The organism is Plantibacter sp. ME-Dv--P-122b, assembly GCF_030209375.1.
Taxonomy (GTDB): domain Bacteria; phylum Actinomycetota; class Actinomycetes; order Actinomycetales; family Microbacteriaceae; genus Plantibacter.
Genome location: NZ_JARVSC010000002.1, coordinates 1 through 228,905 on the forward strand (window position 1 = coordinate 1; position 228,905 = coordinate 228,905).

The following is a 228,905-nucleotide window of genomic DNA, read 5'->3' on the forward strand; positions in this document are numbered from 1 at the left end:
TCCGCGATGTCTTCTGGGGTGCCCCCGGCAGGATTCGAACCTGCGACCAAGAGATTAGAAGGCTCCTGCTCTATCCCCTGAGCTACGGAGGCGGGCGTCGTCCAGGATACCGCAGCGGTGTCTCAGGCGCCGACGCCGAGGAGGCCGAGGACGCCGAAGACGAGCGACAGGGCCGCCAGGACGAGGGCGATGCTGATGAGGATGACGTGGACGCGCAGGAACGTCGTCGCGCGTCCCTGATCGTCGCGGGCGCGCGGGTCGGCCACGATCCGCTTGAGGAAGCGGGGCCAGACGACGACGTTGTAGACACCGTTGACGAGCAGCAGGACGGAGAGGGCGATGATCACCGGTCAAGTCTACGGAACCGGTGGCGTCGGTCGTGCTGAGTAGACTCGTCCCATGAGCACAGCTGGGGACCGTCTGGTCTGGATCGACTGCGAGATGACCGGACTCGAGCTGGAGGTCGATGAACTCGTCGAGATCGCCGTCGTGATCACCGACTTCGAACTGAACATCCTCGACCCGGGTTACTCCGTCGTGATCAAGCCCGACCAGTCGGCACTCGACAACATGGGTGAGTTCGTGACGAACATGCACCGCACGTCGGGGCTGCTCGAGGAGATCCCGAACGGCGTGAGCGTCGCGGACGCCGAGTTCCAGGTCATCGAGTACATCCAGCGCTTCGTCCCCGACGAGTCGAAGGCGCCGCTGGCCGGGAACACCATCGGGACCGACCGAGGATTCCTCGCGCGGTACATGCCGCGGCTCGACGCCCACCTGCACTACCGCAACGTCGACGTCTCCTCCATCAAGGAACTCGCCCGTCGGTGGTACCCGCGGGTCTACTTCAACGCCCCGTCGAAGCACGGCGGACACCGCGCGCTGGCTGACATCCTCGAGTCGATCCGTGAGCTCGCCTATTACCGCGGAGCGTTGTTCGTCGACCTCCCCGGCCCGTCCTCCGACGACGCGAAGCAGGTTTCGGAAGCGGTCGTGTCACGGTACGCCCCAAACATGTAATAGACTCGTCCAGTCGCTTGTGACGCGGTCTCCGCGGAGCAGGTCGCATGGTGGGTATAGCTCAGTTGGCAGAGCGCCTGGTTGTGGTCCAGGAGGTCGCGGGTTCAAGCCCCGTTACTCACCCCATGTCGTACAGAAGCCGGAGGATCCCTCCGGCTTCTGTCGTATCCGGGGAGCGGGCATGTTGGAGCTGGACACCGAGGCGTTCGAAGCCCTCGTGGTGGACGAACTCGACCGGTTGCCCGACGAGATGGTCGACGGCCTCGACAACCTCGTCTTCGTCGTCGAGGACCGCCCTGAGAACGGCACCCTCGACACGCTCGGGCTGTACGACGGCGTCGCTCTGACGGAGCGAGACCGCTATGGCTTCGGCGAGATGCCCGACCGCATCATCGTCTACCGCGAGCCGCATCTTGCGGCGTGCGAGACGCTCGACGAGCTCGCCGACGAGATCCACACCACCCTGGTCCACGAGATCGCGCACTTCTACGGCATCGACGACGAGCGGCTGCACGAACTCGGTTGGGCCTGAGACGCGCTTCGCCCACTGGGCCGTGTTTCCGGTGTGTTGCAAGTGCCTCGGAGTTCCGGGTGCGCCTCCGGTGAGCGAGTAGCCTGGGGACATGCGCGAGATCCAGGCCCGCATCATTGCGGAACTCCATGTCAGCCCCACGATCGAACCGGCGGCCGAGGTCCGTTCCCGGATCGACTTCCTGAAGTCCTACCTGCGGGCGACGCACGCGAAGGGGTTTGTGCTCGGGATCAGCGGGGGGCAGGACTCGTCGCTAGCCGGACGCCTGTGCCAGCTCGCGGCGGAGGAGGTCCGAGCCGAGGGCGGCGAGGCCCGGTTCGTCGCCGTCCGTCTGCCGTACGCCGTGCAGCACGACGAGGACGACGCCCAGTTGGCGCTGTCCTTCATCCGCCCGGACGACTCCGTCGTGTTCAACATCCAGCGTGCGGTCGACGGGTTCGAAGCCGAGTACGCGGATGCGACCGGAGAACCCCTCAGCGACTTCGTCAAGGGCAATGCGAAGGCCCGGGCACGCATGGTCGCGCAGTACGCGATCGCCGGACAGCAGGGGCTCCTGGTGGTCGGGACGGACCACGCGGCCGAGGCGGTCACCGGCTTCTTCACGAAGTTCGGCGACGGCGGGGCCGACGTGCTCCCGCTCAGCGGCCTGACGAAGCGTCAGGGCCGATCGCTCCTGGAGTCGCTCGACGCTCCGGAGCGTCTGTACCTGAAGGCACCGACTGCCGATCTCCTCGACGGCACTCCCGGCCAGACCGATGAGGAGAACCTCGGGCTCAGCTACCAGCAGATCGACGACTTCCTCGAGGGGAACGAGATCGACCCGGTGGCGGCCGAGGCGATCGAGGCCCGATATGCGGCGACGGAGCACAAACGACAGGTCCCGGTCAGCAAGTTCGACACCTGGTGGCTCTGACCACGCACCCCTGATACGCAGACGGCGGCCCGATCAACCGATCGGGCCGCCGTCCGTCTGTGTGCGAGATCAGCTGACGCTGGACTGCTTGCGCTCGGCTTCCAGGACCGCGACGTCGTCGATGATGCGCTGTGTGGTGCTGGTGTTGATCGTGCCGCCCGTTGAGCGGGTGATGTCGCCGGGCCGTGAAGCCGGCGCGGTGGACGCGGGCTTCACGTCGGCGTACTGCTCGTGGTGCTGCTTGGCCACCCACGACTCCTGCTCCGCGACGAGCGCCTGTTCCGATCCCGTCGACTCGGCGCGCCAGCGACGGAGGTCGCCGTCGAAGTCCTTGCGAGCCCGTGCCGGCTTCTTCGACCACTCGACGAGGCGGTCGCGGAACTCCTCGACCACCGGGTCCAACTCGTACCCGAACGTCGCCGAGTTGCGCTTCATCTCGTGGAGCTGGTGGTTCGCCCAGTCCGCGGCGACCGCTGCTCCCTTGATCGGGCTGAGCCGCACGAGCGTGTCGGCCTGGGCGACTGCCCGATCGCTGAGCACCTGCTCCTGCGGGGTGAGCGAGTTCCAGACGCTGGCCTCGGTGGCGGCGTCGACGAGCGCCAGGATCGCGACGTTCTTCTGCTCTCGGTCGCGCTGGTCCACGATGGCTCGGAGCGCACGACGGCTTGCGCCGGCGGCGACGAGCGAGGACACCACGACGGCCACGATGAAGAGGGCCGCAGCGAACAGCATGGGGCGGACCTCAGCTGAGGTCACCCACTCTACGAAGTCATTCCACCACTGCATGGGCCGCAGACTACCCCTCGTTCGGGCGTGAACACGGGCGACGCACCGGGTTCGACGGGAACGGCGGGAGCGCCATTGCTCAGTTCCGGAACGCGTCGATGGCGACCGCGAGATCGCTGAAGCTCCCCAGCGGGGCGTACCCCAGGACGGCCGGCCGGAACCGGTTGGCACGGTACTCCGGAACGCCGTCCGCTCCGACGGCCTCGATGTTGCCGAGCACGCGGCCGTCGGGGGTCGTCACGCGCCAGTAGCCGGGACGGATGCTCAGGGCGTTGGGCATGGGACTCCTCGTGCGCTGGTGGGGCGGTGCCGGACTGGAGTGCCGGCTGGTACTCGTCAGCGTATGTGGGGCCACCGACATCGGCCCTGGTCGGAGCGGAGCGAGCGTCCTCCACAGCGAGGCGCGCGGTTGTGGAGATCGATGAGGGCCGTCCGTCTCGACTCGGGGTGCGCGGGATCGGTGAGGCTGGCAGTGCGTCCGGGGTGGCGATCGGCACGGACCCGCCCCGGACGTCTCGGCCATCCACCGCCAGGATCGTCGGACCGACAGGAGAGGAACCCATGAACGACCAGATCACCATCTGTGGACACGTCGCGACAGACCCCAAGCACCATCGCACGACCTCTGGGCTGGACATCACCAGTTTCCGTCTGGCCTCGCAGCAACGTCGGTACGACCAGAAGCAGGGCTCCTGGGTGGCGCAGGAGACGAACTGGTACACGGTGAGCGCCTTCCGCGGACTGGCGACCGCCTCCGCGGCGTCGCTGGTCAAAGGACAGCGCGTCATCGTGCTCGGCCGGTTGCGGGTCCGCGACTGGGAGCAGGGTGAGCGGCGGGGGACGTCGGTCGACATCGAAGCCGATCACATCGGGCCGGACATCGGCTGGCAACCGAAGGGGGCCGGCGAGTCGCCGGCCGGAGCGGGGGCGATCCCGGCGTCGGCCCCATCAGAGTCGACCGGATCCGGATCCGGATCTGGAACCGGGGAGTGGGCGTCGGCGCCGCCGCAGGACACGCCGTTCTGACGCGCCGCGTAGACTGCTCGACGTGCAGAAGAGCCTCCGCGATCGCCCCGTCTCAGCCGCCACCTCGATCCGTCGTCGCTCGTCGATCGCCGGCGTCCGGGTCGGCGTGGCGCTCGGCCTGCTCGGCATCGTCGTGACGGGTTGCACCCAGCCTGCTCCCGAGCCGACGACCACCCCGAGCCGGACGCCGACCGCGACCGAGACGGCTCCGGCGGCGCCGGTGCTGCTCCCCCAGGGCACCGCCACCGACAACCTGCCGTTCTTCGACGCCGTCAACGCCGCCACGCTCGCGGCGAACCCCGCCGCAGGCGGCCAGGCGATCATCGACGGTCTCGTCGCCGCCGGCTTCCCGAAGGCGGAGATGGAGGTCTCCTCGGACACGACCAGCATCGGCGAGCCGGCCGACTCGATCCAGTTCGCCATCCGGTGGCAAGGACAGTGCATCCTCGGGCAGAACGGGCCGGCGACGGGGTACCACTCGTCGGTGGTGTCGCAGCTCGACACCGGTCGATGCCTCATCGGGGTCACCCGCGCGATCGACTGGTAGGGCCGCCGAACACTCCCGGGCTGGTGAAAGGTGTGGGCATGCCATAACCTGACATTTCAGATATCGCCACCTTCTGGGTGGTTCGATCCGGAATCGAGGGCCCGCATGACCGCTAACCCATCACCTGGCGGGAAACCTGCCACCGAGAACATCTTCTTAGCCGACGAACGTCTCGCCGTCGTGCCAGCGACGCTGGCGCACACGCTCAAGCCTCGCCATCTGGCGTTGATCGCGCTCGGCGGCATGATCGGCGCCGGGCTCCTCGTGGCGTCGAGCACGGCGATCCTCGCGGCCGGGCCCGGCGTGATCCTCGCCTACGCGCTGGCCGGCGTGGTCGTGGTGCTCGTCATGCGCATGCTGGGGGAGATGGCCTCCGCCTCGCCCGAGACCGGGTCGTTCTCCGCCTACGCCTCGCGATTCATCGGTCCTTGGGCCGGTCTCGCGATCGGGTGGCTCTACTGGTGGTTCTGGGTCGTGGTCGTGGGCATCGAGGCGACGGCCGCAGCGCAGATCGTCAGCCAATGGGTCCCGGGTCTCCCGCAGTGGATCCCGGCGCTCGTGATCACCGTCGCGTTCCTCGCCGCCAACCTCGTCTCGGTGAAGTCGTTCGGTGAATTCGAGTTCTGGTTCTCCTCGATCAAGATCACGGCCGTGATCCTCTTCATCGCGCTCGGTTCACTCATCATCGTCGGCGTCATCCCGAGCGAGACGGCGACCGTCGCCAACCTCACTCCAACCGACGGGGGCTTCCTGCCGTTCGGTGTCGGCGGTGTCCTGGCTGCGCTGCTGCCGATCATCTTCTCGATGTTCGGTGCCGAGGTCGCCACGATCGCGGCAGGAGAATCGGTGGACCCGAAGGGCGCCGTCCGGAGGGCGGTGAACTCGGTCGTCTGGCGGATCCTGCTGTTCTACATCGGCTCGATCCTGGTCGTCCTCATCGTGGTGCCGTGGACGGAGATCACACCGGGCATCAGCCCCTTCGTCACCATGCTGCACGCCGCCGGGATCCCCGGTGCCGGGGTGGCGATGGACATCATCGTCTTCACCGCCCTGCTGTCGACGCTCAACGCGTCGCTGTACACGGCGTCGCGCATGCTGTTCTCGCTCGGGGGCCGCGGGGAGGCGCCGCGAGCGGTCCGCGCGACGACGCGACGCGGCACGCCGGCGGTCGCGATCCTGTGTTCGGCGGTCGTCGGGCTCGTGTGCGTCCTCTTGAACTACCTCGCACCGGACGAGGTCTTCACGTTCCTCGTCAACTCCACCGGCGCGATCGCGATCTTCGTGTGGATCGTGATCGCCGTGGCCCAACTGCGCAGCCGGCGGTTCGATCAGATCGCGACGTCGGAGAGCGGCGATCGCATCGGCGGGATCCGCATGTGGGGACACCCGTGGCTCACGATCGTGGTCGTCGTCGCGCTCGTCGTACTGCTGGTGTCGATGTTCTTCGGCGGACCCGCCCGGCTCCTCGAGGTCACGACGAGTTGCGCGATCGCGGCTGCGGCCGTCGTCGCGGGTGTCGTCGTGCAGCGCAAACGGAGGGTCCGCCCGTAGACTGGACGGCGACATGGCTGAATACATTTACTCGATGGTCCGCGCCCGCAAGGCGGTCGGCGACAAGCTCATCCTCGACGACGTGACGATGGCGTTCCTGCCCGGAGCGAAGATCGGCGTCGTCGGCCCGAACGGTGCCGGTAAGTCCACGATCCTGAAGATCATGGCGGGGATCGACACCCCCTCGAACGGCGAGGCGAAGCTCACGCCGGGCTTCAGCGTCGGCATCCTCATGCAGGAGCCGGAACTCGACGAGGACAAGACGGTGCTCGAGAACGTCCAGGAGGGCGTCGGCGAGATCAAGGGCAAGATCGACCGCTTCAACGAGATCTCGCTCGCGATGGCCGAGCCCGACGCCGACTTCGACGCCCTGCTCGCCGAGATGGGCGTGCTGCAGGAGGCGATCGACGCCGCTGACGCGTGGGACCTCGACTCGCAGCTGGAGCAGGCGATGGACGCCCTGCGCTGCCCGCCGTCCGACGCCACGGTCGCCCACCTCTCCGGTGGTGAGAAGCGTCGCGTCGCGCTCTGCAAGCTCCTGCTGCAGAAGCCCGACCTCCTGCTCCTCGACGAGCCCACCAACCACCTCGACGCGGAGAGCGTGCTCTGGCTGGAGCAGCACCTCGCGCAGTACGCGGGCGCCGTGCTCGCCGTCACCCACGACCGGTACTTCCTCGACCACGTCGCAGAGTGGATCTGTGAGGTCGACCGCGGTCGTCTGTACCCCTACGAGGGCAACTACTCGACCTACCTCGAGAAGAAGGGCGAACGTCTCAACGTCCAGGGCAAGAAGGACGCGAAGCTCGCCAAGCGCCTCGCGAGCGAACTCGAGTGGGTCCGCAGCAACGCGAAGGGCCGCCAGGCGAAGTCGAAGGCTCGTCTCGCTCGCTACGAGGAGATGGCGACGGAGGCCGAGCGCACCAGGAAGCTCGACTTCGAGGAGATCCAGATCCCGGCCGGTCCGCGACTCGGCTCGACGGTCCTCGAAGCCAAGAAGCTCGAGAAGGGCTTCGACGGACGTGTCCTCATCAACGACCTGTCCTTCAGCCTGCCTCGCAACGGCATCGTCGGCATCATCGGCCCGAACGGTGTCGGTAAGACCACGCTGTTCAAGACCATCGTCGGCATCGAGCCGCTCGACGCCGGCGAGCTCAAGGTCGGCGAGACCGTGAAGCTCTCGTACGTCGACCAGTCCCGTGGGGGGATCGACCCCAACAAGACGCTCTGGGAGGTCGTGTCCGAAGGGCTCGACTACATCCAGGTCGGCAACCAGGAGATCCCGTCCCGCGCCTACGTGTCGACCTTCGGGTTCAAGGGCCCGGACCAGCAGAAGAAGGCCGGCGTCCTCTCCGGTGGTGAGCGCAACCGACTGAACCTCGCGCTGACACTCAAGCAGGGCGGTAACCTCCTGCTGCTCGACGAACCGACCAACGACCTCGACGTCGAGACGCTCTCAAGCCTCGAGAACGCGCTGCTCGAGTTCCCGGGTTGTGCCGTGGTCATCACCCACGACCGGTGGTTCCTCGACCGCATCGCGACGCACATCCTGTCGTACGAGGGCACCGAGGAGAACCCGTCGAACTGGCACTGGTTCGAGGGCAACTTCGAGTCCTACGAAGAGGACAAGATCAAGCGCCTCGGACCGGATGCGGCGAAGCCGCACCGCTCCGCCTACCGCAAGCTCACGCGCGACTAACGCTCATGCGAACGGCCCATCGGCTTCTGCCGGTGGGCCGTCGTCCGTTCACGACCCGTACGTCCCCGACCCACGGAGGGCCCAGCAATGACCAGACTCCACGTGCCCATCCCATTGCGGTGGGGCGACCTCGACGCCTTCAACCACGTCAACAACGCCTCGATGCTCAAGCTGCTAGAGGAGGCGCGCGTCCGCGTCTTCTGGATCCCGACGCTGGCATCGGAGGACGTCCCGCCGACCGCGGTCATCGATGCGAGCCTCGAGGCCGAGACGCTGACGCTCGTGGCGCACCAGGAGATCGAGTACCTGGCCCCGATCCCGTACCAGCGCGATCCGCTCGACGTCCAGCTCTGGATGGGCAAGATCGGCGGAGCCAGCCTGCAGGTCGCGTACGAGGTCTACTCGCCGCTGGGCGGGGCATCGCAGACGCTGTACGCCCGAGCCTCCACGACAGTCGTCATGGTGGACGCCAAGACACTCAAGCCGCGCCGGATCTCGGACGTCGAACGTGCCGCGTGGGAGCCGTTCCTCGAGGATCCGATCGAGTTCTCGCGGCGCTGAGCGACGCCGGTCACCGAGGCGTCGGGAACCGCACCATGCCCTCCTGGGCGACGCTCGCGACGAGGTGACCCGCCCGATCGTAGATGCGCCCGAGGGACAGACCCCGTCCGCCGGTGGCGCTCGGGGAGTCCTGCAGGTAGAGCAGCCACTCGTCGACCCGCGCAGGGCGGTGCCACCACATGGCGTGGTCGAGACTGGCGATCTTGATGCCCGGGGTGGCCCACGGGACGCCATGACGACGGAGCACCGGCTCCAGGATCGTGTAGTCGCTCGCGTAGGCGAGCGCGGCACGGTGCAGCGCCGGGTCGTCGGGCAGGTCCTCGATCGTCTTGAACCACACCGCTTGCTGCGTGGTCCGCTCGCCCTCCACCCGGAGGTAGACGGGGGAGCCGACGTGTCGGAGGTCGAAGGGGCGTCCCGTCGCCCACGCCTCGGCCGCCGGGTGGTCGATCCCGCTGAGGAGCTCGGCGGCAGACGGGAGCGTCTCCGGGGCCGGGATTCCGTCGGGCAGCTCGATCTGGTGCTCCGGGCCCTCGTCCTGAGTCTGGAAGGACGCGATCATCGAGAGGATCGGCACCCCGTTCTGATAGGCCTGGGTGCGCCGGGTGGCGAAGGAGCGTCCGTCGTGGATGCGGTCGACCGCGAAGGTGATCGGCAGGTCGACGTCGCCTGGTCGGAGGAAGTAGCCGTGCATCGAGTGGATGATCCGCTCGGCGTCGACGGTCCGGGTCGCGGCGACGACCGACTGGGCGAGCACTTGCCCACCGAAGACCCGCCCCTGCGGCATCCATTGCGACGGACCGGTGAAGATGTCCTCGTCGGTCCGGACGCCGGGGGCACTGAGGTCCAGCGCGGTGAGCAGGGAGTGGATCGGTTCCTTCACGCGAACACGCCTTTCATCCGGGGGTCGAGGCTCGGTCGTCGATGCCCGACCTGACCCGCCGAGTCTATCCAGGCGCCGGCGGCGCGGTGCCGGCGCGCACGCGGTGGTGGCGTAGATTGAGAGGAGATGTCCACCACCTTGCAGCTCCTCGATGCCACCTCGCTCGCCGACCTCCGCACCTTCCTGGCACGCGCCGCCCGGATCGACGACTCCGGGGTGCGGCTCCTGGCCACGGGGGACGTCCTGGCGGTCTCCGCCCCGGTGCTGCACCCGCAGGGTCTGCTCGACCGGAGTCCGACGATCATCGGGATGCGTACCTTCGCACTCGCCGAACCCGCCACGGCCGACGTCCTCGCGACCCCGCGTGAACTCATCGACCGCATCGTCCGCACGCTCGGCGGCGTCGCTGCCGAGGACCTGGTCGCGGATGCCCGCGAGACCGTGCCGCTCGAGCTGCCGCCGTCCACGAGGACGGCCCCGTGGGTCGGACAGTCACCGCCCCGTGGCGGCTGGGAACGCGCGGGCGACGTGGACACCATCGAGCTCGAACTCGTCGCCAGGACGGGGGCCGCGGAGATCGCCGAGACGCTCCCCTCGGCCGTCGGCGATCAGATCGTCCAGAAGGTGCGGTCGCAGGTCTGGTCCCGACCCCTCGGCGACGGCCACGGACTCCCGACCGGTGCCGCGTTCGCCGCGGTCGGCCTCGGCTTCATCGCCGAGCCGGAGCGCGCGGCCGTCTTCCGCTCAGGCGGATGGGTGCGCTTGAGCACCCGACGCGGGCATGTGCTCGCGGGCGCCGTGTCCTGATCCTCAGCCGGCGGCCATCGCGCGGCCGGCGGTCCGACCGCTGAACAGACAGCCGCCGAGGAAGGTCCCCTCGAGCGCCCGGTACCCGTGGATCCCTCCACCGCCGAAACCTGCCGCCTCACCGGCGGCGTAGAGGCCGGGCACCGGCCTCCCGTCCGGGCCGAGGACCCGACTGGCGAGGTCGGTCTCCAGCCCGCCGAGGCTCTTGCGGGTCAGGACGTGCAGCTTCACCGCGATGAGCGGCCCGGCCTTCGGGTCGAGGAGCCGGTGCGGTGCGGCGACGCGGATGAGTTTGTCGCCCCGATAGGAGCGGGCACCGCGGAGCGCCGTGATCTGCAGGTCCTTCGTGAACGGGTTGTCGATCTCGCGATCGCGCGCCTCCACCTCGGCGATGACATTCGCCGCGTCGATCGGTGTCTCCGGGCTCAGCTCCTGCATGCCGGTGATCAGCTCGGTGAGCGTGTCGGCGACGACGAAGTCCGCGCCGTGCTCCTTGAACGCCTCGACCGGCCCGGGCGCTCCCGGACCGATGCGCTTCGCGAGCAGCCCGAGGTCCTTCCCGGTGAGGTCGGGGTTCTGCTCGCTCCCCGACAGCGCGAACTCCTTCTCGATGATCCGCTGGGTCAGCACGAACCAGCTGTGGTCGTGGCCGGTGGCACGCAGGTGCGCGAGGGTACCGAGCGTGTCGAAGCCCGGGAAGAGCGGTACCGGGAGCCGCTTCCCGGTCGCGTCGAACCAGAGCGACGACGGCCCAGGCAGGATCCTGATGCCGTGCTGCGGCCAGATCGGATCCCAGTTGGTGATGCCTTCGACGTAGTGCCACATCCGGTCGCCGTTGATGAGACGCCCACCCGCGCGCTCGCTGATCGCCAGCATGCGCCCGTCGACGTGCGCGGGGACACCGGAGAGCATGGTCGTCGGCGGCGTCCCGAGCCGGGCCGGCCACTGCTCGCGGACGAGGTCGTGGTTCCCTCCGATGCCACCGCTCGCGACGAGTACCGCGGGCGCCCTGCACGAGAACTCGCCGACGACCTCGCGCGAGCTCGGAGCCCCGCGCTCGGCATGCGACGGGGCGAGCACGGAGCCGCGTACGCCGACGACCGCGCCGTCCTCGGTGAGCAGTTCGTCCACGCGGTGCCGGAAGTGAGCCGACACCGTGCCGTCCTCGACGCCGGCGTTCACACGTCGGACGAAGGGCGCGACGACACCGGGTCCGGTGCCCCAGGTGATGTGGAAGCGGGGAACGGAGTTGCCGTGGCCGATGGCACCGTAGCCGCCCCGTTCCGCCCAGCCGACGACCGGGAAGAACCGCATGCCCTGCTCATGGAGCCAGGCGCGCTTCTCGCCCGCGGCGAAATCGAGGTACGCCTCTGCCCAGCGCTTGGGCCAGTGGTCCTCGGGACGGTCGAACGCCGCGGCACCGAACCAGTCCTGGGTCGCGAGCTCGAGTGAGTCACGGACGCCGAGGTGGCGCTGCTCGGGGGAGTCGACCAGGAACAGTCCGCCGAACGACCAGTGCGCCTGGCCACCGAGGTTCGACTCCGGCTCCTGTTCGAGCAAGATGACCCGCTTGCCGGCGTCGATGAGCTCTGCGGCGGCGACGAGCCCGGCCAGCCCGCTGCCGATCACGATCGCGTCGGCCTCGGTTCGATCGGCGGACGGGTTGGGAGGGACGGCTGCGGGCATCTGCTGACTCCTTCGGCACGGACGTGCGTCCGATCCTACGACCGTGCGGCCGGAATCAGAGGAGACTGCGGCGCGGTGCCCCTGGATCCTCGTCGAAGGTGTTGACCATGGCGTGGGCAGCCCGCTCGAGGTAGTCCCAGAGCGTCGCCTCGTGCACCGGCGCGAGGTCGAGGCTGTCGACCGCGGCGCGCATGTGCAGCAGCCAGCGGTCGCGCGCGTCGGGGTTCACGTGGAAGGGCTGGTGTCGGAGCCGGAGACGCGGGTGGCCGCGTTGGGCGCTGTAGGTGCCTGGCCCGCCCCAGTACTGCTCGAGGAAGAGCATCAGCCGGTCGGCTGCCGGACCGAGGTCCTCCTCGGGGTACATCGGTTTCAGGACGGGGTCGCCGGCCACGCCGCGGTAGAACTCGTCGACGAGGGCCTTGAACGTGGCGTGTCCGCCGACCTGCTCGTAGAAGGACATGCCTGGTGCCTGGGAGTCGGTCACTGCTGCCCTCTCGGGGGTCGCTTGGTCTTCGGCGCCCGCGGCGGGACCACCGTGGTCGGGTGGGTGCGCGGGGGACGCGAGCCGGTCACGCTCGCGGCACCCTCGAACCCCGAGAGGACGATGCTGTTGAGCGACGGCAGCTTGACGTCCATCTCGTCGACGGCCCGCTTCAACCGCATCCGCAGTTCGCGGGCCACGTCGTCCTTGGCGCTCGTGCGCGTCTTGATGACCAGGCGGATGACGAGGGCGTCGCCCGAGATCGACTCGAGACCCCACAACTCGGGCTTCTCGAGGATGCGGGAGCGCCACTTGGGGTCGTGGGCGAGTTCGTTCGCCGTGTCGAGCATGCGCTCCTGGACGGCCTCGACATCGGTGTCGTAGGGGATCGCCAGGTCGATGATGACCCGCGACCACCCCTGCGACATGTTGCCGACGCGCAGGATCTCGCCGTTGCGGACGAACCAGAGCGTGCCGTTGACGTCGCGCACCTGGGTGATCCGGATGCCGACGGTCTCGACGACGCCGGTGGCGGGCCCGAGGTCGACCACGTCGCCCACACCCAGCTGGTCCTCGACCACCATGAACAGGCCGTTGAGGATGTCCTTGACGATGTTCTGCGCGCCGAAACCGAGACCGGCACCGACCGCTGCCGTCAGCAGGGCGAAGGAGCCGATGATGCTCGAATCGATGACGTTCACGACGAGGATGGCGGCGACGATGACGATGGTGACGTTGACGATGTTGCTGAGCACGGTGCCGAGGGTCCGCGTGCGTTGGACGAGTCGGACGGCGGCGAGTGGCGAGGCGAGCAGCGATTGCGTGTCGGTGACGTCGGCGCTCTTCTTGACGCCACTCACGATGCGGCCGACGACGCGTCGGATGACGAATCGGAGTACCCATGCGGCGGCGAACGCCAGGCCGATCACGACCACCACGCCGATGACCTTCCACCCCGCCGTCCAGAGGAAGGCGGTCACGTCAGGCCAGATCTCATCCCAGTTCATATGGGCCTCAGTGTATCGAGCGACCCGGGGTGAAGCGTGTGAGCCGCCCGAGCGCGAGCCGGACGGTGGTTGCGTGGCCGGTCATGGACGCACGAGTCCGTGCTTGTAGGCGAAGATGACCGCCTGTACGCGGTCGCGCAGGTGCAGCTTCATGAGCACGCGACCGACGTGCGTCTTCACCGTCGACTCGGAGAGGACGAAGTGGGCGGCGATCTCCGCATTGCTCAGCCCCTCCGCCATGGCGACGAGGATGTCGTGCTCTCGCGGTGTGAGCTCGGCGAGTGCTGCGGCCGAGCCCTCCTCGGCGACTGCAGGCGTGCCGGGGAGTGCCGTCGCGAAGAGTTCGAGCATCCGCTTCGTGACGCGGGTCGAGACGGCGGCGTCGCCGGCGTGGACCGCGCGGATCGCGGACGTCAGCTCGTTGGGGAGGGCGTCCTTCAGGAGGAAGCCGCTCGCGCCGGCCCGCAGTGCTCCGAAGGCGTACTCGTCGAGGTCGAAGGTCGTCAGGATGATGATGCGGCTGTCGGGGTTCGCGGCGACGATCCGCCGGGTCGCCTCGATGCCGTCGAGCCCCGGCATCCGGACGTCCATGAGGATCACGTCGGGGCGCAGGGTGGCGGCCAGGTCGATCGCCTCGGCACCGTTCGAGGCCTCACCGACCACGTCCAGATCGTCCTCCGCGCCGAGCACGAGGCCGAATCCGAGCCGGATGAGCTGTTGGTCGTCGACGAGCAGGATGCGGACGGGATCGGTCATGGTGTGGTTCCTCGTGGTTCGGTGGTCGGCGGGGACGTTCTCGACGGGTGTGGTTCCAGGGGGAGGACGGCATGGACGCGCCACAGACGGTCGCCGACGGCTCCGGCGGTGACCCGACCCCCTTGGAACGCGACGCGTTCGCGGAGGCCCAGCAACCCCTGGCCGGCGCCGAGCGATGGCGCGTCCGGAATGGACCCATCGTTCTCGACGATGAGCTCGAGGTGCTCGTCGTCGGTGGTGATGACGACGTCGACGCGCTTCGGTCGCTCCGAGTACCGCAGCGCGTTCGTGAGTGCCTCCTGCGTGATCCGGTGCACGGCGAGCAGGATCGACGGGTCGTCCGTCGACGGCCCCGAGACGGTGAGTGCGACCGGCAGGCCGAGCCCGCGGAAGGTCTCGACGAGCGCGGGGATCGACGCGGCGTCGGGTTGCGGCGCGAGGGGTGCGCTGCCGGTCTCGCGGAGGACGCCCAGCATGCGTCGCATGTCGACGAGGGAGCCCCGGGCGGCGTCGGTGACGGCGGACATGGCGGACCGTGACGCCGCCGGGTCCTTCGTCGCCAGGGCCCCCTCGCTCAGCGCGACGATCACGGTGAGACTGTGGGAGACGATGTCGTGCATCTCGCGGGCGATGCGGGTCCGCTCGGCGACGGCGGCGAGCTGGGCCTGCTGGTCGCGCTCGCGGGCCAGCTGCGCCGCCCGATCGACGAGGGCTTCGACGTACCGCTTGCGATTACCGACGTTGATCCCGATCAGCAGCCCGAACAGCGCGAAGAGGACCACCGAGATGATCGTCTGCTGCGGCTCTCCCTGCTCATGTGGTGCGGCCCAGGGCAGGAACGGGGCGAGGACGGCGACCACCGCGGCGGTGGCGAACGCCTGCCACCCGAGTGCGACGCTCCGGTAGACGGCCACCGAGTAGAGGAGGACCGGCACCGCGAACGCGTCGACGCCCACCGTCTGTGCGACCGAGACGAGCCCGACGGCGATGACGAGCACGGTCATCGCGAGCGGGCGCCGTCGCCTGAGCAGGACGGCGAGTGTCGTGATGCCCACGATCGCGACGGCGAGCGCGATGCGGCCGGGCTGGGCCGCCAGGTCGACGTCGAACCACTCGACGGTGCTGACCGAGAGCGCGACGAGGAGGTATCCGGCGGCGATGAGCGAGTCGGCGGTCCACGGATGTCTCGACCACCAGCGTCGGACGACCCCGGGTGGGCGCGGGAGCATCAGGGCGGCCTCAGTCGCGGCCCGGTCCCGGTCGGAGGAGGGCTTCCGAGCGGTCACGACGAGGACGACCCTGAGGGTCGGTCGTCGTTCGCTGGGCCGCGCATCCCTCCAGGATACGGAGAACCCCTCCACAGCGGGTCGTGCCGTGGAGGGGTTCTTGCCAGAGGATCCTGGTACCGGAGTGCTATCCGGCCGAGTGGATCACGCGGCGTCCCGTGCCTGTGCCGCGAGTGCCCGCTCGACCCCGGCGAGGGCTTCGACGAGCATGCGTCGGAGTGCGGGGACGTCGGGATTGGCGTCCAACCACGCGCGGGTGCGGTCGCGGAGCTCGGTGGAGGCGAGCGCCGCCGGGTAGAGCCCCTCGACGATGTACTCGGCGATCTTGTAGCTGCGCGACTCCCAGACCGTCGTGAGCGTGGCGAAGTACGGCTCGACGAGTGGCTGCAGGACGGCCGGGTCGATGACGTGCCCGAACCCGAGACCGACGTTCCGGACGATCGCGTTCGGCTGGTCGTCGTGCTCGACGACCGAGTCGAACGCTGCACGCTTGCCCTCGACGGTGGGGATCGTCGCCCGTGCGCGAGCGGCCGCCTGCGCACCGTTCGCCGTGTTGTCCTCGGCGAGCGCCGCATCGATGTCCGAACCGTCCGCGAGACCGAGGAGGACCAGGCCCTCGAGGAGTTCCCAGCGGAGGTCGGTGTCGATCTCCAGACCCGGGAGCGCAGCGGAGCCGTCGCGCAGCGCACGCAGGTGCTCGCCGTGCTCAGGGGTCGAGGCGAGGGCGGCGAAGAACTTCACGAACTGGAACTGCGCATCGGAGCCGGCCTCCGCCTCCTGCGCCAGCGTCCAGAGCGCGTCGCCGACCCGCGAGATGGTCGCCAGGCGGCGTTCCGGAGCGACGTAGTTGCGCGCGGCCAGACCGAGCTGGCCGAGCGTGGTGCGCAGGGTCGTCGACTCGGTCTCCGTGGCGATGTTGCCGAGGACGAGCTCCACGTAGTCGGAGGCGCTCGACTCGGCGTCGCGGGTCGCGTCCCAGGCAGCGCCCCAGACCAGCGAGCGTGCGAGCGGGTCCTCGATCGAGGCGAGGTGGCCGATCGCCGTCGCGAGCGACCGCTCGTCGAGGCGGATCTTCGCGTAGGCGAGGTCGTCGTCGTTCAGCAGCACCAGGTCGGGCTGCGTCTCACCGACGAGCTCCGGCACCTCGGTGAGCGCCCCGTCGACGTCGAGTTCGACGCGCTCCGTGCGGACGAGCTTGCCGTCCTGCAGCCGGTACAGGCCGATGGCGAGGCGGTGCGGGCGCAGCGTGTCGTAGTCCGCGGGGACCGTCTGCCGGACGGTGAACGCGGTGAACGCGCCGTCGGCGTCGACCGTGAACTCCGGGCTCAACGTGCCGACCCCCGCGGTCTCGAGCCACAGCTTCGACCACTCGCGGAGGTCGCGGCCGCTCGTCGCCTCGAGCTCGACGAGCAGGTCGTCCAGCACGGTGTTGCCGAACTCGTGCTTCCGGAAGTAGTTGCCGACGCCGGCGAAGAACGCCTCGATGCCCACCCAGGCGGCGAGCTGCTTCAGGACGGAGCCACCCTTGGCGTAGGTGATGCCGTCGAAGTTGACCTGGACGTCCTCGAGGTCGTTGATGGTCGCGACGATGGGGTGCGTCGACGGCAGCTGGTCCTGGCGGTACGCCCAGGTCTTCTCCATCGCGTTGAACGTCGTCCAGGCCTCGGTCCACTCGGTGGCCTCAGCGGTGGCGATCGTCGAAGCCCATTCGGCGAACGACTCGTTCAACCACAGGTCGTTCCACCACTTCATGGTGACGAGGTCGCCGAACCACATGTGGGCGAGCTCGTGCAGGATCGTGACGACCCGGCGCTCCTTGATCGCGTCGGTCACCTTCGAGCGGAACACGTAGGTCTCGGTAAAGGTCACCGCGCCGGCGTTCTCCATCGCACCCGCGTTGAACTCGGGGACGAAGAGCTGGTCGTACTTCTCGAACGGGTACGGGTACGCGAACTTCTCCTCGTAGTAGGCGAAGCCCTGGCGCGTCTTCTCGAAGATGTAGTCGGCGTCGAGGTACTCCGCCAGGCTCTTCCTCGCGAAGACACCCAGCGGGATGGTCCGGCCGTCGCTCGACGTGAGCTCGCTGCGCACCACGTCGTACGGGCCGGCCACGATGGCCGTGATGTAGGAGGAGATGCGCTGCGTCGGCGCGAAGCTCCAAGTCGCCGCGCCGTCGTGCGCCGGTACCGGCTCAGGCGTGGGGGAGTTGCTGACGACCTGCCAGGCTTCGGGCGCCGTGATCGTGAAGGTGAACGACGCCTTCAGATCGGGCTGCTCGAAGACCGCGAACACCCGACGGGAGTCCGGCACCTCGAACTGGCTGTACAGGTACACCTCACCGTCGACGGGGTCGACGAAGCGGTGGAGGCCCTCACCGGTGTTGGTGTACTCGGCGTCCGCGTCGACGACGAGCACGTTCTCCGCAGCGAGGCCGTCGAGCTGGATGCGAACGCCGTCGGAGACGGTCGACGGGTCGAGCTCGACGCCGTTCAGCGAGACGGAGTGGACGGTGCGCGTCATGGCGTCGATGAAGGTCGAGGCACCCGGTTCACCGGTGAAGCGCACCGTCGTGGTGCTGCGGAACACCTCGGGACCGGTCGTGAGGTCGAGCACGACCTCGTAGCTCGACGTGTCGACGAGCGCCCTGCGCTCCTGGGCTTCGACTCGGGTGAGGTTCTCTCCTGGCACAACTGCTCCCTGGTGTTGATGGACACGTGACGTGTGAACTGCACGTGGTCGCTCGTGACGACCGCGGCACGGTCAACCAGCCTAGACCCGCCGTCCGTCCGTTTCGGGGGAGTCGACGGTGATCGGCGCGTAGGGTGACGACATGACGACTACCGCTGCAGACACCACCCGCGTCGACTTCTGGTTCGACCCCTCCTGCCCATGGGCCTGGATGACCTCGCGTTGGGTCGACGAGGTCACCGACGCCCGGAACCTCGACGTCCACTGGCACATCATGAGCCTCGCCGTCCTCAACGAGGACCAGGACGTCAGCGACGAGTACCGGGCCTTCTTCCCCCGGGCGCTCCGATACACACGGCTCGTCGCCGCTGCCGCAGCCGAACACGGACAATCGGTCGTCAAGCCCCTCTACGACGCGCTCGGAACGCGGATCCACCCCGGCGGACGCGCGGAGGACGTCGACGCCATGATCGCCGAAGCCCTCGCCGAGACCGGGCTCCCGGCGGCGCTCGCCGAAGCGTCGACGACGGACACCTACGACGGGCCCATGCGCGAGAGCCACTTCGACGGCATCGGACGGGTCGGTCAGGACGTCGGCACCCCCGTCATCGCGATCGACGACGTGGCGTTCTTCGGACCCGTCATCTCGCCGGCGCCGAAGGGCGAGCAGGCGCTCGCACTGTGGGACGGTGTCGTCGCCGCTGCCGCCTACCCGGGCTTCTTCGAGCTGAAGCGCAGCCGCACGGCGGACCCGATCTTCGACTGACGCGGCGCCGGCGCCCGGAACCCTAGACTTTCCCCATGCGCATCCACATCGCCACCGATCACGCCGGTCTCGAGCTCAGTCAGTTCCTGCAGGACCACCTGCGCGCAGCCGGTCACGACGTCGTGGACCACGGCCCGGCCGAGTACGACGCGTTGGACGACTACCCGGCGTTCTGCATCAACGCGGCGAAGGCCGTCGTGCGCGACCAGCAGGCCGGTGTGGACGCCCTCGGCGTGGTGTTCGGCGGCTCGGGCAACGGCGAGCAGATCGCTGCGAACAAGGTCGTCGGTGTCCGCGCGGCGCTCGTCTGGAACCTCAGCACGGCGCAGCTGGCTCGGCAGCACAACGACGCCAACGTCATCTCGATCGGTGCGCGTCAGCACAGCACCGACGAGGCGGTGTCCTTCATCGACGCGTTCATCGCCGAGCCGTTCAGCCTCGAGGAACGTCACGCCCGTCGGATCGCCCAGCTCGCCGAGTTCGAGGCGACCGGCACCATCGCCGGCAAGCACGTCGACGCCTGACGCGTCCTCCACCGCCACCGCGCGGCGCGCCGGATCGCGCCCCCACCGAGTGAGGAGTCACCATGCCCGAGGGGCACTCCGTCCATCGCATCGCCCGACAGTTCGCTCAGAACTTCGTCGGACACCGGGTCGCCGTGTCGTCCCCCCAGGGGCGCTTCGCCGAGGGTGCCGCCGTGCTCGACGGCCGGACGGTCACCGACGCCAAGGCCGTGGGCAAGCAGATGTTCCTCGAGTTCGACGACGGACTGTGGCTGCGGGTGCACCTCGGGCTGTACGGCGCATGGGACTTCGCCGGTGAGATCCGCTCGGACCCGACCATCGCCGCCTCGAACGGTCGCATGGGGCAGACGAACCAGCGCGGCACGGTGCTCGACGACGACGATGCGCCGATCCACGATGCGGACGGGGAGAACTCCCTGCACAGCATCGGTGCACCGCGCCGGGCCCGGGTCCGGATGTCCGAGCAGTCGAGTCCACTCGCCGAGATCGACGAGCGGTTCCCACCCGAACCGGTGGGTCAGGTGCGCGTGCGGCTGTTGACCGAGACGACCGTGGCGGATCTCCGCGGGCCGACCGCCTGCGAGGTGATCGACGCCGGCGGGGTGCAGGCCGTCATCGATCGGCTCGGACCGGATCCACTGCTCGACCCGAGCGTGGAAGCGGGGGAGCGGTTCGTGTCGCGTGCGCACCGCAAGGGTTCCCCGATCGGTCTGCTCCTCATGGATCAGCAGATCATCAGCGGGATCGGCAACGTCTACCGCGCCGAGCTCCTGTTCCGCGCCCGTCTCGATCCGCACCGCACCGGGAAGACGGTCCCCGTCGAGACGCTTCGCGAGATCTGGCTCGACTGGACGCGGTTGCTCGCGATCGGGGTCGAGACCGGACAGATGATGACGATGGACGACCTGTCGGCGGCCGACTATCGCCTCGCGATGGCCAACCGCGCCGATCGCCACTGGGTCTACAAGCGGGAGGGACTGCCGTGCCGGGTCTGCGGGACGAACATCCTCCTCGAGGAGATGGGCGCCCGCAAGCTGTACTGGTGCCCGAACTGTCAGCGCTGAACCGAACCCGCCTGCCCAACCGACGAGGACCGATGTGATGACCGAGTACCGCCCTGGACGCGACGGCGACCTCGTCACGACGATCGCCGACGTCCACCTGTCCGGACCGCGCCGCGGAGGCTCGTCCGACGCCGAACGGGTCGACGTCCTGCTCGAGGACGGCGCGATCGTGGCGATCCGACCCGCCGACCCCGAGGTCCTCCGTAGCAGCGACCCCGGTGTGTTGGACGGCGGTGGTGGCTTCCTCCTGCCGGGGCTCTGGGACCACCACGTGCACTTCACCCAGTGGGCGCGCACGGCCAGGCGCGTCGACCTGTCCTCTGCTGAATCCGCCGCCGAGGCGGTCGAGTTGGTCGCTGAGCGGATCGCTCAGGAGGCCGACGGTGACGGCTGGGTCGAGGGCGCGAGGTTCCGGGACGCCCTCTGGCCGGACACGCCGACGTTCGCACTGCTCGACGCGATCGCACCGGACCGCGAGGTCGTGCTGGTCAGTGCCGACTTGCACTGCTGCTGGCTGAACAGCGCGGCGCTCCGGGCCACGGGCTTCGCCGACCATCCCACCGGCCTGTTGCGGGAGGAGGAGTCCTTCGCCGTCCTCAAACAGCTCGACCAGGTCGCCGACGAGCTCTCCGACCGCTGGGTCGACGCCGCAGCCGATCAGGCGGCATCCCGCGGCGTCGTCGGTGTCGTCGACCTGGAGATGCGCTGGAACGCCGCTGACTGGATCCGTCGGGTCGGGAACGGGACTCGCGCGCTCCGCATCTCCTTCGGCGTCTACGCCGAGCACCTCGAGCGCGCGATCGACGCCGGGCTCGTGACCGGGGGAGTGCTCGCCGGAACGGACGGCCTGGTGCAGGTCGGGCCGTTCAAGGTCATCACCGACGGATCCCTCAACACCCGGACGGCCTGCTGCGAAGCGCCCTACCCTGGTTCGGCCCCGGGAGCCGATGCGCACGGCATGCTCAACGTGCCACCGGAGCGGCTCACGGCCCTGCTCACGCTGGCGACCGCCAACGGACTCCACTGCGCGGTGCACGCCATCGGCGACCGGGCGAACACCCTCGCCCTCGACGCCATCGAGACGACTGGCGCGACGGGGACGATCGAGCACGCACAGTTGCTCCGGGCATCGGATCTGGAACGGTTCGCCCGGACCGGGACGGCGGCGAGTGTCCAGCCGGAACACGCGATGGACGATCGGGACATCGCGGAGGTCCACTGGGCCGGGCGCACCGATCGCGCCTTCGTGCTCCGCAGCCTCCTCGACGCCGGTGCCACGCTCCGACTCGGTTCCGACGCCCCGGTCGCCCCGCTCGACCCGTGGGTCTCCATCGCCGCGGCCGTGACGCGCAGTCGAGACGGACGTGAGGCCTGGCATGGGGAGCAGGCCATCACGGTCGAGGAGGCGCTGGCGGCGTCGACCAGAGGGGACGACGACGTCGTGGCCGTCGGCCGCCCCGCCGACCTCGTCATCGTGCCGTTCGACCCGTTCTCCTGCGCGCCGGAGGCCCTGCGCACCATGCCGGTCCGTGCGACGATGCTGGGTGGGCGCCTGACGGCGGCTCCATCCGTCCACCCGGCCGGGGGATAGCCCCCGATCGGAACGGGGCGTCCACCGGATGCCGCTCGTCGGCGGAGCCGAACAGACTGAGGTGAGCCCGGCGCGAGAGCCGGGACCGCTCCGTCGAAAGGACCTCGTTCATGACCACCGCCATCGGCCGGCAGCTCGACGCGTCGGCGAAGCCTGATCCCTCCACCCGAGGCGCATGGCGATATGGTCGGCTCTGGCGGGACGTCCCCGGATCGCTCCTGTTCCTGCTGCCCAACCTGCCGATCGTGATCGCCGGCAGCGTCGTCGCCGTCGTGATCCTTTCGCTCGGCTTCGGGCTCGCGATCCTGGGGGTCGGTCTCCTGATCATCGTCGGCGGCCTCTGGGTCTCGCGGGCGTTCGTGGAGATGGAGGTCGCGCGTCTCCGCACGACGGGGCTCCCGCCGATCCGACGAGGAGCCTGGCGGTCGTCCATCGGGACCGAGACGACACTGGGTGCCGTGCTCGCTCCACTCGCCGGACCGCGTTGGTGGCTGGCGGCACTGCACACGGTCCTCGTGAACCCGATCGTCGGGGGCATCACCTGGGGGCTGACCATCACCTGGACCGTGGGTGCCGTCGCCGGCACGACGTACTGGATCTGGGCGGACCGGCTCTCGGCTGGTTCGTCCTCGGGCTTCGCGGAGCTGCTGGCTCCCACGCTGGACCCGTCTGAGGTGTTGCTCGCCGACAAGCTCTGGAATCTCGTGCTCGGTGTCGTGTTCCTCGTGACGCTCCCGCTGATCCTCCGGGTGCTGGTGCTGCTGCACCACGCCATCGCCTCCGGGCTGTTCGGTGCGCGGCCACAGGAGGAGCTGCGAGCCGAGCTGCTGGCGGAGCGACGTGCACGCGGTGCCGCCGTCTCGGCTGAGGCGGGCGCGGTGCGGCGGCTCGAGCGGGACATCCACGACGGTCCGCAGCAGCGACTCGTCCGGCTGCAGATGGATCTCGCGGCCGCCGAACGACGCCTCGACACGGACCCCGCCTCGGTACGCTCGCTCCTGGGCGAGGCGCGGGCCCAGGCCGCCGAGACACTCGACGAACTCCGTGCGCTCTCGAAGGGCCTGATGCCGCCACTGCTGCAGGACCGCGGCCTCGTCGCCGCACTCGACGACCTCGCCGCGCGGTGTCCGGTGCCGACGAGGACGGAGCTGGCGGTCGTCTCCTCGGTGACGCTGCCTCGGGAGACGGAACGCGGGATCTACTTCATCGTCGCCGAACTCCTGACCAACGTGTCGAAGCATGCGGATGCGCGGCGGGCCGGCGTCGAGGCCCACGCGACGGTGGACCAGCAGCTGGGTTCGCAGCTCACCCTGCGCGTGACGGACGACGGTCGGGGCGGCGCGCACCTGGAACCGGGCCACGGCCTCGAAGGCCTGACGGAACGGGCGCAGGGCCTTGGCGGGAGACTGGTGATCGAGCCGGCCCCGGTGTGGGACGGTGTCGCACGTGGCAGCGCCGTCTCGATCTCGCTCCCCGTAGGCTGAACGGGTGATCAGCCCCGACCGTGCCGCTGGTGGACCGCTCCGCATCGTGATCGCCGAGGACTCGACGCTCCTCCGCGAGGGTTTGATCAGACTCTTCGACGAGGCGGGCTTCGTCACGGTCGCCGCGTACGGCGATGCGGAGGCGCTCCAGCACGGACTCGCGGCGGACCGACCAAACCTCATCGTCATGGACGTCCGTATGCCGCCCACGTTCCGGGACGAAGGGGTCCGAGCGGCGATAGCGCTGCGTGCCGTGCATCCCGACCTCCCCGTCCTGCTGCTCAGCCAGTACGTCGAGACCGTCTACGCCCGGGAGCTGCTCGCGGACGGCGGGCGCGGGATCGGCTATCTGCTCAAGGACCGCGTGGCCTCCCTGGAAGAGGTCCAGGACGCCATCCACCGGCTGGTCGGGGGAGGGACCGTCCTCGACCCCGACGTCGTCCGCACCCTGTTCGCAGCACAGCGCGATCCGTTGGTCGGCCTGACGCCACGTGAGACGGAGGTGCTCTCCGCCATGGCGGAGGGGCGCACGAACACGGCGATCGCCGAACACCTGCGGGTCGGTGTCGGTGCGGTCGAGAAGCACATCTCGGCCATCTTCCAGAAGCTCGGTCTCGAGGACTCCGGAAGCGACCACCGACGCGTCCTCGCGGTCCTCGCCCTGCTCCAGCGCAACGGTTGAAGGGTGACACGCGCGACGAAGGGGCAGTCACGGATGACTGCCCCTTCGTGGGTGGTGCTGGCGGGTCGTCCCGCCGGGGTGCTACCGGCTGAGGTGCGCGAAGAGGAACCAGCGGTCCTTGTCGAGGCCGCGGGCGATCTCGATCGCGATGTCCTGGCTGGTCTGGTCGAGCTCGTCGAGCTCGTCGACCGCGGTGTTGACCGAGGCGGAGGCGGCGTCGATGAGGGCGATGACCTCGGCGATGGTGCGGTCGGACTGCTGGAAGCCCTCGCTCAGCTCGGGCGTGCTCGTCTTAGCGGCGACGGTGCTGAGCCGTGCGTCGACCGGGAGGCCGAGGGCGACGATGCGCTCCGCGGCGAGGTCTGCCCACTCCTGTGCGTGGTCGACGATGTCGTCCAGCAGCTCGTGGACGCCGATGAAGTTCGCGCCACGGACGTGCCAGTGGGCCTGCTTGCCGTTGACGACGATGGCGGTGAGGTCGACGACGACGGGGCTGAGGAACTGCGCGGTGCCTGCTGCGACGTCCGGGTTGGCGACGGCCTGCGGAATTGAGGTGGTGATGTCGGTCATGGTGTTTCCCCTTCGTTGACGAGTGAGGCCCTGGTCGGGCGGATTCGTCGGTCTGCTTGGATGCAACGGTACTCAGCCGCAGACATTCCGCAAGGAAGTCGAGGCTCGGCTTACGAAGGGTGCACTCAGCAAGGAAAGCCTGACCGTACCGGCGATCCGCCCCGGAACGACGCGGGTTCCCGTCGGCCGGGGCGGCCTGCGATAGCGTGGCCGGTATGACACTGCACGGTACGGTCAGGAAACTCTCAGACGGACGCTCGCCCCAGATCGATCCGAGTGCCTACACGGCGCCGGGCTCCATGCTGGTGGGCGCCGTCACACTCGCCGCTGATTCGAGTGTCTGGTACAACGCCGTCCTCCGTGCGGACTCCGACGCGATCACGCTCGGCGCGGGGTCCAACATCCAGGACGGGGTCGCCGTGCACACGGACAGCGGCCACCCGACGGTCATCGGGCGCAACGTCTCCGTCGGACACAACGCGGTCGTCCACGGCTGCACCGTCGAGGACGACTGCCTCATCGGCATGGGGTCCGTGGTCCTGAGTGGCGCCGTGATCGGTGCCGGGTCGCTCGTCGCCGGGGGAGCGGTAGTCCTCGAGGGCATGATCGTGCCGCCCGGCTCGCTCGTCGCGGGGGTCCCGGCCAAGGTGCGGCGGGAGCTGACGCCCGACGAGCAGGAGGCGATCCGGCAGAACGCCGCACACTACGTCGCCCTCAGAGCGGTCCACGCTGCGGCCGTCGACGAGGACTAGCGGCGGCGTGCGTCGCGCTTCCTGAGGCGACGCTGCGCGGCGAGCGAGCCGGACAGGCAGACGACGCAGCCGATCATGCAGATGAGTCCGACGCCGAGGCGCCCGGTCGCGAGTGCGTACACCCCGACGAAGAAGACGAGCGCGCCGGCCACCGTCCAGATATGGGGCCAGATCGCGTCGAGTCGCATGCGCTCAGCCTAGGGCGTCGCGCATCCTGTCCTCCGGCCTCCCCACACGACGACCTGTCGAAGGGCACTCGTGGGACCTCCCGTTCCGGCGATCTTCTCCCGGTCCCTGAGCTTGTCGAAGGGCGAACGAGGGACCTCCCGCTCCGGTGATCTTCTCCCGGTCCCTGAGTAAGCTCTTTCGGTCCCTGAGGTTGTCGAAGGGCGCACGAGGAGACCCCCACACCGATGCCAGCTCAGCATCTGGAATGTCAGTGGTCCATGATGGACTTGTCCCATGACCGAGACCACCTCCACTGCGATCCGCGTCGGCGACGAGTACGCCGTGCAGCTCGCGGAGTTCTCGGATGAGTGGGCTGAGATCCACCGGCAGCAGGCCGTCTTGGACGCACGGAAGGCGCGCCTCCTGGCCCGCTCCGCCGCCTACGCCGATGCCTTCGCGGACGCCACGGTCCCAGCCGCCTTCCCGCCGGCTGAGCGCCGGGCGCTCTCCCGTCGGTCGGCGTGTGCGGCTCTCGCGATGACGACGCGGACGCCGGAGCGGACAGTCCAGCGGGCGACGAACGACGCCGAGCGTCTCGTCAACGAAGCACCGGCCGTACTGGCGTCACTGGAGGCGGGCCGCATCTCCGCCTGGCACGCCCAGGTGATCACCGACCAGCTCTGCGACGTCCCTGCTGCTGGGCGGGCGGTGTTCCTCGAGCAGGTGCTACCGGTCGCCGAGAGCGCGACCGCCTCGTACCTCCGGCAACGCGCCCGCGTCCTGCGGGAGCGCCTCCACCCCGAGTCCATCACCGCACGCGCAACCCGATCCGAGGCCGACCGTCGGGCGGAGTTCGAGCCCGCAGCGGACGGCATGGCCTGGGTGCACCTCTTCACCACGGCACCCATCGCGCAGGGCATCATCGAGCGGATCGAGGCGGCGGCAGCGGAGTCGCGCGCCGCGGGTGACGCCCGCACGTGCACCCAGCTGCAGGCGGACGCCCTGGCGGCGCTCGCCCTCACCGGCGTCACACCCGAGGACGTCATGACCAGCCCGGTCCTTCCGCACCCGATCGAGGTCCAGGAGCACATCAAGCCGACCGTGCAGATCACGGTCCCGGCGCTCAGCATGGCCGGTGTCAGCGACGCCCCGGCGACCCTCGATGGGTACGGTCCGATCGACCCGGAAACCGCGGCACGTATTGCGGTGAACGCGCCGAGCTTCACTCGGATCCTCGTTCAGCCTGAGACCGGCGCGATCTTGTCGGTCGGGCGGAATCAATATCGGGTCCCGGCTGATCTGCAACGCGCGGTGCGGCTTCGGGACGGCACCTGTCGGGCGCCGGGCTGCGGGAGGCGAGCCCGGGCTTGCGACCTCGATCACTCGGTCGCCTGGGAGGACGGCGGGACGACGGATGTCGGTAATCTCGCCTGCCTCTGCCGACATCACCACCGGATGAAGCATCTCCCCGGGTGGAACCTCGACCACGGACCCGGCGGGGTCCTCAACTGGACGACACCCGATGAGAAGCAGTATCGGACCGAACCCGATCCCGCGCCGTTCTGACCCCTGCCGGTCCCTGAGCCTGTCGAAGCGTTCCCCGTGGGCACTTCGACAGGCTCAGCGACCGAGAAAGGTGTACCCGGAATGATGAGGCGTTCCCGTGGGCACTTCGACAGGCTCAGTGACCGGGAGAGGTGCGCCCGGAGTGATGAGGGTTCCTCGTGGGCACTTCGACAAGCTCAGTGACCGGGAGAGGTTCGCCCGGAATGATGAGGCGTTCCCGTGGGCACTTCGACAAGCTCAGTGACCGGGAGAGGTTCGCTCGGGATGTATCGGTCTCTGAGCATGTCGAAGCGCGCGGCGTCGAAGGCCGCTGGACCGGAGACGAACCGTCGCGCCTGCCTTCGCGGCGCTGCATGGTTCTGACGAATGGAGAGGGGATGACGGGAATCGAACCCGCGTAATCAGTTTGGAAGACTGAGGCTCTACCATTGAGCTACATCCCCGAGGCGTCGCAGTGCGACGAACTCACCCGGTAATGCTACTGCATCCCGAGCGTCCATCCGTGCAGCTCCGTGTCCCGAGCCCGGTTCCGCGCCGGAAACCGCACAGGGACCGCACAGATTCTGGGCTAGACTGACCGAGGCCATTTCGCCCACCGCTCGTCGGTCGGGCCGGCTGGCCGGATTGTCGCCGATCCGGGGCGTAGCTCAGCTTGGTAGAGCGCCCGGTTTGGGACCGGGAGGTCGCAGGTTCGAATCCTGTCGCCCCGACTCCGTTTTGCGTCCTCAACTGAGGCAGAATCCCCGACACAGGAGAAGTAATCACGTGAAGACCACGGTCGAGAAGCTGAGCCCCACTCGCGTCAAGCTCGCCATCGCGGTGACGCCCGAGGAGCTCAAGCCGAGCATCACCCACGCCTACGGACACATCGCCGAGGACATCAACGTCCCCGGCTTCCGTAAGGGCAAGGTGCCACCGGCGATCATCGACCAGCGCGTCGGCAAGGGCGCCGTGATCGAGCACGCCGTCAACGAGGGCCTCGACGGATTCTTCCGCAAGGCACTCGAGGAGAACGAACTCCGTCCGCTCGGCCGCCCGCAGGCCGACATCGTCGAGTGGCCGAACGAGAAGGACTTCTCCGGCGACCTGCTCGTGAACATCGAGGTCGACGTCCGTCCCGAGATCACGCTTCCCGCGTACGAGGGCCTCAAGCTCACCGTCGACGCCCAGGAAGCCGGCGAAGCCGACGTCCAGGACGAGCTCGACCGCATCCGCGCACGCTTCGGCACGCTCGTGACCGTCGACCGCCCGGCGAAGACGGGCGACTTCGCCCAGCTCGACCTGGTCGCCAAGATCAACGACGCCGAGGTCGACCGCGCGAGCGGCGTCTCCTACGAGATCGGTTCGGGCGAGCTGCTCACCGGCATCGACGAGGCACTCGACTCCCTCACCGCCGGTGAGACCACCACCTTCACCTCGCCGCTGCTCGGTGGCGAGCACGAGGGCGAGGACGCCGAGGTCACCGTCACCCTGACCGCCGTCAAGGAGCGCGAGCTCCCCGAGGCCGACGACGACTTCGCTCAGATCGCGAGTGAGTTCGACACCATCGACGAGTTCAAGGCGCAGCTGCGCGAGGTCGTTGAGCGCCAGCAGGTCATCACCCAGGGCCGCGACGCACGCACCGCGCTCGTCGACGCCATGCTCGAGGCCGCGCAGATCCCCGTGCCCGAGAGCGTCATCGAGGACGAGGTGCACCGTCACCTCGAAGGCGAGAACCGCCTCGAGGACGACGAGCACCGCGCCGAGGTCACCGAGTCGAGCGAGAAGGCACTGCGCACGCAGCTCCTCCTCGACGCACTCGCGGAGTCGCTCAACGTCCAGGTGAACCAGAACGAGCTCACCGAGTACCTCATCCAGAGCGCGTCGCAGTACGGCATGGAGCCCGGTGAATTCATCGAGGCACTCGGCCAGCAGGGTCAGATCCCCGCCATGGTCGGCGAGGTCGCCCGCAACAAGGCCATCGCCATCGCGCTCGGCAAGGCCGAGGTCGTCGACTCCAACGGCAAGCCTGTCGACCTGAGCGACTTCGTCGCCGTGGTCGAGGACGAGGACGCCGCCACCGAGACTGCAGCCGACGAGACGACCGAGGCTCCGGCCGAGGACGCCGCCGACGAGGCTCCGGCCGAGGCCGAGCCGAAGAAGGCCGCCGCCAAGAAGGCACCTGCGAAGAAGGCGCCCGCCAAGAAGGCACCGGCCAAGAAGGCCGCTGCCGACGAGGCCGCTGCCGAGTAGGACAGCACCAGCAGTGACGACAGGGGCGGAAGCGATTCCGCCCCTGTCGTCGTCTCCGGACACGTCAGCCGAATGGGAGCCATCATGACGACGACCGACGCAACCGGTTGGGACGACCGCGTCGCAGCCGTCTGGGCCGATGAGACCATCGACGACGAGCAGCGCATCGCGGCCATCGACGCCCTGGCCGCCGAGCGTCCGCCGGGTGACGCCCGCGCCGCGTTCGAGGCTGCCGGTGCGCGCGACTCCGCCGGCCACGAGGTCGAGGCCGAGGCTCTCTATCGCGCTGCCCTCGAGGCCGGGCTCGACGATGAGCACCGTCCGCAGGCGATCATCCAACTGGCCAGCACCCTCCGCAATCTCGGCCGGACCGCTGAGAGCGTCGTCCTGCTCGAACAGCAGCTCGCGGACGATCCGACCGGTCCGTACGCGGACGCGACCGCGGCCTTCCTGGCCCTGGCGCTCGCCAGCTCGGGGGACCCGCGCCGAGCAACCGCCGTCGCCCTCCGTGCGCTCGTTCCGCACCTGCCGCGCTACCACCGGTCCGTCCGCGCCTACGCCGACGAACTCGAGACGGATCCGCTCCGCTGAGCCCCGACGGTCGCGCCTTCCGGCCGCTCGCCGTCCGCCTCCGGCGAACCCCGCCGCCCAGGAGTCTGCCGAGGGCGAACAGGGCGTTGGTCGCGCGTCGCCTCCGATAGATTCGAACCACTGCACAACCGAAACGGAGCGATAATGGCCGAACCACAGTTCTCGCCCAGTGTCTTTGACCGCCTGCTGAAGGACCGGATCATCTGGCTGGGCGCCGAGGTCCGCGACGAGAACGCGAACGAGATCGCGGCCAAGCTGCTGCTCCTCGCCGCGGACGACCCGAAGCGCGACATCTACCTCTACATCAACTCGCCCGGTGGCTCCATCACGGCCGGCATGGCCATCTACGACACCATGCAGTTCGTGCCGAACGACATCGTCACGGTCGGCATCGGTATGGCCGCGTCGATGGGTCAGCTCCTCCTCACGGCCGGCACCAAGGGCAAGCGCTACATCACCCCGAACGCCCGCGTGCTCCTCCACCAGCCGCACGGCGGATTCGGCGGGACGTCGAGCGACATCCAGACCCAGGCGCAGCTCATCCTCGACATGAAGCGCCGTCTCGCCGAGATCACCGCGGCGCAGACCGGCAAGAGCGTCGAGCAGATCAACGCCGATGGCGACCGCGACCGCTGGTTCAACGCCGAAGAGGCGCTCGAATACGGTTTCGTCGACCACCTCCGTGAGTCCGCGCTCGACGTGGCCGGCGGCGGCGGAACCGTCGACAGCGACAAGTAACCCGGCTTCGACCAGACAGGAATGCAACACATGGAGACTCCAACGTTCAGTGCGGCGGGCCGCTCGCTGCAGATGCCGGGTGCTCGCTACATCCTCCCGAGCTTCGAAGAGCGCACGGCCTACGGCTACAAGCGCCAGGACCCGTATGCGAAGCTCTTCGAGGACCGCATCATCTTCCTCGGCGTGCAGGTCGACGACGCATCGGCCGACGACATCATGGCCCAGCTGCTCGTGCTCGAGAGCATGGACCCCGACCGCGACATCGTCATGTACATCAACTCACCCGGTGGCTCGTTCACCGCGATGACGGCGATCTACGACACGATGCAGTACATCCGTCCGCACGTCATGACGGTGGTCCTCGGACAGGCGGCCTCCGCCGCTGCCGTGCTCACCGCCGCCGGCACGCCGGGCAAGCGCCTGGCGCTCCCGAACGCCCGCATCCTGATCCACCAGCCCGCGGTCGGCGAGGCCGGCCACGGACAGGCTTCGGACATCGAGATCCAGGCGGCCGAGATCCTCCGCATGCGCGGCTGGCTCGAGTCGACCCTGGCACACCACTCCAACCGTTCGGTGGAGCAGGTCAACAAGGACATCGACCGCGACAAGATCCTCTCGGCCGCCGAGGCGCTCGAGTACGGTCTCATCGACCAGGTGCTCACCTCGCGGAAGAACCCGGTCGCGGCCATCACGGCCTGACCCGGCTCCCGTGCTCACGACTCGGCGCGTCATCCCAACGGGGTGGCGCGCCGAGTTGTCGCAGGGACAGGTTAGGCTCGGAGCACCGAATCTCCAGGGAGAGGGAAAGACATGGCACGGATAGGCGAAAGCGCCGATCTGCTCAAGTGCTCGTTCTGCGGCAAGAGCCAGAAGCAGGTCCAGCAGCTGATCGCTGGTCCCGGCGTGTACATCTGCGACGAGTGCGTCGAGTTGTGCAACGAGATCATCGCCGAGCGACTCGCCGAAGCGAGCGAGGAGACGGTGAGCGAGTTCGACCTCCCGAAGCCGAAGGAGATCTTCGCCTTCCTCGAGGAGTACGTCATCGGCCAGGAGGCCGCGAAGAAGGCGCTCTCGGTCGCGGTGTACAACCACTACAAGCGCGTCCGCTCCCGCGCCACGCTCGCTCCCGCCGAGACGGTGCACGACGACATCGAGATCGCGAAGAGCAACATCCTCCTCATCGGCCCGACGGGCTGCGGCAAGACGTATCTCGCGCAGACCCTCGCGAAGCGGCTCAACGTCCCCTTCGCCGTCGCCGATGCGACCGCACTGACCGAGGCCGGCTACGTCGGCGAGGACGTCGAGAACATCCTCCTCAAGCTCATCCAGGCCGCCGACTACGACGTCAAGCGCGCGGAGACCGGCATCATCTACATCGATGAGGTCGACAAGATCGCCCGCAAGGCGGAGAACCCCTCCATCACGCGCGACGTCTCCGGCGAGGGCGTCCAGCAGGCGCTCCTCAAGATCCTCGAGGGCACCGTCGCCTCGGTGCCCCCGCAGGGCGGCCGGAAGCACCCGCACCAGGAGTTCATCCAGATCGACACGACGAACGTCCTGTTCATCGTGGCCGGCGCCTTCGCCGGGCTGGAGGAGATCATCTCCTCCCGTGCGGGCAAGAAGGGCATCGGCTTCGGCGCACCCCTGCACAGCAAGGGCGATGACGTGAACCTCTTCGGCGAGGTCCTTCCGGAAGACCTCCACAAGTTCGGCCTCATCCCCGAGTTCATCGGTCGTCTGCCGGTCGTCACCACGGTCACGCCGCTCGACCAGCACGCGCTCATGGAGATCCTCACGGTCCCGAAGAACGCGCTCGTGCGTCAGTACCAGCGCATGTTCGAGATCGACGGCGTCGAGCTGGAGTTCGACCAGGCGGCACTCGAAGCGATCGCCGACCTCGCCGTCCTCCGCAAGACCGGCGCCCGAGGGCTCCGAGCCATCATGGAAGAGGTGCTCGGGCCGATCATGTTCGAGGTGCCCTCCACCGACGAGGTCGCTCGCGTCGTCATCACCCGGGAGTCCGTCGTCGAGAACGCGGCCCCGACGATCGTCCCGCGTGCGGCTCGCCGCCAGGAGAAGTCGGCTTAGACGACGCCCAGCGGTGGTCAGCCCGCCGTAGCGCTCCGGATCCTCCGGAGTCGCTGCAGCGGGCTTCGTCGTTCAGTCCTCGAGTCCGCGGCGTCGGAGGAGCGGCTCGATGACCGCGTCGCGCCCGCGGAAGTCCCGGTAGGCCTCCAGAGGATCCTTCGAACCGCCGACCCCGAGGAGCTTGGCGCGGAAGCGGTCGCCGTTCTCCCTGGTCAGTCCGCCGTTCTCGGTGAACCAGTCGACGGTGTCCGCGTCGAGCACCTCGCTCCAGATGTAGGAGTAGTAGCCAGCGTCGTATCCACCCGAGAAGGTGTGGGCGAAGTACGTGCTCGCGTACCGGGGCGGGACGGCCGGATTGTCGAGCCCGGCTGATCGGAGCGCGGCGGCCTCGAAGGCCTCGACGTCGTCGACCCGGTCCGTGGCACCGATGCTGTGCCACGCCTGGTCGAGCATCGCCGCAGCGAGGTACTCACTCGTCGAGAAGCCCTCATTGAAGCCCTCGGACGCCTGGAGCTTCGCCACCAGTTCCTGCGGCATGGGCTCGCCTGTCTCGACATGCCTGGCGTAGCCGGCGAGCACCTCGGGCCACAGCATCCACATCTCGTTCACCTGGCTGGGGAACTCGACGAAGTCCCGGAAGACGTTCGTGCCGGAGAACCGCGGGTACTCGACCTCCGCGAAGAGGCCGTGCAGCGCGTGGCCGAACTCGTGGAAGAAGGTCGTGACCTCGTCGAGGCTCAGCAGGGTCGGTTCGCCCTCGGCCGGCTTCGGGACGTTCAGGTTGTTGACCACGACGGTGGGCTGGTCGAGCAGGCGGTTCTGGGAGATGAGCGCGTTCATCCAGGCGCCGCCGCGCTTGCTGTCGCGGGTGTACAGGTCGAGGAGGTACAGGCCGAGGCCGGAGCCGTCCTCGTTCCAGACCTCGAAGACACGGACGTCGGGGTGGTAGCCCTGGAGATCGGTCCGTTCCGCGAAGGTGATGCCGTAGAGCTTGGTCGCTGCGGCGAACACCCCGTCGAACAGGACCCGCTCCGCTTCGAAGTACGGGCGCATCACGCTGGTGTCGACATCGAACCGGTCGATCCTGACCTGTTCCGTCGCGAACGGCCAGTCCCAGGCTTCGACGGTCTCGAGGCCGGTGACCCGCTCGAGCTCGCGCTGTTCCCGATCCGCGTTCCGAGCGGCGGGGATCGCCAGACGGGAGAGGAGCGCGGCGACGGCCTCAGGGGTCCCAGCGGTCTGGTCCGCGGTGACCACTGCGGCGTGCGACGGGAACCCCAGGAGTGCGGCGCGCTCGGCTCGGAGGTGGGTGATCTCGAGGACGAGGTCGCGGTTGTCGTTCGGTCCGCCGTGCGTGCCGCGAGCACGGGAGGCCGTCATGATCCGCTCGCGGACCCCGCGGTGCGTCAACGACGACAGCGCCGGATGGCCGGTCGGGAGCACAAGGGTGATGAGCCAACCGTCGAGGCCTCGTTCGGCGGCCGCCTGTGCCGCGGCGGAGGTCTCGCCCGCACTCAGGCCGTCGAGCTCCGCGGCATCGGTGACGTGGACCGCGAGCTCGTTGGTGTCGGCCAGGAGCTGCTTCTCGAACCGGGTGGTCAGGGTCGAGAGGCGGAGATTGAGGTCGGAGAGCCGCTGCTTCTCCTCGGCGTCGAGGCCGGCTCCCGCAAGCGTGTGCTCGCTGTACACGCGTCGGACCAGGTAGGCCGCCTCGGCCGACAGTTGGAGGTCGTCGAGACTCGCGTGGACCGCCGCGATCCGCGCGTACAGCGCGGGGTCGAGCCGGATCGCGTCCTCGTGGGCGGCCAGCTGCGGCGCCAGCTCCTCCTCGAGTGCATTGGTGAACGCGGAGCTGTCCGCCGAACTCTGATTGAAGAAGACCGCTGCGACCCGCCGGAGGATCGCGCCGCTCCGTTCGAGCGGGACCAGCGTGTTCTCGAACGTCGGCGGGTCGTCCTGCGCGGTGATCGCCGCGATCTCGTCGAGTTGCTGCGCGAACCCGGCGGCGAAGGCGGGGCGGAAGTGCTCCTCGCGGATCTCGCCGAACGGCGGCAGCTGATAGGGGAGTGTGCTCGGCTGGAGGAACGGATTCGTGTGTGATTCCATACCTCACCCTATCCAGCGTGCCGGGGAGGAGGCTCAGTCCTCGTCGTCGTCGCGGTCGTCGTCCGGCCGGGTGAGGCTGACGGATCCGTCCGCGTGCTGACGGATGGTCGTACCGTCGTCGAGCTCGACCACGGGCCGGCGTTCGAGCCAGGTGAGGGTCCAGCGCCACGAGGACGTGTCGACACCCTGCGCGAGCAATTCCTGCTCCTCAGCGGCGATGGCCGTCTGCACCGGCGTCGGCACGTTCTCCGGTGGCTTGGCGCCGACGGCCCAGCGGGTCCCGAGTTGCATCACGGCTCCAGGTCGTAGGTGACCCAGCTCGTGCGGGTCGCCAGCTTGTCGTACACGGCCTGGGCGCGTTCGTTGTCGGCGGCGGTGATCCACCGGACGACGCTGTGGCCGTCCGCTTTCGCGACATCGCGGACGTGCTCGATCAGCGCGGTGCCGACCCCGCCGGTGCGGGCGTCCTCGGCGACGAAGAGGTCGTCGAGGTAGAGCCCGGTCCCACCGGCGAGGGCACGGGGGAACACCCGGTAGTGGGCGAGACCGACGAGGGCGCCTTGCGCGTCCTCCGCGACGAGCGCGGTCAACGGGTGGGCCGGGTCGCTGAGCCAGCCCCAGACGAGGACGGCCTTCTCGTCGGTCAGGGGGTTGCCGTAGAACTCCCCGTAGCCGGAGTACAGCGCGTGCCAGGCGAACAGATCGCTCTCGACGGCGGGGCGGATGGTGACGCTCATGCGCGTGCCTCCTCGGCGTCGGCCGCCGGTGCGAAGACGATGTCGCCGACCGACAGGATATCGGCCGTGCGGAACTCAAGGGACTCGATGCGTCCGACGGCACGGAGGTCGTCGGCGACGAGCGCGAGCAGCTCGACGGATGCGGCGGGTCCGGCGATGACCGCGGAGTCCACCGGGGTCTTCTGGGACGCCTTGGCGTCGGTCTTCGCGCGCCGGATGCCCGTGAGCGCCTCGCTCGCGAGCTGCAGCACCTGCGGTTCACCAGCGGCGAGTCCGGCGAACTCCTCGTCGGTCGGCCAGCTGGCACGGTGCACGGAGCCGTCATGCGTCCAGGACCAGGCTTCCTCCGCCGCGAACGGGATGAACGGGGCGAACAGGCGGAGCAGGGTCGAGAGCGCGATCCGCAGCGCGGCCACCGCCGAAGCCTGCTCGGGGCTCTCCTCGCCGTAGGCCCGCTCCTTGACGAGCTCGAGGTAGTCGTCGCAGAACGTCCAGAAGAACGCCTCGGTGAGCTCGAGCGCGCGCGCGTGGTCGTACCCGGCCAGCGCACTGCTGGCGTCGGCGACGGTCTTGCGGAGGACGCTCAGCATGGCGAGGTCGACCGCCTCCGTCACCGGGGCGTCTTCACGACCGGTGAACCCGAGGATGAACTTCGAGGCGTTGAGCACCTTGATCGCCAGGCGTCGGCCGATCTTGATCTGCGTCGGGTTCTGCGGGTCGAAGGCGGCGTCGGTGCCGAGACGGCTCGAGGCCGCCCAGTACCGGACGGCGTCCGAACCGTGCTGCTCGAGCATGGCCGCCGGCGTGACGACGTTGCCCTTCGACTTCGACATCTTCTTGCGGTCGGGGTCGACGATGAAGCCGGACACGGAGGCGTGCTCCCACGGCTTCCGGTCGTACTCGAGGACGCTGCGGAGCATGGTGGAGAACAGCCAGGTGCGGATGATGTCCTGACCCTGCGGGCGCAGCGAGTACGGGAACACGAGGTCCCAGAGCTCGGGGTCGCGCTCCCAGCCGCCGGCGAGCTGCGGGGTGAGGCTCGACGTGGCCCAGGTGTCCATGACGTCGACCTCGCCCATGAACCCACCTGGGATGCCGCGCTGCGACTGGTCGTAACCGGGCGCCGCATCGCTGGAGGGGTCGACGGGCAGAGCGGCGTGGTCTGGCGCGATCGGCTGGTCGTAGACCGGGTTGCCGTCGGCGTCGAGCGGGTACCAGAGGGGGATCGGCACGCCGAAGAAGCGCTGGCGGGAGATCAGCCAGTCGCCGGAGAGGCCGCCGACCCAGTTCTCGTAGCGCACGCGCATGAAGTCGGGGTGCCACTCGAGCTCCGAGCCGAGTTCGAGCAGGCGGCCGCGGAGCTGTTCGTCGCGGGCGCCGTTGCGGATGTACCACTGGCGGGTCGAGACGATCTCGAGTGGCTTGTCGCCCTTCTCGAAGAACTTCACCGGGTGGGTGATCTGCTTCGGTTCGCCGATCAGGTCGCCCGAGGCGGCGAGGAGGTCGACGACGGTCTGCTTGGCGCTGAAGACGGTCTTCCCGGCGAGCTGCGCGTACGCCTCGAGGCCGGCTTCGGAGGTGATCGCCTCGGGGGCCTCGGAGATGACGCGTCCGTCGAAGCCGAGGATCGCGCGGTTGGGCAGGTCGAGTTCGCGCCACCACACGATGTCGGTGATGTCACCGAAAGTGCACACCATCGCGATGCCGGCGCCCTTGTCGGGCTGGGCGAGGTGGTGCGCGAGCACGGGCACCTCGACGCCGAATACGGGCGTGGTCACCGTCGTGCCGAACAGCGGCTTGAAACGCTCGTCGTCGGGGTGGGCGACGAGGGCGACGCAGGCGGGCAGGAGCTCCGGTCGCGTCGTCTCGATCTCGATGGTGCCGCCGTCGGGGCGGTGGAAGGAGAGTCGACGGTAGGTGCCCGGCTGCTCCTTGTCCTCGAGCTCCGCCTGGGCGACCGCCGTGCGGAAGGTGATGTCCCAGAGGGTCGGCGCCATGGCCTGGTAGGCCTCGCCGCGGTCCAGGTTGCGCAGGAACGCGAGCTGGCTCGCCGTGATCGACTCGTCGCCGATGGTGCGGTAGCTCTGCGTCCAGTCCACGGAGAGGCCGAGCGCGCGCCAGACGGCCTCGAACTGCTGCTCGTCCTCGACGGTGAGGCGCTCGCACAGCTCGATGAAGTTGCGACGCGAGATCGGGATCTGGTCGGCGGCCTTGGTGCTCTTGTTGTCGCCACCCTCGAACGGCGGGGTGAAGTCGGCGTCGTAGGGGAGCGTCGGGTCGCACCGGACGCCGTAGTAGTTCTGGACGCGGCGTTCGGTCGGGAGACCGTTGTCGTCCCAGCCCATGGGGTAGAAGACGCGCTTGCCGGTCATCCGCTGGTAGCGGGCGATCACGTCGGTGTGCGTGTAGCTGAAGACGTGACCGATGTGCAGGGAGCCGGATGCGGTCGGCGGCGGGGTGTCGATCGAGTAGATGCACTCACGCGTGGCGCCGTCGCGCTCGAACCGGTAGGTCCCCGCGGACTCCCAGGAGGCGCCCCACTTCTGTTCGAGACCTTCGAGGGCCGGCTTGTCCGGGATGCTGGCAGCGGTCATGAGGCGATCTCCTGCTGATATGTGCGGCACCGTGTCTGCGTGCCTGAGTGTGTGGGAACATCCCATGCTATCGCAGGGGACCGGGAGGACGCCGGACCGCGGACCGTCATCCTCCGCCGATAGCATCGGACCGTGTCGACCAGAGCCGCCTCCGGCCCCGTGAGAGCCGACCTCCAAGGCCTTCGCGCCGTGGCGGTCTCGCTCGTCGTGGTGTTCCATCTCTGGCCGGGGCTCGTGCCGGGCGGGTTCGTCGGCGTCGACGTGTTCTTCGCGATCTCCGGGTTCCTCATCACGGCGCACCTGCTCGCCGAGGTCGAGCGATCCGGTTCGGTCCGACTCGGGCGGTTCTGGGCACGGCGCGCACGACGGCTGCTCCCCGCCGCGCTCACCGTCCTCACGGCGACCCTCGTCGCGAGCTGGTACCTCGCGCCACTCGGGGACCTGCCCCGGTTCCTGCGCGAGATCGCGTGGTCGGGCCTGTACATCGAGAACTGGGCGCTCGCCGGATCTGCGGTCGACTACCTCGCGGCGGAGGACGCCCCCTCGCCCGTGCAGCACTTCTGGTCGCTGTCGGCCGAGGAGCAGTTCTACCTCGTCTGGCCGATTTTGGTCCTCGTCGCCGGCTGGCTCGCCGTGCGGTTCGCCCGACGCTCGGCTGCGCCGACGGTACGGCGTCGGGGCGTCGCGATCGCGATCGGACTCGTCTGCATCGCGTCGGCCGCCTGGTCGGTCGTCTTCACCGCGCAGGACCCGTCTCCGGCCTACTTCGCGACGACGACGAGGGCCTGGGAGTTCGCCGCCGGGGGACTGACAGCGATCCTGGTGGCCGAGGGGGCCCGGCGCGGCTGGGCGCTGCGGGCGGGTGCGCGCACGGTCGTCGCCTGGCTCGGGTTCGCCGCGATCGGGGTGGCTGCCGTCTGGTATTCGGGGGAGACGCCCTTCCCGGCGTCGACCGCGGCGCTGCCGGTGGGCGGGACGATCGCCGTGATCGCGGCCTGGGCCCCGGACGTCCGGTGGTCGCCGACCGCGCTGCTCGCCCGGGCGCCGATCCAGTGGCTCGGCGACCGATCCTACGCGGTCTACCTCTGGCACTGGCCCATCATCGTGTTCGGCGGGATCGTGCTTGCTCGGTCGGCCTCCATCCCCGAGCAGCTCGTCCTCCTCGTCATCACCGGCGTCCTCGCGGAGGTGACGACGCGGTTCGTGGAGCGCCCGATCCGGTTCGGGCGCATCGCCGGTTGGCGGCCACGACGGGTCATCGGCGCGGCCGCCCTCGCGATGAGCGTCCTGTTGATCGCCGCGATCGGGGTGCTCCCCGGTGCCGAGGCGCGCATCGCCGCCGAACAGCAGCGCATCGAGACCCTGGTCGCGACCCCGTCGAACTGCCTCGGTGCCGCGGAGCTCGTCGATGCTGCAGCGTGTCCGCGGGACGACGGAGCGTCATCGGACGGCACGGAGGGCTCCGGTGGTGAGACCTTGCGCGACGTTTCCTCGGCGTCTCCCGGGGATGAGACCCGCGGGGTCGTCATTCCTGATGCGTCGCTCGCCGACCTGCCGCCGGACCGCTGCATCACCGACATCCGAGCTGCCGCGTTCGAGGTCTGCGCCTACGGCGCCAGCGCGGAGCAGGCGACGAGGACGGTGGCGCTCATCGGGGACTCCCACGCCGAGCAGTGGTTGCCGGCGTTCGCGACCGCTGCCGAGGCGAACGGGTGGCGGCTCCTCGTCGCGGCGAAGAGTTCCTGCCCGTTCAGCGACGCCGAGCGCACGGAGCCCGGGACGAGCGCGGCGGTGCTCGCCGAGATGCGCGCCGGGTGCTTGAGCTGGAACCGCGACGCTCTCGAGCTGTTGGAGGACGAACCGGAGATCGACACGCTCGTCGTCTCGGCGCGCGCCCGGAACCCGGTCGTCGCGGAGGGGGACCGCGACTGGCGGGAGGTGGCTGCGGAAGCCTATGCGGAGCGCTGGGCGCTCGTGCCCGAGACGATCGAGCAGATCGTCGTCCTGCGCGACACCCCGACGATGTCGGACGACGTGCTGGAGTGCGTCCGCGACGACGCTGATCCGGAGGACGGGTGCGCCCGGGACCGGAGCGACGCGCTCACGGAGGATCCGCAGTACGACGCCGCCCTCGCGAGCACCGACCCACGGGTTCGACCCGTCGACCTCTCGGACGCCCTGTGCACGTCCGATCGGTGCTCGCCGGTGATCGGCGGGGTCCTCGCGTACCGCGACCACCACCACCTGAGCTGGGTGTACGCCGAGACCCTCGCACCCGTCGTCCAGGCGGTGCTGGACCGGATCCCGACGCCGGAGTCAGACGCCGTCGCGCCTTGACGTACCATCGGGCGCGACGAGGCGCGGAGCGTCGGCTGCGAGTCGGGCGGTGTAGGGGTGGGCCGGGGCGGTGAAGACCTGCTCGGCGTCGCCATGCTCGACCACCCGCCCGTGCTGCATCACGGCGACCCGGTCGCTCATGTGCCGGATGACGCCGAGGTCGTGGGAGATCAGCAGGTAGCTCAGGCCGTGGCGTCGCTGCAGCTCGTCGAGGAGGTCGAGGATCCTGGCCTGGACGGTGACGTCGAGCGCGGAGACGGGCTCGTCGAGGATGAGTGTCGACGGTCGACTCGCGAGTGCCCGGGCGATCGCCACACGTTGCCGTTGTCCGCCGGAGAGCGTCCGCGGGCGCGCACGAGCCAGCGAGGGATCGAGGCCGACGTCCGCGAGGAGACGGGTGATGTCGCGAGGTGCGGCTTCGCGTCCACGAACGGCGTCGGCGAGGATGGCGTCGACGCGCCAGCGTGGGTCGAACGAGCTCAGCGGATCCTGTGAGACCCATCCCAGGCGGTTTCGTCGTGGACGACGCGCTCGCTCGGGGAGCTCCGACCACGGTTCGCCCTCGAGGAGCACCGTTCCCGACTGCGGTGCGGTGAGGCCGAGTGCGATGCGGGCGAGGGTGGTCTTGCCCGAACCGGACTCACCGACCACGCCCAGGGTCGTACCCGGTTCCAGGCGGAGCGAGACGTCGTCGACCGCGAGGATCGCCGATGCGCCGCGGCCACGCTCGAAGCTCCGGGTGACGGATCGGAACTCCAACGCGGGTGCGTCCGATCCGGCGTGCGTCGCCGGACGGGGGCCCGTCGCCGGCTGTTCGGCCATCGGAGCCGCGTCGACCGCCTGGTCCGCGCTCAGGCGCGTCCCCCGAGCGCGGTCGGTGGGGACCGCGGCGATGAGCGCTCGGGTGTAGGGGTGTGTCGGGTCGGTCAGCACCTGCTGGACCGGCCCCTGCTCGACGACGACACCGTGCTGCATCACGACGAGGTGGTCTGCGATCGACGAGACGACGGCGAGGTCGTGGCTGATCAGGAGGAGGCCCGCCCCGCGCCGCTTGACGTCGTCGAGGAGGCCGATGACACGTGCTTGGACGGTGACGTCGAGCGCGGTCGTCGGTTCGTCGGCGATGAGGAGGTCGGGGTCCAGTGCGATCGCCGAGGCGATGAGCGCGCGCTGGCGGAGTCCGCCGGAGAGCTCACCGGAACGTTGGCCGATGCGGGAGGCCGGGTCGGGCATTCCGACGGATTCGAGGAGTTCGAGCACTCGCCGGGTACGGGCGGTCCGGTCGAGGTCGGTGCCGAGTCGGAGTGCGTCGTCGATCTCGCGCCCGATCGGTCGCAGGGGGTCGAGTGACACGAGGGCGTCCTGGAGGACGAGTCCGATGCGACGCCCGCGCAGGCGTCGCCAGGCCGATGCTCCGAGTCCGCGGAGATCGGTGCCGTCGAAGTCGAGTCGAGTGGCCGTCACCCGCGCCGATGCGCCGGCGAGGCCCAGGAGCGATCTGGCGGTCACGCTCTTGCCGGAGCCCGACTCGCCGACGATCGCGACGCAGGTGCCGCGCTCGACGTGGAAGGAGACGCCGGAGACGATGGCGTCCCCGCCGCCGAATCCGACCGTCAGCGCTTCCACCTGGAGCAGGGGAGTGGAGTCGCTCATCGGCCGTCCTCCCGAGATCGGCGCTGGAGACCCCGGCCGAGGACCGTGGTGGACAGGGCGGTCGCGACGATCATCAGACCGGGGAACGCCGTGAGCCACCACGCCGTCGCGAGGTAGGTGCGTGCTGCGGCGAGCATGGCACCCCATTCCGGCGCGGGTGGTTGCGCCCCGAGCCCGAGGTAGCTCAGGGCGGACGCCCAGACGACCGCCTGTCCGATGCCGAGGGTCGCGAGGACGAACAACGGGGCGACGGCGTTCGGGAGGATGTGTCGGAACAGGATCCGGGCCGGCCCGTGCCCGAGCACTCGCGCGGCCTCGACGAAGTCGGAGGAGCGGACCTGGAGCAGTTGACCGCGGATGAGGCGCGCATAGCCCGGCGCCGTCGACAGGCCGACCGCGATCGTCGCCGTGACGGGACCAGGTCCCGCGATGACGATCACGAGGAGCGCGAGCAACAGGCCGGGGAACGCGAAGAGCACCTCGAGGACGCGTCCGACGGCGAAGTCGGCGATCCTGCCGCCGACCGCGGCGATCGTCGCGAGGACGGCTCCGAGGATCAGCCCGATGGCCGTCGCAGCGACACCGATGAGGAGCGAGGTCCCCGCACCGTGCACGACCCGGCTCCAGACGTCGCGGCCGGACTCGTCCGTGCCGAACCAGTGCGTGAGGGAGGGTGGAGAGAACGCGGCTCGCGGGTCGACCGCCGTCGGTGACGCCGTCGCGAACAGCTGGGGGGCGAGCGCACAGCCGAGCAGGAGCAGCACCACCGCGGCAGCGACGATCTCGGGTGCACCGAATCCCGACGACCGTCGCCATCCGTGGCGGACCCGGGCGTCGGGGCTTCCGGACGCCGGGGTGATCGCGAGCCCGCTCATGAACCGGACCGCCGGATCCGGTCGCGTGGGTCGAGCAGCTCCGCCGCGAGGTCCGCGAGGAACATGACGACGACGTAGGCCACCGCCGAGCTCAACACCACGCCGGTGACCACCGGGACGTCGCGGACGGTCACCGCCTGGAGCAGCGTCCGTCCGAGACCGGGCCGGGCGAAGATGGTCTCCACCACCACGGCGCCGCTGATGAGGTACCCGAACGCCCATCCCGACAGGTTCACCGCGGGCACGGCGGCATGGCGCAGGCCGTGTCTGAGCAGGAGGCCGGTGGTCGATTCACCACGGGCGGCCGCGGAGACGGCGAACGGCGCGCTCCCCGCATCGAGCAACGGTTCGCGCATCACCTGGGCCAGGAACCCGGCGACCGGGATGGCCAGGGTCAACACGGGGAGGACGAGCCCGACCGCATCACCCGTACTCACCGGAGGGAGCCATCCGAGCCAGGTGCTGAAGAGCGTGATGAGGACGGTCGCGAGCCAGAACTGGGGGAGCGACGCCGCCACCAGCTCGACGGCCGATCCGAGGGCCGCGGAGACGCGCCCACCACGGGTCGACCAGACCGCGAGGCCGAGCGCGAGGAGCCACGCGACGACGAGCGACGCCATCGCCAGCACCAGCGTGCCGCCGAGCTGTTCGGCGAGCACCTGGGCCACCGGCGTGCGGAGGGACGCCGATTCGCCGAGATCCCCTTGGACGAGTCGGACGAGTTGCGCGAGGTACTGGACGAGGAGCGGCTGGTCCAGGCCGTACTGCTCGCGCACCCGCTCGAGCGCCTCCGCCGACGCCTGGGAGCCGGGGCCACCGAGATAGGCCTGCGCCGGGTCGCCGGGGATCAGCCGGACCGCGAAGAAGGTGACCGTCGCGACCGCCCAGAGCACGAACACCGCGCCCGCGAGACGCGCTCCGATCCGCCCGGCCAGGCGGCGGAGGTCGCGTCCCGGGCGGCCGATGGAGGTCACTCCACGAGCCAGGCGTCCCCGAAGACCGGCGTCGACACCGTCGGCAGCGCGCGGACGCCCTGCAGGGAGGTGCTCAGCAGGAAGTGGTTCTGCTGGTCGTAGAGCGGCAGGATGTAGTAGCCGTCGAGGATGATCTGCTGCGCCTGCTCGTAGAGGAACGCCCGCTCCTCGGGATCGAGGGTGTCGCTCGCCTGCTTCAGGATCTCGTCGAGCGCGGGGTCGTCCAGCTGGGCGTGGTTCGCGAAGTAGCCGCTCGGCGCCGGGACGATGCCCGAGGAGTCGTAGAGCACCCGGAGCACGTCCGGTCCCACCTTCGTGTACGGCGCGCTGACGGCCTCGTAGGCGTTGGAGCCGAGCGCCTCGTACCAGCTCGACAGGTCGAGGAGTTCGAGCTGCACGTCGAAGCCCGCGTCGCCGGCTCCGGCCTGGATCTGCTCGAAGAGGGACTGCTCGGCGGGGATCGACTGGTTCGTGCTGACCGGGAACCGCACGGTCAGCCGGACGCCGTCCTTCGTCCGCACGCCGTCGCTGTCCTTCTCGGTCCAGCCGGCCTCGTCCAGGAGCGTGTTCGCCGCATCCAGGTCGTACCCGAACAGGCTCTCGTCGGAGTAGGCGGTGGCCTCCGCGCTCGACAGCGGGGAGTAGGAGCGCTTCGCCGTGCCGAAGAACAGGGACTCGATGCCGGCGTTCACGTCCGTGGACCTGACGAAGGCCTCGCGCACGCGCTGGTCGTCGAACGGCGCCTGTCCCGCGTTCAGCTCGATGCGGTTCGAGGCACCGGGACGTGGCGCGTCGAGGTCGACGATCGTCTTCGAGTCCTTCGCCTGCGCGATCGTGTCGGGCTGCGCGTTGTCGATGATGTCGACGTCGCCGCTCTGCAGCGCCGCGAATCGAGACGCCGAGTCGGGGATGAAGCGCCACGTGATGCCGTCGAGGTACGCCGGCCCGTCGTTCGCGGCGTCGCTCGGCGCCGAGTCGTAGTCGGCGTTCCGGACGAGCGAGACGTGGTCCTGCTTGACCCACTCGTCGACGACGAACGGTCCGGTCCCGACCGGGGCGTCGCAGTTCGCCGCTTCGCCGCGGGCGATCCCCGTCGGCGACTCCATCGCCGTCCACGGCTGCGACAACGACTCCAGGAGCGCGCTGTCGGGAGCGGAGAGGGTGAACCGGGCCGTCGTGGCGTCGACCGCCTCGACCGACGCGACCTTACCCACGGCGAGGTAGCCCGTGGACGACTTCGTCGCCGGGTCCTGCAGGTGCTCGATGTTCGCCTTGACCGCTGCCGCGTCGAACGGGGTGCCGTCCGTGAACGTCACGTCCGACCGAAGCGTGAACTCCCAGGTCAGACCGTCCTCGGACGTCGTCCAGGAGTCGGCGAGCCACGGGATGATCTCACCCTTCGCGTCTCGGGAGACGAGCGGCTCGAGGAACTGTGCGCTCAACAGGGCCTGCGGGTAGTTGCCACCGACATGCGGATCGAGGCACGTGGGCTCGGCGTCCCCGCTGGCGTAGACGAGCGTCCCACCGGCCTTGGGCGTGCTCGACGCGGCAGGGGCCCCCGGTGCACACGCCGCGAGCAGGACCACGAGCGGGACGAGCGCCGCAGCGACACGCAAGGGACGACGCGAGGACGCAGGGCGTCGACGGGCAGGGGAGGGGGATGCGGGCACAGGGACTCCAGAAGGCGATCGACCGGGTGCTGTCGGCCCGGTGGCGGCGTCGGACGAATTATTGGACGCCGTCTCGGAACCAGCATAGAGCCTCAGCACCACGCCCCGACCCCTCACACGACGGCTAGGCTCACAGGCGGCGGAAGGAGCCCCCATGGCGAGACCACCGGCACGGAACGCCGTCGGCAGACCCCGACGATCCTCCCGACGCGTCCTCGAAGAAGCGGCCGCCGAACTCTTCCTCGAACAGGGGTACCCGGGCACCACCGTCGACCAGATCGCGAGCCGCGCCGGCGTCAGCCGCAACACCTTCTTCAACTACTTCGGCTCCAAGAGCGACGTCCTCTGGGTCGACGTCGACGCCGCGCTCGCCGGACTCGAACGGGCGCTCGCCGCAGGCGGCGACACCCCTGCAACGGACGTCGCCGACGCGATGCCGTCGTTGCAAGCCGCCCTCCTGGGCATCGCCGAGGAGCGCTCGAACGGTGCCGTGCCCTGGGCGCTCACGCAGATCGAACTGATGGACACCGCGTGGGAGCTGCAAGCGTCCGGTCTCGAACGTCTGCTGCGTCTCCAAGCCGTGCTCCGGGTCTCGCTCGCGCGCCTCGCCGTCCGCGCCGACGAGCTGACAATCCGGTCCGCCGCAGCGGCGCTCGCCGGCGCGATCGTCGCCGGCGCCGGGGCATGGGCGGCCGCAGGTGTCGGCCGGGGCGAGCTCGGCGACTACCTCCGTCTCGCGATCGCCCCGGTGGTGGACGGGTACGGCCGCGCCCTCGCCCGGATCGACGGGCCGAGTTCCTCGTAGCCGACCCTCCTCGGAGCCGCTCCGCAGGCTGTACGATGGGACCATCGACATCGATCCGGCCATCACCGGGGAGTCCTCGGCAGAACGGCGACCGCTCAGCGGGAGCCCAGTAGAACCGAGCGGGTCAGGCCCGTCACAGCCGATGCAGAGCGGCCGTTCCAATGGAGCGGCAAGCGGGGTGGTACCGCGTCGGCAACGCCGGCGTCCTCGCAGGACCCACGAGACCTGCCAGGAGAACGATGAGCTACCCGAAGTCCCAGGAACCGACCCCAACCGAGTCGGCGTCGAACGGCGCGGCGTTCGGCGTGACGCCGTCGCCCAGCTTCCCCTCGATCGAGGAGGGGGTGCTCGCCCGATGGGCCGCCGACGGCACCTTCCAGGCCTCCATCGACCAGCGCGAGGGCGCTCCGGAGTGGGTGTTCTACGACGGCCCGCCCTTCGCGAACGGCCTCCCGCACTACGGTCACCTCCTCACGGGCTACGCCAAGGACCTCTTCCCCCGGTTCCAGACGATGCGCGGCAAGCAGGTGCACCGCCGGTTCGGCTGGGACACCCACGGCCTCCCCGCCGAGCTCGAGGCGGAACGCCAGCTCGGCATCACCGACAAGCGCCAGATCGACGAGATGGGGCTCGCCGCGTTCAACCAGGTCGCGCGCGACTCCGTCCTCCGCTACACGGAGGAGTGGCAGGACTACGTGACGCGCCAAGCGCGCTGGGTCGACTTCGAGCACGACTACAAGACCCTCGACGTGACCTACATGGAGTCGGTCATCTGGGCCTTCAAGCAGCTCCATGACAAGGGCCTCGCCTACGAGGGCTACCGGGTGCTGCCCTACTGCTGGCGCGACCAGACACCGCTCTCCAACCACGAGCTGCGGATGGACGACGACGTCTACCGCTCCCGACAGGACCAGACCGTCACGGTCACCTTCCCGCTGGTCGGTCCGAAGGCGGAGAGCCTCGGACTGACAGCCGTCCGCGCGCTCGCCTGGACGACCACGCCCTGGACCCTGCCGACGAACGCCGCCCTCGCCGTCGGGCCCGACATCGAGTACGCGGTCGTCCCGGCCGGCCCGAACGGCACCCCCGACGCCACGGTGCTCCGCGAGGAGGGCTCCGCCCACGCCGACACCGAGGTCCTCGGTGGCGAGTACCTCATCGCCTCCGCGTTGCTCGGCAACTACGCGAAGGACCTCGGCTACGACTCCGCGGCCGAGGCGCAGTCCGCCGTCTCCCGGACGATCGTCGGGCGCGAGCTCGAAGGCGTCTCCTACGACCGCCTCTGGGACTACTACGCCGACGCCGAGTGGGGCATGGAGCAGGCCTGGCGCATCCTCGTCGCCGACTACGTGTCGACCGAGGACGGCACCGGCATCGTGCACCAGGCCCCCGCCTACGGTGAAGAGGACCAGAAGGTGTGCGAGGCCGCCGGCATCCCGGTGATCGTCTCCGTCGACGACGGCGGGAAGTTCCTCCCGGAGGTGTCCGACGTCGCCGGTCTCCAGGTCTTCGACGCCAACAAGCCGCTCACGCAGTTGTTGAAGGCACAGGGCCGCCTCCTGCGTCAGGCGAGCTACGAGCACTCCTACCCGCACTGCTGGCGCTGCAAGCAGCCGCTCATCTACAAGGCGGTGTCGAGCTGGTTCGTCCGCGTGCCCGAGTTCCGCGACCGCATGGAGGAGCTCAACCAGGAGATCACCTGGGTGCCGGAGAACGTCAAGGACGGACAGTTCGGCAAGTGGCTCGCGGGTGCGCGCGACTGGTCGATCAGCCGCAACCGGTACTGGGGTTCGCCGATCCCCGTGTGGAAGAGCGACGATCCGGCCTACCCGCGCATCGACGTGTACGGCTCGCTGGACGAGCTCGAGGCCGACTTCGGCGTGCGTCCGACCGATCTGCACCGCCCGTACATCGACGAGCTCACGCGGCCGAACCCCGACGACCCCACCGGCCGATCGACGATGCGCCGCATCACCGACGTCCTCGACGTCTGGTTCGACTCCGGATCGATGCCGTTCGCCCAGGTGCACTACCCGTTCGAGAACCGCGAGTGGTTCGACTCGCACAGCCCCGCGGACTTCATCGTCGAGTACATCGGCCAGACGCGTGGGTGGTTCTACCTCCTGCACGTGCTGTCGACCGCGCTGTTCGACCGCCCGGCGTTCACGAGCGTCGTGAGCCACGGCATCGTCCTCGGCAGCGACGGCCAGAAGATGTCGAAGTCGCTGCGCAACTACCCCGACGTCAACGAGGTCTTCGACCGCGACGGTTCCGACGCCATGCGCTGGTTCCTCATGTCGAGCTCGGTGCTGCGCGGCGGCAACCTCGTCGTGACGGAGGAGGGCATCCGTGAGGGCGTCCGTCAGGTGATGCTGCCGTTGTGGAACACCTGGTACTTCTTCTCGCTGTACGCCAACACGGCGGTGCCTGGTGGCTACGACGCCGTCTGGCGCACGGACTCCACCGACGTCCTCGACCGCTACATCCTCGCCAAGACGCGTGAACTCGTCGTCACCGTGACCGACCACCTCGAGGCGTTCGACGCGACCCTCGCCGCGGCCTCGCTGCGGGACTTCGCGGACGTCCTCACCAACTGGTATGTGCGCCGCTCCCGCGACCGCTTCTGGTCGACCGACGGCGGCGACTTCGACCGCGACGCCTTCGACACGCTCTACACCGTCCTCGAGACGTACTGCCGCGTCGCCGCTCCGCTCCTGCCGCTCATCACGGAGCAGGTCTGGACCGGCCTGACGGGCGAGCGCAGCGTGCACCTCACCGACTGGCCGGAGCCCGAGGCGTACCCGGAGGACGCGTCGCTCGTCGAGGCGATGGACCGGGTCCGCGAGGTCTCCGGTGTCACCCTCGCCCTCCGCAAGCAGGCCGGTCTCCGTGTCCGGTTGCCGCTCGCGTCGCTCACCGTGGTCACGCCCGACCCCGCGTCGCTCGCGCCGTTCGAGGCGATCCTCCGCGAGGAGCTCAACCTCAAGGCCGTCTCCTTCGCCGAGTTGACCGACACCAGCGGCACCGAGTTCGGCGTCACCTCGCGCCTCTCGATCAACGCCCGCGCGGCGGGCCCGCGCCTCGGCAAGACGGTGCAGCAGGCGATCACGGGCGCTCGGAACGGCGACTGGTCCGAGGTCGACGGCACGGTCACGGCCGGCGGCATCGAGCTCGTCGACGGCGAATTCGAGCTCGTCATGGAGGCCTCGTCCGGCGCCGCCGGTGGTGTTGCGCTCGCGCTCCTGCCCTCGGGTGGCTTCGCTCTCCTCGAGACCACGCTGACGCCCGAGCTCGAAGCGGAGGGACTCGCACGCGACGTCATCCGTGCCGTGCAGGACACCCGGAAGGCAGCGGACCTGCAGGTGAGCGACCGGATCCGGCTGCAGCTCCGATTCGAGGACGACGCCGACGAACGCGCGGTGCGCAGTGCCCTCGACGTGGTCGACCTCGCCGGCGACACCCTGGCGACGTCCCTGACCTGGTCCGACGACGAGGCGCAGGCTGGAGCGTCGGGCTTCGCCCAGTCGTTCGCGGCCGGGAAGTTCGGCAACGCCGGAGCCTTCACCGTGACCGTCGCGCGCGCAGAGGAGACCGCCGATGTCCGATGACCTGATCCCCGGAGACGAGCTGTCCGCAGCCGATGCCGCCGACGCCGTGTACCGCGAGCTCCTAGAACGGCTGGGGGAGGCCCAGCCGCAGCCGCGTCTCGGCGCCACCAAGCGGGCCCTCGAACTCCTCGGCAACCCGGAGTCGTCCTTCGCGATCATCCAGATCGCCGGGACGAACGGCAAGACGAGCACGGCCCGGATGATCGAGAGCATCCTCCGCGCCCACGGGCTCCGCACCGGTCTCTTCACGAGTCCGCACCTCGTCCGGTTCACCGAGCGCATCGGGATCGACGGCGAGCGGATCTCGGACGAGGCCGTCGCCAGGAACTGGGACGACATCAAGCCGTATCTGGCGATGGTCGACGCCGAGCTCACGGCGGCCGGCGAGCCCGCACTGACCTTCTTCGAGGCGCTCACCGTCCTGGGCTTCGCCTGCTTCGGCGACGCACCCGTCGACGTCGCCGTCGTCGAGGTGGGGATGGGCGGTGCCTGGGACTCGACGAACGCCGCCGACGCCGAGGTCGCCGTCTTCACACCCATCGACCTCGACCACGTGCAGCGTCTCGGAAAGACGATCGCCGAGATCGCGCGCACCAAGGCTGGCATCATCAAGCCCGGGGCGCAGGTGGTCTCGGCCGCGCAGCACCCCGACGCGCGTCAGGCGATCGTCGACGCCGCCGTGGCGGTCGACGACCCGGCCGTGTTCGAAGGCGAGGAGTTCGCCCTCGTGCAGGACGCCGTCGCGGTGGGCGGACAGCTCATCACCGTCCGAGGACGTGCCGGCACCTACCCGGAGCTGTACCTGCCGCTCTACGGGGACCACCAGGGACGGAACGCGACGCTCGCGATCGCCGCGGTCGAGGCGTTCCTCGGCGGAGCGACCCAGCCGATCGCGGAGGACGTCCTGGCGGAGGGCCTCACCGAGGTCGCCTCCCCGGGGCGTCTGCAGCTCATCGGCACCGAACCGACCGTGCTCGTCGACGCGGCGCACAACCCGCACGGTGCCGCGTCCCTGGTCGCCGCACTCGGCAGCTACTTCGACGTCGACGAGATCGCCTTCGTGGTCGGCATCCTCCAGGACAAGGACGCCGCCGGCATTCTGACGACCCTGGCGCCCGCCGCATCCGGCTTCTTCTTCACCCAGTCGGAGTCGGAGCGGGCGATCCCCGCCGAGGAGCTCTCGCGCCTCGCCGTATCGCTCGACCTGCCGGCGTCGACCTTCGCCGACACGCTCGACGAGGCCGCGGAGGACGCACGGCGCTGGGCCGAGGAGGCGCCGCGCCGGCTGGTGGTGATCACCGGCTCGATCACCCTCGTGGGCGAGGCGATCGAGGTCGCCGACGACCGGGAATGGAAGGCGACCGCATGAGCGGCATGGCACGGAGTCGGGCTCCGCGGAGCATCAAGCAGACCCTCGGATCGATCATCCTCGGCTTCGAGATGATCGTCATGTTCCTCGGGGCGCTCGTGATCTTCGGGCTGAAGGCGCTCCCGGCCCCGGTCGCGTTGATCGGCGGAGCGGTGCTGTGCCTGATCATCGTCGCGACGATCCCGCTCCTGCGATTCCGCTGGGGGTATTGGCTGGGCTGGGCGGTGCAAGCCGCTATCGTGGCTACCGGCCTGCTCGTGCCGATGATGTTCCTCGTCGGTGGGATGGCCGCAGCCGTCTGGACCTATGCGATGGTCCAAGGCGACAAGATCGAGCGTCAGCAGGCGCTCTACCGAGAAGCGAAGGATTGACCGTGGCTGTTGAAGAAACCCTGGTACTCGTGAAGCCTGACGGCGTCGCACGCAACCTGACCGGCGAGATCCTCCGTCGGATCGAGGCGAAGGGCTATTCGCTCGTGGACCTGCGCATGGTCGAGCCGGACCGTGAGCTGCTGGCCGCCCACTACGCCGAGCACGAGGGCAAGCCGTTCTACGAGCCCCTCGTCGAGTTCATGCTGAGCGGCCCCGTCGTCGCGATCCGCGTCGCCGGCAACCGCGTCATCGAGGGCTTCCGCTCGCTCGCCGGCACGACCGACCCGACCACCGCTGCACCTGGGACCATCCGTGGCGACTTCGGCCGCGACTGGGGCCTCAAGGTCCAGCAGAACCTCGTCCACGGTTCGGACAGCCCCGAGTCCGCCTCTCGCGAACTCGCGCTCTGGTTCGCCTGACGCACCGACTCCGCACGACGAAGCCCGCCTCCGATTCCGGGGGCGGGCTTCGTCGTGTGCGTCGGGCGGCCGTTCGGTCCGCCACCGGCTACAGGTAGGAGAGGACGTCGAGGCGCAGCTGGGCGATGACCGCCACCACGAGGTAGCACCCGAGCGTCACCACCACGATCCAGGAGGACACGACCCCGGCGACACGGCGGACGGCGGGGGACGCCGGGATGATGCCGTTCCGCAGGGTGAACGCGGTCACCGTGATGAACGAGGGGATCGTCACCGACCAGGTGACCATGCACCACGGGCACAGCGTGCCGAGGACGAAGATGCTCTGCGAGATCAGCCAGATGACGAATCCGAGAGCGCCGAGGAACCCGATGTTGAAGGCGATCCAGAACCACCGCGCGAACTGCGCACCCGCGAGGACCGCGACGCCGACGGCGATCGGGGCGATCCAGGCGGCGAGACCGATGATCGGGTTCGGGAACCCGAGGATGGCGCCCTGCCAGGAGTTCAGATTGACCCCGCACTGCACGAGGATGCTCAGATTGCACCCGAGCTGGGCGTTCGGATCCTGGAGGAGCTGGAACTTGTCGAGGGTGAGCGCGAACGCCGCGATCCACCCGATGACGCCCGCGACGATGAGGAAGATCGCGAGGCCCCTGGGGCGCGCGTCGATGACCGGAGTTGACACGCCCCGATTCTCGCACGCCTGCCTGGACGGCGGCGGGACATGCCCGGGTGGTCCGTACTCAGGACCGTCGGCCCCGTTCGTGCGATAATCGAGGGGTTGTGCCCGAGCCGCGCTCGACCGCACGACACAACAGGCTTGTTGGGCAATGAGAGCCCAGGACCCGCCGGCACGTGCCGGCACGATCGTGAGAGCTCCGAGAGCCAGCGATCACACAGGATTTGCGAACGGCTGCACCCGTGGCCGCACGCACGAGACGAAGAACCGGAGGGTGGCGCGGCCACCGACCCGGCATAGGGGAGTACACCAGGAATGGTGAAAGAGCACACCGAGGATCCGGCCACGCCGGGTACCGAGCACGAACCGACCGACCAGCACCTCGCGACGCCTGAGACGGCGGACGAGTCGTCCAGCACCGAGACGGACGCCCAGGCGGCCGGGCCCGACGAGCAGTCGACACCTGCCGCACCGGTGCGTCCACCGACCACCATGCTGCTGTTCCAGGCGCCCGACCTGCCGCCGATCGTCCACCGCGATGACGAACCGCTCGAGGCGGAGCTCAGCTCGTCGAGGCGTCGCACGCGTCGTCGTGCGGGCGAGGACGGACCGGAGCAGGGCGAGCGGGGTGGCGACTCGCGCCCCGACACCCGCAACGTGGTCAAGGTCCGCACGCCGCGTGAGCCGGAACTCATCACCGAACCGCAGAAGGTGCGCGGCTCGACGAGGCTCGAGGCCAAGAAGCAGCGTCGCCGTGACGGACGCGACGCCGGTCGTCGTCGTCCGGTCGTCACCGAGGCCGAGTTCCTCGCCCGCCGCGAATCGGTCGACCGGGTCATGGTCGTCCGCTCCAAGAACGGCAAGACGCAGATCGGCGTGCTGGAGGACGGCGTGCTCGTGGAGCACTACGTCGCCAGGAGCCAGGAGGCGTCGCTCATCGGCAACGTCTACCTCGGCCGCGTGCAGAACGTCCTGCCCAGCATGGAGGCGGCGTTCGTCGACATCGGTCGCGGACGCAACGCGGTGCTCTACTCCGGCGAGGTCGACTGGGACTCCGTGGAGACGGGCAACCAGCCCCGCCGGATCGAGCTCGCGCTCAAGGGCGGCGACAAGGTCCTCGTCCAGGTCACGAAGGACCCGGTCGGACACAAGGGCGCGCGCCTGACGAGTCAGGTCTCGCTCCCCGGTCGGTACCTCGTGTACGTGCCGAACGGTTCGATGAACGGCATCTCGCGCAAGCTGCCCGACACGGAGCGCGCCCGCCTGAAGAAGATCCTCAAGGAGGTCCTCCCGGAGAACGTCGGCGTCATCGTGCGCACGGCCGCCGAGGGCGCGACCGAGGAGCAGCTCACGCTCGACGTCACGCGGCTGAAGTCGCAGTGGTCGGAGATCTCCCGCCAGATCGAGACGGTCCAGTCGCCGGCACTGCTGCACAGCGAGCCCGACCTGCTCATCAAGATCATCCGCGACGTCTTCAACGAGGACTTCCACAAGCTCGTCATCCAGGGTTCGGACGCGCTGCAGGACATCCAGAGCTACCTGCGCGGCGTCGCCCCCGACCTGCTCGAGCGTGTCGAGCCGTACGACGGCACGGGCGACTCCTTCGTCGACTACCGCATCGCCGAGCAGATCGAGAAGGCGCTCGACCGCAAGGTCTGGCTGCCGTCCGGCGGATCCCTCGTGATCGACCGCACCGAGGCCATGACGGTCGTCGACGTCAACACGGGGAAGTTCGTCGGTTCGGGCGGCAACCTCGAGGAGACGGTCACCAAGAACAACCTCGAGGCCGCTGAGGAGGTCGTGCGTCAGCTGCGGCTGCGCGACATCGGCGGCATCATCGTCGTCGACTTCATCGACATGGTGCTCGAGTCGAACCGCGACCTCGTGCTGCGCCGCCTCGTGGAGTGCCTCAGCCGCGACCGCACGAAGCACCAGGTCGCCGAGGTCACCTCGCTCGGTCTCGTGCAGATGACGCGCAAGAAGCTCGGTCTGGGCCTCCTCGAGACGTTCAGCGAGCCCTGCGAGGTCTGCGCCGGGCGCGGCGTGGTCGTGCACCACGACCCCGTCGTCAAGCACCGCCAGACGCCGCAGCCGGAGCAGCAGCGTCGGCGCGGCAAGGGTGGGTCGCAGGGCGGCCAGCCGTCCTCGAACGGCCAGGGCGCCCAGCAGAAGCCGGCCGGACAGACCCACGGGATCACCGACGACGCGAAGAACGCGCTCGCCCTGATCGCGGCGCGCACGCTGCACCACGAGGAGCTCGCCGCGGCCGAGGCCGTGGCCGACGCCGTCGTGGCCGAGGCGCAGCACACATCGTCGCAGCACGCTGAGGCGCAGGGTTCCGAGGAATCGGCCGCGGGCGAGTCCACGACGTCGCCGGAGGATCAGTCCGGATCGTCGACCGGGCCGAACGACGGCCGTCGGAGTCGGCGCGAGAAGCGCGAACCGCGTCGCCGCGGCGGTGACGGATCGCGCCGGGGTTCCTCCGAGGAACGCTCCGCCGATGCTCAGAGCGAATCCGCAGCCCCGACGCTGGCCTTGCTCGACCTGCCGATCGCACCCGTCGCCGACAAGCCGCGTCGCGCCGCCGTCGCGGACCCCGAGCACCTGCTCGAGTCCGTCCTCGACGCGCTCCCCGAGCCGAAGCAGCCGGGCCAGGGTCGTGGCCGCAGCCGCCGCGTGTCGACCGCCTCACTCGCGGGTGGACAGGCCGTCGGCTCGGACGGCGCCCAGCGTCAGGCCGAATAGTCCGGTCGCATCAGGACGGCGCGTCTCCTCGGGAGGCGCGCCGTTCGCGTGCGGTGATGCGCAAGCCGCTGGCGATGAGCCGACGGACGAGCTCGCCGCCGGTCACCGCGACGGCGCCGGCCGCCACGAGCGACGCATGGCGCTCGGCGGGGACGTCGTAGTGGTCGAGGTCGAACGAGCGCGGCGGGAGCCCGGTGCGTTCGGCGAAGGCGTGCAACTCCTCCAGGGAGTTGTCGCTCACCACGTGGGACCAGAGCGTGCCGTGCGCCGGCCACAGCGGGGGATCGATGAGCACCGTCATGCCTCCATCCAACCATCGAGCGTCTCGCGCGATTCCCGTCCGTGGTCGGACGCGCCGGGCACCCGGCCGGCGTTCAGGAGCCCCCGGGGTACACTGGTGGAGTGCGTCCGGTGTGGGAGCCGTGAGGAACAGCCTCGGTCACGAGGTTCTGTGCCCACTGGTTTGACCTGGACTGCACGATGAAGTAAACTCGACCGTTGGTGTGCATTGAGTTTTCAATGCCACGCCCAACGGTTTTCTGCCATCAAGGTGTCCCACGTGTTCGAGCCTTTCCGAGCAGTAACTTCCAGCAACAGTCAGTCGGAGCGTTTCGCTCCCCAAAGAACGGGTACGTAGTGGTTTACGCAGTTGTGCGCGCCGGAGGACGGCAGGAGAAGGTCGAGATCGGAACCATCGTCACGATGGACCGGGTCAAGGCCGACAAGGATGGCAACATCGAGCTTCCCGCGGTGCTCCACGTCGACGGTGAGAAGATCATCTCCGACGCGAAGTCGCTCGCGAAGATCACGGTGACGGCCGAGGTGCTCGAGAACCTCCGCGGTCCGAAGATCATCATCCAGAAGTTCAAGAACAAGACCGGTTACAAGAAGCGTCAGGGGCACCGTCAGGAGCTCACGCGCGTCAAGATCACCGGCATCAAGTAAGGCATCGAGGAGAAGAAGAGATGGCACACAAGAAGGGTGCGAGTTCCACTCGCAACGGTCGTGACTCCAACGCACAGCGTCTCGGTGTGAAGCGCTTCGGCGGCCAGGTCGTCCTCGCGGGCGAGATCCTCGTCCGTCAGCGCGGCACGCACTTCCACCCCGGCGCCAACGTCGGCCGTGGCGGCGACGACACGCTGTTCGCCCTCGAGGCAGGCTCCGTGCAGTTCGGCAACAAGGGCGGCCGCAAGGTCGTCAACATCGTCGCTGCTGCAGAGTAGCAACAACGTCTTTCCAGCAGGGGGCGGGCTTCGGCCCGCCCCCTGCTGTCGTACAACCGAGTTCCATGATCCAGAGAGGGGCTGAGCGTCCATGGTCACATTCGTCGACCGGGTCACACTGCACCTGCGAGCGGGCGGCGGCGGCAACGGCTGCGTCTCCGTGAAGCGCGAGAAGTTCAAGCCGCTGGCCGGCCCCGATGGCGGCAACGGCGGACACGGTGGTGACATCGTGCTCGTGTCCGATCCTCAGATCACGACGCTGCTCGGATACCACCGGTCACCGCACCGGAGCTCCGACACCGGCGGCTTCGGCATGGGCGACCACCGCAACGGGTTCCAGGGCGAGACGCTCATCCTGCCGGTCCCCGTCGGGACGGTCGTCAAGGACGTCGACGGCGTCGAACTCGTCGACTTCGTCGAGCCCGGCATGGAGTTCGTCGTCGCTCCCGGCGGCCAGGGCGGTCTCGGGAACGCAGCACTCTCCTCGACCAAGCGCAAGGCCCCAGGCTTCGCGCTGCTCGGCACGCCCGGCTGGGAAGGCGACGTCCTCCTCGAGCTGAAGACCGTCGCCGACGTCGCGCTCGTCGGGTACCCCTCCGCCGGCAAGTCCAGCCTCATCGCGGCGATGTCCGCGGCGAAGCCCAAGATCGCGGACTACCCGTTCACCACCCTGCACCCGAACCTCGGCGTCGTCGAGGCCGGCGAGGTCCGCTACACCATGGCGGACGTCCCCGGACTCATCGAGGGCGCCAGTGAGGGCAAGGGCCTCGGTCTCGAGTTCCTGCGTCACGTCGAGCGCTGCTCCGCGCTCCTGCACGTGCTGGACTGCGCGACGCTCGAGCCGGGACGCGACCCGATCAGCGACCTCGACATCATCCTTGCCGAGCTCGCCGCCTACCCGGTGCCGGAGGGGCAGACGCCGCTGGTCGAGCGCCCGCAGCTCATCGCCCTCAACAAGATCGACGTCCCGGAGGCGAGGGAGCTCGCCGGGTTCCTGCGTCCCGACCTCGAGGCGCGCGGCTACAAGGTCTTCGAGATCTCGACGGTCTCGCGGGAAGGCCTCCGACAGCTCTCGTTCGCGTTGAGCGAGCTCGTCGAGGAGAGCCGGGCCCGCGCAGCCCTCGAGGCCGCCAAGCCTCGGATCGTGCTGCGCCCGAAGCCGGTTGACGACTCCAAGTTCACGGTGACGGTCGAGGGTGGCACGTACGGCAACCTCTACCGCATCATCGGCGCGAAGCCGGAACGCTGGGTGCAGCAGACGGACTTCAACAACGAGGAGGCCGTCGGGTTCCTCGCGGACCGCCTGGCGAAGCTCGGCGTCGAAGAGGCGCTCTTCAAGGCCGGTGCCGTCGCCGGCGCGACCGTGATGATCGGTGCGGGTGGCGGTGTGGTCTTCGACTGGGAGCCCACGCTCACGAGCACCGCGGAACTGCTGACGCAGCCGCGTGGAACGGACCCGCGTCTCGACGCGAGCCACCGCCCGACGCGCAACCAGCGCCGCGACGAGTACTTCGAGCGCATGGACGCCAAGGCCGAGGCCCGAGCCGAACTGCTCCGCGAACGTGCGGCCGGCCTCTGGAACGACGACGAGGGCTTCGAGGTCGGCTCCGTGCCGGCTGACGCACAGCAGGACGAGGGTGTCACGACGGAGGACGACGACCGGTGACCATCCACCAGCGCAGTGGCATCCCGTCGGCGCGACGCATCGTCGTGAAGGTCGGGTCCTCCTCGATCAGTGGTGACAACGCCGGGCAGATCACTGCGCTGGTCGAGGCTCTCGCCGAGGCGCACGCCCGAGGCACCGAGGTCATCCTCGTGTCCTCGGGCGCCATCGCGACCGGGATGCCCTACCTCCGCCTCGACGCCCGTCCGAGCGACCTGGCGACGCAGCAGGCGGCAGCCGCCGTCGGGCAGAACGTGCTGATCTACCGCTACCAGGACAGCCTCGACCGGTTCGGCATCGTCGCCGGCCAGGTGCTGCTCACCGCGGGCGACCTCGAGAACCCCAGTCACCGGAGCAACGCCCAGCGGGCGATGGAACGCCTGCTCGGCTTGCGCATCCTCCCGATCGTGAACGAGAACGACACGGTCGCGACGCACGAGATCCGATTCGGCGACAACGATCGCCTGGCGGCCCTCGTGTCGGTCCTCGTCGCGGCCGACGTCCTCGTCCTCCTGAGTGACGTCGACGCGCTGTACACCCGCCCACCGCACGAAGCGGGCGCCGAGCGCATCGAGGAGGTCCCGTTCGGAGACACCCTCTCGGGCGTCACCTTCGGCGACATCGGCTCCGCGGGCGTCGGCACCGGGGGAGCGGGCACGAAGGTGTCCGCCGCCCGCTTGGCCGCCGAGGCGGGCACCTCCGTCCTCGTGACCTCGACGACGAACGTCGCGTCCGCTCTCCGCGGTGAGCACCTCGGCACCTGGTTCCAACCGGCGTGACGCGGCGCGCGTCCACCAGACGCCGCTGAGTAGAATCGACGCATGTCGTCGCCCACCATCACCGACCTGCCGCTCGCGGATCGTCTCACCGCTGCGAAGCGCGCCTCGCGGGTCCTCGCCCAGGCGACCACCGCCCAGAAGAACCGGGCCCTCGAGGCCATCGCCGTCGCGATCGTCGAGGGCGCGGACGCGGTCATCGCCGCGAACGAGCGCGACCTCGTCGCGGGACGGGAGCAGGGCCTCAGCGTCGGTCTGCAAGACCGTCTCCGCCTCGATCGGGGCCGTATCGACGGGCTCGCGGTCGCGGTCCGCGACGTCATCGCGATCGTCGACCCGGTGGGTCAGGTGGTCCGCGGGAGCAACACCCCGGACGGGGTGAAGCTCGAGCAGGTACGCGTTCCGTTCGGTGTGGTCGGGGCCATCTACGAGGCGCGCCCGAACGTCACGGTCGACATCGCCGCCCTCGCGATCAAGAGCGGCAACGCCGTGGTGCTCCGAGGCGGGTCAGCGGCTGAGCACTCGAACGCGGTCCTCGTCGGGCTGTTGCGATCGGCACTCGAATCCGTCGGTCTCCCCGGGGATGCCGTCCAGACCATCGACGAGTTCGGTCGGGACGGCGCGAAGCAGCTCATGAACGCCAGAGGTCTGATCGACGTCCTCATCCCGCGGGGGAGCGCGTCGCTCATCGAGACGGTCGTCCGGGAGTCGACGGTCCCTGTGATCGAGACCGGCGCCGGTGTCGTCCACGTGTTCCTCGATGAGAGCGCCGAACTCGACTGGGCCGTCGACATCGTCCGCAACGCGAAGGTGCAGCGCCCATCGGTCTGCAACGCGCTCGAGACGATCCTCGTCCACCGCGCTGCGGCCGCACGCTTGCTGCCCGCCGTGCTCGGTGACCTGCGCGAGCACGGGGTGCTCATCCACGCGGACGGACGTGCCAGCGAGGTCTTCGCCGACGTCGTGCCCGCCGTGGAGGAGGACTGGTCCACTGAGCACATGTCGCTCGAGCTCTCGGTGCGCGTGGTCGACGACCTCGATGCCGCACTGGAGCACATCGACCGCTACTCCACCGGACACACCGATGCGATCATCACGAACGACGTGGTGAACGCCGACCGCTTCCTCGCCGAGGTCGATTCGGCCGTCGTGATGGTCAACGCGTCGACCCGATTCACCGACGGTGCCGAGTTCGGATTCGGCGCCGAGGTCGGCATCTCGACGCAGAAGCTCCATGCCCGCGGACCGATGGGGCTGCCGGAACTCACGAGCACGAAGTGGCTCGTGCGTGGTTCGGGCCACACCCGTCGGTAGTCGCTAGACTGGTACGGGCGTCACCAGGCGTCGCACAGAAGGAGAGATCATGTCGATTGCCGCGTCCGTCTTGGCCACCGCCGTCTTGGCTGAATCGGAGCACGCCGTCGAACTCGCCGCCCCGACCTGGGTGTTCGGCGCGGTCGCGCTCGTGCTGTTCGCCATCCTCGGCGCCGTGACCTTCAGCTACCGCGACGTCGCCAACCGCCACGCCGGCAAGGGTGAGTCGGCCTCCGCTCACGGCGAGCACGGCCACTAGGCTGTCCGGGGTGAGTGCGCCCGTCACCGAGACGACGACACGTCGTCCTCGGATCGGGGTCATGGGCGGGACGTTCGACCCGATCCACCACGGGCACCTCGTCGCCGCCTCGGAGGTCGCGCAGCACTTCGACCTCGATGAGGTCGTCTTCGTCCCGACCGGCATGCCGTACCGGAAATCGGGCGTGAGTGACAGCGAACACCGCTACCTCATGACCGTGATCGCCACCGCCGCGAACCCCCGCTTCACCGTCAGCCGGGTCGACATCGACCGAGCCGGACCGACGTACACGATCGACACCCTGCGCGATCTGCGACGCAAGCGTCCTGATGCCGAGCTGTTCTTCATCACGGGTGCCGACGCGATCGCCCAGATCCTCAGTTGGAAAGACGTCCGAGAGGTCTGGGACCTCGCTCACTTCGTTGCTGTGAGTAGACCGGGACACGATTTGAACGTTTCCGGATTACCACAGCACGACGTAAGCTTGTTGGAAGTTCCGGCCCTAGCGATATCGTCGACGGATTGCCGGAGCCGGGTGAGCAAAGGCTTTCCGGTCTGGTATCTGGTTCCCGACGGTGTCGTGCAGTACATCACCAAGCACCACCTGTATCGGAGTGAAGCCACATGACCGCGTTGCCAGAGGACGCGCCCCTGACCAGGCGACAGGCTCGAGCGAGCCAGCAGCCGTCGACGTCCGCTGACGAAGCGACGCCGGACGCGGTTGCACCACGGACACGACGCGCGTCGACATCCGAACCCGTCGCCGGGGGAGCGATCCCCGAGCAGGCCACGTCGCGCGACGAGAGCGCTCCAGCGGCTGCGTCTACGCCGCCCGCTCCATCATCGAGCGCTCCGGCATCCGGCGCACCTGCTCCGGCCCCGACCGGCGGACTCACACGCCGTCAGTTGCGGGAACTCGAGCGCACCGGCTCGATCGAGCAGGTGGCCTCCCCGGCAGCGCCGGTCGCACCGCCGGTCGAGCAGCCGGTCCCCTCGGTCGCCCTGCCGCCGCGGACGCCCGATCAGGTGGTCGCTCCGCCCCAGAAGCAGAACAAGGCCGCCCGCCAGCAGGCCGCGAAGCTCGCGCAGCAGGAAGCGGACGCCAAGGCTGCCGCTGCAGCCGAGCAGGAACGACGCGAAGCCGAGGCCGCCAAGCAGGCCGAGCAGCGCCAGGCCGCAGAACGCAAGGCCGCAGAACAGCAGGCCGCTGAACGCAAGGCGGCTGAACGCAAGGCCGCCGAGCGAGCCGCCGCCGACGAGCGCGCAGCCAAGGCCCGGTCCGCCGAGGCGCCGACGCCTCCCGTGACCCCCGCCGCTGCGGCGCCGGTGGCCACCGGTTCGCTCTTCGACGTCTCGGACCGCGACGACATCTCCGAGGACCCTGCTTCGACCCTGTCGAAGGGGTTCGGGCGCGACTCCATGCTCGTGGCGGCACTCGAAGCCGAGAAGGCGTCGCAGGCCGACAACGAGGTCGCGTTCGAAGACCTCCTCGGAAGCGGCATGACCAGCACGGGGCAGATCACCACGAGCTCGCTCATCATCCCCGTCGCTCCGGCACAGGCGGAGGCGGGCGCCACATCCAACTCCACGGGCGAGATCCTCATCACCGGAACCATCGATCTGCCCCGCGGACTGGGTTCCGCCGGTCAAGACCCGAACCACTTCGACGGTGCAGGGATCGACCGACTCATCGAGGGCGACGAGCTGCCGGCCTCGGTCACGGCAGCGTCCCCGGTCGCGGCCAGCCGCGCGGTCAGCAGCCACGGCTCCACCCGCGACGTCGTACCGGCCACCACCAACCAGAGCAACAAGCTGCTGATGACCCTCGCGATCGCCGCCGCGGTGCTCGCCGCCGGCGTGATCGCGGTGCTCATCATCGGTTTCTTCGGCGGAGCGTTCTAGCCCTGCCGGCATTCATCCGATCGCTCATCATGCGATCGCCAGAGGAGTACACCACATGACCCTGTCCGACACCACACTGGACGCCGTCCAGCTCGCAGCGACCGCAGCAGAGTCCAAGGGCGGCGAGGATCTCGTCGCGCTCGACGTCTCCGGTCCGTTGCCGTTCGTCGACGCCTTCCTCCTCGTCACCGGTCGGAGTGAGCGCAACGTCGTCGCGATCGCCGGCGAGGTCGAGGACCGCCTGAACGCGAGCGGCGTGAAGACCCTTCGACGTGAGGGCAAGTCCGAGGGGCGGTGGATCCTGCTCGACTTCGGCGAGGTCGTCGTCCACGTGTTCCACGAGGAGGAGCGGATGTACTACTCGCTGGAGCGTCTGTGGAAGGACTGCCCGGTGATTCCGCTGGTCTCGTCCGCACCGCAGCCCGCGAACTGACCATCCCGTCGGTGCCGAGCACCGAAAGTGGTCACAACCGCTCTCAAGATGTAGTAACCTATTCAAGTTGCTTCCGCTGAAACAGCAGGGGCAAGCAAGTTGAATACGGGTCTGTGGCGCAGCTGGTAGCGCACCTGCATGGCATGCAGGGGGTCAGGGGTTCGAGTCCCCTCAGATCCACCCGAACACCAAGAAGTCCCCGTCAGCCGAACAGCTGACGGGGACTTCTTCGTTGGGGTGGGACCCTGAGGTCAGTTCACCTCGTCGGGGTGGCTGCCGACGCGCTTGCCCGAGTCGAGGGCGTCGATGGACGCGATCTCGTCGGCGGACAGCTCGAAGCCGAAGACGTCGAAGTTCTGGGCGATGCGTTCGCGCGAGTTCGACTTCGGGAAGACGATGAGTCCGTTCTGCAGGTGCCACCGGATGACGACCTGCGCCGGCGTGACGCCGTGTGCCTCGGCTGCGGCGGAGACGGCCTGCTCGCCGAAGAGGTCGTACTTGCCCTGACCGAGCGGGCCCCAGGACTCGATGTGGATACCGTGCTCGGCACCGAAGGCGCGCAACTCACGCTGGGCGAACGCCGGGTGGAGTTCGATCTGGTTGACCGCGGGGACCGTCTCGGAACCGGCGATCAGCTTCTCGAGGTGCTCGACCTGGTGGTTCGACACACCGATCGAACGAGCCTTGCCGGCGGCCTTGATCTCCTCGAGCGCGAGCCACGCTTCGAGGTAGTCGTCCTTGGCCGGGGTCGGCCAGTGGGTCAGGTACAGGTCCACGTGGTCGAGACCGAGCTTGTCGAGGCTCTCGTCGATGGCGGCGTGCGCGGACGCCTTCTGGTGGCGGTCGTTCCAGAGCTTCGTGGTGATGAAGAGTTCGTCGCGGGGGATGCCCGACTTCGCGATGGCGGCGCCGACGCCCTCCTCGTTCTTGTAGATGGCCGCGGTGTCGATGTGCCGGTATCCGACTTCCAGCGCGTCCGAGACGATGCGTTCGGCCTCCTGCGGGTCGACGAGGAAGACGCCGAAGCCGAGCTGAGGGATGGTGTTGCCGTCGTTCAGGGTGATGGTGGGAACTGTCATGTCCTCATGCTGGCACCGGAACCGTCCGTACGGAACGGGTCTTCGCCCTGCGCGTAACCGGTCGACAGTCGCGGGAATACCCGCGGCGACCCTGCGCTTGTCTTTCCAGAGGGCAGGCGTCTGCCCGCACGACGGCCGAGGCCTGAGAAGGATGACACCGCTATGACGACTGAGACCGTGCCGAATCCGACCGGTTCGATCCCGACGAACGGGAAGCCGTCGGACGACCGCCTCCCGCCCGGGTCCAAGCTCTTGATCGGGTTGCTCCTCGTGTCGGCGTTCGTCGTCATCCTCAACGAGACGATCATGAGCGTCGCCCTGCCGCGGCTCATGGAGGACCTCGACATCACGGCGAGTTCCGCGCAGTGGCTGACCACCGGTTTCATGCTCACCATGGCCGTCGTGATCCCGGCGACCGGCTTCCTCCTGGAGCGGTTCTCCCTCCGGACGATGTTCATCACCGCGATGGTGCTGTTCAGCCTCGGCACACTCATCGCCGCACTGTCCCCGGGCTTCGGCACCCTGCTGCTCGGTCGTGTCGTCCAGGCCAGCGGTACCGCCATCATGATGCCGCTGCTCATGACGACCGTGCTCAACGTCGTGCCGGTCTCGGCACGCGGCCGGACGATGGGTGCGATCTCGATCGTCATCTCGGTCGCCCCGGCCGTCGGGCCGACCGTCTCCGGCCTCATCCTCAGCGTGCTCGACTGGCGCTGGATGTTCTGGATCGTCCTCCCGATCGCCGTGGTGTCGCTGGTTCTCGGCGCTGTCCTCGTGCGGAACGTCACGGAGCCGCGTCGGGTCCGCTTCGACGTGCTGTCGCTCGTCCTCTCCGCCTTCGCGTTCGGTGGCCTCATCTTCGGTCTGAGCAGCATCGGTGAGTCCGCCGAGGGACACGCGCTCATGCCCGTCTGGATCCCACTGACGGCCGGTGTCCTCGCCTTGCTGGGGTTCGTCCTCCGGCAGCGCGCCCTCGCGCGCGACGACCGGGCGTTCATGGACCTGCGCACCTTCGCGAACCGCTCCTTCACCGTCTCGATCATCCTCGTCGCGATCGTCATGATGGCGCTGTTCGGCTCGCTGATCATCCTGCCCATCTACCTGCAGAACGTCCTCCAGGTCGACACGCTGACCACCGGCCTCATGCTCCTGCCCGGCGGCTTGACGATGGCTGCCCTCGCGCCGCTGGTCGGGTCCCTGTTCGACCGGTTCGGCCCACGTCCACTGGTGATCCCCGGGGCCTTCGCCGTGAGTGCTGCGCTCTGGCTGCTGACGATGCTCGGCGTCGACAGCGCCATCGTCATGATCATCGCCGTGCACGTGCTGCTGAGCGCCGGCCTCGCGTTCATGTTCACACCGCTCCTCACCTCGGCGCTCGGTTCACTGCGGCCCGAGCTCTACCCGCACGGCAGCGCCATCGTCGGCACGGTCCAGCAACTGGCCGGTGCAGCGGGGACGGCGTTGTTCATCACCATGATGTCGACCACCGCGGCGGCTCGTGCGGCCGTCGGGAGTTCCGCGGTCGACGCGACGGCAGCCGGCGTGCAGACTGCGTTCATGTGCGGCGCCGTGCTCTCGCTGCTCGCGGTCGGTGCGTCGTTCCTCATCCGGCGAACGGACCAGGCTTCGGCGGGCGTGCACGTCGGTCACTGAACCGCACGACCTCGGTTGGCGTCAGCGCAGCCAGCGCATCGTGTAGGCGTCGGCGAGGATCGGCATCACGGGTCCGTTGAGCGCGGTTCGCAGCGCGAGGTCTCTGATTCCGACGAGCGGGCCCGGCAACGGACGCCCCAAGCGCATGTTGAGCTCCGCCTGCCATGAGGCCCGACGGATCGCGCGCTGTTGGCGGGAGACGGCCGCGGCCACGTCGTGCTGTGTCGAGAGATGTCCGGTGGTCATGCGAGCGATCAGTGGCGCGAAGACCCGTGCGTCGGACCAGCCCAGGTTCATGCCCTGCCCGCCGATCGGGCTGATCTCGTGGGCGGCGTCGCCCAGATAGACGACCCGACCGTCGACGACGCGCTTCCGTCGTCGACGAAGCACGCCGAACGCGCTGAGCATGGTGTTCGTCGCCGGATCCACGTCGTCGCCGGTGCGGTCGGCGACGAGGGACGCGAGGTCGGACGCGGTGGGTTCCGGGCGGGCGGCGTCCTGCTCGACCGAGTACCCGGTGTGCACGACGTATCGTCGCATGCCATGGGGGAGCGGGAAGGACTCGACGACCCCTCGGTGGTGCAGGTGCACCCTGGCGATGGAACCGGCCCCACTCCGATCCGCGACGTCGCCCATGAGGTACCGGTCCCGATACTGGTGCACGGGGCCCGGAGCCTGCATCCCGTCGACGGCGGCGCGTCCGCCTGCTGCGACGACCACGACGGCTGCGCGGGTGCTCACCGTTCCATCGGCGTCGTTCCCGGACACGAGGACACCGTCCTCGGCCGGGGTCAACCGCGTACAGCTCGTCCCCGTCCGGAGCGATCCCGGCGCGACGGCTTCGAGTCGAGCACGGAGGATCCGTTCGGTCCGCCATTGCTCGAGCGCGGCGACGTAGGGGTGAGGAACTGGCAGGTCACGGAACACGACCGTCCCGAGGCGTCGGCCGGCGTTCCAGGCTTCGCCCTGGTCGATCCGGACCGCGTCGCGGCGGATCTCGTCGAGGACACCGAGCCGCTCGAACAGGTCGAGCGACGGCGGGTGGATCCCGATCGCCCGAGTACCGGTCGGGGAGTCCCACCGCCGTTCCCAGACGGTCACGTCGACGCCGGCCTGAGCGAGGAGGATCGCGGACACGAGGCCGACCGGTCCGCCACCGATGACGAGCACCTGGGTCATGGGCGTCCGTCCGTCGCCGGGGCGACGCGCTGCGACAGCAGGAGCCGCATGGGGAACCGGCGTTCGACGGTCCAGTCGTCGGGCACGAGCCGCTGCAGCTCCTCCTGGCGATAGCTGCGACGGATCGAGCGGAGCCCGTCGACGTGCAGGAAGGACCGTTTCCGTCCCGGTCGGGTGGCGAGTCCATAGGCCGCATACGCGAGTCGGTTGCGCTCGAGGTCGCTGTGCAGGACGAGTCGTCGGGCGATCCGCGAGCTGTCGGCCAGCAGGCTCGACAGTCCCGCGGGATCGAGGTGGTGGAGCACGTGGTTGGACAGGACGATGTCGGCCTCCTCGCCGGCGGCGACGAGGTCGCTGCTGTGCGCCGGACGGAAGGCGACGGGGCCATCGGGGTACCGGCGACGGGCGAAGGCCACGGACCGCTCGTCGGGATCGATCCCCACGACTTGCACGGGGAGGTGGTCGGCTTGCGCCCAGTCGGCGATGGCCACGGCGACATCGCCACCACCGAAGCCGATGTCGAGGATCGTCGTGGTCCGGGAGGGGTCGAAGAGTGGACGGATGCGCGACCGGTACAGGCCACGCCAGCCGGAGACGAGCCGGTTCACCGTCGCGAACCTGGCGTAGGTGGCGTCCAGCAGCGCGGGATCGCAGTCGGGATCGTCCATCAGTTCGAGGAGATCCGTCGCACGGCGGCCGAGGTCGGGCAGCATCAGACTCGGCCGGCCCGGAGCCGGAGCAGCGCGCTCTCGATCGTCAGCCCCGGACCGAAGGCGAGGGCGCACACCCGCTCGTCGACGTCGGCCGGCGGATCGTCCATCAGGCGCTGGAGGATGAAGAGCACGGTCGCGCTCGACATGTTGCCGTACTCGCGCAGCACTGTGCGTGACGGAGCCAGCAGTTCGTCGTCGAGCCCGAATCCTCGCTGGACCCGGTCGAGGATGCTCCGGCCACCGGGATGGATCGCCCAGCGGTCGATCGACGACACCGGGGCGTCGTCGGCTGCGGCGAGGAGTGGGCGGAGGGCGATCTCGAGGTGCTCGCCGATCAGCTTGGGGACCGCGCCGCTCAGGACCATCTCGAACCCGTGATCGCCGATCGTCCAGGCCATCTCGGTCTCGCCGTCCGGCACCAGTGCCGTGGACCAGCCGTCGAACTCGAGCACGGGCGCGGTGGAACCGGTGTCGCGACCGGTCACGACGGCGGCCGCTGCACCGTCGGCGAAGACCGAGGAACCGAGGATCACGTCGGGGTCGTCGGAGGAACGGAGATGGATGGAGCAGAGCTCGATGCAGACCACGAGGACGACGGCGTCGGGGTCTGCCAGGCAGAACGCCTCTGCGGCGCGAAGGGCGGGGAACGCGGCGAAACACCCCTGGAACCCCAGGTGATAGCGCTCCGTGCTCGGGTCGAGCCCGAGGTCTCGCACGAGGAGGTACTCCGGCCCGGGCGCGAAGAACCCCGTGCAAGAGGCGGTCACGACGTGGGTGACGTCCGCCGCCGACAGGCCGGGGGCGGCGTCCAATGCCCGCCGTGCGGCCTCGAGGAGCAGCGGTGGAGCGTGCTCGATGTAGGCGTCGTTCCGCACACCGGTGGGCGGGGAGAGCACCTGCCGCTGCTCCGCGTCGTAGAAGGCGGCCGTGGTCGTCTCGACCTCGTGGTCGAAGGCGTCGATGACGGTGTGCCTGGTCTCGATGGCGGACGCGTCGAACGCGGCACCGATGAGACGTCGGGCGAGCCGGGTCCGCCCGGGTTGGTCGCGGAACACATCCCTGATCTCGTCTTGATGAAGGATGGTCTGAGGAACGGCCACGCCGATCGCCCTCACGGAGACGGTCATGCTGCAGTGTACCGCCGTGGCCCGGGTGTCGCCCTAAGCTGAGGCGGTGTTCTCCATGGTCCGTCGTCTGTTCGCGTCCTCGCATCCCGGGCCGACCGTCGCGGTGACCGTTCTCGCCGTCGTGCTCGGATCGGCCGTCGGCCTGTCGCCCCTCCGGACAGTCCTGCTCGCTGTGGTGGTGTTCGTCGGCCAGCTCTCGATCGGCTGGTCCAACGACTGGCTCGACGCCAGACGCGATCGTCACTCGGAGCGACAGGACAAACCGGTCGCGCGCGGTGACCTCGGTGTCTCGACGGTCCGGCTGGCGGCCCTCCTGGCAGGGGCGGCGAGCATTCCGCTCTCGGCATCCCTCGGCTGGGCGTCGGCTGCCGCACACCTGCTCTTCCTCGTCTGCGGGTGGGCCTACAACCTCGGCCTCAAATCGACGGCCTGGTCGGTCGTCCCGTTCATCGTGGGGTTCGGCGCACTGCCTGCCGTGGTCACCTACGCGGCTGTCCCGCCGATCGTCCCGGCCGCGTGGACGCTCGCCGTCGGTGGACTGTTCGGTGTCGCGATCCACTTCACGAACGCGCTGCCTGATCTCGAAGACGACCTGCGGACCGGCGTCCGCGGTCTGCCGCACCGGCTCGGCGCGCGGACCGCCGGTCGGACGGCCTTCGTCGCCCTCGGCGTCTCAGGTGTTGTCGCCGTCCTCGGACAGAGCGGGATCTTCGTCGGCAGGCCGACCGCACCGCCGGTCGTCGGGGTGCTGGGCGCGGTCGGCGTCCTCGCGCTCGTCGTGTGGGGGCTCGTGCTCGTCGGAACCCGAGCGCCGGACCGTCTGCTGTTCCGACTGATCATCGGGGCCGCCCTGCTCGTCACCGTGGTGCTGGCAGTGGCCGGGACGAATCTCGGCGCGGCCCTGGTCGGTTGAGACGGGGCGTCAGTACCAGTTGGTCGCTTCCGAGTGCGCCCACGCGCCGCAGGGGGAGCCGTACCGGCTGTCGATGTAGTTCAGGCCCCAGTTGATCTGCGTCGCCGCATTGGTGCGCCAGTCGTCGCCGGAGCTGGCCATCTTGCTCCCGGGCAGGGACTGCGGGATTCCGTAGGCGCCGCTGGACTCGTTGTAGGCGTTGACACGCCAGCTCGACTCTCGGGTCCAGAGCTGCAGCAGGCACTGGAACTCACCGCTGCCCCAGCCGTAGGCGCCGATCGCGGACTGCGCGTACGCCTTCGCGCCCGCCGGGTCGGCCGCGAGGTCCGGCGGCGGGGCGCTCGTGGAGCCCTCGCCGCCGGTCGCCTCGTTGCGTCGCTGCTCCTCCGCGGCGATCGCCTCCTGGCTCTGCGCGTAGGCCTGTTCGACGGCAGCGGAGGTGTTCTTGAGGACGGCGAGCTGCTGGTACAGCCGATCGCGGTTGGCCTGCTGCTCGGCGACCGCCGCATCGGCGGCGTCGCTCGCGGACTGGGCTGTCTCGTAGGTGGCGTCCGCCGCCTCCGAGAGTCGCTGACGTTCGGTCTCGGCCGCGGTCGCCTGCTCGGCGAGCGCAGTCGCCGTGTTGCTCGCGGCGGTCGCGGACGCGAGGTCTCGAGCTGAGGTCTCGCTCAGCTTGCTGACCGCACTGAGTTTGGAGAGGAGGTCGTCGTCGGCTGCACCGGAGAGGACGAGGGAGAGCGTCGGATCGACGCCGCCGGTGCGCGTCATCTGCGCGATGACCGCTCCGGCCTGGCGCTTACTCGACGCCGCTGCCGACGCTGCGGCGGTCGCCTGCGCACTGATCGTGTCGGCGACGGCGGCCTGCGCGTCGTACGCAGCCTTGGCCTCACCGGCCGCCGCGCCCTGGCGGACGGCTTCGTCGCCGAGCCTGGCGGATTCGTCGCGCAGGCCGTCGAGGAGGGAAACGATCCGGTCGGCTTCGGCCTGAGCGGTCGATTCGTTCGCCTTGGCCGCCTGGACGTCGTCCCAGCTCGGGTAGTCGGCGGTCCGGAACGATGTGGGGGTCACGGCGGCCGCCGGGCTTGCGACCGACACCGCGATGACGAGCGCGGCTCCGAGGGCGGCGGCTCGCGAGACGCCCCTCGAGCGGGTCGAGAGGGCTGTCAGCGGCTTGCGCATGCGTCCATCCTGGCTGTCACCCACGCAAGTGTAGCCGCCGATGTCACATTCGTCACTCCTGCCACACCGGGAGCGACGCCCAGCCTGCGTGGAAGATCCGAGCCTAGAGTGGGCCGGTGCAGCTGGGACGACGAGGGTTTCTCGCAGTCGGCGCCTCGATGGCGGCGGGTGCCGTCCTCGGCCTGTCCGGGTGCACGGGGCCCGGATCCTCGAGGCCGTCGAACCGCCCCACGAGCACGGCTCCGGGAGCCGCCGACCAGCGTGCGGCCGCCGAACTCGCCGCGATGACCCTGGAACAGCGGATCGCATCCATGCTGATGCTCCACGCTCCAGGCACCGACCCGGGCACGCTCCGGGCGTTCGTCGAGCGGTATCGGCCGGGCGGGTTCATCATCATGGGCGACAACGTGCCGGGTCTCGCGGGGCTCCCCGCGGTGACGAGCGCCCTCAGCCCGGACCCGACCATGCCGCTGCTCATCGGCATCGACCAGGAGGGCGGCGACGTCCGGCGCATCGACGAGGACGCGTTCGCCGCTGCGGACACCCTGAAGTCGCAGCCGTCCGCTGCGAGCGAGGAGGCGTTCCGCGGGCGAGCGGCCATGCTCGCCAGCGCCGGTTGCTCGGTCAACTTCGGCGTCGTCGCGGACGAGACCGCCGATCCGGACTCCTTCATCTACGACCGTGCCCTCGGCACGACACCGGACGCGTCGGCGGAGCGCGTGGCCGCGGCCGTCCGCGGCGAGCGGGGTACGGTGCTCAGCACGCTGAAGCACTTCCCCGGCCATGGACAGGCGCCGGGGGACTCGCACTCGACGGTCCCGACGACGGCCATCGGTGCCGCGGACTGGGCCGCGACCGACGCCCTGCCGTTCGTCGCCGGTATCGACGCCGGGGCCGAAGTCGTCATGTTCGGCCATCTGGTCTACTCGGCGGTCGACGCTGCACCGGCGACACTCTCGGCGGCCTGGCACGAACGCCTCCGGAACGACCTCGGCTTCACCGGTGTCACGATCACCGACGACATGCTCATGCTGCAGCACACGGGTCTGCCGGAGTATCAGAACCCCTCGGAGAACGCGATCCGCGCCGTGGCCGCCGGCAACACGATGCTGCTCTACGTCCTCGGGGCCGACCCGTCGTCGACCGGTGCAGACCCGGCCGTGCTCGTGGCCGACATCGCCGCCGCGGTCAGGTCCGGGAGGATTCCGGAGGCGACGATCGCAGAGGCGGCGCACCGACTCCTGCGCGTCCGGCTCGGCCTGCCGTCGCTCCGGCCGATGTCGCGCTGATGTCGGTGAGGAGAATTTCTCGGGGATGCGGGAATAGCTCCCAGGTCCGTGCGTTTGAATAGAACGTGGCGCGAGCGCGCCGCACATCGACGCAAGGAGTACCGCATGACCGACACCCTGACGATTCCCGGCTACAAGGTTGGCACCTGGGAGGTCGACGCCACGCACAGCGAGGTCGGCTTCAGCATCCGCCACATCATGGTCTCGAAGGTCAAGGGCAAGTTCGAGCGCTTCAACGCGACGTTCGTCACGCCGGAGAACCCCCTCGAGACGAAGATCACCGCGTCCGCCGAGGTCGCATCGATCAACACGAACCAGGCCGACCGCGACGGTCACCTCCGCACCGGCGACTTCTTCGACGCCGAGACCTACCCGACGATCGACTTCGTTTCGACCGGTGCCCGCGCCAAGGGCGACGACTTCCTCGTCGACGGCGACCTCACGATCAAGGGCGTGACCAAGCCCGTCACCTTCACCGTCGAGTTCGGCGGCTTCGCGACAGACCCCTACGGCAACTACAAGTTCGGCGCCACGGCGACCGCCAAGATCAACCGCGAGGACTTCGGCCTCACCTACAACGCGGCGCTCGAGACCGGCGGCGTGCTGCTCGGCAACGACGTCACGATCACCATCGAACTGCAGGCCGCGCACCAGGCGTAGTCCCAGGACGTCGAAGGGCCGGTGGAGCATCGCTCCGCCGGCCCTTCGTGCTATCCGGCCGACTCAGGTCGGCTCGCCGACGATCTCGTCGCGCACGCGACGGAGGTCCTCCATGAGCGATCCGATGAGGATCCAGTGCTGGGGGTGCGGGCGGGCGATCACGAGGGGAGCCGTCAGCGCCGGGATCTCCGCGGTCTCCGTCGGCGGCTCGTCGGATGCAGCACGATCGTTCACGAGCAGCCTGAGGTCGTGGGCCGCCCTCGTGAGCTCGACGGCGATGTCCGCCACTGTCGGTTCCTCGTGCAGGGTCGGGTCGTCGTGGTCGTGCACCGAGCGCGCCATCCCGAGCGTCCTCGTGACGACCGGCTCGAGTCGACGCAGCAGCAGGCGCTGACGGTCGAGCTCATCACGGTGCCGCGATCGACGGGGGTTGAGCAGGAGGCTGTCGTCGCCTTCCTTCACCGCGGCGATCGCCCGGTCCCGCAGGGGCTTCAACGCCCGAGCCTCCTGGAGCAACGCCACCAGCTCCGGGTCCGAGTTCGCGCGCGTGAGTGACGTGGCGAGATGGTCCAGGGTGTCGGCGCACGCGAGTGCGAGGGTGGTCACCGCCGCCTTCGCGGGAGCGAGGAGGACCGGTGCGACGAGGACGACGTTGACCAGGAGCCCGATGCCCGCACCGAGCAGGGTCTCGACGATCCGCGCGACCGCGTAGTCCGGGGTCGCCGCGCCGATCGATAGCACGAGCATCGCGCTGATCGGGATCTGGTTCGCGGATCCGGGCCCGAGGCGGAGGACCCATCCGAGGAGGATCGAGATGACGATGGCCAGGAGCACGATCCAGGCGGAGTGTCCGAAGACGATCCCGATGGCCGTCGCGAGGACGACGCCGGTGATGACCCCGAGGCTGCGTTCCAGCGCTTTCCCGAACGACTGGTTGACGCTCGGCTGCACCACCAGGATGGCCGCGATGGCGGCGAAGACCGGGAGCTGACCCGGGATGATCGTGATCGCGACGATCCAGGACGCGATGGCGGCCAGCGCCGTCTTGAGCACCTGGAGCAGGGGCAGCCGTGATCGGGTTCGCAGGACGGGTACGACGGACATGCGGTGCCGTCAGAGCTTGTCGTGGAGCTGGTCGAGCAGTTCCGCGCCGTTCCCCGCGTAGACCCAGGGGGCACCTTCGTGCTGGGCGCCGACCTTCGAGCGCCCGCCGGCGAGGACCGCCTCACCTGGGGAGAGCTGACGGATCGCCACGGCGGCGACGCGGTCGGGGTGGCGTTCCTCGAAGCTCCGGTAGAGGGCTTCGTCGTGCTGTCCGTCGTCGCCGACGAGGAGCCACCGCAGACGCGGGAAGTCCTCGGCGAACCGGTCCAGGTTGTTGCGCTTGTGCTCGCGACCGCTGCGGAAGAACCGGTCGTGCGTCGGACCCCAGTCGGTGAGGAGGAGGGCTCCTGCCGGGTAGAGGTTGCGCGAGAGGAACCGGGTGAGGGTCGGCGCGACGTTCCAGGCGCCGGTGGAGAGGTAGATGATCGGCGAACCGGGGTGCTCGCGCGCCGTGCGCTCGAGGAAGACCGCCATGCCGGGCACCGGTGTCCTGGCGTGCTCGTCGAGGACGAAGGTGTTCCAGGCCGCGACGAGTGGGCGGGGGAGCGCCGTCACCATCACCGTGTCGTCGATGTCGGACACGATGCCGAACTCGATGTCGTCGGCGACGATGAAGACCGGCGCTTCGACCGGGTCGCTGCCCTCCGAGCTCAGTCGGAGTGTGTGCCAGCCGGGGGTGAGTGACACCTGGACCACCGCGTCGACCACTCCGCCTCGGTCGCCCGTGACCGTGTGACGCTGTCCGTCGACCTCCACCTCGACCGTCGGGTCGGCGATACTCAGCGCGAAGAAGCTCTTCCAGCCGCGCACCTTCTGCTGCGGTTGGACGGTGGTCTTGCCGGGTTCCGCCAGGACGACCCTGGCCAGGACACGGATCCATGACGTCGATCCGTAGCCGGTGAAGGGGATGATCGCCGCTTCACGTCCGTGCCGCCTCGCACGACGCTGGCGGCGCAGCTGGACGGCGTCCTCCATCCGTGCGGCGAAGTGCCGGATCTGCTCGGCGGCGTCGGAGGAGGCCGTTGGACGATCGTCGGATGCCTTCACCCGTTCAGTCTGTCATGCCGGTGCGTCCGGCCCGCCGTCTCGCGGCGATGACGGTGGTCTGCTACTCGGGCGTCGAGGCGTCGTCGGGAGGTGTCGCGTCCTCCTGGGCGAGCATGTGTCGCTCCTCGCTCCGCTGGAGGAGTCGCTTCACGACGAGGACCACGACGGCGAAGACGACGATGATGCCGACGAAGACGTAGCCCGCCCCATGGAGGCGGTCCGACAGCTCGCGATAGCTGCCCGCGGCCAGTGCTCCGACGGAGACGTAGGCCGAGGACCAGATGATGCAGGCGGGCAGTGTCCAGGAGATGAAGCGTCGGTAGCTCATCGTGCTCATGCCGACCGTGAGGGGGATGAGTGAGTGGAGGACCGGGAGGAATCGCGAGATGAAGACGGCGATGCCACCCCGCCGGTCGAGATAGCGCTCGGCACGGGCCCAGTGCCGCTCGCCGATGCGACGGCCGAGTCTGCTGGCACGGATACGTGGGCCGAACCAGCGGCCGAGCGCGAACCCGACGGACTCGCCGATGAGCGCGCCGGTGATGACGACGAGGATCATCGAGACCCACTGGACAGGTCCGACGACGGCGGTGCTGGCGACGATGACGACGGTGTCGCCCGGGATGACGAGGCCGACGAGGACCGAGGTCTCGAGCATGATGCCGACGCCGGCGAGGATCGTGCGCGTCACGGGGTCGACGCTCTGCACCAGGTCGAGCAGCCAGCCGAGCACGTCGTTCACGGCTCAGAGCCTACTGCCGCGGGTGTGGGAGCGGCTCGGAAACCCCTGTTAGGACACCCTTGGATGTGTGGTCTGACCACAGGCGTGAAGTCCTGTACCATGGGTCTCGACGACATGGATCGAAGCCACGGGGATGACCACCCCGATCGGGCCGCACCTGCGCCGCCTTCCCTGGATGCCGCGAAAAATGGAGTGATCATCGTGAACGACCTTCTCGACCCGTTACTGCTGTCCCGATGGCAGTTCGGCCTCACCACCGTCTACCACTTCATCTTCGTGCCGCTCACCATCGGCATGGCGGTGACGGTCGCCGGGTTCCAGACCGCCTGGGTCCGGACCGGCAAGCTGCACTACCTGCAGCTCACCCGCTTCTTCGGGAAGATCTTCCTCATCAACTTCGCCATGGGCGTCGTGACCGGCATCGTCCAGGAGTTCCAGTTCGGCATGAACTGGTCCACCTACTCCAGGTTCGTCGGCGACGTCTTCGGCGCACCGCTGGCACTCGAGGGCCTGCTCGCGTTCTTCCTCGAGGCGACCTTCATCGGGCTCTGGATCTTCGGCTGGGACAAGCTGTCACCGAAGCTCCACCTCGCCACCATCTGGATCGTGGCGCTCGGCACCGTCCTGTCGGCCTACTTCATCATCGCGGCGAACGCCTTCATGCAGAACCCGGTCGCCTTCCGGATCAACGAGGAGCGCGGCCGCGCCGAGCTCACGAACATCTGGGAGCTGCTGACCAACAAGGTCGCTCTGGCCGCATTCCCGCACACGATCTTCGCGTGCTTCATGGTCTCCGCAGCCGTCATCATCACCGCTGCCGCCTGGCACCTCGCCCGGGGCCAGCACGTCGAGGCGATGCGCCCGGCGCTCAAGGTCGGTGCGTGGAGCATGCTCCTCGCGGGCGGTGCCACCATGCTCGCCGGCGACCAGCTCAGCCTCGCCATGGTCGAGACCCAGCCGATGAAGATGGCGGCTGCGGAGGCGATGTACAACACGGCGAGTGGTGCGGACGCCTCCTTCTCGATCTTCACCCTCGGCACGCCCGACGGCGTCCACGAGCTCTTCTCGATCCGCATCCCGTACCTCCTGTCGTTCCTGTCGACCCACACCTTCGACGGCACGGTCGAGGGCATCAACGACCTCCAGGCCCAGTACACCCAGCTCTACGGTCCGGGCGACTACTCGCCCGTCATCTGGGTCACCTATTGGGCGTTCCGCTGGATGATCGGCCTCGGCCTCGCCTCGATGCTCGTCGCGGCCGCCGGTCTCTGGTTCACCCGCAAGGGCCGCGAGCCGAAGCGCTGGATGTGGCGCGTCGCGGTCTGGGCCGTCCCGATGCCCTTCCTCGCCATGACCATGGGCTGGGTCTTCACCGAGATGGGCCGCCAGCCGTGGATCGTCTTCAGTCTGTTGAAGACGGAGGACGCGGTCTCGCCGAACACCACCGGCCTCGACGTCCTGATCTCGCTGATCGCCTTCACAGCCGTCTACGGCGCCCTGCTCGTCGTCGAGTTCGGTCTGCTGAAGAAGACGATCAAGGCTGGACCCGACCCGATCGAGCTGTCCGAACCCGACGAGGACGGCGTGCAGAAGCCCGCCGCCCCCGCGACCACGGTCTACTAGGAGCGCATCATGGACCTCACGATTCTCTGGTTCTGGATCATCGCCGCACTGTTCGTCGGCTACTTCGTCCTCGACGGTTTCGACTTCGGCGTCGGCATGACCATCCCCTTCCTCGGGAGGGACGAGACCGACCGCCGGATGCTCATCAACACCATCGGCCCCGTCTGGGATCTCAACGAGACCTGGCTGATCGTCGCCGGTGCGAGCCTCTTCGCGGCATTCCCTGAGTGGTATGCGACCCTGTTCAGCGGCTTCTACCTCCCGCTGCTGCTCATCCTGCTCGCGCTCATCGTCAGAGGGGTGTCCTTCGAGTACCGGCACCAGCGGCCGGAAGCCTCCTGGAAACGGCGCTTCGACCTCATGATCATCGTCGGCTCGGCCCTGCCGGCCTTCCTCTGGGGCGTCGCCTTCGCGAACATCGTCCAGGGCGTCCCGCTCGATGCCGACCACAACTTCACCGGCACGCTCTTCACCCTGCTCAACCCGTACGGCATCCTCGGTGGTCTCACGACGCTCGTGCTCTTCTTCGCCCACGGTGCCGTGTTCGCCTCGCTGAAGACCGAGGGCGACATCCGCGAGCGCGCCCGCCGCCTCGCGAGCCGTGCCGGGCTCGTCGCGATCCTCCTCGCGGCGTCGTTCCTCGGCTGGACCGTCCTCGCGCACTTCTCGCTCCCGGTGCTGATCCTCGCGGCCATCGCCGCGGTCTCGCTCATCAGCGCCTGGTTCGCGAACAGCCGTGGGCTGGAAGGCCGTGCGTTCGCGCTCATGGCCGTGACCGTCGCGGCGGCCGTGCTCACCCTGTTCACGGCGCTCTTCCCAGCGGTGATGCCGGCGAGCAACGACCCGGCGAACAGCCTGACGATCGCGAACGCCTCCTCGACGGAGTACACCCTCACGGTGATGTCGTGGACCGCCCTGATCTTCCTGCCGCTGATCCTCGCTTACCAGGGATGGACGTACTGGGTGTTCCGCAAGCGCATCACGCGGAAGCACATCGAAGCCGCCGCGCACTAACCTGTCATCGTGCGCCCCCTCGATCCGCGACTGCTCCGCTATGCCCGCGGAGCCCGGTCGATCCTCGGACTCGGCGCGGTCATCGCGCTCGTCCAGACCGCCTGCACGCTCGGGTTCGCCTGGTTCGTCGCCCAGCTCGTGTCCCGGTCGATCGCCGGGGACCCGGTCGAGGACCTCCTGCCGTCGCTCTGGCTGCTGATCGGCATCGTCGTGCTGCGTGCCGGAGCCGTCCTCGCCTCCGACTCGGTGAACGCCCGCGGCTCCGCGATCGTCCGCAGTCAGTTGCGGCGGGCGCTCGCCGACGCGTTCGAGACGCTCGGGCCGGGGTGGGTCTCGCGTCGGAGCTCCGCGGCACTGACGACCGTGGCGGGCCGCGGGCTCGACGCCTTGGACGCGTACTTCGGTCGCTACGTCCCGCAGCTCATCCTGACGGCGATCGCCATGCCGATCATCGCGGCGGTGATCTTCGTCCAGGACCCGCTCAGCGGCATCACGGTGATCGTGACGCTCCCGCTCATCCCCGTCTTCATGATCCTCATCGGATTCGCGACCCAGGCGGTGCAGCGGCGCCAGTGGGAGACCTTGGCCCACCTGTCGCGCGGTTTCCTCGAGCTCGTCGCGGGCATGGCGACCCTCAAGCTGTTCGGTCGGCAGCACCGGCAGGTGCAGCGGATCCGAACCGTCACCGAGGAGTACCGCGTCGAGACGATGAAGGTCCTGCGGTTCTCGTTCGTGAGCGGCTTCGCCCTCGAGCTGCTGTCGAGTCTCGCCGTCGCCGTGGTCGCGGTCGGTATCGGCTTGCGGCTCCTCGACGGCTCGCTCCTCCTCGGGACCGGGCTCTTCGTCCTGATCCTCGCGCCGGAGGCCTTCCTGCCGCTGCGGAACGTCGGCGCGAACTACCACGCGGCCGCGGAGGGGGTCACCGCCGCCGACGAGGTCTTCGAGATCCTCGACGAGGCGAAGGCCGTGCGCGAGTCGTCGTCGGCTCCGGATCGGATCGGTGCCGTGGCGTCGGCCGACGGGTCCACTCGCCGGACGCCGGGTCTGGTGCTCGACGGCCTCGGCGTGGACTACGACGGGCTGCTGGTGCTGGACGCCCTCGACGCGACCTTCCCGGCCGGCGCGGTGACCGCCGTCGTCGGTCCCAGTGGAGCCGGGAAGACGAGCATGGCGTCGGCGATCCTCGGATTCGTGGACGCCAGCGGGTCGATCCTGCACGACGGCGGACGCGTGCCATCGGCGCCCACCGGACGACGCTGGTTGTCCTGGGCGCCGCAGCGTCCGGTCCTCATCGCGGGGACGGTCGCCAGCAACGTCGCGCTGGGCGATGACGCACCCGACGAGACGCTCATCGTCGAGGCGTTGTCGGCACTCGGGCTGTCCGCGCTGCCGCTCGAACACCCCATCGGCGCGGTCGGCGACGGCGTGAGCGGTGGGCAGGCGCAACGGATCGCGATCGCGAGGGCCTTGTACCGACTGCGGCGCACCCCCGCGGATGCCGGAACGCCGGTGCTGTTGCTCGACGAACCGAGCTCGGCGCTCGACGCAGCCTCCGAGGCGCTCGTCATCGACGCCGCGCGCGACGCCGCTCGGGCCGGGGCGGCCGTCATCGTCATCACCCACCGACCGGCGATCGTCGAACGTGCCGACGCGGTGCTCGAGATCCGCGTGCGGTCGGAACACGTCCAGGACGACGAGGCGGTGCTCCATGGATGACCGCGTTCGACAGATCATCCGACTGGCGCAACCGCCGGCTCGCCGGTTCGTCCCTGGACTCCTCGCCGGGATCCTCTCCGCGGGAGCCGCCGTCGCCCTCCTCGCTTCGAGCGCGTTCCTCATCACGAAGGCCGCGGAGCAGCCCTCGATCGTCGAGCTGGGTGTCGCCGTCGTCGGGGTGCGCGCGTTCGCGCTCGCCCGGGCGTCGTTCCGCTACCTCGAACGCCTGCTCAGCCACGACGCTGCATTCCGTCAATTGGCGCAGCTGCGCGCCGGCATGATCGAACGGGTCATCCCGGTCGCTCCCGACGGACTGCAGCTCACGGGCCGCGGCGATCTCCTGACGCGACTCGTGACCGATGTGGACGAGCTGCAGAACGTACCGTTGCGGGTCGTCCAACCGCTGGTGGTGTCGGGCGTCGTCGCCGGTGCCTCCGTCATCCTCGCGACTGCGCTGCTCCCGGCCGCCGGGATCGCGCTCGCGGTCTGCCTCGTCGCGGCGTTCCTCGTCTCGTGGTTGCTCGTGAGCCGGGTGGCGGCGCGCGCCGAACGCGAACTCGCGCCGCTGCGCGGTGCGCTGTCGGAAGCGCTGCTCGAACTCGTGACCGGTCTCGACGTGCTGACCGCCTACGGCGCGGTCGACGCCGCGCGGGCACGGATCGAACACGCCGACGCGGCACTCACGCGCGCGATGGTACGGCGGGCGGCGGGCGCCGGGGTTGCCGGGGCCGTCCTCTCCCTGGCTTCCGGTGCGTCCGTCGTCGCGGCGCTCTGGGCAGGCATGCCGGCCTTGGGAACGATCGGCGGCCCCGCGCTCACCGTGATCGTCCTCGTCCCGCTCGCCGTGTTCGAGGTCTGCGCGATGGTGCCCCTCGCGTTCGGGGCCTGGCGGGAAGCGGTCGCGAGCGCCGAGCGCGTGGCGGAAGCGGTCCCGAGCGAGCGCCCCGACGAGATCCCGGACGAGGACACCGGCAGTGTCCTCAGGCCGGCCTTCGACGGCGTCATGCTCGAGGCGGAGCACCTCAGCGCACGGTGGCCCGGGAGCACGGAGCCGGCTCTCGCGCCGATCAGCTTCCGGCTGTCGGCCGGCGACCGGCTGCTCGTCGAAGGTGACAGCGGAGCCGGGAAGACCACCCTGGCCCACGCCCTCGTCCGCTTCCTCGAGTATGAGGGCGGGTACCGCGTCGGCGGTGTCGAGGCACGCGACCTCCGCCCGGACACGTTGCGCGAGTCGGTCGGTCTCGTCGAGCAGCGTCCGTTCCTCTTCGACGCCGACATCCGCCAGAACCTCCTCTTCGCCAGGGACACGGCCGACGACGCTGAGCTCGAGGCCGTGCTGGAGCGGGTCGGGCTCTCGACCTGGCTCGCTGAACGCGGCGGACTCGACCGCCCGGTGGGGGAGCACGGCGCGCTCGTCTCGGGCGGGCAGGCGCAACGCATCGCCCTCGCCCGTGCGCTCCTCCGCGAGTTCCCCGTACTCGTGCTCGACGAGCCGACCGCCAACGTCGATCCCGAGCGCGCGACCGCCCTGCTCGAGGACCTCCTCGGTGTCGCGGGCTCCGAGGGTCGTGCGGTCATCGTGATCTCACACACGCCGGTTCCCGACAGCCTCGTGACCGGTCGCCTCCGGATCGTCGCGCCGCCGATCGCGGCCGTCGGCTGATGCGATCCACCGGAGCACGCCGGCAGGTCGTCCTCCCGGCCTGGTCCGAGCCGGAGGACGTCTACCGACGCGTGTTCGCTGACGAGCCCTGGGCGGCCTGGTTGGATTCGGGCCAGGGCGCCCGGACCGGCGTCAGTCTCATCGGACGCGGGACCGAACGCCTGGCCGCGGACGTCAGGCTCGGCACGGTGGAGCGCGTCACCCCGGTCGCCACCTCGGTCGATCAGACGACGATCCTCGACACCCTCCGCACCGTGCACGCGGAGGGCGACCCGGGCGATTGGGTCGGGTGGTTCGGCTACGAGTCGGGGGCAGCGCTCGTCGGGGTTCCGGCACACGCGGCCGCCTCCCCGGATGTGCTCTTCCTGCGCCTCGACGACCAGGTGCGGTTCGACCATGCGGCGCGGACGGTGACGATCTCGTCGGACGATCCCGACTGGATCGCGGCGGTCGTCGAGCGGTTGAGTACGGCGACCGAGCCTCCTCCCGTGGCCGAGGCGGCCGGCGGTGTCTGCGCGCCCCGTCACAGCGATGCCGCATACGTGCGGCTCGTCGAGCGGTGCCAGGAGCACATCACCCGTGGGGACGCCTACCAGTTGTGCTTGACGAACCACCTGCGCGTCGACGGGGTCCACGACCCGCTCGCGACCTATCTGCGGCTGCGCAGGACGAGCCCCACGCACCACGGCGGCTTCCTCCGGTTCGGTCCGATCAGTCTCGCGAGCGCGTCTCCTGAGCAGTTCCTCGAGGTCTCGGCCGACGGCCGCGTCAGGACGAAGCCGATCAAGGGGACCCGGCCGAGAGGTGCCGATCCCGAGGAGGACGCCCGTCAGCGCGCCGATCTGCTCGCGAGCCCCAAGGAGCGCGCGGAGAACCTCATGATCGTCGATCTGATGCGGAACGACCTCTCCAGGGTCTGCGAGCTGGGTTCCGTGGCGGTCACGGCGCTCCATCACGTCGAGAGCTACCCGCAGGTGCACCAACTCGTCAGCACCGTCGAAGGACGGTTGCGCGCAGGGCTGGACGCACTCGACGTCGTCGAGGTCGCGTTCCCGGCCGGATCGATGACCGGCGCCCCGAAACGCCGGGCGATGGAGCTGCTGTACGACCTCGAAGCGGGACCGCGCGGGGTGTACGCCGGGGCGTTCGGACTGCTGTCCGCTGACGGATCGATGGATCTCGCCATGGTCATCCGATCCATCGTGATCGATCCGCAGGGTGCGTCGATCGGGACGGGTGGTGGTATCACGGCGCTGTCCGACGCCCGGGAGGAGCTCGAGGAGACGTGGACCAAGGCGGCGGCCCCGCTGGCGGCACTCGGCGTCGGACGTCCCCCTGCCGAATCCCGGTAGGCTTGACCGTTGGACGGAGCGCCGTCGTGCGCTCCAGCCCGTCCATCCTGCGGCCGAGCGCCGTGCGAGCAGCCTACGGGCTTCCACCCCCAGCACCTGCAGTGATTGAGAGTGACGTGTCAGACGAGCGCAACACCGACGACCGCCGAGACGGCGAGCGGTACGACTTCCAGGCGATCCAGGAGAAGTGGCTTCCCGTCTGGGACGAGCTGAAGCCCTTCGCAGCGGGCGACCCTGCCGACAAACGTCCGCGCAAGTACGTGCTCGACATGTTCCCGTACCCCTCGGGCGACCTGCACATGGGTCACGCCGAGGCGTTCGGCTTCGGCGACATCGTCGCGCGGTACTGGCGTCACCAGGGCTTCAACGTCCTGCACCCGATCGGCTGGGACTCGTTCGGTCTCCCCGCCGAGAACGCCGCCATCCAGCGCGGCGTCGACCCGCGCGAGTGGACCTACGCGAACATCGCGCAGCAGAAGGCCAGCTTCCGCCAGTACGGCCCCTCGTTCGACTGGGACCGCGAACTGCACACGAGCGACCCCGAGTACTACCGGTGGAACCAGTGGCTGTTCCTCCAGCTGTTCGAGAAGGGCCTCGCGTACCGCAAGGCGAGCCCCGTCAACTGGTGCCCGAACGACCAGACCGTGCTCGCCAACGAGCAGGTCGTCGACGGACACTGCGAGCGCTGCGGCGCCGAGGTGACGAAGAAGAAGCTCACCCAGTGGTACTTCCGCATCACCGACTACGCGGACCGTCTGATCGACGACCTCAACCAGCTCGAGGGCACCTGGCCGGCCAAGGTCCTCAGCATGCAGCGGAACTGGATCGGTCGATCCAACGGTGCGGACGTCTCGTTCTCCATCGAGGGTCGTGCCGAGCCCGTCTCCGTGTACACGACCCGCCCCGACACGCTGTACGGCGTGACGTTCATGGTCGTGGCGCCCGACTCGGAGCTCGCAGCCGAGCTCGTCGCCGACACCTCCGACGAGGTCAAGGGGCGATTCCAGGCCTACCTCGACAGCGTCAAGGGCGAGAGCGAGATCGCGCGGCTCGCGACCGACCGCCAGAAGACCGGCGTGTTCCTCGAGCGGTACGCGATCAACCCGCTGAGTGGCGAGCGCCTGCCGATCTGGGCGGCCGACTACGTCCTGGCCGACTACGGTCACGGGGCGATCATGGCGGTTCCCGCGCACGACCAGCGCGACCTCGACTTCGCGCGGGCGTTCGACCTGCCCGTGCGCGTCGTGGTGGACACCACACAGCCCGTCACCGGTGCCATCCCGATCATCGTCGACGGTGAGCTGCCGGAGGACCTCCCGTCGATCGATCCCGCCAAGACGGGTGTCGCGCTGACGGGCGACGGTCGCCTGACGAACTCCGGCCCCTTCGACGGCCTGAGCAAGGCGAACGCGATCCCGAAGGTCACGGCTGCGCTCGCGTCGAGCGGCCTCGGCGCGAAGACGAAGAACTACCGCCTCCGCGACTGGCTCATCTCGCGACAGCGCTACTGGGGCACGCCGATCCCGATCATCCACTGCGACGCCTGTGGCGAGGTGCCGGTCCCCGAGGACCAGCTCCCCGTGCGGCTTCCGGATGCCGCGGGTCTCGACCTGCGTCCGAAGGGCATGAGCCCGCTCGCGGCGGCTGAGGACTGGATCAACGTGGACTGCCCGTCGTGCGGGAAGCCTGCGAAGCGCGACTCCGACACGATGGACACCTTCGTCGACAGCTCGTGGTACTTCCTCCGGTTCTTGAACCCGACCTCCGACGAGATCGCGTTCGACCCGAAGGAAGCCGACAAGTGGGCCCCGGTCGACCAGTACGTCGGCGGTGTCGAGCACGCGATCCTGCACCTGCTCTACTCGCGGTTCATCACGAAGGTCCTGTTCGACCTCGGCAAGGTCGGCTTCACCGAGCCCTTCAGCGCGCTCCTCAACCAGGGCATGGTCATCCTCGACGGTTCGAAGATGAGCAAGAGCAAGGGCAACCTGGTGGAGTTCGCCCAGGAGCTGCGGTCGTACGGCGCCGACGCCCTCCGCGTCACGATGGCGTTCGCCGGTCCTCCGGAGGACGACATCGACTGGGCGGACGTCTCGCCGGCCGGGTCGGCCAAGTTCCTGGCACGCGCCTGGCGGGTCGCGCACGATGTCACCAGCTCGCCCGACGTCGCTTGGAAGGACGGCGACGAGAAGCTGCGGAAGGTCACGCATCACTTCCTCGCGGAGGCTCCCGGCCTCATCGAGGCGGGCAAGTTCAACGTCGTCGTGGCACGGCTCATGGAGCTCGTCAACGCGACGCGGAAGGCGATCGACGCCGGGCCCGGTGCGGGCGACCCCGCAGTGCGTGAGTCCGCCGAGGTGACGGCCATGGCGCTCGACCTCTTCGCCCCGTTCACTGCCGAGGACATGTGGGCCAAGCTCGGTTACCAGCCGTCGATCTCGCTGGTGCCGTGGCGGAAGGCCGACCGGTCGCTGTTGGTCGAAGACCAGGTGACCGCGGTGGTCCAGGTCGACGGCAAGGTCCGCGACCGGCTCGAGGTGTCGCCGAAGATCTCCGGCGAGGAGCTCGAGCAGCTTGCACGCGCGAGTGCGGCTGTGCAGCGTTCCGTGGGCGATCGCGAGATCGTCAACGTCGTGGTGCGCGCCCCGCGCGTGGTGAGCATCGCCACGAAGGGCTGACGCGGTTCGGGGCGGGCCCTGTGGCCCGTCCCGAACACGCTCGGAGCGCTCGGGCACGACCATCGAGTCGGACCCGTGTCCCATCCGACGGCAGGGTGTTCTCGGATCGCGTCCCGCCCGGCTGCCTGTGCTTCCTCGCTAGCATGACCGGGTGACCGCCCTCGCCCCAGCAGTACGAACGCTCCGCGTGTTCCAGATCCTGTGGGTGATCGGCTTCCTGATCGGAACGACCACGCACACGGCGGATCTGATCCTCGGCGGGTTGGACGTCTACGGCGGCTTCCCGCCCGGCGTCCGGCTGTTCTGGGTGACGCTCACGGTCTTGGACCCCATCACCGCTGTGCTGATCATCCTTCGACGGCGCGCCGGCATCGTGCTCGGCATCGCGGTGATCGTCGCCGACATCGCCGTGAACTGGTCCGTCTTCGTTCTGCTCGGCGGACTGTCGTGGTTCGGCGTCATCAATCAGAGCCTGTTCGCGGTGCTTATCCTCGCCACGGCTCGCCTCCTGTGGATCTGGTTCGGGAAGTCTTCGACACGAGCGCGGGCCGACGCGGCCAGAGCGGCCTGACCGCCCCCGATCGGAAGACGACCGGTCAGCACCGAGGCGCTCGGTCAGCTGACTGATCCTGCATCCCCCGTGAACGCGCTCCACAGGGGCGGGCGCGGTGCGTTCGGTGCCCATGGCGACGGCGAGCGTGTGGTGCGGGGCGTCCGGGCTCGTAGCGTTCGAGGATGACCATCGAACCGGAACCCACGTCCCGCCCGGTGCCGTCCAGGCGTTCGTCCACACGCCGCCTGCTGCGTGAGCTGCCGCGCCCAGAGTTCCGTGTCGGGGCGGTCGTCGTGCTGGTGATCGCGGCCCTCGTCGTCGCCATCCTCGTCTCGCTGTTCACCTCAGGTGGGGCGGTCAGGACGATCGGTGGGGCGGAGCTGTCGGCGGATGCGAGCCCTGTGTCCGGCGCGACTCCGGGAGCGACCGCGCCCGCCAGCTCGGCGGCGGGGGAGCTGTTCATCCATGTACTCGGAGCGGTCGCTGCCCCTGGTGTCTACCGGCTGCCGGACGGATCACGTGCGTTCGATGCGGTGGCCTCCGCCGGCGGCCTCCTACCGGAAGCGGACACCAGTGCCGTGAACCTTGCACGGTTCGTGAACGACGGCGAGCAACTGTACGTCCCCGTGGCCGGCGAGGTGCCACCGGGTGGAGGCGCGGGCGGGTCGGCTGCCGGGAGTCCGTCCGGCTCGCAGCTCGTCAACGTGAACACGGCATCTGCGGCCGAGCTCACCGCACTCCCGCGGATCGGGGAGGCGTTGGCTGCACGCATCATCGCCTGGCGGGAGGCGAACGGGCCGTTCGCCACCCTCGACGACCTGAGCGCGGTCGAAGGCATCGGAGCGAAAACCCTTGAGGGGCTTCGCGCGGCGGCGACGGTGTGACCGCCGACGCGGCCCCAGGATCGACGTCCGGGCGAAGCGGGAGCACGATGCGCTTCCCGCGTCTGCTCATTCCGGCGGCGGTCACCTGGGTCGGCGCGGCCGTCTGCTGCGGGACTCCGACGCTGGCCTGGGGTGCGGTGTTGGTGTCGTTCGTCGTCGCCTCCGCCTGCCTCGGGTACAGCACGGTCGTCCGGCGTCGCCTTGGGGAGCCTCGCACAGGGCCTGTCGTCGTCACGACACTCTTGCTCTGCGCGTGCTCCGCGGCGCTGTTCGGGATGGTCGCCGCGTCGATCGGCACACGCGCGCCTGACCGGCAGCCGGAGGCTCTGCTCGAGCTCGCGAGCACGCCCGTGACCGCCGAGGTCCTGGTGACCGGCGACGCCGTGCCCACCGGTTCAGTCACGACGGGAGCCGGCATCGGCTTCGCGGCCGACCTCGTGACGGCCAGTGGAGACGACAGCGTGCTGGAGCGCCTCTCGGTGCCGGTCCTCGTCTTCGCGCCGGTCCCGGCGGACCGGGCTCCGAGGATCGGCGAGCGCTGGCGCGTCGACGGCTCGCTCCGATGGAACGCGCCGGGTGATGCGCGGGCAGCGCTGCTGTTCGCGCGGGAGGAGCCCGAGCTGCTGGGGGAGCCGCCGGCGATCCTCGACTGGTCGGCGTCGCTCCGTTCAGGCCTCGTCGGGCTCGCGTCCGACCTGCCGGGCTCGGGCGGGGAGCTGCTGCCCGGCCTCGCGATCGGCGATGTGAGCCAGGTGAGCGACGCGGTCACGGAGTCGATGCAGCGCAGTTCACTCTCGCATCTGACGGCCGTGTCCGGCGCGAACTGTGCGGTCATCGTGTGGCTCGTCAGCACCGCGGTCGCGGCACTCGGCGGTGGGCGGAAGCTCAGGATCTCGTGTGCCCTGCTGTGCCTCGTCGCGTTCGTGGTCCTCGTGACGCCCCAACCGAGCGTGCAACGGGCGGCGCTCATGGCTGCGTTCGTCCTGGTGCTGGGCGGCTTCGGACGGCCGATCCGTGGCCTCGCCGCGCTGTCGTTGGCGGTGGTCGTGCTCCTCGTCGCCGATCCCTGGCTGGCAGGGCAGTACGGCTTCGGGCTCTCGGTGCTCGCGACGGCCGGCCTCCTGCTGCTCAGCGGACCACTGACGGATGTGCTCTGCAGATGGTTACCGCGAGGGATAGCGGCCCTCATCGCGATCCCGGCAGCCGCCCAGCTCGCCTGCCAGCCGATGCTCGTCCTCCTCGACCCCGCGATCCAACTCGGCGGCGTCCCCGCGAACCTGCTCGCGGGCCCGGCCGCCGCGCCCGCGACCATGCTCGGACTGCTCGCCTGCCTGCTGGTCCCGTTCGCACCACCACTCGCGCTGCTCGTCGCGTGGCTCGGCTGGGTGCCCGCGACGTGGATCGCCGCGGTGGCCCGGTGGTTCGAGGGCGTCCCTGCCGCGCGAGTGCCGTGGCCGGAGGGGCCGCTCGGCGTCGTGCTCGTCACCGTGCCGACGGTCCTGATCGCCACGCTGCTGCTGTTCCGTCGGGACCTGCCCCAGAAGTGGTCGACGACGATCGGCGTGGCGGTGGTCGTGTCACTCGTCGCACTGTGCGGTCGGGCGGTCGGGGACGGACTCGGCCCGGCCCTGCATCGGCCTGGCGACTGGATCGTCGCCGCCTGCGACGTCGGTCAGGGAGACGCGGTCCTCCTGCGACAGGGTGGCGCCACCGCCCTGGTCGACGTCGGGCCCGACCCCGAACCGCTCCGCGCGTGCTTGGACGAACTCGGGGTCTCACGCATCGAGCTGCTCGTCCTCACTCACTACGACCTCGACCACGTCGGAGGCCTCGACGCGGTCGTCGGTCGGGTCGACGAGGTGCTGCTCGGGCCGGTCGACGATCCGTCGGACGAGCGCATCACCCGAGTGCTTCGAGCGGCCGGTGCCGAGGTGCGGGAGGCCGGCGCCGGGGACCAGGGGGTGCTGGGGGAGCCGGAGAGCGCGGCGCAGTGGCGCGTCCTGTGGCCGGACCCCGCGGCAGGCGGCGTCGAACCGGGGAACGACGCGAGCGTGGTCGTCAGATTCGATCTCCTCGCCGCATCGGTGCTGCTGCTCGGCGACCTCGGTGAGGAAGCGCAGGACCGGCTGCTCGGTCGGCACGCGCTCGGGGATCCGCTCGACATCGTCAAGGTGTCGCATCATGGCTCCGCCGATCAGAGCGACCGCCTGGCGCGCCGGGTCGGTGCGACCGTTGCGCTCGTCTCCGTCGGGGCCGACAACGGCTACGGTCACCCGACTCGCTCAGCGCTCGAGCTCTACGAGGCCACCGGGGCCGAGGTCCTCCGCACGGACAAGTCGGGGACCATCGTCCTCGGCCCAGGCGACAGTGGAGGGTTCCGCGTGTGGTCGGAGCGCGGCGGGTGAGCCGCCGACCGCCCCGCCTGGCGTCGGCGGTCGCCGGTAGACTCGGACGGTCGAGAGGAGCCGCTGTGGCTGCACCACGTTCCGCCGGTCGCGGCAAGGCCAAGACGGCGGCCAAAGCCTCGGCGGCGATCCCGCAGCTCGGCTGGTCGGAGATCCGCCCGGCGCCGATCGTGTTGGTGTCCGGCACGGAGTCCTTCCTCGCCGACCGGGCGATCCGCCGGCTGCGCGACTTCCTCGTCTCCGAAGACCCCTCGCTCGAGGTCAACGACGTCGCCGCCGACAGCTACGCCCCGGGGGAGCTGCTCACGGTCGCGAGCCCGTCGCTCTTCGGCGAGCCCCGGCTCGTCCGCGTCAGCCAGGTCGAGAAGTGTTCCGACCAGTTCCTCACCGAAGCCATCCGGTATCTCGAAGCACCGCCGGAGGGCGCTTACCTCGTCCTCCGCCACAACGGAGGCGTGCGAGGGAAGAAGCTGCTCGACGCCATCCGCGCGGGCACCGGTGGCGGTGTCGAGATCGTCTGCACCGAACTCAAGCGAGACAGCGACAAGGCCGACTTCGCAGCGGCGGAGTTCAAGACGGCGGGTCGTCGCATCACGCCTCAGGCGCTCCGCGCACTCGTCGGCGCCTTCTCCGACGACCTCGCCGAGCTCGCGGCCGCGTGCAGCCAGCTCATGGCCGACGCGTCTGAGGAGATCACCGAGCAGACGGTCAACAAGTACTACGGCGGTCGACTCGAGACGAGCGCGTTCGACGTCGCCGACGCCGCGATCGCCGGGCGTCACGGGGAAGCGCTGCTCGCCCTGCGGCAGGCGCTCGACTCGGGCGCCGACCCGGTCCCGATCGTCGCCGCGTTCGCGATGAAGATCCGCACGATGGCCAAGGTGTCGTCGGCTCGCGGCGGGTCCGGGCAGATCGCCCAGCAGTTCGGCCTCGCGCCGTGGCAGGTCGACCGCGCCCGTCGTGACCTGTCCGGCTGGACGGACGCCGGCATCGGCCGCGTGGTGCAGATGCTCGCCGAGACCGACGCCGGCGTGAAGGGCGCGAGCCGCGACCCGGTGTTCGCGCTCGAGCGGCTCGTCGGTGTGATCGCGGCACGCGGGGTCGATCTCTCGGAGCGGTAGCCCGCCGAGCTGGCCGCGGGGCGGGCGGCCCTTCGACAAGATCAGGAACCGAGCGGGCAACGCGAAAGGCCCCGCACGTTCCGAAGAACGCCGGGGCCTTGCAGCTGGTGTCGCTTAGAGCGCGTTGACCTGCTTGGCGATGGCCGACTTGCGGTTCGCTGCCTGGTTCTCGTGGATGACGCCCTTGCTCACGGCCTTGTCGAGCTTCTTCGAGGCGAGCTTGAGTGCGGTCTCAGCCTGAGCCTTGTCGCCGGCGACGACGGCCTCACGGGTTGCGCGGATGGCGGTCTTCAGCTGGCTCTTGACGGCCTTGTTGCGCTCGTTGGCCTTCTTGTTGGTGCCGATGCGCTTGATCTGCGACTTGATGTTTGCCACGTTGGGTCAACTTTCGGTTCGAGGAAATGATGTTCGGTGCCGTCGGACGGAAGAGGGCGTCTTCAAGCGAGTTCTCGTGTGGTCTCAACTCACACGCAAGCCAACAGGCAACATTACCAGTCGGGCTGAGTTCTGGCAATCCAGGGTACCGCAGCGCGGGTGCTCCCCGCCGTGGGACAATGAGGGTTGCCCGATTCCACCCCTGACCCCGAGGAACGCGTGAGCCCCCAAGCAGTGAAGGCCCTCGAGCCGGCATCGACCGACCCGGCGTTCATCCGGAACTTCTGCATCATCGCCCACATCGACCACGGCAAGTCGACTCTGGCGGACCGCATGCTGCAGATCACCGGCGTCGTCTCGGACCGCGACATGCGGGCGCAGTACCTCGACCGCATGGACATCGAGCGGGAGCGCGGCATCACCATCAAGAGCCAGGCCGTGCGTATGCCGTGGTCGCTCAACGGCGAGACCTTCGCGCTCAACATGATCGACACCCCCGGGCACGTCGACTTCACCTACGAGGTCTCGCGGTCGCTCGCCGCGTGCGAGGGCGCGATCCTCCTCGTCGACGCCGCGCAGGGTATCGAGGCGCAGACGCTCGCGAACCTCTACCTCGCCCTCGAGAACGACCTCGAGATCATCCCGGTGCTCAACAAGATCGACCTCCCGGCGGCCGACCCCGACAAATACGCGAAGGAGCTCGCGAGCCTCATCGGCGGCAAGCCCGAAGACGTCCTGCGGGTGTCCGGCAAGACCGGTATGGGCGTCGAGGACCTCCTCGACCGCGTCGTCGGGCGCATCCCGAACCCCGTGGGCGACCCGGACGCACCCACGCGCGCCATGATCTTCGACTCCGTCTACGACACCTACCGTGGCGTCGTCACCTACGTCCGCATGATCGACGGCCAGCTGAGTCCGCGGGAGCGCATCCAGATGATGTCGACGCGCGCGGTGCACGACCTCCTCGAGATCGGTGTCAGCTCGCCGGAACCGACGCCCACGAAGGGCCTCGGCGTCGGTGAGGTGGGTTACCTCATCACCGGCGTGAAAGACGTCAGGCAGTCGAAGGTCGGCGACACCGTCACGACCGCGGTGAAGCCGGCGACCGACGCCCTCCCGGGCTACACCGACCCGAAGCCGATGGTCTTCTCCGGTCTGTACCCCATCGACGGCAGCGACTACCCGATCCTCCGCGACGCGCTCGACAAGCTGAAGCTCTCCGACGCCTCGCTCAACTACGAGCCCGAGACCTCCGTCGCCCTCGGCTTCGGGTTCCGCGTCGGCTTCCTCGGCCTCCTGCACCTCGAGATCGTGACCGAGCGGTTGCAGCGCGAGTTCGACCTCGACCTCATCGCCACCGCGCCGTCGGTCACCTACGAGGTGAAGACGGAGGACAAGCAGGTCGTCACCGTCACGAACCCGAGCGAGTTCCCCTCCGGCAAGATCCTCGAGGTGTCGGAGCCGATGGTCAAGGTGGGCATCCTCGCCCCCAAGGACTACGTCGGCACCATCATGGAGCTCTGCCAGAGCCGTCGAGGTGCGCTGCTCGGTATGGAGTACCTCGGCGAGGACCGCGTCGAGCTGCGGTACACGATGCCGCTCGGTGAGATCGTGTTCGACTTCTTCGACCACCTGAAGAGCCGCACGCAGGGGTACGCGTCGCTCGACTACGAGCCCTCCGGCCAGCAGGCCGCCGATCTCGTGAAGGTCGACATCCTGCTGCAGGGCGACCAGGTCGACGCGTTCAGCGCCATCGTCCACCGCGAGAAGGCGTACGCCTACGGTGTGCTCATGACCGAGCGCCTGAAGAAGCTCATCCCGCGCCAGCAGTTCGAGGTGCCGATCCAGGCCGCCATCGGTGCGCGGATCATCGCCCGCGAGTCGGTCCGTGCCATGCGCAAGGACGTCCTGGCCAAGTGCTACGGCGGTGACATCACCCGCAAGCGCAAACTCCTCGAGAAGCAGAAGGAGGGCAAGAAGCGGATGAAGATGGTCGGCAAGGTCGAGGTGCCTCAGGAGGCGTTCATCGCAGCGCTCTCCGGGGACGTGGAGACGAAGGACAAGAAGTGAACGCACGACGCAGTTCGTTCGAGGACGAAGCGGTCGACTACGCGGCCGTCGGCGCCACCCAGCGGACCGACCTCATGCAGTACCCGCCGGAGGGCTACGTGCCGTCGGAGGACGCGTTCCGCCTCGGGAGCGGTGAGGAGCGGTTCGCCCTCGCGAGCAGCGCCCTCCTCACCTGGGGACTGCACCGCTCGAGCGGCGTGGAGATCTCCGAGGTGCACCCCGGCACGGGCGTGCAGTACGGCGGCATCGCCTTCGCCGAGGACGGTACGCCGCTGGAACCCATCGAGACGCACGAGGAGCAGCGCTTCGCCGAGGACGGCACGCCGTTCATCACGCCGGGCACGACGGTCGTCTTCGCCGGAACCGTCGGCGGGGAACCGCTCGTCGGGCCGCATCGCGTCATCTCCGTCACCGAGGAGCCGGGTCACGTGAGCCTGGCCATCGGCACGATGGAGGGCGATCCGGAGAGCGGTGAGCAGTCCTTCACGATCGAGCGGCGCGAGGACGACTCCGTCTGGATCGTCGTGCGCTCGTTCTTCCGCCCGACGAAGGGTGCCGCGAAGCTCGTCGGCTCCAAGCGCCGACGCAAGACCATGAACGACGCCTATCTCCGCGCACTCCTGCCGTCGCGCGGCGTCTGAGCCACGGACCGTGCCGAGCGCCCTCCCACTCGCCGATCCGGCCCCGTCCGACGGACTCCTCCCGGAGACGGCGGCGGTCGGTGCGCTCGAGCGCGCCTTCGGGGTCTACCTGCACGTGCCGTTCTGCCGGGTCAGATGCGGCTACTGCGACTTCAACACCTACACGGCGACCGAGCTCCGCGGCGCGAAGCAGTCGGACTACGCCGACGAGGCGGTCGCAGAGCTCCGCTTCGGCAGGTCCGTCCTGGCGTCGTCGACCGTCCCCGACCGGCCGGTCTCGACCGTGTTCTTCGGTGGCGGGACGCCGACCCTCCTGCCCGCTGACGACCTGGTCCGGATGCTCCGTGGCGTGACGGACAACTTCGACCTCGCGCCCGGCGCCGAAGTGACGACCGAGGCGAACCCCGACTCCGTCGACGCCGCCTACCTCCGTACCCTCGCCGAAGCCGGATTCACCCGGGTGTCGTTCGGGATGCAGTCCGCCGTGCCGAGCGTGCTCGCCACCCTCGAGCGCACGCATGATCCTGATCGGGTGCCGCTCGTCGTGCAATGGGCTCGCGAGGCCGGCCTCGGGGTCAGCCTCGACCTCATCTACGGGACACCGGGGGAGACCCTGGCCGACTGGCGCGTCTCACTCGAGACGGCGATCGCCTGCGCGCCGGACCACGTGTCGGCCTATTCGCTCATCGTCGAACCCGGGACGAAACTCGCGCGCCAGATCCGCTCGGGCGTGGTGGGGACCCCCGACGAAGACCTCCAGGCCGACATGTACGAGCTCGCCGACGACCTGCTCACCGACGCAGGTTACGGCTGGTACGAGGTCAGCAACTGGGCGACGGACGACACGCACCGCTCCCGGCACAACCTCTCCTACTGGACCGGTGAGGACTGGTGGGGTGTCGGCCCGGGCTCGCACAGTCACGTCGGCGGGGTGCGCTGGTGGAACGTCAAGCACCCGGCGGCGTACGCCCAGCGGATCGCGGCGGGGGAGTCGCCGGCCGCCGGCCGGGAGACCCTGGACGACGAGACGCGGGAACTCGAACGCATCCTGCTGCTCACCCGCACGCGGGACGGCATCCCGATCCGGACGCTCGCCCCCGAGGCGCGCACGGCGGTCGCCGGGCTCATCGCCGAGGAACTGGTCGACGCGCGGCAGGCCCTGCTCGGACGGCTGGAGCTCACGCGCCGCGGGCGGCTCCTCGCCGACGCGGTCGTCCGCCGTCTGGTCGGCGACTGACCCTGCCCGAGGCGCAGAACAGCCCCGCCCGGCGGACCGGACGGGGCTGTTCTCGTGCGACTCGACGGATCAGGCCTTGATGAACTGGATCGTGAGCGGGTAGCTGTACAGCTCGCCCTTGTTCGCCTTGATCGCGGCGATGATGCTGAACACGATCACGACGACGTAGACGGCGATGATGATGAACAGACCCACGACGACGATCGTCAGGATCGAGCCGACCACGAGCGCGATCAGCATCGTCAGCTGGAAGTTCAGTGCGGTGAGCGTGTGCGCCTTGATGAACGGGCCGCGGTCCTTGAGAACCAGGTAGCCGATCAGTGGCGGGATGAACCCGAAGAAGATCCCACCGATGTGGATGAGCGTCGACCAGAGCTTCTCGTCCGACGGGCTCATGGGCTGAGCGGCGGCGTACGGCTGCTGGTACTGCGGGGCGCCCGCGGGCGGCGGCGGGTAGGCGCCTGCGCCGGGCGGCGGGGGCGCGTAGCCACCTGCGGGCGGGGGCGGGTAAGCGCCTGCGGGCGGCTGCTGCGGAGCTGCGGGAGGGGGCGTCGCGCCGTCTCCTGCAGGCGGAACCGACCCGCCCTTCGCTGGGTCGACGGGCGGCTGAGCGTTCGGATCGGACATCTTCGCACCTTTCACGGAGAGTGATATTCAATTGGTCCAGCTGAGCGTATCGCACCAGGTGTTGCTCGTCAGGGACCCATGCCTGCGGCCAACGGTATTCCCGCGGCACGGGCCGCGCAAGGGACGGTGGCCCGGAGGCCACGATATGATTGGCAGTCAGGGTCTTCGAGTGCTGATGGTCGGTACTCCGAGGTGGATGACGGGAGGAGATCGGGATGGTGTCGGATCGCGGTCTCGAAGTGCTCCGCGTCATCGTGCAGGACTACGTCGCCTCGCGTGAGCCCGTCGGGTCCAAGACGATCGTCGACCGCCACTCCTTCGGGGTCTCCGCAGCCACCATCCGGAACGACATGGCCCAGCTCGAGGACGAAGAGCTCATCGCCGCTCCGCACACCTCCTCCGGACGGGTACCGACCGACAAGGGCTACCGGATGTTCGTCGACCACCTCGCCGACCGCCGTCCACTGAACAACGCCCAACGGACGGCGATCGAGACCTTCCTCGGTGCGTCCGGCGACCTCGACGAGGTCCTGCACCGCACGGTGCGGCTGCTCTCACAGCTGACGAACCAGGTCGCGCTCGTCCAATACCCGATGTTCTCCCGGGCCCGTGTCCGGCACCTCGAGTTGGTGAGCGTCACCCCGAACCGTGTGCTCGCGGTGATCATCCTCGACAACGGCCGCGTCGAGCAGCGCCTCATCGAGACGGAGAGCCCGGTCGACGACGACCTCATCTCGCGTCTCCGCTCGCTGTGCAACGAGGCGGTCGCGGGCCGTCCGCTGCTCGACGCCCACGACGCGATCGGTGACGTCCCCGCCGACATCGCCGACCTCGACCGCGCGGCGGCCGTCCGGATCGTCGACGCCGTGCGCGAGCAGCTCTCGGCGCAGCGGCAGGACCGCCTCGTCATGGCCGGCGCCGCCAACCTCGCCCGCACGGAAGACGACTTCCCCGGCAGCATCTACCCGGTCCTCGACGCCATCGAGCAGCAGGTGGTGCTGCTCCGACTCTTCGGTGAGATGGAGTCCGAGCGCGACAGCGTGGTCGCCAGCATCGGGCGGGAGAACGCGTCGTTCGGCCTCGAGACCACGAGCGTCCTCGCCGGGAACTACCGTTCCTCTGGTGGCGAAATCGCCCGGCTCGGCGTCCTCGGCCCCACGAGAATGGACTACGCGAGCAACATGGCTGCGGTCCGTGCCGTCGCCAGGTACCTCTCGCGCATCCTCGACGCCGAGTGACGCATCCTCGTCGCGTCCCCCAACACCTTCCGCACCTCGAACGAAAGGCCCTCAGTGGCTGACTACCCCGACCACTACGCAGCACTCGGTGTCGCCAAGGAGGCGACGCCCGAAGAGATCAAGAAGGCGTACCGCCGCCTCGCACGCGAACTGCACCCCGACGTGAACCCGGGCTCCGACGCCTCGGAGCGGTTCAAGGAGGTCACGCACGCCTACGACGTGCTGAGCGACCCCAAGCAGCGCCAGCAGTACGACCTCGGTCCGCAGGCGGGTGGGTTCGGCGGAGGCGACGCCGGGTTCGGCGGCTTCGGTGACATCTTCGACACCTTCTTCGGCGGAGGCGGTCAGCAGCGCGGACCGAAGTCCCGCCGCGCACGCGGCGAGGACGCCCTGTTGCGTGTCGAGCTCGACCTCGACGAGGTCATCTTCGGCACGCACCGCGACCTCGAGGTCGACACCGCCGTGCTCTGCAGCACCTGCAACGGCTCCTGCTGCCAGCCCGGCACCTCACCGGTGACCTGCGACATCTGTCACGGCACCGGCTCCATCCAGCGTGCCGTCCGCTCGCTGCTCGGCAACGTCATGACCTCGGCGCCCTGCGGCACCTGCCGCGGCTACGGCACGATCATCGCGACCCCGTGCGTCACCTGCCAGGGTCAGGGTCGGCTCCGTGCGCGCCGCACCGTCTCGGTCGACATCCCGGCCGGCGTCGACACCGGTCTGCGTCTGCAGATGCCGGGGAGCGGCGAGGTCGGCCCGGCCGGCGGCCCGAACGGCGACCTCTACCTCGAGATGAAGGTCAAGCACCACGACGTCTTCAGCCGCGACGGCGACGACCTGTTGTGCACGCTCGAAGTCCCGATGACCGACGCCATCCTTGGCCGCCAGGTCACCGTCCACGCGCTCGACGGCGACGTCGAGGTCGAGCTGCGACCGGGCGTGCAGAGCTCGGAGGTCATCACGGTCAAGGACCGCGGCGTCACCCGCCTCCGCGGTAACAGCCGGGGCGACCTCAAGATCGGCGTCCAGGTCGTCACCCCGACGAAGCTCGACCACCGTGAGCGCGAGCTGATCAAGAGCTTCGCCTCGGGACGACGCCAGGGTGCTCCGGCGCTCGCGCAGTTCCAGCAGGGCCTGTTCGCGAAGATCCGCGACCGCTTCCACGGCGTCGGTTGAGATGAGTTCGCTGTACCTCCGCGAGGATCTCGAATCGACCGGTGTCGGCGACTCGGTGACCCTCCGCGGGCCCGAGGCGAAGCACGCCGTCGCCGTGAGTCGGCTGCGGGTCGGCGAGACCACCTCGATCGGCAACGGCCGGGGCCTGATCGCGACCGGACCGGTCGTGCGCAGCGAGCCGGGTGAGTTGGAGATCCGCGTCGAATCGGTCGTGGTCCATCCGGAGAACCGTCCCGGGCTCGTCCTCGTGCAGGCGCTGGCCAAGGGCGATCGCGACGAACTCGCCATCCAGGCGGCGACCGAGCTGGGTGTCGACCGCATCGTCCCATGGGGTGCCGAGCGCAGCATCTCCAGGTGGCAGGGCGACAAAGCGGCCAAGGGTCGTGCCCGCTGGCAGCTCATCGTGCGCGAGGCGTCGAAGCAGTCGATCCGTGCGCGGGTCCCCGAGGTGGCCGAGGTCGTCGACACCCGTGGCCTCGCCACCATGGTCGCCGGCCGGACCGTCCTCGTGCTCGAACCCAGTGCGGCACTCGCCCTCTCGGAGCTCGACCCGTCGGCACTGCTCGCCGAGGAACTCGTGCTCGTCGTCGGTCCCGAAGGCGGCATCTCGCCGGCGGAGCGGGAGCGACTCGAAGCGGCCGGCGCGGTCGAGGTCCGGATCGGTTCGGGCGTCCTCCGCACCTCGACGGCGGGACCGGCGGCGATCGCCGCGCTCAACGTGCTGCTCGGTCGGTGGTGACGATCCACCAGCCCGCGCGTGAGGCCGTCACGAACCTTAGACTGGTGGACATGAGTGAAGCACCGTCGGTATTCAGCCGCATCGTGTCGGGGGAGATCCCGACGACCCTCCTCGCCGAGACCGATCGGGTGATCGCGTTCGCCGACATCGCACCGCAGGCTCCCGTACACCTCCTCGTCGTCCCGAAGACCGCCGAGTACCGCGACGTCGTGGAATTGGCCGCTGGCGATCCCTCCTTGCTCGCTGAGGTGGTCGAGGTGGCGTCGTCGCTCGCGAAGGAGCACACCGGTGGCGAGTTCCGACTCGTCTTCAACACCGGTGAGTCCGCCGGGCAGACGGTCTTCCACGTGCACGCGCATGTCCTCGGCGGTTCCCTGCAGGAGGGCACCCTTGGCGGAGCCTGAGTCCACGAACCCAGACCGCCCCGCCGCCGCGCGGCCGGATGAGCTCGAGCACGTCCTCCTGGTGGACGGGCTCGCGATGGTCCGTCTCCTCGGCCCACAGGACCGCCTCCTGACGACCGTCGAGCGCGAACACCCCGGCGTCTCGGTGCACGTGCGCGGCAATGAGATCACCATCACCGGCCCGGCGCCGCAGGCCGACGCCGCCAGACGACTCGTAGAGGAACTCATCACCATGGTCCGAGAAGGACACGACCCGGGGCCGGCGGAGGTCAGCACCTCCGCCCGCATGCTCGGACAGGACGGCTCGGCCTCCCCGTCGGAGGTGCTCGGGCAGGTCATCCTCACCTCGCGTGGCAAGACGATCAAGGCGAAGACCGTCGGACAACGGGCGTACGTCGACGCGATCGACGAGAACACGATCGTGTTCGGCATCGGTCCGGCCGGTACCGGCAAGACGTACCTCGCGATGGCGAAGGCGGTGCAGGCCCTGCAGCGCAAGGAGGTCAACCGGATCATCCTGACGCGCCCGGCCGTCGAGGCCGGCGAGCGACTCGGGTACCTCCCGGGCACGCTGACGGACAAGATCGACCCGTACCTCCGTCCGCTCTACGACGCGCTCAACGAGATGATGGACCCGGAGATCGTCCCGAAGCTCCTCGCAGCCGGCACGATCGAGGTCGCACCGCTCGCCTACATGCGCGGCCGGACGCTCAACGACTCGTTCATCGTCCTCGACGAGGCACAGAACACCACACCTGAGCAGATGAAGATGTTCCTGACCCGGCTCGGGTTCGGATCCAAGATCGTCGTGACCGGCGACGTCACACAGATCGACCTGCCGACCGGTGCGTCCGGGCTCCGACTCGTGACCCGTGTCCTGAAGGACATGGACGACATCCACTTCGCCCAGCTCACGAGCGACGACGTCGTCCGACACACCCTCGTCGGACGGATCGTCGACGCCTACGGCGAGTACGACGCCGTCCGTCAAGCGCAGCGGTTCGAGCGCGAGCAGGCGGCCGAGTTCGCCAACCGTGCCGAGCGTCGGGGCGCAGCCAGAGACCACCAGCCGAAGCGAGGACGCTCATGACCATCGAGATCAACAACGAGTCCGGCGTCGTCGTCGACGAATCGCGCATCCTCGCCCTGGCGTCGTTCGCGCTCGACGCGATGCACGTGAGCCCCGATGCTGAGCTCGCCATCGTCCTGGTCGACGAGGGCGCCATGGAGCAGCTGCACGTCCAGTGGATGGACGAGCCGGGACCGACCGACGTCCTGAGCTTCCCGATGGACGAGCTCCGTCCCGGCACCGAGGAGAACCCGACGCCGCCCGGGCTGCTCGGCGACATCGTGCTCTGCCCGCAGGTCGCCGAGACACAGGCCGCCGCCGCGAAGCACTCGACCATGGACGAGCTCCAGCTCCTCACCTGCCACGGTGTGCTCCACCTCCTCGGGTACGACCACGCGGAGCCCGACGAGGAGAAGGAGATGTTCGGCATCCAGCGGGACATCCTCCTCGCCTTCGCACTCCAGGAGAGACGACGCACCAGCTGATGTCCCTCGTCGCCGTCTTCGTCATCGTCGCGTTCCTGCTCGTCGCGTTCGCGGGTCTGATGGCCGCAGCCGACGCCGCGATCGGCGTCCAGTCGAGTGCGGACATCCTCGACCTCGCCGAGGGCGCCCGCTCGGGATCCGCGCTCCGCGCCATCGCGGCCGATCCGGGTGCGCACGTCAATGCGATCAACTTCATCCGGATCCTGGCCGAGACCACGGCCGCCGTCCTGGTCACCCTCGCACTGGCCTCGTCGATCGACGAGCTGTGGCTCGTGCTCATCCTCGCAGTCGTCATCATGACGGGCACCTCCTTCGTGCTCGTCGGCGCAAGTCCCCGAGGCGTCGGCCGGACGCACGCGAGCGGAGTGCTGCGTTTCAGTGCCCCCGCCATCCGTGCCGCACGCGTGGTCCTCGGCCCGGTCGCCAACGTCCTCGTCTCCCTGGGCAACCGGGTGACGCCGGGGCTGCCCCGATCGGTCTCCTTCACCTCGGAGGAGCAACTGCTGAGCATGGTCGACGAGGCCGCCGCGCACTCGGTCCTCGAAGAGGACGACCGCGAGCTCATCCACTCGATCTTCGAGTTCAACGAGACGCTCGTCCGCGAGGTGATGATCCCGCGCACCGACCTCGTGAGTCTGCAGCGCGACCTCAGCGTCCGCGAGGCGCTCGAGGTGTTCCTGGAGACGGGGATCTCGCGAGCGCCCGTCAGCGACGGCGACATCGACGACCTCGTCGGCATCCTGTACCTGAAGGACCTGGTGCGCGCGATGTTCGGTGGCGACGGCGTCACCGAGGTGGGATCGATCGAGCCGCTCCTGCGGCCGGCGAGCTTCGTACCCGAGTCCAAGAAGGCCGATTCGCTCCTGCAGCAGATGCAGAAGGAGTCCAATCACATCGCGATGGTCGTCGACGAGTACGGCGGCATCTCCGGTCTCGTCACCCTCGAGGACCTCATCGAGGAACTCGTCGGCGACATCTCCGACGAGTACGACACCGACACCCCCGAGATCACCGACCTGCACGACGGACGGTTCCGGGTCGACGCCCGTCTGCCAGTCGACGAGCTGGGGGAGCTGTTCGGCCTCGAACTCGACGACGACGACGTCGACTCCGTCGGCGGGCTCCTCGCGAAGGCCCTCGGGCGGCTGCCCGTCGTCGGATCGACGGTGTCGACCAACGGCCTCGAACTCACCGCCGAGCGCGTCGAGGGGCGGCGGGGACGCATCCTCACCGTCATCGCCCAGCGCGACGACCAGCTGCAGGACGCCCAGCAGGCGTCCACCGACCACCGGGAGCACCCATGAACGACACCACCCCTCCGTCCGACTTCCGAGCGGGGTTCGTGTCCTTCGTCGGGCGTCCGAACGTCGGCAAATCCACGCTGACCAACGCCCTCGTCGGCGAGAAGGTCGCGATCACGAGCTCGAAGCCGCAGACCACGCGTCGCGCGATCCGCGGGGTCGTGCACCGCGACCACGGCCAGCTCATCGTCGTCGACACCCCCGGCATCCACCGCCCGCGCACCCTGCTCGGCCAGCGGCTCAACGACCTCGTGCAGTCCACTCTCTCGGACGTCGACGTCATCGGGTTCTGCATCCCCGCCAACGAGAAGCTCGGCCCCGGCGACCGCTTCATCAACGAGTCGCTCGACGGCTTCCCGCGCGCCAAGAAGGTGGCGATCGTCACGAAGACCGACACCGCCAGCCGGACGACGATCGCCGAGCAGCTGCTCGCGATCTCGGAGCTCCGAGACTGGGACGCCGTCATCCCGCTGTCCGCGGTGACCGACGACCAGCTCGACATCCTCGTCACCGAGGTCACGAAGCTCATGCCGCTGTCGGAACGCCTCTACCCGACCGAGGCCACCACCGATGAGACGGTCATCGACCGCGTGTCCGAGCTCATCCGTGAAGCCGCGCTCGAGGGCGTCCAGGACGAGCTTCCCCACTCGCTCGCGGTGACCATCGACGACATGATCCCGCGCGAGGGGACCGACCTGCTCGACATCTACGCGAACGTGTTCGTGGAGCGCGACAGCCAGAAGGCGATCATCATCGGGAAGGGCGGCTCCAGGCTCCGCGACGTCGGGGCCCGGGCCCGCGCGGGGATCGAGCCGCTCGTCGGGTCGCGGGTCTTCCTCTCCATCCGCGTCAAGGTCGCGAAGGACTGGCAGCGCGACCCGAAACTGCTCGGTCGCCTGGGATTCTGACCCGGATCCGGTCGACCGTCGGCGCTGCGGGCCCGTGCGGATCCGTGCGGGTGGTCTCCGTTACCTGAACGTGACTTGCGTGTCTGCTTTGGGCCCGCTGTGGAACCCGTCATCTGGCCGACAGGCTCGCGAGCGCGCGGACATACTGGTCCTCGGGGTCGCGAGAAGGAGTCCGAGTGTTCGACTGGTTGCTGGCCATCAGGCTGGATCGTCCGGAGCTCCTCGTCTGGGTCGCTGGTGCCGCCGTCGTCCTGGCGATCATCCTGTTGACCGGGCGCCGAACGGTCCGCGGCTGGCTGACGATGCTCCTCGTGGCGAGCGGAGGGGCGCTCCTCGCCTATGTCACGGCATGGTTGCTCGGTGACGTGTTCGACGTCTTCGGGATCGAACTGACGCCGGTCACCCGTGCGTGGGCGGCGGTCGGGTTCGCCGGTGCCGCCCTGGCGATCGCGGCGATCGTGCGGACCCGGGCGTGGCGGGTCGTCGTGGCGAGCCTCGCCATCCCCGCCTTCCTGCTCATCGGGGCGATCGGCGTGAACCAGGACTTCGGTGAGTTCGCGACGGTGCGGGCGGCGCTGGGGATCAGCCCGTACCAGTCGTTCTCCGCCCTGTCGGCCGCACGGGGGACCACAGCGTCGTGGCAGCGACCCGCCGACCTGCCGAGCGGCGGGCGGGTCGAACACGTGGACATCCCGGCGACGACCTCCGGGTTCGCCCACCGGGACGCGCTCGTCTACCTGCCACCGGCCGCCCTGACCGCCCACCCGCCGGCCCTGCCGGTCATCGAGGCGTTCAGCGGTCAGCCGGGCGAGCCTGCCGACCTGTTCGCGTCGGCTGGGATCGCGGGGATCCTCGACCGCTTCGCCGCCTCGCATGCGGGTCTCGCTCCCATCGTGGTCGTGCCCGATCAGCTCGGCGCTCCGGACCGCAACCCGATGTGCGTCGACGGGCCGCTCGGCAACTCGGCGACGTACCTCACGGTCGACGTCCCCGCGTGGATCTCGGCGCACCTCCCGGTGTCCGCATCGCGGACGGACTGGTTCATCGCCGGGTTCTCGCAGGGAGGGACCTGTTCCATCCAGCTCGGCGCCGCGCATCCCGAACGCTACGGCGGCATCCTCGACATCTCGGGGGAGGTCGTCCCGTCCATCGGACCGACGACGATCGCACAGGGCTTCGGCGGGTCGGCGACGGCGTATGAGGCAGCGGCCCCCTCCGCGATCCTCGCCGCACACACCCCGTACGCGGACACCGTCGGCGTCTTCGGCTACGGCAGTGACGACAGCCGCTACGGTCCAGGCGTCCGGCGGATCGCCGCGATGGCCTCGGCCGCCGGCATGCGGACGACGACCTTCGTCTCCGACGGGACGGCGCACGACTGGCACACCGTCCACACGGTGTTCGAGCGAGCGCTCCCCGTGATCGCCGCACGATTCGGGCTCGCCTGATGCGCGCGGGAAGGGCGACGCCGTTCGGTCGACTCGTGACCGGCGTGATCCGGTCGGTGCCGATGAGCATCGGGATCACGGCGCTGGTGCTCGTGGTCAGTGGGTTCGTGTGGCGTACGCCGCCGGTGGCGACGCCGGCCTGGCGGTCGGCGATCCGTGAGGCGGCCGGCGTGGGGTATCAGCAGGTCGTGGTCGACGGACACTGGTGGGCGCTCCTGACCGGTGCGCTGGGAACCGACGGTGTGCTCGGGCTCCTCGCCTTCCTGGTGATCGGCGTCCCTGCCCTGGTGCTCGCCGAGCGACGGTTCGGAGCCGTCAAGACGCTCCTGGCGGTACTGGTGACCGCGGTCGCCGGGAACGCGCTCGCCATCGGGCTCCAACTCCTCGGCACGCTCGGCGGCGAGTTCTGGAGCGGCGAGGTCGCCCGCATCGTGGCGTTCGACCCCGTGGCCGGTGCACTCGGCGCCCTCGCCGCATCGAGTGCGTTCCACGGGCCGCTCTGGCGTCGGCGGATCCGCGCGTTCGTCGTCGTCGGTGCGCTGATCGTGCTGCTGTACTCGGGACTCCCGCAGGATCTCGCACGACTGTTCGCAGCGCTGGTCGGTGTCCTGCTCGGGATCCTGCTTGCCGGGGCTGCCCCGTCGGTGCGACGCGTGCGGAGCTCACACCACGAGACCCGGGTGCTCCTGGCGTCCGTCGTCGCGATGATGGGCATCGGACCGCTCATCACCTTCCTGTCCGGCCGGCACCTCGGTCCGCTCGCGCCGCTCGTGCTCCTGCTCGAACAGAACATCCCGGACGCCGGACGGGTCATCGGGCAATGCCGCTCCGTCGGCGTGTCAGCACAGTGTCTGCGCGACCTCACGCTGGTGCGCGTCGACGGCTTCGGAGCGGTGCTCCTGTCGGTGGTCCCCATGATCGCGCTGCTCTTCGCGGCGTGGGGCCTGCTCCGCGGCAGACGCTTCGCGGTCTGGTTCGCGACGGCGATCATGGTGTCCTTCGCCGTCCTGAGCGCGCTGTCGCTCGGGGCTGGGGTGCGGCTCCACCCGACGGGACACTCCTCGTCGTTGCTCGGGACGGGGCACGGCGCGCAGCAGCGGTCCGTCGAGATCGCGATCGCGCTGTGGGCGGCGATCCTGCTCCCGCTCGTCGTGGCGGCACTCCTGGTCGTGCTCCGTCGTGGGTTCCCCGTGCGGGCCACGCGGCGCAGTGCCTGGGGGTACCTCGCCCTGGTGGGCGCGTCGTGGGTCGTGCTCGCCGTGCTCTTCGTGGTCGTCGCCGTGCTCCAACCCGGCGGATTCTCGCCGAGGCCCGACATCTGGGAGGTCCTCCGTGCTGCGCCGGAGCGGTTCGTCCCCGCCGCGTACCTGCGGAACGTCCTCCCGGGCTTCGTACCGATCGCCCCGCTCACCGGTGTGGTGTTCCACGCCGTCGGGCCCGTCTGGTGGAGCATCATCCTGCTCGGCGCGGTCTGGCCGCTGAGCCGGGTCGCGAACGCCATCGCGCCGGCCGACGAGCGCCGCCTGCGCGAGCTCCTGGCCGAGGGCAGCGACTCCATCGGGCACATGGCCACCTGGCCCGGCAACCTCACCTGGTTCGACCCACAGCGCAGCGCGGGCATCGCCTACCGGATCGTGGCCGGGGTCGCAGTCACGACGGGCGGCTTCTTCGGCAGGGACCGTCACGAGCAGGGGGTCCTCGAGCGGTTCATCGAGCACTGCGAGGACTCGGGCCTGACGGTGGCGTTGTACAGCGTGGACGAGGAGACCGCAGGAACCCTCCACCGGATCGGTTGGCGCACCATCCAGGTCGCCGAGGAGACGGTCCTGCATCCGCAGGGCTGGAGTATGGTCGGCAAGCGCTGGCAGGACATCAGATCCTCCGTCAACCGGGCCGACCGTGCGGGGATCACCGCCGTCTGGTCCACCTACGGGGCGCTGGGCGTCGGACTCGCGGCGCAGATCGCCGAGATCTCCGAGGAGTGGGTCGCTGAACGGAAGCTGCCCGAGATGGGGTTCACCCTCGGCGGGATCGACGAACTCGTCGACGAGGAGGTCCGGCTCCTGCTCGCGGTCGACGAGCAAGGACGGCTGCACGGCGTCACGAGCTGGCTTCCGGTGCGGCGCGATGGTGAGGTCGTGGGTTGGACCCTCGACTTCATGCGACGTCGGACGGACGGAATGAACGGCGTCATGGAGTTCCTCATCGCCGAGGCAGCCGCTCGGTTCAAGGAGGACGACATCGAGGAGATGAGCCTCTCCGGGGCTCCGCTCGCGCGCTCGAAGAACGCCGAGCAGCCGGAGACGGCCGGGATCGACCGGGTCCTGACCTACCTCGGGAACGTGCTCGAACCCGTCTACGGGTTCCGCTCGCTCCTCGCCTTCAAGGGGAAGTTCCAGCCGGAGGAGCGTCCGCTCGTCCTCGGCTACGCGGACCCCCTGACGCTGCCGGCGATCGGCATCGCGGTCGGGCGCGCATACCTCCCCGACGTGTCCGTGCGGGACCTCGCCTCGCTGGTCACCTGATCGGCCGTGCGGGGGAGTGCTATGCTGACGACGTGTCCTCCGGTCTGCTCCTCCTTAGCTGCCGCGACGAGTCCTAGTTCCAGGCCTCCCTCGTCGCGGAGTTCGTCATTGGCTCACCCCCAATCCCACGAGGAGATCCCAGGATCATGAAGAACACCCAGACCCCATCAGGCATGCCGGTCCACCGCTACCGCGCCTACCAGGACCAGTTCGACGTCTCGCTGCCCGACCGCACCTGGCCTGACCGTCGGATCACCGAGGCTCCGCGCTGGTGCGCGGTCGACCTGCGCGACGGCAACCAGGCCCTCATCGACCCGATGAGCCCGGAGCGTAAGCGCATCATGTTCGACCTGCTCGTGAAGATGGGCTACAAGGAGATCGAGGTCGGGTTCCCGAGCGCGAGCCAGACCGACTTCGACTTCGTCCGCAGCCTCATCGACCAGGGTGCGATCCCCGAGGACGTCACCATCCAGGTGCTGACCCAAGCACGCGACCACCTCATCGAACGCACCTACGAGTCGCTGCGCGGCGCGAAGCAGGCGATCGTGCACCTGTACAACTCGACGAGCATCCTGCAGCGCGACGTCGTGTTCCGCAGCGACAAGCAGGGCATCATCGACCTCGCCCTGCATGGCGCGCGGAAGTGTCGCGAGATGGAGTCGACGGTCCCCGGGACGCAGATCTACTACGAGTACTCGCCGGAGAGCTACACCGGTACCGAGCTCGAGTTCGCCGTCGACATCTGCAACCAGGTCGTCGAGGTCCTCGAGGCGACCCCCGACCGCAAGGTCATCATCAACCTGCCGTCGACGGTCGAGATGGCTTCGCCGAACGTCTACGCGGACTCGATCGAGTGGATGAGCCGCAACCTGGCCAACCGCGAGAACATCATCATCTCGCTGCACCCGCACAACGACCGCGGGACCGCGATCGCGGCGGCCGAGCTCGGCTACCTGGCCGGCGCCGACCGGATCGAGGGGTGCCTCTTCGGGAACGGTGAGCGCACCGGCAACGTCGACCTCGTCGCGCTCGGCATCAACATGTTCACGCAGGGTGTCGACCCGCAGATCGACTTCAGCGACATCGACGAGGTGAAGCGGACGGCCGAGCACTGCAACCAGCTGCCGGTGCACGAGCGGAGCCCGTGGGCGGGCGACCTCGTCTTCACGGCCTTCAGCGGTTCGCACCAGGACGCGATCAAGAAGGGCTTCGAGGCGATGTCCGTCGACGCCGTCTCGCAGGGCAAGGACGTCGCCGACCTCGAGTGGGCCGTCCCGTACCTGCCGGTCGATCCGCAGGACCTGGGGCGCAGCTACGAGGCGGTCATCCGCGTGAACTCCCAGTCGGGGAAGGGCGGCGTCGCCTACCTGCTCAAGACCGACCACGCGATCGACCTGCCGCGTCGCCTGCAGATCGAGTTCTCCGGCGTCGTCCAGGCGAAGACCGACGCCGAGGGCGGCGAGGTGACGAGCGGCCAGATCTGGTCGATCTTCCAGGACGAATACCTGCCTGCGACCGTCGCGGACGCCAAGTGGGGTCGGTTCGAGCTGCAGTCCACGAAGACGTCGAGTGACCTCACCGGCACCGTGGTCCTCGAGGTCGCCCTTCGCGACGGCGAGCAGGTCGAGGAGCGCACCTCGACCGGCAACGGACCGATCGCGGCCTTCCTCAACCTGCTCTCCGGGCGCGGCATCGAGGTCACGCTGTACGACTACGTCGAGCACACGCTGAGCGCCGGAGGCGACGCCGAGGCGGCCGCCTACGTCGAGCTCCAGGTGAACGACCAGCGCCTGTGGGGCGTCGGCATCGACGGCGACATCGCGACGGCCTCGCTCAAGGCAGTGGTCTCGGCGGTCAATCGGGCCGTGCGCACGCAGGTCGAGGCGCGGGAACTGGCCTCCATCTGACGATCCCACTGCGCCGGGTCGGCCTTCGGGTCGGCCCGGCGCAGCGCTGTCCTCCGGCGTACACCCGGAGGATGATCTTTCTGCGCGAGGACGGGGTGACCGGCCGCCGGGTCGTACGGTTGGGGGATGTTCCGCATGCTCCGGCCCGGCCAGCTGGCCCTCGACATCGCGCTGCCGTCGGTGCTGTTCATCCTCACCGCCGCTGCGTACACGACGCGCCCAGCCGGGTACACCATCGTCCTGCTCGGCATGTGCGGTGCGCTGGCGTTCCGCAGGCTCGCCCCGGCGATCGCGCTGTCCGTGGCCTGGGCCGCGGCGTTGCTGCAGCTCATCCTCTTGCTCGCGCCTGATCCCGCGAACTTCGCGATCCCGGTCGTGCTCTACGCCGCAGCGAGTTACGGCGGCCGGGTGGTCAGATGGGTCTCCTTCGCCTCCGCGTTCGTCGGTGCCGCGCTCATCGCGTTCTACGTGATCGTCGTCCCGGGTTGGACCGCGGGCATCGGTGCGGAGATCAGCACCTTCGGCCTGGCGAACGACATGACACCGGTCGCGCAGGTGACGGTCGGGCTGTTCATGTTCCTCGCGTTCGCCGCCTTCTTCGGCCTCGCTTGGACCGCAGGTGTCCTCATGCGCACCTGGCGGCTCGCCCGCGAGAGCCGACAGGCGCAGCTCCTGGCCGAGCGCGACGTCGCGGTCGAGCAGGAGCGCAACCGGATCGCGCGCGACATGCACGACGTGGTCGCGCACTCCCTCGCCGTCGTCATCGCCCAGGCCGACGGTGCTCGATATGCGCTGGCCGCCGACCCGGACTCGGCCGACCAGGCGTTGCGAACCATCTCGAGTATCTCCCGAGAGGCCCTCGCCGACGTCCGGGTGTTGCTCGCGCAGCTACGGTTCCAACAGACCGAGGGCCCGCAGCCGGTCATGGCCGACCTCGACCGGCTCTACGAGCAGTTGCGAGGAGCCGGGCTGGACGTGGTGGTCCAGCGTCACGGCCAGGAACGTCCGGTGGCGACCGGTTCGCAGCTCGCCGTGTACCGGATCATCCAGGAAGCGCTCACGAACGCGCTCCGACACGGTGATCATCGTGGACCGATCGACGTCCATCTCGACTGGACCGGACCCGAGCTGCAGCTCTGGGTCGTCAACCGGGCGAAGGTCGAACCGCCGAAGGCCGGCACGGGACACGGGCTCGCCGGGATGAACGAGCGCGCTACGCTGGCAGGCGGCAGGTTCGGGACGACCCTGGTCGACGGTCTCTTCACCGTCTACGCATCGATCCCGTACGCGACGGTGGGAGTGACGAGATGACCGATCCGAGTGATGCGACGGCAGCGGGGGCGATCACGATCGCGCTGGTCGACGACCAGGCGTTGTTCCGAGGCGGGATCCGCATGCTCATCGGGTCGCAGCCGGACCTCCGTGTCGTCGGCGAGGCCTCCGACGGGCGTCAAGCGGTCGAGCTGGCCTCACGGACACGTCCCCAGGTCATCCTCATGGACGTCCGGATGCCGGTCATGGACGGGATCGAGGCGACGAAGACGATCCTCGCGGAGGCGGATGCCCGCGGGAGCGAGCGGCCTCGCATCGTCGTGCTGACCACCTTCGACCTCGATGAGGCGGCCGCGACGGCGATCCGAGCGGGAGCGAGCGGGTTCCTGCTCAAGGACGCGGAGCCGGAGTTCCTGCTCGCTGCGATCCGCACCGTCCATGCCGGGAACGCGGTCATCGCCGCCTCGGCGACCCGCGAGCTGTTCGAGCACTTCCAGCAGGCGCCGGCCGCTCCGGCCGCACCGCAGCGGTACGCCGAGCTCACCGCACGCGAGCGCGAGATCTTCCTCCTCGCGGCGCGCGGGCTGAGCAACTCCGAGATCGCCGCCGCCGAGTTCCTCAGCGAGGCGACCGTGAAGACGCACATCAGCCGGATCTTCGCGAAGCTCGAGGTGCGCGACCGGGTCCAGCTCGTCGTGTTCGCCTTCGAACACGGCTTGGTCTGACCGCGGTTCAGCACGCACCCGCGGAGTGATCGAGGATCATCCCCCGGATGTACCAGGGTCGCTCGTGCGCCCGACGCGCACCCGGCACCTCACTCCGTAGCTTCGGAGTATGACCACTTCAGCACAGCCGTCCGTCGTCGCCAGCGTCCATGGACTCCGGAAGAGCTACGGACCCGCCGACAACCAGGTCGTCGCCCTCGACGGCGTCGACCTCGAGATCGAGCGGGGCCGGTTCACCGCCATCATGGGCCCGAGCGGTTCGGGCAAGTCGACGCTCATGCACATCATGGCCGGCCTCGATCAGGCCACCGCGGGGCGGGTGCGCCTCGGCGACCAGGACATCACGGACCTCGACGACGGGCAGCTCACGATCCTCCGTCGGCGTCGTGTCGGATTCGTGTTCCAGGCGTTCAACCTGGTGCCGACGCTCGACGTCGCGGCCAACATCCGACTGCCCTTCGAACTCGACGCCCGCCGTCCGACCGGTGAGGAGCAGAGCTGGATCGACGTGCTCGTGAGCACGCTCGGACTCGCGTCCCGACTCGGCCACCGCCCGCACGAACTCTCGGGCGGACAGCAGCAGCGCGTCGCGATCGCGCGTGCCCTGGCGACGCGACCCGAGCTGCTCTTCGCGGACGAACCGACCGGTAACCTCGACTCCCGCACCGGGCGGAGCGTCCTGGCCCTGCTGGCTGCGGCCAGCACCGAATACGGCCAGAGCATCGCGATGGTGACGCACGATCCGATCGCCGCGAGTTACGCGGACCGGATCGTCTTCCTCGCGGACGGCCGGGTGGTCGAGGACCGACCTCGATCGACCCCGGAGCAGATCTCGGCGCTCATGCTCGGTATGGAGCGTGCGGCATGAGCCGGACGGATCTCGGGCCCCGGGCCCGCGAGCATCGCGCGAGCCTCCTCGTCGCGACGCTCAGTGCCTCGTTCGGCGTCCTGTTGCTCATGGTGACGAGTGTGCTCTCCACGTTCATCCTGGCCGACGACGTCACGGGCTCCAGCGGCACCGTCGTGATCATGCTCATCCTCGCGGCCGCCGTGTTCGTCTCCTTGGCGGTGTACGTCGGCGCGATCGTCACGGCGAACACCTTCGCCACGATCGTCGCCGGGCGCACGAGGACGATAGCGCTGCTCCGCTTGATCGGTTCGACGGCGCGATCGCAGCGTCGCGCCGTCGCGAAGGAGGGTGTCGTCGTCGGGCTACTCGGCGGGGGAGCCGGGCTGCTCGTCGGGCTCCTCGCGACCTTCGCACTCGTGCGGATCGGGGTCGCGACCGGTGTGCTGCCCGAGCTGCCGTACGCGATCGTCGAACCGGCCGTGCTCCTGCCGGTCGTCGCGGTCGTCCTGACCACGTGGCTCGCCTCCTGGATCGGCGCGCGACGCGTCCTGACGGTCACCCCGATGCAGGCGATCGGGGGATCGCAGGAGTTGAGCCGCGAGGAGGCCACCGCCCGGCCCGCCCGGAACGCGGTCGCGATCGGCCTCTTCGTGGTCGGTGTCCTGCTCCTGCTCGCGGGCGTCGGCGTCGGCCTCGTGTCGCCGTTCGGCGTGCTCATCGGCATCGTCGGCGGGATCGTCTCCTTCTCCGGCCTCGTGCTCGGTGCGCACCTCGTGATGCCGTCGGCACTGCGGCTGGTCGGCCGGCTGTTCGGCACCTCCGCGACGGCTCGACTCGCCGCCGAGAACGCCGTCCGCTACCCGGAGCGGAGTTCCCGCACCACGATCGGTCTGGTGATCGGCGTCACCCTCGTGACGATGTTCGCGGTCGCCGCGGCCAACTTCCAGGAGTTCGTGCTGAACGCCCAGGCTACGAATCCGGAGGTCTACGAGGGCACGCAGGCCGTGGTCGCGACGACCGTCGGCGTCTTCTCCGCCCTCATCGGGCTGAGCGCGCTCATCGCCGCGGTCGGGATGGTCAACAACCTCTCGCTCAGCGTCCTGCAACGCACCCGCGAACTCGGACTGCTCCGCGCCCTCGGGTTCTCCGCGGCACAGATCCGACGCATGATCGTGATCGAAGCGGCGCAGCTGACCATCGCAGCCGTCGTCGTCGGCCTCCTCCTCGGGACGTTCTACGGCTGGGCCGGTGCCCAGTCGATGCTCGGAGCGATCAACGGCTCGCCCGGGCTGATCTTCCCGGTCATCCCATGGGCCATCGTCGCGGTGATCGTCGTGCTCGCCGCACTCCTGACGGCCGCGGCCTCGGTGGCCCCGTCACGTCGGGCGACGCGGATCGCACCCGTCGCGGCACTCGCGGTCGACTGAGCCGACTCAGCCGCGCGTCGAGCGGCGCCAGATCCGCCATCCGCCGATCTGGCGCTGCTCGGGCAACGTCCACCCGAACCGGACGGCCAGGAGGCGGATCACCGCAGTCGACGAGACGCCGACGATCGCCGCGATCCCGAGCGGCGCACCGAAGGTCACGGCGAGGACGAGGAGGGCGGTCCCGACCGCCGCCGCCACGGCGTAGAGTGACCCGACGTGCATGAGGGCGACTGGGACGCCGAGCATGACGTCGCGGAGGACCGATCCGCCGACGGCGGAGACGGTGCCCACGAAGATCGCCGGGATGACCGGCAAACCGGCCGCGAGTGCCTTGGTGGAGCCGATCGCTCCGAACATGCCGATCGTCAGGGCGTCGAGACCGATGATGACGGGCCCGAGCCTCGTGATGGTGCGCAGGAGGAACATCCCGAGCAGCGCGGCTCCCGAGGCGACAGGGAGGTACCAGTTGTTCTGGAGGGACGCCGGCACCTGTCCGAGGAGGATGTCGCGGATGAGACCGCCGCCGAGTCCGACGACGACGCCGATGATGGCGACACCGAGCCAGTCGAGCTGACGGTCCTGGAATCTGGCCGCGAACATCGCGCCCTGCACGGCGCCGATCGCGACCGCGGAGAGGTCGACCCACAGGGGAACGACGAAGAGGACCTCGTTCACGGCTTCATCTCTCCAAGCGCTCCTTCGATCCCCGACGGCGGTTCCCGGGGCACGTTGTCGGTGCGAGGCGGGATAATCGATGCGTGCCGGTATATCGAGACGAAGTGGTGGTGTTGCGGACCCACAAGCTCGGCGAGGCCGATCGCATCGTCACCATGCTCTCACGCAGCAGGGGCAAGATCCGGGCGGTCGCGAAGGGTGTCCGCCGCACGGGCTCGAAGTTCGGGTCCCGGCTCGAGCCGTTCATGGTCGCCGACGTCCAGTTCTACGAGGGCCGCAGTCTCGACACCATCACCCAGGCCGAGTCGCTCGGTTCGTACGGCGCCGAGATCAGCGCCGACTACGGGAGCTACACGGCCGCGAGCGCGATGGTCGAGACGGCCGATCGCCTGACGGAGTCCGAGGGCTCGCTCCAGCAGTACCTGCTGCTCGTCGGCGCCCTGCGGTCGCTGTCGAAGCATGAGCACGGTCCGCGGCTCACCCTCGACTCCTATCTGCTCCGGGCGTTCTCGCTCGCCGGTTGGGCACCGAGCTTCGGGGCCTGCTCGAGGTGCGGCACGGAGGGTGACTACTCGCACGTGGTCGTGCAACTCGGCGGGGTCGTCTGCGACGACTGCGCGCCATCGGGCAGCCCTCGGCTGGACGCCGACACCCTCTCGCTCCTCGGAGCACTGCTCTCCGGCGACTGGGAGTACGCGGAGGCAGCCGCCGAGCAGACGGCTTCACGGGCGAGCGGATTCACCGCCGCCTACGCGCAATGGCATCTGGAGCGCGGCCTGCGGTCGCTCGCGCACCTCGAACAGGATCGGAGCCGCGGGTGACCCCGAAGCCCTACACCCACCGCGACGCGGTGCCGTTCAAACCGATCGACTGGACGGGGGAGGTCCCGCCCGAGTTCGCGAAGGGTGAGGTGCCGTCGCACGTCGCGATCGTCATGGACGGCAACGGCCGGTGGGCGAACCGACGCGGACTCACGCGCGTCGAAGGGCACAAGGCGGGTGAGGCCGCTCTCCTCGACGTCGTGGCGGGTGCTCTGCAACTTGGGATCAAACACCTGTCGGTGTACGCGTTCTCGACCGAGAACTGGAAGCGCTCGCCCGATGAGGTCCGCTTCCTCATGGGGTTCAACCGCGAGGTGCTCCATCGGCGGCGCGATCAACTGAACGAGTGGGGCGTGCGCGTGCGATGGTCCGGGCGTCGGCCTCGGTTGTGGACCTCGGTCATCAAGGAGCTCCAGACGGCGGAGGAGCTGACGCGCGGCAACGACCGCCTGACGCTCACCATGTGCGTCAACTACGGTGGGCGCAACGAGATCGTCGACGCTGTCCGCAGCATCGCCGACGATGTCGCCGCTGGCCGCATCAGGCCGTCGGCCGTCTCGGAGCGTCTCGTCCAGAGCCGGCTCTACCTGCCCGACCTGCCGGACGTCGACCTCTTCGTCCGGAGCTCAGGCGAGCAGCGCACCAGCAACTTCCAGCTGTGGCAGTCGGCCTACGCGGAGATGGTCTTCCTCGACACCCTCTGGCCCGACTTCGGGCGGCGGCAGCTGTGGGAGGCCGTCGAGCGGTACGCCGGACGCGATCGTCGCTTCGGCGGGGCGCGCGACGTGCCAGACGCCCCGGTGACCTCGGGGGAATGACCGGCGGGTGTCGGTGGTTGGCCCTGACATGAGCGAACCCATCAAGATCGACATCTGGTCCGACATCGCCTGCCCGTGGTGCTACATCGGCAAGCGCAAGTTCGAGCGGGGTGCGGCCGAGTTCGCACAGCTCGGCGACGGACGCGAGGTCGAGGTCGAGTACCACTCCTTCGAGCTGGCACCCGACACCCCGGTCGACTTCGACGGCACCGAGATCGACTTCCTCGTGAAGCACAAGGGCATGCCGGCCGACCAGGTGCAGCAGATGCTCGATCGGGTGACGGGGATCGCCTCGGACGCTGGTCTCGAGTACGACTTCGGCATCCTCCAGCACACGAACACGGTGAAGGCGCACGAACTCCTGCACCACGCCAAGGCGGAGGGGAAGCAGCTCGAGATGACCGAGCGCCTCCTGCGGGCCTACTTCACCGAGGGCCGTCACGTCGGTCGCATCGAGGACCTCGCCGACCTCGCCGTCGAGGTGGGGCTCGACCGGTCCGCCGTGGTCTCGGCGCTGGAGTCCGGGCAGTACACGCAGGCGGTCCGCGAGGATCAGGCGACGGCTCAGGGATACGGCATCCAGGGCGTCCCGTTCTTCGTGATCGACGGTGCCTACGGGGTGTCCGGGGCGCAGGAGTCGGCCGCGTTCACGCAGGTCCTCGAGCAGGTCTGGACGGAACGCGCGAGCACCGAGCCGGTGCAGGCGTGAGCACGGAGACTGCCTCCCCGTCGCGGGGCGTCGGCGAGCAGCAGTCCGCGACGGTCCGGCCGGCGCTCCGACTCCTCGGGGGCGAAGCCGTCGTCTGCGAGGGCGACAGCTGCCTCGTGCTCCCGCCGGAGCCGGCTCAGGACTGAGGGTCCTCCGGCTCGGTGAGGTCCGCGGTGACGGCGCCGATGGCGGTGAGGTATTCCGCCGCATCGATGAAGGCGCTCCACCCGTGCTCGCCGGCGCCGATCGCGATGCGCCCGCCGCGCTCGAGGATGCGCTCGTCCGCGTAGACCGGGAGCGGAGCGCTCGCGCCGAGGACGGTGATCGTGCCGCGCTCGTAGCCGGTCGCCTGGAACGCGGTCGCCGCGTCGGGCATGGCCAGCTTGTTCGCACCGAGCAGCGTGCGGAACGGCGGCCAGGAGATCTTGCGGCCACCAGGCACGAGGGCGAAGAGGTAGTCGCCGCTCCGACGCTTCACGACGATCGTCTTGACGATGTCCGCAGGCTCGATGCCGAGCAGCTCCGCCGCCTCGTGGAGACTGCGCGCGGGCGGTCGCTCGACCAGCTCCACGTCGAGACCGAGTGCGGCGGCCGCCGCTCGGACGCGCTCGCGGCCGGACGGCTGGAGGTCGGCGGGCGGGACGGCGTCTGACATGAGGTCCTCACTGGGCGCGGGAGCGCGGATCATCTGGGAGAATCGAGGGTGATGTCTCTTCCTACCACGCTCTCGCAGCGCCCGAGCCTCGCGATCGGGCCCATCGTGCTCGACTCGCCGGTCGTGCTCGCCCCCATGGCCGGGATCACCAACACGGCGTTCCGTCGACTGTGCCGCGAATACGGCGCCGGACTGTACGTGAGCGAGATGATCACCTCCCGCGCGCTCGTCGAACGCACGCCGGAGACCATGCGGCTCATCCAGCACCACGAGAGCGAGACGCTCCGGTCCATCCAGCTCTACGGCGTCGACCCGAAGACGGTCGCCGAGGCCGTCACCATGCTCGTCGCCGAGGATCGCGCCGACCACATCGACCTCAACTTCGGCTGCCCGGTGCCCAAGGTCACCCGCAAGGGCGGGGGAGCGGCGCTGCCCTGGAAGACCGGGCTCTTCCGCGACATCGTCGAGGGCGCGGTCCGTGCCGCCGGCGACGTCCCGCTCACGATCAAGATGCGCAAGGGCATCGACTCCGACCACCTCACCTATCTCGAGGCCGGTCGGATCGCCGAGGGCGCCGGTGTGGCGTCGATCGCGCTGCACGCCAGGACCGCCGCCGAGTTCTACTCCGGCCATGCGGACTGGTCGGCGATCACCAAGCTCAAGGAGACGGTCACCTCGGTGCCGGTCCTCGGGAACGGCGACATCTGGTCGGGCGAGGACGCGCTCAGGATGGTCGACGAGACCGGGTGCGACGGCGTCGTCGTGGGCCGCGGTTGCCTCGGTCGCCCCTGGCTCTTCGGCGACCTCAGCTCGGCGTTCGCCGGCGAGGGCGGCAAGGCGGAGCCGTCCCTCGGCGATGTCGCGGCCGCGTTCCGGCGTCACGCCGAGCTCCTGGCCGAGTTCTTCGAGAGCGAGGAGCGCGGCTGCCGCGACATCCGGAAGCACGTCGCCTGGTACTTCAAGGGCTATCCGGTCGGTGGAGACCTCCGCGCGAGCCTCGCGACCGTGGAGTCGCTCGACCAGCTCGACGACCTGCTCGCCACGCTCGACTGGACGGCCCCCTACCCGGGCGCCGCAGCCGAGGGCCAGCGCGGACGCGCCGGTACGCCGAAACGACCGGCGCTGCCGTACGGCTGGCTCGACTCGCAGTCGCTGGGCGCCGCCGAGCAGACGGAGATCGCGGGCGCGGAACTGGACCACAGTGGCGGATAGCATCATCGAGCAGGGGAGCGTCTCCATGGACCGGGACGGCTACACCCTGCACGACGAAGAACGCTGGATGCCCGAGCACCACTCGACGCGACGCTCCGACTTCGCTCGTGATCGTGCCCGGCTGTTGCACTCCAGCGCCCTCCGGCGACTCGCCGCCAAGACCCAGGTGCTCAGCCCGACGAGCGGGGTCGACTTCGCCCGGAACCGACTGACGCACTCCCTCGAGGTGGCGCAGGTCGGTCGCGAGCTGGCGGCCAGCCTCGACCTCGCGCCCGACGTCGTCGACACGGCGTGCCTCGCGCACGACCTCGGTCACCCACCGTTCGGTCACAACGGCGAACGAGCACTCAACGACTGGTCCGCAGCGATCGGCGGGTTCGAGGGCAACGCCCAGACCCTGCGGATCCTGACGCGCCTCGAATCCAAGGTCTTCGGTCCCGACGGTGAGCCGTACGGTCTGAACCTCACCCGCGCGAGCCTCGACGCCAGCTGCAAGTATCCGTGGCCGGCGGCGCAGTCGGTGCCGGATCCCGGAGGCCGGGCCAAGTTCGGGTTCTTCGACGAGGACTCCGCGGCCTTCCGCTGGTTGCGAGCCGGTGCTCCCGAGCGCGTCCGCTGCGTCGAGGCCCAGGTCATGGACCTCGCGGACGACATCGCCTACTCGGTCCACGACTTCGAGGACGCCGTCGTCGGGGAGTACATCGACCCGGCGTTCCTGAACGCGCGGGCAGGACACGACCGCCTCATCGACACGGCACTGTCCTGGGCAGGCGACGACTTCACCCACGACGACCTCGCCGCCGCCTTCGACCGGCTGCAGTCCTCGCACACCTGGATCACCGCCTGGGACGGTTCGCGGCGCGACCTCGGTCGGCTCAAGAACTTCACGAGCCAGATGATCGGCCGGTTCGCCGGTGCGGCGACCGCGGCGACCCGGGAGGCGTTCCCGCAGGCCAGCCTGGTGCGCTTCGGGGCGGACGTCGTGGTTCCACATGGCATCCAAGCCGAGATCGCGCTCCTCAAGGGGATCGTGGCCGCGTTCGTGATGTACAGCGACTCCCGCCAGCCGCTGTACGTGCGGCAGCGGGAGATCCTCATCGAGCTGTCGGACGCGGTGTTCGCGCTCGGCGAGTCGGCCCTCGACGTCGGCTTCGCGGCGGACTGGCGGGCAGCCGGCTCCGACGCGGAACGCCGTCGCGTCGTCGTCGACCAGATCGCGAGCCTGACCGATCAGAGCGCCCTCTCCTGGCATGAGCGGCACGTCGGCGCCTGACGCTCCTCCACACGGGAGCGGGTCTCGGACGCCGCTGCGCGGAGGCCCTCAGGGATGGACGATGGACGCACGAGACTAGGATCGAAGCATGGCCGGACGGATTCGACAGAGCGATGTTGAAGAGGTCAAGGCACGCACCAACATCGGCGACGTCGTCGGCGACTACGTCTCCCTGAAGTCCGCCGGCGTCGGCTCGCTGAAGGGCCTGTGCCCCTTCCACGACGAACGCAGCCCGAGCTTCCACGTGCGCCCCACGGTCGGGCTGTACCACTGCTTCGGTTGTGGCGAGAGCGGCGACGTCTACAGCTTCCTGCAGAAGATGGACCATGTCACCTTCGCGGAGTCGGTGGAGCGTCTCGCGCAGCGCATCGGGTACCCGCTCAGCTACGAGGAGGGCGGGGGCAAGGTCGATCACGGCAACCGGGCCCGCCTCTTCGCCGCCAACCAGGCTGCCGCCGAGTACTTCCAGCAGCAGCTCCACGACGGCGACGCCGACCTCGGGCGACGGTTCCTCGGTGAGCGCGGCTTCGACGCAGCCGCCGCCGACCACTTCGGGATCGGGTTCGCGCCTGCCGGCTGGGACCACCTCATGAAGGCGCTGCGATCGCGCGGGTTCTCCGATGAGGAGATGCTCGCGGCCGGACTCGTGTCGAGCGGCGACCGCGGGGTGTACGACCGGTTCCGCGGACGGCTCATCTGGCCCATCCGCGACACGACCGGCCAGGTGCTCGGCTTCGGCGCCCGGCGCCTCCGCGAGGACGACAAGGGGCCGAAGTACCTCAACACCCCCGAGACGGCGATCTACCACAAGGCGCAGGTCCTCTACGGCCTCGACCTCGCCAAGCGCGACATCTCGCGCGGCAAGCGCGTCGTCGTCGTCGAGGGGTACACCGACGTCATGGCCTGCCACCTGGCGGGGGAGACCACCGCGGTGGCGACCTGCGGGACCTCGTTCGGGGTCGACCACATCAAAATGATCCGCCGCGTGATGGGCGACGACTCCGCCACCGGCGAGGTCATCTTCACCTTCGACCCTGATGAGGCCGGCCAGAAGGCCGCGACGCGGGCGTTCGGTGAGGAGAAGCGGTTCTCCGCCCAGACGTACGTCGCCGTGTCCTCCGACGGCCTCGACCCCTGCGACCTCCGCCTCAACCGGGGCGACGGCGCCATCCGGAAGCTCGTCGACGGGCGCGAGCCGATGTTCGAGTTCATCATCCGGCGGACGCTGGCGGGCTTCGACCTCGAGACGGTCGAGGGTCGCGTCGGCGCACTCCGCGCGGCCGCGCCGGTCGTCGCCGAGATCCGCGACCCCTCGCTCCGTCCCGGGTACACCCGGGTGCTCGCGAAGCAGCTCGGCATGGAACTCGACGAGGTGGCCCGCGCCGTGCGGGGCGCTGGCGGTGCCGCCGCAGGAGGCTCGCAGAACTCCGCACGAGACGCCCGCCAGCAGGGCTCTGGCGCACCCGCTGCCGCACCGCCGCGTGAGCGCCAAGCCTCGCTCAACGACCTGCCCAAGGACCCGTCGACGCGCCTCGAGCAGGACGCCCTCCGCGCGATCCTGCAGCTGCCCCAGCACCTCGAACGGCCCATGCTGGAGCGCGCGGTGCAGAGCTCGGTCGCCAACAGTTCGCTCGCCGTGGTGCGCGACGCCATGAGTGTGAGCCTGGACCACCTCGGGACGAACGCCTGGCTCGAGACCGTCATCGCCCAGGTCCCGCCGGGCTTCGACGGACTGGTGCGCGAGCTCGGGGTGTCCCCGCTGCCCGAGACGAACGAGGAGAAGCTGCCGAGCTACGTCCGGGACATCGCGCGGGCGTTGATCGACCGCGACCTGCTCGGTCGGAAGGCGGCGCTGCTCGGGTCGTTGCGCCGCACCGACCCCCGCGATGAGTCCCACCGGGAGATCACCCGGCAGCTCGCGGACGTCGAGGCGGAACGGCGAGCGCTCCGCGCCGAGGCCTGACGCGGTCCGCCTCCTCCGAGCGTGGCACGTGGCCCCGCCGGGATCGCCGGATACACTCGATGGCGATCCGGTGGCTCCCCGTGCACCGGAAGGAGAGGTCTCATGAAGCACCCAGAGCAGGACGGACCGGCGGTCCGGGCGAGTGATCTGAGCGTCGACTACGCCGCGCACGGCGTGAGCCCGAGTAATCGAGCCTTGGACGGCATCAGCTTCGAGCTGCCCGTGGGCGGCTCACTTGGGGTCATCGGCAGCTCGGGCTCGGGGAAGAGCACGCTTCTGCGGGTGCTGTCCGGTCGCCACCTGACCGGAGCGGACTCACGTCCGTTCGTGTCCGGCGGCGACGCGAGCACGCTCGGTCGCTCCATGCGCAAGGTGGGCCGCAAAGAACTCACGAAACTCACGTTCGAGGTGTCGCTGCTCGAGCAGGAGGCCGGTGCGCACCTGAAGCCCGAACTCACCGTCACGGAACTCATCTCGGAACCCGTCCTCGCTCGCGACAAGAAGTTCAGCGAGCAGGCGCTCGGCGTCCGGGTCGCCACACTGCTGGACGCCGTGCAGATGCCCCTCTCCAGCCTCGACAAGTACCCCTACGAGCTGAGCGGTGGTCAGCGACAGCGCATCGCCATCGCGCGCGCTCTCGTCCTCGGCCCGAAGGTGTTCATCGCCGACGAACCGACGGCCGGCATCGACATCACGGTCCGGCACACGGTGACCGAGTTGCTCGACGGGTTCCGACGCGACGGCGGCACGGTCATCGTCGTGACACACGACCTCGCGATGCTCCGCGAGGTGACCGACGACGTCCTGGCGCTCCACCAGTCACGGGTCGTGGGCTACGGCCCGATCGACGCGATGCTCGCCGATCCGCCGCACGAGTTCCTCGCGGCGCTCGCCCAGTCGGGCGGCACCGAGACCCAGTACGAGACGCCCGAGGCCGTCGGCATCGATTGATCGCGTGTCGATTTGGAGTCTGCGAATCCTTTGCTACAGTAGATACGCGCTGCAACGCAGAGGCCGGATTCGTCCGGCCGGTCGAAGCACGTATTCCTCGATAGCTCAATTGGCAGAGCAATCGACTGTTAATCGATAGGTTGTTGGTTCGAGTCCAACTCGAGGAGCTGCACAGAATCCCTCGGTCCATACGGACCGGGGGATTCGTCGTTTGATGCCGGTTTCACGAAACCGGCAGGGACGCCGTAGACTGGACGACGAGGCCCGAAGACTCCACTCTTCGGGCCTCGTTGCATGTCCGGACACCCTGTGTCCGTCGAGGTCGTTCAGCCCTCGAGGTCGTCGCGACCCGGCAGCCAGGAGATCCCGGGGACGCCCCAGCCAGCCTTGCGGATCGCCTTCGCCGCTCGGCGCGAGTGCGGCAGTTCGAGGCGGTCCACGTAGAGCACACCGTTGAGGTGGTCGAACTCGTGCTGCAGGATGCGTGCGCGCCAGCCGACGACTCGCAGCTCGACCGGGTCGCCCTCGAGGTCGGTCCCGATGAGCATGGCTGCTTCCGCGCGACGGAGCGGGTGCCGCTCGCCGGGGACGGAGAGGCAGCCCTCCGACTCGGCCTCCTCGTCGAGCTCGCCCACCGGAGGGGGACTGATCCACAGCACCGGGTTGATCGCGACGCCGCGCCACGGCTGGCCGTCGTCGTCCTCGTAGCTGTAAACGAAGAGGCGGAGCGGGACGCCGACCTGCGGGGCCGCGAGTCCGACGCCGGGAGCGAGGTCCATGGTCTCGTACATGTCGGCGACGAGCCGACGAAGGTCGTCGTCCACCGTGGTGACCGGCCGGGCGACGGAGTGGAGCACCGGGTCACCGGTCACACAGATCTCGAGAATTGCCATTGCTCGAGCCTATCCGCTGGGCTCGGCCTGCCGCGCGGGGATCAGCGGGACCGCGGGGTACCCTCGACGGGTGATCCCCTCCGCCATCGACATCGCCGACCTCGCGGACGACTTCACCCAGAATCCCTCGCAGCTCCTCGGCATCCCGTTCGCGCTCCTCGGCGCCGTCTTCCTTTCGCTCGGCGCGCAGTTGCAGCACCGGGGCGTGGCCAAGGTCGAGTCGTCGAGCGGCACCGACGCGACCTCGGGGCTCAACGTCGCCCAGCTCCTGGCTCTGCTCAGTCGGCCGTCCTGGGTGACCGGAACGGTCATGCTCGGGCTCGCGATCGTGCTCCAGCTCGGCAGCCTGTCTCTCGCACCGATCACCCTCGTCCAGCCGTTGGGTGCGGTCGCACTCGTCATCACGGCGGTGGTGAACAGCAGAATCAGCGGCGTCCGGTTGAACCGTCGGTCGGTCGTCGCGATCGTCGCCTGCGTCGGCGGCGTCGGCCTGTTCGTCACGATAGCGGCGGTCTTCACGGGCGAGCACCGGATCACCGAGGCCGAGCTCATCACGATCCTGGTGATGCTCGGTGTCGTCCTCGTCGTGTTCGGACTCGGCTTCATGGTGTTCCGCTCCCGCTTCACCGCCATCTTCTACATCGTCGGCACCGGGGTGCTGTACGGCTTCGTCGCGACGCTCGCCAAGGTCATCATCGGACGGCTGCAGCAGGGCGAGTTCGACTGGCTCACGGTGCTTTGCGGGCTCGGCCTGGTCGCCGCGAGCGCGCTCGGCGGCTACTTCGTGCAGACCGCCTACTCGTCGGGGCCTCCCGACCTGGTCATCGCGGGCCTCACCGTCATCGATCCGATGATCGCGGTCGGCATCGGCATCATCGTGCTGGGGGAGGCCAGCAACGCACCGTTCTGGGCGGGCTTCGGCTTCGTCGTGGCCGGCACGATCGCCGTGTGGGGTGTCTTCCAGCTCGCCCGCCATCACCCGCAGGTGAGTCAGACGCCGGCGGCCGCAGCAGCCGCGAAGGCTCTCGCGACCGGCGACGCGCCAGCCTGAGCCCTGGAGCCCGATCGGGCTGCAGGTATGCTTGAGTATGGCGTTCCGCGCCGCATCAGGGTCGTGAGCGACCGCCCGCACCCTCACATCACTGGCCAAGCACAGAGGAATCACCGAAACCTTGACTTCTCCCGACGACCAGCACCTCGCGAAGGCGTCCAGCACGACGCCGACCCCCGACACCCACAAGCCGCTGCGGGTGGTCATCGGCGCCGACACCTTCTCGCCCGATGTGAACGGCGCAGCACGCTTCGCCGAACGCCTCGCGGCCGGACTCGTCCGCCGAGGCCACGACGTCCACATCGTGGCGCCCGCCGGCTCGCGCAAGTTCGGCACGTGGAAGGAGACCCACGAGGGTCAGACGATGACGGCGCACCGCCTCTTCAGCCTCCGGTGGTACCCGCACGACTGGCTGCGCTTCGCGATGCCGTGGTCGATGCGACGGAACGCCCGGAAGATCCTCGACCGCGTGAAGCCCGACGTCGTGCACCTGCAGTCGCACATCGTGGTGGGCCGTGGTCTCTCGATCGAGGCCGAGCAACGCGGCATCCGCATGGTGGCGACGAACCACATCATGCCCGACAACATCCTCGACTTCACCGTCATCCCCAAGCGCACGCAGGAGTGGCTCGTCCGGACGCAGTGGGCTGCCGCCCGTCGCGTCTTCGATCGTGCCTTCGCCGTGACGACCCCGACGCGCAAGGCCGCCGACTTCCTGGAGCAGTTCACCGGCCTGACCGGCGTGCACGCGATCTCCTGCGGGATCGAGGCCGGACAGTACACGCCGTCGTTCGAACCGCGGAAGCGCAACACCATCCTCTTCGTGGGTCGCATCACGAGCGAGAAGCAGATCGACGTGCTCCTGCGCGCACTCACGAAACTCCCGAAGGAACTCGACGCCCACGTCGACGTCATCGGTGGCGGCGACCAGGCGAAGAACCTCGAGCAGCTGACCCAACAGCTCGGCATCGGTGACCGCGTCCGATTCCTCGGCAAGGTGTCCGACGACGAGGTGAAGCAGGCCTACACGAACGCCAGCGTCTTCGCGATGCCGTCCATCGCGGAGTTGCAGAGCATCGCGACGATGGAGGCCATGGCCTCCGGACTCCCGGTGGTGGCTGCCGACGCCATGGCGCTGCCGCACCTCGTGCACGATCAGGTCAACGGGTACCTGTTCGAGCCTGGCAACGTCGACGCGCTGGCCGAACGCCTCGCGACGGTGCTCAGCGCCTCGCCCGAGGAGTACCGCCGGATGCAGGACGCCTCCTTGGAGCTCGTCTCCGCGCACGACATCGAGCGCACGCTCGACACCTTCGAAGCGCTCTACCGCGGTGAGCAGGTCGTCGACCCGACGACCGAGCGTCACACGGCGACCGCTGACCGCGAGGAATCCCGCGACTGACGCCCGCCCGACGGGCCACTCGGTACACTGGGTTTCGCACGGGGCGGTAGCCAAGCTGGTGAAGGCATTCGGCTCATAACCGAACGATGCGTGGGTTCAAGTCCCACCCGCCCTACCGATATCCGGTCCCTGACCATGGGTTCTTGTCCCTGAGCATCGGTTCTGGTCCCTGAGTTTGTCGAAGGGCGCCCTTCGACAAGCTCAGGGACCGGGGCAGGGTTGCTCAGGGACCGGTGTGGGGTTGCTCAGGGACCGGTGTGGGGCCGCTCAGGGACCGGTGCGACGTTGCTCGGCGATCGAGACTGGCCGGTTCAGACCGCGAGGACGAGGGCGGCGGCGCCGATGAGCGGGCCGTCGGCGTCGAGGCCCGCCGGGACCACGCGGAGCTCACGGGCGTAGGCGTGCAATGCGGCGGCGGTCGCAGCCTCCTGGACGAGCTCAAGGTAATCGGAGGAGACTCGAGAGAACCCGCCGCCGATCGCGACGCGTTCCAGGTCGAGCAGAGTCGTGATGCTGCAGAGGGCTTCGCCGACGGCCTCGGCGGAACGTCGGATGGCGCGGATCGCGATCTCCGTTCCGGCTGCGTAGTCGGCGCCGAGCTGCTCGCCCGTCGTGCCGGTCCATCCCTGCGCGCGCGCCCAGGCGACCGTCGCGGTCCCCGACGCGATGCCTTCCAACGTCCAGGGTCTGCCGACAGCATCCGGTTCGCGTCTGCGGAGCTGCATCTGTCCGAGGTGGCCGGCGTTGCCCGAGGTGCCGGGGACGAGTCGGGATCCGAGGATGATCCCGCCACCGATCCCGGTCGAGACGACGATGCCCATGCTGTTCTCGGTTCCGCGGAGCGCGCCCTGCCAGTGTTCTGCCAGGGCGATGCAGGTGCCGTCGAGTCGGAGTTCCACCGGACCGGACGTGAAGCGCCGGAGCTCCGCCACGACGGGGAAGTCGGCGAGTCGGGGGAGGTTGATCGGCGACACGGTCCCAGTGGTGCTGCCGATGGGGCCCGCCGAACCGATCCCGACACCGGACACCGGAGCGCCATGGGCCGCGACGCTCCGTTCGGCGGCCTGGAGGATGGACGCCACGAGTTCCTCGCGGGTGGCCGCGGCGCCCGTCGGACCGCGGAACCGGGTGCCGGGCTGGATCCGTCCCTCGGCGTCGACGACGGCCGCTTCGACCTTCGTGCCGCCGATGTCGATCGCCAGGGCCTCGTACATCACCGCTCCATCCTGGATGGCCGTCAGTCCCGGCCGGCTCCCGATCCAGCGTACTGGGAACGACACGGTTGTCATTCCTCCAGGTCATGGGGCATAATGCTCGTATCGGCGCGAGTCGAACAACTGCATACACGGAGGTCCGGTCAGCCGGACACCGACATGGATCACACTGCATGGGTCGTTGGGGAAGACGCACCCGGACGCAGTGGAGGAATCATGTCGACACCGATGACGAAGGGTGTGCTGTTCGTGCACTCGTCGCCTCGCGCGCTCTGCCCGCACCTCGAATGGGCGGCAGGTCGCGCTCTTGGTCGTGCCATCAGTTTCGACTGGGAAGACCAGCCGATCCTCCGCGGTGCGCAGCGAGCCGAGGTCTTCTGGGAAGGCCCACACGGCACCGGTGCCGCCCTCGCCTCAGCCCTGCGCGGCTGGGAGCACCTCCGCTACGAGGTGAGTGAAGACCCGGCCCAGGGCGTCGACGGTGCCCGGTGGATGCACACGCCCGACCTCGGGATCTTCTACGCACAGACCGACAGCATCGGAAACGTCGTCGTCCCGGAGGATCGCATCCGGTACGCCATGGAGGTCGGTGCCGGGAACGCCGCTGAGCTCCAACGCGAGCTCCGCGTCGCGCTGGGACAACCGTGGGACGACGAACTCGAGCCGTTCCGTCACGCCGGCGACGGGTCCTCCGTCATCTGGCTGCACAACGTGGGCTGATCCGGCCCCGCCGGCGCGGCGGCACCGCGCATGCGAGACAACTGCACAGACGACAGGGTGCCCACGTGGCGTGGACCGTGCGAGGTCGGTGACACTCCCGGCAGACACGAGGTGACGAAACGACGGCACCCTGGTCAGGAGACGACGACGGGTCGTGGTGCATGCACCACGACCCGTCGTCGTCTCCGTCGCGGACGGCTCAGTAGCTCCGGAACGCGACGACCGCGTTGTGGCCGCCGAAACCGAACGAGTTGCTGATGGCGAGCAGGTCGCCGGACCCGAGCTCACGCGGCGTCGTGACGACGTCGAGCGGGATCTCCGGGTCCTGGTTGTCGAGGTTGATGGTCGGTGGGATGACCCGGTGGTGCAGGGCGAGCGCCGTGTAGGCCGCTTCGATGGCACCCGCGCCGCCGAGGAGGTGGCCGGTCGAGGCCTTGGTGGCCGTCACGGCGATGTCGTCGAGATGGGCACCGAAGACCCGACGCAGTGCGTTGTACTCCGCGATGTCGCCGACGGGCGTACTCGTGGCGTGTGCGTTGACGTGCACGACGTCGTCGAGCGACGCGCCGCCGTTCTCGACGGCCGCACGCATGGCGCGGGCCGCAGCCGAACCCTCGGGGTCGGGAGCGGTGATGTGGTACGCGTCGCTCGTCACCGCGCCGCCGAGGAGCTCGGCGTAGATGCGGGCGCCGCGGGCCTTGGCGTGCTCCTCGGTCTCGACGATGAGCGCTGCGGCGCCCTCGCCGAGGACGAATCCGTCGCGGTCGACGTCGTAGGGACGCGAGGCGATGGCGGGGTCGTCGTTGCGCTTGGACAATGCCTGCATCGCCGCGAAGGACGCGAGCGGGAGCGGGTGGATGGCGGCTTCGGAGCCACCGGCCACGACGATGTCGGCGAGGCCTGCCTGGAGGTGGTCGTAGGCGTTGGCGAGCGACTCGGTGCTGGAAGCGCAGGCGGAGACGACGGTGCGCTCTCCACCGCGGGCGCCGAGGTCCATGCCGATCGCCGCTGCCGGGCCGTTCGGCATGAGCATCGGGACGGTCATGGGGAGGACGCGGCGGGGGCCCTTCTCGCGCAGGGTGTCCCAGGCGTCGAGGAGCGTCCACACGCCGCCGATGCCCGTGGCCCAGTCGACGAGGAGTCGCTCCGGATCGACCTCGGGGGCGCCGGCGTCCTGCCAGGCCTCGCGCGCGGCGATCAGCGCGAACTGGCTCGACGGGTCGAGGCGCTTGACCTCACGACGGTCGAGGATGTCCGCGGTGGGGACGGCGGCCTGCGCGGCGAAGCGTACGGGCAGCTCGAGCTCTTCGGCCCATGGCTGCTCGAGACGGCTCGCACCGCTCTTGCCGGCGAGGAGGTTGTCCCAGGAGTCGGTGGCGTTGCCGCCGAGGGGAGTGGTGGCACCGATGCCGGTGATGACGATGCGTTTGGTGGTCATTCAGTCAAACCTTCTGTGGAGACGACGAGGGGGTCCGAGCCCTGCGGCGGTCGAGCCCGTGTCCGGACGGACGAGCCGCCTCGAACGCTGAAGGGCCGGTCGGCCAACTGCCGGCCGACCCTTCAGCACTGCGCTGGGACTAGCCCTGAGCCTTGACGATGAAGTCGACGGCGTCGCCGACGGTCTTCAGGTTCTTGACTTCTTCGTCCGGGATCTTCACGTCGAACTTCTCCTCCGCGTTGACGACGATGGTCATCATGGAGATCGAGTCGATGTCGAGGTCGTCGGTGAACGACTTGTCCAGCTCGACGGTGTCGGTCGCGATGCCGGTCTCGTCGTTGATCAGCTCGGCCAGGCCGGCGAGGACTTCTTCGGTGGACAGTGCCATTGTTCTACTCCTTGGGTGAGGTTTGACCGTAGTCGAGTGTAGTCGCGTCGGGCGTCCTGCTACGGCAGGACGACGACCTGAGCGCCGAAGACCAGTCCGGCACCGAACCCGATCTGTAGGGCGAGGCCGCCGCTGAGCTCGGGGTGGCCTTGGAGGAGCCGGTGGGTGGCGAGCGGGATGGACGCCGCCGAGGTGTTGCCGGTGGTCTCGATGTCGCGCGCGATGACGACGGTCTCCGGCAGCTTGAGCTGCTTCGCGAACTCGTCGACGATGCGCATGTTGGCCTGGTGGGGGATGAAGGCCGCGAGGTCGGAGGCTTCGACGCCCGCTTCCTCCAGGGCCTGCTTGGCGACCTTGGCCATCTCCCAGACCGCCCACCGGAAGACCGTCTGGCCCTCCTGACGCAGGGTCGGCCAGGCGGCCGTGCCGTCGCGGAACTCGGTGAGCGTGCCGCTCATGCCGACGGCGTCGGCCTTGGATCCGTCGGAACCCCACACGGTGGGGGAGATGCCGGGGAAGTCGCTCGGACCGACGACGGCCGCGCCTGCACCGTCGCCGAGGAGGAACGAGATCGACCGGTCGGTCGGGTCGACGATGTCGGACAGCTTCTCGGCGCCGATGACGAGCGCGTAGTGAGCCGCGCCCGATCGGATGAGGGCATCGGCTTGGGCGATCGCGTAGGCGTATCCGGCGCAGGCGGCGTTGAGGTCGTAAGCGGCAGCGGGGTTCGCTCCGACGCGGTCGGCCACGACGGCCGCCATCGACGGGGACTGCTGGACGTTGCTGATCGTCGCGATGAGGACGAGGTCGACCTGCTCGGGCGAGATGCCCGCGGCCGCGATGGCCTCGGCGCCGGCTTCGGCTGCGAGGTCGACCGCACTGACGTCGGCCGACGCGCGCGTGCGGGTGACGATGCCGGTGCGCTGCTGGATCCACTCGTCGGACGAGTTGATCGGGCCGACGAGGTCGTCGTTGGGGACGCTGAGGTCTCCGCGAGCTGCGCCGAGGCCGAGGATGCGGGTGAACTCGGGACCGCGCGACTGCTTGAGGGTGGGGGTGGTCATTGACTGGTTCTCCGTCTGCGCTACTGCTGGGCGATGAGGTCGAGGGCTGCCGGCAGGTCGTCGGGGGTCTTGATGGCGACCGTCGGCACGCCCTTCAGGCCGCGACGTGCGAGTCCGGTGAGCGCCCCGGCGGGGGCGAGCTCGATGAGTCCGGTGATCCCTGCGGCGCTGAACGCGTCCATGCACAGGTCCCAGCGTACCGGGGAGGCGACCTGACCGATGAGGAGGTCGAAGAACGCCGTGCCCGAGGTGACCTCGGTGCCGTCGTGGTTCGTCCAGATGCGGAGCGTCGGGTCCTGGGGCTCGACCGTGCGGTTCGCCCCGGCCAGCCAGTCGCGGGCCGACTGCATGTAGCTCGTGTGGAAGGCGCCCGCGACCTGCAGCGGGATCCCCCGCGTGCCCTTGAGCGGCTCGTCGGCGAGGCGGGCGAGGGCGTCGTGCGCGCCGGCGACGACGATCTGGCCGCCGCCGTTGTAGTTGGCGGGCTCCAGTCCGAAGGAACGCACGTGCGCGACGACGGCGTCCTGGTCGCCGCCGAGGACGGCACTCATGCCCGTCGGGGTGGTGGCTGCGGCTTCGGCCATGGCCACGGCGCGTTCGCTCACGAAGCTCATGGCGTCGCTGTCCGAGAGGATACCGGCGCCGTAGGCCGCGGTGATCTCGCCGACGGAGTGTCCGGCGATGCCGCCGAACGGCGCGGCGTCGGCGGGGAGGGCCTTCCGCAGGGCGTCCAAGGTTACGATGCCGGCCGCGACGATGAGCGGTTGGGCCACCGCGGTGTCGCGGATGGTGTCGGCGTCGGAGACGGTGCCGTGCTTGACGAGGTCGAGTCCGGCTTCGTCGGAGAAGCGCGCGAGCGCGTCCTTCGCGGAGGCGTCCTGCAACCAGGGGTCGAGGAAGCCGGGGGTTTGGGAGCCCTGTCCAGGGCAGGCGATGACGATCACCGCTCTAGTCTGCCAACCGGAGGACGCCCAGCAGTGGAGCAACACCACGAACCTTTGGAAAATGTGTTGTGTGGACTCCACAACACGGACCGGTCGAACGGCCTAGCGAGCGTCAGGAGGTCAGCCGACGTCGGGACGGCTCAGGCTCAGCGATGGCACCGAGGATGAGGGCCGCCTGCAGGATGAGCGACTCGCGGGCACCCGTCGCGTCCCACCCGATGACCTCGGAGACCCGCTTGAGGCGGTACCGCACCGTGTTGGGGTGCACGAACAGCTCGCGCGCCGTCGCTTCGAGCGAGCGGCCGTTGTCGAGGTAGCACCAGAGCGTCGTCACGAGCTCGCCGGAGTAGTCCTTGAGTGGGCGGTAGACCCGTTCGATGAGCGTGGTCTTCGCCAGGTTGTCGCCGGCGAGGGCGCGCTCCGGGAGGAGGTCGTCCGCGGCGACCGGGCGGGGTGCGTGGCGCCAGGACTTCGCCACGGCGAAGCCGGCCAGTGCGGCCTTCGCGCTGCGCGACGCCTCGATGAGGGAGGGCACGGCGTGACCGAGCACGAGGTGCCCCGGCCCGAACCCGTGCTCGAGCTTGGCGGCGATGTCGAGGAAGGTGAGTTGTGAGCTCGCCCGGGCGTCTGCGGCGGCCTGTTCCGCTTCGTCGACGGGCTCGCCGTCTCCGGCCTCGGTGCTGGGCAGCTCGGCGCGGCCCAGGACGAGCACGAGTCGGTTGCCCTGGACGCCGATGAGGACGTCGGCGTCGAGGTGTCGGGCGGTCCTGCGGAGCATGTCGACATCGAGCACTCGAGGGGTGGTCCCGACCAGGACGCAGGCCTCGCCGTGACCGTGCCAGCCGAGGGCGGCGATCCGGCTCGGTAGCTCGTCGTCGGCCTCGCCGCTGAGGATCGAGTCGACGACGAGGGCCTCGAGGCGGGCGTCCCAGAGTCCGCGCGCTTCAGCCGCGCGGGCGTACACGTCGGCCGAGGCGAACGCGATGTCGCGTGAGTAGAGCAGGATCGCCTCGCGGAGGTCGACACTGCCGGACGCGACGCGTTCCTCGACGACCTCGACGGTGACCTTGATGAGTTGCAGCGTCTGCTGCAGGCTGACGGAACGGAGCAGCTCGCGAGGAGCCGCCCCGAACACGTCGGCGGCGATCCACGGCGTCGACCGGGGATCGTCGAACCACGAGATGAACGAACTGATGCCCGCCTGCGCCACCAGGCCGACCGCTGAGCGGCGGCCTGGTGGCATCTCGGCGTACCAGGGAAGGGTGTCCTCGAGGCGTTTGAGCGTCGCGGTCGCGAGCTCACCCGAGATCCGGCGGAGCCAGTCGAGTGTCTCGGCCTTCGTCTTCGTCTTCGTCACCGTGGTAGCGATGGAATCAGCTCTCGCCACCCGCGTTACCGGTGTTGCCGGCGTTCACGTCGTGGAGGCGGTAGCGCTCGATCGCCTGCTGCGGGAGGCTCGCATCGACCTCACCCCGAGCAGCGAGCTGCTGGAGGGTGCGGACGACGAGCGACGGGCCGTCGATCTTGAAGAAGCGACGGGCAGCGGCGCGCGTGTCGGAGAAGCCGAAGTCGTCGGCCCCGAGCGTCGCGAAGTCGCCCGGCACGAACTGACGGATCTGGTCCGGCACGGCGTGCATGTGGTCGGTCACGGCGACGAACGGGCCTGCGGCACCGCTCAGCTTCTCCGTGACGTAGGGCACACGACGCTCCTCCTGCGGGTGCAGGAAGTTGTGCTGATCTGCGGCGAGACCGTCGCGACGGAGCTCGGTCCAGCTCGTGACGCTCCAGACGTCTGCGGACACGCCCCAGTCGTCGGCGAGGAGCTGCTGCGCCTCGATCGCCCACGGGACCGCGACACCGGAGGCCATGAGCTGGGCCTTCGGACCCTGCTTGTCGCTCGTGCTGATGCGGTGGATACCACGCACGATGCCGTCGACGTCGACACCCTCGGGTTCGACGGGCATGACCATCGGTTCGTTGTACACCGTGAGGTAGTACATGACGTTCGGGTCCTCGTGCTCGCCGCCGTACATGCGCTCGATACCGCTACGCACGATGTGCGCGATCTCGTAGCCGTAGGCCGGATCGTAACTGACGACCGCGGGGTTCGACGACGAGAGCAGCAGCGAGTGGCCGTCGGCGTGCTGGAGGCCCTCACCCGTGAGCGTCGTGCGACCGGCGGTCGCGCCGATCATGAAGCCACGGGTCATCTGGTCGCCGGCCGCCCAGATGGCGTCGGCGGTGCGCTGGAAGCCGAACATGGAGTAGAAGACGTAGACCGGGATGAGCGGCTCGCCCTGCACCGAGTACGAGGTTCCGATCGCGGAGAAGGCCGCGACGGCGCCCGCCTCGTTGATGCCCACGTGCACGATCTGACCCTGCGGGCTCTCCTTGTAGGCGAGCAGCAGTTCGCGGTCGACCGAGGTGTAGTGCTGACCGTTCGGGTTGTAGATCTTCGCGCTCGGGAAGAACGCGTCCATGCCGAAGGTGCGTGCCTCGTCGGGGATGATCGGGACGATGCGGTTGCCGAAGTCCTTGGCGCGGAGGAGGTCCTTCAGCAGTCGGACGAACGCCATCGTGGTGGCGATCTCCTGCGTGCCGGAGCCCTTCTTCGCCGCCGCGTACGCGGAGTCGTCGGGCAGGTTCAGCTGCGTGTACTTGCTGCGACGCTCGGGGACGTAGCCGCCGAGCGCGCGGCGACGCTCGTGCAGGTACTGGATCGCCTCGTCGTCCTCGCCCGGGTGGTAGTACGGCGGGAGGTAGGGGTTCTCTTCGAGCTGCGAGTCGGTGATCGGGATGCGCATCGTGTCCCTGAAGGTCTTCAGGTTGTCGAGCGTCATCTTCTTCATCTGGTGGGTCGCGTTGCGGCCCTCGAAGCTCGGGCCGAGGCCATAGCCCTTGATGGTGTGCGCGAGGATGACCGTCGGCTGGCCCTTGTGCTCGCTGGCCGCCTTGAACGCCGCGTAGACCTTGCGGTAGTCGTGGCCGCCGCGCTTGAGGTTCCAGACCTCGTCGTCGGTGTACCCCTCGACGAGCTTCAGGGCGCGCTCGTCGCGGCCGAAGAAGTTCTCGCGGACGTAGGCGCCGTCTTCCGTCTTGTACGTCTGGAAGTCGCCGTCGGGCGTGACGTTCATGAGGTTGAGGAGCGCGCCATCGGTGTCGCGGTTGAGGAGGTCGTCCCACTCGCGGCCCCAGATGACCTTGATGACGTTCCAGCCGGCACCGCGGAAGAAGCTCTCGAGCTCCTGGATGATCTTGCCGTTCCCGCGGACGGGGCCGTCGAGGCGCTGCAGGTTGCAGTTGATCACGAAGTTGAGGTTGTCGAGGCCCTCGTTCGCGGCGACCTGGAGCTGACCGCGGCTCTCGACCTCGTCCATCTCGCCGTCGCCCAGGAACGCCCAGACCTGCTGGTCGCTCGCGTCCTTGATGCCACGGTTCGTGACGTACTTGGCGAGGTGCGCCTGGTAGATCGCGTTGATCGGGCCGAGACCCATCGAGACCGTCGGGAACTGCCAGAAGTCCGGCATGAGGCGCGGGTGCGGGTACGAGGAGAGTCCGTGCGGCGCGTGCGACTTCTCCTGGCGGAAACCGTCGAGCTGGTCGGTGCTCAGGCGGCCCTCGAGGAAGGCGCGGGCGTAGGTGCCGGGGGAGGCGTGGCCCTGGATGTAGATCTGGTCGCCACCACCCGGGGCGTCCTGGCCGCGGAAGAAGTGGTTGAAGCCGACCTCGTAGAGCGCGGCCGACGACGCGTAGGTGGAGATGTGGCCTCCGACACCGATGCCGGGGCGCTGCGCGCGGTGCACGGTCATGGCCGCGTTCCAGCGGATCCAGGCGCGGTAGCGGCGTTCGATGTCCTCGTCGCCCGGGAAGTCGGGCTCGTTCTCCGAGGCGATGGTGTTGATGTAGTCGGTGGTCGGCACCATCGGCACGCCGAGGTGCAGCTCCTTCGAGCGCTTGAGGAGGCTCAGCATGATGTCGCGTCCGCGACCGCGGCCGCGTTCGTCGACGAGGGCGTCGAGGGACTCATTCCACTCGGACGTCTCCTCAGGATCGGCGTCTACGTGGTTGGACGAGTATGGATCCTGGTCGTGAACAGTCACCGTCGACCTTTCTCTCGTGGCAGATCGTGCCTGGGTTGTGATGGTGAACTCCATGCGCCCGAACGGGTGTGGACGCGTGCGCCACCTTTCACCCTATCCGGTCACCCCAGGGAACGGTGACCGAGCGGCGCACCCCTCCGGGTTTGTGCAGCTGCGGTGCGGGGTTAGGATGTGTGACCGGATCGGACCCGTCCACCGCTCGGGCGATCCGGAGCAGGCGAACCCGCCTGAAAGGACCCTCATGGCACTCGAGAACGACACCCTGGCACCCGACTTCGAACTGGCGAACCAGTTCGGTGAACTCGTCAGGTTGAGCCAGTTCCGCGGCAGCTCGGCTGTCGCGCTCGTCTTCTTCCCGCTGGCGTTCTCCGGCACCTGCACGGGGGAGCTGTGCGAGTTGCGCGACAACCTCAGCCTGTTCACGGACGACCAGGTCACGCTCGTCGGCATCTCCGTCGACTCGAAGCACACGCTGCGCGCGTGGGCGGAGCAGGAGCAGTACGGCTTCCAGCTGCTCGCCGACTTCTGGCCGCACGGCCAGGTCGCCAAGGAGTACGGCGTGTTCCTGCAGGAGAAGGGGTTCGCGAACCGCGCGACCTTCCTCATCGACCAGCAGGGCATCATCCGCGAGAGCTTCATCACGGCGCCGGGCGAAGCCCGCTCGCTCGCGGCCTACCGCGCCGCGCTCGAAGAGCTGCGTCAGCCGGCCTGAGCCGCGTCTCGCTCTGGTCCATCCGGATCGCCGGGAGTCTCAGCCGGTGATCGTGACCTCGGGTGCGCGCTCGTAGCGGATGAACCGGTACGGGACACCCGTGCGTGATTCCGACCAACCGTGTGCCGGGTCGATCGTGACCGGCACCCACTCCTCGCCGATGGTCGGTGCGAATGTGTCGCCCGCGACGTCGAGGTCGAGTTCGGTGACCTCCAGGCGGTCGGCCAGGGGAAGTGCTTCCGCGAAGAGGCCGGCACCGCCAGTGACCCAGGCCTGACCGTTGCCGGCGAGCTGCGCCGCTTCGAACGCGTCCTCCAGGGAGTGCGCGACGATCGCGCCGTCGGCGGACCACTCGTGATCGCGGGTCACGACGATGTTCGGGCGTCCCGGGAGCGGACGGAACCGTGGGGGGAGTGAGTCCCAGGTGCGGCGTCCCATGATCACCGCGTCCGACCCGGTGAGCGCCTTGAAGTGCGCGAGGTCTTCGGGGACGTGCCAGGGCATGTCACCGTCGGCGCCGATGATGCCGTCATGTGCCTGGGCCCAGATGAGCGCCAGGCTCATACGGCGACGGCCGCGCGGATGGCGGGGTGGTGCTGGTAGTCGACGATCTCGAGGTCGTCGTACTCCACGTCGAAGATGCTGTCGCGCTTCGTGTTGATACGCAGCTTCGGGTAGGGGAACGGTGCGCGCGTGAGCTGCTCCGTCACCTGCTCGACGTGGTTGTCGTAGATGTGGCAGTCGCCTCCGGTCCACACGAAGTCGCCGACCTCGAGGCCGACCTGCTCCGCGACGAGGTGGGTGAGGAGGGCGTAGCTGGCGATGTTGAAGGGGACACCGAGGAAGAGGTCTGCGCTGCGCTGGTAGAGCTGGCATGAGAGCTTGCCGTCGGCGACGTAGAACTGGAAGAAGGCGTGGCACGGGGCGAGTGCCATGTTGGGGATGTCGGCGACGTTCCAGGCGGACACGATGATGCGGCGCGAGTTCGGATCGGTGCGCAGCTGGTCGATGACCTGCGAGATCTGGTCGATGTGCGAGCCGTCGGGGGTCGGCCAGGACCGCCACTGCACGCCGTAGACGGGACCGAGTTCGCCCTGCTCGTCGGCCCATTCGTCCCAGATGGAGACGCCGTGTTCCTGCAGCCAGCGGACGTTGCCGTCGCCGCGGAGGAACCAGAGGAGTTCGTAGGCGATGGACTTCCAGTGCACCCGCTTGGTGGTGATGAGCGGGAAGCCCTGGGAGAGGTCGAAGCGGAGCTGCCGGCCGAACACGCTGCGCGTGCCGGTTCCGGTGCGGTCGCCTTTGGTGGCGCCGTGCTCGAGTGTGTCGCGCAGGAGGTCTTCGTACGGGGTGGGGATCGTCGTATCCATCCCCTCGATCGTACGGCCAGCGACCGTCACCGCGCCCGACCGATCGTCCGGTGTCGCGACGGATGCACGCGGACCCGGGTTGTGGAGCGTTCCGGCTTCGACGAGGACTCCGGCTAGACTCGACGAGTCGCATCGGATGGCTTCATCCGATCGCGGGCCTTTAGCTCAGCTGGTAGAGCGCCACGTTTACACCGTGGATGTCGTCGGTTCGATCCCGGCAGGGCCCACCGGAGGAAGAGCCCGGAGATATCAGGTGTCTTGAGGCGTTTCCGTTGGACCATGTGCCGCTGAGAGCTGGGGCTGACCACTGAGCGCGCGATGGGCATGTCTGACTCGCGGCCGGTGGCGGCGTCTTCACCCACGAGGTGGAACTGACGGCGACGGAGACAGCGGCGATCAACCCAGCGGACCGCGGTTCGGGGATGTGCTCTGGAACGATCGCTACGCTCCTCCCGGGGTGAGCATGAAGCCTTCTGGGGCCGGGTGTGTTCGGATCGCAGGTCGGCTCAGTGCCGATGCAAGTGATCGCGTGATCCGTGGGCGAGTGGTCTCATTGGACGCAGTTCCGATCGTCTGCGAGATGGTCGTTGACCTTGAGGAGGGTCGGTCCGGTGGCCCCAGACGTCAGCGTGCCTCGCAGCGTCGGGAGCGCCGAGCACGGATACCCCGGGTCGATCGTGTATCCGGAGGTGGGCGAGGTCGATGCCGTCGACCAGCTCCAGTCCGGGTTCGGGGTGAGCTGACTGCTGTCGACGTCGGGGGAGGCCAGGTCGACCTGGAACGCGACGAGGTCGTCGGTCCCGCGTCCTGAGGATGACGTCGTCAGTTCATATTCGCGCAGGAGGTTTCCCGGTGTCGTGCCACCCTGTTCGACGAGGCGGACGCTCGAGATGCTGCAGGATGCCCCGTCGACGGGGTCGCCGCCGGCGTCGATGACCACGCAGCTCCCGAGCGTCGAGGCGGGTGGGAGCCACGAGCCGGTGCCGGCGGTGATGTTGAAGCGTGCCTGATCCGACCAGGCTCCTTCCGTCGTCGCGGTCCCGGTAGCGGTTCCGACGAAGAGTGCGGCCGCGAGGGTGATCAGCCCTCCGGCCACCCGCAGCGCTGGCCCGAGTGTCATCCGCATCCCTCCTGCTGTGCCGGTCACGATGGACCACCGTGCCGTGCTGACGCCGGTGTGGCTTCCGCGTCGCCTTCCGCCGTGGTGTCGTCGACGTCGTGAGACTCGTCGTCCTTCGGTGAGGGGAGCAGGGTGAGACCGACGAGCGCGGCGAGGGCGACGAGCAACGGGATGGCGACCGCTGGTCTGCCCACCGCCTCGACGAACCGACCTGCGCCGGGGATGACCACCCAGGGAACCGGAGGCGCCGCGTCGCTCGCAACGGCGTAGCTGCGTGGGTCGGGCTCGTCGTTCGCATCACCCTTGAGCTGCAGACGGTAGCCGTCTCCGTCCTGATCGATCGCGATCACGCGGTGGGTCACGAGCCGCTGGGTCAGCGTGCTCCTCAGGGTCACGATGTCGCCCACCTCGATCCCGTCGACCGGTTCCGGAATGCTCACGACGAGGTCGCCGGTCTTGATCCCGGGTGCCATCGAGCCTGACACGACGATGAGCGGCTGCACGACTCCAAGGGCGTTGGCGGCCCAGCCCACGCCGGAGAGCACGCCGATGGCGGCGAGGAGACACAGCACGCCGAACCCGATACTGCGCAGAATCCTCACGAGTGCACCTTTCCGTCCCGGTGGACTCGGCGCGAGATCCCGAGTCCGAGGGCCAGCGCGAGTCCTGCAGCGGTGAGTGACAGGCCCCAGGTGATCAGTCGAGCGGCGTCAGAGCCGGTGGTTGCCAGGTCGTCATCGTCCGCGATGAAGGAGAGCCGTCCCAGGGCGGAACCGGTGGCGGCGGGCGGGGCGTCCGTCGGCACCGTGACGGTGACGCGGACGTCGATCGGACCGGCGGTCAAGCGCGTCGATCGGAAGTCGTCGGCGGACACGCAGGTCGTCGACCGGCAGATGTCGAGGGCGAGGGAGCTGCTCTCGAGTAGTCCGGTCCGTTCCTCCCAGGTGACCGCGTCGAGCAACGCATCCCGGTCGAGAACGACGACAGCGGCCTCCGTCCTGGTCTCGCCCGGCGCGAGGTCGGGGAACGTCAGGGTGAAGTCCAACGGAACAGCGGCCGATGACGGTGAAGGAGCGAGCCCGACGGAGAGGAGCACGGCACCGGCGAGCACTGCGAGGCACGCGAACGCGCTCGCGGCCAGGCCACGGTCCGTCTGCACGGGCCGTGGCCGCTCGTTGGTCGCGGAGCTCCTGCTCCGTCGGCGTGGCACGCTACGGCGTGGTGCCGGTGAAGGGGATCGACACACCCGCGGATGTCACGTTCTGCATCGCGTCATCGGCGGGAGACGTCCACGCGGGCGTCCTGACCACGACGTAGAGGTTGAGCGTCGCGCCGGCGGCGAGCGTCGTCGCCGTGTACGGCGTCGTCCCCGCAGCATCAGTGAACACGCCGATGCTCGCTGGGGACGACGGAGCCGTCTCCGTCGGGTCGAACAACGGGTCCCCGGTGAGGTCGAGCGTGGGCAGCGAGACGGAGAGGTCCGTCGTGGAGTCGTTCCACAGCCAGATCGACACCGTCCGTGTCTCGCTCGGGGTCAACGACTCGAACGCGGTGGCGGGGATCGCGACCGCGGTCGCTTCGGTGTCGGCGTCTTGCCAGTTCGCGACGTCGAGCGCCGGCTGCGCGTCTGCGACCGCACCGTAGAGCTCAACGGTCGCGGTGTCGGCCTCGGCGCTGAACCAGACGTTATCCGTCCAGGCTGCCGTCGTGATGGCGGCGCCGAATCCGAGGACAGCGACGGAAGCGAGTGCGATGACGGTGATCCGTCGACGCGTGATGTTGCGGGAGCCTGACATGGTCATACCTCTGTTCTTCGCGCGGTCAAGGAGTCGTTCCGGGGAGACAGCGGATTACGTTGGCTGCGTTCCCCCGGGCATAGTCTCGACCCGGGACGTGCCTCGTTCAAGGGGTAACGGGAAAAAACTTCGGAACTGTCCCGAATCGTGTGACCGGACGGGCAGGCGGGCCGGATGCACGCCGCGTCTGACTGGTCGGGCTCGCGTCAGGTCGAGTGGTGCGGCGCGCTGTGCGGACCGCGGGTGCTCGACTTCGCGTGCGGGAAGGCCTTCATGAGCCGCCCGAGCGTGGCTAGTCGGGCGAAGTCGGCCGTCGAGCGGCGCTCGTCGAACGTCTGCTCGAGCTGGATGACGCCCTGTTCGATGCGGTCGTGGGTCTGGGCGAGGGTTCCGGAGACCTCCGCGAGCACGGGGCGCAGCTTGGCGAGGGTGGTGATCGAGTGTGCGGCATCGACCAGGAGGATGCCGATGAGGGCCCAGGCGATCGCGATCGCGACGTCGTGGGGGATCGCGACCAGGACGCGAACGAGCGGAGGGTGGATGACGTAGATGAGGAGGACCCCGAGCAGCCCGAACAGGAGGGAGTTCTCGAGGCAGATGCGGCCCTGGAGGTTGAGGCGTCGCGGACTGTAGTCCCAGAGCTGGATGTGGAACACCTTGTCGAGGACGAGGTGGGTGAAGAACTCGAGCGTGCTGGTGATGAGCACGCTCGCGATGAACACCAGGAACGGATTGCTGACGTACGGGTACACGAGCAGGATGAGCGCGATCGCCCCGAATCCGTAGATCGGAACGGTCGGCCCGGTGAGGAATCCGCGGTTCTGCAGGGACCGCTCCCGTACGAGGACGTACAGGACTTCGGCGATCCAGCCGAAGAAGGCGTAGACGGCGAGGAAGAGGAACAGCATGCTGATCGTGTACATCGAGGGTGCGTCTTTCCGTTCCTGGCGGCGACAGCCGTCCGGCGACCATGGGCTCGTCGTGGCTGTGGTGGAGATCACGTCCGTGTGACGATCACCCTAGTACGATTCGAGACAAGTTCGAACAGCTTGAGGAGGCGCGCGTGCGCACAGGTCTGAGTGCCGGTGAGGTCGCAGAACGCGTCGCGGACGGGCGCACGAACGCGTTCACCCAGGAGACCAGCCGAAGCGTCTGGAGCATCGTCCGCTCGAACGTGCTCACGCTCTTCAACGGCATCATCCTCGCGTGTTTCCTCGTGCTGCTCGCGATCGGCCGGTGGCAGGACGCGCTCTTCGGATTCAGCGCGATCGCCAACGCCGTGATCGGCAGCGTCCAGGAGTTCCGGGCGAAGCGGTCGCTCGACCGTCTGGCATTGCTCAACTCGCCGAGTGCCCGCGTCCTCCGCGACGGCGTCGAAGCGGACATCGAGGTCGGCGATGTCGTAATGGACGATCTCATCGTGCTGCGGGCCGGTGACCAGGTGCCCGCCGACGCCCTCATCGTGGAGACGCACGGCCTGCAGGTCGACGAGTCGATGCTGACCGGCGAGTCCGATGCCGTCGAGAAGACGGTCGATGACCGCGTCCTGTCGGGCTCGACCGTCGTCGCGGGCGAGGGCTGCGCCGTCGTGGACCGCGTGGGCGCCGATTCGTTCGCGAACTCGCTCTCCACCGAAGCCAAGCGCTTCTCCCTCATCGCCTCCGAGCTCCGGTCGTCGATCAACCGGGTCCTGAAATGGGTGACATGGATCGTCGGGCCGGTCGCTCTCCTGGTCCTGAACGCGCAGATGAACGCGGTCGGCGGTTGGTCCGATGCGACGTCGAGCGGCGCATGGCGTGATGCGGCCACCGCCACGATCGCGGCCATCGTGGCGATGGTGCCGCTCGGTCTCGTGCTCATGACGAGCATCTCCTTCGCCGCGGGGGCGGTCAAGCTCGCCCGCAAACAGGTGCTCGTGCAGGAACTGCCCGCGGTCGAGGCGCTCGCCCGGGTGGATCTCATCTGCCTCGACAAGACCGGCACACTCACGCAGGGTGACATCGTCTTCGACGCGGTCCACCCGATCCGCGAGCAGATCGGCTGGGAACGGGTGCTCGGCTGGTACGGCGTGCAGAGCGATGCGAACGCCACGGCTCGGAGTCTCACCGCCCGGTTCACCGATCAGCCGGACACCGCTCCGACGGATCGGATCGGGTTCTCGTCCGCGCGCAAGTGGAGCGCCGTCGTGTTCCCCGACGGCATGTGGATCCTGGGTGGCCCCGAGATGGTCTTCCCGGCCAGGACGGACGACGACGCCGGCCACCGCGAGCTGGCCGCACAAGCGGAACGGCTCGCTGCGACCGGCCGCCGCACCCTCGTCCTGGCCCATGGAACGCCCACCACCGACGAGACCGTCCCGCACGACGCCGTGCCCGTCGCGCTCCTGACCTTCCGGGAGGACATCCGTCCGGACGCCGCCGAGACCCTCGCCTACTTCGCGGCGCAGGAGGTCGGCGTGCGGATCATCTCGGGCGACAACCCGCAGACGGTCGCGGCGATCGCCCGGGACGTCGGCCTCGATGCGCCGAGCGGCTTCGACGCGCGGAACCTCCCGGACGACGACGACGCGCTCCTCCGGGTGCTCGACGAGCACCTCGTGTTCGGTCGGGTCACGCCGGATCAGAAGCGACGGATCGTCGTCGCGCTGCGCAGGGCCGGTCATACGGTCGCGATGACGGGGGACGGGGTGAACGACGCCCTCGCGATCAAGGAGGCCGACATCGGCATCGCGATGAACTCCGGCGCGGCTGCGACGAAGGCGGTCGCGCGACTCATCCTGCTCGACGGTCGGTTCTCCCACCTGCCGTCGGTCGTCGCGGAAGGACGGCAGGTCATCGCGAACATCGAGCGCGTCTCGATGCTGTTCCTCACCAAGACCGCGTACGCGACGTTCCTGGCGATCGTGTTCGGGATCCTCATGCTCCCGTTCCCGTTCCTCCCACGACAGTTGTCCATCTCGGACGGGCTCACCATCGGACTCCCTGCGTTCTTCCTCGCGCTCCTGCCCAATGCCCAGCGGTACATCCCCGGCTTCCTGCGCCGATCACTGAGCTTCGCCGTGCCCGCCGGCCTCGCGGTGACGCTCGGCATCACGGCTTATGCGCGCCTGGCCGCAGGGCTCGGCATCCCGGAAGCGGAGGTCCGGACCGGCTCGACGCTCATCCTGACGCTCATCGGCCTGTGGATCCTCGTCGTCCTCTCCCGCCCCGTGACCCGGTTCAAGGGAGCGGTCATCGGCGTGATGATGGTCGCCCTGGTCGTGGTCTACACCGTCCCGATCGCGCGGGACTTCCTGCAGTTCGTCGACGTGACGCTCCCGACCGCACTCCTCGTCCTCGGCACCTCGCTCGTCTCCATCGCGCTCATCGAGATCGTCCGGTTCGCCCACCGACGCATCGCGAGACGCGATGAGGAGCGCATGCTGGCTCAGCGGACGGCGAAGTAGCGTCGGCCGCCACCGAGCCAGAGGGGGAGCAGCACCGCCGCCGCGACGATCGACTGGACCACCACGCCTGTCCAGTCACCGTCACCGGCGACGACCAGGTCAGCCACGGCGAGCCCGAGGGCCAAGACCACGATTGCCGAGGCGCTCGCCCGCGACAGCGCACTCCCGCGGGCGACGCCGGAGGCGATGGCGATCATGAACAGGCCGAACAGCGCCATCCCGGCACCGGTCAGGGTGACGGCGAGGGTCAGACCGTCGGCCTGCACTTCGGTCGAATACCGCAGGAAGATCGAGACGACACCAAGGCCGATCTGTGCGATGCCGCCGAGATAGAGCAGGACGACGGCGCCGGTCACGGTGGCAGGTCTGCGTCGAGGGGTCTCGATCGTCACGGGGTCAGCCGGCCTTTCCGAACAGGCCCTTGCCGAACTTCGTGAGGTAGCGGTAAGCGTCCGCGAAGGTGGGGACGTCCTCTGGCATGACCTCACCGAACTTCGCCAGGAGGAGCCCGAGCAGCGACTGCGCGGGCGGGCTCAACGGCTTGTCCTTGTGCGGGTGGTCGTCGGTGTACCGCTCGGCTTCGAGATTCGGCGGGATGTACTGCGGATGCGTGTGCGGCCACTCGCTCGGATGCCGGGGACGATCGAGGTTGATCGCGTTGAACAGGTTGTTCGCGCCGGCATCCCGCTTGGTCAGGGGCTTCAGACCGTGCAGTCTGGCGAGCGTGGCGATGACCGCCCCGTGGTGCATCTCGTCGTGGATGATCGTCCCGGCCTTCGTGTAGGCGGAGATCGCGATCGCCGGCACGCGGACACCCAGGCGGTCGAACGCGAACCCCATCTCACCCGGGCCGCTGTCGTCCGGTGGCACGGCGACCGGAGGCGGGACGTGGTCGTAGGTTCCGCCGTGTTCGTCGAAGGTGATCAGCAGGAGGGTGTTCAGGGCGTTCGACCCCGTCGTACTCGAGCTGCGCCGGACCGCGTTGTACACATCGCTGACGAGTGCCTCGCCGGCTCGGACATCGGAGAGGGCGCTGTCGTACACGGGCTGGCCGTTGATCAGGCTGGTGCGCAGGTTCCCGAACGGCGGATGGAAGTCGTTGTGGTTGTAGGTCATGCGCGGCTCGATGAACGAATAGGCCGGAAGCTTCCCCTCCCTGGCGTCCTCGTAGAACTGCTCCATCGTCGCGAAGTGGTCGGTCTTCCAATGCTGCTCGAGCACCGGCGCATGGATCATGCCGGTGTACGAGATGAGCTGGAGCTTGTCGATGTAGATCTTCCACGGGATACCGGCGTCGTCGAGCCGGTTGAAGATCGTCGGTGCCGGAGGGGCGTCGAGCCACTTGTCGTAGTCGCCGTTCAGTCGGTTGGTGACGAAGCCGTGGGAGGTCGACGCGTGGAAGAACGAGCGGTTGCAGAACGTCTGCGACGGGACGCCGGCGAACCAGTGGTCGTAGACGGCGAACTCCCGGGCGAGGGTCGACAGCACCGGCAGCATGTCGGGGGTGAAGCTCCCCATGACCTTGCCGAGGTTGGCCGGTACCTCGTCGGGCCGTCGCTTGAGGCGCAGGAAGTTCACGACGTAGTCGTTGACGAAGCCCTGCATGTTGGGCGTGGCGCCGGCCGGTGGTGCGTTGAACGGGGCCTCCATCTGGTGCAGGAGGAGGTCGCTGTTGGTCGGAGGGTCGACGACGTTGAAGAGCTGACTGTTGACGTGCGGGTACTCCTCGCCCGGGTCCGGGTCGGGTTGCCGCATGATCTCGTCGGTGGATCCTTCGTAGGGGTGCGCCGAGATGCGTCCGCCGAGCGGCGAGGGGTTGCTGTACTCGCCGAAATTCAGTCCCTCGAAGGTCTCGCCCTCCGGGAGGTCGTCCTTGTCGTACAGGTAGCCGAGGAGGTTGTCGAAGGAGCGGTTCTCGCCCATCAGGACGATGAGGTGGTCGAAGCCGGGCTCCGTGCGTGGGTCGAAGGCCACGAAGTCCGGGGTCGCTGCAGCCCGCTCGGCTTCGCTCACCGTCACTCCGATCCCGATGCCGGCGGGGGTGCCGACAGCCGCACCCGCAGCAGCCAGTCCCATGCCTTTGAGGAACGCTCTGCGCGAGCGGTCGACTGGCTGGTCGGCGTCGTCGTCCAGCGACTCGCGCGACGTCTCGTCAGTACTCATGGCGCCTCCTCATTCAGGATCGGAAGAAGTCTCCGGCGCGGCCGGTGTACAGCAGGATGATTCCGATCAGGGCGGTGGCCGCGGAGATGATCGGCCCGGCGATCGCGCCGGCGGGGTCGTCTGCAACCAGGACGATGGAAGCGACGATGGACGCCGACAGGGAAAGCGTCACCAGGATCCGAGCGATGTTGCTGCCGCTGAACAAGCCGACACTGACGCAGAAGATCACGATGCCGACGCCGATGGCGATCCACGCCGAGAGGTCCGAGACGCCATCCGCCGACAGGACGCCTCGCAGGACCAGGATGCCGAGCAGGATGTGGAGGGCTGCTGAGATCCAGGTCAGCACGGCGATCAGGGTGACGCCGGCTGGTCGCTTCGCCATCATCGTCGCCTCCACATGATCCGGGGGAACCCGGGCGTGGGAACACGATAGCGCGATACGAGACAGTTCCGAACAGTCTTGACATCGTCCGGTGACCGGAGATCACCGGATCGCTGGCGACCTCGTTCTGTCGAGGCGCTACATGATCCGCCTTCCGCTGTGAAAATCAAGTCTTTCGGTTTTGTCTTGATTTTCGCTATCGTCGAGCCCAGATCGGCCCCGAGTGGGGGTCGACCGATCCGGGGCGGCGTCTCGTTCGCTCGGAGAAGCAAACGAAGGAGCAAACCGATGGCTGGTCAACGTCCTGGTGGAATCGTCTTCATCGCAGTCCTGGCCTGGATCGGTGCCGTTCTGCAAGTCCTGTCCGGCGTACTCGTCCTCACGGGCGTCCTCAACCCCGAAGGGGTGTCGACCGAGACGGCGTGGATCGCGATCGTGGTCGGGGTCATCTCGTTCCTCGTGGCCTTCGCGCTCTTCGGCGGCAGCCGGGTCGCACGGATCCTGGTGACCATCTCGTTCGTATTGTCGCTGCTCACGGCTGTCTTCTCGATCGTCGCGCACCCGACGAACTTCGTCGCTCCGGGCTTGGCCGCCCTGTTCGCGATCATCGCGCTGGTGCTGCTGTACAGCGAGAAGGCGAACGCGTACTTCACGCGCTGACAATCGGGACGGGCACGCCAGTCTCTTCGGAAGTGTCCTGAATTACGCTACGGTATTGCCAACAACTGGGGAAGCCCCTCGAATGGGGCCGGACGAGAGGGGTCGATCGCATGTCGAGAGAAGAGCACGCACGGGAAGGTGCCCAAGCGGTCATCCCGGACGACGAGATCCTCGACGTCGCGGTGGTGATGCCCCGCGGGTCGACCCTGTCCGGTGTCCTGGGTGCTGCCGCCGGTGTCGGGTTGAGCGGGAGCAACCAGACTGCATGGGGCGTTGCGGGCGGCATGATCGCGCAGCGGGCCAACAGCGCGTCGCACGGGAGTTACCCGTCGATCGTGCTCGCGGTCTCCGCGACCAAGGTCTATGTCCTCGGGCGCACATCGACGGGCCTGGTGGGCGGTTGGAAGCATCTGCACCCCGTGGCACACATCGAGCGCTCCGACCTCAAGGTCACCCGTCGTCACCATGGCACCGTGCGCATCATCGAGCTCCAGGACACGACCTCGGGCAGCAGCCTGGAGTTCGAAGCGCTCAACATCGGCGGCCTCGGGCTCAACGACCTCCTGAAAGAGCTCGGCGACTGACGCCGGCGATCACCACGTGCACGCACCCTCGTCGAAGGAACGACCCATGTCCTCAGCACTGAAGGTCCGGCCCCGCGTCTGGATCGGCTTGGCCATCTACCTCGGGTACATCGCGGTGGTCTTCACCGTCCAGCTGGCCTCCGGCGTCCGGTACGACGAGCTCGGCGAGAGTGGAAGCAACCTGTTCTTCGGGGCCGGCTTGTCGCTGATCATCGCTGCTGTGCTTCTCGCCATCACGACGACGCTGCTCGGGTGGTGGCGCCCCGCAGTGTTCGATCGCCACCGGAGCGTGCGGTGGCCGATCATCGCTCCGATCCTCATGGTGGTCGCGCTGGTCTTCAATCTCATCTCGACGGACTGGGCCGCCTTTGACGGGGCGTTCCTCGCTGCGGCCCTCGTGATCATCCTCGTCGGGTTCACCGAGGAGATCACGACCCGCGGCCTCCTGCTGACGGGCCTGCGGAGTCGCCTCGGTGAGGGCTGGGTGTGGTTCGTCACGTCGGTCCTGTTCGCGGCGATGCACCTGTTGAATGCGACGGGCCAGGCGTTGGGAGCGACCCTGCAGCAGGTGGTGTTCGCGTTCGTCGCGGGCACGGTGTTCTACATCCTCCGCCGGGTGACGGGCACGCTCGTCTGGGCGATGGTGCTGCACGGACTTTGGGACTTCTCGACCTTCGCCCTCTCCCACGGGACACCCGGACCGCTCGTCGGGATCGGTGCCGCCGTCAACCTGATCGCCGGTGTCTTCGGGCTGATCGCGGTCGCGTTCGTCATCCGCGGAGCAGACGAGCGACTCGCGGCCGGTGGAGGCGGTCGTCCATAGCGGCCCCGCGGTCGCCCGGCCGGACGGCTTTCTCACAGCAACGTACCAATACGCTGATGCTGACACCGTTCGACAGCGATGGACGCAGTCCGTTCCGGCACCCGATCCGGTTCGATTCTGACCTCCTGCAACGCACTCGGTCGCACCACAGCACACGCGTTGGTGCCGCCAGGCAGAGCCGTTCGGACTGTGCCGGCAGGAGAGATGGATGCGAGACGATGAGCATGCCCGGGCGATCGAGCTGCTGGGACACTTCAACGACCAACTGACGCGAACCGTCGACGGTGTCTTCGGTACGCGCTGGGCCGAGATCGAGGAGATCATCGCGCTCATCGCACTGGCACGCGATTCGGTCATCACGACACGTGCGCTGGCCGACATCAGCGGGCTCGGCCGCCGCGCGGTCTCCCGTCTCATTGCGCGTCTGAAGGATGACGGCGTGGTGACGACGCGGTCATCGGATCAGGACGGACGGGTTGTCGAGGTCGTCCTCACTGAACACGGGCAGGAGCAAGCCGAGGAGTTGCGGAGCCGAGGTCTTGCGCTGCTCCACGACAGTAGGGAGCTCGCGCAGGAACTCGGCGCGATCCTGCAGACGACGATCATCGATGTGGATCCGTTCGGTGGAGACCCCCTCGTCCTGCTGCTCGACGCGAGCACAGTGGGTGCAAGGCTCGTGAGCTATATGCCCGCCGCCGCGACGCGGGGTCGGATGGCTGCCCGACAACGAGCCGCGCTCGTGTACATCGCCACCTCGGGTGAGGTGCGTCCGGGGGAGCTAGCCGGCCCCCTGGAGGTCTCCAACGCGGGATCGGCCTACCTGATCGACCAGCTGTGCGCGAAGGGCTTCATCCGCCGCCATCGCCACGAGGTCGTCGACGATCGACGTGCCGTCATCCTTCGAGCGACGCCCGACGGGCTGAACGCCGTGGCGGCGGTCGCGCACGGGGTCCGGGAAGAACGGGAGGCTCTTTCCCGCCTGTTCCTGCAGATCGCTGCGTGGCGCGACTCGGAGGAGCTGCCAGCCGTGCTGGAGGCGAGTGCACTGCCGGACGACCTCCGGGTGTCATCGTGAAACATCGCTTTGGAGGCCTGGTGTTCGGACGTGCTCCGAGAGCCACCACCGCTTGCTCTTGAGGTCTCCACACAAGGTGCGGGTGGATAGAACGCACCCGCCGACTTCGGGTCTCTCGAAGTGCGTCTCCTCGGGTGCAGGCGAGGCGATCTCGGACAGAGGGAGGCGGTTCCAGCTCGGCCCCGAGGCGTCCCCTGATGCTGCGATGACGGTGCTGACGTGGATCTCCGAGCGATGTCTGAGGCCCGGAATCGCCCGGTGTTGCCCGACCCGGAAGTCTGTACACCGTGGATGTCGTCGGTTCGATCCCGGCAGGGCCCACCGTAGCTCGCGCCCCGAGACCATGTGTGCCTCGGGGCGCGTTCCGGTCGATTCCGATGTCACCCTCCCGTCAGAAGCCGCCGGCGGCGCGGACCGTGTAGTGCTCGGTGAGTGCGGTGACGTCTTCTGGGGTGAGGTCGATGTCGACGGCTGCCGCGGCGTCATCGAGGTGGCGGGGCTTGGTCGCTCCGATGATGGGGGCTGCGACGACGGGGTTGCTGAGCACCCATGCCATCGCGATCTGCGCCATGGGGACACCGCGGCTCTCCGCGACGCGTTGCACGGCGTCGATCACGGGGCGGTCCCGTTCGGAGTCAGCGAAGAAGCTGTTACCGACCGGGTCGTCGGAGGAGCGCTGCGTCTGCTCGCCGGCAGGGCGCGCGACACGGCCCTTGGCGAGGGGGCTGTAGGGGATGCTGCCGGCGCCTTGGTCTGCGAGCAGGCCGAACATCTCGCGCTCTTCCTCGCGGTAGAGGAGCGAGTACTGGTCCTGCATGGACACGAACCGGGTCCAGCCGTGCAGGTCCGCAGCATGCTGCATCGTCGCGAACTGCCACGCCCACATCGCTGACGCGCCGAGGTAGCGCGCTTTGCCGGCCTTGACGACGTCATGGAGGGCCTCCATCGTCTCTTCGATCGGGGTCTCGGGGTCGAAGCGATGGATCTGGTACAGGTCCACGTAGTCGGTGCCGAGGCGGGTCAGGGACGCGTCGATCTGCTGCATGATCGCCTTCCGCGACAGCCCGGCGACCTGCAGGCCGGGGCCGGTGCCGGGGGTGTCGGAGAAGTGGGCCTTGGTGGCGAGGACGATCTCGTCGCGGTTCGTGAACTTCCGGAGCGCTTCACCGACGATACGTTCGGAATCGCCGTAGGAGTAGACGTTCGCGGTGTCCCAGAACGTGATGCCGAGGTCGAGTGCCTGCCGGAAGTACGGCAGGGCATCGTCCTTGGGGAGGGACCACGGCAGGTGGCCGCTGGTGGGGTCACCGAAGCTCATACAGCCGAGCGCGATGCGGCTGACGTTCAAGCCTGAGTTGCCGAGACGGGTGTGTTTCACGAGGTGTCCTCTCGTCGGAGACGGTTGTGCGTGGGCGCCCGGGATGGGTGCTTGCGATGTTCAGCGGCCGGACGTGGGTCAGGCCTCCGGGATCTCGCGGCCGAACGTTTCGAGGGTGACCGCTTCGGGCTCGGGGCCGCCGCGGACGCCGGTCTCGAGGGCGTCGATCTGCGCGAGCTCGTCGTCGGTGAGGGCGAAGTCGAACACGTCGAGGTTCTCCGCGATGCGCTCGGGCTTGGTGGACTTCGGGATGACCTGGCGGCCCTGCTGGATGTGCCAGCGGAGCATCACCTGCGCGGCCGACTTGCCGTACCGATGACCGATGCCGAGGATGACGGGTTCGTCGAAGCTCCGTCGCGCAGCGTCGCGGTAGGACGTGATGCCGCCGATCGGTGACCACGCCTGGGTGAGGATGCCGTGCTCCGTACCGAACGCCTGGACCTCGCGCTGCTGGAAGTACGGGTGGACCTCGATCTGGTTGACCGTCGGCACGACGCTCGTCGCGTCGAGGAGGTGGGTCAGGTGATCGACCATGAAGTTGCTCACGCCGATCGCCCGGACCTTGCCGTCGGCGAGGAGCTGTTCGAGGGCCCGGTACGCACCGATGGTCTGCTCGAACTTGCTCGGGAGAGCCTGGTGGAGGATGAGCAGGTCGAGCTGTTCGACACCCAACTTGCTGGCGCTCTTGGTGAAGGAGTGCAACGTCTCGTCGTAGCCGTAGTCGCTGATCCAGATCTTCGTCTCGATGAAGACCTCGGAACGGTCGAGGCCGGATGAGGCGATCGCGTCACCGACCCCGCGCTCGTTCGCGTAGGCGGCCGCGGTGTCGATGTGGCGGTAGCCGGCTTGCAGGGCGGCGGTGACCGCGGCGGTGGTCTCATCCGGCGGGGTCTGGAAGACGCCGAGCCCGAGAGCGGGGATGACGACGCCGTTGTTCAGAGTGAAAGTGTCCATACGTCGACGCTACGAGCACGGCCCAGCGGGGTGGGAGTTCCTGGCGGTACCTCCCACGAGCGATCGCGGCGACGTACCGTTGCAGGGTGGACATCACAGCGCAAGTGCAGGAGTTCCTGACCAGTCGACGTGCGAAACTCACCCCGCACGACGCTGCGCTGCCAGACCTGGGCGGGCAGCGCCGCGTCGCGGGGCTTCGCCGCGAGGAGGTCGCGATGCTCTCCGGTGTCAGCGTCGATTACTACGTCCGGCTCGAACGCGGCAACCTCGCTGGCGTCTCCGAGAGCGTCCTCGAAGCGCTGTCGCGCGCCCTCCAACTCGACGAGGCCGAGCATGCGCACCTGCTCGATCTTGCTCACGTCGCGAACGCCCACCCGGTCGCACGCCGACGAACGCCCGCGAACCGGGTCCGCCCGACGATCCAACGACTTCTCGACAGCATTGGAGCGCCCGCTGTCATCAGGAACGGGCGATCCGACATGCTCGCCACGAACACGCTCGGCCGGGCGCTGTACGCGCCGATGTTCATCGACCCGGCCGGGACACCGAACTCCGCACGATTCACGTTCCTCGACCCCCGCTCGAAGGACTTCTACCCCGACTGGGACCGCCTTGCTTCCGACCTCGTCGCCTCACTTCGCGGTGAAGCCGGCCGACGGCCATATGACAAACGGCTCACCGATCTGATCGGCGAACTGTCCACCCGGAGCGAAGACTTCCGGGTCCGCTGGGCCGCGCACGACGTCCACGCGCACCGGGCCGGAAAGAAGCGCATCCACCACCCCGTCATCGGCGACATCGAACTCACCTTCGAAGCCATGGGCCTCACCGCCGACGACGGCCTCTCACTCGTCGCTTACGGTGCGGAACCGGATTCATCCTCGGAACAGGCGCTCGCACTGCTCGCCAGCTGGGCGGCCACCCAAGCGACCTCTCGACAGGCTGCCGCAGAGCCGACATGACAACCGCCGGTGACCGACGTCGTCGACCAATCGTGCTCAGGGCGAACGCCTGAGGTGTCCTCGCGGAGTCCGCACGAAGCGTCACATGACGGCGGCTGCGGCTCTCGTCATGCCGATCCAGTGCAAGTGGCCTCCGGTGCGAGGGTCGCACTGGACTGGCCGAGCCACGTGAGGACGGCTTGGGGCCACGGGCACGGGTGGAGCCCGACCGGGCTCAGCGCACGCTGATGAAGATCGGATTCGTGTACAGCCAGGTGTCGGCCCAGGGGTCGGCAGGGGAGACCGGGTACGGCTGGGGTGCGCGCGGGTCGACCTCGGCGCCGAGCGGACCGACCCCGTGCACCTGGCCGTCGCTGCCGCGGAGGCGGACGTAGCCGTCCTCAGTGGCCGGCTCGAGCGGCACCACGACACGGAACGGGGAGTCGCTGCGATCCGTGACGTCGAGCATCTCGACGACCCGGGTGCCGGGTGCGCGCTGTTCGTCGCGGTCGGCGACGGGCCCCGTGACGAGCCCGCGGATCAGGTCGAGGTGCGCGAGTCTCGGCGTCGTGCCCCGCGAGGTGGGCGTCGTCGTGGGCGTGACGTCGACCACGAGCTCGAGGGCGGTGCCGCTTGCGACGGTGAGGGTCCCACCCAAAGCGACGCCGGTCTCCGGCTGGTCGGTGGCGCGGAGTACGACGGAGAGTCCGGCGACGAGGTGCCCGTGATCGACCCAGACACGACCGGCACGGATCGCGTCGAGCAGGGAGGCGGACGACCGGTCGACGGCCCCGACGTGCGTCCGACTGAACTCGCCCGGCCAGAAGTCGGCGCCGTTCTGGGGTGTGTCCGTGGCGATCGGGTCGGGCCGACGGCCGGCGCGGTTGAAGTTCGCGAGCGTCGCCCCGGCCTCCCAGCCCGGCCCGGTCGGGAAGTCGCCCACGCGTGTCGCGTCGGACTCCTTGAGGTGGAGATCGCTGTTCGTGGTGATCCACCAGCGCCGTCCTTCGCTCAGGAGCGAGTCCCACATGCCGCCGACGACGGCCGTCGTCCAGTCGAAGCCGCCGTGCGTCAGATAGGCCTCCGCGGGGTAGCCGGGGAACGAGAACTCGCTGGGGGTGTTCTCGTATTCGCCGCGCCGTGAGCGCTCGGTCGCGTTCGCGGCGATCGCCCCGGCCTGCGCGCCGGGAGCGCCCTCCATGCCGACGAACACCTCGGGGTCGGCGTCCTGCCAGGCGCGGAGCTCTCCGGGCGAGTCGATGCCGAGCCTGCTCGGGTGGTTCGCCAGGACGATCACGTCGTCGATGACGCCTGCACGCTTCTGGGCACCGAGCCAGGCGATCCCGTCGGTCGCGTGCACGAGCCACTCGGCCGCGTCGTCAGTGCCGGGGCGCGGTTTCTCCCAACCGTTGAGCTTGCCGTCGTGGTCGAGCTCGAAGCGACGCAACACGACGGTCGTCTGGGGCCCGGGCGCGATCAGCACGGTCGCGTGCTCGGCTCCCGGGATGTACCACTCGAGGCCCTGGAGCACGAGCATGTCGGGGCGAGCCGCCCGCGCGGTGTCGATCTCGCGTGCCGCGTTGAACACCCCGCCGACGTTGGCATGTCCCTTATTGCTGTGCTCGGTGAAGGCGATCGCGTCGACCGCGAAGCGCTGCGCCTGGTCGAGGATCGTCGTCATCGGGTACTTCGCGTCGTGCGAGTAGACCGAGTGCACGTGGTGGTCGAACACCAACCAGGAGAGCGCGTCCGGGTCGACGACTGCCGACGCGGACGACAGCGGCGCGGCCTGGGCAGAAGCCGCGCTCCCGAGCCCCTGGGTGGTCGCTCCCACGGCGACCGTTGCCGCGACGGAAGCCCCCAGGAAGGACCGGCGTGAGAGGCCGTACCGGGCCGATGCGCCCCGCTCCTCCTCGGGCACGGACGATGCGCCACCGGTTGGCGCGGGCTGCTCGGGGTGGGGGTCGAAGGGCATGGCATCACTTTCATCGGACGGACGCGCCGATCGTAGGGAGCGGAGGTGAACCTCGGCCCAACGGCCGGTGCCGTGGTTGACGCCCGGCGTTTACGACCCATTCACCTGCGTGGGCGATAGTCCAGGCGTCGCCGGGGTATCCCTGTCCCGGAGCCCGCCACCCACCAAAGGTCACGATGTCCTCCACTGTCCCCGACGTCCACCGTTCTCCGTTCCGTGCCGCGGGGCGCGCCCTGCTCGTCACGGCAGCGCTCAGTGCCAGCGCGGTGCTCTGCCTTGCCGGCGCCGGTGCTGCCGTCGCCGCCTCGGCACCGGCCGAGCCGGCACCCCTCACGCTGCGCGACACCGCCGGCGCCACGGTCACGTCAGGTGACGCGCGCGCCGTCCCGTCGTTCGGCTCCGCGGTGCTCGCCGCGGGCTGCCCCGCCGATGCGGACGACGCCGCCCGACTCTCCGTGACGGCGGGAGGCATCACCGTCGTCACGTCTCCGACCGTCGCGGTGGCCGCCGGGCAGCCGGTCGAGGTGCCGATGTCCATCTCGTTCCAGGAGGTCGTGGACGGCGGCGTCGAACAGGGAGATGCGACCCTCGCGCTCGAGTGTCTCGTCCTCGAGTCGGGCATCCCGTCGTCGGTGGTCACGGCGGCGACCCTGCCCGTGACGTTCGCCGCGGGAACGTGGTCGGTGCCCGGCGCTCAGGTCGAGCCCGTCCCTCCGACGGTCACGCCGACCGCCACCCCGCCCGCGGGAGGTCCTGGAGCAGGGGCGATCGCGACACCGAGCCCGTCGGCCACCGCACGACCCTCCGCTGACGGGGACCTGGCGCTGACGGGCTGGCAGCTCGGCGGGGTCGGGCTCCTGGCCGCCGGCCTGCTCGCGGTCGGCGCAGCCCTGTTGCTGCGGAGGCGTCTCCGGTGACCCATCGGCACGGAGGCTCCGACGGAGCGACCGTGAACCGCTCCAGCCGGCGGTTCCTCCGGACTTGCCGCCCGTCGCGTCGTCACGCGGTGAGAGGGCGCTGAGCTCCGCGGTCAGGTCCCGCTCGGTGTCTCCTCATCCGCTGCCAGGTTCTTCTGGATGGCGAACTGCGTCCGGTGCAGTTCTTCGTACCGCCCGCCGGCAGCGAGCAGCTCGTCGTGCGTACCGCGCTCCACGATCGAGCCGTCCTCGACCACGAGGATCAGGTCCGCGCTGCGGATGGTCGAGAGCCGGTGTGCGATGACCATCGCCGTCCGACCCTCGAGCGCCTCACTGAGCGCGGCCTGCACCGCGGCCTCCGAGGTCGAGTCCAGTGCCGCTGTCGCCTCATCGAGGATGACGACACGCGGCTGGGCGAGCAGGAGTCGTGCGATGGTCATCCGCTGGCGCTCACCGCCGGAGAGTCGGTAGCCACGCTCGCCCACCATGGTGTCCAGCTGATCCGGCAGGGACCGGATGAGCGGCTCGAGCCGAGCGCGGCGGACGGCGTCCCACACCTCGTCCTCGGACGCCTCGGGCCGTGCGAGGTGCAGGTTGGAGCGGATGGTCTCGTGGAAGAGGTGTCCGTCCTGCGTCACCATGCCCAGGGTGTGCCGCATCGAGGCGAAGGTGATGTCGCGGACGTCCGTCCCGGCGAGGCGCACGGCGCCGCCGTCGACGTCATACAGCCGCGAGAGGAGTTGCGCGATCGTGGATTTCCCCGCTCCGGACGTGCCGACGAGGGCGACGGTCTGCCCTGGTTCGATCCGGAATGAGACGCCGTGCAGCACCTCCTCACCACCGCGGGTGTCCAGCGTCGAGACCTCTTCCAGCGAGGCGAGCGACACCTTGTCCGCCGACGGGTAGGCGAAGCGGACGTCGTCGAACTCGACGGACACCGGACCCTCAGGGACGGTGACGGCGTCAGGCTGCTCCTGGATGAGCGGTTCGAGGTCGAGCACCTCGAAGACGCGCTCGAAGCTGACCACCGCGCTCATGATCTCCACCCGGGCGTTCGCGAGCCCGGTCAGCGGTGCGTAGAGGCGGGTGAGCAGCAGTGCCAGGGTGACGACCTCACCGGTGTCCAGCTGTCCGGCGAGGGCGAGGGCGCCGCCGAGGCCGTACACGAGGGCGAGGGCGAGCGCGGAGACGAGCATCAGCGCGGTGAAGAAGACGAACTGCAGCATCGCCGTCCGGACGCCGATGTCGCGGACGCGGGCGGCGCGGATGCGGAACTCCTCGGCTTCCTCGTCCGGCCGGCCGAACAGCTTGACGAGCGTGGCACCGGGAGCCGAGAAGCGTTCGGTCATCTGCGTGCTCATGGCTGAGTTGTGGTCGGCGGCTTCACGACGCAGTGCCGCGAGCCGGCCACCCATACGGCGCGCGGGTATCAGGAAGACGGGGAGCATCACCACCGCGAGGACCGTCACGAGCCAGGACGTGCTGAGCATGACGATCAGGGTGAGGATCAGGGCCACGAGGTTCGTGATCACGCCGGACAGGGTGCCGCTGAAGGCCTGCTGCGCACCGATCACGTCGTTGTTGAGGCGACTCACGAGGGCGCCCGTCCGGGTGCGGGTGAAGAAGGCGATCGGCATCTTCTGGACGTGGTTGAACACGGCAGTGCGGAGGTCCAGGATCACACCCTCGCCGATCCGCGCCGAGTACCATCGCGTCAGCAGTGACACGGCGGCGTCCGCCACGGCCACGAGGGCGATGACGACGGCGAGCCGGACGATCGTGGCCACCTCACCCCGGGCGACGATGACGTCGACCACCTGCCCGGCGAGGACCGGCGTCGCAACCGCGAGGAACGCTCCGGCGACGGAGAGCGCGATGAAGACCAGCAGCTTGGTGCGGTAGGGCACCGCGAACGTCATGATCCGCCGCACGGACGCACGGGAGATGCCGTGCTTCCCGTCCTTGGCGCTCGAGATCTTGTACAGCGAGCTCCAAGCCGCGCCCTCCATGCTCATGGCGATTCCTTCCATGGGTCCTCGGCGGCGAGCGTCACGCGCGACTCCGAAGCCCGGTCATGATCCAGCAGGAGCGGCGATCCGTCTCGCGGCCTCGACGACGAAGCGGCGACGCGCTTCCCGAGCCGCCCGGTCGTCGGCCCCGGACCCGGTGATCATCTCGGCGAGTTGCGGCACGGTCTGCCACCAGGCCGCGAGTGCGATCAGCGTGAACAGCAGCAGCGCCGGGTCGATCTCGGGATCGATGAAGCCGTGTCGTTGAGCGTCCGCGACACGAGCCACCTTCTCGCGGTAGTGCCTCGTGCGGACGTCGACCTGTGTGGGAGGGCCTGTCTGCAGGCCCTCCCACTGCAACAACCGGCTCAATTCCGGGTGTTCGGCGTGATAGTCGTAGGTGGCACCGGCGAACTCGCCGATGTCGTCCAAGCCGACGCCCGTGAGTTCGACGCCGGCGGCGAGCCGCTCGAGTTCGGTCGTCAGGACGAGGTCCCAGAGCCCCTGCTTGTCGCCGAAGTAGCTGTAGAGCCGCTCCTTGTTCACGCCTGACCGCGTGGCGATCGCCGCGACCGTCGTGCCGTCGAACCCGCGGGCTGCGAACTCGGTCAGAGCGGCGTCACGAAGGCGCCGCCGTGTCCCGTCCGTGTCCCATCCCATGTGCCAACGGTACCAACACTTCAGTTGGAGATTTGGACCGGTCGGAGTACAGTTCCAACCACATCGTTGGAGTTGGAGTTGATCATGACCAGTACAGAGCGTCTTCCCGCGGAGATCCGTCGACCCGAGCCGGGGTCGGTCGCGTTGGTGACCGGGGGGAACAGTGGCATCGGCTTGGAGACGGCGCGCCAGCTGCTCGCCATCGGCGTCGACGTGTGGATCGGAGCACGTGACCTCGAGAAGGGGCGACGCGCGGCGGCGGAGCTGGGCTCGGACGCGCGTGTCGTGCAGCTCGACGTCACGGACCCGGCATCGGTCGCGGACGCTGTGCGACGGATCGCCGAGCTGGACATCCTCGTGAACAACGCCGGCGTGAACCCGGGTGTGGACGACATCACTGGCACCACCCTCGAGCAGATGCGCATCGCGTACGAGACCAATGTCTTCGGTCTCATCTCCGTCACGCAGGGCTTCCTTCCCCACTTGCAGCGGTCGCGGCACCCGCGCATCGTCAACGTGTCCAGCGGGACGGGATCACTCACCTGGAACAGCAGCGCGAACCCTCAGTTCGACTGGGAACAGACGAAGGGCGGTGGTCTGGCCTACCGCAGCTCGAAGACCGCAGTGAACGCGGTCACCCTGTTGGCGGCCCAGGCGCTGGGTGAGCGGATCAAGGTCAACGCCCTGGCGCCGGGACTGCGCCGCACGAACCTCGTCGCGGGGATGTCGGCGGGTGGCGACCCGGCTGAGGCGGCCCGGGGTGTGCTCCGTCTCGCCCTCCTCGCCGACGACGGTCCCACCGGCGCGCTGTGGTCATGGGATGGCACACGCGCGCCCTGGTGATGCTGCACCGCGCATCGTCGCCGGGGTCGTGGCGGCGAGCGCCGCCTGCGTCACCGAGGGATCGCCTCGCTGAGCTCGGGGCCCCGGCACGGGTCGGTTCACGAGTGGCGAGCACCGAGCCGCCCTCCCGCACCGTGAACTCCGGGACGACCAGCCCCGGCTCCAGGAGCCGTGCGGACACGTCGATCGCCTCGAGCACCTCGAGCGTCCGCGCATCGACCACCGCGGCCCGAGAGGTGTTCGCCCCGCCGCGACCGCGTCGAGGACGACCACCTCGATGCCCGCTCGACGCAACACGCACGCGGCGGTCAATCCACCGGTCCCCTCCGATGATCGCGACCTCGGTCTCTTCGTGTTCCAGGGGCTGAGCGCTGAGAACGGGTACGCGTCCCCGCCCCGACCGTACGAGCCTCAGTCCCGACCGTCGTCCTGGGCGGCCGGCAGTGCGCGGAGCGCATCGGCCTCCTGGGTGGTGATGAGCAGGAGCGATCCGTGGCGTGCTCCATCGGGGAGCCGGGCGTGCGCCAGATGATCCCATCGGCCGGCGGTCAGGTCATCCGTCTCGAACAGCTGGTATCCCCGGTGTCCGAACTCGTCGGCGAGCAGGAACCACCGGCCCCCGGCCGGATCCGCGGCGACGGCGGGTCCCTCGCCGCGGAGCATGACGTCCTTACCGATGTCGACGGCGAGCGGGCGGAAATCGGCGGCGGTGAGCCCGCTGCCGACCTCCTCGAAGATGTGATGACCGGTGTCGGGGATGCCGCCGGGTGCCTGCGCGTTGACCGAGAAGCGATACCAGCTTCCCTCGTGCTCGAGGAAGGTCACGTCGATGACGTCGTGTCCGACGTCGACGACCGTCTCGGGCGGACCGAACGCGTCGAAGTCGTCGGTCGGCACGGCGAGGATGCGCTGGTACGAGCCGGTCGAGCGATCCTCCCGGTCGCCGTAGAGCGCCGAGGCGAAGAACACGAGCCAGGTGTCGCGCTCCGGGTGGCGGAATGCCTTCGGTGCCCACGCGTTGCCCGCATCGGCCGGTGCGACGGTGCGGTACCTCGGCTCGCTCCAGGTGACGAGGTCCGGAGAGTGCCAGACGACGATGTCGCGGCTGCCGTGTCGGGTCGTCGACGGCCAGTCGCCGTCCGTTCCGACCCGGAGGTCGGTGGCGACGACCACGAAGCCCCTCCCGGTCCGCACGATGAACGGGTCGCGGGCGCCGCCGTCACCGCCGGTCGAGCGAAGGATCGGGGCACCGTCCGAGACCGGGGTGAACCGCTCGGGCGTCGGACCGTCGCTGACGGCGAACCGCACGTCCTCCCCGTCGACTTCCTCCGAGAGGAAGTACGTCAGGAGGTACGCGTGGCCATCGTCATGGGCCGGTGTGGGGCTCATCCCTTCACGCTGCCGCTGACGAGTCCGTTGACGATGTACTTCTGCATGGCCAGGAAGAAGATCAGCATCGGCAGGAGCACGACCACGGTCACAGCCATGAACGCCGGCCAGTTGACGCTGAACTCCGAGACGGCCCGTGATGCGAGCAACACCAGGGTGTTCTTCTCCGGCGAGCTCAGGAAGATGGTCGGGCTGACGTAGTCGTTCCAGACCCACATCGTCTGGAACACCGAGACGGTCACGAGGACGGGGGAGATGAGCGGCAGGATGATGGTGCCGAAGATGCGGAACGGGCTGGCGCCGTCGATGCGGGCCGCCTCGATGATCTCGAGCGGCACCGTCCTCATGTAGCCGATCGTGAGGAAGTAACAGAACACCGAGCCGGCGAGGTAGGTGGCGATGAGCCCTTCCAGGGTGTCGACGGCGCCGACGCCGACGATCATCTTGTACAGCGGGATGATCGTCGTCTGGTAGGGGATGAGGAACGCCGCGAGGAGGATGCCACCGAAGACCAGGGACAGCCGGCTCCGCCGGTAGATCATCGCGAACGCCGCCATGGCACCGATCAGCACCATGAGGACGACCGAGACGACCGTGACGTACACGGTGTTGAGGAAGGCGGTGAACACCGTCGACGTCGACAGGAGGTCGATGTAGTTCTCCCAGGTGAACGTCGCGGGAAGACCGAGCGGGTTCGTCGACATGTCGGCCTGCGTCTTGAACGTGTTGATGACCACGTAGTAGAAGGGCAAGGCGACGAGGCAGGCGAGCGCGATCATGAGGACGCTCGTGAGCGCCGAGAGGAGGCGTCGGGTCAGGACCATGATCAGCTCCGGTTCATTCGTCGGGTGAGGTTCAGCTGGACGACGACGACGATGCCCACGGCGATCATGAAGACCACGCCGAGGGCCGAGGCCTGACCGTAGGCGGCCTGAGCGATCCCACTCGTCACGATGGTCTGGGTGATCGTGTACGTGGAGAAGCCGGGTCCGCCGCCCGTCAACGTCGCGGGCAGTGCGTAGACGTTGAGTCCGCTGGTCATCAGCAGCAGGGTGCTCACGGTGACGGCGGGGGCGAGGAGCGGCAGCGTGATGTACCGGAACTGCTGTACCGGCGAGGCCCCGTCGATCCGCGCAACCTCGTAGTAGTCGCCCGGGATCGACTGCAGATAGGCGAGGTAGAGGATGGCATGCCACCCCGTGCTGCTCCACACGCCGACGACGATCACGCACAGTTTGGCGAGGTCGGGGTCCGACAGCCAGGGGAAGGGGCCGATGCCGGCGAAGCCGTTCAGGGCCGTGTTGAGGGCTCCGGACGCGAGCGGGTTCAGGATGAAGTTCCAGACGAGCCCGAGGATCGCGATGCTGGGGATCGCGGGGAAGAACAGTGCGGCACGGACGAACCGTCGGCCGACGAAGGCGCGGTTCATGATGACCGCGAGCGGCACGGCCAGCGCGGTGATGATGACGGTCGTCCCGAGGGCGTAGAGGAGCGTGAATCCGAGCCCGGCGAGGAGGGAGGCGTCGGTGAAGACCCGGATGTAGTTGTCGAGCCCGACGAAGCGCATCGTGGGGTCCAGGCCCGACAGGTCGGTGAAGCTGTAGACGAAGGACTGCGCGAACGGGAACGCGATCAGGACGATGAACACGAGGCCGATGGGGATGAAGAACGCGTACGTCTGCAGCGATTCGGAGAGTCGACTGCTCGAACGGGCTGCGCGTCGGGTTCGGGAACCGACTCGCGCCGGGCGGAGCGTTGTGGAGGACACAGGCGTCCCTTTCTGTGGAGGCGGGTGCCGGCGCGTCGCGCCGGCACCCGCCGCGGGACTACTTGAGGGAGGCGAACTTCGTGTCGAGCGCCTTGGTGATGTCCTCGGCGTCGCTCTGTCCGAGCATCGTCTCCTGGACCTTGGCGAGGAACTCCGCGTCGAGCGGGGCGCTGTTCTTGCCCGGCCACACCTGCCAGGTGCAGTAGATCCGTCCGCCGATCACGTCTTCGTACATCCCGGCGAGGGCAGGGTCGAGCTCCGGGGTGTAGTTGTTCGTGGTGGTGATCGACCCCGTCGTCTCGTGGAAGATCTTCACGCCGGTCTCGCTGGCGAGGAAGTCGACCCACTTCTGAGCGCCGACCGGGTTCTTCGCCTTCGCGTTGATGGCGTACGGGGGAGACGCCGCCCCTGCCCAGAAGGTGTCGCCGGGGGTGTCGCCGGGAACCGGCCAGAAGTCGATGTTCGCATCGTCGCCGAGCGCGTCCCGAGCGGCTCCGATCTGCCAGGAACCGGTGGAGACCATGGCCACCCGGCCGTTGTTGAACTCGTCGTTGATCTGCTGCCCGGTCAACGCCGCGGCGTCCTTCGTGACGAGACCCTCCTGGTAGAGCTGCGCCCAGCGCTCGAGCGGCTTCGTCCAGGTGTCGGAGAAGGTCGTGTCGCCCTCGAAGACGGCCGTCTCGAAGTCGGCGTCGCCGTCGTCGGCCTGGGCAAGGCCGATGGAGCCCATGATGGTGGTGGAGATGCCGTCGCCGGCCTCGAGGTACGGCGTGATCCCGGCGTCCTTGAGCTTCGCGCAGAGGGCGAGGAACTCGTCCCAGGTCTGCGGTGCCTCGGTCACGCCGACCTTCGCCGTGATGTCCTTGTTGACGAGCATCCCGCCGCCCCACGAGGCGACGGAGATGCCGTAGACCTTGCCGTCGACGGTCTGCATGTCCCGGTTGAAGTCGGAGACGGCTTCGGCGGCTGCCGTGCCGGTGAGATCCTTCACGAAACCACCGCCCACCTGTTCGGCGTGGTTGCCGAGGATGAAGACGTCCGCGGCGTTGCCGGCCATGAGCCGCTTCTGCAGGGTGTCGGAGTACTCCTGCACCGGAGGCGCGTAGGAGAACTTGATTGTGATGTCGGGGTTCTCCTCCTCGAACTCGGTGATCAACGGGCTCATCTTCTCCTCGTTGTCCCACGAGAAGAAGGTGAGTTCACCGGATCCGTCGGCGGACGCCGCGGGGGCGGCGCCGGAGCAACCGGCGAGGACAGCCATGAGGGCTGCCGTGGAGGCGACGGCGATACCGCCGCGGACGATGCCGCGCACCGGGGCGGTGTGGGACCTGTTGCTGTTCAGCGACATTGCTGGCTACTTTCTGCGAGGAGGGGAGGGGATGCGAAGAGGCTCCTGTGACGGGGTGACCGCATCGAGGAGGCCGTCTTCTCGGTGGTGGAGACGATCGAACCGCACTTCTCTGCGGTAGCCGTCGCCGCCCGGGATCGCGAAGCGGTGGTAGGCGATGACCCAGTCGCTCGTTCCCAGGACGTTCGTGATGGAATGGTGTCCGGTCGCCACGATGCCGCGATCGGGGTGCTTCTGGAGGACGATGCCGCGATGCTCCCACGGCCCGAACGGGGTCGGTCCCGTCGCGTAGTGCACGCGGTAGTCGGGGCTCCGGGTGTCGTCGGCCGACCAGGAGGCGTAATAGCGGTCGCCTCGGCGATGCACCATGATGGCCTCGCGGAACTCCTCGGGCTCCCAGGAGACGACCGAGGCGGGGTCGAAGCCGAGGAGGTCGTCGTCGAGGCGCACGGCGTGTGCGATGCCGTTGCCCCAGTACAGGACGATCGACCCGTCCTCGTCGCGGAACACCGAAGGGTCGATGGCGATGCCGTCGAAGGCCTCGGCTGCGACGAGCGGCCGGCCGGAATCGATGTACGGGCCGCCCACCTCGTCGGCGACTGCGACGCCGATCTCGCCGCGGTTCGCGGTGAAGAACAGGTAGTGCCGACCGTTGTGGGCCAGGTAGGCGGGGGCCCAGGCGAAGCCGTGCGCCCAGCCGGTCTCCCGGACGTCGAACACGACGCCGAGGTCCTGCCACTCGACCAGGTCCTGCGAGGTGAAGAGGTGGAACTCGTTCGCACCCCACGCCTCGTGGCCGTCGGACGTCACGGCGAGCACGTACCCGGTCTCCCCATGCACGAGGTCGGGATCGGCGTAGTATCCGACGAGCGGCGATGACGACTCTGCGGCGAGTGGTACGAAGCCTGTAAGTTCGGTCATGTCCTCAACTGCTCCTGAAGGTCGGACGGGAAGAAAAGTGGTAACGATACAAGACGTGGCGAAAGCCGCCGGGGTCTCGCCCATGACGGTGTCGCACGTGATCAACGACCACCCGTACGTCCGCGAGACGACGCGCGACAAGGTGCAGCAGGCGATCGACGAGCTCGGCTATCGCGTGAACATCGCGGCCCGCAACCTGCGCACCGGACGGACCTCGACCATCGGTCTGGCGATTCCGGAGATCGACAGGCCGTACTACGCGCAGCTCGCCGCTCGCATCGTCGCCGCAGCGGGGCGACGCGGCCTGCGGGTCGCCATCGAGCAGACCGGGGCGACGAAGGAGAACGAGCTGAGCACTCTGGCGACGTCCCGCAACCGCCTCTACGACGGACTCATCCTGGCGACGGTGGGGCTCGGGTTCGCCGATCGGGAGCTGCTCAACGTCGACTTCCCGGTGGTGATCCTCGGGGAGCGCATCTTCGACGGCCCGGTGGACCACATCTCGATGCCGAACGTCAGCGGCAGTGCGGCCGCCGTCGAGCATCTGATCGAACGAGGTGCGCGCCGCATCCTCATGTTGCAGGGCAACGAGCTCAGCGAGCTCGGGATGCCGCCCCTCCGACTGGACGGGTACCGTGCGGCGCACGAGCGGGCGGGGCTTCCGGTCGACGAGGCGCTCCTGATCCCCGTCCCGGCCTTCACCATGCAGGCGGCGCGCGAGGCGGTCGTCGCCGCGGTTGCGAACGGACTGACGTTCGACGGCGTATTCTGCATCACCGATTCGATGGGGGTGGGGGTACTCCGCGGTCTCGCGAGTTGCGGGCTCCGTGTCCCGGAGGACGTGAAAGTCATCGGCTTCGACAACATCGACGAGGCCGAGTTCACGGTCCCCTCCCTCTCGTCGATCGCCCCCGACCACGACGAGATGGCCGAGACCGCCGTCTCCTTGCTCGTACAACGCATCGAGCAGGCGAAGCGTCCTGCGCCGCGGGAGGTGGAGGCCGGGTTCCGACTGATCGAACGGGAGTCGTCCGCAGGTCGCGTGGAGCGCTGACACGGGTCCTCCGATCGTCGTCGATTCGAATCTGCGGGGTGCAGGTTTGTATCGTTACACGAAACGTCGTCGGCGTCTAGATCGGATTTCCTCGAGGTCATGATGGGGCGTGGGCCGGTCCGCTTGCTCGCCGTCGGTTGCTGTGTAACGATACAAACCGGGCGGCCGGAACGTCCCGCGGCTGCTCACCGAAGCGCAGCCCGTCCGGATCCTCCCAGAGAGAGACCGATGACCCACCGTTCCAACGAGACCCCGAGTCCGTTCACCGTCGTCAACGGCGCCGTCGAATGGCGCGGTGACGGCGAGACCCTCCGCGTTGAAGCCTGGGGGTCGCACAGCGTCCGCGTGCGCTCATCGACGGTGGCGCCGCTGCAGGACGACCGATGGGCGCTACTCGACCCGCTGCCGTCCGCCCCGAGCGTCGAGGTCGACGGCGATCGTGCGACCCTTCGCAACGGCCGGATGACCGTGGTGCTGCAGGCGCACACCGAACGCGGCTGGCAGACCGGCTATCCCGCGCACTCCTGCCGGATCGCCTTCCACGACGACCGAGGTCTGCTGCTGGAGGAGCTGCACGACGGCGGCGCGCTCCAGCGAATCGCCCGCGATCACCGTCCCCGCCTCGGCGGTCGCGAGGTGCACCTGACCGCGGCCTTCGAGCCGCCCGCCTCCGAGCGCCTCGCCGGGATGGGTCAATACCAGCAGGACCTCCTCGACCTGAAGGGCAGTACCTTCGAGCTCGCGCACCGCAATTCCCAGGTGAGCGTGCCGTTCGTCGTGTCGGACCGGGGGTACGGGTTCCTGTGGCACAACCCGGCGGTGGGACGGGCCACCTTCGCCACCAACCGGACCGAGTGGGTCGCCGAGTCGACCGGTCAGCTGGACTACTGGATCACCGCGGCTCAGACGCCCGCCGACATCCTGCGCGCCTACGCCGATGCGACGGGACACGTCCCGGAGATGCCCGAGTACGGTCTCGGTCTCTGGCAATCGAGGCTGCGTTACTGGAACCAGCAGCAGGTCCTCGAGGTCGCGCGCGAACACGTGCGGCGTGGGATCCCGCTCGACGTGATCATCATCGACTTCTTCCACTGGCCGAGGATGGGGGACTACCGCTTCGAAGACGAGCTCTGGCCGGACCCAGCGGCGATGGTCGCGGAACTCCGCTCCCTCGGGATCGAGGTGATGGTGTCGGTCTGGCCCCAGGTGTCGCTCGAATCGGAGAACTACGACCAGATGCGTCGCGAGAATCTGCTCGTCACGGCGGACCGAGGCGTCGACATCCAGATGCACTTCGGGGGACCGTCGGCGTTCATCGACCCCACGTCGCCGGAAGCGAGGACGTTCCTCCGGGACCGCTTGCAGAACGGCTATGGCCGGCACGGCATCAAGCTGTTCTGGCTCGACGAGGCTGAGCCGGAGTTCGCCCTCTACCACTTCGACACCTACCGGCTCGCAGCCGGCCCAGTGCTCCAGACCGGGAACCTCTACCCGCAGCAGTTCGTCAAGGCGGTCCACAGGGGTGAAGGCGACGACCCGGACAGCGGACGGATCAGCCTGGTCAGGGCCGCATGGGCGGGGAGTCAACGGTATGGCGCGCTCATCTGGTCCGGGGACATCCGATCCGACTGGCAGGACCTTCGGCGCCAGATCACCGCCGGTATCCACATGGGCGTCGCCGGGATCCCCTGGGTCACGACCGATATCGGCGGCTTCGGCGGCGGCCGGGTCGACGACCCCGCCTTCCACGAACTCCTCGTGCGCTGGTTCCAGTTCGGCGCGTTCAGTCCCGTGCTCCGCATGCACGGTGATCGCAGCCCGTCCGTCCCGGTCACGGCAGCCGACGGGACGGAGCGTCTGGCGTCCGGCGGTCCCAACGAACTCTGGGCGTACGGCGACGAGGTCTACGCGGTCCTCCGCCGGTACCTCTCCATCCGCGAACGGCTCCGTCCCTACCTCCGCGAGATCATGGACGAGGCCCACCGCATCGGGACGCCTGTCGTGCGGGGGCTTTTCCTGGAGTTCCCCGACGACCCGGCCGTCTGGTCGACACCCGACCAGTATCTGCTGGGGCCCGACCTGCTGGTGGCCCCGGTCACGCAGCCCGGCGCGACGACCCGGACCGTCTACCTGCCGGCCGGTGCCCGGTGGACCGCCCTCGCGACGGGTGTCCGGCACGAGGGCGGCCGGACGATCACCGTCGAGACACCGCTCGACGTCCTGCCGCTGTTCCTCCGTGACGATCGCCGCCCGGAACTCGCCGACCTGCTGATTGGAGCCGACTCATGACGACGATCATGGTCAACCGCAATGAAGCCACGCCGATCAGTCCAGAGCTGTGGGGGGTGTTCTTCGAGGACATCAACCATGCTGCCGACGGCGGCCTGTACGCAGAACTCGTCCAGAACCGGTCCTTCGCCTACTCGGAGGCCGACTCGCCCGGATGGCACGCGCTCACCGCCTGGCGGACCGAGGGCGACGTCCGACGGTGCAGTGACGAGCCGCTGTCGCCGAACGCCCCCGTCTTCCTCCGCATGGGGGAGCACGGTGTCGCGGCACGGGCGTGCAACGAGGGGTTCGACGGCATCGTCGTCCGTCGCGGACAGACCTACCGCTGCTCCATGTTCGTCAGAGCGGAGGGATCCACCCGCGTCGACGTCGTCCTCGCAGCGGGTGGCGTCGCGGTCTCCGCCGTCATCCCGGTGACGGGGTCGCGAACGTGGGCGCGCGTCGAAGCGGTGCTGCAGGCGACGGTCGACGCAGCCGACGGCACGCTCACGGTCGCCACCGACGGCGACTCGCTTGTCGACATCGACCTCGTCTCGCTCTTCCCGGAGCACGTGTTCGCCGGAGACGACAACGGGTTGCGGCAGGACCTCGCCCAGGCGGTGGCCGCGCTGCGGCCCCGGTTCATGCGCTTCCCCGGCGGCTGTGTCGCGCACGGGCTCGGTCTCGACAACATGTACCGCTGGCCGGAGACCGTCGGCCCCGTGCAGGATCGTCGGCATGATGCCAACCTGTGGGGGTACCACCAGTCCCGCGGGCTCGGGTACTACGAGATGTTCCGGTTCTGCGCGCAGATCGGTGCCTCGCCGCTGCCGGTCGTCGCGGCGGGGGTCTGCTGCCAGAACACCATCGGTGGACCGGTGCCGCTGCCCGACACGGAGATGGACGCCTACATCCAGGAGGTGCTCGACCTCGTCGAGTTCGCCAACAGCACGACGGACACCCGATGGGGCGCCGTTCGTGCCTCGCTCGGTCACCCGGCCCCGTTCGGACTGCGGTTCCTCGGGGTGGGCAACGAGGACCAGATCGACGAGGTGTTCCGGGACCGCTTCGCGCGACTCCTCCGCGCGCTTCGGGAGCGGCACCCGGAGATCCAGGTCGTCGGGACAGCCGGCCCTGCACCGCACGGCCCCGACTTCGAGGCGGGGTGGGCGCTCGCACGTGAACTCGAGGTCCCCGTGGTCGACGAGCACAGCTACAAGTCGCCGCGGTGGTTCTTCCAGAACGTCCACCGCTATGACGACTACGACCGCACCGGGCCCCGGGTCTACCTCGGGGAGTACGGCTCGTGGGGCAACACGATGCTGAACGCCCTGTCCGAGGCGGCCTACATGACCGGACTGGAACGCAACGGCGACGTGGTCGCGCTCGCCTCCTACGCGCCGCTCCTCGCCAAGGTGGACCACACGCAGTGGGTGCCCGACCTCATCTACTTCGACGGTGAACGCGTGTACGAGACGCTCAACTACCACGTGCAGGGGATGTTCTCCCGGACGGCCGGCGATCGCGCCCTCCACCTCGAGATCGCGGACGCCCCGTCGTGGTTCCGCGCCGCGGGCGGTGCGACGCGGTTCGCCGTGTCGGCGAAGGGTTTCGAGGTGCGGTGTTCCGACATCACGGTGCAGGACCGGCCGTTGCCCGACGTCACCCTCGGGTCCGACTCGGGGCGGTTCGACCTGACGACCGATCTCGGTTCGCTGGACGTCGAACTCGCGCTGACGCTGCACGTGGAGGCAGGCGACGCAGAGCGGGGATCCTTCGCAGTGCACGTCGGTGACCTCGACGGGGGCGAACACTGGGAGTGGAACTTCGGGACCTGGTTGAACCGCACGATGACCCTCCACACGACCACGGACGGATTCCGGGACGAGGCGTCGCCCGGCGTGCCCTTCCGGCTCGAGGTGGGGCGCGAGTACCGCCTCCGGCTCGGTGTCGGCGGCGATGGCCGCGTCTTCTCGGTCTTCGTCGACGGCGTCCTGCTGCACCGGCACGTCGACGAGGACGCACCCGAACACCGCTTCGTGGCCTCCTGCGTCACGGACAGCCGCACCGGACGGACCGCGCTGCGCATCGTCAACGCCACGGACGAGGAGACGCCGGTCGAGCTCGTGGACGCGGAGGGCCGACCGCTCGTCGTGCTCGCCGCCGAGACCCTCGCCTGCGCGCCCGCTGACGGGGTGCCGTTCGCGAGCGCGCCGACGCGGCCGACGGGACTGTGCGTCCAGGGCGGGGTGCGTGTGCCGCCGTGGTCGCTCACCGTCCTCCAACTCGCCTGACGGGACCAGCAGGGACCAGGGCGTGGCGGCGTCGACGATCGTGTCGACGCCGCCACGCGCGGTTCAGCGTCCGTTCGCGTCGAGCCAGGTGCGGGAGGCGCTGAGCCCCTCGGCGAGCCCTGCCTCGCTCTCCTCGTCGACGCAGAGCCACCCGGTGTATCCGGCCCGGTCGAGCGCGTCGAGGACGCCGAGCAGGTCGAGCTCGCCCTGGCCGGCCAGACGCCATTCGCCGTCGCGTCCGACGGGGAGCGAGTAGTCCTTCAGATGCAGGTTGTCGATGTGAGGCCCGAACTCGTCGATGAAGCCGGGGAGGTCGGCGATGTCGGACCTCGCCAGGTGCGCGGTGTCGACCGTGAGTCCCAGGAGTCCTGGTTCGACGCCGTCGAAGAACTCCCGGAAGTCCGTGAGCTCCATGACCGGCTGGTCGGTGTGGTGGTGGAGGGAGAAGGCCACGCCGCGCTCCCCGGCTTCCGCGGCGATGTCGAGCAAGGTGCGGGCGAACGCGCGTCGCTGGTCGGCGTCGACTCCCAGGTGCGGATGGCCATGGCAGAACACGATGCGTTCGGCACCGACGCCTGCCGCGAACCCGATGGTCGCCCGGATGCGCTCCCGCCCGTCGTCGTCGATCGAGTCACCCGTGATCACCGCGGAGTAGATCCCCGGATCCGCCCCGAGCTCGTCGAGCGCACGAGCGGGGTCGGAGACGAAGTCCGCGTACTGGGCACCCTTCAGCTGGAGCCCCTCGTACCCTTCGTCCCGGAACGTCCCGATGAGGACGGGCACCTCGGCGGGCTCGAGGAATTTCGAGAAGGCGCGGCGGAGCCCGCTCATTCGCCGATCACCTCGCGCTCGGCGGTGTCGAAGATGATGAGGAGTTCGCATTCCTCGTCCCCGATGTTCACCGCGTTGTGCACGGCGCCGAGCGGAATGGAGATCGTGTCACCGGGACCCATCTCCACGTACTCGTCGTCCACACGGTTGCGGATGCGACCGCGGATGACGGTCAGCACCTCGTCGCAGTTCGGGTGATGGTGCACCGGGTTGTTCCGTCCGGGCTGGATGAAGCACTTCCCGACAGTCAGGACGTCGGAATTGCCCTCCGATCCGGCGACCATCCACTCGAGCCGCCCCCAATCCTGTGGAAGCACGGTTGCGGTTCCGGCTGGAATGAATCCGCCCCGGCGGCTCGTCGTGTTCTCGGTCATCGTTACTCCTTGATCTGGTGGTGCTCGTGGGGTGTCCGGTCTTGTGGTCGGTCGGAGTCGCGGCGGCCGGCCGAGGTGACGCCCGGCCGGCCGGCGAGGGTCAACCGCCCAACTGCTTGATCTTGGCGTCGAGCGCGGCGCCGACCTCCTCGGGGGTCAGCTGTCCCTGAGCCATGAGCTGCAGTTGCGCGACGAGCTCGACGTTCAGCGCGTCCTGATACCGGGGCCAGGCAGCCATCGGGAGGTACACGCGCTCCTCTTGGAGGGCGAGGAGGTTCGGTTCCAGGTGCTCGTCGATGGATGGTTCGTAGTCGGCCGTGGTCGTCATCGAGTTGGTCTGTTCCTGGTAGACCTTCACACCCTCGGGACTGGCGAGGAACGCGAGGAAGGCCTGGGCCGCCTCGGGCTGCTTGGCCTTCGCGTTGATGGCCCATCCGGGAGAAGCGTTCCCGGAGAACCAGGCCACACCATCCGGCTGCGGGAAGCCCGCGATCCTCCAGTTCAGCTCCGGGTTCAACTCGGGTACCTTCTTCACGTTCCACGGCCCCATCGGGATCATGGCGGCACGGCCGGTGACGAATTCCTCGAGCACCTGGTCGCCGTTGATCCCGACGACATCCTTGGAGATGAGGCCCTCATCGAAGAGGTCGGCCCAGCGTTCAAGCGGTTCTTGCCAGTTCTCGGCGAACGAACCCGTCCCGTCGAACGCGGCGAGGTCGCTGGTGCCGTTCTTCGCGTTGGCCGCGCCAACACTGGAGGCGATGCTGTCCGGGACCGCGGCCCACGGCTCGAGGTACGGTGTCACGCCGGTGGCCTCGAGATCGCGCAGGAGTTGGACGAACTCGTCCCACTGCGTCGGGAACTCGTCATATCCCAGCGAGGCGAGCAGATCGACGTCATAGGCGAGACCGGTTGACCATGACGAGATCGAGAGGCCGTAGACCCGCCCCTCCGATCCGCGGACCGTCTTGTTCAGCGGAGCGATCGCGTCCATGTAGGGCTCATCCGTCAGGTCCAGGATCAGCTTCCCTTCGATGAGGTTGGTCTTGTTCTCGGACCCCATGACGAAGACGTCGGCGGCGGTACCCGCGAGGAGGCGGTTCTGCAAGGTCGAGATGTACTCGGCCACCGGAGGCGCGTGGGAGACCTCGACCGTGATGTCCGGGTTCTCCTGCTCGAAGGCCTCGATGACGGGTGCCATCACCTCCGGGCTGTCCCAGGTCATGAACGTGAGGGTGGTCTTCCCGCCGTCCGCGCCGGAGCAGCCGCCGAGGGCGAGGGCGAGGGCGGCGGCGCCGGCGAACAGGGGGAGCGGGCGGACGCGGGTGCGCCGAGGGTTCGTGCGGACGGATCTGTGCATCATTGCGGATCTCGATTCTCTGCGGGTGGTGATGGTCGTGGAGCGGGTGATATGGATGGGACGAGCGATCAGCCCTTGACGCTGCCGGCGAGGAGGCCGTTCACGATGTGGCGCTGCATGGCGACGAAGAAGACCACCATCGGGATGAGCGCGAGTACCGAGAGCGCGAGGAAGGCAGGCCAGTCGACGGTGAACTCACCGACCGCCTTGTAGACCTGGAGCACCAGGGTCGAGTGCTGTGGCGAGCTGAGGAACACCACGGGGGTGAGGAAGTCGTTCCAGACCCACATGGTCTGGAAGACCCCGACCGTGATGAGGATCGGGCGGATCAGCGGGAGGGCGATCCGCCAGTAGATCTGGAGTGGGCTCGCACCGTCGAGCTTCGCGGCCTCGATCATCTCGCCGGGGATCGTGCGCATGTAGCCGACGATCAGGAAGTAGCAGAACACCGAGCCCGCCGTGTACAGGAGGATGAGCCCGAGGAGCGAGTCCACCAGACCGAGCTGCGCGAAGAACCGGTACAGCGGGATGAGGGTGACCTGTCCTGGAACGAGGAAGGCGATCACGAAGACCACGGAGATGAGTCTCGAGCGTCGCAGGATGACCGAGAAGGCGGCGAGAGATCCGATCAGCAGCATGAGCAGGATCGAGACGACCGTCACGAGCAGCGTGTTGCCGAAGGCCTGCACGATCGGTACGTCGTTCAGGACACGTGCGTAGGTGTCCAGCCGCCATGCGGTCGGCAGTGCGAGTGGTGCGGCAGCCGTCTCCGCCTGGGTCTTGAAGGTGTTGACGACGATGTAGTAGAACGGCAGGCCGACGATGCAGGCCAGCGGCACCATGATGATGGTCGTCACGATCGCTCTCGGCCGCAGGACCGCTGGCCGTGCGGCGGGTCGGGCGGTGGTGGTGGTGGTCACGAGTTCCTCCGTTCGGCCCGGTTCGAGAGCAGGAGTTGGATGGCGACGATGACGCCGACGAGCAGCATGAAGACGACCGCGAGCGCCGATGCCCGTCCGAACTGCGCTTGCGAGATCCCGTTCAGGATGATCGTCTGCGTGATGGTGTTCGTGGCGAAACCGGGTCCGCCGCCGGTCAGGGTGAAAGGCAGCTCGTACACCTTGAGGCCACTGGTCATGAGGAGCAGGCAGCTGATGGTGACCGCCGGTGTGAGCAATGGGACGGTGATGTGCCGGAACTGCTGGAGTGCCGATGCGCCGTCGACGGTCGCGACCTCGTACAGGTCCGCCGGGATCGACTGCAGGTAGGCGAGGTAGAGGATGGCGTGCCACCCCGCCGTCGACCAGACACCGACGACGATGACGGAGAGCTGGGCGAGCGTCGAATCGGACAGCCACGGCACGGGGCCGAAGCCGAAGGTGTTCCTGATGAGGGAGTTGAGGGCGCCGGATCCGAGTGGGGAGAGGATGAATCCCCAGACGAGGCCGAGGATGGCGACGCTCGGGATCGAGGGGAAGAAGAACACCGATCGCACGAAGTTCCGTCCGATGAAGCTCCGATTCAGGATGACCGCCGTGGGGATCGCGATCACCGTGACGAGCGCGGTGGTCCCGATCGTGAAGAGGATGGTGAAGGCCAGACCGGCCGTCATCGACGGATCCGTGAAGATCGCTGCGTAGTTGTCGAGCCCGACGAAGTTCACGTCGGTGCTGTAGCCGCCGAAGTCGGTGAAGCTCCAGTAGACCGATTGCGCGAGCGGGTAGGCGAACAGGAAGACGAACACGATGAGCAGCGGGATTGCAAAGGCCCGCACCTGGAACCGCTCCGCGAACTGGATCGCCGGGTGACGAGGAGCTCCGGCGGCGGAGACGGCGGTGGAGGGCGTGTCGGAGCGGTCTGATCGTGCCAGGGTGTCGGTCATGGCAACAGGCCGTCCACGAAGGTCACCGGTTCCCCGCTCTGTGCCGCGCGGTAGACCCCGTCGATGAGCGAGATCGTCTTGAGGTTGTCGCGGCCGGAGTTCGGCGCTTCCACACCCGTCTCAACCGCGTCGAGCAGGCCGGCCAGCGCCCCGTAGGCGGTGAGCGGCTTGTTGGTGGCGGTCGCGAGCGGGATGTCGACCGTCTCGGTCCCGGTCGGGCCGGCGATCGTGATCGTGCTCTTCGAGATGTGCAGGGTGCCCTCGTCGCCGAGGACGACGGTGTCCCACTGGGTGATCCAGCTGCTGAAGCTGTCGGTGTAGGTGACGGTGGCGTCGCCGAAGCGGATCTGCACGTTCGCGTCGGTCTCGCCGACGGCGGGCACGGACGGCGCGGAGAACGTGCGGGCGACGAGCCAGTCCGCGTCCTGGTCGAGCAGCCGGCGGAACCCGTCGAGCCAGTGGACCCCCATCACCATGAGCGCGTGGTGCGGTTGGTCGTTCCGCCAGCCCTCGTCCACCCGATGCATCAGCTCCCGGTGGTTGATCACCCGGACCCGGCCGATGCGGCCCTCTTCGATCAGTGTTCTGGCCTGCTCGAAACCGTAGTGCTCACGGAAGTTCTGGTCGACCGCGAGCTGCACACCCGCGTCGTCGGCGATCCGGACGAGCTCCCTGGCCTCGTCGAGGCCGTCGGCGAAGGGCTTCTCCACGAGGATGTGCTTGCCGGCCCCGGCGAGTGCGCGGACGGTCTCGACCCGTACGTGGCTCGGTGTGCACACGACGGCGACGTCGAACTCGACCGCGTCGAGCGCTTCCTGGAGCGACGCGAAACCGGTGTGGATGCCGTAAGTGGACGCGGCCCAGTCCCGGCGTTCCGCCGACGGGTCGACGACCGCGACGATGTCGAGTCGCTCCGGGCGCATGCGGAACCCGTCGAAGTGCATGGCGCTCACGCCACCGGCTCCGACGACCACGATCCGATGGCGCTTCGGGTGCGTTGTGTTGTCGTTCATCCAGACCTCCTCGTCGGACGACGAAGTCTGGGGGATCGACCTCGGCGTCGAGCGGCAGTGCTGCCGCCTCGGACTCAGCCTGGACGTCGCCGCGGACGGAAGAGAGGGCCAATATGCGGTCGATGGCCCACAGCCGTGCCCCTGGGATCGTCGGTTCCAGCGGATCAGTCGGTCATGGCGTTCCAGGTCGCTGCCAACAGCTCGATGCCGGTTCGGGTCGTCTCCGGGTCGTTCGCATAGGAGAGCCGCACGAAGTCGGCGAGGCGATCCTCGACGCTGAAGGTCGGTCCGGGAAGCAGCCGGACGCCGTTCCGCTCGGCGCGTTGGACGAACGCGGGGGCGTCGGGCTCGGGGAGTTGAATCCACAGCGACCCTCCGCCGACCGGAACGTGAGGCGTCCAATCGGGCAAATGTTCCGCGATGGCGGCGAGGGCGAGTGCGCGACGCTCGGTCAGGACGCTCAGCCGCTCGTCCCTGGCCCGTTCGATCTTGCCGAGCAGGCGGGCCGCGACGATCTGAGCAAGCACCGAGGTGCCGAGATCCTCACCACCCTTCACGGCGGTGAGCTCGGCGATGAGGTCGGGATGCGCACGGAGCCAACCGACTCGCAGACCGCCCCAGAACGACTTGCTCACCGAGCCCACGGTGAGGATCTGCTGCCCGCCGGCGGCAAGCGGGATCGGGCGCCGCTCACCGTCGATGACGGTGTCCGCGAGTGTGGCGTCGTCGATGACCGGCACGTTGTGGCGCGTCGAGATGGATGCCACACGGCTGCGACGGAAGCCGTCGAGAACCGAGCCCGACGGGTTGTGGACGGTGGACTGGATGACGATCAGCACCGGAGAATGCGCGACGACCTGTCGGGCGAGGTCGTCGACGTCGATCCCGTCGGGCCCGGAACGGACGCCGACGAGCCGCGCTCCGAGCGCGGTCAGCGATTCGATGGCTCCGCGGAACGTCGGTTCCTCCACCAGCACGGTGGATCCGTGTGAGATGAAGGCGGCGGCGGCGAGTCGGAGTGCCTGCTGGGCGCCGGAGGTCACCAGGATGTGTTCAGGCGCGGTCGGGAGACCGAGATCGGTGTAGTAGGCGGCGATCGCGAGCCGCAGTTCGGCGAGGCCGGCCGGCAGGTAACCGTGTCCGGCGACGAGCTCGCGGGTCCGTGATCCGTCGACGCGGTTGAACTCATCGGCGACCATCGGCAGGCCCGGCAATGCGGCGCTCCTCAGGTCGATGGCGTCCCGCACCCGCTGCTCGCCGAACGACCGGAGCCGGTCACCCCCGTGACTGGTTGCGCGCCTCCGCGAGACGGTGACGTAGGTCCCGTCACCCTGCCTGCTCGAGACCACGCCGTCGGCACGCAACTCGTCGAGCGCCTTCGTCACGGTGTTCCGGCTGACGCCCAGGGCCGCGCCGAGGGCACGCTCCGAGGGGAGCCGTGACCCAGGGACGAGTGCCCCGGTGCGGATGAGGACCCGCAGCCGTTCGGCCAGCTCGTCGTGGAGGGACTGCTCCCCGAGTTGCCAGTCGCCGAGGAGGCGGAGGAGCCGGTTGGCTCCGACCGCAACCAATTGGAACGCATTGGCACTCGCTCGCTCGATCGTCATGGGCACATCATTGAGGCATTCCGCGGCCCCGTCAAACGAGTGAGCCGCGCGGGACTGGGAGGTAACGCATGTCGCCGCACACCGTCGTGCTGCTCGGAACACTCGACACGAAGGGCGAGGAATACGCGTTCGTCCGCGAACGGCTGCATGCTGCGGGGGTGGCGACGCTCGTCGTCGATGTCGGGGTACTCGGGGTTCCGGCGTTCTCGCCCGACATCGACCGCGCGGCCGTCGCGGCCGCGGGCGGCTCCTCGGTCGACGAGCTCGTCGCCCGAGGCGACCGTGGGGCGGCGATGGCGGTCATGGCTGCCGGGGCCGCCTCGATCGTCGCGGGACTCGTCGCCGATGGAACCGTCCTGGGGGCGCTCGCCCTCGGCGGGACCGGAGGGACGTCCCTGGCGGCCACTGCCTTCCGTCCGCTCCCGCTCGGGTTCCCGAAGATCATCGTCTCGACGGCGGCATCCGGTTCGACCGAACAGTACATCGGAGCGAGTGACCTGATCCTCGCCCCCTCGGTCGTGGACGTCGCCGGGCTGAACCGGATCTCGGTGCCCGTGCTCGCCAATGCGGCCGCAGCGCTCGCAGGCATGGTCCTCGCCGAGCCGCTTCCGGAGCGCCCTCATCGACCCATGGTCGCCGCGAGCATGTTCGGGGTGACCACCGCCGGCGTCACGCAGGCGCGGGAGCGGCTCGAAGCGCTCGGATACGAGGTGCTCGTCTTCCACATGACGGGTTCCGGCGGAACGGCCATGGAGTCACTCATCGCCGGGGGGTTCTTCGCCGGCGTCCTCGACCTGACCACGACGGAGTTGGCCGACGAGCTCGTCGGCGGTGTCTTCTCCGCGGGACCGGACCGGCTGACCGCCGCCGGTCGGCACGGCGTGCCCCAGGTGATCGCACCCGGAGCGCTCGACATGGTCAATTTCGGCCCGGTCGCCTCGGTCCCGAACGTCTTCGCGGAGCGGAACCTGTACGTCCACAACTCCAGCGTGACGCTCATGCGGACGACTCCTGAGGAGTGCGCAACGCTCGGCGCACAGCTCGCGTCCAAAGCAGCAGCAGCAGTCGGGCCGACGACCGTGCTCCTCCCACGTGGCGGGATCTCCGCGATAGCGACCCACGGGGGTCCGTTCGCCGACCCGTCGGCCGACGACGCACTGTTCCACGCCATCCGCGAAGGACTCGCCGGCTCCACGGTGGACCTCGTCGAGATCGACGCCGACATCAACGCGGCGGCCTTCGCGACCGCCGCCGTCGACCGGCTGCACGCGATGATCGAGCGGCGTCGCGCCGAGCCGCCCGAGCACACCGACCAACGATCGACCCCTCATCAGCACACGAACCACCAGGGAGCACCATCATGACCTTCGTCGCCCGTGACGAACTCCTCGCCCGCCTCAGAGCCAAGGTCGCCGCCCGCGAACCCATCGTCGGTGCCGGGGCCGGTACCGGTCTCTCCGCGAAGTGCGAGGAGGACGGGGGAGCGGATCTCATCGTCATCTACAACTCAGGACGCTTCCGCATGGCCGGCCGAGGATCGCTCAGTGGTCTCCTCGCCTACGGCAATGCCAACGACATCGTCGTCGACATGGGACGTGAGATCCTTCCCATCCCGCAACGGACTCCGGTGCTCGCCGGAGTGAACGGCACCGACCCGTTCATCGACTTGCCTCGCTTCGTCCGCCAGCTCAAAGACCAGGGGTTCTCCGGCGTGCAGAACTTCCCGACGGTGGGCCTCATCGACGGGAACTTCCGGGCGAACCTCGAGGAGACCGGCATGGGCTACGACAAGGAGGTCGAACTGATCCGGATCGCCCATGAAGCTGATCTGCTGACGACGCCCTATGTCTTCTCCGCGGAGGATGCCGCCTCGATGACCGAGGCCGGCGCCGATGTCATCGTCGCGCACCTCGGACTGACGACCGGCGGATCCATCGGGGCCGAGACGGCGAAGACCCTCGACGACGGTGTCGCCCTCTCCGAGGAATGGGCTGCTGCCGCGAGGAAGGTTCGGAGCGACGTCATCGTCCTCGTGCACGGCGGACCGGTCGCCGAACCGGTCGACGCTCAGTACGTGCTCGACCGCGCCCCTGGCATCGACGGATTCTACGGAGCGTCCTCCATGGAGAGGCTTCCCACCGAGCGTGCCCTCACCGCTCAAGTGCGGGAGTTCACCTCCCTCTCATTGCCGCGTGTCTGAGAGGACGTGGACCGGCAGCTCGTCGCCGGCAGGGAGTCGACGTCGCCGGAGTCGAAGGCGGGGAGTCCGTGGCCGCTGCTCGGTACTGCGCCTCTGGTCCTAGGATGGCCGGATGCGCCCAGCGAGAACTCCGCATCCTCACTCCAGGGTGAGCCTCGTCCTCCGCCTACTCGCCGGTGTCGTGGCGGCGGTGGCCGTCGTCGTATTCGTCCTGGCGACCTCGATGGTGCTGTCGAGTCGCTTCGGCTGGGACGATAGCGATGCGCACGGCTACAGCCTGCTCTTCGGTACCCCATTCGCCATCGTCGCCGGACTGGTCGCAGCCGTCGCCCTATCGCTGGCCGTGCCACCGGGACGACGGGGCCGTACTCGGACCGTGACGCTGGGGGTGCTCGCGGCGGTGGTCGTCCTGCTCATCGTCGCGGTCGCCACCGCGTGAGCCCGTGCCTCAGCTGATCGGACCGGTTGGCAGCTGCGCCTGAGCGCACGTGCGTACCTCGGACGGTATACGGTCGAAGCATGACCCACCCCCTGGAACCGGGCACGACCACTGCGCCCGCCGGGTCGCCGATCGAGGCACGCCGCAGGCACTACGCGGAGTTCTACGGCCTCGCACCCTTGCCGCCGGCGTTCGGTGTGGTGCTCGGCAACTGCCAGGCGGAATCGCTCCGGACGGTGATGGATGCTCCGGATCGCAGGTTCGTGCGCGTGCCGGCCGTGCACGAGATGACCGCCGAGGACGCGGAGCGACTGCACGAGGTGGTGGGTGCCGCGCACACCGTGGTGTCGCAGCCGGTCCGGGACGACTACCACGGTCTGCGGCTCGGCACGCGTCAAGTGACGGCGTCCACGCGCGGGCGCGTGCTCACGGTGACTCCGGTGCGCTTCGGCGGTCTGCATCCGTTCCAGGCCGCCGTCCGGGTCCCCGGCGTCGAGGAGAACCCGCCGATCGTGGCGTACCACGACGTCCGGACCCTCGCTGCTGCCGTAGGCCTCTCATGCGCGTCACGCCTCCAGCCCGACGCCGTTCGCGCGATCGGCCGTGCATCCGTCGAGGAACTGCGGAGACGCGAGGTCGTGACCGATGTGGCGGTGTCCGACCTGTTCGACTCGGTCACCGCCGACCACGCACGAACCGTCAACCACCCGGGGAACGCCATCTGGCTGCCGCTCGGTGCCCGCATCCTCGACCTCCTGGGGGCCCACGGCGGCGTCACCGACCCCGGACGCCCGCTCCTCAACGCGGTGCGCGCACCCCTGCTACCCGAAGTCGTCGACGCCTGGTCCTTGCCGGACGAGCCACGCGATCACTGGATCATCGAGGGTGTCGAGGTCGACGACGCGGAGGTGCGTGCCGCCCACACCGGTTGGTATGCGTCCCACCCCGAGTTCGTCGCTGCGGCCGTCGACCGGCTCGCGGCCCTGCTCTCCGTGTGGCGCAACGCGTGACCGCGAGGGTGCAGCCGTGGGTCGTCGGCAACCGGTGGGACACGCTGGACGACGTCCATCCTGATCCGCTGCCGCGCGTCTCCGTCATCGTCGCGCACTACGACCAGCCCGGTGAGCTGCTCCGGACCCTGCACGCCCTCGCCGCGCAGGACTACCCGCGTCACCTCCTGGAGGTGATCGTCGCCGACGACGGATCCCCGGGTGACGTGTCGGTTCCGGACGACGTGATCCTCGTCCGGCAGGAGGACCAGGGATTCCGGCTCGCCGCCGTCCGCAACCTGGGTGTGCGGGCGAGCAGTGGCGAGGTGGTGTGCTTCCTCGATGCCGACACGGTCCCCGAGCCGGGGTACGTGCGCGCGCTCACGCGGCTCCCCGCCCTGTTGCCCGAGGCAGTCACGGTGGGGCGGCGTCGGCACGCCGACTTCAGCGGGATCGCCCCGGAGACACCGGTCGCCGAGGCGGCCGCCGGCCGTGAGCTCGCCGAACCGGCGTGGCTCGCCGAGGCGTTCGCGCGCAGTCGGGATCTGCGCGACGCGGACGACCGTTCCTATCGATTCATGATCGGCGCGGTCATCGCATGCTCGCGGAGCCTGTTCGACGAGGTCGGCGGATTCGACGAGTCCTTCACCTCGTACGGCGGTGAGGACTGGGAGTGGGCGCACCGCATGTGGCAGGCGGGAGCGGTCTTCGCCCATGTCCCGGCCGCGGTGGCTTGGCACGACGGCCCCGAGTGGGCCGAGCGCGACGACTCAGGCATGGACCGCGCGAACGCCCAGACCATGCGGCTCCTCTCGTCGATCCCCGTGTCGGGGTCGGCGCCACGAGCGCTCTGGTCGGACACGGTGGATCTTGTCGTGCGGTTGCGGGGCGCCCACGCGGCGGCCGCTCGATTCGTCGCGGCGGACTCGCTGTTCGCCGCCTTCCCGCAGGCTCGGTTCGTCCTCGAGGCCGGCGGAGCAGAGGAGCTCGGGGGAGACCCGCGCGTCCTCCGTCCATCAGCCGGAGTCGACGCCCGAGTGACGTGGGAGCTCGACCGTCCGATCGTGATCCTCGACCCGACGTGGATCGTTGATCTCGTCGACCGCCTCGGCACCGGGGACGTGGGCACCGTCGAGCTGGTCGACACGGACGGCGCGTCGCTCGGCCGCCTGCGATCCCGGCGGGCCGCGCGGCGTGAGGAACGTTGGGGCACACCCGCCGCCTTCGAGACGCAGCAGCTCGTCGCCGACGGCGTCCGCCTGCTGCGGCCGGACCCCCGGGTGGCGGCCTGGGTGGGCGGCTGGGGTGGACCCTCGTCGTTGTGCTGACTCGATCTGCGACGACGCGCTTCACGCCCCGGTGACCCGGTCCGAACGACAGCCTTCCGTCGGACGTCTGCACCACCGGACGCGTTGAGTGCAACCCCACCGGTTCCGGCACGGGTCTCATTTAGCGTGGGAGCATGTCTCCGCGCGACCAATATGACGTGACCAACCCCGTGACCCAGTACGACCGGGTCGAGCCCCCGCTGCAGCACCAGCCGGAACCCGGCGTGCAGGCGAAGATGAACCCCGTTCCCGACCTCGGTGAGGCGAGCTATCGGGGCAGCGGACGCCTGTCCGGGCGCAAGGCGCTCATCACGGGCGGCGACTCGGGCATCGGCGCGGCCACAGCGATCGCGTTCGCTCGTGAAGGCGCGGACGTGGTCATCGCGCACCTGCCGGGCGAGGAGGAGGACGCCGAGCACGTGTTGTCGCTCATCGCCGATGCAGGGCGCCGAGGCAAGGCGATCGTCGCCGACATCTCGCACGCCGACCAGTGCCGTCGGCTCGTCGCGGAGGCCGCGGCCTTCCTCGGAGGCCTGGACGTCCTCGTCAACAACGCGGGCAAACAGATCGCGGTCGACCGGGTGGAGGACCTCAGCGACGAGCAGTTCGAGGAGACCTTCCGGACGAACGTGTTCGCGAACTTCTGGATCACCAAGGCGGCGCTCGAGCACCTGGGCGAGGGCGCGAGCATCGTGAACACGGCGTCGCTCGAGGCGTACAAGCCGTCGCCCGACCGGCTCGACTACGCGGCGACCAAGGCCGCGATCAACAACCTCTCGAAGGGGCTCGCGCTGCAGCTCGCGTCGCGCGGGATCCGCGTGAACGTGGTCGCCCCCGGCCCCGTGTGGACCGCGTTGCAGGTCTCGGACGGCGTCTCCGACGAGCAGATGGAGCACTTCGACGACGAGAACACGTATCAGCGTGCCGGGCAGCCGGCTGAGCTCGCGCCAGCGTACGTCTACCTCGCCTCGGCGGAGTCCGGCTACGTCTCCGGCGCCACGCTGAACGTCAACGGCGGCATGGTCACGCCGTGACCGCGGCTGTGTGCACGGTCTTCTTTCTCCCCGGGCTCGGGCTCGACGCCGCCGCAGTCACACCCGTGGCTGGTGAGCTCGACGCTCGGTTCCGGGTGATCACCGTCGAGCTGCCCGGCCAGGGCGATACGGCCGACACGCCGGACGGTTCGGTCGAGTCGCAGGTCGATGCGGCCCTCGCCGTGATCGCGGAGCAGGCCGACGGCGGACCCTGGCTGCTGTGCGCCCACAGCATGGGCGGCAAGGTCGCCGCCGGGATCGCCGCCCGGGTTCGCGACGGCGACGTCCCCGTGTTCGGTCTCCTCGGCGTCGTGCTCCTGGCACCGTCACCGCCCACGCCCGAGCCGATGCCGGACGCCAAGCGCCACCAGATGCTCGCCTGGGTCGAGGACGGGCCTATTGTCGAGGCGGACGCCCGGACCTTCGTCGACGACAACGTGGGTGCACCCCTGCCGGCCGAGCTGCAGGCCGCCGCCGTGGCGTCCGTGCAGGCCATGTCGCCCGTCGCATGGCGCCGCTGGCTCGAGCAGGGCAGCGTGGAGGACATCGCGACCTCCGTCGGCGCCCTCGACCTCCCGTGCACCGTGCTCGCCGGTGACCAGGACGATGCGCTCGGAGCAGCGGTGCAACCGGGGCTGCTCTCGGACGTCTACCCCCGCGCTCGATTCGTGTCGCTCGCCGGAGCCGGACATCTGCTCTCCTTCGAGCGTCCGGTCGAGGTGGCGCGCGCGATCACCGAGCTGTGGGACGAGATCGTCGCACACAGCGCGATCGTCCCCGCGGAATGGGGGCTCGTCATCGCGTCCGCGCGGACCACGCCGCGGGTGCGGAGTGCGCTGGCACGCCGCGCCTTGCCGGACGACCCTCGGTATCAGCCCCGCGTGCTGAGCGTGGAACAGCTTGACCTGCTCCGCGCCGTCGCCGATCGTCTGGCTCCGCAGCCAGCGGGTGGGCGGATCGACCTCGCCGCGCGGGTCGACGCCGACCTCGCCGCCGGTGGTGGCGACGGATGGCGGCCGGTCGGAGGACTCACGGACGACGAGGCTTACCGCGCCGGGCTGGATGACCTCCGAACCGCTTGGCCGCACTCGACCGATGACCAGGATGCGTTGATCCGCGCCGTGATCGACGGCCAGGGCGTTCCAGGCGGTGCCATCGACGCGGACGATCTGCGTCGCTGGTTCGAGGATTTGCGCGTGGACGTGACGCGAGAGTGGCTCATCCACCCCGCGTCATTGGCCCGGGTCGGGTACGACGGGTTCGCGACCGGCGCTGAAGACGTCGACTTCGCCGGTTACCGCGAGCTCGGTGCCGACACCCGGGATGACTGGGAGCCCTCCGATCTCGGCGCCGCACCCGCCCCCACACCCGCACAGGAGCAGGAGGACACAGCGTGAATCTGGACGCGATGAAGACCTATGACCTCGACGACAGCGTCGACGTCGTGGTGGTCGGTACCGGCGCGGGTGGCGCACCACTGCTCGCGCGACTCGCTGAGGCGGGCCTGCGCGTCGTCGCGCTCGAGGCCGGGCCGAATCACGACCCCGCGGAGTCCACGCCGGACGAGATCGACGCGACGACGATCAACTGGATGTCCAGCCGCTTCAGCGGTGGAGACGCTCCGACGGCGTTCGGCCCGAACAACAGCGGGTTCGGCGTCGGCGGTGGCACCGTCCACTGGGGCGCGTTCACGCCCCGGCCGGACGCCCGTGACCTGCGTCTGCGCAGCGAGACCGGGCTCGGCCGTGACTGGCTCGTCGACCATGCGGAGTTCACCCGCTACGTCGAAGAGGTCGAGGCGACCATCGGTGTCTCAGGGCCCACCCCCTACCCGTGGGACCCATCGCGCACTTACCTCTACGCGCCGCCGATGCGCAACGCTCCGGCTGACCTCATGGCGAAGGGTGCCGAGTCGCTCGGTATCCGCGCGACCGACGCACCCGCCGCGATCATCACCCGCGACCGCGATCAGCCGCACCACGGCCTGCGACGCGCCACGACGAACGTCGGCTCGATCCACCAGGGCGAGCGACACGGTGCGAAGGCGACGACCGCCATCACCTACCTGCCGGCTGCGGTCGCGGCGGGAGCGGAGATCCGTCCGGACGCCGTCGTGCACACCATCGAACGGGATGCCCGCGGTCGGGTGACGGGCGTCGTCTATCGCCAGGACGGCGTCGACAAGCGGCAGCGCTGCGAGGTGCTCGTGTTGGCGGGCGGCGGGGTGGAGACCCCTCGGCTCCTGCTGCACAACGACCTCGCGAACGCCAGCGGTCAGGTCGGACGGAACTTCCTCGCCCATGGTGCGGTGCAGGTGTGGGGACGTTTCGACGAGCAGATCCGTGGCTACCGCGGCTACCCGTCGGCGCTCATCACCGAGGACTACGTCCGCCCCGAAGGTGCTGACTTCGCCGGAGGATATCTGCTCCAGAGCCTCGGCGTCATGCCGTTCAACTACGCGACCACCCTCGTGCGCGGCGGCGGTCTCTGGGGCACCGAGCTCGTCGACGAGCTCGACGCGTCACGGTACAACGCCGGCATCGGGATGAACGCCGAGTGTCTGCCCGCCGACGGCAACCGGCTCGAGCTCTCGTCGGAGGAGGACGAGTGGGGTCTGCCGCGTGCGACCATCTCGTTCTCGCCCGGCGACAACGAGCAGGCCATCGACCGCCACGCCATCCGCACGATGACGGACATCCTCACGGCAGCCGGGGCACGGAGCACCAGGGTGCTCGCGCGCACGGCGCACACGCTCGGCACGTGCCGGATGAGCGACGATCCGAGTGACGGCGTGGTCGACGGGGATGGTCGATCGCACGACATCGACAACCTGTGGATCTGCGACAACTCCACGTTCCCGAGCGCGCTCTCCGCGAACCCGGGCCTGGCGCAGATGGCGTTGTCGCTGCGCACGGCCGACCGGATGTTGGCGGCGCGCTGAAGACGGGCGCTCGTCGCCGGACCGTCGCACGCGGGTCCTACGGATCTACTCCAGTTCGGCCGATCGCTCGGACCGGTCGCTTCGGGGCGAGTGTCGACGCTTCGCGTCCCAGGTCCAATCGGCGACCGCGGGGATGTCCTCGCCGTGCTCGCGCGTGTACGCCCTGGCTTGCGCACGTGCGTCCTGCATCCGTTGGCGGAATGCCACCTCGCGCACGGCCAGCCCGGGAACACGATCGAGGACGTCGATGACGAGCTGGTACCGGTCCAGCTGGTTCATCATCACCATGTCGAACGGTGTCGTCGTGGTCCCTTCCTCGATGAACCCGCGGACGTGCAGGTTGTCGTGTCCGCGACGCCGATAGGTCAGCCGATGGATGAGCCACGGGTACCCGTGGTACGCGAAGATCACTGGTTGATCCGCCGTGAACAGCGCGTCGTACGCCGTGTCACTGAGGCCATGCGGATGCTCGCCCTCGCTCTGCAGACGCATGAGGTCGACGACGTTCACCACCCTGACCCGGAGCCATGGCAGGTTCTCGTGCAACAGCTGCGCCGCGGCGAGGATCTCGAGTGTCGGTACATCGCCCGCGCAGGCGAGCACGACGTCGGGTTCCTCGCCAGGCCGCTCGGTACCGGCCCACTCGAGGACACCGGCGCCGCGGGTACAGTGCGCGATCGCCTCGTCCATCGTGAGCCAGTCCGGCTGCGGTTGCTTACCCGCGACGACCACGTTCACGTAGTCGACCGATCGCAGGCAATGGTCGTAGGTGGACAGCAGCGTGTTCGCATCGAACGGCAGGTAGACCCGGACGACGTCGGCCTTCTTGTTGACGACGTGATCGATGAAGCCGGGGTCCTGATGCGAGGCTCCGTTGTGGTCCTGGCGCCAGACGTGAGAGCTGAGGAGGTAGTTCAGCGATGAGACCGGACGGCGCCACGGAATGGTGCGCGCGGTCTTCAACCACTTCGCGTGCTGGTTGAACATCGAGTCGACGATGTGGATGAACGCCTCGTACGAGTTGATCAACCCGTGGCGTCCGGTGAGGAGGTACCCCTCGAGCCACCCCTCGCACTGGTGCTCGCTGAGCATCTCGACGACGCGCCCCGAACGGGCCAGATGGTTGTCGAGGTCGGCCGACTCGGAGAGGGCGTCCCACTGCTTGTCGGTCACCTCGAAGACGGCCTGAAGACGGTTCGACGCCGTCTCGTCCGGTCCGAAGATCCGGAAGGTGTCGGGGTTCCGCACGATGATGTCGCGGAGCCAGGTGCCGAGCACGGTGGTTGCGGAGGAGCTCGTCCTGCCGGGTTCGGTGACATCGACGCCATATGCGCGGAAGTCGGGGAGCCGGAGCTCGCGCCGGAGCATCCCGCCGTTGGCGACCGGGTTCGCGCTCATCCTGCGATCGCCGAGCGGGGCGAGCGCGGTGACCGACGGCACCGGGGCGCCGGACTCGTCGAAGAGCTCCTCGGGCCGGTAGGAGCGCAACCACCCTTCGAGGACCGCGAGGTGCTCCGGCGTGTCGCGAGCGTTCGCCAACGGCACCTGGTGGGAGCGCCAGTTGTCCTCGGCCGCCTTCCCGTCGATGACCGGCGGGCAGGTCCAACCCTTGGGCGTCCGGAGGATGATCATCGGCCAGGCCGGTCGTCGTACGGGCGCGCCCGCAGCCGCGTCCGAAGCCGCATCGGCCTTGATCTGCGAGATCTCGTCGAGCACCTCGTCGAGGACGGTGGCGAACCGTCGGTGGACCAACAGCGGGTCCTCGCCGTCGAACCCGCCGGACACCAGGTGGGGTGTGTGGCCGTAACCGCGCATCAGTTGTTCGAGTTCCGCCTCCGGGATCCGGGCGAGCACCGTCGGGTTGGCGATCTTGTACCCGTTGAGGTGCAGTATCGGGAGGACGACGCCATCGTGCAGCGGGTCGATGAACTTGTTCGAGTGCCAACTGGTGGCCAACGGGCCGGTCTCGGCTTCGCCGTCGCCCACGACTGCGGCGACGAGCAGATCCGGGTTGTCGAAGACCGCACCGTAGGCGTGGGAGAGGGAGTAGCCGAGTTCGCCACCCTCGTGGATGGACCCGGGTGTCTCGGGAGCGACGTGGCTCGGGATCCCGCCTGGGAAGGAGAACTGTCGGAACAGCCTCCGAATGCCGTCCTCGCTCCGATCGATGTGCCGGTAGACCTCGCTGTAGGTGCCGTCGAGGTAGGTGCTCGCGACGACGCCAGGCCCGCCGTGGCCGGGTCCCGCGATGAAGATCGCGTTCAGCTCACGGAGCCGGATGACGCGGTTGAGGTGGGCGTAGACGAAGTTGAGCCCCGGTGTGGTGCCCCAATGACCGAGCAGTCTCGGTTTGATGTGCTCCGGACGGAGGGGTTCTCGGAGGAGCGGATTGTCGAGGAGGTAGATCTGCCCGACGGAGAGGTAGTTCGCGGCACGCCACCAGGCGTCGAGTGAGGCGAGCGAGTCGGCGTCGAGAGCGACCGAACCGCCCGCCCGCCAGGCGCCGACCGCTGTCGTCACTGCTGCGCTGCCGCTCATGACAGCCACTCGTCGGTCGCTGGCCTGATACGCCGGGGGAATCGGCGACCGGTCAGGCGAGCGGGGGTGATGCGGATGAAGTTGCTCTTCACCGTCGGACTCCAGGAGTCGAGACCGAGCACCCCGGACTCGTCGATCTCCGCATCGATGGCGAGACGCCGTGCGCTGCCGTGCGCGATCACGCTCCACCAGCTGTCGGCGTCGTGTCCGTCGACCTCGAACGCGACGAGTGGCCGACTCGTGATGTCCATGAGTTTGGAACCGGGTGCCGACCGGATGTAGATGCGTCGATCGTGTACGAGGAAGTTCACTGGGAGGAGGTCCGGGCCTCCATCGTCGTTGACGACGGCGATGCGGCCGATCTTGGAGGCGACGGCGAGCGCCCAGCAGGCGTCCTCGTCGAGGTGTTCCACCTCGGTCGCTTTCGCGTCGACGGGGTGGACCACGGAGGTGTCGCGCCAGTACGGATTGTCGGACGATGACGCGCGTGTTGCTCCGGGGGTCGACCCGGTCCGAGGGGTCTCGGTCATGACTCGTCCACGTCGACGGGGTCGGCGTCCTGCGCGGTGTCCGTGCTTTCGGCGAGGCGACCGATCCTGGCCTGTCGGTCCGGGACCACCAGGATCGGCGCGGCAGCATGGCGCACGCAGGCCTCCGTGGCCGATCCGAGCGTGAGCCCCGCGAACCCGTCCCGTCCGCGTGCACCCATCACCAGCAGGCGTGCATCGCGAGCGGCGTTGATGAGCACCGGGGCCGCTCGACCTTCGATGACCTCCATGGAGACGTGCGCCGGGAGTTCGGGACCGAACACCTCGGCGGTGCATGTCGTGAGCGCTGTCCGTGCGTCCTCCCGCGGCGACCAGGCCAGTGCCAGCGGGTACCCGCTGAACGAGATCGGTTCGTGCCACGCGAGGACCACCCGCAGCGGGGCGCCCAAGCGCTCCGCGAAGTCGGCGGCGAGCCGAAGCGCGTCGAGGGACGCCACCGAGCCGTCGACACCGACGACGACCGGCCGTCGGTCGTCGCCGTCCGTCGTCAGGAGCTCGTGGTCGTCACCACGGAGGACCAGGACCGGGCAAGGGGCGTGTCGCGCGATCGCCTCGCTGACCGAACCCAGCATGATCCCGGCGAGGCCGCCGTGTTCATGCCCGCCGGTGACGAGCAGTCGCGCGGTGGTGCCGACCTCGGCCAGTACCTGGGCAGGCGTGCCCATCACGAGTGCGGCGGAGAACCAATCGGGCGTGGCGTCGCCGAAGACCTCGGTGGTGATGGCCGTCAGGAGCTCCTGGGCGTCGGCGTCAGGTGCCCAGCCGGCCACGGTCGGATAGCCGGCGTACCCGACGGTGGGGAACTGCCACACGAGGACGGCCCGCAGCGGGGCATCGAGGACCGGGGCGAGTCGCGCTGCCGTCCGGAACGCGGCCATGGAGGCCTGGGTACCATCGACTCCGACGACGACCGGCATCGTCGGAGGTCCGGAGGTCCCCGTCATCGGGGTCGTCGCCGTTCGGACGGGGGAGTCTGTGCCGCTGTTCATGTCAGGAGTGTCCCGTGCGTCTGCGGGGACGCCCAGAGTCGAAGGTCCTGCCGAGCTGGATGTCGACCGACGGGTCGGGACGACGTTCGGGTGTCCGTCATCCCTACCCCAGCCTGCCCCGGCACCATCCGGTGTCGTCCGCGTGCGGCCCCCAGGAGGATCTCCCACGGGATCGCCTCCTGGGCCTTGTCGGCTGAACGGGTCGAACCCGCGCTGCTGAAGCCACGGACGAACGCCCCGGGCGGTGGGACCAAGGTCGCGCGGACGATCACGGGTTTCACGCCTCACACCGGCTCAGGACGTTCGGCCGTCAGGTCGAAGGTGCGACCGTAGACCTGCTCAGGCGTGATGCGCACGAACACCTCGGTGGAGATCGGGATGAGCGTGGTGAGGGCGAGCCGTTCGGCGATGTCGATGTCGACTCCGTGCTGGAGTTGCTCGGCGGTGCCCTTGACGACGACGCTCCAGGCTTCGGCGTCGTCGTAGTGGTCGACCTCGAGGGCGACCTGGTCGTTGATCGTCAGTTCGACGAGCTTGTCACCAGGGTTCGTCCGGATGACGATCGTGTGCCCGTCGACGACGTAGCTGATCGGGAAGATGTCGGGCCGACCGCCGACGCTCATGGCGAGTCTGCCGATCGAAACACGCGAGAGTCGCTCCCAGCAGGCATCCTCGCCGAGCACGGAAACAGGGGTCTGGTCGTTCATGGGAACAGTGTCCCGGCCACGGGTGGCGAAGGGCAGGGCCGAACGTCCCGCAGGACCTTCGCCCCTGCCCAGGATCGCCGGAGCCGCGCAGACTGCCCGCATGGATCCGACCGTCGAACCGCAGCATGCCAGCCGCTCCCTGCGGCACGTGACACTCAGCATCGTCGAGCGTCTGAACGACGCACTCCGATGAGCGACTCGCGCTACCGGCCGACCGAAGCCGGAATCGCCGTGCAGGGTGCCGTCCGGACGGCCCTCATCTGGGAATCGGACATCGACGCCGCCAGCGTCGGAGTCGCCGTCACCGACGGCATCGTGACACTCACGGGGCAGGTTCGGACGTTCAAGGAGGTGCTGGCGGTCCGACGTCGTGTCCTGGCGGTTCCCGGGGTGCACGGCATCGCTGACGAGCTCGTGGTCGGCCCGTGCGAACCGATGACGCTGACCGACACCATGCTCGCGCACCGAATCGTCGACGTGCTGGGATGGGCGGACGGCGTCGATGTCGAGACGATCCAGGTCCGTGTGACCGGTGGTGCGGTCGAACTGATCGGGTCGGTCAGCAGCCGAGGTCATGCCGATACAGCCGAAACACTGGTGTCGGCGCTGCGCGGCGTCGAGCGTGTGGAGAACCACCTCGTCGTCACGGATGAGGCGTCCGCCCGAGCGGTTCACGCGAGCAGCGGGTCGGTGGCACCTGACGGGCCCTGAGGGGCGCTGGGAACCACGATCGTAGGGGCGTCGATGTAGAGCAGGAGCGTGTGGCTCGTCGATCCGAGCATGAACCGTCGGATCGGTCCGTACCCACGGGTTCCGACCACGATCGCGGACGCCGATGCGGCGAACGCATGTAAGGCGCCGGCCGGGTGCGACTCCGTGAGGTGTTGCTGGACCGACACCTCCGGGAACGCCTCGACGAGACTGGCTGTCGTGCGTGCGAGGGTCTCGGAGTGGGTCTCGCGGATCCAGTCGACGAGCGTCGGGTTGAGCGCGTGCACGCCTGTCGTCGTCGGCCGGTGCCAGGCATGGACGAGATGCAGCGGCTCCCGCCGGGCGATCGCCTCGCGCGCGGCGAACGACAGGGCGGCGTGGTCGGTCGTGCCATCGACACCGACGACCACGCCGTGGCGTCCGGCTTCGGCGAGCTCCGGTATGACCGCGACGGGGCCCGACGATGCCGCCGCGAGCCGTGAGCCGAGTGACCAGCCGGAGCTCCGGGTCGGTGATCCGTGCTCGTCCGTGCCGAGCACCACGAGGCGGGTGTCGTCGGAGAGACCGCGAAGCTCCGCGTATCGGTCACCGATGACGACGTCGGCCCGGACGAGCAGCTCGGGATGGAGAACGCGGAGGCGGGACGCCTCATCCTCGGTCGATGCCACCGCTCGCTTGAGCGATTCGCCGTCGTCCGCAGACGACCGGTCGACGACCTGCATCACGCGGAGGGCGTCCGACGTGGCCGCGGCGCGTGAGGCAGCCCAGGTCGATGCGCGTCGAGCAGCATCGGAACCATCCCAGGCGATGACGGTCTGTTCGATCATGTCGAGACTCCCTGCGTCGTGCGCGGGGCTGCACCCCGGCTGGGATCCGATCGTCGCGTGCGGTCGCGGACGAGGACAGAGGCGAACGTCCCACGGATGGCGGGACCCCAAATCACCCGGGATGGGAGCGCGCGCGGGATTCGGCCTCGTAGGCGGCGGCTTGTGTGCGGCGCTGCATGCCCAGTTTGCTTAAGAGCGAGGAGACGTAGTTCTTCACGGTCTTCTCGGCGATGCCGAGGTGATCGCCGATCTGGCGGTTGGTGAGTCCATCGGCGATCAGTGCGAGGATCTGGCTTTCGCGGAGACCCAGCGTCTCGCGTCGTGGATCGTCGCGGTGCTCCTGAGCAAGCGATGCGGACAGGTTCTTCGCCAGGGTGCTGCTCAGCAGTCGGCGGCCGGCGGCAACATTCCGGATGGCCGTGATGAGGCCGCTACCGCGGATGTCCTTCAGGACGTAGCCCGAAGCACCCGCGAGGACCGCCGCGGTGATCGCGGCGTCGTCGTCGTAGGCGGTCAGCATGATGCAGCGGAGGTCAGCGTGCTCCGACAGGAGGTCGCGACAGAGATCGACGCCGTTCCCGTCGGGGAGCCGGACGTCCAGAAGCGCGATCCGCGGGCGGGTCGCCGCGATGCGCTGCAGCGCATCCCGCGCCGTCGACGCTTCCCCGACGACCTCGAGGTCGGGTTCTGCCGACACGAGTTCCGCGACGCCGCGGCGCACGATCTCGTGGTCGTCGACGAGGAACACACGAATGGGTTCAGCGGCCACGGGTGCCTCCAGAGCTGGCTGTGGCGGACAACGGGATCCACCAACGGACCGTCGTCCCTGCTGCCGACGAGTCGATGACGCAGCCTCCGCGCAACCGCTGCGCGCGCTGTTCGAGGTTCGCGATACCGCTTCGTCGGGCGACGTCGTCCGGCACGAATCCTCGCCCGTCGTCCGAGATCGTCAATCGCAGGGTCTCGTCCTGGTGCGAGAGGTTGACATTGGTCGTCGTCGCGTGAGCGTGCCGCGCCACATTGCTCAGGGCCTCTCGACACACCGCGAGGATCTCATCGGCCTGCGCCGGGGTCGCTGCATGATCGATCGCCCCGCTGAACGTGACCGCGGGGGAGAACCCGAGGGCCCCGCTGTGCTCGTCGGCCAGCGTGATCAGTCGCAACCGCAAGCCGGTGGCTCCGGTCGATCTCCCGGTCAAGGCGAAGACGACGGTCCGGATCTGGGTGATGCTGGCGTCGAGCGACTCGATGGCCTTGTCGAGGATGTCGTTCGTCCGACCCGACGTCGCGGTGGCCAGTGATTGCAGATCCAGACCGGTTGCGAACAGTCGCTGGATGACGTGGTCGTGGAGATCCCGGGCGATCCGCCCTCGGTCCTCCATCACCACCAGACGTTCCTGATTCTCACGGGCGGAGGCGAGCTCGATCGCCACGGCGACCTGCGAACAGAAGTCCGTCGTCATCCGCGCATCGAACGGTGTGAACGGAGGCCGCTCGGGTGATCGACCGAGGAGCAGGACCCTCGGCGGTGCCAGCGGCAGTCGCACCGCGAGCATCGGCCCGGTGTAGGGCTCGGCCGAGCGCGAGCGGGTGGCCGCGGCGCCTGGCGAATCGGCGACCCGATCGACGCCGCTCGTGAACGCGGAGTCGGCCAGTCGTCGAGCGCGTCCCGGCAGGACGTCGATGATGACGTCATCCTCCGTGTCGCGAGCGGCGAGCACGTGGCGGTCTTCGTCGATGATGGAAGCCACGTCTGCTCCGGCGAGATCGACGCTCATCCGACAGAGGAACGTCTCTGCGGATTCGGCCGAGTCGGTCAGGACCGCGTTGGTGAACTCCATCGATGCCGCCGTCCACGCCTGGCGGCTTCGACTCTCCTCGTAGAGACGGGCGTTCTCGATGGCGACGCCCGCCGTCGAGGCGAGCGAGGTCACCAGTTGCTCGTCCTCGGCTGAGAACGAACCCCCACGCTTGTTCGTCAGATAGAGGTTGCCGAACACTTCGTCCCTGACACGCACCGGAACACCGAGGAACGAGCTCATCGGCGGGTGCTCAGCAGGGAAGCCCGACGAGCGTGGATCGTCGGTCAGGGAATCCAGCCGGATCGGTTGCGGGTCTTCGATCACCGCGCCGAGGAGACCGTGGCCCTCGGGGAGGTGACCGATCCGTGCTGCGGTCTCGACGGGCATCCCGACATGGATGAATTGCTCGAGGCCGCCATGAGTCGCGATGACCCCCATCGCGCCGTATTCCGCGTCGACGAGCTCGACGGCGGCGTCCACGATCGTGCGCAGCACGCTGCTCAGGTTGAGTTCCTCGGTGATCGCCCGGTTGGCGGTGATGAGCGCGTGGAGGCGCCCCTGCGTCTTCAGGACGAGCGCGGCCTGCGTGACCAGTGCAGCGAGCGCGCTGTCGAACTCTGCGTGCGCGGGATCGGGGAATTGCGGCGGAGCGTCGGCGTCCATCCACACCCCCTGGTGCATCGGTCTGCATGCCTGTGCGAGCAGCATAGCCCCGTGCCACCGGGCCTCCCAACCGTCGAAGGACCTACGCCCCTACCAGCCGACCCGCAATTCCCCCAGGATACGAAGCGACCCACGACCGAGGGAGCGCAGTCATGAGTGCACATGTGGTGGTCGGGACGAACGGTTCAGCATCCGCAGGACGCGCGGTGCGATGGGCCGCGTCTGCCGCAGAGCGTCTCGGCGTAGTGCTGCTGGTCGTACTGGTGCTCGAGCAGCAGGATTCGGGAGGAGTCCGATCCGCGGGCGGGACCCAGACGCTCATCCGTGCGGAGGCGACGGCGAGGGTGGGGCATCCGGGGCTCAGCATCCAACGGCGCCTGGCGTACGGCGACGTCGTGACCCAGCTCGCGCGTGCATCCGAAGCGACCGTCCTCATCGTCCTGGGAACGGATCGAGGTCCGCAGCAGACGAGGACATCACCGTACGGGGCGCTCGCCGCCCGGTTGGTGACGTCGGCGCCGTGTCCCGTGGCCGTCATCCCAGCTCGTGAACCGGGTCCGGGGGCCACCCTGGTGGTCGGCATCGACGACGACGTGCAGGCCACGCCCGTGCTCGCCGTGGCCATCGACGTGGCGGCCTGGTCCGGTTCGTCGCTGGACCTGGTCCATGCATGGAAGCCTGCACCGCCGTTCCTTGCGGACGTCGGGCCCGAGGAGCAGCACCCGCCCCTCGGAGTGTCCGACGCGATGACGGACATCATCACGCGGACGTTCGCGCGGAAGTCGGATCTGCCCGCCGGCGTCGAGCTGCGGGTGGAGCTCGTCGTCGGGGGCGCCGTCGATGCCTTGTGCTCGGCGGCGCAGCACGCGTCGTTGCTCGTCATCGGGAGCCATGGCCGGCATGTCCTGGCCTCGCTGGCACTCGGTTCGGTGAGCCGTTCGCTGCTGTCCCTGATGCCGTGCCCACTGCTCATCGTGCCGCGTTCGGCGAGCGACGCTCGACTCGTGCCGCGTCCGGGCCCGTCCGAGGGGCCATCGGTGGCGGCGACCGGGTGAACCTCAGCGCTCCGGAACGCCGAGGGGGAGGACGAGGGTGGGTGCGGGGATGTCGAGCAGGACCGTGTGGCTGACGGAACCCAGGAACAGTCGGCGGAGCCGGCTCACTCCGTGCCTGCCGAGCACGAGGAGCTGAGCCGATCGGGCCACCGCGGTGATGGCCGGCCCCGGTTCGTCCTCGATCAGCTGCTTGGCGATCGTGACCGTCGGGTGGTTCGCTGCGACGTCGGCCACGGTGGCGTCCAGCAAGCGTGCGTGTTCCTGCGCCAGCCATTGCAGCATGTCTCGGTCCAAGACGTCCTCGGACTCCCAGATCGGTGGTGTCCAAGCGTGCAGGACCGTCAGCCCGCATCGGGTCCGCTCGGCTTCCTCCGCCGCGATCCGCACCAGTTCCAGTTCGCCGATGGTTCCATCGACGGCGACGACGATCTGCTGCACAGAGGTGCGTGGTTCGTCGACGAATGTGGGCACGATGATGACCGGGCCGACCGCCGTTGCGGCGACCTTCGTCGCGACGGACCAGGCGAACCGGAACGGCGCTTCACCGCTCCGGTTCGTACCGAGCACCACACACGTGTCAGCGCTGCTGAGACCGGCCAGCACGTCGATGGGGTCCCCGAGCTCGAATCTGGATGAGATGCTCGAACCTGGATGGGACTCCCGTACCTGTTCGGCTGCGTCCATGAGCCGGATCCGTGCTTCGGCTGCCAGCGAACCGGCGACGAAGTACTCGGCGCTCGTCTCGTCCCGGGTCCCGACGGTCACGAGTTCGACGTCGTCGGCACCCCACCAGCGGAGCGCCCAGTCGAGGGCGTTTCGGGCAGCGTGCGTGTCGTCCCAGCCGATGATCGCTCGCCTGCTCATGATGATCCTCCTTCATCGCCGATGGTCTCGAGATGGGGGCCCATCGCGCAGGTGTCATCGTCGTCCTTCCACCACCTTGGCTCGTCGCGCGGGACGACCGTAGAGGCGTTGGTCCTCCTGCGTCTCACCTCGCGGTCTCGTCGTCCGGCACGGAGACCGGCCGACGAGGAACCACGATGGTCGGGGCGTCGATGGTCAGGAGCAGTTGATGACTGGTCGACCCGAGGAAGAACCTCAGGACCGCGCCGCGGCCTCGGGTTCCGACCACGAGTGCCGTCGCCGAGCCGGCGAACGCATGCAGGGCATCGGCCGGCCGGCCCTCGGACAGGTGCTGCTGGAGCGAGACCTCCGGGAAGTCCCGCTCGATGCGCTCAACGGCCTCGGAGAGGGCCGTCTCATGGGCGTCGCCGAGCCAAGCGATGAACTCCGGGTTGAGCCCGCGTGCTCCCGCGGCGGGCGCTTGATGCCAGGCATGCACCACGTGGAGCGGTTCCTCACGGGCGATCGCCTCGCGTGCGGCCAGCTCGATCGCAGACTCGTCCTCCTCACGGTTCTCGATGCCGAGCACGACACCGTGACGCTCGCCCGCACCCAGCTGTGGGATAACCGCGACCGGGCCGGAACACGACGCAGCCAACCGACTGCCCAACGACCAGCCTGAGGTCCGGGTCGTCGTCCCGAGGTCGTCCGTACCGACCACGAGGAGGCGATGCTCGTCGGAGCACGCTCGAAGGTCGGCGAGCGCTTCACCGACGAGCACCTCGGAGCGGACGTCGAGGACCGGATACCGGTGTCGGATACTGATGGCCTCGTCCTCAGCGGACTCCACCGCGCGGATAAGCGTCACGTCGTCGGCGCCGGCCGGACCTGGAGCGACGACCTGGATGAGCGTGATGGGCTCGCCGGTCGCGAGGGCGCGATGTGTCGCCCATTCCGCTGCGCGACGCGCCGCTGGGGAACCGTCCCATCCGACGAGGGTGTGTTCGGTCATGATCTGCTCCTTCGAGGCTCGGCCCGGTACGGGCCTCTCATCAGCCTGCGTCCTGAGCGGCGCAGGCTGAGAGCCGAAGGTCCCGTGCGTCCACGCGGTCGGACGGTTCGGCGAACGCTGCGGAGGCCGCGGTCATGCCTCATCGGGATGGCCGCGTGGCGGCCGGTGGGCCCGAAGGCTGTTGAGGATCGTGATCACGTCGATGACCTCTTGGAGGGTGGCACCGATGATGGCCGGAAGGACGCCCCAGGTGGCTACCAGCATGAGCGCGACGCTCAGCCCGATGCCGATGCCGATGCTCTGACGCGCCATCCGGACGGCGCGTCTCGCGATCCGCATCACGCGCACGACCCGACGCAGGTCGTCGACGAGGATGACGACGTCGGCGGCCTGTGAGGCTGCGGTGGCGCCGCGTGCACCGAGCGCGATGCCGACATCGGCTGCGGCGAGGACCGGTGCGTCGTTGACGCCGTCGCCCACCATGACGACCGGCCGATCGGCGATGCCCGCGATGACGATCACCTTCTCCGCCGGGAGCAGCCCGGCGTGCACCTCGGGGACGCCGACGGCGGTGGCCACGTGTGCGGCGGTGCCCTGTGCGTCGCCGGTCACCATCACGACGCGCTGCACGCCGAGGTCGCGCACCTGGGACACGACGTCCGCCGCTTCGTCGCGGACGCCGTCACGGAGCACGATCCGGCCGATGAGTGCGCCGTCCGCGGTCACGAAGATCGCCATCTCGCCCGGCACCAGCGCTGCAAAGTGATCGGGTAGCGCGGTCCCGACCGCTGCCTTGCCGACCTCGATCCGTTCGGTCCCCACGATCGCACTGACGCCGCGGCCGGGCAGCTCCGAGACGTCATGCGCTCGTGGCAGTCGGTCCGACGGCTCCAGCCGTGCCGTCGCGGCGTCGACGACGGCTTCGGCGAGGACATGCGTGGACCCCAGCTCGACGGCTCCCGCGATGGCGAGGACCTCGTCTTCACGGCGGTTCGCAGCGCACTCCACCCGATCCACGACGGGCGTCCCGCGGGTGAGTGTTCCCGTCTTGTCGAATGCGATCGTCCTCACCCTCGAGAGTTGTTCGAGCGTTCCGCCGCTCTTGACGATGACGCCGTTCCGCGCCGCCCGGCTCATGCCCGCGATGAACGCCACCGGTGCCGCGATCAGCAGCGGACACGGCGTGGCGACCACGAGCACCTCCGCGAACCGAACCGGATCGCCGCTGAGCGCCCAAGCGAGGCCGCCGAGGACGAGGGCGAAGGCGGTGAACGGGACGGCGTATCGGTCGGCGAGTCGGACGAAGGGTGCCTTGCTGTCGGCGGCGGATTCGACCAGCTGGACGATCTGGTGGTACTGGCTGCCGGCGGCCGTCGCGGTTGCGCGGATGGTCGCGCCGAGCTGCCCGTTGACCGTCCCACTCAGCACGGATGCTCCTCGGGTTCGGGTGACCGGGAGACTCTCGCCGGTGAGTGACGACTCGTCCACCTCGACCGCTGCGCTGAGCAGTTCGCCGTCCACCGGCACCACCTCACCGGGGTGCACGAGGAGGACGTCACCGATCCCGACGTCGGCGACCTCCACCTCGTCGACCGTGCCGTCATCGCGGAGGCGGTGCGCGAAGGACGGAGCCGTCGCCAACAGGGCGGTCAGTTCCCGCCTGGCTCGCGTCGATGCGAAGTCCTCGAGCGCCTGGCCGCCGGTCAGCATGAGCGCGACGATCGCCGCGGCCCAGACGTCGCCGAGGATGACCGTGCTGGTGATCGCGACGATGGCGAGGACATCGAGTCCCCAGGATCCTGAGCGGATACGACGGATCATGCGCACGAGCTGCACGACCGCGATGAGTGACGCGGTGGCCCCGAGTACGAGGGACGAGACCGTCGTCGCGCCGAGGAGGGCGGACGTCCCCCCGACGACGAGCGCCGACAGTGTCATCAGGACCAGGGGGTATCGGCGGGCCGCCTGCAGCCCGGTCCGCAGTGTGATGCGTCCGTGCTGTCGGGCTGGACGCCCTCCGAGCGGCGGTGAGTCCGGGTCGCGGTCGTCACGGATCGGAGCGTCTCCGGTCCGTGCGTCAGCCGAAGGTCGGCTCCGGCCGGACACCCGAGACTCCCGGTGGTCGATAGATGTGACGGGGGACGGGAAGCCGCCGTGGCCTGACGGTCTCCGGGAGCAGCGCGGCGAGGTCGAGCATCTCGATCCAGGTCTCGAACCCGTCGCGGTTGAGCTGTCCACTCGACGACACGAGGTCCGGGTTCATCGAGCCGTCGAGCTGGGCGAAATGCGGGTGGAGCGGCAGGAACCCGACGCCCAGGGTGGCGCACAGTCCCTCGAGCGCGTCGTTGAGTGCTTCGATGGCCGGGGCGTGGCGTGCATCGGCGGGCGGCAACGCTTGGAGCACGAGACAGGTGCCGGGAAGCGCTGCGTCAAGGGTTCGCAGCACGTGCTCGATGGAGGTGAGCATCCGGTCGGGGTGCGTCAGGTCGACGATCCCGCATGCACCGTCGGCGCTGCCGGTCGAGAGGATCAACGCCTCCGGCTCGACGCGGACGAGTACCACGGTGAGTGGTGCAAGGCCGTCGGCCGAGAGTGACGCGCCCCGGAGATCCAGCACCAGTCCTGGCGTGAACCATGTGTCCCAGTCGCACCTGCCGAGGAAACCGTCACCGATGACGCCGAGCCTCGGTTGCGCCCGTGGTCCTTGCGTCGTGTCCATCGAGGATCGCCGCCCGCTCAGTACTCGACGACGAGTCTTGCGAGGACCTTGCCGGAGAGCACCTCGGCCATCGCGTCGTTGATCTGGTCGAGTCTCCGAGTCTCCGCGATGATCCTCGTGTGCCCGGCGGCGTGCAGGGCGAAGACCTCGGCGAGGTCCTGCCTCGTGCCGACGATCGACCCGATGATCGAGATGCCCTTCAGCACCGTCTCGAAGATCGAGACGTGCATGTCCTGGTCGGCGGGGAGTGCGACGCAGATGAGCCGACCGCCGCGGTTCAAGGAGGCGAAGGCCTGTTCGAACACGCGTGGGGAGGCTGCGAGGACCACGGCGACGTCCGCGCCTCCCACTGCTCGGATCGCCGCGACCGGGTCGACCTTGGCCGCGTTCACGACGCGCTCCGCGCCGAGTTCCTTCGCGAGGTCGAGCTTCTCGTCCTCGATGTCGACGGCGATCACCGATCCACCGACGATCCGTGCATACTGCACCGCGAGGTGCCCGAGTCCGCCGATCCCGAAGATCGCAACGTGTTCGGTCGGCTGCACCTTCGCGACCTTGATCGCCTTGTAGGTCGTCACACCGGCACAGCTCAGCGGGGCGGCGTCCAGCGCGCTCAGCCCGCTCGGAACCGGCACGACGAACCGTGCGCTCGCCACGGCGTATTCAGCGAAGGCGCCGTCGTTCGAGTAGCCACTGTTCTGCTGCTGTTCACAGAGGGTCTCGCGGCCGTCGATGCAGAAGCGGCACTCTCCGCAGGCGTATCCCAGCCAGGGGATCGCGACCCGTTCGCCGACGGACCGGTCGGCCACCCCTGATCCGAGCTCCTCCACGATGCCGACACCTTCATGTCCGGGCACGAACGGGGGCTGGGGTTTGACCGGCCAGTCGCCGTGAGCCGCGTGGATGTCGGTGTGGCACAGCCCGCAGGTCTCGAGGCGGATCAGCACCTGGCCCGGACCCGGGCTAGGGATGTCCCGCTCCTGGATCTCCAGCGGCTCGGTGAACGACGTGACGACTGCTGCGTGCATGGGGACTCCTCCGTGGTGAGGACGGATCGCCCGTCCTCTCCCTGCACTCTCCACCGTCCGACCTGGAGCGGGCGGGCCGAACGTCCTGCCGCCGTCAGCGTCCGATGCTCGACGTGGTCCCATTGCGCATGCCGCGCACCTGGAACGGTTGCTCGGGCCGGATGCTTCTCGTCAGAGCGGCGACGAAACGCGAATCACCCGTTCACCTTCACGGTGACGACTGCTGCGCCGCTCGCTCTCACCTCCAGCACGGTGTGGCCGGCGGCGCGCGCATCGGCAGCGCTCGGGTACGACAGCTGAGCCTGGTAGATCGGATCGGGGAACCCGTAGCGACGGAGTTTCTCGACGCGGACGTCCTCGGCGAGTGGAATGTGCATCGTGGTGCGCACCTGCTCCCGCAGCTCCTGCTGGCAGACCGAAGCCACGCCTGCGTAGCCGCAGACGGACACGTCGCCCTCGAGATGTGAGCTGTAGCTGCCCTGAAACGACCCCAGCATGGCGACGACGAGGACGATGAAGCCGACGAGGCAGCCAAGGGTTGCCCCGAGCGTTCCCAGCACCTGACGCACGGTCCGTGGTTTGCGAGACCATCCGTCGTCTGATTCCGCGAGAAGATCTTCGATCGTCATGCGCCCACACCCCTGCGTTGCATGACGGAAGGCTAGCGGTAGCCGCTCCCGGCCTGGCTGCGGTCGGCGAACCTCGCTGGCACGAGTGGGACGGCATCGCCGTGCCGACCCTCGTGGTCTAAGCAGACGGAGGGATGTTCTCAGAGGATCAGAAGGCGGCATTCGTGGGGCGGGGCAGGCGCGCCCGTCGCGTCGATCTCAGTGGCGCATCGCATGATGCGCACCTTGATGCGCATGAGCAGTGGGTCGAGGCGCTCCGTACGTTCATCGATGCCCAATGAGATGACACGCACCGCATCAGGCCGGGCACATCTCACCGGCCACGCCGTCGGCGTAAGGTCGTCGCATGCCCGTCGAGCCATCTCCGCAGTCTGACCAGAGGCGCGCGCTCTCGAACTCCGCAGCCGCGTCATCCACGGCGGCAGCCTGGAACGCCTTCCTGCTCCGGGCCGAGGCGAGAGCGTGGATCAGTGCCGCCGAGCAGGGGCGGCGAGAGCCTGAGGTCGGCGCCGTCGCGGTAGAGGTCCTGCTCCGGGAGTACGGTCGCCCGGCCCGTCAGGTGCTCGGGCTGATCTCGTCCGTTGCACTCGTCGCGGCCGGCGCCCTGTCAGTTGCGACCGTGACCGTCTTCGGTCCGTATTGGGCGGGGGAGAGCGGCGCGTTCTTCGGCTCTTCGGTCCTCGTCGGTTTCGCTGTCGCTCTGACGAGCGCCGTCTTCCTCTTCCTGCTGCAGGCCTCCGAGAGCCGGATCGTCCGCGCCATCTCGGTGTGGTCCGGTGCGACATCGGAAATCGGAGGGTCGCCGGAGCCACAAATGGCAAGTGCGCCGGCCGTGGACCGGTGGGAGGCGGTGGCGACGCGCACCCTCTTCCTGGCGGTTTCGGGCGCGGGGGTCGCCGCAACCGTGTTCGCGATGGTCCGGCTGTCGTCCGCCGAAGCCGGGGCGTTCGTGCTGCCCTTCCTCGTCGCTGCGATCTTGCAACTGGTCATCTGGCTCGGGGTCTGCTCCGGGGTCGTCCGCATGCTGCGATCCTCGCGGGTCTGACACGCGCGGCGGTCGTCTCTGTCGCGGTGCTCAGCTGACACGGTCGGAATCGAGCACGGGGCGAACCTACTGCTCGTGCACGATCCGAACGCGCGTGACCGAGAAACCGGCTCGTTCGAACGCGCCGCGCATCGGGGTGTTCGCGGCGTCCGTGGTGCCGACGATCCGGTCCTGGTCGGACCCATGGTGCACGTGCACCATCTCCGCCAAGAGGTCGTGCACGTACCCGCGTCCGCGGTGTTCGGGGAGCACGCCCAGGTAACTGATGCTCGCGTCGTACGCCGTCCTCGTCGGGATGATGAATCCCACGGTCGTCCCGTCGAGGAACTCTGCGACCCGCCAGGCGTCCCGTTCACCGGGGAGCGATCGGTAGAACGCCAGGTCGTCGTCCGCGAGCGCCTCGAGCCCTTCGCGCGCGGCCATGTCCTGCGTGTGCGCATCGAGGGTGCCGGTCGCGACCAGGGCGAACAGCGCATGGAACGCGTCGTCTCGGGCTTCGACGAAACGGAGGCGCTGCGTTCGTCCCGGCACGGGATCGGAGCTGGACCTCGCGAAGCTGACCCGCTCCGTCGTGCGCGAGAACCCGCCCGCGCGTGCAGCCTCGTGGCGCCACCGCACCGCCTCCGCGCTCGCAGCGTCATCTGCCCAGGCAGGGGAGACGTCGACGTTGAACTCCAGTGCGGGTCCCGCGCCGAAGGCGTCCAGTCCAGCGCGGATGAGCGCAGCACCGACGCGTTCCGGCTCCGCGACCTCGACCGTGGTGGTGAGGCAGTCGAGTGTGGCGGGCCGGTTCGCATCCGCCTTGCCCCACCAGAGTGCTCGTGCCACCGGGCGACCGTGCTGCTCGGCGATCCACGACCATTCCCGCCGATAGTTCCGACTCGCGAGTTCGGCGGTCAGCCGCTCCGGATCGACCCAGGCGACGGGTTCGTCGCAGCTCCACGCTTGCAGGAGGGGGACGTCGTCCAGGCTGGCTCGGCGGATGGTGAAGTCGTCGCGGGTGTCGGTCATCGGTTCCAGCTTGGACAGGCGCGACTCGTTTGTCCAGGTTCGGCCTGAACACCTGAGCGGCATCGCGGGCGGCGGAACGCATGCGAGATGCGCCGGCTCAATCGATGGTGTGGCCGCCGTTGACGGTGATCCGTTGCCCGGTGATGAAGCCGGTCCGGTCCGAGGCGAGGAAGGCGACGGTCTCAGCGATGTCGTCGATGGTGCCCATCCGCCCCATCGGTACCTCGGCCAGGTAGGCGGCGATCTCCTGCGGCGAGGTATCGGCGTGGCGCTCGACGGGGATCCACCCGGGGGCGACGAGGTTCACGGTGATCCCGGACGGTCCGAGTTCCCGAGCCCACGAGCGGGTCAGGCCGAGCTGCGCCCCCTTCGCCGCGACGTAGGCGGACATCCCCGGCAGTGCACGTTCGAACATGTCGGATCCGATCTGGATGATCCGGCCGAATCGTTGCTCGCGCATGTGGGGGACGGCCGCCCGCACCAGCAGTGTCGGGCTCTTCACGAAGAAGTCCAACTGGGCGAGGTGGTCGTCCCAGTCGAGGTCGTCGATCGCCACCGTCGGTTGCGGCCCGGTGGCGTTGGCGACCAGGACCGCGATCGGACCCGCGGTTCCCGTGATGCGCTCGACGAGCGAGGACACGGCTTCCTCGTCCGTCACGTCCGCACTGAACGCGTCGGCGGCACCGCCGTCCTGGCGGATGGACTCGACGACCTCCGCAGCCTGGTCCGCTCCGGAGCGGTAGTTCACGGCGACGAAGTACCCCTCGGCCCCGAGTCGCCGGGCGATCCCCGCGCCGAGGCCTCTGGATGCGCCGGTCACCAGAGCGACCCGTTGTCCTGCGAACGCGAGTGACGTCATACCGTTCCTCTGCTGATGGTCGGAGCTGTCGACCGGGTTCCCGGCCTCGCCGAGCATGGCATTCCCGAGGATACCCGTCGCGTCCAGGCTGTCTTCGAGCTGACGTTCACCCGAGCTGTGCGGCCGCGTCACGGAGACAGGCGATGAACGCGTCGTGGACCGGGCTGTCGTCCGTCCGTTCCTGACGAGCGGCCAGCAAGCGTGTCGTCGGCGACCCGGCGAGCGGCACGACGACGATCGACGGCGGCACCAGCTGCCGCACCGACTCGGGCAGGATCGTCGTACCGACGCCGGCCGCGACGAATCCGAGGGCGGTCTCCTGATGGACGACCTCCTCGACCACCTGGGTCCGACTCGACGTGCCGAGGACCGCCGCGACGCGGTCCACGAATCCCGGCATGAGTGCCCGCGGGTAGGAGATCATCGGGACGTCCATGAGTTCCTCCGCGGCGACCTCTGGTCGCCCGGCCAACGGGTGACCGACCGGGAGGCACGCCACGAGACGCTCCTCGAAGACGACCTCGGTCGTGAGCGCGGGGGAGCTGTCGGATGGCGTCTGCGGGACCTCGTCACGGACGATCCCGACGTCGAGCGTGCCGTCGCGGAGCCGGTCGAACTGCTCTCCTGAGGTCAACGGCACGAGGCGCAGCGTCACCCCGGGGCGGCTCGCCCGGAACAGCTGCACCACGCCGGGCAGGACCGTGTAGTTGGCCGAACTCACGAACCCCGCGGTGAGCTCCCCGGCGAGACCGTCGACGAAGTCGCGCATCTCACCCCGGACCGTGTCGAGCTCCTCGACGATGTGTCGTGCCCGCGCCTGGAGATGTCGTCCAGCGGGGGTCAGCGCCACCCGCCTCGTCGAACGGTCGAACAGCGCGGTGCCGACCTCCTGCTCGAGCCGTGCGACCTGGACGCTCAGCGGTGGCTGCGACATGTGCAGCCGTCGGGCGGCGCGACCGAAGTGGAGCTCCTCGGCGACGGCGAGGAAGTAGCGCAGCTGGCGGAGCTCCATCCCATCGACGATACGACCGTCGTATTACCGCGCTGTTTCGTCCAGATTGCGAGCGAAACGCTCTCAATCGAGGTTCGAATCGGTATTTGACCAGGGGGATCGCGACCGTGTTCGCTGAGGACCACACACCCCGACCAGGAGGACCACCCGTGACCGCAGACGCTTCCCCGACCACCCGGATCGACATGCTCTACCTGAGCGAACCGGAGGTCATCGCCGCCGGCATGAAGGACATGGCCCACTGCATGGAGGTCATGGAGGAGGTGTTGGTGCTCGTCGCGAAGGGTGACTACCGGATGGCCGGCCCGACCGCCAACTCGCACGGAGCACCGATCGGGTTCCCCGCCACCTCACCGTTCCCCGGTATGCCGCTCGACGCCGCCGACCGTCGGTTCATGGCGATGCCCGCCTACCTCGGCGGACGCTTCGACACCGCCGGCGTCAAGTGGTACGGCTCGAACGTCGACAACCGCGAGCGGGGCCTGCCGCGGTCCATCCACCTCATCGTGCTCAACGACAAGGACACCGGCGCGCCCTACGCGATCATGTCCGGCAACCTCGAGAGTGCCTACCGCACCGCTGCCGTGCCGGGCGCCGCCGCGAAGCTCCTGGCACCGGTGGACGCGAAGTCGCTCGGCATCATCGGGCCCGGCGCCATGAACAAGAGCGCGTTGCACGCCATGACCACCGCCCGTCCCTCGCTCGACACCATCCGCATCCACGGGCGCCGACGGTCGACGTCCGAGGCGTTCGCCGACTACGTCCGCGCGCACTACCCGCAGTTCACGACGATCGAGATCGCCGAGACGGTCGAGGCCGCCGTGCGCGACTCGGACATCGTCTCCGAAGCAGTCACCGGACTGGTCGGCTCGGAGAACTACCCGTTCATCGACGGCGACTGGATCAAGCCCGGCGCGTTCCTCAGCCTGCCCGCCAATCTGCGCATGGACAAGGAGTACACCCTCTCCGGCAAGGCGCGCCTCATCGCAGACGCGAAGAAGATCTACGAGGCGTGGGCCGAGGAGTACCCTGCGCCGTCGCACGAGACCGCGTTCGGGATGATCGGCCTCTACTGGCAGGACCTCATCGGGACCGGCGAGCTCGACGAGTCCCGCGTGGTCAACATCGGAGACGTCTTCGACGGGAACGCCGTCGGGCGCGAGTTCCCCGAGCAGCCGGTGCTCTTCAGCGTCGGCGGGATGGGCGTCGAGGACGTCGCGTGGGCGAAGACGATCTACGAGAACGCCGTCGAGCAGGGGATCGGCACGAAGCTCAACCTCTGGGAAGCCCCAGACCTGGCCTGACCGCCGACCGGCACCGAGCACCGACACCTGTTCCACCCGAACCCGACGCTGTGGCCGCCCGGCCGCTGTGCACCTCGAACGATGGAGTGATTTGTGGACGCTGGAAACGTCGCCTGGATCCTGACGAGCTCGGCGCTCGTCGCCCTCATGATCCCGGCCCTGGCTCTGTTCTACGGCGGGATGGTCTCGTCCCGCCGCATCCTCAACATGATGATCATGTGTTTCGGCGGGGCCAGCCTCGTCGCGCTGCTCTGGGTGGCCTTCGGGTACTCGCTCGTCTTCGGCGACTCCGTCGGCGGGCTCGGACTCATCGGGAACCCGTTCGAGTTCGTGGGGCTCGACCAGGCACTCGTCGACGACCCCGACGCCGGCATCCCGCTCGCGCTCTTCGCCGCGTTCCAACTGCTGTTCGCCGGGGTGACGACGGCGCTCGTCGCCGGTGCAGCCGCCGGTCGTATGAAGTACGGCGCGTGGTTGTTGTTCGCCGGGCTCTGGGCGACGCTCGTGTACTTCCCGGTCGCGCACTGGGTGTTCGCCTTCTCGAACGACACGGCGACCGGTGGATGGATCGCGAACACCCTCGGTGCCGTCGACTTCGCCGGCGGGACGGCCGTGCACATGAACGCCGGCGTCGCGGCGCTCGCACTGGCCCTGGTGCTCGGCAAGAGCAAGGACTGGGGCGGCAAGCTCCGTCCGCACAACCGCCCGCTCGTCCTCGTCGGCGCCGGGTTGCTCTGGATCGGCTGGTACGGCTTCAACGCCGGCTCGGCGCTGGCAGCCGGCAATGCGGCGAGCGTCGTGTTCCTCAACACCACCGTCGCCGCCTGCGCCGGGCTCATCGGCTGGTCCATCGTCGACCGGCTCCGCCACGGAGCGGTCACGAGCCTCGGCAGCGCATCGGGGATCATCGCCGCCCTCGTGGCGATCACCCCCGCCTGCGGTGCCGTCTCGCCCATCGGTGCCATCATCATCGGGGCCATCGCGGGCGTCGTCTGCTGCCTCGCCATCGAGTGGAAGTTCCGGCTCGGGTTCGACGACTCCCTCGACGTCGTCGGGGTCCACCTCGTCGGCGGCATCATCGGGACGCTCCTCATCGGGGTGTTCGCGACGGATGCGGCTCCGAACGGACGCTCCGGTCTGCTGTACGGCGGTGGATTCGAACTCCTCGGCGTGCAGACGATCGCGACCGTCGCGGTCCTCGTGTACTCGTTCATCGTCACCTGGGTGATCGCGAAGCTGATCCAGATCACCATCGGTCTGCGGATCCCCGAGGAGCACGAGGTCGCCGGGATCGACGAGCACGCCCACGCCGAGCGCGCCTACGAGGACGAAGACCTGGAAGCACGCGCATGACGAGCGTCATCGTCATCGGAGCCGGGCTTGCCGGTGCTGCGGCGGCCTGGCGTCTGGCCCAGGCCGGGCACGACGTCACCGTCCTCGAGCGGAGCCGCCCGGCCAATGAGTGGGGATCGTCCCACGGATCGGCCCGGATCTTCCGCTACGCCTACCCGGAGGCGTCCTACACCCGTCTCGTCCTCGCGGCGGCATCAGGGTGGGACGAGCTCGGACTGGAGCATGGGCGTCCACTGATCACGCAGACGGGGGCGCTCGACTTCGGGACGACCCGTCGCCCGGAGCACCTCGCTTCAGTGCTGGCCGAGCACGGCATCGATCACGAGCTGCTGTCGCGAGACGAAGCCAGAGCCCGTTGGGACATCGGCTTCGACACGCCCACCCTGTGGCATCCGGGAGCCGGCGTGATCGACGCGGAGCAGGCGGTGATGGCGATGCTCGAATCCGCCGTCCGCGTCGGGGCCACAGTTCTGAACAATTGGCCGGTCGAGCGGGTCGAGCGGACCGCCACCGGGTACCGGGTGCTCGGGTATGAGGGGAGGGCGTTCGATGCGGAGCAGGTGGTGGTCGCAGCCGGGGGCTGGCTTCCGGACCTCCTCGGCGACCTCGCGCTGCCGGGAAGGTTCCTCGACGCGTTCCCGGCCCTCGAGGTCCGTCAGGAGCAGGCGTACCACTTCCCGTATCGGGACCGGATCGGCGTCGATGCGAAAGACCCGGCGCGATCCGATTCAGTGTGGCCCACCTTCATCCACAAGTCCGAGCGGATGCAGGTCTACGGGCTCCCCGGAGGGCGAGACGCCGACTGGCGTGGTCAGAAGGTCGCCGAGTACAACGGCGGCAGGCGCATCCCCTCGGCCGCCGATCATGACGGCGTCGTCGACGACGCCAACCGCCGACGGGTCGTCGCCTACGTCCGCGAGTTCCTCCCGAGCCTCGTCCCGGAACCGTATGCCGAGACGACCTGCCTGTTCACGAACACCCCGACGGAGGATTTCGTCATCGACCGGGTCGACGGGATCACGGTCCTGGCGCCCTGCTCCGGTCACGGTGCCAAGTTCGCCCCGCTCATCGGCGACTACGCCCTCGCGCTGATCGAGGGGCGAGACGCGGTGCCAGCGATGTTCCGTCCGAGCCTGGCAGCCGTCCGGTGACGCGCGACACCGTGATCTCGCTCCTGGACGAGATCGCTGGGATCGGTCGGGATCAGCGTCGGGGAGGCTACTCGAGGCCCGTCTACTCCACCGCCGAACTCGAGCTGCGGGAATGGTTCGTGAGTCACGCCGAGCGCCGTGGCCTCGACGTGGACATCGACGGGAACGGGGTCATCCGCGCCTGGTGGCACGTGCCGTCACGTTCGACGGCGGGTGCGGTCATCACCGGGAGCCATCTCGACTCGGTCCCCGGCGGTGGCGCCTACGACGGACCGCTCGGGGTCGTATCGGCGCTGATCGCGATCGATGTCCTGCGGACGCGTGGCGTCGAGCCGACCAAGCCGATCGTCGTCGCGGTCTTCCCGGAGGAGGAGGGCTCTCGCTTCGGCGTCGCATGCCTCGGCTCGCGTCTCCTCACCGGTGCGATCAGTCCGGAGCGGGCGCTGGCCCTGCGCGACGCGGAGGGCGACACCTTCGCGGAGGTCCTTGCACGCAATGGTGTCGATCCGGGGGGTGTGGGGCCGGATCCGGGCGGGCTCGGAGCGATCGACGCGTTCGTCGAGCTCCACGTCGAGCAGGGTCGGGCGCTGGTCGACCTGGATCGCCCGGTCGCGATCGGCTCGAGCATCTTGGGGCATGGACGGTGGCGGGTGTCGATCCGCGGTGAGGGGAACCATGCGGGGACGACCCTCATGCAGGATCGACGGGACCCGCTCGTCGCGGCTGCGCGGATGATCACCGAGATCCGCACGATCGGGCGGGCCACGCCGGACGCTCGGGCGACCGTCGGCCGGGTGCTCCCGTTGCCGGGAGGCACGAACGTGATCGCGTCGAACGTGGACTTCTGGATCGATGTCCGTCATCCCGACGACGTCGTGACCGCCGCAATCGTAGCGGGGATCACCGAACGCCTGTCGCTCGTCGCAGCGGAGGAGGGATGCGTGGCCGCGATCACCGAGGAGTCGTTCAGCGCCACGACCGACTTCGACCCGTTCCTCCGCGGGCGCCTCGAACGGATGCTGCCGCAGGCGCCCGTGCTCGGTACCGGAGCGGGGCACGACGCCGGAGCGCTCGCGTCGCACGTGCCGACCGCGATGCTCTTCGTCCGGAACCCGACCGGCGTCTCCCATTCGCCGGAGGAGTACGCCGAGGATGCCGATGCCGAGGCCGGTGCCGTGGCACTCGCGGACGTCCTGGAGGGACTGGCTGTCGGCATCGGGACCACCTGAGCAGGAGCCACCGCCCTCGTCGGACCCTGCCGATGTCAGCCGACCGTGTGAGACTCGACCTCGTGCACGAGAACGGATCGACGACCATCGACGCGGTGTGCTGGGACTGGAACGGCACGCTCCTCGACGATGTCGATGTGGCGCTTGCCGCGATGAACACCGTTCTCCGGAAACGGGGTCTGGCTCGAATACCCGACCATGAGGCGTATCGGGCGGTGTTCGGCTTCCCCATCCGAGCCTTCTACGCTCGGCTCGGAATCGATGCGGCTGACTTCCTGACGGCGGCCGACGAATACCTCGCGTTGTTCGCCGTCGGCGTGGGATCGGCGTCGCTCCAACCCGAAGGGCGCGAGACCCTTGCGGCGGTCGACAGGCTCGGCGTCGAGCAGGTTCTCATCTCGGCGACCCCGGAGGCCACCCTCGAGCGCCAGCTGGCTCCTCACTCGCTGCACGGCCATTTCGCCCACATCCATGGCATCACCGATGTCTACGCCGCGTCGAAGGAGCATGTCGTGACAGCGTGGTTGGAGGACTCGGGCCATGATCCCCGGCGCGTGTTGATGGTCGGCGACACCAATCACGACGAGGAGATCGCCGACGCACTCCACGTGCGGTTCCTGCGATTCGACGGGGGCCACCAGGACCCACCCTTGCACCGACGTCATCCGGTCATCGACCGACTGGACAAGGTCGTCGACAGACTCACCCGCTCGCGACGGTGATTTCGGCATCGCGCCCGCCTGGCGCACCGAGCTGTCTCAGTCCGGCAGGTCGGCATGCTGCCCGTCGTTGGTCAGGACGGTGAAGACTTCGACGGAGATCCGAGGGCCTCGGTCGGCTCAGGACGCGAGGGCGGTGTCGACCACGGCGAAGACCTCGGGATCCCAGGTGAGCGCGCGCTCCCACGGGAGGTCGAAGGCGTCGGCGAAGAAGATGCTGTGGACGTCCTCCTCGAAGGAGTGGCGGACCACGCGGGGGAGGACGTCGACCGGAACGTCATCGGCTCGGGCACTTCGCAGTGCCACGAGGCCGTCGTGTGGCCACAGCTGCCGGGGTTCGGCTGCCGTGTGGAAGTGACCCGCACCGACTGCGGTGACGGCGACCCCATCGAGGAAGCCGGCCTGCGTCGTGTTCCACTCGCGCAGGAACCGGCGTGAGACCTCGTCGGCAGCGCCCTGTGAGTTCTCGGCGGCATAGCCGCTCGAGCGCTCGAGGATCGTCGTGGTCCCCTCGTCACCGTGGGCGTCGTGGACCGAGACTTCACCGGTGAGCACGTCGCCGAGGAGCGATCCCTCCCATGGTGTGCCGAGGGTGACGAGCCGGCCGATCGATGGGCCGGAGCCGCGCAGTTCGCGGACCGCGGCACGAGAGAAGAGACCGCCCATGGAGTGGGCGACGAGGTCGACGCTCGCGAAGCCGTGTTCGTCGGACAACCAGCGCAGGAACGCGGCCAGGCTTGTCCCGCCGGCGTCGATCCCTCCGACGGCGTTGACGGTCACCTCGGCGGGCAGCACGATCGGGACCTCGGTGAACCCCTGCCAACCGGTGTCCTCATGCACCTCTCCGGCGCCGATGCGTGCCGGTGCGGTGAAGACCGGTGTCTCCCGCCCGAGCAGGTGCGCGCGCAGCGCGGTGAGGGTGTTCCCGGCGGCGAGGCCGGAGTCGGCGGCGTGGTCCGGACCCGTGAACGGGGTCACGGCCGCACCTCCTGACACGAGGACGATCGCATCGGCCATGGTGCTCCTTCCGGCTGGCTACGACGTCAGCGTACTGGTCGGGCGAGGTCGATCCGCAGCGCGTTGCGACGCACCTCGTCGATCGCGCTCGCCACGGCGCCCTGCGCCACCATGTCGGCACCGAGTTCCGACGCGACGAGCAGGGGAGGTTCCGCGCTCATGTAGCCGGGGATGCGCTCCGACGCGACCTCGAGCAGCTGCGACATCGACGGGGATGTCCCACCGGCGAACACGATGCGCTCCACGTCGAGCAACCCGCCCAGGATGGCGCTCATCCGCGCGATGCGATCACCCATCCGGCGCACCAGATCGAGTGCGACCGCATCGCCCTGATCCGCTGCCGCCAGGACCGACTGCGCATCCACCTGCGCGACCGGTATGCGGCTGAGCGGGCTGCTCTCCGGGAGCCCGCCGCTCTCGCGGTACTCGCGACCCCAGTCGCGCAGGAGTGCGGCGATGCCTCGCGACGAACCGACGCCGTCGACGAGGTCGAGCAGGTGCAGCTCGCCCGCCCGGCCGCGACCGCGGACGAGACGGCCGTCGACGACGTATCCGGCGCCGAGGCGCTCACCGGTGACCACCGTGATGTAGGAGTCCACGCCGACCCCGGCCCCGATGGCGCCCTCTGCGACGGCGGCGAGGTTGGCGTCGTTGTCGGTGACGACCGCGCAGCCGTGGTCGCGGATGCGCTCACCGAGCCGAGGGTTCATCCGATCCCAGAAGACGTTGCCCTCGGGTGACCGCCCGAGTGCATCGATGGGAGCCGGGACGCCGAGCACGATGCAGAGCGGCGGCTTCGGGCCGCACTGCCGCAGGGCCTCGTCGATAGCCGCATCGACGGCGTCGACCCGTGCCTCAGCGGTGGCCGCCGGATCGACGGTGTGGTGCGACCTCGCGAGTTCCCGACCGCGCAGGTCTGCAGCGATGGCGGTGATGGAGTGGGCTCCGGCGTCGACACCGACGACGATCCCGGCGTCGATACGCAGCTCGTAGCGACGGGCGGGGCGACCTTTCCGATAAGCGGCACCAGCCTGACGTGCGTCATCGAGCTCCGTCAGCCAACCCAGTCCGATGAGTTCGTCGGAGAGCGTGATCGCCGTCGATCGTGACAACCCGGTGGCGGAGATGACGTCGGCTGCGGTGAACGCGGACGACGCCCAGGCGTGATCGAGGACGGCGGTGATGCTGGAGGAACGCGGCTCCGCTGCCCGGTCCGTCGTCGTCGCTTCCATGACCGACAACGATATCCACGATCCGCAGGCCGCGCGCGGAGGCCGAGCCGGGAAGGCACTGCACCGCGCGCAGAGCCGTGAACGATCACGGTGTCCGACCCGTGGATGTCGTGATGGAACCGGTGCTTGACCAGACGTCGAACGGATGGCAGAGTTTCCGTCATCAGTTGATTTACTCTCTGTATTTAGTCAGCGGATCCGTCGAGGGCTCCGCGGAAGGACAATGATGTCGAACCCACTGAAACGCGCGATACGCGCCACGGCCGGAGTGGCGGGTGTGGCGCTCTTGGCCAGCGTCCTCGTCGGTTGCTCGAGTGATGGCCGCGAGACCATCCACTTCACGTTCAGCAAGCGTGAGGCGTTCACCTTCATGAACCAGGCCGTCGCGGACTACAACGCCTCGCAGCAGCGGTATGAGGTCGTCATGGACACCTCGGGGCCCGATCCGCTCGCGGCGAGCTTCGTCCGTGGCAACCCGCCGGACCTCATGCTCTCGAACTACAACCACGAGGTGTCGCGCTTCGTCGAACGGTGCGCACTCTCCGACCTGTCCGACACGACAGCGGCGGCGTCCATCCGCGACGACCTCCAGCCGTTGCTCGATCAGTACGGCGTGTGTGAGGGACGCACGAGCGCGCTGCCCTACTCGGTGATGGCCGCTTCCGTCATCTACAACAAGACGATCTTCGCCGAGTACGGCCTCGAGGTGCCGACGACGTGGAGTGAACTCATCGCCGTCTCCGACACGCTGAAGGCGGCGGGCGTCGCGCCGTTCTACGCGACGTTCGCCGACGCCTGGACTGCCAACCAGGGCTGGTTCGATTACTCGGTCGGCGGCGCGGTCGACATCCCGGACTTCTACGACCGGCTTGCAGAGGAGGGTACCGAGGTGGGACCGGATGCCCCGGTCTCCTTCGAGAAGGACTTCTTGGAGCCCATCGAGAAGATGCAGCTCCTGGCCAAGGAGTACACGCAGGCCGATGCGCCGAGTCGCACCTACGACGCGGGCAACGTGGCTTTCGCCGAGGGCAAGGGTGCCATGTACCTGCAGGGCCCGTGGGCGTTCAGCCAGATCGCACTCACTGCACCGGATCTCGACCTCGGGACCTTCCCGCTGCCGATGACGGAAGATCCGAAGGACCTCAAGGTCCGGGTGAACCTCGACCTCGTCACCATCATCCCCGAGGAGGCGAAGAACCCCGAGGGTGCCCGCGACTTCCTCGAGTACCTCTTCCAGCCGGAGGTCATCCAGGCCTACAACGAGTCGCAGCTCGGGTTCGTCCCGACGGACGACGGCAAGGCTCCCGACGACCCGCGAGTCGCGGGGATGATCCCGTACTACGACGCCGGCGCGTTCTATCAGGGGCCGGGCGTGCTCAACCCCCGCGCCATCCCGACCGAGAACTACGCGCAGTCGCTGGTCCTCGGCACCGACGCGGCGTCGATGCTCCGCACCATGGACGCGGACTGGGCACGACTCGCGTTCCGACAGCCGCCCGTCACGAGCAAGGAGGGTTCCTCATGAGCGCCACCACATCGATCGTGACCGGGGGAGACCCGAAGGTCCGACGCAGCACCAAACGGGTCGAGCCGATCTACTACTTCTTCCTCTTCCCAGCGGTCATCCTGTTCACGCTTGCGATCACGCTCCCCGGCGTCGTCGGAATCTTCTTCAGCTTCACCGACTCCATCGGGATCGGTGACTGGGAGTTCATCGGCTTCACGAACTACATCGCCGCGTTCAGCGACCCGGCCATCCTCGCGAGCTTCCTTTTCACCTTCGGGTTCTCGCTCGTCACGGTCATCGCGGTGAACGTCATCGCGTTCCTGCTCGCGGTCGGGCTGACCGCGAAGATCCGCTTCAAGATGGGCCTTCGCGGGATCTTCGTCATCCCGATGGTCATCTCGGGCATCATCATCGCCTACGTGTTCCAGTTCCTCTTCATGAACTCGGTACCGGCCGCCGGCTCGGCGCTCGGGATCCCGTTCCTCGAGACGAGCATCCTCTCCAACCCGGACCTGGCCTGGCTGGGAATCGTGATCGTGACGGCCTGGCAGTCGATCCCCGGCACGCTGCTCATCTACATCGCGGGTCTCCTCGCGGTCCCCGGCGACGTCTACGAGGCGGCTTCACTCGACGGCGCGAACAAGCGCCAGCAGCTGCTGCGGATCACGCTGCCGCTGGTCATGGGATACGTCGTGATCAACGTGATCCTCGGCTTCAAGAACTACCTGAACGCCTACGACATCATCGTCGGCCTGACCAACGGTGGCCCGGGCACGTCGACACGGAGCATCTCGATGACGATCATCCGCGGGTTCCAGACCGGTGACTACGCCTACCAGATGGCCACGGCCACCCTGTTCTTCATCATCACGATCATCATCGCCCTCGTGCAACTCTCGGCGACGCGCGGAAGGAACGCACTCTGATGGCCACGCCAACCGTGCTCAGCACCCAGTCCATCACCACGGCGAACGCCACCCCGAAGCAACGGACCAGGGGAGAGCGGGTGAGCTGGTCGACGACGATCATCCTGCTGCTCTGCGCCGTGACCGTCCTCCTGCCGCTCTACGTGACGATCTCGATGGCGTTCAAGACCGACACCCAATCGGTCGACGGCAACGCCTTCTCGCTCCCGGCACCGTTCAGCATCGACGGCTTCGTCCAAGCCTGGACGCTCACGAAGTTCCCGGTCGGCTTCGCGATGTCGCTCCTCGTCACGGCAGGGACCGTGGTCGCGACGATCATCCTCGCCTCCTTCGCCGCGTACGCCATCGTGCGCAACTGGGATCGCCGACTGTTCCGCTTCTCGTTCTTCTACCTGCTCGCCGCGATGTTCATCCCGTTCCCGGTCGTCGCACTGCCACAGATCCAGCTCACCGGTCGCGTCGGACTCGACAACCCGTTCGGCGTGATCATCCTCGCCACGATGTTCCAGCTGAGCTTCAGCGTCCTGCTGTTCACGGCGTTCCTGCGATCGATCCCGATCGAACTCGAGGAGAGTGCACGCATCGACGGTGCGAGCACCTGGCAGACGTTCTGGAAGCTGATCTTCCCGCTCCTGGCCCCCATGAGCGCCACGGTCGGCATCTTCGCGTTCCTCTACGCCTGGAACGACTTCATGATGCCGTCGCTGATCATCTCGGACGCGGGACTCCAGACCCTCCCGGTGCGGCAGAACCTCTTCCAGACCCAGTTCAGCAGCAACTACAACGTCGCCTTCGCCTCGTACCTGATGGCGATGGCCCCCGCGATCATCGCCTACTTGTTCGCGCAGCGTTGGGTGATGTCTGGCGTCACCCAGGGTGCCGTCAAGGGGTGACCCGTCCGACCGACGGACCGACACCGGATCCACCCACCATCAGAGAAATCGAGGACCACGCCGTCATGACCGACGCACTACTCGTCGACACCGACACCGACACTGAGCCCGCTGACGCCCGGCGGACGGCCGCCGCCACCTGGTGGCGTCAGGCCGCCGTGTACCAGATCTACCCGCGGAGCTTCGCCGACGCGGACGGGGACGGTCTCGGCGACCTGCCGGGCATCCGCTCCCGGGTCGACTACCTCGCCGACCTCGGGATCGACGCGGTCTGGCTCAGTCCGTTCTATCCCTCGGCGCTGGCCGACGGCGGGTACGACGTCGCGGACTACCGCGACGTCGACCCGCGGCTCGGCACGCTGGAGGACTTCGACGAGCTGATCGCCGCCCTGCACGAGCGCGGTATCCGGGTCATCGTCGACATCGTGCCGAACCACACTTCGGATCTGCATGAGTGGTTCCAGGAGGCGCTCGCCGCCGGCCGCGGGTCGTCGGCTCGCGACCGGTACGTCTTCCGCGAGGGGAAGGGCGCATCGGGGGAGGAACCGCCCACCGACTGGGAGTCGGTCTTCGGCGGCCCAGCATGGGAGCGGGTCGAGGACGGCCAGTGGTACTTCCACAACTTCGCCACCGAGCAGCCGGATCTCAACTGGGATCACCCCGAGGTCCGCGAGGACTTCCTGAAGACGCTGCGGTTCTGGTCGGATCGCGGCGTGGACGGCTTCCGGATCGACGTCGCGCACATGCTCACGAAGGACCTCACCGAACCGCTGCCGAGCCGTGCGGAACTGGAACTGATGCCGCAGGACGGCACCCACCCGTTGCTGGACCGTGACGACGTGCACGAGGTGTACGCCGAGTGGCGGCGGGTGTTCGAGGAGTACGACCCGCCGCGCACCGCCGTCGCCGAAGCGTGGGTGGGTTCGCCCGAGCGTCGGGCGAAGTACGCATCGGCGGAGGGGCTCGGCCAGGCCTTCAACTTCGACCTGCTCGAGGCGGACTTCGATGCCGCCGAGTTCCGCACGGTCATCACCGACAACCTGGCGCAGGCGGCGGGGACGGGGTCATCGACGACGTGGGTGTTGTCCAACCACGATGTGACCCGTCACGCCACGCGGTACGGACTCCCGCCACTGGCCGGGCGACCCGTGAAGCAGGGCACCGAGTGGGTCGCGGCGGGTGGTCCCGAGGGCGACATCGATCGCGACCGGGGGCTCAGGCGCGCCAGGGCGGCGACGCTCCTGCTCCTCGGGCTTCCGGGGAGCACCTACCTCTACCAGGGCGAGGAGCTCGGTCTGCAGGAGGTCGCCGCGATCACCGCGGAGCAGCGCCAGGATCCCGCGTTCTTCCGCGGCGGCGAGTACGACGGGCTGGGACGCGACGGCTGCCGCGTACCGCTGCCCTGGTCGGCGGACCGACCGGCCTTCGGATTCGGAGGTGCGGTCGCGCACCTGCCGCAACCGGCCTGGTTCGCCGAGTACGCGGTCGACGTCGAGGCTGCGGATCCGAACTCGACGCTCTCGCTCTACCGTGAGGCACTCCGGCTGCGACGACTGCTGCAGACCGAGGAGCGCCTCGAGTGGATCGAGACGGGGCGGCCGGACGTCGTCCGATTCGTGCGGCCGAACGGTTGGCAGGTCCTGACGAACTTCGGGACCGAGCCGTTCCCGCTCGAGGCGGAGCACGACGCCGTCGTGCTGGGCTCCCTCCAAGCCGGTGCGGTCCCGGGGGAGTCCACCGTGTGGACCATGCCCGACGTCCTGTCGGAGTGACGTGGTCAGTCGACTCGTCGGACCGTCACCCCGAGCGATTGGATGCCCGACGCGACGTTCGGGCTGAGACCCGAGTCGGTGACGATGAGGTCGAACCGGGAGAGGTCGACGACCTTGTACTTCGCGAAGGAACCGTACTTGGAACTCCCGGCGACGAGGACGTTCTCGGACGAGACCGACATGGCCGCGTGCTTCACCTCGACCTTGGACTCCGCGGGAGTGGTCAGCCCGCGCTTCAGGTCCCATGAGCTCGTGGAGACGAAGGCGACGTCCACGGCGAGCTGACGGATCATCTCCGCGGCGAGTCGTCCGACGGTGGACTGGTTCGCGAGGTCGACGCGACCCCCGACGCTGATGAGTTCGATGGACGGGTGGTCGATGAGTTCGCGCACGATCGCGAAGTCGTTGGTCACGACGGTCAGATCCCGGCGCACTGCGAGATGCGGCACCATCGCGAGCATCGTCGTGCCGGCGTCGAGGTAGATCGTCGACCCGTCGGTCACGAGTTCCGCGGCCGCCGCGGCCATCGCGCTCTTCTCGCCGGCGTCGACCAGCGCCTTCTCGGCGTGGCTCGGCTCGGCGAGGAGACGACTGGCGATCTTCGCGCCGCCCGGGACGGAGAGCGCGCGGCCCTCCTCCTCGAGTGCCGCGATGTCACGCCTGATCGTCATGTGGCTGACCTCGAGCAGTCCCGCCAGCTGCGGAAAGCTCAACACCTGCTCCCGACGCAGATGCTTGACGATGAGTTCCCGTCGCTGCTCGGGTATCAGGTGGGCGAGGTCCCCCGTGTCGCTGGTCATCGTCTCCTCGTCGTCCGTCGGCGTGCGGTCCACGTTATCGGCTGACGGGCGTCCACGACGATCCGTAGCGTGCGGTGAGGTCTGCGATCTCCACGTCGTCGAGGAGTCGACGCTGCAGTCCGGCCGTGATGAGGGCGATGCGGGCGGCCTCCTCGACCTCGATCGCCGCGTCGATCGCGGCTGCGAGGTCGCCGCCGCTCGTGAGCTGCCCGTGGTTCTGGAGCAGTGCGGCGTGGAACGGGAAGGGCAGAGCAGCGAGGAGCTCGCCGAGTTCCGGCGACCCTGGCGCGCGGTACGGCACCAGCGGGGTCTGCCCGGCCCGCATGACGAAGTAGGGCGTGAGCGGGGGGAGGGCGCTGTGCGGCGCCCACGGCTCGAGGCAGGAGGCGGCCACGGCCTGGGGTGAGTGCACGTGGACGATGGCTCGATGCTCGGGGTTCTTCCGGTAGAGCGCGAGGTGCAGCGACGCCTCCTTCGAGGGCTTGTCGCCGCCGATCCATTCACCGTCGGCGTCGAGGACGGCGAGGCGTTCCGGATCGAGCGACCCGAGGACGGCGCCCCCAGGCGTGATGAGGATCAGGCCGGCCGCCGTCCGTGCACTGAGGTTGCCACTACTCCCGGGACTGAGGCCGGCGGCGACGACGGCGACGCCCGCCGCGACGAGGTCTGCCGCCGTGTCGTGGAGTTCGGGGTTCATAGGTGCAGATCCTTCCAGGCGGTGGAGAAGAGGTCTTCGGCACCGAAGTTGCCCGACTTCAGGGCGACGTTCACGGCGGTGCCGTTCCGACCACGGGTGCCCGATGCCCAGCAGACACCCGGCGCGATACGCGGGCCGATGACCAGTTGGTCGATTCCGAGGGCGGACACCACGGCTCCGGAGGTCTCGCCGCCGGCCACGACGAACCGCGTGAACCCGAAGCCGTCACCGCTCAACCGGGCCGCGAGGGCGGACAGGAGGTGTTCGACCGATGTCGCGGCGTCGACGGAGGCGATGACGTCGGAGGGGTGCGCCACCGCGTAGACGAGCACCGGACCGTCCTCAGGTTGCTCCACCGCCCAAGCCACGACCGCTTCGAGCTCTCCGGCAGGATCGGTGGCGAGCGCCCGGACGTCGACCTTGCGGTGCGGCATCCGCTGCATCGCGTGCCGGACCTGGCCCTGGGTCGCGCTCGAAGCGCTCCCGGCGAGGACGATCGGGCGTCCGACGGTCACGGTCATCGGGTCGGCCGAGCGGGGCGTGCGGGGCGTGAGGCCGAGGGCGAGGCCGGACCCGCCCGAGATCAGCGGTGCGTCGCTGGTCGCCTCAGCGATCGTCGCCAGATGTCGATCGGACGCGGCGTCGATGACGAGGTATTCGGCGTCGCTGGCAGCGATGGCCTCCGTCAGTGCGACCGCACCGGCGTCCACGGTGGCCGTGTGGATCTCGGTGATCGTCCGGGCGCTTTGCGGGCGCAGCAGCTCGGCCACCCGCGAACGCGTCATCGGGGTGAGCGGGTGGGTCCGCATGGACGAGTCCTCGAGGCGGATGCCGTTCACGAGCAGGATGCCGTCGCGGACGATGCGCCCGTTGTCCGGGAAGGAGGGCACCACGACGGTCCGGTCCGCGTCCAGCTCGGACGCGAGCGCATCGAGGATCGGTCCGATGTTGCCGTCGTCGGTGGAGTCGAAGGTCGAACAATACTTGTCGTAGATGCGTTCCGCACCGAGTGACCGCAGCGCAGACAGTGCGCGGAGCGACGCACCGACGGCTGCCGGTACCGGGGCGGTGCGGGTCTTGAGTGCCACGACGACCGCTTCGTAACCGCTCAGCCGTGCGCGGAGCGCCGAGTCCTGTTCGATCGCCTCGAGACCGTGCTCCGTCACGACGACGACGTCGAACCCGCGCCCGGCGAGGTTGGTCGCGAGGTCGGTCGCTCCCGTGAAATCGTCGGCTATGCCGCCCAAGTGGCTCATCCGGTGCCTCTCATGCTCGTCGCGGAGGGCTGGTGCTCGTCCCCGTCAATGTGAATATCTGTGTTGATAATTGACAATAGTATAGATCGACCATAGTTTGTGTGAATCGATGTGAAGCGTGAGGGTCGCGCCCGTCGTTCAGAGAGGAACCCGACACACGATGTCCCACCAAGCAGCTTCCATCATCGCGACGACCGACGGCGGACCGATCTCCGTCGCCGTCACGGGCGCGAGCGGGGGGTTCGGCCGGACCTTCCTCGCGCAACTCAAGCGCCTGGACACCATGCGCGCATCGGTCCTGGTGGACCTCGACCTCGGTGCGGCGTCCGCGCTCCTGGACGACCTCGGCTACCCGGACGACTCCTGGACGGTCTGTGGGGATGCGAGCGCGGTGTCGACGGCGGTCGAGGCGGGACGCATCGCGCTCGTCGACGACATCGATCTGCTCGCCCCGGATGCGTACGACGTCCTCGTCGAGGCGACCGGAAACACCCGTGCGGGCTTCACCTTCGCCGAGCGCGCGATCGAACAGGGGCGCCACATCGTCATGGTGAGCAAGGAGGTCGAGAGCCTGTCCGGGGTCTACCTCGCGGACCGCGCGAAGCATGCAGGCGTCGCCTACCTTCCCGGGATGGGCGACCAGCCCGCGAACCTCATCGCCCTGCTCACCTGGGTCAGGTCCGTCGGCCTGCCCGTCGTCGCCGTCGGCAAGTCCAGCGAGTACGACCTCGTGTTCGATCCCTCCACCGGCGTCGTGCGCCAGCTGCGCGAGGAGCTGCACGCGCCGGAACTCGGCGCGCTCCTCACCCTCGGTGACGACCGGATCGCGACGCTCGACGCGCGAGCGACCGCGGTGCAGGCGTTCAAGCGGGCGGCGGCGGCCGACTCCTGCGAGATGGCTGTCGTGTCACAGTATTCCGGTCACATCCCCGATGTCGAGGCCATGCACTACCCCGTCGCGCGACCGGACGAACTGGCCGACATCTACGCGCTCCGTGAGCACGGTGGCGTCCTCGGGGCACGCGGCGCGGCGGACGTCTTCAGCATGCTCCGCCTCCCGGGCGAAGCCAGTTTCGCCGGTGGCGAGTTCGTCATCGTCGAGACCGGCGACGCCGCCACCTGGGAGATGCTCCGCGAGAAGGGACATGTGGTGAGCAGGGACGGTCGGTACGCCTGCATCTTCTCCCCGTACCACCTGATGGGCGTCGAGACGCCGCTGTCCGTCCTCGAGGCGGTCTCCGCGCACCGCGTGCCGGCAGAGCCCCGGCAGCACGCGACCCTCGCCGGTCGCGCCGTGCGCGATCTCCCGATCGGCACCGAGCTCAGCGTCGCCGGCCACCACCACGAGATCGACGGCGTCGCCCCCGTACTCCGGGCGACGGTCGACACCGCGCCGGACGTCGCACCGTTCTACCTCCTCGACGGTGCCGCGCTCGCTCGACCCGTCGCTTCCGGCGAACTCATCACCCTCCAGGACATCGACGGATTCGACTCGCGACTCTGGGACGCCTTCGCCGTGGGCCGGGAGCTCGGCGCATGACGGCCGTCGACCCGCACGAGATCCGCATCCTCGATGCGCACCACCACTTCTGGGACTTCGACGGCCCCGGCTACTATCCGTGGCTCCAGGGGGAGTACAACGACCGGTTCTTCCTCGGCGACTACACCGGGATGCTGCACACCTTCCTCCCGGCACAGTACCGCGAGGCGACCGCAGGCTACCGCGTGGTCGGCACCGTGCACGTCGAAGCGGAGCGCTCCCGCGCGCAGGAGGTCGACGAGAGCCGCTTCCTCGAGGGCCTGCACCGTACCGACCCGAGGTTTCCGGCCGCAGCCGTCGCGCACGCCTCGCTCGCCCGGCCGGACGTCGGCGATGTGCTCGCCGAGCACGCCGAGATCGGGCTCGTCCGCGGCATCCGGTCGAAGCCCGTGACCTCAGCCACCGCTGCGGAAGCGGCGTCGATCGACGGCGCACCGGGCACGATGCAAGACCCCGTCTGGCTCGCCGGTCTCGCCCAGCTCGAGCTTCACGGGTTCTCCTGGGATCTGCGGGTGCCCTATTGGCACCTCGAAGACGCGGCTGCGGTCGTCCGTGATCTGCCCGGGATCCCAGTGATCGTCAACCACTGCGGGCTTCCCCTCGACCGGTCCGAAGCGGGACTCGACGTCTGGCGTCGCGGGATGCGCGCGCTCGCGGCCCTGCCCAACACCACGGTCAAGGTCTCCGAGCTCGGACTCCCGCGCAACCGCTGGGAGCGTGCCTCCAACGAGCGGATCGTCGCGGAGACCGTGGAGGTGTTCGGGGTCGATCGCTCGATGTTCGCCTCGAACCTCCCGGTCGCCACCCTGACGGCCCCGAGTTTCGGCGAGGTCCTCGACACGGTCCTCAGCGGTCTCCCCGGCGCGACCGGTGACGAGCTGGACCAGCTCTTCGCGCGGACGGCCGCCCGCGTGTACCGCGTCACGCTCGACGACTGAACCACCCACCCCACACCCGATCCACAGCCACCCGAAGGACCACCCATGGGCGTCAACGACGACAAACTCTTCCGCAAGATCGCACTCAGAATCCTCCCCCTCGTGATGATGGGGTTCTTCCTCTCCTACCTCGACCGCGTCAACGTCGGCTTCGCGAAACTCGAGATGTCCTCGGACCTCGGTTTCTCCGACGCCGTCTACGGCCTCGGTGCCGGGGTGTTCTTCATCGGGTACTTCATCTTCGAGATCCCGTCGAACCTCATCCTCGCCAAGGTCGGTGCCAGGGTCTGGATCGCGCGCATCATGATCACCTGGGGGATCATCTCCGGGTTGATGTTCCTCGTGGACTCCGAGTGGATGTTCTACCTCATGCGATTCCTCCTCGGCGTCGCCGAGGCGGGCTTCATCCCCGGCGTGCTCTTCTACATGGCGCAGTGGTTCCCGGCCAGCCGCCGGGGCCGGGCCTGGGGCGTGTTCTACCTGGCACTGGCCTTCTCGGGTGTGGTCGGCGGACCGCTCTCAGGGATCGTCCTCAACGCGACGCACCTGTCGCTCGGCCTCCAGGGCTGGCAGTGGCTGTTCATCATCGAAGCGGTCCCGACGGTCATCCTGGGCTTCGTCATCCTCAAGTTCCTGCGCGAGGACCACCGGACCGCTCCGTGGCTGGACGACGCGGAGAAGGCTCGACTGAGCGAGATGCTCGAAGCCGAGCGCCCGCCGACAGGACACACACCGCTCCGCGACGTGTTCCGGAGCCCGATCATCTGGCTGCTCGCACTCATCTACTTCTCCTACAACTTCGCCCTGTACGGCATCAGTTTCTGGCTTCCGAGCCTGATCCAGGGACTGGGCGTCGAAGGCACGCTCCAGATCGGCTTCATCTCCGCCATCCCCAGCATCGCAGCCATGGTCGCGATGGTCGTCTTCGGCTTCAGCTCGGACCGACACCAGGAGCGGAAGAAGCACATCGCTGCGGCCTTCGGGCTGAGCTTCCTCGGCTTCGTCATCTGCGTGATCGCCGGTCCGAACCCCGTACTCGGCATCATCGGGCTGAGCCTCGCCAACGCGGGTGCCCTCGCCATCCCGGCGATCTTCTGGAGCTTCCAGACGGCCATGCTCACCGGCACGGCACTCGCGGGCGGCATCGCCCTCATCAACTCGACCGGCAACCTGGCCGGCTTCGCGGCGCCGTACCTCATCGGCTTCGTCCGTGACGCCACGGGGAGCCCGAACATCGCCCTGATCGTCTCGGCCGGGTTCATGGTCCTCGGTGCGGTCCTCGTCCTCACCGTCCGCTCGGCGCGCCGCGGCGACGCCCAGATCCCGAAGCTCGTCACCGTCGAAGGAGACCGTCCATGACCGCCGACAATCAGCGGACCGCGCCCGGATCCGTCCAGGGTCCGAGCGGGGGGAGGGCGACGAACATCCGCTGGAGCGTCGTCGTCGTGCTCTTCCTCTTCTACACGATCAACTCGATCGACCGCAGTTCCCTCGGCGTCGCGATGCCCAGCATCGTCGGCGAGTTCGAGCTCACGCCGACCATGCAGGGTGTCATCCTCAGCGCGTTCTTCTGGACGTACTGTCTCATGCAGATCCCCGGCGGCCTCGCCGCCGACCGGTTCGGGCCCCGCCGGATCATCGGCATCGCCTCGGCCGTGTGGGGCACGTTCACCGCGTTCGCCGGCCTGGCCGTCAACGGGGTCATGCTGATCCTCGCGCGGCTCGGACTGGGGGCCTTCGAAGCGCCGTACATGCCGGCGGCGTCCAAGCTCGTCTCCAACTGGATGCCACCGAAACGGCGTGCGACCGGTGTCACGCTCATCGACTCCGGCGCACCACTCGGTGCAGCGTTCGGCGGCCTGTTGGTCGCTTGGCTCATCACCGCGACCGGCTCCTGGCGCTGGTCGTTCATCATCATCGGCGTCTCCACGGTCGTCATCGGCTTCTGCGTGTTCCTGTACATCCGCAACCTCCCGAGCGAACACCGCCTCGTGAACCGCGCCGAGGTGGAGCTCATCACGGTCGCCGGCGGTCCTGAGGAGGAGAAACCCGGCGTGACCCGCGGGAACGCGACGGCGATGGTCGTGGGTCGGTTCGGCTGGGCCATGGTCTTCTGGGGTCTCGTGACCTGGGGCCCCAGCTACCTGAGCAACGCCCGCGGGCTCGACCTCCAGGCGATGGGTTTCGCGACGTTCCTGATCTTCCTCTGCGGCGCCCTCGGTGAGATCCTCAGCGGGTTCCTCGCGGACCGGCTGCAGCGGATCTTCAGTCGGAACCGGTCGTTCAAGCTGCTGTTCGGGGGATCGGGCGCACTCAGCCTCGTCGCGTTGATCTCGCTCCCGTTCGTCACGGACGCCGCACTCGCGGTCACCCTGCTCTGCATCGGAGTCTTCTTCAACCTGTTCGGCGGTCTCTACTGGACGATCCCGGCCATGTTGGCCAAGAAGGAGAAGGTCGGACTCGTCGGCGGGATCATGAACTTCGCCGGGACGTCAGCCGGCATCATCGTGCCGATCGTCGCCGGTGTCCTGCTCGACGTCACTGGTGGCTACACCGCGGTGCTGATCTTCCTGGCGATCGCAGCCGCCGTGTACCTCGCCGCATCGCTCATGATCAACTTCTCGGGCGTCACGAAGAACGCACCGACGGAGACGTCCCGTGCCTGAGTCTGAGGGCACCGGAGGCGTCCGCTACGCCGGCCCCGTCGTCGACGCCCATCACCACGTGTGGGACCTCGAGCGGAACCGGCACCCGTGGCTGCTTCCCGGGGTGCTCGTGCCGCACCGGTACGGCGACTACAGCGCGATCAAGCAGAGCTACCTGCCGGCGGACTACCGTCGTGACACGGTCGGCCTCGGTGTCGTCGCGAGCGTGTACATGGAGGCGGAATGGGACCCGACCGACCCGCTGGGGGAGACGGAGTACGTCGAGGGACTGGCGGCGTCGACCGGCGTCCCCGGCGCGATGGTGGCGCAGGTCTGGCTCGACGCTCCGGACGCCGTTGAGGTCGTCGCTGCGCAGGCCGCACATCCGCTCGTCCGGAGCGTCCGTCACAAGCCGGGCGGACCGGCTACGGTCGCCCAGGCCAGGGTCGGTGGACGGACCCTCATGAGCGATCCTGCTTGGCGACGCGGGTACACGGCGCTCGCGATGCACGGGTTGCACTTCGAACTGCAGACACCGTGGTGGAACCTCCATGAGGCTTCTGACCTCGCGGCCGACGTGCCTGAGACGACCATCGTGGTCAACCACGCCGGAGTGCTGCTCGATCGCGAGCCCGACACCGTGGCCGGATGGCGGGAGGCGATGGCCGGCCTCGCGGCCCACGCCAACGTCGTCGTGAAGGCCTCCGGGCTGTGCGTCGCCGGTACGCCGTGGTCCACCGGACTCGTCCGGGAGCCGTTGCTCACGCTGGTGGAACTGTTCGGTGCTGATCGGGTGATGTTCGGGAGCAACTTCCCTGTCGACGGGATGTTCACCGATTACGCCGGGCTCCTCCACGCGTACCTCGAGAGCACGGAGACCTTGACTGCGGGGGAGCAGTCGGCGATCTTCCAGGGCACCGCGGACCGGATCTACGCGCCGGAGCGATTCGACGCGGCCTGATCGGTCCGCGACAACGTCGTGAGCCAGCCGAGGCTCTCCGAGGTCGAGGTTGACGGTCGGTATTCACATCCGACGAAGCCCTCGTACCCGCTCCGCGTGAGCGCATCGAAGAAGGCGGCGAAGTCGATCGTCCCGGAACCGGGCTCGCCGC

General features: G+C 68.9%; 209 protein-coding genes and 8 tRNA genes (1 of these 217 running past the window's edge). 124 read left to right on the top strand and 93 right to left on the bottom strand.

The features are described from left to right. Positions 1-19: 19 nt before the first annotated feature. Positions 20-92: transfer RNA gene (locus QRN19_RS03455), tRNA-Arg, on the bottom strand. A gap of 30 nt (positions 93-122) precedes the next feature. Beyond that, complete coding sequence (locus QRN19_RS03460; protein ID WP_285025273.1) at positions 123-347, bottom strand: SCO4848 family membrane protein; 225 nt, start codon at positions 345-347, stop codon at positions 123-125. A 52-nt stretch (positions 348-399) separates the two neighbouring features. Between QRN19_RS03460 and orn the strand changes: the two genes are divergently transcribed. The 4 genes from orn to nadE all read left to right on the top strand — a co-directional run bounded on the left by orn (position 400) and on the right by nadE (position 2,465). Continuing rightward, positions 400-1,020 carry an oligoribonuclease gene (gene orn / locus QRN19_RS03465; protein WP_064295132.1) on the top strand — a complete coding sequence of 207 codons (621 nt, stop codon included), beginning with the start codon at positions 400-402 and terminating at the stop codon, positions 1,018-1,020. 50 nt (positions 1,021-1,070) lie between these two features. Beyond that, a tRNA-His gene (locus QRN19_RS03470) sits at positions 1,071-1,146 on the top strand. Between the two features lie 55 nt (positions 1,147-1,201). Then, positions 1,202-1,552 carry a metallopeptidase family protein gene (locus QRN19_RS03475; protein WP_079705689.1) on the top strand — a complete coding sequence of 117 codons (351 nt, stop codon included), beginning with the start codon at positions 1,202-1,204 and terminating at the stop codon, positions 1,550-1,552. Between the two features lie 91 nt (positions 1,553-1,643). Next, positions 1,644-2,465, top strand: coding sequence for an NAD(+) synthase (gene nadE / locus QRN19_RS03480; protein WP_285025276.1), 822 nt, complete (start codon positions 1,644-1,646; stop codon positions 2,463-2,465). A 69-nt stretch (positions 2,466-2,534) separates the two neighbouring features. On the opposite strand, the gene QRN19_RS03485 is transcribed toward nadE, so the two are convergent. Beyond that, entirely contained in the window at positions 2,535-3,251 is a 717-nt protein-coding gene (locus QRN19_RS03485; protein ID WP_285025277.1) for a hypothetical protein, read from the bottom strand. A gap of 79 nt (positions 3,252-3,330) precedes the next feature. Beyond that, complete coding sequence (locus QRN19_RS03490; protein WP_064295136.1) at positions 3,331-3,531, bottom strand: hypothetical protein; 201 nt, start codon at positions 3,529-3,531, stop codon at positions 3,331-3,333. 281 nt (positions 3,532-3,812) lie between these two features. Between QRN19_RS03490 and QRN19_RS03495 the strand changes: the two genes are divergently transcribed. From QRN19_RS03495 to QRN19_RS03515, 5 genes are all read left to right on the top strand, one after another. Continuing rightward, positions 3,813-4,277 (top strand): single-stranded DNA-binding protein, encoded by a 465-nt coding sequence (locus tag QRN19_RS03495; protein ID WP_285025280.1) that lies wholly within the window; start codon positions 3,813-3,815, stop codon positions 4,275-4,277. Between the two features lie 22 nt (positions 4,278-4,299). After that, entirely contained in the window at positions 4,300-4,824 is a 525-nt protein-coding gene (locus QRN19_RS03500) for a DUF6993 domain-containing protein (RefSeq protein ID WP_285025281.1), read from the top strand. Between the two features lie 105 nt (positions 4,825-4,929). Further along, positions 4,930-6,375, top strand: coding sequence for an amino acid permease (locus QRN19_RS03505; protein ID WP_285025282.1), 1,446 nt, complete (start codon positions 4,930-4,932; stop codon positions 6,373-6,375). A gap of 13 nt (positions 6,376-6,388) precedes the next feature. Beyond that, positions 6,389-8,071, top strand: a complete 1,683-nt coding sequence (gene ettA / locus QRN19_RS03510; protein ID WP_285025283.1) for an energy-dependent translational throttle protein EttA — start codon at positions 6,389-6,391, stop codon at positions 8,069-8,071. An 87-nt stretch (positions 8,072-8,158) separates the two neighbouring features. Further along, positions 8,159-8,632, top strand: coding sequence for an acyl-CoA thioesterase (locus tag QRN19_RS03515; protein WP_064295138.1), 474 nt, complete (start codon positions 8,159-8,161; stop codon positions 8,630-8,632). 10 nt (positions 8,633-8,642) lie between these two features. Here QRN19_RS03515 and QRN19_RS03520 read toward each other — a convergent pair whose 3' ends face one another. Then, a complete protein-coding gene (locus QRN19_RS03520) occupies positions 8,643-9,515 on the bottom strand; it encodes an acyl-CoA thioesterase (protein WP_285025285.1) in 873 nt (290 codons plus the stop codon). Between the two features lie 126 nt (positions 9,516-9,641). Here QRN19_RS03520 and QRN19_RS03525 point away from each other — a divergent pair, with 126 nt between their 5' ends. Further along, positions 9,642-10,322, top strand: a complete 681-nt coding sequence (locus QRN19_RS03525) for a DUF8185 domain-containing protein (protein WP_285025287.1) — start codon at positions 9,642-9,644, stop codon at positions 10,320-10,322. Between the two features lie 3 nt (positions 10,323-10,325). Here the strand turns inward: QRN19_RS03525 and QRN19_RS03530 are convergent, their stop codons facing one another. From QRN19_RS03530 to pepN, 6 genes are all read right to left on the bottom strand, one after another. Beyond that, complete coding sequence (locus tag QRN19_RS03530) at positions 10,326-12,008, bottom strand: FAD-binding dehydrogenase (RefSeq protein ID WP_285025288.1); 1,683 nt, start codon at positions 12,006-12,008, stop codon at positions 10,326-10,328. 55 nt (positions 12,009-12,063) lie between these two features. After that, the gene (locus QRN19_RS03535; protein ID WP_285025557.1) at positions 12,064-12,468 is read right to left on the bottom strand and encodes a globin; all 405 of its coding nucleotides are present in this window, start codon (positions 12,466-12,468) and stop codon (positions 12,064-12,066) included. A 20-nt stretch (positions 12,469-12,488) separates the two neighbouring features. Continuing rightward, positions 12,489-13,496 (bottom strand): mechanosensitive ion channel family protein, encoded by a 1,008-nt coding sequence (locus QRN19_RS03540; protein ID WP_285025289.1) that lies wholly within the window; start codon positions 13,494-13,496, stop codon positions 12,489-12,491. A gap of 81 nt (positions 13,497-13,577) precedes the next feature. Beyond that, on the bottom strand, positions 13,578-14,252 hold the full coding sequence (locus tag QRN19_RS03545; RefSeq protein ID WP_285025290.1) for a response regulator: 675 nt from the start codon (positions 14,250-14,252) through the stop codon (positions 13,578-13,580). Further along, on the bottom strand, positions 14,249-15,481 hold the full coding sequence (locus tag QRN19_RS03550; RefSeq protein ID WP_285025291.1) for a sensor histidine kinase: 1,233 nt from the start codon (positions 15,479-15,481) through the stop codon (positions 14,249-14,251). Before QRN19_RS03550 ends, QRN19_RS03545 begins: the two co-directional genes overlap by 4 nt. Before the next feature lie 201 nt (positions 15,482-15,682). Further along, on the bottom strand, positions 15,683-18,226 hold the full coding sequence (pepN, locus tag QRN19_RS03555) for an aminopeptidase N (protein ID WP_285025292.1): 2,544 nt from the start codon (positions 18,224-18,226) through the stop codon (positions 15,683-15,685). A gap of 142 nt (positions 18,227-18,368) precedes the next feature. On the opposite strand from pepN, the gene QRN19_RS03560 reads away from it, so the two are divergent. From QRN19_RS03560 to QRN19_RS03585, 6 genes are all read left to right on the top strand, one after another. Continuing rightward, positions 18,369-18,992, top strand: coding sequence for a mycothiol-dependent nitroreductase Rv2466c family protein (locus tag QRN19_RS03560; protein WP_285025293.1), 624 nt, complete (start codon positions 18,369-18,371; stop codon positions 18,990-18,992). Positions 18,993-19,027: 35 nt separating this feature from the next. After that, entirely contained in the window at positions 19,028-19,516 is a 489-nt protein-coding gene (locus tag QRN19_RS03565) for a ribose-5-phosphate isomerase (protein WP_085510673.1), read from the top strand. A 62-nt stretch (positions 19,517-19,578) separates the two neighbouring features. Next, positions 19,579-20,580 (top strand): Fpg/Nei family DNA glycosylase, encoded by a 1,002-nt coding sequence (locus tag QRN19_RS03570; protein WP_285025297.1) that lies wholly within the window; start codon positions 19,579-19,581, stop codon positions 20,578-20,580. Between the two features lie 37 nt (positions 20,581-20,617). Beyond that, a complete protein-coding gene (locus QRN19_RS03575) occupies positions 20,618-22,171 on the top strand; it encodes an amidohydrolase (protein ID WP_285025298.1) in 1,554 nt (517 codons plus the stop codon). 110 nt (positions 22,172-22,281) lie between these two features. Next, positions 22,282-23,655 (top strand): sensor histidine kinase, encoded by a 1,374-nt coding sequence (locus QRN19_RS03580; RefSeq protein WP_285025300.1) that lies wholly within the window; start codon positions 22,282-22,284, stop codon positions 23,653-23,655. Between the two features lie 4 nt (positions 23,656-23,659). Continuing rightward, entirely contained in the window at positions 23,660-24,337 is a 678-nt protein-coding gene (locus QRN19_RS03585; protein WP_502928024.1) for a response regulator transcription factor, read from the top strand. Positions 24,338-24,418: 81 nt separating this feature from the next. Here the strand turns inward: QRN19_RS03585 and QRN19_RS03590 are convergent, their stop codons facing one another. Beyond that, on the bottom strand, positions 24,419-24,907 hold the full coding sequence (locus QRN19_RS03590; RefSeq protein WP_064295149.1) for a Dps family protein: 489 nt from the start codon (positions 24,905-24,907) through the stop codon (positions 24,419-24,421). Positions 24,908-25,122: 215 nt separating this feature from the next. On the opposite strand from QRN19_RS03590, the gene QRN19_RS03595 reads away from it, so the two are divergent. Beyond that, complete coding sequence (locus QRN19_RS03595; RefSeq protein ID WP_285025301.1) at positions 25,123-25,659, top strand: gamma carbonic anhydrase family protein; 537 nt, start codon at positions 25,123-25,125, stop codon at positions 25,657-25,659. Here QRN19_RS03595 and QRN19_RS03600 read toward each other — a convergent pair. After that, positions 25,656-25,847: a hypothetical protein gene (locus QRN19_RS03600; RefSeq protein WP_079705708.1), complete on the bottom strand. Its 192-nt coding sequence runs from the start codon at positions 25,845-25,847 to the stop codon at positions 25,656-25,658. The two genes, QRN19_RS03595 and QRN19_RS03600, sit on opposite strands and share 4 nt — an antisense overlap. A gap of 274 nt (positions 25,848-26,121) precedes the next feature. Between QRN19_RS03600 and QRN19_RS03605 the strand changes: the two genes are divergently transcribed. After that, a complete protein-coding gene (locus QRN19_RS03605) occupies positions 26,122-27,393 on the top strand; it encodes an HNH endonuclease signature motif containing protein (protein ID WP_285025302.1) in 1,272 nt (423 codons plus the stop codon). A 372-nt stretch (positions 27,394-27,765) separates the two neighbouring features. Here the strand turns inward: QRN19_RS03605 and QRN19_RS03610 are convergent. Further along, a tRNA-Gly gene (locus tag QRN19_RS03610) sits at positions 27,766-27,836 on the bottom strand. A 193-nt stretch (positions 27,837-28,029) separates the two neighbouring features. Here QRN19_RS03610 and QRN19_RS03615 point away from each other — a divergent pair. The 6 genes from QRN19_RS03615 (at position 28,030) to clpX (ending at position 33,042) form a co-directional block, all read left to right on the top strand. Then, positions 28,030-28,103: transfer RNA gene (locus QRN19_RS03615), tRNA-Pro, on the top strand. 55 nt (positions 28,104-28,158) lie between these two features. After that, the gene (gene tig / locus QRN19_RS03620; RefSeq protein ID WP_161578527.1) at positions 28,159-29,625 is read left to right on the top strand and encodes a trigger factor; all 1,467 of its coding nucleotides are present in this window, start codon (positions 28,159-28,161) and stop codon (positions 29,623-29,625) included. A gap of 84 nt (positions 29,626-29,709) precedes the next feature. After that, positions 29,710-30,216, top strand: a complete 507-nt coding sequence (locus tag QRN19_RS03625) for a tetratricopeptide repeat protein (protein ID WP_285025303.1) — start codon at positions 29,710-29,712, stop codon at positions 30,214-30,216. A 144-nt stretch (positions 30,217-30,360) separates the two neighbouring features. Beyond that, complete coding sequence (locus QRN19_RS03630) at positions 30,361-30,954, top strand: ATP-dependent Clp protease proteolytic subunit (protein WP_056006680.1); 594 nt, start codon at positions 30,361-30,363, stop codon at positions 30,952-30,954. Between the two features lie 30 nt (positions 30,955-30,984). Next, complete coding sequence (locus QRN19_RS03635; protein ID WP_056006676.1) at positions 30,985-31,653, top strand: ATP-dependent Clp protease proteolytic subunit; 669 nt, start codon at positions 30,985-30,987, stop codon at positions 31,651-31,653. A gap of 111 nt (positions 31,654-31,764) precedes the next feature. Continuing rightward, complete coding sequence (gene clpX, locus QRN19_RS03640; protein WP_064295154.1) at positions 31,765-33,042, top strand: ATP-dependent Clp protease ATP-binding subunit ClpX; 1,278 nt, start codon at positions 31,765-31,767, stop codon at positions 33,040-33,042. 72 nt (positions 33,043-33,114) lie between these two features. On the opposite strand, the gene QRN19_RS03645 is transcribed toward clpX, so the two are convergent. Genes QRN19_RS03645 through valS form a run of 4 tightly spaced genes read right to left on the bottom strand, consistent with a single transcriptional unit; the run spans position 33,115 to position 38,479 of the window. Beyond that, a complete protein-coding gene (locus QRN19_RS03645; protein ID WP_285025306.1) occupies positions 33,115-35,148 on the bottom strand; it encodes a M3 family metallopeptidase in 2,034 nt (677 codons plus the stop codon). Positions 35,149-35,181: 33 nt separating this feature from the next. Next, on the bottom strand, positions 35,182-35,439 hold the full coding sequence (locus QRN19_RS03650; protein ID WP_194601164.1) for a hypothetical protein: 258 nt from the start codon (positions 35,437-35,439) through the stop codon (positions 35,182-35,184). Further along, the gene (locus QRN19_RS03655) at positions 35,439-35,885 is read right to left on the bottom strand and encodes a GNAT family N-acetyltransferase (protein ID WP_285025307.1); all 447 of its coding nucleotides are present in this window, start codon (positions 35,883-35,885) and stop codon (positions 35,439-35,441) included. Before QRN19_RS03655 ends, QRN19_RS03650 begins: the two co-directional genes overlap by 1 nt. Then, complete coding sequence (gene valS, locus QRN19_RS03660; RefSeq protein ID WP_285025309.1) at positions 35,882-38,479, bottom strand: valine--tRNA ligase; 2,598 nt, start codon at positions 38,477-38,479, stop codon at positions 35,882-35,884. Before valS ends, QRN19_RS03655 begins: the two co-directional genes overlap by 4 nt. A gap of 132 nt (positions 38,480-38,611) precedes the next feature. On the opposite strand from valS, the gene QRN19_RS03665 reads away from it, so the two are divergent. Continuing rightward, a complete protein-coding gene (locus QRN19_RS03665) occupies positions 38,612-40,816 on the top strand; it encodes an acyltransferase family protein (RefSeq protein WP_285025311.1) in 2,205 nt (734 codons plus the stop codon). Here QRN19_RS03665 and QRN19_RS03670 read toward each other — a convergent pair. Genes QRN19_RS03670 through QRN19_RS03685 form a run of 4 tightly spaced genes read right to left on the bottom strand, consistent with a single transcriptional unit; the run spans position 40,796 to position 45,934 of the window. Continuing rightward, positions 40,796-42,469: a dipeptide ABC transporter ATP-binding protein gene (locus QRN19_RS03670; RefSeq protein ID WP_285025312.1), complete on the bottom strand. Its 1,674-nt coding sequence runs from the start codon at positions 42,467-42,469 to the stop codon at positions 40,796-40,798. The two genes, QRN19_RS03665 and QRN19_RS03670, sit on opposite strands and share 21 nt — an antisense overlap. Continuing rightward, complete coding sequence (locus tag QRN19_RS03675) at positions 42,466-43,344, bottom strand: ABC transporter permease (protein WP_285025313.1); 879 nt, start codon at positions 43,342-43,344, stop codon at positions 42,466-42,468. The genes QRN19_RS03670 and QRN19_RS03675 overlap by 4 nt, the downstream gene beginning before the upstream one ends. Then, positions 43,341-44,318 carry an ABC transporter permease gene (locus tag QRN19_RS03680; RefSeq protein ID WP_502928025.1) on the bottom strand — a complete coding sequence of 326 codons (978 nt, stop codon included), beginning with the start codon at positions 44,316-44,318 and terminating at the stop codon, positions 43,341-43,343. The genes QRN19_RS03675 and QRN19_RS03680 overlap by 4 nt, the downstream gene beginning before the upstream one ends. Continuing rightward, positions 44,315-45,934 (bottom strand): ABC transporter substrate-binding protein, encoded by a 1,620-nt coding sequence (locus QRN19_RS03685; RefSeq protein ID WP_502928026.1) that lies wholly within the window; start codon positions 45,932-45,934, stop codon positions 44,315-44,317. Before QRN19_RS03685 ends, QRN19_RS03680 begins: the two co-directional genes overlap by 4 nt. A 208-nt stretch (positions 45,935-46,142) precedes the next feature. On the opposite strand from QRN19_RS03685, the gene QRN19_RS03690 reads away from it, so the two are divergent. From QRN19_RS03690 to ndk, 5 genes are all read left to right on the top strand, one after another. After that, entirely contained in the window at positions 46,143-46,793 is a 651-nt protein-coding gene (locus QRN19_RS03690) for a TetR/AcrR family transcriptional regulator (protein WP_285025314.1), read from the top strand. Positions 46,794-47,032: 239 nt separating this feature from the next. Continuing rightward, positions 47,033-50,401: an isoleucine--tRNA ligase gene (ileS, locus tag QRN19_RS03695; RefSeq protein ID WP_285025315.1), complete on the top strand. Its 3,369-nt coding sequence runs from the start codon at positions 47,033-47,035 to the stop codon at positions 50,399-50,401. After that, a complete protein-coding gene (locus QRN19_RS03700; RefSeq protein ID WP_285025317.1) occupies positions 50,391-51,770 on the top strand; it encodes a bifunctional folylpolyglutamate synthase/dihydrofolate synthase in 1,380 nt (459 codons plus the stop codon). Before ileS ends, QRN19_RS03700 begins: the two co-directional genes overlap by 11 nt. Next, positions 51,767-52,141 carry a DUF4233 domain-containing protein gene (locus QRN19_RS03705; RefSeq protein ID WP_064295611.1) on the top strand — a complete coding sequence of 125 codons (375 nt, stop codon included), beginning with the start codon at positions 51,767-51,769 and terminating at the stop codon, positions 52,139-52,141. The genes QRN19_RS03700 and QRN19_RS03705 overlap by 4 nt, the downstream gene beginning before the upstream one ends. 2 nt (positions 52,142-52,143) lie before the next feature. After that, entirely contained in the window at positions 52,144-52,560 is a 417-nt protein-coding gene (gene ndk, locus QRN19_RS03710; protein ID WP_064295600.1) for a nucleoside-diphosphate kinase, read from the top strand. An 88-nt stretch (positions 52,561-52,648) separates the two neighbouring features. Here ndk and QRN19_RS03715 read toward each other — a convergent pair whose 3' ends face one another. Beyond that, complete coding sequence (locus tag QRN19_RS03715; RefSeq protein ID WP_285025319.1) at positions 52,649-53,248, bottom strand: vitamin K epoxide reductase family protein; 600 nt, start codon at positions 53,246-53,248, stop codon at positions 52,649-52,651. Positions 53,249-53,560: 312 nt separating this feature from the next. Here QRN19_RS03715 and QRN19_RS03720 point away from each other — a divergent pair, with 312 nt between their 5' ends. Further along, complete coding sequence (locus QRN19_RS03720) at positions 53,561-55,987, top strand: Rne/Rng family ribonuclease (RefSeq protein ID WP_285025320.1); 2,427 nt, start codon at positions 53,561-53,563, stop codon at positions 55,985-55,987. A 10-nt stretch (positions 55,988-55,997) separates the two neighbouring features. Here QRN19_RS03720 and QRN19_RS03725 read toward each other — a convergent pair whose 3' ends face one another. Next, positions 55,998-56,288, bottom strand: coding sequence for a DUF4031 domain-containing protein (locus tag QRN19_RS03725; RefSeq protein ID WP_285025321.1), 291 nt, complete (start codon positions 56,286-56,288; stop codon positions 55,998-56,000). A gap of 335 nt (positions 56,289-56,623) precedes the next feature. Here QRN19_RS03725 and rplU point away from each other — a divergent pair, with 335 nt between their 5' ends. From rplU to QRN19_RS03775, 10 genes are all read left to right on the top strand, one after another. After that, the gene (rplU, locus tag QRN19_RS03730) at positions 56,624-56,932 is read left to right on the top strand and encodes a 50S ribosomal protein L21 (RefSeq protein WP_079002324.1); all 309 of its coding nucleotides are present in this window, start codon (positions 56,624-56,626) and stop codon (positions 56,930-56,932) included. Between the two features lie 20 nt (positions 56,933-56,952). Next, on the top strand, positions 56,953-57,210 hold the full coding sequence (rpmA, locus tag QRN19_RS03735; protein ID WP_056006626.1) for a 50S ribosomal protein L27: 258 nt from the start codon (positions 56,953-56,955) through the stop codon (positions 57,208-57,210). Between the two features lie 91 nt (positions 57,211-57,301). After that, the gene (obgE, locus tag QRN19_RS03740; RefSeq protein ID WP_285025326.1) at positions 57,302-58,876 is read left to right on the top strand and encodes a GTPase ObgE; all 1,575 of its coding nucleotides are present in this window, start codon (positions 57,302-57,304) and stop codon (positions 58,874-58,876) included. After that, positions 58,873-59,652 carry a glutamate 5-kinase gene (gene proB / locus QRN19_RS03745; RefSeq protein WP_079002325.1) on the top strand — a complete coding sequence of 260 codons (780 nt, stop codon included), beginning with the start codon at positions 58,873-58,875 and terminating at the stop codon, positions 59,650-59,652. Before obgE ends, proB begins: the two co-directional genes overlap by 4 nt. A 42-nt stretch (positions 59,653-59,694) precedes the next feature. Beyond that, positions 59,695-60,963 carry a glutamate-5-semialdehyde dehydrogenase gene (locus tag QRN19_RS03750; protein WP_285025328.1) on the top strand — a complete coding sequence of 423 codons (1,269 nt, stop codon included), beginning with the start codon at positions 59,695-59,697 and terminating at the stop codon, positions 60,961-60,963. Between the two features lie 49 nt (positions 60,964-61,012). Next, the gene (locus QRN19_RS03755; protein ID WP_285025331.1) at positions 61,013-61,222 is read left to right on the top strand and encodes a hypothetical protein; all 210 of its coding nucleotides are present in this window, start codon (positions 61,013-61,015) and stop codon (positions 61,220-61,222) included. Between the two features lie 10 nt (positions 61,223-61,232). Next, positions 61,233-61,850, top strand: a complete 618-nt coding sequence (gene nadD, locus QRN19_RS03760; RefSeq protein WP_255376693.1) for a nicotinate-nucleotide adenylyltransferase — start codon at positions 61,233-61,235, stop codon at positions 61,848-61,850. Then, the gene (locus QRN19_RS03765) at positions 61,847-63,124 is read left to right on the top strand and encodes a hypothetical protein (protein WP_285025333.1); all 1,278 of its coding nucleotides are present in this window, start codon (positions 61,847-61,849) and stop codon (positions 63,122-63,124) included. The genes nadD and QRN19_RS03765 overlap by 4 nt, the downstream gene beginning before the upstream one ends. A 55-nt stretch (positions 63,125-63,179) precedes the next feature. Further along, positions 63,180-63,557: a ribosome silencing factor gene (gene rsfS / locus QRN19_RS03770; RefSeq protein ID WP_079002329.1), complete on the top strand. Its 378-nt coding sequence runs from the start codon at positions 63,180-63,182 to the stop codon at positions 63,555-63,557. A gap of 107 nt (positions 63,558-63,664) precedes the next feature. Beyond that, positions 63,665-63,737 (top strand) — tRNA-Ala (locus tag QRN19_RS03775). A gap of 71 nt (positions 63,738-63,808) precedes the next feature. On the opposite strand, the gene QRN19_RS03780 is transcribed toward QRN19_RS03775, so the two are convergent. Further along, complete coding sequence (locus tag QRN19_RS03780; RefSeq protein ID WP_285025336.1) at positions 63,809-64,636, bottom strand: aldo/keto reductase; 828 nt, start codon at positions 64,634-64,636, stop codon at positions 63,809-63,811. A gap of 162 nt (positions 64,637-64,798) precedes the next feature. Between QRN19_RS03780 and QRN19_RS03785 the strand changes: the two genes are divergently transcribed. Then, complete coding sequence (locus QRN19_RS03785; protein WP_285025338.1) at positions 64,799-66,289, top strand: DHA2 family efflux MFS transporter permease subunit; 1,491 nt, start codon at positions 64,799-64,801, stop codon at positions 66,287-66,289. Between the two features lie 21 nt (positions 66,290-66,310). Here the strand turns inward: QRN19_RS03785 and QRN19_RS03790 are convergent, their stop codons facing one another. From QRN19_RS03790 to QRN19_RS03800, 3 genes are read right to left on the bottom strand one after another with little or no spacing between them, the layout of a single operon-like run. Beyond that, a complete protein-coding gene (locus tag QRN19_RS03790; RefSeq protein ID WP_285025340.1) occupies positions 66,311-67,468 on the bottom strand; it encodes an FAD-dependent oxidoreductase in 1,158 nt (385 codons plus the stop codon). Next, a complete protein-coding gene (locus QRN19_RS03795; RefSeq protein WP_285025341.1) occupies positions 67,465-68,181 on the bottom strand; it encodes a class I SAM-dependent methyltransferase in 717 nt (238 codons plus the stop codon). The genes QRN19_RS03790 and QRN19_RS03795 overlap by 4 nt, the downstream gene beginning before the upstream one ends. After that, positions 68,181-69,308, bottom strand: a complete 1,128-nt coding sequence (locus QRN19_RS03800; RefSeq protein WP_285025343.1) for a type III polyketide synthase — start codon at positions 69,306-69,308, stop codon at positions 68,181-68,183. The genes QRN19_RS03795 and QRN19_RS03800 overlap by 1 nt, the downstream gene beginning before the upstream one ends. A 55-nt stretch (positions 69,309-69,363) precedes the next feature. Here QRN19_RS03800 and QRN19_RS03805 point away from each other — a divergent pair, with 55 nt between their 5' ends. Further along, positions 69,364-70,221 (top strand): UbiA family prenyltransferase, encoded by an 858-nt coding sequence (locus QRN19_RS03805; protein WP_285025564.1) that lies wholly within the window; start codon positions 69,364-69,366, stop codon positions 70,219-70,221. A gap of 9 nt (positions 70,222-70,230) precedes the next feature. Here QRN19_RS03805 and QRN19_RS03810 read toward each other — a convergent pair whose 3' ends face one another. Beyond that, positions 70,231-71,400, bottom strand: a complete 1,170-nt coding sequence (locus QRN19_RS03810) for a coiled-coil domain-containing protein (protein ID WP_285025344.1) — start codon at positions 71,398-71,400, stop codon at positions 70,231-70,233. Between the two features lie 116 nt (positions 71,401-71,516). Here QRN19_RS03810 and QRN19_RS03815 point away from each other — a divergent pair, with 116 nt between their 5' ends. After that, positions 71,517-72,689 (top strand): glycoside hydrolase family 3 N-terminal domain-containing protein, encoded by a 1,173-nt coding sequence (locus tag QRN19_RS03815; RefSeq protein WP_285025345.1) that lies wholly within the window; start codon positions 71,517-71,519, stop codon positions 72,687-72,689. Between the two features lie 105 nt (positions 72,690-72,794). Then, positions 72,795-73,349, top strand: a complete 555-nt coding sequence (locus QRN19_RS03820) for a YceI family protein (RefSeq protein ID WP_285025346.1) — start codon at positions 72,795-72,797, stop codon at positions 73,347-73,349. Between the two features lie 63 nt (positions 73,350-73,412). On the opposite strand, the gene QRN19_RS03825 is transcribed toward QRN19_RS03820, so the two are convergent. The 3 genes from QRN19_RS03825 to QRN19_RS03835 all read right to left on the bottom strand — a co-directional run bounded on the left by QRN19_RS03825 (position 73,413) and on the right by QRN19_RS03835 (position 76,242). Further along, positions 73,413-74,453, bottom strand: coding sequence for an FUSC family protein (locus tag QRN19_RS03825; RefSeq protein ID WP_285025348.1), 1,041 nt, complete (start codon positions 74,451-74,453; stop codon positions 73,413-73,415). A 9-nt stretch (positions 74,454-74,462) separates the two neighbouring features. Beyond that, complete coding sequence (locus tag QRN19_RS03830; protein WP_085511052.1) at positions 74,463-75,428, bottom strand: App1 family protein phosphatidate phosphatase; 966 nt, start codon at positions 75,426-75,428, stop codon at positions 74,463-74,465. A gap of 133 nt (positions 75,429-75,561) precedes the next feature. Continuing rightward, positions 75,562-76,242 carry a DedA family protein gene (locus QRN19_RS03835; RefSeq protein ID WP_285025350.1) on the bottom strand — a complete coding sequence of 227 codons (681 nt, stop codon included), beginning with the start codon at positions 76,240-76,242 and terminating at the stop codon, positions 75,562-75,564. Positions 76,243-76,443: 201 nt separating this feature from the next. On the opposite strand from QRN19_RS03835, the gene QRN19_RS03840 reads away from it, so the two are divergent. The 10 genes from QRN19_RS03840 to holA all read left to right on the top strand — a co-directional run bounded on the left by QRN19_RS03840 (position 76,444) and on the right by holA (position 91,251). Then, positions 76,444-77,865, top strand: coding sequence for a cytochrome ubiquinol oxidase subunit I (locus tag QRN19_RS03840; RefSeq protein WP_285025351.1), 1,422 nt, complete (start codon positions 76,444-76,446; stop codon positions 77,863-77,865). Between the two features lie 9 nt (positions 77,866-77,874). Next, on the top strand, positions 77,875-78,879 hold the full coding sequence (gene cydB, locus QRN19_RS03845; RefSeq protein ID WP_285025353.1) for a cytochrome d ubiquinol oxidase subunit II: 1,005 nt from the start codon (positions 77,875-77,877) through the stop codon (positions 78,877-78,879). Between the two features lie 9 nt (positions 78,880-78,888). Continuing rightward, the gene (gene cydD, locus QRN19_RS03850; RefSeq protein WP_285025355.1) at positions 78,889-80,595 is read left to right on the top strand and encodes a thiol reductant ABC exporter subunit CydD; all 1,707 of its coding nucleotides are present in this window, start codon (positions 78,889-78,891) and stop codon (positions 80,593-80,595) included. Continuing rightward, positions 80,588-82,258, top strand: a complete 1,671-nt coding sequence (gene cydC / locus QRN19_RS03855; RefSeq protein WP_285025356.1) for a thiol reductant ABC exporter subunit CydC — start codon at positions 80,588-80,590, stop codon at positions 82,256-82,258. The genes cydD and cydC overlap by 8 nt, the downstream gene beginning before the upstream one ends. Continuing rightward, positions 82,258-83,610, top strand: a complete 1,353-nt coding sequence (pabB, locus tag QRN19_RS03860) for an aminodeoxychorismate synthase component I (RefSeq protein WP_285025357.1) — start codon at positions 82,258-82,260, stop codon at positions 83,608-83,610. Before cydC ends, pabB begins: the two co-directional genes overlap by 1 nt. Before the next feature lie 116 nt (positions 83,611-83,726). After that, on the top strand, positions 83,727-86,288 hold the full coding sequence (leuS, locus tag QRN19_RS03865; protein ID WP_085510711.1) for a leucine--tRNA ligase: 2,562 nt from the start codon (positions 83,727-83,729) through the stop codon (positions 86,286-86,288). A gap of 151 nt (positions 86,289-86,439) precedes the next feature. Beyond that, positions 86,440-86,859, top strand: a complete 420-nt coding sequence (locus QRN19_RS03870; protein WP_285025359.1) for a hypothetical protein — start codon at positions 86,440-86,442, stop codon at positions 86,857-86,859. A gap of 164 nt (positions 86,860-87,023) precedes the next feature. Then, positions 87,024-87,725 (top strand): ComEA family DNA-binding protein, encoded by a 702-nt coding sequence (locus tag QRN19_RS03875; RefSeq protein ID WP_285025360.1) that lies wholly within the window; start codon positions 87,024-87,026, stop codon positions 87,723-87,725. Positions 87,726-87,772: 47 nt separating this feature from the next. Continuing rightward, on the top strand, positions 87,773-90,130 hold the full coding sequence (locus QRN19_RS03880; protein WP_285025361.1) for a ComEC/Rec2 family competence protein: 2,358 nt from the start codon (positions 87,773-87,775) through the stop codon (positions 90,128-90,130). 65 nt (positions 90,131-90,195) lie between these two features. After that, positions 90,196-91,251, top strand: coding sequence for a DNA polymerase III subunit delta (gene holA / locus QRN19_RS03885; protein ID WP_285025362.1), 1,056 nt, complete (start codon positions 90,196-90,198; stop codon positions 91,249-91,251). Between the two features lie 114 nt (positions 91,252-91,365). On the opposite strand, the gene rpsT is transcribed toward holA, so the two are convergent. After that, on the bottom strand, positions 91,366-91,626 hold the full coding sequence (gene rpsT / locus QRN19_RS03890) for a 30S ribosomal protein S20 (RefSeq protein ID WP_285025363.1): 261 nt from the start codon (positions 91,624-91,626) through the stop codon (positions 91,366-91,368). A gap of 219 nt (positions 91,627-91,845) precedes the next feature. Between rpsT and lepA the strand changes: the two genes are divergently transcribed. From lepA to hemW, 3 genes are read left to right on the top strand one after another with little or no spacing between them, the layout of a single operon-like run. Next, entirely contained in the window at positions 91,846-93,696 is a 1,851-nt protein-coding gene (gene lepA / locus QRN19_RS03895) for a translation elongation factor 4 (protein ID WP_191940946.1), read from the top strand. After that, on the top strand, positions 93,693-94,337 hold the full coding sequence (locus tag QRN19_RS03900; protein ID WP_285025364.1) for a DUF1990 domain-containing protein: 645 nt from the start codon (positions 93,693-93,695) through the stop codon (positions 94,335-94,337). The genes lepA and QRN19_RS03900 overlap by 4 nt, the downstream gene beginning before the upstream one ends. A 10-nt stretch (positions 94,338-94,347) precedes the next feature. Continuing rightward, positions 94,348-95,574, top strand: coding sequence for a radical SAM family heme chaperone HemW (gene hemW / locus QRN19_RS03905; RefSeq protein ID WP_285025365.1), 1,227 nt, complete (start codon positions 94,348-94,350; stop codon positions 95,572-95,574). A 69-nt stretch (positions 95,575-95,643) separates the two neighbouring features. On the opposite strand, the gene QRN19_RS03910 is transcribed toward hemW, so the two are convergent. Continuing rightward, complete coding sequence (locus tag QRN19_RS03910) at positions 95,644-96,201, bottom strand: DUF4870 domain-containing protein (RefSeq protein WP_285025366.1); 558 nt, start codon at positions 96,199-96,201, stop codon at positions 95,644-95,646. A 215-nt stretch (positions 96,202-96,416) separates the two neighbouring features. On the opposite strand from QRN19_RS03910, the gene hrcA reads away from it, so the two are divergent. The 15 genes from hrcA (at position 96,417) to QRN19_RS03985 (ending at position 113,675) form a co-directional block, all read left to right on the top strand. Further along, positions 96,417-97,439: a heat-inducible transcriptional repressor HrcA gene (gene hrcA, locus QRN19_RS03915; RefSeq protein WP_085510717.1), complete on the top strand. Its 1,023-nt coding sequence runs from the start codon at positions 96,417-96,419 to the stop codon at positions 97,437-97,439. A gap of 54 nt (positions 97,440-97,493) precedes the next feature. Continuing rightward, positions 97,494-98,615, top strand: coding sequence for a molecular chaperone DnaJ (dnaJ, locus tag QRN19_RS03920; RefSeq protein ID WP_064293629.1), 1,122 nt, complete (start codon positions 97,494-97,496; stop codon positions 98,613-98,615). Position 98,616: 1 nt separating this feature from the next. Continuing rightward, complete coding sequence (locus QRN19_RS03925) at positions 98,617-99,354, top strand: 16S rRNA (uracil(1498)-N(3))-methyltransferase (RefSeq protein ID WP_285025369.1); 738 nt, start codon at positions 98,617-98,619, stop codon at positions 99,352-99,354. Positions 99,355-99,404: 50 nt separating this feature from the next. Further along, positions 99,405-99,758 (top strand): HIT domain-containing protein, encoded by a 354-nt coding sequence (locus tag QRN19_RS03930; RefSeq protein ID WP_285025371.1) that lies wholly within the window; start codon positions 99,405-99,407, stop codon positions 99,756-99,758. 76 nt (positions 99,759-99,834) lie between these two features. Beyond that, the gene (locus tag QRN19_RS03935; protein WP_285025567.1) at positions 99,835-100,848 is read left to right on the top strand and encodes a PhoH family protein; all 1,014 of its coding nucleotides are present in this window, start codon (positions 99,835-99,837) and stop codon (positions 100,846-100,848) included. Next, on the top strand, positions 100,845-101,312 hold the full coding sequence (gene ybeY, locus QRN19_RS03940; RefSeq protein WP_285025372.1) for an rRNA maturation RNase YbeY: 468 nt from the start codon (positions 100,845-100,847) through the stop codon (positions 101,310-101,312). Before QRN19_RS03935 ends, ybeY begins: the two co-directional genes overlap by 4 nt. Beyond that, a complete protein-coding gene (locus QRN19_RS03945) occupies positions 101,312-102,616 on the top strand; it encodes a hemolysin family protein (RefSeq protein WP_285025373.1) in 1,305 nt (434 codons plus the stop codon). The genes ybeY and QRN19_RS03945 overlap by 1 nt, the downstream gene beginning before the upstream one ends. Further along, on the top strand, positions 102,613-103,521 hold the full coding sequence (gene era, locus QRN19_RS03950) for a GTPase Era (protein WP_285025374.1): 909 nt from the start codon (positions 102,613-102,615) through the stop codon (positions 103,519-103,521). The genes QRN19_RS03945 and era overlap by 4 nt, the downstream gene beginning before the upstream one ends. Positions 103,522-103,697: 176 nt before the next feature. Next, positions 103,698-104,969: an alpha/beta hydrolase gene (locus tag QRN19_RS03955; RefSeq protein WP_285025375.1), complete on the top strand. Its 1,272-nt coding sequence runs from the start codon at positions 103,698-103,700 to the stop codon at positions 104,967-104,969. A 35-nt stretch (positions 104,970-105,004) separates the two neighbouring features. Next, the gene (locus QRN19_RS03960; protein WP_285025376.1) at positions 105,005-107,494 is read left to right on the top strand and encodes a bifunctional lysylphosphatidylglycerol flippase/synthetase MprF; all 2,490 of its coding nucleotides are present in this window, start codon (positions 105,005-105,007) and stop codon (positions 107,492-107,494) included. A 146-nt stretch (positions 107,495-107,640) separates the two neighbouring features. Then, entirely contained in the window at positions 107,641-109,401 is a 1,761-nt protein-coding gene (gene leuA, locus QRN19_RS03965; RefSeq protein WP_285025377.1) for a 2-isopropylmalate synthase, read from the top strand. A 126-nt stretch (positions 109,402-109,527) separates the two neighbouring features. Next, positions 109,528-110,712 carry a sensor histidine kinase gene (locus QRN19_RS03970; RefSeq protein WP_285025378.1) on the top strand — a complete coding sequence of 395 codons (1,185 nt, stop codon included), beginning with the start codon at positions 109,528-109,530 and terminating at the stop codon, positions 110,710-110,712. Beyond that, positions 110,709-111,398: a response regulator gene (locus QRN19_RS03975; protein WP_285025379.1), complete on the top strand. Its 690-nt coding sequence runs from the start codon at positions 110,709-110,711 to the stop codon at positions 111,396-111,398. The genes QRN19_RS03970 and QRN19_RS03975 overlap by 4 nt, the downstream gene beginning before the upstream one ends. Before the next feature lie 109 nt (positions 111,399-111,507). Continuing rightward, the gene (locus QRN19_RS03980; RefSeq protein ID WP_064293637.1) at positions 111,508-112,266 is read left to right on the top strand and encodes an ABC transporter ATP-binding protein; all 759 of its coding nucleotides are present in this window, start codon (positions 111,508-111,510) and stop codon (positions 112,264-112,266) included. After that, positions 112,263-113,675 (top strand): ABC transporter permease, encoded by a 1,413-nt coding sequence (locus QRN19_RS03985; protein ID WP_285025380.1) that lies wholly within the window; start codon positions 112,263-112,265, stop codon positions 113,673-113,675. The genes QRN19_RS03980 and QRN19_RS03985 overlap by 4 nt, the downstream gene beginning before the upstream one ends. A gap of 6 nt (positions 113,676-113,681) precedes the next feature. On the opposite strand, the gene QRN19_RS03990 is transcribed toward QRN19_RS03985, so the two are convergent. After that, entirely contained in the window at positions 113,682-114,350 is a 669-nt protein-coding gene (locus QRN19_RS03990) for a trimeric intracellular cation channel family protein (RefSeq protein WP_079705760.1), read from the bottom strand. An 83-nt stretch (positions 114,351-114,433) separates the two neighbouring features. Between QRN19_RS03990 and recO the strand changes: the two genes are divergently transcribed. Genes recO through QRN19_RS04010 form a run of 4 tightly spaced genes read left to right on the top strand, consistent with a single transcriptional unit; the run spans position 114,434 to position 116,844 of the window. After that, positions 114,434-115,171, top strand: coding sequence for a DNA repair protein RecO (gene recO / locus QRN19_RS03995; RefSeq protein WP_285025381.1), 738 nt, complete (start codon positions 114,434-114,436; stop codon positions 115,169-115,171). Continuing rightward, positions 115,168-115,989, top strand: coding sequence for an isoprenyl transferase (locus tag QRN19_RS04000; RefSeq protein WP_285025383.1), 822 nt, complete (start codon positions 115,168-115,170; stop codon positions 115,987-115,989). Before recO ends, QRN19_RS04000 begins: the two co-directional genes overlap by 4 nt. 28 nt (positions 115,990-116,017) lie before the next feature. Further along, positions 116,018-116,698 carry a DsbA family oxidoreductase gene (locus QRN19_RS04005; RefSeq protein ID WP_285025384.1) on the top strand — a complete coding sequence of 227 codons (681 nt, stop codon included), beginning with the start codon at positions 116,018-116,020 and terminating at the stop codon, positions 116,696-116,698. Then, positions 116,695-116,844: a hypothetical protein gene (locus QRN19_RS04010; RefSeq protein ID WP_285025385.1), complete on the top strand. Its 150-nt coding sequence runs from the start codon at positions 116,695-116,697 to the stop codon at positions 116,842-116,844. Before QRN19_RS04005 ends, QRN19_RS04010 begins: the two co-directional genes overlap by 4 nt. On the opposite strand, the gene QRN19_RS04015 is transcribed toward QRN19_RS04010, so the two are convergent. Next, a complete protein-coding gene (locus QRN19_RS04015) occupies positions 116,835-117,353 on the bottom strand; it encodes an aminoacyl-tRNA deacylase (protein ID WP_285025386.1) in 519 nt (172 codons plus the stop codon). The genes QRN19_RS04010 and QRN19_RS04015 overlap by 10 nt on opposite strands. A gap of 51 nt (positions 117,354-117,404) precedes the next feature. Between QRN19_RS04015 and dusB the strand changes: the two genes are divergently transcribed. The 5 genes from dusB (at position 117,405) to QRN19_RS04040 (ending at position 122,919) form a co-directional block, all read left to right on the top strand. Beyond that, positions 117,405-118,565, top strand: coding sequence for a tRNA dihydrouridine synthase DusB (gene dusB, locus QRN19_RS04020; RefSeq protein ID WP_285025387.1), 1,161 nt, complete (start codon positions 117,405-117,407; stop codon positions 118,563-118,565). 25 nt (positions 118,566-118,590) lie between these two features. Continuing rightward, on the top strand, positions 118,591-119,838 hold the full coding sequence (locus QRN19_RS04025; RefSeq protein ID WP_085511054.1) for a deoxyguanosinetriphosphate triphosphohydrolase: 1,248 nt from the start codon (positions 118,591-118,593) through the stop codon (positions 119,836-119,838). 88 nt (positions 119,839-119,926) lie between these two features. Next, complete coding sequence (gene dnaG, locus QRN19_RS04030) at positions 119,927-121,801, top strand: DNA primase (protein ID WP_285025388.1); 1,875 nt, start codon at positions 119,927-119,929, stop codon at positions 121,799-121,801. 102 nt (positions 121,802-121,903) lie between these two features. Then, entirely contained in the window at positions 121,904-122,752 is an 849-nt protein-coding gene (locus QRN19_RS04035; protein ID WP_079705766.1) for an ATP-binding cassette domain-containing protein, read from the top strand. 94 nt (positions 122,753-122,846) lie between these two features. Beyond that, positions 122,847-122,919: transfer RNA gene (locus QRN19_RS04040), tRNA-Asn, on the top strand. A gap of 159 nt (positions 122,920-123,078) precedes the next feature. Here QRN19_RS04040 and def read toward each other — a convergent pair. Then, complete coding sequence (gene def / locus QRN19_RS04045; protein WP_071260789.1) at positions 123,079-123,645, bottom strand: peptide deformylase; 567 nt, start codon at positions 123,643-123,645, stop codon at positions 123,079-123,081. Positions 123,646-123,715: 70 nt separating this feature from the next. On the opposite strand from def, the gene QRN19_RS04050 reads away from it, so the two are divergent. From QRN19_RS04050 to QRN19_RS04060, 3 genes are all read left to right on the top strand, one after another. After that, on the top strand, positions 123,716-124,696 hold the full coding sequence (locus QRN19_RS04050; protein WP_285025389.1) for a DMT family transporter: 981 nt from the start codon (positions 123,716-123,718) through the stop codon (positions 124,694-124,696). A 121-nt stretch (positions 124,697-124,817) separates the two neighbouring features. Then, positions 124,818-126,098 carry a glycosyltransferase gene (locus QRN19_RS04055; protein WP_502928027.1) on the top strand — a complete coding sequence of 427 codons (1,281 nt, stop codon included), beginning with the start codon at positions 124,818-124,820 and terminating at the stop codon, positions 126,096-126,098. A 40-nt stretch (positions 126,099-126,138) separates the two neighbouring features. Then, positions 126,139-126,213 (top strand) — tRNA-Ile (locus QRN19_RS04060). Positions 126,214-126,409: 196 nt separating this feature from the next. On the opposite strand, the gene QRN19_RS04065 is transcribed toward QRN19_RS04060, so the two are convergent. Continuing rightward, positions 126,410-127,378: an ROK family protein gene (locus QRN19_RS04065; RefSeq protein WP_350224025.1), complete on the bottom strand. Its 969-nt coding sequence runs from the start codon at positions 127,376-127,378 to the stop codon at positions 126,410-126,412. 150 nt (positions 127,379-127,528) lie between these two features. On the opposite strand from QRN19_RS04065, the gene QRN19_RS04070 reads away from it, so the two are divergent. Next, positions 127,529-128,032: a DUF3145 domain-containing protein gene (locus QRN19_RS04070; protein WP_064293650.1), complete on the top strand. Its 504-nt coding sequence runs from the start codon at positions 127,529-127,531 to the stop codon at positions 128,030-128,032. A 199-nt stretch (positions 128,033-128,231) separates the two neighbouring features. Here QRN19_RS04070 and QRN19_RS04075 read toward each other — a convergent pair whose 3' ends face one another. From QRN19_RS04075 to aceE, 6 genes are all read right to left on the bottom strand, one after another. Beyond that, positions 128,232-129,470 carry a beta-ketoacyl-[acyl-carrier-protein] synthase family protein gene (locus QRN19_RS04075; RefSeq protein ID WP_071260783.1) on the bottom strand — a complete coding sequence of 413 codons (1,239 nt, stop codon included), beginning with the start codon at positions 129,468-129,470 and terminating at the stop codon, positions 128,232-128,234. A 139-nt stretch (positions 129,471-129,609) separates the two neighbouring features. Further along, the gene (locus tag QRN19_RS04080) at positions 129,610-129,858 is read right to left on the bottom strand and encodes an acyl carrier protein (RefSeq protein WP_056006457.1); all 249 of its coding nucleotides are present in this window, start codon (positions 129,856-129,858) and stop codon (positions 129,610-129,612) included. A 59-nt stretch (positions 129,859-129,917) separates the two neighbouring features. Beyond that, positions 129,918-130,922, bottom strand: coding sequence for a beta-ketoacyl-ACP synthase III (locus QRN19_RS04085; RefSeq protein WP_079705772.1), 1,005 nt, complete (start codon positions 130,920-130,922; stop codon positions 129,918-129,920). 20 nt (positions 130,923-130,942) lie between these two features. Then, positions 130,943-131,866 carry an ACP S-malonyltransferase gene (locus QRN19_RS04090; protein WP_285025391.1) on the bottom strand — a complete coding sequence of 308 codons (924 nt, stop codon included), beginning with the start codon at positions 131,864-131,866 and terminating at the stop codon, positions 130,943-130,945. 112 nt (positions 131,867-131,978) lie between these two features. Beyond that, entirely contained in the window at positions 131,979-133,223 is a 1,245-nt protein-coding gene (locus QRN19_RS04095) for a PucR family transcriptional regulator (RefSeq protein WP_285025392.1), read from the bottom strand. A gap of 16 nt (positions 133,224-133,239) precedes the next feature. Further along, on the bottom strand, positions 133,240-135,966 hold the full coding sequence (gene aceE, locus QRN19_RS04100; protein ID WP_285025393.1) for a pyruvate dehydrogenase (acetyl-transferring), homodimeric type: 2,727 nt from the start codon (positions 135,964-135,966) through the stop codon (positions 133,240-133,242). Between the two features lie 241 nt (positions 135,967-136,207). Here aceE and QRN19_RS04105 point away from each other — a divergent pair, with 241 nt between their 5' ends. Next, positions 136,208-136,678 carry a peroxiredoxin gene (locus tag QRN19_RS04105; RefSeq protein WP_064293656.1) on the top strand — a complete coding sequence of 157 codons (471 nt, stop codon included), beginning with the start codon at positions 136,208-136,210 and terminating at the stop codon, positions 136,676-136,678. 39 nt (positions 136,679-136,717) lie between these two features. On the opposite strand, the gene QRN19_RS04110 is transcribed toward QRN19_RS04105, so the two are convergent. Next, complete coding sequence (locus QRN19_RS04110) at positions 136,718-137,242, bottom strand: dihydrofolate reductase (RefSeq protein ID WP_285025397.1); 525 nt, start codon at positions 137,240-137,242, stop codon at positions 136,718-136,720. Then, a complete protein-coding gene (locus QRN19_RS04115; protein WP_285025399.1) occupies positions 137,239-138,048 on the bottom strand; it encodes a thymidylate synthase in 810 nt (269 codons plus the stop codon). The genes QRN19_RS04110 and QRN19_RS04115 overlap by 4 nt, the downstream gene beginning before the upstream one ends. Before the next feature lie 154 nt (positions 138,049-138,202). Here QRN19_RS04115 and QRN19_RS04120 point away from each other — a divergent pair. After that, positions 138,203-138,275 (top strand) — tRNA-Val (locus QRN19_RS04120). Positions 138,276-138,598: 323 nt separating this feature from the next. Here the strand turns inward: QRN19_RS04120 and QRN19_RS04125 are convergent. The 5 genes from QRN19_RS04125 to QRN19_RS04145 form a co-directional block, all read right to left on the bottom strand. After that, on the bottom strand, positions 138,599-139,168 hold the full coding sequence (locus tag QRN19_RS04125) for a hypothetical protein (RefSeq protein WP_285025401.1): 570 nt from the start codon (positions 139,166-139,168) through the stop codon (positions 138,599-138,601). A 23-nt stretch (positions 139,169-139,191) separates the two neighbouring features. Then, on the bottom strand, positions 139,192-139,770 hold the full coding sequence (locus tag QRN19_RS04130; protein WP_285025403.1) for a signal peptidase I: 579 nt from the start codon (positions 139,768-139,770) through the stop codon (positions 139,192-139,194). Next, a complete protein-coding gene (locus QRN19_RS04135; protein WP_285025405.1) occupies positions 139,767-140,327 on the bottom strand; it encodes a hypothetical protein in 561 nt (186 codons plus the stop codon). The genes QRN19_RS04130 and QRN19_RS04135 overlap by 4 nt, the downstream gene beginning before the upstream one ends. 52 nt (positions 140,328-140,379) lie before the next feature. Continuing rightward, the gene (locus tag QRN19_RS04140) at positions 140,380-140,970 is read right to left on the bottom strand and encodes a hypothetical protein (protein WP_285025406.1); all 591 of its coding nucleotides are present in this window, start codon (positions 140,968-140,970) and stop codon (positions 140,380-140,382) included. A gap of 200 nt (positions 140,971-141,170) precedes the next feature. Then, positions 141,171-141,887: a putative ABC transporter permease gene (locus QRN19_RS04145; protein WP_285025407.1), complete on the bottom strand. Its 717-nt coding sequence runs from the start codon at positions 141,885-141,887 to the stop codon at positions 141,171-141,173. A gap of 140 nt (positions 141,888-142,027) precedes the next feature. Here QRN19_RS04145 and QRN19_RS04150 point away from each other — a divergent pair, with 140 nt between their 5' ends. After that, positions 142,028-144,409, top strand: a complete 2,382-nt coding sequence (locus QRN19_RS04150) for an HAD-IC family P-type ATPase (protein ID WP_285025409.1) — start codon at positions 142,028-142,030, stop codon at positions 144,407-144,409. On the opposite strand, the gene QRN19_RS04155 is transcribed toward QRN19_RS04150, so the two are convergent. From QRN19_RS04155 to QRN19_RS04165, 3 genes are read right to left on the bottom strand one after another with little or no spacing between them, the layout of a single operon-like run. Beyond that, positions 144,391-144,801, bottom strand: coding sequence for a hypothetical protein (locus QRN19_RS04155; RefSeq protein WP_285025411.1), 411 nt, complete (start codon positions 144,799-144,801; stop codon positions 144,391-144,393). The genes QRN19_RS04150 and QRN19_RS04155 overlap by 19 nt on opposite strands. 4 nt (positions 144,802-144,805) lie before the next feature. Further along, positions 144,806-146,572 (bottom strand): alkaline phosphatase family protein, encoded by a 1,767-nt coding sequence (locus tag QRN19_RS04160; protein ID WP_285025413.1) that lies wholly within the window; start codon positions 146,570-146,572, stop codon positions 144,806-144,808. 13 nt (positions 146,573-146,585) lie between these two features. Next, positions 146,586-146,957: a hypothetical protein gene (locus tag QRN19_RS04165; protein ID WP_285025415.1), complete on the bottom strand. Its 372-nt coding sequence runs from the start codon at positions 146,955-146,957 to the stop codon at positions 146,586-146,588. A gap of 288 nt (positions 146,958-147,245) precedes the next feature. On the opposite strand from QRN19_RS04165, the gene QRN19_RS04170 reads away from it, so the two are divergent. The 4 genes from QRN19_RS04170 (at position 147,246) to QRN19_RS04185 (ending at position 150,099) form a co-directional block, all read left to right on the top strand. Continuing rightward, positions 147,246-147,617 (top strand): hypothetical protein, encoded by a 372-nt coding sequence (locus QRN19_RS04170; RefSeq protein WP_285025417.1) that lies wholly within the window; start codon positions 147,246-147,248, stop codon positions 147,615-147,617. 110 nt (positions 147,618-147,727) lie between these two features. Continuing rightward, entirely contained in the window at positions 147,728-148,201 is a 474-nt protein-coding gene (locus QRN19_RS04175; RefSeq protein WP_285025419.1) for a hypothetical protein, read from the top strand. 46 nt (positions 148,202-148,247) lie between these two features. Beyond that, positions 148,248-149,024, top strand: a complete 777-nt coding sequence (locus QRN19_RS04180; protein ID WP_285025421.1) for a CPBP family intramembrane glutamic endopeptidase — start codon at positions 148,248-148,250, stop codon at positions 149,022-149,024. Between the two features lie 208 nt (positions 149,025-149,232). Beyond that, entirely contained in the window at positions 149,233-150,099 is an 867-nt protein-coding gene (locus QRN19_RS04185; RefSeq protein WP_285025424.1) for a MarR family winged helix-turn-helix transcriptional regulator, read from the top strand. 391 nt (positions 150,100-150,490) lie between these two features. Here the strand turns inward: QRN19_RS04185 and QRN19_RS04190 are convergent, their stop codons facing one another. Together QRN19_RS04190 and QRN19_RS04195 are read right to left on the bottom strand one after the other, a co-directional pair. After that, positions 150,491-151,477: an aldo/keto reductase gene (locus tag QRN19_RS04190; protein WP_285025425.1), complete on the bottom strand. Its 987-nt coding sequence runs from the start codon at positions 151,475-151,477 to the stop codon at positions 150,491-150,493. Positions 151,478-151,555: 78 nt separating this feature from the next. Continuing rightward, positions 151,556-152,431, bottom strand: a complete 876-nt coding sequence (locus QRN19_RS04195; RefSeq protein ID WP_285025427.1) for an aldo/keto reductase — start codon at positions 152,429-152,431, stop codon at positions 151,556-151,558. 86 nt (positions 152,432-152,517) lie between these two features. Between QRN19_RS04195 and QRN19_RS04200 the strand changes: the two genes are divergently transcribed. Next, complete coding sequence (locus tag QRN19_RS04200) at positions 152,518-153,393, top strand: helix-turn-helix transcriptional regulator (protein WP_285025428.1); 876 nt, start codon at positions 152,518-152,520, stop codon at positions 153,391-153,393. Between the two features lie 214 nt (positions 153,394-153,607). Here QRN19_RS04200 and QRN19_RS04205 read toward each other — a convergent pair whose 3' ends face one another. Beyond that, positions 153,608-155,347 (bottom strand): PHP domain-containing protein, encoded by a 1,740-nt coding sequence (locus tag QRN19_RS04205; RefSeq protein ID WP_285025429.1) that lies wholly within the window; start codon positions 155,345-155,347, stop codon positions 153,608-153,610. 176 nt (positions 155,348-155,523) lie between these two features. Between QRN19_RS04205 and QRN19_RS04210 the strand changes: the two genes are divergently transcribed. Beyond that, the gene (locus tag QRN19_RS04210; RefSeq protein WP_285025430.1) at positions 155,524-156,264 is read left to right on the top strand and encodes a hypothetical protein; all 741 of its coding nucleotides are present in this window, start codon (positions 155,524-155,526) and stop codon (positions 156,262-156,264) included. 113 nt (positions 156,265-156,377) lie between these two features. On the opposite strand, the gene QRN19_RS04215 is transcribed toward QRN19_RS04210, so the two are convergent. Both QRN19_RS04215 and QRN19_RS04220 read right to left on the bottom strand, forming a co-directional pair. After that, complete coding sequence (locus tag QRN19_RS04215) at positions 156,378-158,279, bottom strand: ABC transporter ATP-binding protein (protein ID WP_285025431.1); 1,902 nt, start codon at positions 158,277-158,279, stop codon at positions 156,378-156,380. A gap of 57 nt (positions 158,280-158,336) precedes the next feature. Then, positions 158,337-158,933, bottom strand: a complete 597-nt coding sequence (locus QRN19_RS04220; RefSeq protein WP_285025432.1) for a TetR/AcrR family transcriptional regulator — start codon at positions 158,931-158,933, stop codon at positions 158,337-158,339. A gap of 84 nt (positions 158,934-159,017) precedes the next feature. Between QRN19_RS04220 and QRN19_RS04225 the strand changes: the two genes are divergently transcribed. Next, positions 159,018-159,776 (top strand): SDR family NAD(P)-dependent oxidoreductase, encoded by a 759-nt coding sequence (locus QRN19_RS04225; protein WP_285025433.1) that lies wholly within the window; start codon positions 159,018-159,020, stop codon positions 159,774-159,776. 411 nt (positions 159,777-160,187) lie between these two features. Here the strand turns inward: QRN19_RS04225 and QRN19_RS04230 are convergent, their stop codons facing one another. The 5 genes from QRN19_RS04230 to QRN19_RS04250 are packed head-to-tail and all read right to left on the bottom strand — an operon-like array spanning position 160,188 to position 165,202. Then, the gene (locus QRN19_RS04230; RefSeq protein ID WP_285025434.1) at positions 160,188-161,165 is read right to left on the bottom strand and encodes a glycoside hydrolase family 43 protein; all 978 of its coding nucleotides are present in this window, start codon (positions 161,163-161,165) and stop codon (positions 160,188-160,190) included. Continuing rightward, positions 161,162-161,989, bottom strand: coding sequence for a carbohydrate ABC transporter permease (locus QRN19_RS04235; RefSeq protein ID WP_285025435.1), 828 nt, complete (start codon positions 161,987-161,989; stop codon positions 161,162-161,164). Before QRN19_RS04235 ends, QRN19_RS04230 begins: the two co-directional genes overlap by 4 nt. A 2-nt stretch (positions 161,990-161,991) precedes the next feature. Then, positions 161,992-162,933, bottom strand: a complete 942-nt coding sequence (locus QRN19_RS04240) for a carbohydrate ABC transporter permease (RefSeq protein WP_285025436.1) — start codon at positions 162,931-162,933, stop codon at positions 161,992-161,994. Positions 162,934-162,991: 58 nt separating this feature from the next. Further along, a complete protein-coding gene (locus QRN19_RS04245; protein ID WP_285025437.1) occupies positions 162,992-164,281 on the bottom strand; it encodes an ABC transporter substrate-binding protein in 1,290 nt (429 codons plus the stop codon). A gap of 6 nt (positions 164,282-164,287) precedes the next feature. Next, positions 164,288-165,202: a family 43 glycosylhydrolase gene (locus tag QRN19_RS04250; protein ID WP_285025438.1), complete on the bottom strand. Its 915-nt coding sequence runs from the start codon at positions 165,200-165,202 to the stop codon at positions 164,288-164,290. 55 nt (positions 165,203-165,257) lie between these two features. Here QRN19_RS04250 and QRN19_RS04255 point away from each other — a divergent pair, with 55 nt between their 5' ends. The 3 genes from QRN19_RS04255 (at position 165,258) to QRN19_RS04265 (ending at position 170,818) form a co-directional block, all read left to right on the top strand. Next, a complete protein-coding gene (locus QRN19_RS04255; RefSeq protein WP_285025439.1) occupies positions 165,258-166,256 on the top strand; it encodes a LacI family DNA-binding transcriptional regulator in 999 nt (332 codons plus the stop codon). A gap of 228 nt (positions 166,257-166,484) precedes the next feature. Then, on the top strand, positions 166,485-168,545 hold the full coding sequence (locus tag QRN19_RS04260) for a glycoside hydrolase family 31 protein (RefSeq protein WP_285025440.1): 2,061 nt from the start codon (positions 166,485-166,487) through the stop codon (positions 168,543-168,545). Beyond that, positions 168,542-170,818, top strand: coding sequence for an alpha-L-arabinofuranosidase family protein (locus QRN19_RS04265; protein WP_285025441.1), 2,277 nt, complete (start codon positions 168,542-168,544; stop codon positions 170,816-170,818). Before QRN19_RS04260 ends, QRN19_RS04265 begins: the two co-directional genes overlap by 4 nt. Positions 170,819-170,881: 63 nt before the next feature. On the opposite strand, the gene QRN19_RS04270 is transcribed toward QRN19_RS04265, so the two are convergent. The 7 genes from QRN19_RS04270 to QRN19_RS04300 form a co-directional block, all read right to left on the bottom strand. Next, entirely contained in the window at positions 170,882-171,649 is a 768-nt protein-coding gene (locus QRN19_RS04270) for a sugar phosphate isomerase/epimerase family protein (protein ID WP_285025442.1), read from the bottom strand. Further along, positions 171,646-172,023 carry a cupin domain-containing protein gene (locus QRN19_RS04275; RefSeq protein WP_285025443.1) on the bottom strand — a complete coding sequence of 126 codons (378 nt, stop codon included), beginning with the start codon at positions 172,021-172,023 and terminating at the stop codon, positions 171,646-171,648. The genes QRN19_RS04270 and QRN19_RS04275 overlap by 4 nt, the downstream gene beginning before the upstream one ends. A gap of 100 nt (positions 172,024-172,123) precedes the next feature. Beyond that, positions 172,124-173,386: an ABC transporter substrate-binding protein gene (locus tag QRN19_RS04280; protein WP_285025444.1), complete on the bottom strand. Its 1,263-nt coding sequence runs from the start codon at positions 173,384-173,386 to the stop codon at positions 172,124-172,126. A 65-nt stretch (positions 173,387-173,451) separates the two neighbouring features. Further along, entirely contained in the window at positions 173,452-174,303 is an 852-nt protein-coding gene (locus QRN19_RS04285; RefSeq protein ID WP_285025445.1) for a carbohydrate ABC transporter permease, read from the bottom strand. Continuing rightward, on the bottom strand, positions 174,300-175,265 hold the full coding sequence (locus tag QRN19_RS04290) for a carbohydrate ABC transporter permease (RefSeq protein WP_285025446.1): 966 nt from the start codon (positions 175,263-175,265) through the stop codon (positions 174,300-174,302). The genes QRN19_RS04285 and QRN19_RS04290 overlap by 4 nt, the downstream gene beginning before the upstream one ends. Beyond that, the gene (locus QRN19_RS04295) at positions 175,262-176,278 is read right to left on the bottom strand and encodes a Gfo/Idh/MocA family protein (protein WP_285025447.1); all 1,017 of its coding nucleotides are present in this window, start codon (positions 176,276-176,278) and stop codon (positions 175,262-175,264) included. Before QRN19_RS04295 ends, QRN19_RS04290 begins: the two co-directional genes overlap by 4 nt. 164 nt (positions 176,279-176,442) lie before the next feature. Next, positions 176,443-177,885, bottom strand: a complete 1,443-nt coding sequence (locus tag QRN19_RS04300) for an aminotransferase-like domain-containing protein (RefSeq protein ID WP_285025448.1) — start codon at positions 177,883-177,885, stop codon at positions 176,443-176,445. Between the two features lie 68 nt (positions 177,886-177,953). Between QRN19_RS04300 and QRN19_RS04305 the strand changes: the two genes are divergently transcribed. The 8 genes from QRN19_RS04305 (at position 177,954) to QRN19_RS04340 (ending at position 186,816) form a co-directional block, all read left to right on the top strand. Continuing rightward, positions 177,954-179,249, top strand: a complete 1,296-nt coding sequence (locus QRN19_RS04305; protein WP_285025449.1) for a Tm-1-like ATP-binding domain-containing protein — start codon at positions 177,954-177,956, stop codon at positions 179,247-179,249. Next, the gene (locus QRN19_RS04310) at positions 179,246-180,085 is read left to right on the top strand and encodes a phosphoenolpyruvate hydrolase family protein (RefSeq protein ID WP_285025450.1); all 840 of its coding nucleotides are present in this window, start codon (positions 179,246-179,248) and stop codon (positions 180,083-180,085) included. The genes QRN19_RS04305 and QRN19_RS04310 overlap by 4 nt, the downstream gene beginning before the upstream one ends. 148 nt (positions 180,086-180,233) lie before the next feature. Next, the gene (locus tag QRN19_RS04315; protein WP_285025451.1) at positions 180,234-180,524 is read left to right on the top strand and encodes a hypothetical protein; all 291 of its coding nucleotides are present in this window, start codon (positions 180,234-180,236) and stop codon (positions 180,522-180,524) included. Between the two features lie 80 nt (positions 180,525-180,604). Further along, a complete protein-coding gene (locus QRN19_RS04320) occupies positions 180,605-181,534 on the top strand; it encodes a WcbI family polysaccharide biosynthesis putative acetyltransferase (RefSeq protein WP_285025452.1) in 930 nt (309 codons plus the stop codon). Then, entirely contained in the window at positions 181,531-182,841 is a 1,311-nt protein-coding gene (locus QRN19_RS04325) for a glycosyltransferase family 2 protein (protein WP_285025453.1), read from the top strand. The genes QRN19_RS04320 and QRN19_RS04325 overlap by 4 nt, the downstream gene beginning before the upstream one ends. Before the next feature lie 134 nt (positions 182,842-182,975). Further along, a complete protein-coding gene (locus QRN19_RS04330; RefSeq protein WP_285025454.1) occupies positions 182,976-183,875 on the top strand; it encodes an SDR family oxidoreductase in 900 nt (299 codons plus the stop codon). After that, positions 183,872-185,272, top strand: a complete 1,401-nt coding sequence (locus tag QRN19_RS04335; protein ID WP_285025455.1) for an alpha/beta fold hydrolase — start codon at positions 183,872-183,874, stop codon at positions 185,270-185,272. The genes QRN19_RS04330 and QRN19_RS04335 overlap by 4 nt, the downstream gene beginning before the upstream one ends. Next, complete coding sequence (locus QRN19_RS04340; RefSeq protein WP_285025456.1) at positions 185,269-186,816, top strand: GMC family oxidoreductase; 1,548 nt, start codon at positions 185,269-185,271, stop codon at positions 186,814-186,816. Before QRN19_RS04335 ends, QRN19_RS04340 begins: the two co-directional genes overlap by 4 nt. A gap of 45 nt (positions 186,817-186,861) precedes the next feature. Here QRN19_RS04340 and QRN19_RS04345 read toward each other — a convergent pair whose 3' ends face one another. The 4 genes from QRN19_RS04345 to QRN19_RS04360 all read right to left on the bottom strand — a co-directional run bounded on the left by QRN19_RS04345 (position 186,862) and on the right by QRN19_RS04360 (position 191,598). Beyond that, complete coding sequence (locus QRN19_RS04345) at positions 186,862-189,354, bottom strand: phosphoketolase family protein (RefSeq protein WP_285025458.1); 2,493 nt, start codon at positions 189,352-189,354, stop codon at positions 186,862-186,864. Continuing rightward, complete coding sequence (locus QRN19_RS04350; RefSeq protein ID WP_285025460.1) at positions 189,351-189,884, bottom strand: pyridoxamine 5'-phosphate oxidase family protein; 534 nt, start codon at positions 189,882-189,884, stop codon at positions 189,351-189,353. Before QRN19_RS04350 ends, QRN19_RS04345 begins: the two co-directional genes overlap by 4 nt. Continuing rightward, positions 189,881-190,891 carry a universal stress protein gene (locus QRN19_RS04355; RefSeq protein WP_285025461.1) on the bottom strand — a complete coding sequence of 337 codons (1,011 nt, stop codon included), beginning with the start codon at positions 190,889-190,891 and terminating at the stop codon, positions 189,881-189,883. The genes QRN19_RS04350 and QRN19_RS04355 overlap by 4 nt, the downstream gene beginning before the upstream one ends. 284 nt (positions 190,892-191,175) lie before the next feature. Continuing rightward, entirely contained in the window at positions 191,176-191,598 is a 423-nt protein-coding gene (locus QRN19_RS04360; protein WP_285025462.1) for a pyridoxamine 5'-phosphate oxidase family protein, read from the bottom strand. Between the two features lie 189 nt (positions 191,599-191,787). Here QRN19_RS04360 and QRN19_RS04365 point away from each other — a divergent pair, with 189 nt between their 5' ends. Further along, positions 191,788-192,309 carry a BON domain-containing protein gene (locus QRN19_RS04365; protein ID WP_285025463.1) on the top strand — a complete coding sequence of 174 codons (522 nt, stop codon included), beginning with the start codon at positions 191,788-191,790 and terminating at the stop codon, positions 192,307-192,309. Here the strand turns inward: QRN19_RS04365 and QRN19_RS04370 are convergent. From QRN19_RS04370 to QRN19_RS04380, 3 genes are all read right to left on the bottom strand, one after another. Then, the gene (locus QRN19_RS04370) at positions 192,270-193,136 is read right to left on the bottom strand and encodes a universal stress protein (RefSeq protein ID WP_285025464.1); all 867 of its coding nucleotides are present in this window, start codon (positions 193,134-193,136) and stop codon (positions 192,270-192,272) included. The genes QRN19_RS04365 and QRN19_RS04370 overlap by 40 nt on opposite strands. A gap of 112 nt (positions 193,137-193,248) precedes the next feature. Then, the gene (locus tag QRN19_RS04375) at positions 193,249-193,905 is read right to left on the bottom strand and encodes a response regulator (protein WP_285025465.1); all 657 of its coding nucleotides are present in this window, start codon (positions 193,903-193,905) and stop codon (positions 193,249-193,251) included. Continuing rightward, a complete protein-coding gene (locus tag QRN19_RS04380) occupies positions 193,895-195,601 on the bottom strand; it encodes a GAF domain-containing sensor histidine kinase (RefSeq protein ID WP_285025466.1) in 1,707 nt (568 codons plus the stop codon). Before QRN19_RS04380 ends, QRN19_RS04375 begins: the two co-directional genes overlap by 11 nt. A gap of 152 nt (positions 195,602-195,753) precedes the next feature. On the opposite strand from QRN19_RS04380, the gene QRN19_RS04385 reads away from it, so the two are divergent. Further along, positions 195,754-196,656, top strand: a complete 903-nt coding sequence (locus QRN19_RS04385; protein WP_285025467.1) for a universal stress protein — start codon at positions 195,754-195,756, stop codon at positions 196,654-196,656. 3 nt (positions 196,657-196,659) lie between these two features. Here QRN19_RS04385 and QRN19_RS04390 read toward each other — a convergent pair whose 3' ends face one another. The 6 genes from QRN19_RS04390 to QRN19_RS04415 all read right to left on the bottom strand — a co-directional run bounded on the left by QRN19_RS04390 (position 196,660) and on the right by QRN19_RS04415 (position 202,887). Then, positions 196,660-197,520 carry a universal stress protein gene (locus QRN19_RS04390; RefSeq protein WP_285025468.1) on the bottom strand — a complete coding sequence of 287 codons (861 nt, stop codon included), beginning with the start codon at positions 197,518-197,520 and terminating at the stop codon, positions 196,660-196,662. A 124-nt stretch (positions 197,521-197,644) separates the two neighbouring features. Further along, positions 197,645-198,511, bottom strand: a complete 867-nt coding sequence (locus QRN19_RS04395; RefSeq protein ID WP_285025470.1) for a universal stress protein — start codon at positions 198,509-198,511, stop codon at positions 197,645-197,647. Positions 198,512-198,643: 132 nt separating this feature from the next. After that, positions 198,644-200,449, bottom strand: coding sequence for a heavy metal translocating P-type ATPase (locus QRN19_RS04400; RefSeq protein WP_285025471.1), 1,806 nt, complete (start codon positions 200,447-200,449; stop codon positions 198,644-198,646). A gap of 139 nt (positions 200,450-200,588) precedes the next feature. Continuing rightward, a complete protein-coding gene (locus QRN19_RS04405) occupies positions 200,589-201,128 on the bottom strand; it encodes an SGNH/GDSL hydrolase family protein (RefSeq protein ID WP_285025472.1) in 540 nt (179 codons plus the stop codon). A 119-nt stretch (positions 201,129-201,247) separates the two neighbouring features. After that, positions 201,248-202,258 carry an alcohol dehydrogenase AdhP gene (gene adhP, locus QRN19_RS04410; RefSeq protein WP_285025473.1) on the bottom strand — a complete coding sequence of 337 codons (1,011 nt, stop codon included), beginning with the start codon at positions 202,256-202,258 and terminating at the stop codon, positions 201,248-201,250. A gap of 194 nt (positions 202,259-202,452) precedes the next feature. After that, positions 202,453-202,887 (bottom strand): hypothetical protein, encoded by a 435-nt coding sequence (locus QRN19_RS04415; protein WP_285025474.1) that lies wholly within the window; start codon positions 202,885-202,887, stop codon positions 202,453-202,455. A gap of 346 nt (positions 202,888-203,233) precedes the next feature. Here QRN19_RS04415 and QRN19_RS04420 point away from each other — a divergent pair, with 346 nt between their 5' ends. Continuing rightward, positions 203,234-203,932 carry a hypothetical protein gene (locus QRN19_RS04420; RefSeq protein WP_285025475.1) on the top strand — a complete coding sequence of 233 codons (699 nt, stop codon included), beginning with the start codon at positions 203,234-203,236 and terminating at the stop codon, positions 203,930-203,932. A gap of 66 nt (positions 203,933-203,998) precedes the next feature. On the opposite strand, the gene QRN19_RS04425 is transcribed toward QRN19_RS04420, so the two are convergent. The 3 genes from QRN19_RS04425 to QRN19_RS04435 all read right to left on the bottom strand — a co-directional run bounded on the left by QRN19_RS04425 (position 203,999) and on the right by QRN19_RS04435 (position 206,814). Further along, positions 203,999-204,943: a GNAT family N-acetyltransferase gene (locus QRN19_RS04425; protein WP_285025476.1), complete on the bottom strand. Its 945-nt coding sequence runs from the start codon at positions 204,941-204,943 to the stop codon at positions 203,999-204,001. Positions 204,944-205,040: 97 nt separating this feature from the next. Further along, complete coding sequence (locus QRN19_RS04430) at positions 205,041-205,802, bottom strand: SDR family NAD(P)-dependent oxidoreductase (RefSeq protein ID WP_285025477.1); 762 nt, start codon at positions 205,800-205,802, stop codon at positions 205,041-205,043. A gap of 106 nt (positions 205,803-205,908) precedes the next feature. Continuing rightward, positions 205,909-206,814 carry a LysR family transcriptional regulator gene (locus QRN19_RS04435; RefSeq protein ID WP_285025478.1) on the bottom strand — a complete coding sequence of 302 codons (906 nt, stop codon included), beginning with the start codon at positions 206,812-206,814 and terminating at the stop codon, positions 205,909-205,911. 149 nt (positions 206,815-206,963) lie between these two features. Here QRN19_RS04435 and QRN19_RS04440 point away from each other — a divergent pair, with 149 nt between their 5' ends. The 5 genes from QRN19_RS04440 (at position 206,964) to QRN19_RS04460 (ending at position 212,573) form a co-directional block, all read left to right on the top strand. Beyond that, positions 206,964-208,118: a tyramine oxidase subunit B gene (locus QRN19_RS04440; RefSeq protein ID WP_285025479.1), complete on the top strand. Its 1,155-nt coding sequence runs from the start codon at positions 206,964-206,966 to the stop codon at positions 208,116-208,118. 93 nt (positions 208,119-208,211) lie between these two features. Further along, positions 208,212-209,471 carry an ammonium transporter gene (locus tag QRN19_RS04445; RefSeq protein ID WP_285025480.1) on the top strand — a complete coding sequence of 420 codons (1,260 nt, stop codon included), beginning with the start codon at positions 208,212-208,214 and terminating at the stop codon, positions 209,469-209,471. Continuing rightward, a complete protein-coding gene (locus QRN19_RS04450) occupies positions 209,468-210,622 on the top strand; it encodes an FAD-dependent oxidoreductase (RefSeq protein WP_285025482.1) in 1,155 nt (384 codons plus the stop codon). The genes QRN19_RS04445 and QRN19_RS04450 overlap by 4 nt, the downstream gene beginning before the upstream one ends. Further along, on the top strand, positions 210,619-211,851 hold the full coding sequence (locus QRN19_RS04455) for an allantoate amidohydrolase (RefSeq protein ID WP_285025483.1): 1,233 nt from the start codon (positions 210,619-210,621) through the stop codon (positions 211,849-211,851). Before QRN19_RS04450 ends, QRN19_RS04455 begins: the two co-directional genes overlap by 4 nt. Before the next feature lie 32 nt (positions 211,852-211,883). Then, positions 211,884-212,573 (top strand): HAD family hydrolase, encoded by a 690-nt coding sequence (locus QRN19_RS04460; protein ID WP_285025484.1) that lies wholly within the window; start codon positions 211,884-211,886, stop codon positions 212,571-212,573. 117 nt (positions 212,574-212,690) lie between these two features. Here QRN19_RS04460 and QRN19_RS04465 read toward each other — a convergent pair whose 3' ends face one another. Both QRN19_RS04465 and QRN19_RS04470 read right to left on the bottom strand, forming a co-directional pair. Next, the gene (locus QRN19_RS04465; protein ID WP_285025485.1) at positions 212,691-213,587 is read right to left on the bottom strand and encodes an esterase/lipase family protein; all 897 of its coding nucleotides are present in this window, start codon (positions 213,585-213,587) and stop codon (positions 212,691-212,693) included. 26 nt (positions 213,588-213,613) lie between these two features. Next, the gene (locus QRN19_RS04470) at positions 213,614-214,819 is read right to left on the bottom strand and encodes an ROK family protein (RefSeq protein ID WP_285025486.1); all 1,206 of its coding nucleotides are present in this window, start codon (positions 214,817-214,819) and stop codon (positions 213,614-213,616) included. A gap of 226 nt (positions 214,820-215,045) precedes the next feature. Here QRN19_RS04470 and QRN19_RS04475 point away from each other — a divergent pair, with 226 nt between their 5' ends. The 4 genes from QRN19_RS04475 to QRN19_RS04490 all read left to right on the top strand — a co-directional run bounded on the left by QRN19_RS04475 (position 215,046) and on the right by QRN19_RS04490 (position 219,917). Then, complete coding sequence (locus QRN19_RS04475; RefSeq protein ID WP_285025487.1) at positions 215,046-216,344, top strand: ABC transporter substrate-binding protein; 1,299 nt, start codon at positions 215,046-215,048, stop codon at positions 216,342-216,344. Further along, positions 216,341-217,252, top strand: coding sequence for a carbohydrate ABC transporter permease (locus tag QRN19_RS04480; RefSeq protein WP_285025488.1), 912 nt, complete (start codon positions 216,341-216,343; stop codon positions 217,250-217,252). The genes QRN19_RS04475 and QRN19_RS04480 overlap by 4 nt, the downstream gene beginning before the upstream one ends. Beyond that, positions 217,252-218,145 carry a carbohydrate ABC transporter permease gene (locus tag QRN19_RS04485; RefSeq protein ID WP_064293707.1) on the top strand — a complete coding sequence of 298 codons (894 nt, stop codon included), beginning with the start codon at positions 217,252-217,254 and terminating at the stop codon, positions 218,143-218,145. Before QRN19_RS04480 ends, QRN19_RS04485 begins: the two co-directional genes overlap by 1 nt. Before the next feature lie 65 nt (positions 218,146-218,210). Next, positions 218,211-219,917 carry a glycoside hydrolase family 13 protein gene (locus QRN19_RS04490; RefSeq protein ID WP_285025489.1) on the top strand — a complete coding sequence of 569 codons (1,707 nt, stop codon included), beginning with the start codon at positions 218,211-218,213 and terminating at the stop codon, positions 219,915-219,917. A gap of 5 nt (positions 219,918-219,922) precedes the next feature. Here the strand turns inward: QRN19_RS04490 and QRN19_RS04495 are convergent, their stop codons facing one another. From QRN19_RS04495 to otnK, 3 genes are read right to left on the bottom strand one after another with little or no spacing between them, the layout of a single operon-like run. Continuing rightward, the gene (locus QRN19_RS04495) at positions 219,923-220,717 is read right to left on the bottom strand and encodes a DeoR/GlpR family DNA-binding transcription regulator (protein ID WP_285025490.1); all 795 of its coding nucleotides are present in this window, start codon (positions 220,715-220,717) and stop codon (positions 219,923-219,925) included. Positions 220,718-220,751: 34 nt separating this feature from the next. Then, entirely contained in the window at positions 220,752-221,414 is a 663-nt protein-coding gene (locus QRN19_RS04500; protein WP_285025491.1) for a class II aldolase/adducin family protein, read from the bottom strand. After that, complete coding sequence (otnK, locus tag QRN19_RS04505) at positions 221,411-222,670, bottom strand: 3-oxo-tetronate kinase (protein ID WP_285025492.1); 1,260 nt, start codon at positions 222,668-222,670, stop codon at positions 221,411-221,413. The genes QRN19_RS04500 and otnK overlap by 4 nt, the downstream gene beginning before the upstream one ends. A 160-nt stretch (positions 222,671-222,830) precedes the next feature. Between otnK and QRN19_RS04510 the strand changes: the two genes are divergently transcribed. Genes QRN19_RS04510 through QRN19_RS04530 form a run of 5 tightly spaced genes read left to right on the top strand, consistent with a single transcriptional unit; the run spans position 222,831 to position 228,754 of the window. Beyond that, a complete protein-coding gene (locus QRN19_RS04510; RefSeq protein WP_285025493.1) occupies positions 222,831-224,210 on the top strand; it encodes a homoserine dehydrogenase in 1,380 nt (459 codons plus the stop codon). Further along, a complete protein-coding gene (locus QRN19_RS04515) occupies positions 224,207-225,148 on the top strand; it encodes an amidohydrolase family protein (protein ID WP_285025495.1) in 942 nt (313 codons plus the stop codon). Before QRN19_RS04510 ends, QRN19_RS04515 begins: the two co-directional genes overlap by 4 nt. Before the next feature lie 45 nt (positions 225,149-225,193). Then, complete coding sequence (locus QRN19_RS04520) at positions 225,194-226,507, top strand: MFS transporter (protein WP_285025496.1); 1,314 nt, start codon at positions 225,194-225,196, stop codon at positions 226,505-226,507. Then, positions 226,504-227,814 (top strand): MFS transporter, encoded by a 1,311-nt coding sequence (locus QRN19_RS04525; protein ID WP_285025498.1) that lies wholly within the window; start codon positions 226,504-226,506, stop codon positions 227,812-227,814. The genes QRN19_RS04520 and QRN19_RS04525 overlap by 4 nt, the downstream gene beginning before the upstream one ends. Further along, entirely contained in the window at positions 227,807-228,754 is a 948-nt protein-coding gene (locus QRN19_RS04530) for an amidohydrolase family protein (protein WP_285025500.1), read from the top strand. The genes QRN19_RS04525 and QRN19_RS04530 overlap by 8 nt, the downstream gene beginning before the upstream one ends. Here QRN19_RS04530 and QRN19_RS04535 read toward each other — a convergent pair. Beyond that, a protein-coding gene (locus tag QRN19_RS04535; RefSeq protein WP_285025501.1) for a hydroxypyruvate isomerase family protein crosses the window boundary here: on the bottom strand, positions 228,724-228,905 show its 3' end. It continues 646 nt past the right edge of the window; only the last 182 of its 828 coding nucleotides appear in the window; the start codon falls outside the window, past its right edge; its stop codon occupies positions 228,724-228,726. The genes QRN19_RS04530 and QRN19_RS04535 overlap by 31 nt on opposite strands.

Coding starts and splice junctions, on each gene's coding strand:
- QRN19_RS04365 (WP_285025463.1), top strand. CDS start 191,788: ATGAGCGACTCGCGCTACCGGCCGACCGAAGCCGGAATCGCCGTGCAG.
- QRN19_RS04005 (WP_285025384.1), top strand. CDS start 116,018: ATGAGCGAACCCATCAAGATCGACATCTGGTCCGACATCGCCTGCCCG.
- ettA (WP_285025283.1), top strand. CDS start 6,389: ATGGCTGAATACATTTACTCGATGGTCCGCGCCCGCAAGGCGGTCGGC.
- QRN19_RS04460 (WP_285025484.1), top strand. CDS start 211,884: ATGTCAGCCGACCGTGTGAGACTCGACCTCGTGCACGAGAACGGATCG.
- QRN19_RS03655 (WP_285025307.1), bottom strand. CDS start 35,885: ATGAGCGTCACCATCCGCCCCGCCGTCGAGAGCGATCTGTTCGCCTGG.
- QRN19_RS04370 (WP_285025464.1), bottom strand. CDS start 193,136: ATGATCGAACAGACCGTCATCGCCTGGGATGGTTCCGATGCTGCTCGA.
- QRN19_RS04220 (WP_285025432.1), bottom strand. CDS start 158,933: ATGGGATGGGACACGGACGGGACACGGCGGCGCCTTCGTGACGCCGCT.
- otnK (WP_285025492.1), bottom strand. CDS start 222,670: ATGAGCCACTTGGGCGGCATAGCCGACGATTTCACGGGAGCGACCGAC.
- QRN19_RS04425 (WP_285025476.1), bottom strand. CDS start 204,943: ATGACCGACACCCGCGACGACTTCACCATCCGCCGAGCCAGCCTGGAC.
- QRN19_RS04115 (WP_285025399.1), bottom strand. CDS start 138,048: ATGGATACGACGATCCCCACCCCGTACGAAGACCTCCTGCGCGACACA.
- QRN19_RS04380 (WP_285025466.1), bottom strand. CDS start 195,601: ATGGACGCCGACGCTCCGCCGCAATTCCCCGATCCCGCGCACGCAGAG.
- QRN19_RS03985 (WP_285025380.1), top strand. CDS start 112,263: ATGAGCCGGACGGATCTCGGGCCCCGGGCCCGCGAGCATCGCGCGAGC.
- QRN19_RS03690 (WP_285025314.1), top strand. CDS start 46,143: ATGGCGAGACCACCGGCACGGAACGCCGTCGGCAGACCCCGACGATCC.
- QRN19_RS03505 (WP_285025282.1), top strand. CDS start 4,930: ATGACCGCTAACCCATCACCTGGCGGGAAACCTGCCACCGAGAACATC.
- era (WP_285025374.1), top strand. CDS start 102,613: ATGAACGACACCACCCCTCCGTCCGACTTCCGAGCGGGGTTCGTGTCC.
- QRN19_RS04520 (WP_285025496.1), top strand. CDS start 225,194: ATGGGCGTCAACGACGACAAACTCTTCCGCAAGATCGCACTCAGAATC.
- QRN19_RS04195 (WP_285025427.1), bottom strand. CDS start 152,431: ATGGACACTTTCACTCTGAACAACGGCGTCGTCATCCCCGCTCTCGGG.
- QRN19_RS04175 (WP_285025419.1), top strand. CDS start 147,728: ATGTCGAGAGAAGAGCACGCACGGGAAGGTGCCCAAGCGGTCATCCCG.
- QRN19_RS03590 (WP_064295149.1), bottom strand. CDS start 24,907: ATGACCGACATCACCACCTCAATTCCGCAGGCCGTCGCCAACCCGGAC.
- QRN19_RS04385 (WP_285025467.1), top strand. CDS start 195,754: ATGAGTGCACATGTGGTGGTCGGGACGAACGGTTCAGCATCCGCAGGA.
- QRN19_RS03700 (WP_285025317.1), top strand. CDS start 50,391: ATGTCCGATGACCTGATCCCCGGAGACGAGCTGTCCGCAGCCGATGCC.
- QRN19_RS04495 (WP_285025490.1), bottom strand. CDS start 220,717: ATGACCAGCGACACGGGGGACCTCGCCCACCTGATACCCGAGCAGCGA.
- QRN19_RS03805 (WP_285025564.1), top strand. CDS start 69,364: ATGGTCCGTCGTCTGTTCGCGTCCTCGCATCCCGGGCCGACCGTCGCG.
- QRN19_RS03630 (WP_056006680.1), top strand. CDS start 30,361: ATGGCCGAACCACAGTTCTCGCCCAGTGTCTTTGACCGCCTGCTGAAG.
- QRN19_RS04345 (WP_285025458.1), bottom strand. CDS start 189,354: ATGAGCGGCAGCGCAGCAGTGACGACAGCGGTCGGCGCCTGGCGGGCG.
- QRN19_RS03650 (WP_194601164.1), bottom strand. CDS start 35,439: ATGCAACTCGGGACCCGCTGGGCCGTCGGCGCCAAGCCACCGGAGAAC.
- dusB (WP_285025387.1), top strand. CDS start 117,405: ATGTCTCTTCCTACCACGCTCTCGCAGCGCCCGAGCCTCGCGATCGGG.
- QRN19_RS03565 (WP_085510673.1), top strand. CDS start 19,028: ATGCGCATCCACATCGCCACCGATCACGCCGGTCTCGAGCTCAGTCAG.
- QRN19_RS04225 (WP_285025433.1), top strand. CDS start 159,018: ATGACCAGTACAGAGCGTCTTCCCGCGGAGATCCGTCGACCCGAGCCG.
- QRN19_RS03670 (WP_285025312.1), bottom strand. CDS start 42,469: ATGAGCGACTCCACTCCCCTGCTCCAGGTGGAAGCGCTGACGGTCGGA.
- orn (WP_064295132.1), top strand. CDS start 400: ATGAGCACAGCTGGGGACCGTCTGGTCTGGATCGACTGCGAGATGACC.
- QRN19_RS03575 (WP_285025298.1), top strand. CDS start 20,618: ATGACCGAGTACCGCCCTGGACGCGACGGCGACCTCGTCACGACGATC.
- QRN19_RS04015 (WP_285025386.1), bottom strand. CDS start 117,353: ATGTCAGACGCCGTCCCGCCCGCCGACCTCCAGCCGTCCGGCCGCGAG.
- dnaG (WP_285025388.1), top strand. CDS start 119,927: ATGGCCGGACGGATTCGACAGAGCGATGTTGAAGAGGTCAAGGCACGC.
- QRN19_RS03930 (WP_285025371.1), top strand. CDS start 99,405: ATGAGTGAAGCACCGTCGGTATTCAGCCGCATCGTGTCGGGGGAGATC.
- QRN19_RS03755 (WP_285025331.1), top strand. CDS start 61,013: ATGTCGATTGCCGCGTCCGTCTTGGCCACCGCCGTCTTGGCTGAATCG.
- QRN19_RS03820 (WP_285025346.1), top strand. CDS start 72,795: ATGACCGACACCCTGACGATTCCCGGCTACAAGGTTGGCACCTGGGAG.
- QRN19_RS04435 (WP_285025478.1), bottom strand. CDS start 206,814: ATGGAGCTCCGCCAGCTGCGCTACTTCCTCGCCGTCGCCGAGGAGCTC.
- QRN19_RS04070 (WP_064293650.1), top strand. CDS start 127,529: ATGTCGACACCGATGACGAAGGGTGTGCTGTTCGTGCACTCGTCGCCT.
- QRN19_RS04140 (WP_285025406.1), bottom strand. CDS start 140,970: ATGACCATGTCAGGCTCCCGCAACATCACGCGTCGACGGATCACCGTC.
- QRN19_RS03515 (WP_064295138.1), top strand. CDS start 8,159: ATGACCAGACTCCACGTGCCCATCCCATTGCGGTGGGGCGACCTCGAC.
- QRN19_RS03750 (WP_285025328.1), top strand. CDS start 59,695: ATGTCGTCGCCCACCATCACCGACCTGCCGCTCGCGGATCGTCTCACC.
- QRN19_RS04250 (WP_285025438.1), bottom strand. CDS start 165,202: ATGACCGAACTTACAGGCTTCGTACCACTCGCCGCAGAGTCGTCATCG.
- QRN19_RS03780 (WP_285025336.1), bottom strand. CDS start 64,636: ATGACAGTTCCCACCATCACCCTGAACGACGGCAACACCATCCCTCAG.
- QRN19_RS04480 (WP_285025488.1), top strand. CDS start 216,341: ATGAGCGCCACCACATCGATCGTGACCGGGGGAGACCCGAAGGTCCGA.
- QRN19_RS04360 (WP_285025462.1), bottom strand. CDS start 191,598: ATGAACGACCAGACCCCTGTTTCCGTGCTCGGCGAGGATGCCTGCTGG.
- QRN19_RS04025 (WP_085511054.1), top strand. CDS start 118,591: ATGGACCGGGACGGCTACACCCTGCACGACGAAGAACGCTGGATGCCC.
- QRN19_RS04515 (WP_285025495.1), top strand. CDS start 224,207: ATGACGGCCGTCGACCCGCACGAGATCCGCATCCTCGATGCGCACCAC.
- QRN19_RS04475 (WP_285025487.1), top strand. CDS start 215,046: ATGTCGAACCCACTGAAACGCGCGATACGCGCCACGGCCGGAGTGGCG.
- QRN19_RS04170 (WP_285025417.1), top strand. CDS start 147,246: ATGGCTGGTCAACGTCCTGGTGGAATCGTCTTCATCGCAGTCCTGGCC.
- QRN19_RS04330 (WP_285025454.1), top strand. CDS start 182,976: ATGTCTCCGCGCGACCAATATGACGTGACCAACCCCGTGACCCAGTAC.
- QRN19_RS04210 (WP_285025430.1), top strand. CDS start 155,524: ATGTCCTCCACTGTCCCCGACGTCCACCGTTCTCCGTTCCGTGCCGCG.
- QRN19_RS04185 (WP_285025424.1), top strand. CDS start 149,233: ATGCGAGACGATGAGCATGCCCGGGCGATCGAGCTGCTGGGACACTTC.
- QRN19_RS04275 (WP_285025443.1), bottom strand. CDS start 172,023: ATGACCGAGAACACGACGAGCCGCCGGGGCGGATTCATTCCAGCCGGA.
- QRN19_RS04470 (WP_285025486.1), bottom strand. CDS start 214,819: ATGGAAGCGACGACGACGGACCGGGCAGCGGAGCCGCGTTCCTCCAGC.
- QRN19_RS04400 (WP_285025471.1), bottom strand. CDS start 200,449: ATGACACTGTCGGCGCTCGTCGTCGGGGGGACGTCCGCCCTCCTCGGC.
- QRN19_RS04320 (WP_285025452.1), top strand. CDS start 180,605: ATGACCCACCCCCTGGAACCGGGCACGACCACTGCGCCCGCCGGGTCG.
- QRN19_RS04305 (WP_285025449.1), top strand. CDS start 177,954: ATGTCGCCGCACACCGTCGTGCTGCTCGGAACACTCGACACGAAGGGC.
- ybeY (WP_285025372.1), top strand. CDS start 100,845: ATGACCATCGAGATCAACAACGAGTCCGGCGTCGTCGTCGACGAATCG.
- QRN19_RS04165 (WP_285025415.1), bottom strand. CDS start 146,957: ATGGCGAAGCGACCAGCCGGCGTCACCCTGATCGCCGTGCTGACCTGG.
- QRN19_RS03530 (WP_285025288.1), bottom strand. CDS start 12,008: ATGCCCGCAGCCGTCCCTCCCAACCCGTCCGCCGATCGAACCGAGGCC.
- adhP (WP_285025473.1), bottom strand. CDS start 202,258: ATGCACGCAGCAGTCGTCACGTCGTTCACCGAGCCGCTGGAGATCCAG.
- QRN19_RS03765 (WP_285025333.1), top strand. CDS start 61,847: ATGACCGCGTTGCCAGAGGACGCGCCCCTGACCAGGCGACAGGCTCGA.
- QRN19_RS03525 (WP_285025287.1), top strand. CDS start 9,642: ATGTCCACCACCTTGCAGCTCCTCGATGCCACCTCGCTCGCCGACCTC.
- QRN19_RS04180 (WP_285025421.1), top strand. CDS start 148,248: ATGTCCTCAGCACTGAAGGTCCGGCCCCGCGTCTGGATCGGCTTGGCC.
- QRN19_RS04230 (WP_285025434.1), bottom strand. CDS start 161,165: ATGAGCCCCACACCGGCCCATGACGATGGCCACGCGTACCTCCTGACG.
- QRN19_RS04450 (WP_285025482.1), top strand. CDS start 209,468: ATGACGAGCGTCATCGTCATCGGAGCCGGGCTTGCCGGTGCTGCGGCG.
- obgE (WP_285025326.1), top strand. CDS start 57,302: ATGGTCACATTCGTCGACCGGGTCACACTGCACCTGCGAGCGGGCGGC.
- QRN19_RS04300 (WP_285025448.1), bottom strand. CDS start 177,885: ATGACGATCGAGCGAGCGAGTGCCAATGCGTTCCAATTGGTTGCGGTC.
- QRN19_RS03495 (WP_285025280.1), top strand. CDS start 3,813: ATGAACGACCAGATCACCATCTGTGGACACGTCGCGACAGACCCCAAG.
- QRN19_RS03975 (WP_285025379.1), top strand. CDS start 110,709: ATGACCGATCCGAGTGATGCGACGGCAGCGGGGGCGATCACGATCGCG.
- rpmA (WP_056006626.1), top strand. CDS start 56,953: ATGGCACACAAGAAGGGTGCGAGTTCCACTCGCAACGGTCGTGACTCC.
- QRN19_RS03945 (WP_285025373.1), top strand. CDS start 101,312: ATGTCCCTCGTCGCCGTCTTCGTCATCGTCGCGTTCCTGCTCGTCGCG.
- QRN19_RS03580 (WP_285025300.1), top strand. CDS start 22,282: ATGACCACCGCCATCGGCCGGCAGCTCGACGCGTCGGCGAAGCCTGAT.
- QRN19_RS04160 (WP_285025413.1), bottom strand. CDS start 146,572: ATGAGTACTGACGAGACGTCGCGCGAGTCGCTGGACGACGACGCCGAC.
- QRN19_RS04205 (WP_285025429.1), bottom strand. CDS start 155,347: ATGCCCTTCGACCCCCACCCCGAGCAGCCCGCGCCAACCGGTGGCGCA.
- QRN19_RS04310 (WP_285025450.1), top strand. CDS start 179,246: ATGACCTTCGTCGCCCGTGACGAACTCCTCGCCCGCCTCAGAGCCAAG.
- QRN19_RS04465 (WP_285025485.1), bottom strand. CDS start 213,587: ATGGCCGATGCGATCGTCCTCGTGTCAGGAGGTGCGGCCGTGACCCCG.
- QRN19_RS03645 (WP_285025306.1), bottom strand. CDS start 35,148: ATGGAATCACACACGAATCCGTTCCTCCAGCCGAGCACACTCCCCTAT.
- QRN19_RS04110 (WP_285025397.1), bottom strand. CDS start 137,242: ATGAGCCTGGCGCTCATCTGGGCCCAGGCACATGACGGCATCATCGGC.
- QRN19_RS03625 (WP_285025303.1), top strand. CDS start 29,710: ATGACGACGACCGACGCAACCGGTTGGGACGACCGCGTCGCAGCCGTC.
- cydB (WP_285025353.1), top strand. CDS start 77,875: ATGGACCTCACGATTCTCTGGTTCTGGATCATCGCCGCACTGTTCGTC.
- QRN19_RS04485 (WP_064293707.1), top strand. CDS start 217,252: ATGGCCACGCCAACCGTGCTCAGCACCCAGTCCATCACCACGGCGAAC.
- QRN19_RS03925 (WP_285025369.1), top strand. CDS start 98,617: ATGAGTTCGCTGTACCTCCGCGAGGATCTCGAATCGACCGGTGTCGGC.
- QRN19_RS03570 (WP_285025297.1), top strand. CDS start 19,579: ATGCCCGAGGGGCACTCCGTCCATCGCATCGCCCGACAGTTCGCTCAG.
- QRN19_RS03875 (WP_285025360.1), top strand. CDS start 87,024: ATGACCATCGAACCGGAACCCACGTCCCGCCCGGTGCCGTCCAGGCGT.
- QRN19_RS03485 (WP_285025277.1), bottom strand. CDS start 3,251: ATGCAGTGGTGGAATGACTTCGTAGAGTGGGTGACCTCAGCTGAGGTC.
- QRN19_RS04085 (WP_079705772.1), bottom strand. CDS start 130,922: ATGACCACCCCCACCCTCAAGCAGTCGCGCGGTCCCGAGTTCACCCGC.
- QRN19_RS04075 (WP_071260783.1), bottom strand. CDS start 129,470: ATGACCACCAAACGCATCGTCATCACCGGCATCGGTGCCACCACTCCC.
- QRN19_RS04510 (WP_285025493.1), top strand. CDS start 222,831: ATGTCCCACCAAGCAGCTTCCATCATCGCGACGACCGACGGCGGACCG.
- def (WP_071260789.1), bottom strand. CDS start 123,645: ATGGCAATTCTCGAGATCTGTGTGACCGGTGACCCGGTGCTCCACTCC.
- QRN19_RS03605 (WP_285025302.1), top strand. CDS start 26,122: ATGACCGAGACCACCTCCACTGCGATCCGCGTCGGCGACGAGTACGCC.
- QRN19_RS03795 (WP_285025341.1), bottom strand. CDS start 68,181: ATGCTGCCCGACCTCGGCCGCCGTGCGACGGATCTCCTCGAACTGATG.
- QRN19_RS03910 (WP_285025366.1), bottom strand. CDS start 96,201: ATGTCCGATCCGAACGCTCAGCCGCCCGTCGACCCAGCGAAGGGCGGG.
- QRN19_RS04295 (WP_285025447.1), bottom strand. CDS start 176,278: ATGAACGACAACACAACGCACCCGAAGCGCCATCGGATCGTGGTCGTC.
- QRN19_RS04355 (WP_285025461.1), bottom strand. CDS start 190,891: ATGAACAGCGGCACAGACTCCCCCGTCCGAACGGCGACGACCCCGATG.
- QRN19_RS03790 (WP_285025340.1), bottom strand. CDS start 67,468: ATGACCCAGGTGCTCGTCATCGGTGGCGGACCGGTCGGCCTCGTGTCC.
- QRN19_RS04145 (WP_285025407.1), bottom strand. CDS start 141,887: ATGTACACGATCAGCATGCTGTTCCTCTTCCTCGCCGTCTACGCCTTC.
- QRN19_RS03540 (WP_285025289.1), bottom strand. CDS start 13,496: ATGAACTGGGATGAGATCTGGCCTGACGTGACCGCCTTCCTCTGGACG.
- QRN19_RS03600 (WP_079705708.1), bottom strand. CDS start 25,847: ATGCGACTCGACGCGATCTGGCCCCATATCTGGACGGTGGCCGGCGCG.
- QRN19_RS04430 (WP_285025477.1), bottom strand. CDS start 205,802: ATGACGTCACTCGCGTTCGCAGGACAACGGGTCGCTCTGGTGACCGGC.
- QRN19_RS04415 (WP_285025474.1), bottom strand. CDS start 202,887: ATGACGATCGAAGATCTTCTCGCGGAATCAGACGACGGATGGTCTCGC.
- QRN19_RS03550 (WP_285025291.1), bottom strand. CDS start 15,481: ATGCTCCCGCGCCCACCCGGGGTCGTCCGACGCTGGTGGTCGAGACAT.
- QRN19_RS03785 (WP_285025338.1), top strand. CDS start 64,799: ATGACGACTGAGACCGTGCCGAATCCGACCGGTTCGATCCCGACGAAC.
- QRN19_RS03545 (WP_285025290.1), bottom strand. CDS start 14,252: ATGACCGATCCCGTCCGCATCCTGCTCGTCGACGACCAACAGCTCATC.
- QRN19_RS03800 (WP_285025343.1), bottom strand. CDS start 69,308: ATGACCGTCTCCGTGAGGGCGATCGGCGTGGCCGTTCCTCAGACCATC.
- QRN19_RS04265 (WP_285025441.1), top strand. CDS start 168,542: ATGACGACGATCATGGTCAACCGCAATGAAGCCACGCCGATCAGTCCA.
- cydC (WP_285025356.1), top strand. CDS start 80,588: ATGGATGACCGCGTTCGACAGATCATCCGACTGGCGCAACCGCCGGCT.
- leuA (WP_285025377.1), top strand. CDS start 107,641: ATGAAGAACACCCAGACCCCATCAGGCATGCCGGTCCACCGCTACCGC.
- QRN19_RS03970 (WP_285025378.1), top strand. CDS start 109,528: ATGTTCCGCATGCTCCGGCCCGGCCAGCTGGCCCTCGACATCGCGCTG.
- QRN19_RS04390 (WP_285025468.1), bottom strand. CDS start 197,520: ATGAGCAGGCGAGCGATCATCGGCTGGGACGACACGCACGCTGCCCGA.
- QRN19_RS03810 (WP_285025344.1), bottom strand. CDS start 71,400: ATGCGCAAGCCGCTGACAGCCCTCTCGACCCGCTCGAGGGGCGTCTCG.
- QRN19_RS03475 (WP_079705689.1), top strand. CDS start 1,202: ATGTTGGAGCTGGACACCGAGGCGTTCGAAGCCCTCGTGGTGGACGAA.
- QRN19_RS04420 (WP_285025475.1), top strand. CDS start 203,234: ATGCCCGTCGAGCCATCTCCGCAGTCTGACCAGAGGCGCGCGCTCTCG.
- QRN19_RS03705 (WP_064295611.1), top strand. CDS start 51,767: ATGAGCGGCATGGCACGGAGTCGGGCTCCGCGGAGCATCAAGCAGACC.
- QRN19_RS03490 (WP_064295136.1), bottom strand. CDS start 3,531: ATGCCCAACGCCCTGAGCATCCGTCCCGGCTACTGGCGCGTGACGACC.
- nadE (WP_285025276.1), top strand. CDS start 1,644: ATGCGCGAGATCCAGGCCCGCATCATTGCGGAACTCCATGTCAGCCCC.
- hrcA (WP_085510717.1), top strand. CDS start 96,417: ATGGTGTCGGATCGCGGTCTCGAAGTGCTCCGCGTCATCGTGCAGGAC.
- clpX (WP_064295154.1), top strand. CDS start 31,765: ATGGCACGGATAGGCGAAAGCGCCGATCTGCTCAAGTGCTCGTTCTGC.
- QRN19_RS03635 (WP_056006676.1), top strand. CDS start 30,985: ATGGAGACTCCAACGTTCAGTGCGGCGGGCCGCTCGCTGCAGATGCCG.
- QRN19_RS04350 (WP_285025460.1), bottom strand. CDS start 189,884: ATGACCGAGACCCCTCGGACCGGGTCGACCCCCGGAGCAACACGCGCG.
- QRN19_RS04235 (WP_285025435.1), bottom strand. CDS start 161,989: ATGGTCCTGACCCGACGCCTCCTCTCGGCGCTCACGAGCGTCCTCATG.
- QRN19_RS03980 (WP_064293637.1), top strand. CDS start 111,508: ATGACCACTTCAGCACAGCCGTCCGTCGTCGCCAGCGTCCATGGACTC.
- valS (WP_285025309.1), bottom strand. CDS start 38,479: ATGACCGCTGCCAGCATCCCGGACAAGCCGGCCCTCGAAGGTCTCGAA.
- QRN19_RS03830 (WP_085511052.1), bottom strand. CDS start 75,428: ATGGAGGACGCCGTCCAGCTGCGCCGCCAGCGTCGTGCGAGGCGGCAC.
- QRN19_RS03535 (WP_285025557.1), bottom strand. CDS start 12,468: ATGTCCTTCTACGAGCAGGTCGGCGGACACGCCACGTTCAAGGCCCTC.
- QRN19_RS04500 (WP_285025491.1), bottom strand. CDS start 221,414: ATGAACCCCGAACTCCACGACACGGCGGCAGACCTCGTCGCGGCGGGC.
- QRN19_RS04280 (WP_285025444.1), bottom strand. CDS start 173,386: ATGATGCACAGATCCGTCCGCACGAACCCTCGGCGCACCCGCGTCCGC.
- QRN19_RS03825 (WP_285025348.1), bottom strand. CDS start 74,453: ATGTCCGTCGTACCCGTCCTGCGAACCCGATCACGGCTGCCCCTGCTC.
- rsfS (WP_079002329.1), top strand. CDS start 63,180: ATGACCCTGTCCGACACCACACTGGACGCCGTCCAGCTCGCAGCGACC.
- ileS (WP_285025315.1), top strand. CDS start 47,033: ATGAGCTACCCGAAGTCCCAGGAACCGACCCCAACCGAGTCGGCGTCG.
- QRN19_RS03675 (WP_285025313.1), bottom strand. CDS start 43,344: ATGAGCGGGCTCGCGATCACCCCGGCGTCCGGAAGCCCCGACGCCCGG.
- QRN19_RS04260 (WP_285025440.1), top strand. CDS start 166,485: ATGACCCACCGTTCCAACGAGACCCCGAGTCCGTTCACCGTCGTCAAC.
- QRN19_RS04525 (WP_285025498.1), top strand. CDS start 226,504: ATGACCGCCGACAATCAGCGGACCGCGCCCGGATCCGTCCAGGGTCCG.
- QRN19_RS04490 (WP_285025489.1), top strand. CDS start 218,211: ATGACCGACGCACTACTCGTCGACACCGACACCGACACTGAGCCCGCT.
- QRN19_RS04395 (WP_285025470.1), bottom strand. CDS start 198,511: ATGACCGAACACACCCTCGTCGGATGGGACGGTTCCCCAGCGGCGCGT.
- QRN19_RS04035 (WP_079705766.1), top strand. CDS start 121,904: ATGAAGCACCCAGAGCAGGACGGACCGGCGGTCCGGGCGAGTGATCTG.
- QRN19_RS03595 (WP_285025301.1), top strand. CDS start 25,123: ATGACACTGCACGGTACGGTCAGGAAACTCTCAGACGGACGCTCGCCC.
- QRN19_RS04080 (WP_056006457.1), bottom strand. CDS start 129,858: ATGGCACTGTCCACCGAAGAAGTCCTCGCCGGCCTGGCCGAGCTGATC.
- QRN19_RS04270 (WP_285025442.1), bottom strand. CDS start 171,649: ATGAGCGGGCTCCGCCGCGCCTTCTCGAAATTCCTCGAGCCCGCCGAG.
- QRN19_RS04245 (WP_285025437.1), bottom strand. CDS start 164,281: ATGTCGCTGAACAGCAACAGGTCCCACACCGCCCCGGTGCGCGGCATC.
- QRN19_RS03935 (WP_285025567.1), top strand. CDS start 99,835: ATGGTCCGTCTCCTCGGCCCACAGGACCGCCTCCTGACGACCGTCGAG.
- QRN19_RS03725 (WP_285025321.1), bottom strand. CDS start 56,288: ATGACGGTGCTCATCGATCCCCCGCTGTGGCCGGCGCACGGCACGCTC.
- QRN19_RS03560 (WP_285025293.1), top strand. CDS start 18,369: ATGACGACTACCGCTGCAGACACCACCCGCGTCGACTTCTGGTTCGAC.
- QRN19_RS04215 (WP_285025431.1), bottom strand. CDS start 158,279: ATGAGCATGGAGGGCGCGGCTTGGAGCTCGCTGTACAAGATCTCGAGC.
- QRN19_RS04125 (WP_285025401.1), bottom strand. CDS start 139,168: ATGACACTCGGGCCAGCGCTGCGGGTGGCCGGAGGGCTGATCACCCTC.
- QRN19_RS04290 (WP_285025446.1), bottom strand. CDS start 175,265: ATGACCGACACCCTGGCACGATCAGACCGCTCCGACACGCCCTCCACC.
- QRN19_RS03880 (WP_285025361.1), top strand. CDS start 87,773: ATGCGCTTCCCGCGTCTGCTCATTCCGGCGGCGGTCACCTGGGTCGGC.
- pabB (WP_285025357.1), top strand. CDS start 82,258: ATGCGATCCACCGGAGCACGCCGGCAGGTCGTCCTCCCGGCCTGGTCC.
- QRN19_RS04105 (WP_064293656.1), top strand. CDS start 136,208: ATGGCACTCGAGAACGACACCCTGGCACCCGACTTCGAACTGGCGAAC.